We start from the raw sequence: 229543 nt of genomic DNA on the forward strand, positions 1-229543 counted from the left end.
CGGCGACATCCTCGGCGATTTCCCGCATCAGTTCGACCGAAGGGTAGAAGGTGCGGTACTCGAACCCGCCCTCATAAGGCTCACCGTCATGCACTTCGTCCGGGCAGACGATGGCGATGGAGCCCGCGCCGGCATAATGCTGCTCGCCCCGGTGAAAGAACGTCTCGCATCCCTCGAGGATGGCCGCAATCGCATAGGTCTCGTGAGTATGACGTGCATAAGCGTGACGACGGAAAGTCGCTCGCAGGCAATCGAAGCCGTGGTGACGCGGCACCCGCCAGAAATGCGTGACATCGCCCGCCGAAACCAGTTCGGCATCCAGCGAGATCTGAGGCGTCATCATCGTCATACGATAATTATGGCATGGTTCTCATGCACTGTCTTGGACGCAAGGACCCATGCGGGTTTCGCCACGCAAGGAGACTACTTGCGCCCGACGAGGGCGAACCAGCCATCTTCGTCCATGACCTGAACGCCGAATTCCCGCGCCTTGTCGAGCTTGGAACCCGCCCCCGGCCCCGCGACGACGATATCGGTTTTCTTCGACACGGAACCGGCAACCTTCGCCCCGAGACGCTCGGCCATCGCCTTGGCTTCCTCGCGGGTCATCTGTTCGAGCGAGCCAGTAAAGACGACCGTCTTGCCCGCGACGGGCGTATCCGTCAGCGCCACCTCGATGGGCGTTGGCTTCACTTGGGCGAGAAGCGCATCGAGCATGGTTTCGTTATGCGCTTCCTTAAAGAACTCGACGATGGCATCCGCGACGACTTCGCCAATGCCGCCGATGGAGGTGAGATCGTCATAAGTCTCGCCCTCATGATCGACCGCCGCCTTGGCAGCCTCTCGCAAAGCCTCGAAGCTTCCGAAATGACGCGCCAGCAACTTTGCCGTCGTCTCGCCGATATGCGGAATGCCGAGTGCGAAAATAAAGCGGTTGAGATCGATGGAGCGGCGCGCTTCGATGGCGTTGAAGAGATTTTTGACGCTCGTTCCACCCCATCCCTCGCGGTTCTCCAACCGCTGCAAGCCGCGTGCGTTGCGCTCGGCCAGAGTGAAAATATCCTGCGGCTGAAGGATCAGCTTTTCGTCATACAGCTCCTCGATGCGCTGGCCGCCGAGACCTTCGATATCGAAGGCATTGCGTGAGACGAAATGCTTCAGACGCTCGCGCGCCTGTGCGGAACAGATCAGGCCGCCGGTGCAGCGGCGCACGGAATCCTCACGGCCCGTTCGCGGATTGACCTCGCGCACCGCGTGGCTGTCGCAGACCGGGCAGCGCGTGGGGAAAACATAGGGCTTTGAATCCGCAGGCCGCTTGTCGAGCACGACATCGAGCACTTTCGGAATCACGTCACCCGCGCGAAGAACGACAACCGTGTCGCCGATGCGAATATCGACACCGTTGCGGATCGGCTGCCCGTCGCCGCCGATGCCACGGATATAATCCTCGTTGTGCAGCGTCGCGTTCGACACGACGACACCGCCGACCGTCACCGGCTTCAGCTTGGCGACCGGGTTAAGTGACCCCGTGCGCCCGACGAAGATCTCGATATCCTCCAGAACCGTCACCGCCTTTTGTGCCGGAAACTTGTGCGCAAGCGCCCAGCGCGGCGAGCGCGACACGAAGCCGAGACGCTCTTGCAAGGAAAGATCGTCCACCTTGTAGACGACGCCGTCGATATCGTAGCCGAGATTGGCGCGGTCTTCCTCGATGGCGTGATAATGCGCGAGCATTTCCTCGACGCTCGAACAAAGCTTCGTCCACGGATTGGTCTTCAGGCCGAACGAATTGAAAGCCGCGATCATGCCATGCTGCGTCGTTGACGGCATTGCGCTCATCTCGCCCCAGGCATAGGCGAAGAATTTCAGCGGGCGCGATGCAGTGATCGCGGAATCCAACTGACGCAGGCTTCCCGCCGCCGCATTGCGCGGATTGGCGAAGGGCGGCTTTCCGGCGGCCTCCTGACGCTCGTTGATCGCAGCGAAGTCGGCGTGAGAGAGATAGACCTCTCCACGCACTTCGCAGATCTCCGGCACATCGTGCCCTTTGAGAACGTGCGGAATGTCATGCACCGTACGTGCATTGGCGGTGACGTCCTCGCCTTCCGCGCCATCGCCGCGCGTCGCCGCGCTGACGAGGCGGCCGTGTTCGTAGCGAAGGCTGAGAGAAAGCCCGTCGATCTTCGGCTCCGCCGTGAACACGAGCGGCGCACCGTCCTTGATCTGCAGGAACCGGCGAATGCGCTCGACGAATTCCTGAACATCCTCGTCAGTGAAGCCGTTGGCGAGCGAGAGCATCGGCACGCGATGCCTGATCTTCTTGAACTTCTCGGAAACCTTCGCGCCGACCTTCTGGGTCAGGCTCTCCTCGCTCCGCAATTCCGGGAACCGATCCTCCAGCGCCTCATAACGCTGACGCAACGCGTCGTAGTCCGCATCCGAGACCGTGGGCGCATCCTCCTGATAGTAGCGCTGGTCGTGCTCGGCGATGTCCCGCGCCAAGGCCCGGTGCTCGTCGCGGGCCTCCTGCGGCGTCAGACGGTCGACGGATTTGGGATCGGAGAGTTTATCTGCGGACATGAGCGACTCGGAAACGGCATTCGATGCACCATAGCGCTCAATTCACGTCCCGCCAGACCTTGACGTCTCTAGAGTCTGATAGTGTCTCCTTGAAACACGATCAGACTCTCGATTCTTTCTTGTCGCATGATCCGTGCGAACAACCGGTGTCCACTTGTTCTGATCATGCTCTAACGCGCAGCCTCGAGCAGACGCGAAGCGGCGGCGCGGGCTTCCTCGGTGATCGTCGCGCCGGCGAGCATGCGGGCGATTTCCTCGCGGCGCGGGTCGTCCTTAAGCGGCACCACGCGTGTCGCCACGCGCTCGGAACCGGAGACGCCTTCCTTGGCGATGAGGAAGTGGTTGAAGGCCTGCGCGGCCACCTGCGGCGCGTGGGTGACGGCCATGACCTGCACACCCTGCGCCAGACGGGCAAGGCGCTGGCCGATGGCATCCGCCACCGCGCCGCCGACGCCGGTGTCGATTTCATCGAAGACGAGGGTCGGCGCGGAGCCCCGATCCGCGAGAACGACCTTGAGCGCCAGCATGAAGCGGGACAACTCGCCTCCCGAGGCCACCTTCATCAGCGGCCCGGGGCGTGTGCCGGGGTTGGTCTGCGCCCAGAACTCGACCCGGTCGAACCCACCCGGATCGCGGCTCGTTTCGTCGGTCTGGATATCTGTGATAAAGCGCGCGCGCTCCAGCTTCAGGGGCGGCAACTCGGCGAGAACCGCCCTGTCCAGCGCTTCCGCCGCCTTGCGCCGCCCTTTCGAGAGGGTGGAAGCCGCCTTCACATAGGCCTGCTCGGCTGCAGCCAGTGCCTTTTCGAGACCGGCCAGCTGCTCCTCGCCGGCGTCGATGGCCGCCACGTCCTCGGCAAAGCGCTTGCGCAGTGCGGCCAGCTCGTCCGCCGGGCTATCGAACTTGCGGGCGGCAGCGCGCAGCGAAAACAGTCGCTCCTCCGCCTGCTCCAGTTCGCGCGGATCGAACTCCGTGGCGCGGATCGCCTCTTCCAAGGCGGCTCTGGCCTCGTCGATGGCCAGAAGCGCGGCGTCGAGGGCCTTCACGCTGGGCTCCACCAGTTGCGGCGCCTGAGCGCTGCGGCGCTCCAGCTTGCGCACGGCGGCGGAAAGCACGGGGACGGGCGACGTCGCGCCGGCGACCGCATCGAACGCGTCGTTCAGCTCCTGCGCCACCTTTTCGGACTGCATCATCGCTGCCCGCCGCTCGGCAAGGGCTGCCTCTTCGCCGGGCTTGGGGTTGAGCTGCGCTAGCTCCTCCACCGCATGACGAAGGAAATCCGCCTCTCGGCGCGCCTTCTCGACCCGCTCGCGGTGCTCCTGCAAATGTGTCCGTGCCTCGCGCACCTGCCGTGCGGCGTCCGCAACCGCCCGCACCTCCGCGCCGAGATTGCCGAAAGCGTCGAGAATGGTCCGGTGCGTCACGGGATCGACCAGCGCCCGGTCGTCATGCTGCCCGTGGATTTCCACAAGGGTCGCGCCGATGGCCTTCAGCACCTGCACGCTGACCGGCTGATCGTTGACGAAGGCGCGGGTGCGCCCATCCGCCACCTGTACGCGGCGCAGGATCAGATCCCCATCGGTATCGATATCGGCTTCCGCGGCGATCCGGCGGGCCGGATGGTCTGGCGGGCAATCGAACACCGCCGTGACCTGGCCTTGCGCCTCTCCGTGCCGGACGAGGCTGCCGTCGCCACGGCCTCCCAGGGCCAGGGCGAAGGCATCGAGCAGAATGGATTTGCCGGCTCCGGTTTCACCCGTGAGGACGCTCAGGCCCTCATGAAAGTGAAGCTCGAGCTTGTCGATCAGGACAATGTCGCGAATCGCCAGCTGGATGAGCATGGAGGCTTAAGGCCTAGCCTGCCCTCTGGCCGACCTGCGGCACGCCACGGAAGGCCTTCGAAATCCAGGATTCCGAATCCTCACGCGGTTCGACACCGCCCTTGGCGAGCAGGCTATAAGCGTCCTTGTACCACTGGCTGTCCGGGAAGTTGTGGCCGAGAACCGCGGCGGCGGTCTGCGCCTCGCCGACGATGCCCATGGACATGTAGGCTTCCGCAAGACGCTCCAGCGCCTCTTCCACATGGCGGGTGGTCTGATAGCGGGAAACCACGACGCGGAAGCGGTTGATCGCGCCGGGGTAATTGCGCTTCTGCAGGTAGAAGCGGCCAATCTCGACCTCTTTGCCCGCCAACTGGTCGCGGGCGACCTGGATCTTCTCCTTGGCGTCCTTGGCATATTCGGAGGTCGGATAGCGCTCCACGAGGTCCTGCAGCGTCCCGAGGGCGCGCTCGGAGGTCTCCTGATCGCGGGTGATGTCCGGGATCTGGTTATAGTAGGACATCGCCAGGATGTACTGGGCGTAAGCCGCGTCCGAGGTCGCCGGATACTGCGTCAGGTACCGCTTGGCGGCAACGGCAGCATCGTCATAGAGCCCGCCTTCATAATTGGCGTAGGCCGTCATGATGAGCGCCTTGCGCGACCATTCCGATTGCGGGTGCTGCTTCTCGAGGTCGCCGAACTTCTTGGCGGCGCGCTCGTAATCCTTGTTCTGGATGCGGGCGAGACCGTCATTATAAAGCTGCTCGCCGGGAACGTCCGCCACAATCTCCGGCTTGTACGTCTCGCTCCGATCGAACGGATTGATCGAGGAGAGAGTGTCGCAGCCCGCGAGCGTGATACCGCATGCGCCGATGAGCACCGCGCGGAACACGGCACTTTTCACGTCAAAATAAGCTTTCGCGAAAGACATGCTTCGCGGTCCTCCGAAAAACCTGAGCCAATCGTTTCATGGCGCACTTACGGCTCTTTAACCCATGCCAGGCCAAAGCGCCAACCCTTCATGAGCGATTGTCTCAGCCAGCTGGTGACAACCCTCACGCGCCGCCGCCCCGTTAGGCGGCAAACATGGCAAAATAACAGTATTGAGGTGTATGCCGCTCAGTGGATTTCCTGAGCGAAGGCAGGAACCGCGATGTTGCTCGCGATCTCGGCATAGCCGGTCTCGCGGCGCGGGGCGCCATCGACGATGGCGTAGTTCGCCCGGTTCGAGAACAGGGCTTCGAGCATCATGAAGTTGAGGCGGTGACCGCCGCAATAGGACTTGTAAGTGCCGAGAAGCGGCAGGCCGCTGAGCGAAAGGTCGCCCACGGCGTCCAGGGTCTTGTGGCGCACGAACTCGTCCGCGTAGCGCAGGCCCTCGGGATTGATGACGCCGTCTTCACCAAGAGCGACGGTGTTCTCAAGGGATGCACCGAGGGCGAACCCGGCGCTCCAGAGCTTTTCGACATCGCTCATGAAACCGAAGGTGCGGGCACGGGAAATCTCGCGGCGGAACACGCTCGGCGAAAGCTCGATCATCTTGCGTTGGCGGCCGATGATCGGGGTCGGGAAGTCGATTTCCACATCGAGCTTGAAGCTGCGATCATTCGGGTGGAGCTCCGCGAAGCCCTTGCCCATCGTCACGCGGACGGACTTGAGAACCTTGATGTAGCGGCGGGCCGCGTTCTGCGTCACGAGGCCGACCTGATCGATGGCGTCGACGAACGGGGCGGAGCTGCCGTCGAGAATCGGAACCTCGGGGCCGTCGATCTCGACGAGGACGTTGTCTACACCCAGGCCAGAGAGAGCCGCCATGAGATGTTCGATGGTCGCCACCGCGCCGCTCTCGCGATCGCCGATGACGGTGCAGAGTTCGGTGGCCGTAACGGCCAGATGCTTGGCATCGATAACCCGGTCCAACCCGCCGGGAAGGCCGGTGCGAAGAAAAGCAATACCATGATTCACTTCCGCCGGATGCAGGGCGATCTTGACCTCACCCCCGGAATGAACGCCCACGCCGGAGAGTGTCACGGCCGCCCGAAGCGTGGTTTGCTGGCTTTGCTTCATCTTCTTTTTGACCTTGTCCCGCCTCACGCTGCCAAAGGCTGCAGGAGGATCAGGTTTCTTGGATCGGGAATCGCGACAACCGCGCTGCCCTCTCCTTAACTGGCGGCACATTAGTCCCGCGCCAGTATCAGGCCAAATCACGCTTTCTTACGATCTGTAACAAAATGAAATATTCGTAAACAATTGATATATCTATGCTTCTCAAACGCAAAATCCCCGGCTCTCGCGAGCCGGGGATTTTTGGTTCAGAGAATCAGCAGCCTTAGTTCGCCTGGCGGCGGAGGAAGGCCGGAATCTCGAGTTGGTCGTCCTCGCTGGCCCGGGGAGCCATGCGGGGCTGGGCATCGAGATTGCCCTGCGCCGAGCGATACCCTTGCGGAACCGGACGCTTGGCATATTCCGCATGAACCGGCGAGGGAGCACGGGGCGCCTCGGGTTGACGCGGCATGGTCGGTTCGACCTGCGCGTGGTGCGCTTCTTCCTTGCGGCCGAAACCAGCCGTCGCGAGGCGCTGCAGGAGCGACGGGCGGCGGGTGTCGTGAGCGGGTTCCTCGCCGCGGCTGGCGCGGAGCTGGTTCTGCGCCGGCATCGGGAGTTCATCGATCCGCGGCATGCGGGTCGGGCGCAGGGCGCGCTCGGGCTGCGGCGGAATGAACGAGTCCTGAACCAGATCTTCTTCGAAGACCGGCTCCTGCATGACGGGGGCCTCGTAGGCCACCGCCTGCTTCGGCTGAGCCGGGGTCAGTACGATATCGTCACGAACGACCGGCTGCGGCGCGAATTCCATGCGGGGCATTTCGAACTGCGGAGCAGGCGCGGGCTGAGCGGGAACCCCCATTTGAACCGGCGCCGGTTCGACAACCGGAGCGGGCTGAGGCGCGGCGGCCTTCACTGGTTCGATGGGGGCGGCGCGAAAGGTGGGGACGGCTTGCGTGTGCACAGCGCGGGCGCGAGCCTCGGCGCGCAGGCGCTCGGCGACTTCCGCGATGCGCTGCTCGGTGGAGGACAGATCGGGGCTTTGGCTGATCATCGCCTGATCGATACCGGTCGCCACCACCGACACGCGGATGATACCTTCCAGGCTCTCGTCGAAGGTCGCGCCGAGTATAATGTTGGCGTCCTGGTCCACTTCCTCGCGGATGCGGGTCGCGGCTTCGTCGAGTTCGTAGAGGGTGAGGTCGTTGCCGCCGGTGATCGAGATCAGGAGGCCGCGTGCGCCCTTCATCGACACGTCGTCGAGGAGCGGGTTCGCGATAGCGGCTTCCGCCGCGCGGATCGCACGGCTCTCGCCGGAAGCCTCGCCCGTGCCCATCATCGCCTTGCCCATGCCGCGCATGACGGAGCGCACATCGGCGAAGTCGAGGTTGATGAGGCCTTCCTTGACCATCAGGTCTGTGATGCAGGCGACGCCCGAATAGAGCACCTGGTCCGCCATCGCGAAGGCGTCGGCGAAGGTCGTCTTTTCCGTGGCGACGCGGAAGAGGTTCTGGTTCGGGATGACGATGAGCGTATCGACCGACTGCTGAAGCTCGGTGATGCCAGCCTCGGCCAGACGCATGCGGCGCACGCCTTCGAACTGGAAGGGCTTCGTGACGACGCCGACGGTCAGGATACCGAGTTCGCGGGCGGCGCGGGCCACCACGGGAGCAGCGCCGGTGCCGGTGCCGCCGCCCATGCCGGCGGTGATGAACACCATGTGCGAACCGGAGAGCTGATCGCGAATCTCGTCGATCACTTCTTCAGCGGCGGCGCGGCCGACTTCCGGCTGCGAACCGGCGCCAAGACCTTCAGTGACCTGAAGGCCCATCTGAATGACGCGCTGGGCCTTGGAGGAGGCCAGAGCCTGCGCATCGGTATTCGACACGACGAACTCGACACCTTCCAGACCGGATTCGATCATGTTGTTCACGGCATTTCCGCCGGCGCCGCCGACGCCGAAAACCGTGATGTGCGGCTTGAGTTCCCGGATATCCGGAGCTTGCAGATTGATTGCCATGACCTGTTGCCTCTTTTGGCCTTTGTACCGAAAGCGTTTGGCCGACGCCTACAATGGTTGACTTGAACTCATGACGACAGCCGCCGCGCTGCCGTTTTACTCATTTAAAAACTGTCGCGAATCCAACGGCCTACGCGAGACATATAGCCGTCGGTTCCCGTACCTTGGAAGAAGCCGCTGGATTGCGGCTCGAAATATTCGATATGCGCCACCTGCGGATAGACAAGAAGGCCGACCACGGCCGAGAAGGCGGGACCCTTCGCGGCTTCGGGCAGCCCCTTGATGCCGAGCGGACGCCCGACACGAACCTGACCTTGCAGAATGCGCCGTGCCGTCTCCGGCAGACCGACAAGCTGGCTTGCGCCGCCTGTCAGCACCACGCGCCTTCCGGCTTGCGCCGCAAAGCCTGCATTCTTCAACCTGTCGCGAGCTAATTCGAGGATTTCCTCGACGCGCGGCTTGATGATCCGCACGAGATGCGACTTCGGCATATGGTTGGGAACATCGCGCTCATCTTCGTCAACCTGCGGAACCGCGATCATGTCGCGATCGTCCGCGCTCGAGGAGATGGCCGACCCGTAAAGCGTCTTGAGTCGCTCAGCCGCGGAAACGCGCGTAGTGAGCCCGCGCGCGATATCCATCGTGACATGATGGCCGCCGACGGCGATGGCATCGGAATGAACGAGATGGCCGTTGGCGAAAACGCCGACGCTGGTCGTGCCGCCACCCATATCGATGACGGCGCAGCCCATCTCTGCCTCGTCATCGACAAGAACCGAAAGGCCTGAAGCGTAAGGCGTGGCAATCACGGCCTCGACGCCCAGATGACAACGCTCGACGGCGAGCATCAGGTTGCGGGCTGCCGCCGCCTCGGACGTAAGAACGTGGAGATCGACGCCAAGCTTTTCGCCGATCATCCCGGCGGGATCGACGATGTGGTGCTGCCTGTCGAGGGAGAAGCCCGTCGGCAAAGCGTGCAGAACCGCCCTGCCCCGGCGCATGTCGTGGCTCGATGCAGCATCGAGCACACGGTGAACGTCGTTCGTGCTCACGGCGCCGCGCACAGGCACATGCGCCTCGAAATGTTCGGAGCCGAGACGTCCGCCGGTGAGGTTGACGATGACCGACTGAATTTCGACTTTCGCCATCCGCTCGGCGGCGTGGACAGCTTGACGGATCGCGCCTTCAGCCGCTTCGAGATCGACGACGACACCGCCCTTCAGACCGGCGGAGCGTTGATGGCCGATGCCGAGGATGCGGGCGACATGGGTGCGGCCGCGCATTGCCTCCGCCTCGTGAGCGGGCAGCAATTCCGCGACGATGCAGACGACCTTGCTCGTGCCGATATCGAGCACGGACATGATCGCGCTCTTGCGCGCGGCGAGCGGCTTCATGCGCGGGGTCAGACCATGATTCGAGCGATTCATGTATCGACTCCCTTCCCGCGCATCAGTTTTTTCTTCATGGATTCGGCCCGGGCTGAAGCGGCCTCTTCCGTCAGACGCACAACCACCCGGTCGGGCATCCGCAGATCGATGGCCAACACGTCCTTTTCGAGAATTTTCTGTTCGCGATCGAGCTTCACAAGCCGCGCGACGGCTTCCATCGCGCCCGTCTCGGGCAGGCGCACATCGAGGCCGTTATCCATCTTGAGGGTCCAGCGGCGGCCGGAAACCAGCGTGCCCGCGCGGATGCGCCCCCTGATAGGCCCGGCAGCCTCCAGAATCGCGAGATATTCCTTCGTGCGCGTATTCGCCATCTCGCCGACGACGAGGGGCAGATTGGCGAAGCGTGCGTCCTGCATCAGGTCGATCACCGTTCCGTCGGTAGAGGTGATGAACAATTCGCCGTTGAGCTGCCAGATCGCGAAAGGCTCGCGCTCGGTGAGCGTGATCGCCAGTTCGTTCGGATAAAGCTTGCGGACGGAAGCCGACTTGATGAGCGGCACATGTTCGAGACGCTCGCGCACGTCGTTCACGTTGAGAAAGGCGAGCGACTTTTTGCCGTTGAGCCCAGCCGCCGCCAGAACCTCGTTTTCGCGGATCTGCGAAATGCCGGAGATCGTCACCGTCTCGAGGTCGAGGCCGACCATGCGACCGATGGCGTGGTGAGGTTCGCCATATTTGGCGATGAAATCGTCCATATGGCCGCCCTGCCAAAGCCCGACGAAGGCGACGGCGGCGAAGAAGCCGAGCGTCAGGCTTGTGCCGAGGAAGCGGGGCAGTTTTTTCGCGAGCGGCGTAGAGACCGAGGAGCGCCGCCCGCCGCGCGAGGGGCGGGAGGGACCGGAACGGTCGAACCGCGAGGGGTGATTCGGATAGTCATCGAAGGACGATACGCGCGCAACAGCGACCCCGGCCGAGTAGGCCGTCATCGGTTGCAGGTAGCGTCCTCCACCATCCATTTTACAAGCTCACCAAACGTATAGCCCGCATGGGCTGCCAATTCCGGCACCAAGCTCGTCTCGGTCATTCCGGGCTGGGTGTTAACCTCCAGAACGACCAAGTCTCCCGTACCGCCGGGCGTATCGTCATACCGAAGATCGGCACGACTGATTCCCCGACAGCCGAGCGCTTGATGCGCTGTTAACGCCAACTCTTGGACCTTTTGGTAAATATTCGGTTTAATTTCTGCCGGGAGGACGTGAATGGAGCCGCCCTTCACATACTTTGCGTCGTAATCGTAGAACACGCCCGTCGCAGGGCGGATGTCGATGACCCCGAGGGCCTTGTCGCCCATCACGGCGCAGGTCAGTTCTCGACCAGAAACATATGATTCTACAATAACTTGCTCACCAAACGTCCAATCCTCGCGCGTCAATTCCTGAGGCGGATGGCTGCGATCCTCCCGCACAATGATGACGCCGTAGGACGAGCCTTCATTCACAGGTTTGATGACGTAAGGCGCGGGCAGCACATGCTGCTTCGCCGCCTCGAGGCGATTAATGACCACCCCGCGCGGAACCGGCACACCCGCCGCCTGCATGACGATTTTCGCCTTGTCCTTCTGCATGGCGAGGGCCGAGGCGAGGACGCCGGAATGTGTGTAGGGAATGCGCAGGAGTTCGAGGAGGCCCTGAATCGTGCCATCCTCCCCCACCCGCCCGTGCAGGGCGTTGAAAACCACATCCGGCGCGACGGCGTTGAGAACGACGGAAATGTCGGGCTGCACATCGATGGGGGTGACGCGATAGCCCTGCTCTTCCAGGGCCTTGGCGCAGGCAGCGCCCGAAGCAAGGCTGACGTTCCGCTCCGCAGACCAACCGCCCATCAGGACAGCGACGTGTTTCGTCATGATCGACTCCTACCGTTCGAGGCGGCGCACCTGACTGTCGCATGATCCGGGCGAACAACCGGTGCCCGCTTGTTCTGATCATGCTCTCGCGCATCAGCCTTGCCGCCGATCATAGGCGCGAGCGCCTTAAGCCATTCCTACGCGCTTGATTTCCCATTGCAGCTCGACGCCGGAATTTTCCCGCACGCGGCGGCGGACTTCCTCGCCGAGCTGTTCGATCTCGCTTGCGGTGGCCGAACCGTGGTTGATGAGAAAGTTGCAGTGCAATTCGGAAACCTGTGCATCGCCGATCCGCAGGCCGCGACAACCGGCGGCGTCGATCAGTTCCCAGGCTTTCTTGCCGGGAGGATTCTTGAACGTTGAGCCGCCTGTGCGGGTGTTCACCGGCTGCGTTGATGCGCGTGCATCGGTGATCGCATTCATCTCGGCGAGAATTTCAGCCGGATCGCCGGGGCGGCCCTCGAACAGGGCTTCTGTGAAGATCACGTCGTCAGGAACGCCGCAATGGCGGTAGGTGAATCCCATTTCGGCATTGGTGTAGGTCACGCGCTCGCCGGAACGGGTGACGCCTCGGGCCGCCACCAGCACGTCCTTGGTTTCCCCGCCATAGGCTCCGCCATTCATGCGCAAAGCGCCGCCGATGGCGCCGGGGATTCCGCGCAGAAACGAAAGACCGGCAATGCCCGCTTCCGCGGCCGCGCGCGCCACCTTCACATCGGGAGCCCCCGCCCCTGCGCGCGCGCGCAAGGAAGGCTCCACATTCACTTCGGCAAAGCGCTTGCCGAGGCGGATCAGAACGCCTGGCCATCCGCCATCGCGAATGAGCAGGTTCGAGCCGAGCCCAACCACGAGAACGGGAACCGCCACATCGAGGCGCGAGAGAAAATAGGCGAGATCATCCTCGTCCGCCGGCGTGAAAAGAACCTTTGCAGGGCCGCCGGTGCGAAACCAGGAGAGCGGCACGCTCGAAACATTGGCTTCCAATGTGCCGCGCAAGTCCGGCATGCGCTCTTTCAGCTCGGGGACGATGTCAGGAAACATCAAGCCGCTTTCTCACCGAGCGCCTCGAGTTCACCCGGCAGCGCATAAGCCCATTGCGTGATGTTGCCCGCGCCGAGGCAGACGACATAATCGCCGGGCTTCGCGAGGCCCTTGACCATTCCGGCCAGATCTTCCGGCTTTTCGAGCGGCATGGCGTTGCGGTGCCCGCGCGCCTTCAGGCCGGAGACGAGGCCATCACGATCCGCACCGGGGATCGGCTGCTCGCCCGCTGCATAGACAGGCGCGACGATGACCGAATCCGCATCGTTGAAACAGGTGCAGAATTGATCGAACAGGGACGAGAGGCGCGTGTAGCGGTGCGGCTGCACCACAGCGATCACCTGCCCGTCGGTAGACGCGCGCGCGGCCTTCAGGACTGCGCTGATCTCGACCGGGTGGTGGCCGTAATCGTCGAAGACGGTGATGCCGTTCCACGCGCCCGTGCGGGTGAAGCGGCGCTTCACGCCACCGAAACCGGCGAGCGCCTTGCGGATCGCATCCGGCGTGACGCCGAGTTCGTGCGCCACCGCGATGGCGGCGGTCGCGTTCAATGCGTTATGCGCACCCGGCATCGGCAGAACGAGATCTTCCAGCTCCAGGCGGAACCCGGGACGGCGATCGCGGATCATCACGCGAAACTTGGTCTGCCCGCCGCGCGGGTCGATATCCATGATGCGCACATCGGCCTGCGGATTTTCGCCGTAGGTGATGATGCGCCGATCCTCGATGCGGCCCACGAGGTCCTGCACCGCCGGATGATCGATGCACATCACCGCGAAGCCATAGAACGGAATCGAGTCGATGAAGGAGCGGAAGGCGTCCTTGATCGCATCGTAGGAATGGAAATGATCGAGATGCTCGGCGTCGATGTTGGTGACGATGGCGACATCCGCCGGGAGCTTGAGGAACGTGCCGTCGGACTCGTCCGCCTCCACCACCATCCACTGCCCATCGCCCATGCGGGCATTGGTGCCGTAGGCGTTGATGATGCCGCCGTTGATGACCGTCGGGTCGAGCCCGCCCGCATCGAGCAGGGTCGCGACGAGGGATGTCGTCGTGGTCTTGCCATGCGTTCCGGCCACTGCCACGCAGGATTTGAAGCGCATCAGCTCGGCCAGCATCTCCGCGCGGCGCACGACCGGCAGGCGCTTTTCGCGCGCGGCCATGAGTTCCGGATTGTCGCGCTTGATTGCGGTGGAGACCACCACGATCTCAGCGTGTTCCACGTTCTCGGCCTTGTGGCCGATGAAGGTCTTGATGCCCTTCTCGGCGAGGCGCTTGACGTTGTAGTTGTCGGAGGCGTCCGACCCCTGCACCGTGTAGCCGAGATTGTGCATCACCTCGGCGATGCCGGACATGCCGATGCCGCCAATTCCGATGAAGTGGATGGGTCCGAGTTTCGGCGGCAGTTTCATGACTTTATTCCGTTCTGCGTCGTGGATGCGAGTTTGAGAACCGCCTCGGCGAGACGTTCCGCGGCGTCGGAGATACCGGCGCTCTTGGCCGAGGCCGCAGCGCGGGTCAAGCGTTCCGGCTCGGCCAAAAGAGACTGGATCTCCGTGGCGAGGCGCTCGGGCGTAAACTCGACTTGTGGAAGGACGATGGCAGCGCCGATATCGGCAAGGCTTTTGGCATTCGCCGCCTGGTCCTGATCGAGCGATCCCGGCAGCGGCACGAGAATGGAGGGGCGACCGATCACCGACAGTTCCGCGACGGTGGAGGCCCCAGAGCGCGAGATGATCAGATGCGCCTCGGCGATGCGGCGCGGCAGATCCTTGAAGAAAGGCTCGACCTCGCAGGCAACATTCAGCCGCCGGTAGGTTTCACGAACGCGCTGACAATCTTCCTCGCGAGCCTGCTGACAGATGGAAAGCCGCGCGCGCAATTCTGCCGGAAGCTTCTCGATGGCGAGCGGCACGATATCGCTCATCACCCGCGCGCCCTGGCTGCCGCCGAAAACGAGCAGCTGAACACGGCTCTCTTTCGACAAGGCGGGATACGCGATCTTCGCCGCTTCCAGCACCGCCGGGCGAACGGGATTGCCGGTGTGGACGCGTTGCCCCGCGTCTCCGGCGGGCACGCCCTTCGTGGCCTCGAAGCCCGTCGCGATGAGCGACGCGCGGCGCGACAGAAGACGATTGGCGCGCCCCAGCACGCCATTCGCCTCATGGATCGCCACAGGAACGCCGACGAAAGACGCGGCAAGGAGCGGCGGAACGGTCGGATACCCACCGAAGCCGACGGCGACGGCGGGCTTCAACCGGCGAATGACGGGAATGGCTTTCAGAATACTCTTGCCCAGCAGCAAAGCCGCCTTCGCCATCTGCGGCAGCGAGCGGCCGGAGGGCGTGGCGGACGGAATCTCGATGATCTCTTCAGCCGGGAACGCCCCCGCATAGGCATTGGCGCGCTTGTCGGTGACGAGAACGACGCGGATGCCGGAAGCCTTCAAGGCATTGGCGAGCGATTCCGCCGGGAAGAGATGCCCGCCTGTGCCGCCGGCCGAGAGAAGAACGAGAGGAGCTGTCACGATATGAGACTCAATCGAAGCGTTCCATCATCTCCGCGCGCGGCCGCCGGCGCGTCAGGGCGATGAGGAAGCCCATGCCGAGCGCGAGCGAAAGCAGCGAGGAGCCGCCATAAGAAATGAAAGGAAGCGTCATGCCCTTCGCGGGCATGAGGTGAACGTTCACCATCATGTTGATGCAGGCCTGAAGCCCGAACATCAGCACGAGGCCGGTCGTCGCCAGCTTGCAGAACGTATCCTCGTTGCGGCGAGCAAGCATGAGACCGCGCAGGACGATAAAGGCGAAAAGCAGCAACACGAGCAGGCACACGACGACGCCGAATTCCTCCGCCGTGACGGCGAAGATGAAGTCGGTATGCGCATCGGGAAGAATGCGCTTCACCGTGCCCTCGCCCGGGCCGCGCCCGAGCCACCCGCCGCGTGCAAAAGATTCCAGCGCCGTATCGACCTGGAACGTGTCGCCGGAAGATTTATCCATGAAGCGCTCGATACGTGCGCGAACGTGCGGCAGGAACTCATAGGCCGCCGCGATTCCGACAAGGCCCGCGCCGCCAAGTCCCATCACCCAGAACCAATGCAGGCCCGCGACGAAGAAGAGGCCGCACCACACGATGGTAATCAGCATGGTCTGGCCGAAATCCGGCTGCAGCACGAGCGGAATGATGGTGGCGGGCAGAATGAGAAGCGCGAGCAGCGCGCCCGGCATATCCTTGCGCCGCGCCCCTTCCGAGAAGGCCCATGCAGCGATGACAACGAAGGCCGGCTTCACGAATTCGGACGGCTGAATGCCGATGCCCCCAATCATGATCCAGCGATGCGCACCCTTGATCTCCGGGCCGAACTGGAACGTCGCCAGAACCAGCAGCATGCTGATCGTATAAACGAGAAGCGCGAGACGGCGCACATGCCGGAGCGACAGGAACGACACGAACACAAGGATCGCCGCCGTCGGCAGAAGGAACATTGCCTGACGATAAAGGAAATGGAAGGTCGAAAGGCCAAGCCTTTCCGCCACCGGCGGGCCACCCGCCATGAGGAAGACGAGACCCGAGATCATGATCGCCGCCAGCCCTGCGAGCAGCGCGCGATCCACCGTCCACCACCAATCGCCAAGCGGCGTGCGTTCCGCGCGTGACACCATGTTCAGGCCCCCATCGTCGGATTGATGCCGGGCAAAGCCCGGACGAGATCGCGGAAACGGTCTCCGCGCACTTCGTAATTCGGAAACTGGTCGTAAGACGCACAGGCCGGCGAGAGCAGAACCACTGCATCGGTGCCCATCGCAGCCGCATCGTGCGCCGCCTGATCCATCGCCTTTTCGAGCGTACCGCTCATCACATGCGGCACCGAAGGCCCAAGCGTCGCCGCGAACTCGTCCGCCGCAGCACCGATGAGATAGGCCTTCTTGATCTTCGGGAAGTACGGCTTCAACGTCGTGATGCCACCTTCCTTCGGCTTACCGCCAAGAATCCAGAGAATGTTGTCGAACGACTTCAACGCCTTCTCGGTGGAGTCGGCGTTGGTCGCTTTGGAATCGTTGATGAAGAGCGTGCGGCCGAGCCGGTCAACCTCTTCCATGCGGTGAGGAAGGCCGGGGAAGCTGCGGATCGCCGTTTGAATGACATTCTCATCCACGCCGCTCAGCAACGTGACCGCGACGGCGGCAGCCGCATTCTGCGCGTTGTGATCGCCGCGCAGGGAGCCGACACCTTCGAGTGCTGCGACGAGCCGAGGTGAGCCGGTGAAATTCGCGAAGATCTCAACCCCGACCGCGTAGACGCTGCCTGCCTCGCGATCATCCAGACCCACCCGCACGACGGGCTTGTTCACATGACCCATGTCGGCGATGATCGCGCGGCTCATCTCATCATCCGCGCCGATAACCGCCCGGTCTGCCCTTGCGACCAGCCGTTCCTTGATCGCCGCATAGTTCTCCATCGTCCCATGCCGGTCGAGATGATCCGGCGAGATGTTGAGGAGAACGCCGATGCTCGGCGCGAGCGAGGGCGCGAGGTCGATCTGGAAGGACGAGCATTCGATGACGTGGATGCGTTTATCCGACGGCGGCTCAAGCGAAAGGATAGCGGTGCCGATATTGCCGCCCATCTGCACGTCGTGACCCGCTTCACGCAGGATATGCGCGATGAGCGCCGTCGTCGTGGACTTGCCGTTCGTACCGGTGATGGCGATGAAGGGTGCTGCCGGCGCAAGCTTCGCGCGCTCGCGGCAGAAGAGTTCGATATCGCCGATGATCTCGATGCCCGCCGCCTTCGCGAGCTTTGCGGACCAGTGCGGCTCCGGATGTGTCAGCGGAACGCCCGGCGAGAGAATGAGCGCGGAAAAGCGCGCCCAATCGGCCTGACGCAGGTCGCCCGTCTCGATGCCCTTCGCCGCCGCTTCCGCCATTTTTGCCGGATTGTCGTCACACGCCACCACATGCGCTCCACCTGCTTTCAGGGCGAGCGCCGTCACGAGCCCGGAACCGCCGAGGCCGAAGAGGGCGACCGTCTTGTTGGCGAAAGTGGTGACGGGCGTCATGATGTCACCGCAGCTTCAGCGTGGCGAGGCCGACAAGAGCCAGCACGACGGAAATGATCCAGAAGCGGATCACCACCTGCGGTTCCTTCCAGCCCAGCTGCTCGAAATGGTGATGGATCGGCGCCATCTTGAAGACGCGCTTGCCGGTGAGCTTGAACGACGTCACCTGAATGATGACGGAGACGATCTCGAGCACGAAGAGGCCGCCGACGATGGCGAGCACGATCTCGTGCTTCGTTGCGACGGCGACGGTGCCGAGAAGACCGCCGAGCGCCAGCGAACCGGTATCGCCCATGAAGATCTGCGCAGGCGGCGCGTTGAACCACAAAAAGCCGAGGCCAGCGCCGATGAGCGCGCCGCAGACGACGGCAAGCTCACCCGTGCCGGGAACGAAATGGATCTGCAGATAATTGGCGAAAACCGCGTTACCGGCGAGATAGGCGATGAAGCCGAAGGTGCCTGCCGCAATCATCACCGGCACGATGGCAAGCCCGTCGAGGCCATCAGTGATGTTCACCGCATTGCCCGCGCCAACGATGACGAAGCCAGCGAAAGCGATGAAGAACCAGCCGAGGTTGAACAGCAATTCCTTGGAGAACGGCAGGGCGAGCTTGTTCGCAAGGCCCGGCGTCGAGATATACGCAATCGCGATGCAGGCGGCGGCTGCGATCAGCGCCTCGATGGCAAGGCGCGACTTGCCGGAAAAGCCCTTGTGCGATTGCTTCGTCACCTTGAGATAATCGTCGTAGAAGCCAATGGCACCGAAGCCGACGGTGACGAAGAGAACAACCCACACATAAGCGTTCGTCAGGTTGGCCCAGAGTAGAGTGCTGACAAGCACGCCAGCGAGGATCATGAGACCGCCCATCGTCGGCGTGCCGCGCTTGGTCAGAAGGTGCGATTGCGGACCGTCCTCGCGGATCGGCTGCCCCTTCCCTTGCTTCAGGCGCAGCATCGAGATCATCGCGGGGCCGAAGAGAAAGACGAAAAGCAACGCCGTCGCCGTCGCGCCGCCGGTGCGGAACGTGATGTAGCGGAAAATATTGAGCGGGCTGAAATAGGGGCTGAGTTCAGCCAGGAAGGGCAACATCGACAACTATCCTTTGTGCGCCTGCGCGGTTTCGCGCGGGCCAAAACGTTCCTTGAGCGCCTTGACGACCAAGGCCATCTGCATGCTGAGCGAACCCTTGACCGTCACCGCATCGCCCGGGCGAATGGCGGCGCAGACGGCATCGACCAGTTCCGAAGACTTTTCGACTTGCGCCGCGATCAGCGCCTTCGGCAAGGCATCCGTGAGATTTTTCATCAGCGGCCCGGCCGCGAAGACGAGATCGACGCGATTCGCGTCCACCGCTTCGACAAGCCCCTTGTGCAGATCGGGACCGCTGACGCCAAGTTCTTTCATGTCGCCGAGAACGGCGATGCGCCGCCCGCCCTTACCCATCTCGACCGTGCCGAGATTAGAAAGCGCCGCACGCATGGAGGCCGGGTTGGCGTTGTAGCTCTCATCGATCAGAAGCACCTCGCCCCCTGCAACATTGAGGAGCGTGCGCTCACCGCGTCCGACGGGGGGCTTGAGGTCCGCAAAGGCCTGCGCCGCGAGCGTAACGTCCACTCCAAGCGCGTGGCAGGCCGCGAGCACGCTCAACGAGTTGAGAGCAATGTGCCGCCCCGCCGTGCCGACGCGGTAGGTCATGGGACGCCCGAAAATTTTCACATCGACGATGGAGCCGTCGGGCTTCGCTATGATGCGCTCGGCGCGGATATCCGCCGCCTCATGCTCGCCGAACGACACGACGCGTCCGGCAGCCGAAGCCAGCGCATGTGCGCGCAGGCGCTCGAAATACGGCGTATCGCGATTGATGACCGCCGTGCCGCCTGATTCCAGGCCGGAGAAGATTTCGCCCTTCGCATCGGCGATGCCCCAGAGCGAGGGAAAGAATTCGATGTGAACCGGCTCAATGGTGGTGACCACCGCCACATGCGGGCGCACCATCGCAGTGAGCGGCAGGATCTCGCCCGTATGATTCATGCCGATTTCGAACACGCCGTAAGCGACATCGCGCGGCATGCGCGCCAAGGTGAGCGGCACGCCCCAATGGTTGTTATAGGAAGCGACGGAGGCATGCGTCTCACCCTGACGCGAAAGCGCAAGGCGCATCGCCTCCTTCGTCCCGGTCTTGCCGACGGAGCCCGTGATGGCGACGATCTTCGCATGGCTGCGAAAGCGTGCCGCGCGCCCTAGCTGGCGCATGGCCTCCAAAACGTAGGGAACGACAATGAGCCGGTCCTGCGCCTTGAACTCCGCCGCGCGGTCAGCCGCGACTACAGCCGCCGCCGCGCCCTTTTCGATGGCGGCGTCCACGAAGCTGTGCCCGTCATGAACGTCGCCCTTGATGGCGAAGTAGATGTCGCCGGAATTAAGCGTGCGTGTGTCGATGGATGCGCCAGTCGCCAGCGTAAAGCCCGCGCCAATGCGCGCACCCGTCGCTGCCTGCACCTCGTCCGCTGTCCAAAGGGGCGCGCTCATCCCTGCCTCTCCACAATCGCCGCGCGAACCTCATCCTGGTCCGAGAACGGCAGGGTCTGGTTACCGATGATCTGGCCCGTTTCATGGCCTTTTCCGGCAACGACGAGAACATCGCCCTTTTTCAACCCCCTCACCGCCTCGCGAATGGCCGACGCGCGGTCGCCGATCTCACGGGCACCTTGAGCAGCTTGCATGATTTCAGCGCGGATCGCGGCGGGATCCTCCGAGCGAGGATTATCGTCCGTGACGATCACGACATCCGCCTTCTCGACGGCGATGCGCCCCATGACCGGACGCTTGCCGCGATCGCGATCACCACCACAGCCGAAGACACAGACGAGACGGCCCGTCGCGAAAGGCCGCAGCGCATCGAGCACATGCGCCAGTGCATCCGGCTTGTGGGCGTAATCGACGACGCAAAGCGCGCCATCGACTTCCCCGACCCGTTCGAGACGCCCGGGAACGCCTTTCAGGGAGGGCAGGCCTTCAAGAATAGCGCGAACCGGAACATCGCCCTCGACCGCATGGACAAGCCCTGCCGCGAGAAGCGCGTTTTCGATCTGGAATTCTCCTGCGAGCGGGAAATCGATCTCGCTGATTTTTCCCGCAACGCTGATGAACAGCTCTTGCGAGAAGCCCTGTGCTCGCGCTTCGGCAAGGCGGATCGTGGATCCCCTGCGCCCGGTCGTGAGTGTCTTCAACCCTCTGCGACGAATGCCTTCGAGGAACACATCCGCATAGGGCCCGTCCGCATTGACGACCGCTGGTGCGTCGGCAGGCAGAAGCGTGTCGAACAGGCGCAACTTCGCAGCGGCATAGGCCTCCGTCGTGGCGTGATAATCGAGGTGATCGCGTCCCAGATTGGTGAAGCCGCCCGCAGAAAGACGAACGCCGTCGAGGCGCTTCTGGTCGATGCCGTGCGAGGACGCCTCCATCGCCAGATGCGTAATACCCTCGCCCGCGAGACGGTCGAGCGTCTCATGCAAGGTGATGGGATCCGGCGTCGTGAGAGATCCGTAGGCCGCTCCATCCGAGGTGATGACGCCAAGCGTTCCGAGGCTCGCCGACTTGTGCCCGAGATGCGCGAAGAGCTGGCGCGCGAAATCCGCGACGGAGCTTTTTCCGCTCGTGCCGGTGACAGCGACGATCTTTTCCGGCTGGCGCGGATAGAAACGCGCAGCGGTGAGCGCGAGCGCACGATGCACGTCGGCGACTTGCACATAGGCGACATGGTTCGGCAGATCGGCGGGGCGCGCGGCCTCGCCCATGATGGCGACAGCGCCAGCGGCGACGGCCTGTGGCACGAAGCTCATGCCATCGACCTTCGTGCCGGGCACCGCAACGAACAACGTGCCGGGCTTAACTTTACGGCTGTCCGCAACAAGGGTTGTGATTGGGGTATCCGCCCCTTGCGTGCCGCATGCTTCGGGAACCAGATCGCCTAATGTCCTTGGTGCAACCATCAGCGAATTCCCCAGGCATTCAGCCGCGACATCAATGGGAACGGCTGTTGCGGCGGCTCGAAGCGCGGCACCACGCCGAGAAGCGGCGCCAAGCGCTCGATGACATTGCCCGTGACAGGACCCGCGTTCCAGCCGGCCGTCGAGAATCCATAGGTTCCTTCAACGGCTCTTGGCTCGTCCATGATCGTCAGGAAAATGTATTTCGGCTTGTCTGCGGGGAGAACGGCCGTGAACGTCGTCAGGTTCTTGTCCTTGGAATAGCGCCCGCGCACGACCTTCTCGGCAGTGCCCGTCTTGCCGCCGACAAAATAACCCGCCACCGCGATGCTCGAGGCAGAACCTGCGGGGTTGGTGGCGTTGAGACGCATGACATAACGCATCGCCTCGCTCGTCTCAGGCTTGATGACCTGCACGGCGTCCTGATGCGCCGCCGCCTCGTCGCGCTTGAGGAAGGTTGGCGTAATCAGCGCGCCGCCATTCACCAGCGCGCCGACGGCCATCGCAGCCTGCAAAGGCGCGACGGCCATGCCGTGTCCGTAGGCGATGGTCACCGTGTTCAACTCGCCCCAACGGGACGGCACGAGAGGCTCGGCGCTCTCCGGCAACTCGGTCCTCAGGCGGGTCAATTGGCCCATCTTGCGCAGGAAGGCCTTATGGCCTTCCACGCCGATGCCAAGCGCCATGCGCGCCGTGCCGATGTTGGAGGAGTGAATGAAGACTTCCGGAACCGTCAAAACCCGATGCGTTGCGTGATAGTCGCCAATGGTGAACTTGCCGTAGCGCAGCCCCGAACGCGCATCGAGCGACGAATTGATGGTGAACTTGCCGGAGTCGAGCGCCATCGCGGTCGTGAGAGCCTTGAAGGTCGAACCCATCTCGAACACGCCGACATTCATGCGGTTGATGCGGTCCTTCTCCAGCGCGTCGACCGGATTGTTCGGATCGAAATCGGGAAGCGAAACAAGGGCGATGATCTCGCCGGTGTTCACGTCCAGGATCGCGCCGGCAACGGCCTTCGCCTTGAACTTCGCCATTCCCTTTTCAAGCTCGTCGCGCAGCGCGTGCTGCGCGCGCAGGTCGAGGGAAAGCTGAACGGGCTTGAGGTCCGTCGAAGCGATGTTGAAGCCCGCGCCATTGAGATCCTGCAGGCCCTGGCTGTCGATGTACTTTTCCATGCCGGCGATGCCGACATTGTCGATATTCGCAAAGCCGAGAACATGCGCGGCGGCATTGCCGTTCGGATAAACGCGCTTGTTCTCCGGCAGGAAGCCGACGCCTGGAATGCCAAGGCGATGCACTTCCGCCTGCTGCTTGGGCGTGATTTCGCGCTTGATCCAGACGAAGCCCTTCTTCGTGCCGAGCTTGTCGCGCAATTCGCGCGCATTGAGATCCGGTAGAACGGCGGTGAGAAGTTCAACCGCCTCATCCTTGTCGATGATGTTGCGCGGCTCGGCGAAGACCGACATGGTCTTCACGTCCGTCGCCAGCACTTCACCATTGCGGTCGACGATGTCGGGCCGCGCGGCGGAGATTTCCGAGGCGGCGGAAAAACGCACGCTGTTCGTGGGCTCGCTTGTCATCGCCAGATAGACGAGCCGTCCTCCGATGGTCCCGAAAAGGCAGGTAAAGCAGAAAGCCACGAGCCCGACGCGCGCGGTGCTCTTGTCGACGCGCAGGCGGAACAGCTCGCGGACGTGAGACAACAATCCGCCCTTCGGGGCTTTTTTGTTCGCGGGCGTGATGTCTGACTCTGGAAGCACGGGCATCACCGTTTCGGGGTTTGCGTCGTCGGCGTCCGCGCCTCGGCGGACTTGTCTTTGGGCGTCGAGGTCGGCTCAAGAATGCCGAGGGCTTCGAGCTTGCGCCCGATCTCATCATCCCGCACCTGGCGGTTGGGAAGATCGGACAGGCGAGCCAGTTGTTGAATGGCCATCGGCTGAAGGTCGAGGTGACGGTCCGCCGCAGCCTGAAGCCGGTCCGGCTTGTTGAGCAGCTGCCACTCGGCCTTGAGAACCGCAATCGCGTCCCGCTCGCGCTGTGACTGCGCTTTCAGCTTGGCCACCTGCTCGGTGTAGTAGAGCGTTTCGTACTTGATCGAATAGGCATAGACCGCCGAGGCAATCAGCGCCGTGATCGCAACCATGTGCAGAAAACGGATCATCGACGCCCTCCCCGCTTGTCGGCGGTGCGCGGCAGCTCGGACAGCATCGTGAGCGCGCTCAACGGTTCCTGAGCCGGCTCCCCGGTGCGGATGCCGGCGCGCAGTTTCGCCGAACGTGCACGCGGGTTGCGCGCCGTTTCAGCCTCCGTCGGCATCACCGCGCCTCGTGTCGCCGCCTCGAAAGTCGGGCGGGCCTGCTGCGTCATAGGCAGATGGCGCGAGCCGGTGCTGAGACGGCCCGTCCGCGCTGCGAAGAATTGCTTCACGATGCGGTCTTCAAGCGAGTGGAATGTCACGACGACAAGTCGCCCGCCCGGCTTGAGAATGCGTTCCGCCGCATGAAGGGCGCGCACGAGCTCGCCCAGTTCGTCGTTCACGGCAATGCGCAGCGCCTGGAAGACCCGCGTCGCGGGATGAGCGCCGCCGGGTTCCTGCCAGATCAGCGTCGCCACGAGGTCGGCAAGCTGCTTCGTGGTTTCGAACGGGGCCTTGCGGCGCGCTTCGATGATGGCGCGCGCCACCGCGCGAGCACGGCGTTCTTCGCCGTAGTGATAGAAAATATCCGCCAGCTCCGCCTCAGGCGCTTCGTTGACGAGATCGGCGGCGCTTTGACCAGCACGCTCCATGCGCATGTCGAGCGGGCCTTCGTTGCGGAACGAGAAGCCGCGGTCGGCCTCATCGAGCTGCATCGAGGAAACGCCGATATCGAGAACGACGCCGTCAACATCGGAAAGCCCCTGCGCCTTCACGATGTCATCGAGATCACCGAAGCGGCCATGCACGAGATCGATCCGCCGCTTCATCTTCTCGACGAGCGTTTGGCCCGCAGTAATGGCGTTGGGATCGCGGTCGATGGCGATGACACGGTTGTGGGGATTGGCGTCGAGAATGGCGCGCGTGTAGCCGCCTGCACCAAAGGTGCCATCGACAAAAGTGCCGCCGCTCTTGGCTTCAAGAGCTGCGCAGACTTCCCCCAGGAGCACGGGAACGTGACGGGATGGTCCGCCAGCGGCTCCGGCCGGGCCGTCGCCGCGTTCCGTCATTGCCCCCGCCCTCCTGGTGGGATGTCCTGCATCATACGAGGCTCCAACATTCGAGTTCCCAAGACCTTCTTCAGATCCCGCACCTTCGCGCGCGCCTCCTCCAAGTGCGCACGAAAACGCTCCGGCTCCCAAATCTGGAACTTGTGTCCGAGACCGACAAACACAACCGTATCGGCAATCCCGGCATGAACTTTTACTGACTCGGTGAGGATGACGCGCCCCTCCGGATCGACCTTCAGGATCTCGCTCGTGCCGAACAACGCCGTCGAGAGCTGATCCCGCTCGTCCGAATAAGGCGACAGAGTCGACAAGAACGCATCGATCTCGTTCAGAAGCACGTTGCCCCCTGCGTCCAGCGCCGTCGCGTCCAGCGACGGGTGCACGTAGAGCCCCTCGAACCCGTCCCGCGCCAGAACCGCGCGAAACGTCGACGGGATCGAGACCCGCCCCTTCGAGTCCAAGCGATTGGTGAAGTTGGACACGAAGCGGTTCATGGGCCGCCCGATTGCTCCTGAATGTCAGCCCTCCGACGGATTCCTCAAATCCGCCGCATCCCCTCGCCGGTCCTTGCGCCTCCTGATGAGCCGACAATCCAAGGCCTTGGCCTCCGATCGCCGCCTCGCGAAGCACCATCGACGGGATGATTTGGGATAACATGGGATAATATGGGCGTCAACGGAAATGGACTGTTTTGACGGACCTTCGCCCGCCTCCGCCATGAAAAGCGGTTACGGTTAATGAATCGTAAGCGCAGCAAAGATTTAACCATGCCGAGGGCGCGGTTTCGGTGGATTGTGCATGAAGAAAAAAGTGTCAGCCGGCCTATAAGCCGGGTTCTGTATGGCCCAGGGCCTTACCCCTGAACGTGGCGGCCATTCTTCTGGGACGGCCGTTGCCGACCGCCTCTAGCAACCAACCCGGACGACCGGCCTGGAAATAGGCCTGGCTGACGCCTGTCGTCCCTATTCGGTTTTGCTCCTGGTGGGGTTTGCCGTGCCGTTCGCATTACTGCGCCCGCGGTGCGCTCTTACCGCACCCTTTCACCCTTACCCCACAACCCGAAAGCCGTGGGGCGGTCTGCTCTCTGTGGCACTTTCCCTAGGGTCGCCCCCGCCGGACGTTATCCGGCACCGTATTTCCATGGAGCCCGGACTTTCCTCCCCGAGCGAACTCGGAGCGGCCGCCCAGCCGGCTGACACGCTCGATGTGGTGCAGGAGAGGGTCCGGCGTCAAGGCCGCTTGGAGGCTGATCGTGACTCTTTGAAGCAAAATCAGCCTCCAAATTCCTTTATTGCCGCATGATCCCGGCGAACAACCGGGTTGTTCTGATCATGCGCTAGCGGGAAGCGGCGAGAATGGCCTTCACCTTGGTGCAGTATTTCTGCGATGCGCCGGTCATGGTTTCGGCCCGGTGACCGAACTGGTAGCGCAGGATCGTGCCGCAAGTGTCGCCATTGGCGAGGCGATAGGCCATCGCGAGATATTTCAACCCATAGCGAAGGTTGGTCTCGGCGTCGTGCAAGCCGGAGGCCGGCCCGTCATAGCCCAGAGACCGCGCCGTCAGGGCATTGATCTGAGTGAGCCCGATATTGCCACCGTTGCGCGCGGCGGGATTGTAACGGCTTTCCAGCCGCACGACGGCATCCGCCAGGGCGAAGGGAAGCTTGTGCTCGGAGGCATAGCGCTGGATCAGCGGCCGCACGGCATTGGCCCTTTGCGCATCGAGCACGGCGCCCTTCGGCAGCTTCGCCGCCTCGGTTCCATCGGCCTCGGCGGCAATCTTGTGCGCCGTGTTGGTGTTGGAGGTCTGCTCCACGTCCTTGTAGGCGGGCTTTGCACCTTTCGCGGTCTTCTCGGAGGAAGCCTGCGGCTCCTTCGCGGCGGCGCTGTCCTGCTCTTCGTCCGTCTCCTCACCAGCCTTCTTGGCCTTGGTCGTGGCCACTTGTTTGGTGGGTTTTGCGGGCGTGGCAGGCTTCTCTTCCGCAACCTCTTCGGCGACGGGAGCCTGATTCGCCTCCTGAAATTCCGACGGGGAGACGAGGCTCGATCCATCGCCCCCTTCAGCCCTTGCCTGCGTTGCCAGGATAACGGCAATCGCGCCAAGGCAAGCGACCACCGCCGCTCTTAGTAGATGCTGCAAAGTCAAACGAAATCCTTAAGATCGAAGATCACCGAAACGTGTTCGGTGATCGGACATTGAGGCGAAGATGTGGCATGCATAGCCACGATGTTGTTCGGATCAGCCGAACCGCCCCTTCTGCGAAAAAGCCAAAGTAAAGCCTGGCTGGGGGCTTCTTTCACATTTGCGGGACATTTTTCAAGAGTTTTCTACCTCTGAATGCCCAAGGTGGAACTGTTGCACGCTTCCAAGAGTTGGCGTGAGCGTAAGGTCAAGCTATGGAGAGCGAGGCGCTTTGCCGCTCACCGAACACAGGGACGCTTCCATGAAAAAGATCATCACGATTTTCGCTGCCGGCATGCTCACGCTCTCCGTGACCGCCTGCAACACCCCCACCGACCGGGCCCTCGGCGGAGCGGCGATCGGCGGCCTCGCGGGCGCGGCAATCGGCGGTGCGGCAACCGGACGCGGCAGCGGCGCTCTGGCCGGCGCGGCCATCGGTGCTGCGGGCGGCGCCATCGTCGGCGCGGCAACCGCACCGCAGAACCGCTGCCCCTATGGCACTTATCAGGACGTCTACGGCAACCTGTACTGCCGTTGATCGCACCTCAATCATGGAATTTCAGGGCCGGGAGCAATCTCGGCCCTTTTCTTTGCCCCCCGGTTGCGCTTACCACTGAAGCACGATGATGAATTCGATTTGGGGGAAGCTCGGAGGCGCGGGCATCGGCCTGGCGCTTGGTGGGCCTATCGGAGCCTTGCTGGGCGGTGTCGCCGGGCATGTGCTCATCGACCGTGAAGGCGCGCTTTTCGGTCCGCCGCCGCGCGACCTGATTTTCACGACCGGGCTTGTCGCGCTTGCCGCCAAGATGGCAAAGTCGGACGGCATCGTGGTGGACCGTGAGGTGCAGGCGTTCGAGCAAGTCATCGACGTGCCCCAAGCCGAGCGGGAACGGGTGAGACGCCTATTCAATCTCGCCAAGACGACTACTGACGGCTTTGAAGCCTATGCCCGCCAGATCGCCGACGCCTTCAAGGATGAGCCACATCTGCTGGAGGACGTTCTCGACGGCCTCTTTCACATCGCCAAGGCCGATGGCGCGGTGCATGAAGCGGAATATGCCTACGTCAGGGACGTGGCCACGATCTTCGGCTTCAGCGACATTGCGTTCGACCGCATCACCGCGCGCCATGTGCGCCGCGCCGATGATCCTTACCTTATTCTCAAAGCCGACCGGGACATGACGGACGAGGCGCTCAAGCGCCACTACCGCAAGCTCGTCGTCGAGAACCACCCGGACCGGGAAATCGCGCGCGGCTTGCCGCCGGAAGCGGTGAAGATCGCCACCGAGCGCCTCGCCACGATCAACGCCGCGTGGGAACGCATCGCGACGGAACGAAACATCAGGTGATTTGAATGCACGGCCCCCTTACTCCCGAAAGTCCGATTGCCGCGAAGGTTTTTCCTTCGCCCAATCACGGAGAGAGAAAGGATGGCCGCCGCCCGGACATGGTGATCCTGCACTACACGGGAATGCCGAGCGAAACGGAAGCCTTGCAGTGGCTGTGCAACCCCGTCTCGCAGGTTTCCGCGCATTACTTCGTGTTCGAGGATGGGCGCGTGCTGCAGCTGGTGCCGGAATCCCGACGCGCGTGGCACGCAGGACTCTCCTCCTGGAATGGCGAGAGCGACATCAACTCGTCCTCCATCGGCATCGAGATCGCCAATGCCGGCCACCCCGGCGGCTCGCCACCGTTTCCCGATGCGCAGATCGACAGCGTGATCACGCTCATCAAGGACATCACAAACCGCTGGCGCATTCCCGCAGATCGCGTGCTCGCCCACTCCGATGTCGCGCCGGGGCGCAAGGTCGATCCGGGCGAGGTGTTTCCGTGGGAAAAACTGCACGAGGCCGGTGTCGGCCATTGGGTAAAGCCCGCACCAATTCAGGACGGACGCTTCTTCTCGCGAGGCGACGGCGGAATGCCGGTCGAGGCCTTGCAGGCGATGCTCGCCATGTATGGCTACGGCATCAAGATCACCGGCACCTTCGACGAGGAGACGGAGAAGGTCGTCGCCGCGTTCCAGCGCCATTTCCGGCCGGAGCGCGTCGATGGTGTCGCCGATGCCTCGACGATCACCACCTTGCGTGACCTCATCGCCAAGCGGCCCACCCCGAAGAGCGCTTGAGCCGCCCTACTCCGCCGCGATCATCGCATAGGATGCCGGATCGTAGTTGAGGATCGGCGAGAGCCAGCGCTCCACCTCAGCAACGCTCATGTTCTTGCGCCGCGCGTAATCCTCAACCTGGTCGCGCTCGACCTTCGCGACGCCGAAGTAGTAGGAATCCGGATGAGCGATGTAGAGACCTGACACGGACGAACCCGGCCACATGGCGTAGGACTCGGTGAGCGTCACATCGATCTTCTTCTGCGCATCGAGCAGACGGAAGAGCGTTCCCTTTTCCGTGTGATCAGGCTGCGCCGGATAGCCGGGCGCGGGGCGGATGCCGGGATATTCTTCCTTGATGAGCTGCTCGTTGGTGAGAGCCTCATCGGGTGCATAGCCCCAGAATTCCTTGCGCACGCGCTCGTGCATCCGTTCCGCGAAAGCTTCCGCGATACGGTCGGCGAGCGCCTTCACGAGGATCGAGCGGTAATCGTCGTTGGCACGCTCGAACCTCTCCGCGATGCGCACCTCCTCGATGCCCGCGGTGACGACGAAACCGCCGACATAATCCGCGATGCCGCTATCAAGCGGCGCGACGAAATCCGACAGGCACATGTTGGGCCGCCCGTCGCGCTTTGAGAGCTGCTGACGCAGACCGTAGAACGTCGCAAGTTCCTCGGCCCGGCTCTCGCCCGTGAAGAGGCGGATATCGTCGCCGACGGCGTTGGCGGGCCAGAAGCCGATGACGGCCTTCGGATTAAACCAGCGCTCGTCCACGAGGCGCTTGAGCATCTCCTGCGCATCCTCATAAAGCTGGCGCGCGGCCTCGCCCTGCTTCTCGTCCTCGAGGATGTTCGGGAAGCGTCCCTTCAATTCCCATGTCTGGAAGAACGGCGTCCAGTCGATATAGGGGATCAACTCGCCCACATCGTAGCTACGGAACACCCGCGCGCCGGTGAAGCTCGGCTTCGCTGAGCGATAGGACGGCCAGTCAACCTTCATGGCGTTGGCGCGCGCCTTTTCCAGCGGCAGACGCTGCTTGTCGGCCTCCGAACGCGCATGCGCCTCCGCGACCTTGCCGTATTCAGCGCGCAGCGTCTCCACATAGCCGGCCTTCGCTTCCGGTGAGAGAAGCGAGGACACGACGCCGACTGCGCGGCTTGCATCCGTCACATAGACCGACTGGCCCTTGTTGTAGTTCGGGTGAATTTTCACCGCCGTGTGAACGCGGCTCGTGGTCGCGCCGCCGATCAGGAGCGGGATGTCGAAACCCTCGCGCTCCATCTCGCTCGCCACATGCACCATCTCATCGAGCGAGGGCGTAATGAGGCCGGAGAGGCCGATGATATCCACCTTCTCCTTGCGCGCCGTCTCCAGAATCTTCTGGGCAGACACCATCACGCCGAGGTCGATGACCTCGTAATTGTTGCACGCGAGAACGACGCCGACGATGTTCTTGCCGATGTCGTGCACATCGCCCTTGACGGTCGCCATCAGCACCTTGCCCGCGGCAGAGCGCGCGGATTCGCCGGAGGCTTCCTTCTCCTCTTCCATGAACGGCATGAGGTAGGCCACGGCCTGCTTCATCACGCGGGCGGATTTCACCACCTGCGGCAGGAACATCTTGCCCGCGCCAAACAGATCGCCGACGACATTCATGCCCGCCATCAGCGGGCCCTCGATCACATGCAGCGGACGCTCGGCGGCAAGGCGCGCCTCTTCCGTGTCCGGATCGATGAATTCGGTTATACCGTTGACGAGCGCATGTTCGAGGCGCTTCGCGACAGGCCAGGAGCGCCATTCGAGATCGACGACCTTCACCGCGCCAGAACCATCCCCCTTGAAACGCGGCGCAGCTTCCAGAAGCCGCTCGGTCGCATCGTCGCGCCGGTTGAGAACAACGTCCTCGCAGAGCTCGCGCAGCTCCGGATCGATCTGCTCATAGACCGCGAGCTGACCCGCGTTCACGATGCCCATGTCCATGCCGACCTTGATGGCATGATACAGGAACACGGAGTGCATGGCCTCGCGCACGGGCTCGTTGCCGCGGAAGGAGAACGAAAGGTTCGACACGCCGCCCGAAATATGCGCGTGCGGCAGCGTCTCGCGGATGATGCGGGTCGCCTCGATGAAGGCGACGCCGTAGCCATTGTGTTCCTCGATGCCGGTGGCAACGGCGAACACGTTCGGATCGAAGATGATGTCTTCCGGCGGGAAGCCCATTTCTTCCGTCAGGATCTTGTAAGCGCGGGTACAGATTTCGACCTTGCGCTCCAGCGTGTCGGCCTGCCCCTTTTCATCGAACGCCATGACGACGACCGCCGCACCGTAGGAGCGGCAGATCTTCGCGTGTTCGATGAAGGATTCGATACCTTCCTTCATCGAGATCGAGTTTACGATGGCCTTGCCCTGAATGCACTTCAGGCCAGCCTCGATGACGTGGAACTTGGAGGAATCCACCATCACCGGCACGCGCGCGATATCCGGCTCGGCAGCGACGAGATTGAGGAATTCCACCATTGCCTTCTCGGAATCGAGAAGGCCCTCGTCCATGTTCACGTCGATGACCTGCGCCCCGGCGGCCACCTGCTCGCGCGCGACATCGAGCGCCGCCGCATAATCGCCGTTGGTGATGAGCTTGCGGAACTTCGCTGAGCCCGTGACGTTCGTGCGCTCGCCCACGTTCACGAAGGGAATTTCGGAGGTCAGAACGAAGGGCTCGAGGCCCGACAGGCGCATGAGCGGCTTGAGGGTCGGCAGCGTACGCGGCGTCTTGCCCGCGACAGCCTGCGCAATGGCGCGGATGTGATCAGGCGTCGTTCCGCAACAGCCGCCGACGACATTGACGAGACCGGAATCCGCAAATTCCGCGATCATCTTCGCGGTGGCTTCCGGGCTCTCGTCATAAAGGCCGAACTCGTTGGGCAGGCCCGCATTCGGATAGGCGCAGACGAAGGTCTCGGCGACTTTTCCGATCTCCTGGATGTGCGCGCGCATCTCGCGCGCACCGAGCGCGCAGTTGAGGCCGATGGAGAACGGCTCCGCATGGCGCACCGAATGCCAGAAGGCCGTCGGTGTCTGGCCGGAGAGCGTGCGGCCGGAGAGATCCGTGATCGTTCCCGAGATCATGATCGGGAGCTTCACGCCCTTCTCTTCAAACACCAGCTGCGTCGCGACGATGGCGGCCTTGGCGTTGAGCGTGTCGAAAATCGTTTCGATGAGGATGATGTCCGCGCCGCCATCGACGAGGCCCCTCACCTGCTCGGCATAAGCATCGCGAACCTGATCGAAGGTCACGGCGCGGTAGCCCGGATTGTTCACATCCGGCGAAATCGAGAGCGTGCGGTTCGTCGGGCCGACGGCGCCCGCCACAAAACGGCGGCGCCCGTCTTCCTTCTCGGCGATCACCGCCGCTTCGCGGGCGATACGCGAGCCTTCGAAATTCAGTTCGTAGACGATCTCCTCCATGCCGTAATCGGCTTGCGCAATGGAGGTGCCGGAGAAAGTGTTCGTCTCCACGATGTCCGCGCCCGCGCGGAAGTAGTCGAGATGCACGTTGCGCACGGCATCGGGCTGGGTGAGGATCAACAGGTCGTTGTTGCCCTTGACGTCCTGTCCCCAGTCCTTGAAACGCTCGCCACGAAAGTCGGCTTCCGAAAAGCGCGAGCGCTGCAACTCCGTTCCCATCGCGCCGTCGAGCACGAGGATGCGCTTGGACGCGGCTTCGCGAAGCGCCTTCAGGACTTCGGCGCCATCGGCGGGACGGGGTGTGAGATCAGCCATCGTTTTTTCTTTCGGCGCGTTTGTGTGCAGTCTCAGGCCGCCACCTTGTCGCCCTGCTCGCGCAGGCCGAGAAGATGGCAGATCGCATAAACCAGGTCGGCCCGGTTCATGGTGTAGAAGTGAAATTCGTTGACGCCGCGATCCACGAGATCGAGTACCTGCTCGGCGGCAACGGCAGCCGCGACGAGCTTTCGCGTCTCGACATCGTTGTCGAGCCCCTCGAAGCGAGCGGCGAGCCATGCGGGAACGCTCGCGCCCGTCTTCGCGGCGAAATTCGCGGTCTGCTTGAAGTTCTGAACGGGAACGATGCCGGGAATGATCGGAATGTTGATCCCGCGCGCGCGGACACGGTCGAGATAACGGAAGTAGAGATCGTTATCGAAAAAGAACTGGGTGATGGCACGGTCGGCGCCCGCATCCACCTTCATCTTCAACGCGTCGATATCGGCATCGAGAGAAGCGGCCTCAGGATGCTTCTCCGGATAGGCGGAAACGGACACCTCGAAATCGCCAATGGCCTTGATGCCGGCAACGAGATCGCTCGTCTGCTCGTAACCGCCCGGATGCGGAGAATAAGCCGTGCCGATGCCGCCGACGGGATCGCCGCGCAAAGCCACGATGTGGCGAACACCCGCGTCCCAATAGGAGCGCACGACACCATTCACCTCATCGCGCGTTGCCGCGACACAGGTGAGATGCGCGGCGGGCTTCAACTGCGTCTCCTTCACGATGCGCGAGACGGTCGCGTGCGTGCGCTCGCGGGTCGAGCCGCCGGCACCGTAGGTGACGGAAACGAAATGAGGGCTGAGCGGAGCGAGCCGCTCCACCGAAGCCCAGAGAGTCGTTTCCATTTCCGGCGTCTTCGGCGGGAAGAACTCGAAGGAAACCTTGATCGGAGTGCCTTGACGGCTGGCGCGAAGGTTCAAGGGCGACATCAGGCAACCTCTTTGTTGGTTTCGGCCAGGGGCCAATCGGAAACGATACGTCTGTCCTGCCCAATCCAAAGAGAGACAGTGAGTTGATCTTCGCCCTTCTTCGGCGGGGCGATGTTCTTGGTCAGAGCACAATCGAGGCCGGCTTCTTCCAGCCAGGCGGTCATCTGCTCCGGCGCGAAGCCGAGACGGCGATGGGCCTGCGCCTCACGCAGAAACTCGAGGTTATGCGGTGCGAAATCGACGATGAGGATGCGCCCGCCGGGAGCGAGCAGGCGCGCCGCCTCGCGAAGGGCGCGCGCGGGATCGTCGAGATAGTGCAGAACCTGATGAACGACGACGAGGTCGAACGTGTCGCGCGGGAAAGGCGGCGCATAGATATCGCCCTGCCGCAATTCGATACGCGTGAGCCCCGCCTTCTCCAGATTGGCGCGAGCGACGGAGAGCATCGCATGGCTGGCATCCAGCCCGACGACACGCGAGGCGCGCGGCGCGAGGAGCTGCAACATGCGCCCCGTGCCCGTGCCGAGATCGAGCAGGTTGCGGACCGGCTTTTGCCCCAACGCGTCCACCACGGCAGCTTCCACCACGGCTTCTGGCGCATGAAGGGTACGCAGGCGGTCCCATTCCGGCGCGAGGCGGGAGAAGAAGGCGAGAGCCGCCTGGGCCCGCTGGCCGCGAACGGCGGCAAGACGAGTCTGGTCGTCGAGCAGTTGCGGGTCAGAGCGATCCAGCCCCTCCAGCATCGGCCGCAGGATCCGCATCGCCGCGCTGCGGTCAGTCAGGCGGAAGAAGGCCCACGCTCCCTCGCGATGTCGCTCCACGAGGCCCGCCTCGACCAAAAGCTTGAGATGCCGGGAAATGCGCGGCTGGGATTGCCCTAAAATGTCCGTGAGATCGGAGACCGACAGCTCCCCCTCGATGAGCAGGGCAAGGATGCGCAGACGCGTTTCCTCAGCGGCAGCCCGCAGGATGCTCAGGGTCAAGTCAAGGGATGGGGCAGCTTTCTCGGCCATCGCAAAGCATGATCTCACATATAAAGATATATTTATATCTATTTTGACGTGAGGGCAAGCGCGGCCGCTCGGGTAATTTCCAGGGAACTCTTGCGCGGCGGACAGGATCCCCAAGCCGAGCCTTGTCGTCAGGCTGAGAAATACTCGTCCCACATGAGATTTCGGAACAGCAGCCCGGGATCGTAGTGGCGTTTCCGGTCGATGAATTGGCCCTGACGGGGATAGGCTGCCTCTACTTGATCGCGCCGGGCATGCAGCCGGTAGGGAAGATAAAAACTTCCACCAAGTCCGATCGCGAGGTCGATCAAGGCCTCGGTCATATGCATCATGTCCGCTTCCGCTTCGGGAAATATTTCCTGAGAAAAGGACATGACGGCGGCAATGCGTGCCGCCGGAGCGAAGGCCAGCGTGCTGGTTTCATCCTTTCCGACATAACGGAGGGTTACGTTCATGAACTCCTGTCGCGAGCGCAGAATGATGCCCCGGCAGCCCTCCACGAACGCAGCAAAGGCGTGAGGAGGCACGAAGTACTCGTGAAGAATGTCAGTGCGTCGAGAATCTGAACTCCTCAAGTTGGAAACAGGTTCGTTCATCAGGGAGTTTCGTGTCACCGAACCTGAGGAGATCGTCGGTCCCACGACGGTTTCGGCGAACCACCGGAATTTCTTGAACCGTTCGCTCCCCGTCTGCGCGCGGTAGATATCGCGCGATATAGCGGACATGGTACCGCCCGATTGCGCAGGTGGTAGGCTGCCGTCGGGTTGCTGCGGGCGATAAGTCACGAGAAGCGCCTGCTGTAGAAACTCTTCTTTCGCAACGGACAATCGGCCATAGGCCATCGACACTTCACCGCTCTGTGCGGCCTCAATGAAGTGCTGCGCGAAATCCGCAATCGACAGTTCTTTGAAAGTCGGCTTGAGAAGCCGATTGGCGACCATCTCGACATCAAGATCCAGGATGACGCCAAACAGGCCGTAACCGCCCATGACGAGACCGAAAAGATCGCTGTTTTCGCTGCGGGAACAGGTCAGGATGGTTCCGCCGGAAAGCATTATGCGAAAAGAGCGTACGGTGGAGCCGAACGGGCCGTAAGGCACCGGCCAACCGTGCGCGTTGACCGAGAACGTGCTCGCCACGCCAAAATCGTTGTTGGACTGCATAACCGCGGGAGAGAACCCGAGCGGATCGAGAGCGGCGATCACATCCTTCCAGCGCGCACCCGCGTGAACCCGATAAATACCCTCGGCAGGCTCGGGCCGGCAGACAGGCGTAGCAAGCGTGACCGCCGTCCCGTTGCGGGGGATGCTTTGTCCTCCCATAGAGTGCCGTTCGCCTGCAACGCAGAAAGGCCGCTTGGCGGCAGCGGCCTCCTTCAACTCTCGGCGCAAGCGAGAAATGAAATCTGCTTGCGTATCCTCGGTAACGGTCCAATGCCGGAATACCGGTGTGGGATTCAGGCGGCTGGCGTCGTTCAGGATCTGGCGAGGCTGCGCGCGAGCCGCATTTGGAAGCGCCAGCGCAACCGCCGTGGCGGCTGCGCCTTTGAGACAGGTCCGGCGAGAAGTGCTTGGCATGGCTTAGGCTCGTCGTCGGAATGGCACGGCCTACCGGAACGGCGGCTCGTCGAAGCTTCGCAGCTTGCGCGAATGGAGGGACGAGCGTTGATCGCGCATGATGTCGATGGCGCCGATGCCGATCATCAGGTGCTCGCTCACCGCGCGCTCGTAGAAGGCATTGGCGGCTCCGGGCAGCTTGATCTCACCATGTAGCGGCTTGTCGGACACGCAGAGCAGTGTGCCGTAAGGAACGCGCAGGCGATAGCCCTGGGCGGCGATGGTACCGCTTTCCATATCCACCGCGATGGCGCGCGACAGGTTGATCTGACGCCGCTCCTGGCTCCAGCGCAGTTCCCAATTCCGGTCGTCGTAAGTCACCACCGTGCCGGTGCGCAGGCGGCGCTTCAGCGCCTCGCCCCGCTCGCCCGTGACCTGGGCAGCCGCTTCCTGCATCGCCACCTGTACTTCGGCGAGGGCCGGGATCGGAATTTCCGGCGGCACCATGTCGTCGAGAATACGGTCGCGGCGCAGATAGCCGTGGGCGAGCACGTAATCGCCGATGGTCTGCGACTGACGCAAGCCCCCGCAATGGCCGACCATGAGCCAGCAATGCGGCCGCGTGACCGCCAGATGGTCCGTGATGTTCTTCGCGTTCGAAGGCCCGACGCCGATATTGACCAGCGTCACCCCCTGCCCATCCTTCCGGACGAGATGGTAGGCCGGCATCTGGAACCGGTGCCAGGGCGAAGAGCCGATCAACTCGGCCACGGCCGCCTCATCGAGCCCGCGCTCGATGGCGATGCCGCCGGGAAGCACGAGCCTCTGAAAGGGGCTGTCATCCTTGCCCAGAACGCCGACCGCCCAGCGGATGAATTGGTCCACGTAGCGGTGATAGTTGGTGAGCAGGATCCACGGCTGGATCGAGCGCCAGTCGGTGCCGGTGTAATGCACGAGGCGTCGCAGCGAGTAATCGACCCGCGCCGCGTCGAACAGCGACAGGGGGCGTGGCTCCCCGTCCCGGAAGATCCAGGTACCGTCGGCTATCTCGTCCCCGACCTTCGCCAGAAGCGGCGTCGGGAAATGCTGGGCAAGCTCGGCAGCGGAATGCGCGCCGCGCCCCAGCTCGTCCCCGCGCTCGAAAACATAAGGATAGGGAATTTCCTGATCGCTGACGCCAACCTCCAAGGCCGCGTCATAATCACGGGTCAGGTAGTTGAGCTGCTCCAGCAGGTAGCCCTTGAAGAAAGCGGGCTGGGTGACCGTCGTCGCATAGACGCCGGGGCCCTGGAACTTGGCGAAGGCGCGTTGCTTGACCGGCGGCACCGCCGTGGAGCGATGAAGGACTCTCAACTCCGGATAGCGGAACCGGGCGCGTTCGGAAGGGGTGGGGGCGACGCCTGTGGCGAAAAAGGTCTCTAGGGAATGGCGCTGCGCTTCGATGGCAGCGTCGTAGAGAGCAATGAGCCGTTCAACGGCTTCTTCAGGGGTCGATACGGTCTGGAAGTTCGAAATTCTGTCAGCGGACACGTTCATCTCTTGGCACTTGTTCAGTGCCTCAAGGGTCATACACGTTTTGTTGCAACAATCCAACTCCCCGATCACGGCCACGATCCCGCCCGCGCTTTCCTGAACGGAAATATCCGCGCCTACCCCTCCCATATCCGTACGCACCCAGCCGGGATGCATGACGGTGACGGGGATGCCCTCCCCTTCGAGATCGGTTGCCAGCCCCTGCATGACCTTGTTCACAGCCGCCTTCGAAGCGCGGTAAGCGATGCGGTCGGATTTGGCGTAAGCGAGCGAGCCCATGCGACTGGAGATCGTGACGATCTTCGCGTCCTTCGAGCGCCTCAAGAGCGGCAGGAAGGCTTGCGCGACCCGCAAGGGTGCAAGCGTGTTGACTTGAAGTGTCTCGAGAAAACCCTCGAAGTCCATGTCGAGGGTCGATTGGCGGTCCGGCCCGATGACGCCTGCATTGTTGATGAGAACGTCGATGGGTTCGTCCACCGATGCGGCCGCCGCCGCGACGGATGCCCCGTCGCGAACATCCACGGTCAAAACCCGGAAGCGGCCTGCCTTCTCGGCATTCTCGAACTCCGCTGGCAGGCTTCTGCGATCTCGCACGGTGCCGATCACCTTGTCACCACGGGCAAGCAGGACGCGGGCCAGTTCCAGACCGATGCCGCGTCCGATACCCGTGATGAGAAAGGTGTTCATGCCAGCCTCTAGATGAATTGCCGCATGACCCGGCGAATAACCGGTGAGATCATGCTCTAGCGCGAGAACTTCTTGTACTTGATGCGGTGCGGAATGGTGGAATCCACGCCGAGGCGACGCTTCTTGTCCTCCTCGTAGTCCGCGAAGTTGCCCTCGAACCACTCCACATGGCTGTCACCCTCGAAGGCAAGGATGTGCGTGGCGATGCGGTCGAGGAACCAGCGGTCGTGGCTGATGATGACCGCGCAGCCCGCGTAATCCTCCAACGCCTCTTCGAGAGCGCGCAGGGTATCAACGTCGAGATCGTTGGTCGGTTCGTCAAGGAGAAGGACGTTTGAACCCGACTTCAAGATCTTGGCGAGGTGCACGCGGTTACGCTCACCACCCGAGAGCACGCCGACCTTCTTCTGCTGGTCCGCACCCTTGAAGTTGAACGCGCCGCAATAGGCGCGGGCGTTGATCTCGCGCTTGCCGAGATAAAGCACCTCGTTGCCGCCGGAGATTTCCTCGTACAGCGTCTTGCTGTCATCCAGCGTGTCGCGGCTCTGGTCAACATAGCCGAGCTTGACGCTCTCACCGATGGAGATCGTGCCCTCGTCCGGCTTGTCCTGACCGGTAATCATGCGGAACAACGTCGTCTTACCGGCACCGTTCGGGCCGATGATGCCGACGATGCCGCCCGGCGGCAGCTTGAACGACAACCCATCGATGAGGAGCTTGTCTCCGAAGGCCTTCTTCAGACCGTCGAACTCGATGACGTTGTTGCCGAGACGTTCGGCGATCGGAATGACGATCTGCGCGGTGGTGGGAGCCTTCTCGCTCGCCTTGGCAACAAGTTCCTCATAGCGCTGGATACGCGCCTTGGACTTCGCCTGACGGGCCTTCGGCGAGGCGGACACCCATTCGCGCTCGCGCTCGATGGTGCGTTTATGCGCCTCATCCTCGCGGCCTTCCTGCTCCAGACGCTTCTGCTTCTGCTCCAGCCACGAGGAATAGTTGCCCTCGTAAGGGATGCCGCGGCCACGGTCGAGTTCGAGAATCCAGCCCGTCACGTTGTCGAGGAAGTAGCGGTCGTGGGTCACGATCAGGATCGCGCCCGGATAGGTGCGCAGATGGCCTTCGAGCCAGGCGGTCGTCTCGGCGTCGAGGTGGTTGGTCGGTTCGTCGAGGAGGAGCAGTTCGGGCTGTTCCAAAAGCAGCTTGCAGAGCGCCACGCGACGGCGCTCACCACCCGAAAGCTTCTCCACGCCCCAATCGTCCGGCGGGCAGCGCAGGGCATCCATCGCCTGATCGACCTTGGAATCGAGATCCCACAGGCCCTTCGCCTCGATCTCGTCCTGAAGGCGGGTCATCTCCTCCGCCGTCTCGTCCGAGTAGTTCATGGCGAGTTCGTTGTAGCGGTCGAGGATCGCCCGCTGCGGCGCGACGCCTTCCAGCACGTTCTCGCGCACGGTCTTCGACGGATCGAGCTGCGGCTCCTGCGGCAGGTAGCCGACGCGCGCGCCCTCCGCGACCCAGCCCTCGCCCGCCCAATCGGTGTCGATGCCGGCCATGATGCGCAGGAGGGTCGACTTACCGGCGCCGTTGACGCCGAGAACGCCGATCTTCGCATCCGGATAGAAGGACAGGTGAATATTGTCCAAAACCTTCTTCCCGCTGGAATAGGTCTTGGTGAGGCCACGCATGTGGTAGATGAACTGACGGGACACGGGCAAAGTCCTGCTAAATGGCGAAAGAAGTTGCGCGTCAGTTAGCAGGGGCGGCCCGGACCGGCAAGGCGGTCAGGCAAAAGGTCTGGGGCTGTAGGCCTGTCATTCCGGGGCGAACCCGGAATCCAGAGCTGCCGCGCGGCCCTGGAATGACATAGGGCGGCCTCAGGCCCCGGCTCCCACAATCTCCGGAAATGCTTCCTCGGCGGCGAGGACCGTCGTCATCTGCACCTCATGCCCGAACTGGAACGGCTTGCCGTAGATCGTCTCGTCCGGGAATTCGGTGATGAGCGTCAGAGGCGTCAGATGCCTATCCGCCGGCGAGATGAGGCACGGGATGTGATTGATGATTTCATAGGGCGTACCGCCGGAATGGATCGAGCAGATCTCGATCTGGCGACGGTTGAACTCCGGCAGACCGGGAATGGCCGAGAGCCGTTGCGTTACACGCTCCACCAGCGCGCGCGCCTTTTCAGCCCATTCCGGATGATGGCGCACGATGATGAAGAAGCCTTTCGGGATTGTCCATAATTCGAACCCGCGCGGCAGATAGCCGGTCAGTGGGCGCGTCCACTCGTGAGCCGGGTAACCGTGGAGATTGACGTGAAGCTTCGCGCCGGACATTTCCAACGCCTGCATCCGCGCGCCCTTTTCATAGAACGGCGTGCCATGGTCATATTCCACATCGCTGCCGAGTGAGGTGTAGCGCGCAGCGTGGTGCATGTGGCGGGGATTGGCTTCGCACAGGCGGCCGTGAAGGGCGTATCCGTCCGGGTTCTCGACCGGAATGTAGGCGATGTTCGTCGCAGGATCGGCCAGGAGCCTGCGAACAGCGCGCAACGCGCCGACGACGCCCGTTGTCTCGTTGGGATGCTGCCCGCCGCTCACCAGAACGGCGGGGCGCGAACCTGCGCGATAGATGCCGCGAACGGGACGTCCCTCGCGCGACTGTCCTTCGAAAGTCCTGCCCGGAAGCGCAGCCAGTTCACGATGCATCTGCGCGAGACCAGGCGCGCGGTCGGCAACTTCGATTTCGACCTCAGTGCGGAAAGGATCCTGCGGCAGCACGGCGAAGGGGCGCAGCGAAAGGCGAACCAGCGCATCGCCCTCGCCTGCACGGATATCGGGTACGATCTGCCCGGGCTGTACGCCACGATCCTCGGGAGGCCGCCTGCTGAGACGCTTGAAGAACTCGATGAGCGAGAAATAGAAATCCTCGTGCAGCGCCTCGCGCGTGCTCATGACCTCATCGCCATAAGGAAGCTCCCGCTCGATGCCGGGGATCACGACATCGATGGCGATGGTTTCGGCGAAGGGCTCCTTGTCGGGCCAGCGATGCGCGGCGATGGCGCTCATGACCCTATCGAAGACCGTCTCGAATTCGGTGACAAGCGTTTCGTCCCGCCCTTCCCCCGAAACCTTGATCCAGCCCGTCGGCGTCAGATCGGTTTCGCCAATGTGATTTTCGCGCAGGCGGTTCGGCGCGAAGACGGAATGCTCCGCAACCCGTCCGTCACTATAGTCGACGCGAACGCGATAGGTCAGGTCCGCCTCGCCCCCCTCGAAGTGGGTTTCTAGCCCATCGAGCAACGCCGCGAGTGGATACGCCTCGGAGAGAAAGCGCAGCGGCAAGGCTTCCGGATGAACCGGATAGCGCACATGCACCCGCACAGCGCCGGCCAGGTCGATCTCTTCCAGAAAGGCATGAAGCAACGGCTTGTAGGCGCTGCGCAGCGTAGCGGTGACGCCCGCCGCCGCGAGCGCGACTTCCGCCTCGCGGCGCGCCTTCTCATCCTCGAACAGCCAAGCCTCGATGCGCGCTCCGCGATGCGTTCCATCGCCCCATTCACGCAAGAGAACGTCAAGCGTCCTGGGAACGCGCGCATCGAGCAAAACGGTCATCGCGAGGTTTGTCCTGTCGGGTCGAGATAATCGCGCAGCCAATCTCCGAGGAGATTGAGGCCGAGCACGGTGAACATGATGGCGAGCCCTGGAAACACACTGACCCACCACGCCGTCTGCAGATAAGTCCGCCCATCCGCCAGCATGCCGCCCCAGCTCGGAATCAGCGGATCAACGCCGAGCCCGATGAAGGTCAGGCTGCTTTCAAGGAGGATGTTCGTGCCGACGTTCAACGTCATGAGGATGACGATGGGGCCGAGCACATTCGGGAGAATATGCGTGAGGATAATACGGCCATTGCCGACACCGATGGCCCGCGCGGATTGCACGAACTCCCGCTCGCGCAGCGCCAGCACGGAGCCACGCACGACGCGGGCATATTGCACCCATTGCGCGATGATCATGAAGAAGATCACCTTGTCGACACCGGTGCCGAGGACCGCGATGAACATGATCGCGACGAGGATGAACGGAAGCGCGAGCTGGATATCGGCAAAGCGCATCAGCAGAATCTCGGCGATGCCGCGATAGTACCCCGCGATCAGACCGATGAACGTGCCGAGGGTGACCGCGCCAAGAACCGACAAAACACCGACCATCAGCGAAATCTTGCCGCCGACGACGACACGCGCGAGAACGTCGCGGCCCAACGGGTCCGTGCCGAGAAGATGCGCCGGGCTCTGAAGCGGCGGGAGAAGGCGCGCCATGAGGTCCATGCTCTCGCCACCATCCGGGAACAGGAACCCAGAGAACAGGACAGGCAGGACCATGATGCCGGTCAGGAAAAGACCAAGCGTCAGTTCAAGGGAGCGGAAGTGCCGCAACCGCGAGGGCGCGGCGGGAGCCATCGCCATGAGCGTCACTCCGTCCGGATGCGCGGATCGATCAGCCCATAGGCGATATCGACCACGAGGTTGATGAGAACGATGAAGAGCGCGAGCACCGTAATGGAGCCTTGCAGCACGGGATAATCGCGCGCCGAAATCGCATCGAAGGCGAGCGTGCCCATGCCGGGCCAGTTGAAAACGCGCTCAACGATGACGATGCTGCCGATGAGATTGCCGAACTGCACGCCGACATAAGTCACGAGCGGAATGGCGGAATTGCGCAGCGCGTGCTTGTAGAGCACGACCCAATCCTTGAGCCCCTTCGAGCGGGCCACCATGATATATTGCTGCGACAGGGTCTCCAGCATTGATGTGCGCACAAGCCGCACATTCGTGGCCGTGAGGATGATCGCCATCGTAAGGGCCGGCATGATGAAGCTCTTCGGCCCCTCCATGCCGCTCGGGGGAAGCCAGCCGAGCGTGATGGAGAAGAAAAGCACCATCATGATCGCGAGCCAGAAATTCGGAAACGAAAGGCCGACGAGCGACAGGATGCGGATCAGCTGATCGGGAGCCCCACCCCGCTTGACGGCGGCATAGACGCCGAGCGGAATGGAGACCGCAATGGAGGTGAGAAGCGACGCAAAGGCCAGAAGCAGCGTTGCGGGAAGCGCCTGCCCGATAAGCTTCGAGACAGACGTTCCGCCCATGAAGCTACGCCCGAAATCGCCGACGACGATACCTTGCAGGAAACTGAGATACTGCACGATGAACGGGCGCTCGAGGCCGAGCGCCTGTCGAATGTTTTTCAGGTCCTGCTCCGTCACGCTGCCGGCACCCGTCAGCATGATGGCAGGATCGCCCGACAATCTGACCGCGAACGAGACGATCAGCGTGACGGCGAGGACCACAAAGACAGCTTGCAGCAGCCGCTTGAGGATGAAGCCAGCCATTATTCGTGGTCCTGCCTTTTCACTTGACCGGGATCAGTCCACCGACACGTCGGTGAAGCGGAAGCGGCGATCAGCCGGCGGCACGAGGTTCTTCACGCGCTTATTCACGCCCATGACGGTGTTCTCGTTATAGAGCGGAATCTCAAGAGCCTGTTCGGCAACATAAGCCGCAACTTCCCGCAGGATCTTCTCGCGCTCCTTCACGTCGTAGATGCTGCGCTGCTTTTCGAGCAGGGCGTTGAGCTTCGCATCATTGTCGTAAGGGTTCCACTTCTCGCCCGAGTGATACATCAGGTAGGCGGTGTTGTCGTAATCGAACGTCCAGCCGCCCCAGGCATTCTGCCACGCTTCACCCGTCTTGCCGTTCGGAATGATGTCGTTGAGCAAAACCGGCGTCTCGTAGGGCTGCAGCGAGACCTTGAGGCCGAGGGCCTGAAGGAAGCCGGCAGACGCCTGCGCCACTTCGCGGAAGGTCGCATCGGGACCACGGAAGTCGATCTTGACCGTCGAACCAGCCGGAACGCCGGCCTGCTGCAGCAACTGCTTCGCCTTCGCGAGATCGAACGGCAGCGGCTTCAGCGCCGGATCGTAACCGAACGAAAGATCGGACTGGAAGCTTGCAATCGGCTTCGCATGGCCGAGCAGAACCGCCTTGATGATGGCATCGCGATCGATGGCCATGATGAGCGCCTTGCGGACGTTCACATCCTTCGTGATGCCGTTCTTGGTGTTGAGGCGCAGCGAAACCACCGTCGGGCCGGTGATGCTGACGAGCTTCAGATCGGGGCTCTTCTCGATGGTCGGCGCGAGGCCGAACGGAACGAGGTTTGCGATATCGACGCGGCCTGCCTGCAGCTCCGCAACCTGCGTGTTCGCTTCGGCGATGATGCGGTAAACCACCTTGTCGAGCTTCGGCGCGCCGCCCCAGTGCTCAGGGAACGCTTCGAGGGTGAGGCTCACCTTCGGCGTGTATTCCACGAACTTGAACGGGCCCGTGCCGACCGGATGGGTGTTGAAATATTCGTCGCCCTTTTCCTGAATGTACTTGGGCGGAACGATCATGCCGCCGTAGCCGGCGAGCTTGGTGAGAAGCACGGGATCGGGCTGCTTCATCACGAAATCGACCGTGTAGTCGTCGACGATCTCGACATGGTCGATGGAGTTATAGTTCGACTGCTGCGGCCCCTTCTTGCCTTCATCGCCGAGAAGACGATCGAAGGTGAACTTCACCGCTCCCGCATTGAAGGGCTCGCCGTTGTGGAACTTGACGTTCTGGCGGAGCTTGAAGCGAATGCGGTTGTTGTTGTCGAGCAGTTCCCAGCTCGTGGCGAGGCCGGGCTGCAGCTTCATGTCCGGACCGCGCGAGGTCAGACCGTCATAGATGTTGCTGCCGACCGAGCCCCACGGCACGACGAAGGTGTCGATGGGGTCCCAGCTGCCGGGATCGATGGAGATGGCGACCGTCAGGATGCCGGCAGCCTGCGCGCTTTGCGTGGCGAGCGGCATCGCCACCGCGGCGGCAAGACCCGCCGCCATCAGGAATTTTGAGAATTTCATTGTCCGTCTTCCCCTCTGTGGAGTTTTTTACGCCGCACCGCGAATGGCGTCGGCTTCGAGCGCGACCCAATGTCCGGGCTCGATTTCTTGCATGCGATGAATCGCGGGCTCCTGCCCCACCGGACGAACCGGGCTCGGGATCTCGCCTTCAATGCGCATTTTCGCCCGCTCGCGTTGCGGATCGGCGATGGGAACCGCCGAAAGCAGCTTGCGGGTGTAGGAATGCTGCGGATTCTCGAACACCGCCTGGCGCGTACCGATCTCGACGATCTGGCCGAGATACATGACCGCGACGCGATGGCTGATCTTTTCCACCACCGCCATGTCGTGCGTGATGAAAAGATACGAGAGGCCGCGCTTCTCCTGCAATTCCATCAACAGATTGACGATCTGCGCCTGGATCGAAACGTCGAGGGCCGAAACGGATTCGTCCGCGATGATGAGCTTCGGATCGCTCGCCAAAGCACGCGCGATGCACACGCGCTGGCGCTGGCCGCCGGAAAACTCGTGCGGATAGCGCTTCGCGTGCTCGGGCCGCAGGCCGACCTGCTCCAGAAGCTCCTGCACGCGCCGGTCGATGGCCTTGCGGTCCTTGATGAGACCATGAACGACGATGGGCTCGGCGATGCTGTAGCCGACGGTGTGGCGCGGATCGAGCGAAGCGAACGGATCCTGAAAGATATACTGGATCTGCTGCCGTAGGCGGCGCCGCTCGCCGTGGCTCATGGCGTTCATGTCGCGCCCTTCGAAGCGCACCATGCCGCTCGTCGGCTCGATAAGCTGTTGCAGTGTGCGGCCGATGGTCGATTTACCGGAGCCGGATTCACCGACGAGTGCCAGCGTCTCGCCCGGATAAATCTGGAAGCTCACCTCTTCCACCGCATGGACGCGATGCGTCACGCGGCCAAGGAACGTCTTGCCCACGTCGAAACGCGTGGTGAGCTTTTCGACTTCTAGGATGGGCTTGGCGTAATTCGCCGTATCCTGCACGCGCGTCTCGCCGACCAGCTTCGGCTCGCCGCCATCCATGACGGTGACGGGGGTGCGTTTCGGCAGGGGCTCGCCCTTCAGGCTGCCAAGGCGCGGCACGGCGGAAAGGAGCGCGCGGGTGTAAGGGTGCTTCGGCGCGGCAAAGATTTCCCGCACGGGCGCTTCCTCGACCTTGTTGCCCTTCCACATGACGACCACGTCGTCCGCCATCTCGGCAACGACGCCCATGTCGTGCGTGATGAAGATGACGGCGGTGCCCATCTCCTGCTGCAGATCGCGGATGATGTTGAGGATCTGCGCCTGGATCGTCACGTCGAGCGCCGTCGTCGGCTCGTCGGCGATCAGCAGCTTCGGCCGGCAGGCGAGCGCCATCGCGATCATCACGCGCTGGCGCATGCCGCCCGATAACTGGTGCGGATAGCGGTCGAGAAGGCGGTCGGCGTCGGGCAGGCGCACCTTCTGCAGCAGTTCCTTGGCGCGCAGGCGCGCATCCCGCGAGCTCAGGCCCTCATGAAGGATCAATGTCTCGGCGATCTGGTTTCCGATGGTGAAAACCGGATTGAGCGAGGTCATCGGCTCCTGGAAGATCATCGCGATCTCGTTGCCGCGAATCTGCCGCAACCGGTCGTCGGAGGCCTTCACGAGATCGAGGGGCTCACCGCTGGAGGGGCGAAACAAAATTTCACCGCCGGCAATGCGCCCGCCTGTGTAATCGGTCAAACGCATGATCGCGAGGGAGGTCACCGACTTGCCGGAGCCGGATTCGCCAACGATGGCGAGCGTCTTGCCCGGCTGGACGTCGAAGCTCACCTCGTTAACGGCGCGGAAGCTCCCGAATTCCACCGAAAGGGAACGAACGGACAGAAGGGAACCTGCCGCTTCGGAACCGGCAGGCTTCGCGATAGGCGCACTATTCATGAACGGTCATTCCCGTGGCGGGCGGCATTGAAAGTACCTGTTTAAGACCTCTATCAAGAACCCTGCCTGCGTCCGGTCGTCAAGTGCGGTTTGCACAAAGAGAAGGCTGGCGATCCGCGACAAACGGCCCAAAAATCCGCCTCAGTAAGGGTTACAGCCTTACGAGGAAACCCACTCGCCCTTGCGCATGAGGGGCCCGGCGCGGCCCTCGGCGGTGATGCCGTCGACATCCACCTCACCGGAGCCGATCATCCAGTCAATGTGGATAAGGCTCTTGTTCGCGCCGCGCGCGGCAAGCTCCCCCTCGCTCATTACGCCGCCGCCGGCGATGTACTTGTGGCCCCGGCCTTGTAGGCATGCTCCTTTAAGTCTCAAACTTTCCGCGACATCTCAGGCGGCATGGTTCCGAGCATTCCGGCATCGAAGGCAACGCTCTTGATGATGGCGTAGAGCGATTGCCCGGGCGACACGTTCAACCGCTCGATGGATTTCCGCGTCACGCGGGCGACAAGAATGTCGCCGCCGCAGTTCAGAGAGACATCGACGGAAGATCCTTGCGTCACTCCCACAGAGAAAACCGTTGCGGGCAGAACGTTGAGCGCACTCAGGCCCTCGGGCTCGTTCAAGGACAACATGACGTCACGGGCCCTCAGCCGCACGCGCAGCGGCGTGCCTACGTTGAGGTTGAGACGCGGCACGCTCAGCGTTCCGGCCTTTATGCGCAACGTCGTCAGGCCATAGGCATCATCGTGCCCGAGCACCTGCGCCTCGACCAGAGTGCCCGCTTCCGCAGCATCGAACGGGGGGAGAAGATTAGTGCGCTGAAGAATGTCGGCGGGCTTTCCCGTCGCAATGACACGCCCTTCAGACAGGACGACGACTGAGGTCGACAGCCGTGCAATTTCCGCCACCGAATGGCTGACGAGAACGATGGGAATGTTCCCCTCATCCCGCAGACGCTCGATGTAAGGAAAAATCTCGGCCTTGCGCGCCTCATCGAGGGAAGCAAGCGGCTCGTCCATCAGAAGAAGCGCCGGATCGGCCAGCAGCGCCCGCCCGATGGCGACGCGCTGCTTCTCGCCGCCCGAGAGCGTGGTGGGGCGGCGCTCCAACAGATGCGCGATACCGAGAAGATCGACGACAGCGTCAAAATCGCTCACGCGCCTCCCCTTCGGGGTGAACCAACGCCCGAAGAGAAGGTTGTTGCGCACATTTAGATGCGGGAACAGGCGTGCTTCCTGAAACACGTAGCCGATGTGCCTCTTGTGCTTGGGCACGAAGACGTTGAGCTGCGTATCCACCAGCGTTCGCCCGTTGACGACGATGCGCCCATAATCCGGGCGCAGCAATCCGCCGATGGCGTTGACGAGGGTCGTCTTGCCGGAGCCCGATGGCCCGAACAGCGCCGTCAGCCGCCCCGACGAGTGGAACTGCGCCTGAAGGCTGAAAGCTCCCTGTTCATGCCGGATATCAACGTCGAGCGTCATGCGGCCTGAACCTTGCGCCGCACATGCCGCGCCATCCATTCCGAAATCACGAGTGCGACAACGGAGATCGCGATGGAAACGAAGGTCAGTCGCATCGCCCCGCCCTCCCCGCCGGGCACTTGCGTGAACGTGTAGATGGCTGTGGGAAGCGTCTGCGTTTCGCCGGGAATGTTGGAGACGAATGTGATCGTCGCGCCGAATTCGCCCATCGCTTTCGCAAAGCACAGAACCATTCCTGCAATGATGCCGGGCAGGATCAGCGGCAACGTCACGAACAGGAACACCCAGAGCGGACGCGCGCCGAGCGTCCCGGCGGCATCCTCGAGCTTGCGGTCCACCGCTTCGATAGAGAGGCGAATGGCGCGCACGAGTAAGGGAAAAGCCATGATGGAACAGGCGAGCGCCGCGCCCGTCCAGCGGAAGGCGAAGACGATGTTGAATTTCTCCGCGAGAAAAGCACCAATGGGGCCGCGTTTGCCGAACCACAACAACAAAAGATAGCCCGTCACCACCGGCGGCATCACAAGCGGCAGATGCACCAGAACATCAAGCGCCTGCCGCCCCCAGAAGCGCCCGCGCGCCAGAGCCATCGCGACGAGAATTCCAGGGACGAGGCTCGCCGCCATCGCGACAACAGACACTTTGAGGCTGAGAACGACCGCAGTCCACTCCGCCGGAGAAAGCCAGGCTGTCACGAATTAGACGCCGGCTTATCCAGAAAGGTGAAACCCTGCTTTTCGAAAAGGGGCCTCGCCTTGCCGGAGCGCAGGAATGACAGGAAGGAGGCCGCGTCCGCGTTCTTCGAGGTCTTCGTCACAGCCACGGGATAGATGATCGGCGGGTGGCTATCCTCAGGAAAGGCAGCGACGACCTTCACGTTGGGATCGGCGGCAGCATCCGTCTGATAGACGATGCCGAATGGCGCTTCGCCACGCGAGACGAGCAGCAGCGCGGCCCGCACGCTCTCGGCCTGCGCCACCTTGTCCTTCACGCCGTCCCACGCGCCGAGCTTTTCGAGCGCGGCCTTGCCGTATTTGCCCGCAGGCACGGCATCGACATTGCCCATCGCGAGCCTGCCATCCCCAAGGGCCTTGGCGAGATCGACGCCCTGCTGCAGAGACAGTTCGGCTTTCGAATCCTTCGGCGCGATGAGAACGATGCGGTTACCGAGAAGGTTCGAGCGCGTCTTCATGTCGATCAGGTCCTTCTTGGCGAGATAGTCCATCCAGTCGAGATCGGCGGAGAAGAAGATATCCGCCGGCGCGCCGGCTTCGATCTGCTTGGCGAGGGTGTTACTGGCGGCATAGGAAATGGAAGCCTTCTTGCCGGTCTCCCGCTCCCATGCGGCACTGATGTCATCGAGCGCGTTCTTCAGGCTGGCGGCGGCGAAGACGACAACGTCCTGCCCCTGTTGCGCACCGGCTTGCTGCGGATTGAGGAAGCTCACCAACGCCAGCCCGACCGCGCCAAGCCATGAGCAAAATCCCGTTTTCATGTCCGCCTCCTGAAATTTTGGAAGCTTATCCTAGAACACCCCCCTGACAAGGGAAACCCGGCAGGCAGGGGTTCGGGCCCATCAAGCAGCCTGCCGTTTAGGCACAGCCCTTCTGTTGAGCGCACGAGCCAGCCGGTAACCAAGAAGAACGGCCACGATTGCGGCGTAGACGATGGGTTCCATTGGCCAGGACTTGACCACCAGAAGAAAGTGAAGCGCCGCGCCAATGGCCGCCACATAGACAAGCTTGTGCAAACGTGCCCAGGCCTGCCCGCCGAGCCTGCGGATGGAAGCGTTGTTCGATGTCACGGCCAGCGGAATAAGGATGACGAAGGTCGCCATGCCGATGGTGATGTAAGGCCGCTTGACGATATCGCCCCCGATCGCCGCCCAATCGAGCCCCTGGTCGAGCACGAGATAGGTCGTCAGGTGCAGCACTGCGTAATAGAACGTGAGAAGGCCGAGCGCGCGGCGATAGCGCAGCAGATTGACATTGAAGAGCTGCCGCAACGGCGTGACCATCAGCGTGGCGATGAGAAAGCGCAGCGCCCAGAGGCCGAGCGCCTGTTCCAGATAGCGCATGGGGTCCGCGCCCAGCCGGTCGTTGACCCCCTGATAGAAAAGCCAGACCGCAGGAATGAAGCCGATCACGTAAAGCGCGATCTTCGGCACCTGGAACGGCTTTGCGATTGGGGCGGCTTTGTTCGCCATCAATAGAACTTCCGCAGATCCATGCCGGAGTAGAGGCTCGCGACCTGATCGGCATAGCCGTTGAAAAGCAGAGTGGGCCGCCGCTTTGCGAAAAGGCCGCCCTCCCCGATGCGCCGTTCCGTCGCCTGGCTCCAGCGTGGATGGTCCACGGCCGGGTTCACATTGGCATAGAAGCCGTATTCGTTGGATGCCTGCCGGTTCCAGGAGGTCGGGGGCTCCTTCTCCACAAAGCTGAGGCGCGTGATCGACTTGATGCCCTTGAAGCCATATTTCCACGGCACCACGAGGCGTATCGGCGCACCGTTCTGGTTTTCGAGCGTCTCGCCATAGAGCCCGACGGCGAGGAGCGCCAGCGGATGCGTCGCCTCGTCCATCCGCAGGCCCTCCACATAGGGCCAATCGAGAACCGGCAGAATGCCGCGCTGCCCCACCATCTCAGCCGGGCGATAAACGGTTTCGAAGGCCACATATTTGGCGCCGCTCTTCGGCTCGACGCGCTTGATAAGGTCCGCCAGCGGGAAGCCGACCCACGGGATCACCATCGACCAACCCTCGACGCAGCGCATGCGGTAGATCCGCTCCTCCAGCGTCGCGGGCTTTATGAGATCTTCCAGTGCGTAGTCAGCGGGCTTATCCACCAGGCCGTCGATCTTCACCGTCCAGGGCTTGGTTTTCAGCGTGTGGGCGTTCGCGGCGGGAGCGCTCTTGTCGACGCCGAACTCGTAGTAATTGTTGTAGTGGGTCACGTCCTCCCTGCTCGTCGGCTTCTCATCCGTCGAGAAGGGGCTTTTCACGGTCGACAGGGGCGCGGCGTCGGCGCTGCCCGCAAGGCCAGCGAAGGCGAGCCCAGCCGCCCCCGTCATCCATTGACGCCGGTTGAGATAGATGTCGCGGGACGTGATCTCGGAAGGAAGGATATCGGACGGACGACGGATCAGCACGGTGCAACCTCGCTCTAAACCCATGATGAATGGGTACACCAGAATGAGCGAGGATCAATCTCACGTTTATGTCAGAGCCACCCTCTCTCAAAAGGAGAAAACGGCTCCCGCGTCTGTCCGGTTCAATTAAACCGAAGCGACACGCGCGCCCGCCTCGTCGAAGAGGTGCGCCTGATGGGCCACCGGCTTGAGTGCAACGGCCTGCCCGGGCTGGAGATCGACACGCTCGCGCAAGACCACCGTGAGGCTGCCGCCCTCCGCCTTGACGATCAGCGTCGTGTCCGAGCCCGTCGGTTCGATGACAGAAACCGTGGCCGGAATGGCCCCCGGGGTTCCGGCTGGGACAACCTGCAAATGCTCCGGACGGATGCCGTAGGCAATCCTGGTGCCGTTCGCCAAAGGCGCACGCGTATCGAGTGGCAGAACGGTGCCGCTGGCGAACGTCACGCCGCCATCGCCAAGCACGCCGTCGATGAAGTTCATGGCGGGCGAGCCGATGAAGCCTGCGACGAAACGGTTGGCCGGACGGTCGTACAGCTCGAGCGGAGCACCCATTTGCTCGACGATGCCGTCATGCATCACCACGATCTTGTCGGCCATCGTCATGGCTTCGATCTGATCGTGCGTCACGTAGATCGTCGTGGTCTTCAGGCGCTGATGCAGCTCCTTGATCTCGGCGCGCATGGCGACGCGCAGCTTGGCGTCAAGGTTCGACAGAGGCTCGTCGAACAGGAACACCTGCGGATTGCGCACGATGGCGCGGCCCATCGCGACGCGTTGGCGCTGGCCTCCAGAGAGCTGACGCGGATAGCGGTCGAGCAGCGGCGTAAGGCCGAGCGAGGCCGCCGCTTCTTCCACGCGCTTCTTCTGCTCAGCCTGTGACGTGCCCTTGAGCTTGAGCGAGAAAGCCATGTTCTCCGCAACCGTCATATGCGGATAGAGCGCATAGCTCTGAAACACCATGGCAATGTCGCGATCCTTCGGCGCGACGTCGTTCACGACGCGCGGGCCGATGCTGATCGTACCGTCGGTGATGTCCTCAAGACCCGCGATCATGCGCAACAAGGTCGACTTTCCGCAGCCCGAGGGGCCGACGAGAATGACGAACTCGCCATCCTGAATATCGACGCTGACGCCCTTGATGATCGAAACGGTACCGAACGACTTTTTGACGTCGCGGATCGATACATTCGCCATGACTTTCTCCGGCCCTTGCTTTCAAGCCGTCCGCTGCGGGGTCGCGCGAACGAATTTCTTGGTAATTTCCCGTGGATTGGTGATCATCGTTCCGACGACGACCGCATGCGCGCCACGCCGGAACGCCTCCGCGACGAGGTCCGGCGTATCGAACCGCCCTTCCGCGATGACGGGTGCGGAGACGGCGGCGACGAGCGCGGAGAGAAGATCGAGATCCGGCCCCTCCCCTTTCGAGGCTGCCGTCTCTTCCGTGTATCCCGCAAGCGTCGTCGCGATATAGGTCGCGCCGAAGGAATGCGCGGCGATCCCTTCCTCGAGCGTTGAGATGTCGGCAAACACTTCGCGCTTCAGTTCGTCGCGAATGCGCGCGATCAGTCGCCCGATAGGTTCACCGTTCCGCGCGCGGGGCGTCGCATCGAGCGCGACGATATCCGCGCCGGCATGGGAGATCCGCGCGGCGCTTTCGAAATCAGGAGTGATGTAGACAGGAAAACGATCGTCCCACTCTTTCGAGATTCCGATGATCGGCAGCGTCGACACGGCGCGGATGGCCGCGACATCCTCCACGCCGTTGGCGCGAAAGCCGCTCGCCCCCCCGGCGGCGGCGGCGCGGGCCATCGCCGACATGAAGATGGGGCCGTGCAGCGGATTGTCGGCGCGTGCCTGGCAGGAAACGACGAGCGTGCCTTTGGGGATCAGCATCGCATTCTCCTCACTTCACCGCGCCGGCTGTCATGCCCTGGATGAACTGGCGCGACAGTGCGATATAGAGAAGCGTGATGGGCGCGGCGGCGATGGTAAGGCCCGCGAACAGCATGCCCCAATCCGTCGTGTATTCGCCCATGAAGGCCGTGAGGCCCTGCGGCAGGGTCTTAGCGGAATCGGTCTGGATGAAGACGAGCGGGAAGAAGAAGTCGTTCCAGATCGGCACCGCGTTCTGGATCGCCGCAATCGCCATTGGCGGACGCGCGAGAGGCAGCATGACCGACCACATGATGCGCGGCTCGGAAGCGCCATCGATGCGCGCGGCATCCTCGAGCTCGGACGGCAGCGAGCGCAGGAAGCCTGCCATGATGAACACGGCGGAAGGCAGACCGATAGCCGTATAGGTGACGATCAGGCTCCAGCGGCTGTCGAGAAGGTTCAGATCGCGCAGCAGGATGAAGAGCGGGATAACCGCGAGCTTGAGCGGCAGCATCAACCCCGCGAGGAAGAACAAAAGGACGAAGGTGTTGGTGCGCGACTCGTAGCGAGCAACGGCATAACCCGCCATCGTTCCGAGAACGAGGATCAACAGGATCGAGACGCCCGTGACGATGACCGAATTGACAAAGTAAGTCGGCATCGACGTTTCGCCGAGCACGCGGGCGAAGTTCTGGATTTGCGTGAAATCAGGCAGCGCAAACGGATGCTCGAAAATCTCACCTGTCGTCTTGAAGGCCGAGAGAACCATCACCACGACGGGATAGAGCATGATGAACGAGTTCAGGATCAGGATGATCTGAGCCAGGAACGCGAAGGAGATGGCCCGCGACGGCGCGGAGGAATGCGTGATCGAGGCGCTCAAAACTGAATCTCCCGACGGCGCAGCCACAGGGTAAGCATCGACGCGAACACGACGATGAACAGGAACAGAAGCGTCGCGAGCGCGGAGCCCTGCCCGAAATTCTGGATGCTGGCGCTCTGGTTGCCGAAGGCCGTGCGATAGAAAACGAGGCCGAGAACGTCGGTCGAGCCATAAGGCGATCCGTCAAGGCCCACCATCACGTACGGAATTTCGAACCAGTTGAACGCACCGATGAAGAGAAGCGTGAAGAGAATGGTCGTGCTCGGCGCAACGAGCGGCCACACGACATTCTTGAGCAGTTGCCATTCGCTCGTTCCATCAAGCCGCGCGGCTTCGATGATCTCGGAGGGGATGCGCTGCATGCCGGCGAGATAGACGAGCGTCGGAAAGCCGACGAAGTGCCAGGCATTGGCGAGGATGAGCGCGCCAAGCGCGGTCGAGGCATCGCCGAGCCAGGGCTTCGCAAGCGCGTCGAGACCGACCGTATAAAGCGCCTGGTTCACGAGCCCGAAATTCGGATTGAGAAACAGCTTCCACAGGAAGCCGACGATGATCGTCGAGAGCACCACGGGAACGAAAACGGCCACGCGGTGGAAGCGGAAGCCAAAGGGCTCCCTGTAGAGCAGCCACGCGAGGAAGAACCCGCCGCCGTTCTGGATGATCATCAGCGCGATGAGCGCATAGACGTTGTGAAGAAAGGCGTTCCACACCACCGGGCCCATGGTGGGGCCGAACAGAACGTCCTTGAAATTGGCCAGTCCCACGAAATCGCCCCGCGCCAGACCGCGCCATTCATAGAAGGCGTAGGCGAAGGCGGAGAGGATCGGATAGACCACGAACAGTGACATGAAGGCGATGGGCGGAACGACGAGAAACGCCACCCAGCTTCGATGCTTCAGCGTGCGGGCCTGTTTGGGCGAGACGGGCATGGGTTGAACCCTCAAAAAATGGCGGCGGGCACGAGAGCCCGCCGCCACTTATCCAAAGTGTTACTTCTGGAACGGCTTGTAGTAGGTCGCGATGCCCTTGTTGATCTCGGCAGCGGCCTGCTCCGGGGTCTGCTGACCGGCGAGCATCTTCTGAATGTTCGACTGCAGAAGAACCGAGCCGCTCGGCTCCTGATAACGGAAGCGGACCAGCATCAGGTAGGACATCGAGTTCTCGGCAAGCTTCGCCACGTCCTGGGTGATCGCGTCCTCGATCTTGATGCCCTTGATCGGCGACAGGTTCTTCAGCGTGTTGGTGAAGGCCGTGCCGTATTCGGGCGTCGCGAGGAAGCGCACGAACTTCAGGGCCGCGTCCTTCTTCTCGGACTTGGCGTTCACCGCATAGCCGCCGTCATAGTAGGTGGCGATGATAGCCTGGTCGCCTGCCTTCAGGACGGGAGCCGGGAACACGCCGAGATCGAGCATCGGGTTCTGGTTCTTGAAATTCGCAACCTCATACGAACCGCCCGCGAACATGGCGGCGCGGCCAGCAACGAAGAGCTGCTGCGACGAGGGATAATCCACGCCGGTGAAGTTCGGCGAGAAGTACTGGCTGATGTCCTTCAGCTTGGCCAGCGCGTTGACGAAACGCGGATCGGTGAAGTTCGCCTTGCCGGTGACGATGTCTTCCTCGAACTGCTTGCCGAGCATGGACGAAAGCAGGCCGCCGACGATGGTCTCGTTCTGCCAGGCCGTCGCCGTGCCGTTGCCGAAGGGGCTGATGTTCTTGGCCTTCAGCGCCTGCGCAACAGCGAGAAGCTCATCCCAGGTCTTCGGCGGGTTCAGGCCGGCATCCTTGAAGATCTTCTTGTTGTAGACCACGAGCTGCGCCTGCATGGCGAAGGGAACCGCGTAGACCTTGCCATCCGCGCGCAGCGTCTCGGCGGCGAGCGCCGGTGCGGGGAAGTTCGCCAGTTCCGGCGCGTTCTGCTGGTCGAGCGCGAGCAGGTAGCCGGGGGTCGCGATGGTCTCGAGATTGCCGTAGGCGCGAACCTGGATCACATCCGGCCCACGACCGGCGGCGAGCGCGGTGGAGAGGATCGTCTGGTAGTTCTCAGGCGCATAGGTCTCGAACTTCACCGAGATCTCGGGCTCCTTGGCCTCGAACTTCTTGATGATGTCCTGATAGAAAGCCTTGTCTTCCTGGCGCCAGCTCCAGAAGGTCAGCTCGGTCTTCGCCCAGGCGGATCCCGCCGTCAGAGCAACATAGCCGCCCATCGCGGCGCTCATCAGAATTCGTCTCGTCAGCTTCATTTTCGTCCCTCAACTTGTTGACGTCTTCTCTCACCGAAAAGGCTCAGTACTCCGGGCCTTTTCGTGATTCCTTGCAATTCTCGTGCAGCGCGACCACGAGAACGGTCGCATCGTCGTGCACCTTCACCCGTGGAAAGGCTGTCGTCGCATCGTCCCGCTGCTCCAGTTCGCGCAGTTCCTGCATCAGGCCAAGGGCCTGCCCCGCGCCAAGAGCAGCATAAAGCGTCTCGTCCGTATAGACGTCGAACACGTCCACGAGCCGCATGAAACCATCGGTTGCCAGCACGATCGGCTGCCCCGGCGCGACACGCGCCTCGAACCGCAGCTCCCTCCCCGCCCAGGGGCGAAGCGGATGCACGACCCAATACCCATCGGGCTGGTTGAGCCTGGTCCGGTTTTCCAAAATCTGCAGGCGTGTTTCTTCCGGCATGACGCCGGTTTCCCGGTCGGAGCGCCCGAGCGTCGCAAGAGTGCGCCGCTCAAAGGGCTTCGCCCGCTCGTCAGTCCAGCGCACCAGCCCCTCCGGGGTCGGCACGAGGGCGACCACATCACCGAGAAAAGCGCCCTCGATAACCAGCGCCCCACCCTCCGCAGCATCCCGGCAATGGATGACGCCGAGGCAGGCCGAAGGGGCGGCCTGCACTTCTCCGGCGGGCACTCCGGGCGCAACCGCAGAGAAAGCCGCGCCGATCTGGGCTTCCAGGGAAGAAAACAGCGTCTCGGCGCTCTCATTGGCGCAAGCCTGCAGCACGTCGCCAAGGCACGCGGCGAGCCAGGCGGCATCGCTTCGGCCCGGGGTCAGATGCGCTCCGGCGACACCAGTCGCCCCGTCGATGATCCAGGCATGACGGGCGCGCGCGCCCAACCCATCCTCATTGGTCTGGGCTCCAGGCACGGACAATTGCTGCAATGTCCGGAAACAGGGGATGAAACCAGGGTCGCTCACCCCCTACTGGTCTCATATTGGTCGCCTTCTGTCCATAGTGGTCTTAACCCTGCCGGGAAAGTTATCGGCAACCATTTTGCGGGACGGATCGGCCTTGCCCGCCGCCCGACAAAATTCCGCTACAGTTCGGTTCTTCTAGAAACGTCACGATGAAGACGAGCCTTCTCTCGAATAGCCGTGGCGCAATGGTCAGCAAGCCGCTAGAGCATGATCAGAACAAGTGGGAACCGGGTGTTCGCCCGGATCATGCGACAAATAAAAGGAGTCTCGAGCCTGATCGTGTTTCAAAGAGACACGATCAGGCTCGAGCTGGACGAACGATTTTTGCGTCCTTTCAGACCTTTCGGAATGAGAGCGCCCCCATGAACCAGCAGATTCGATTCTGGGTTTTTGCGATGCTCATCGGCGCGCTGGCCGGGTCGTTCTATGCCTTCATCTTTCACAACGGAAAGCCCCTGATCGGCTCGGCCTACGGGATCGTGACCGCGCTTTTCCTGTTAAGTTTCGAGCGTGGGCATCTTTTTGCGAGGCTGCAGAAGCGCCTGAAGCGGCTTTCAGCCCCGCTCTATGCCCTGAGCTCAATCTCGATCTATGTGACCCTGATCGTCTTGAGCAACGTCATTGCAGGCAGCGCTCTCCTGGCGCTGGGCGTTCTTGACGATCCGTTCTGGGAGACGGTGCTGCCGACCCCGCGCATCCTCGTCTACTCCCTCATTGTCTCCGCCTTCGTCGCCTTCATCCTGCGGATGCGGGATCTCGTGGGTAGCGAGGTGTTCTTCAACCTCCTGATCGGGCGTTACTACCGGCCGGTGGAGGAAGACCGCGTGTTCCTCTTCATCGATCTCGTCGGCTCGACCTCGATGGCCGAGAAGATGGGACCGATGCGCTATCAGGAGTTTCTCGGCGCCTTCTTCGCAACCCTCGCGGACCCCGTGCGCCGCGCGCATGGTTCGCTCGACGACTACATCGGCGACATGGCGATGATTACCTGGCCTCTCAAGCGCGGCGTGCAGGACGCCCGCTGCCTGCGCTGCGTGCGCGCCGCCCAAAGGCAGATTGAGCGGGACGCCGGGGAATGGCGAGCCCGCTTCGGGGTCGTTCCAAGGTTCCGCGCGGCGCTCCATTGCGGGCCCGTCGTCACGGCGGAAATCGGGGTCGAGAAGCACAAGATCGCCTATGTCGGCGACACGGTGAACGCCACCGCACGCCTGGAGACCCTCGGCAAGGCCTTCAATGAGGCGTTCCTGGTGTCGAGCGATCTCCTGAGCAAGATCAAGCTGCCCCCGGGCTTCACCGTCCGCGATCTCGGCCCCCATGCCGTGCGGGGCCGGGACCAGCATCTCACCGTCATGGCCGTGGACAGCTGAGCCCGGTCACATGAGCGAAGGAGCCACCCTTCGCCTTCGCCTTGAAACGGGGGCATCCAATCGGATATGACCTTCCGCATCGGAAGGCGCAATTTCTCACCCCAGCCCCTCCGTTCCTGAGCGCCCGCCGCCTCGGTGGGCTGGAGTGTGTCGCCGCGATGGCCAATGTCCAATTCCATGCGAGCATGTCGGGCTATCGCGTCCGCGACCTGTTCTCCCCGGCCACCAGCGCAATCGTCTTCGACGGAACCAGCGCCGCCACCCTGACGACGCTGGTCGACAGGATCAGCGTCACAGCCGTCTATTTCGGTACCGGACTGACTCCCGCCAGCGGCGGCGCTGTCTCCGGCCTCACCTTCTCCGCAGGCGCAAGCCCCTGGCTGTCCTACGGCAACGCACTCGATGGCGTTACGCGGTTCTCATACGGCGGCAGCCTTTCAGTGTTCCAGCAGGCAGGCGCGGACGCTGCCGCCGTCGCGATGGCCGGAGACGATGCGCTCACCGGCTCGTCCAAAGGCGACTATCTCGACGCCTATGCCGGAAACGACACCCTCGACGGCGGCCAGGGCGAGGACACGATGGCCGGAGGCACGGGGGACGATCTCTACTTTGTCGACGATACCAACGACCGCGTGGTCGAGGCCGCAGGTGCGGGCCGCGACATCGTGATCGCCAGCGTCAGCTTCGCGCTCGCGAAAGGCTCGGAGGTGGAACGGCTGGAGGCAGCGGCAGGCCGCAAGGCCCTTGCCCTCACGGGCAACGAATTCGCCAACGAGATCCTCGGCAACGACGGCAACAACATCCTCGACGGCGGTCGCGGAGCCGACACGCTGACGGGCGGGCTCGGCAACGACGCCTACATCATCGACAACGCCCTGGACGTCATCGTCGAAACGCCCGGCCAGGGCTTTGACACCGCGCTTTCGAGCGTGAGCTACGTGCTCAGCGACGCCAGCCATGTGGAAGCCATCGCAGCGCGCGGAACGGCATCGATTGCGCTCACCGGCAATAGTCTCTCGAACAAGATCACCGGCAACACCGGCCACAATGTGCTGAAGGGCCTTGCGGGCAACGACACCATCTATGGCGATGGCGGCAACGACAGACTTTATGGCGGCATCGGCAGCGACAAGCTCTATGGCGGCATGGGCAGCGACAAGCTTTATGGAGAGGACGGCAACGACGCGCTTTACGGCGATGTCGGGAACGACTTCCTCTCCGGGGGCGCGGGCAAGGACAGGCTCTTCGGCGGAACGGGCGATGACCGCCTTTACGGCGGCGACGGCAACGACGTTCTCTACGGCGATATCGGGGACGACCGCCTCTATGGCGGCGCTGGAAACGACCTTCTCTACGGCGGCCCCGGCAACAACACCCTCTCTGGAGGCGATGGGCGCGATACGATTTACGGCAGCTACAACGAAGACCTGATTTCGGGCGGAAGCGGCAACGACAGGCTCTTCGGCGACAGCGGAAACGACACGATTTCCGGCGGCCTCGGCAACGATTTGCTCTCAGGTGGAGAAGGCTACGACACCTTCATCTTCGACACGAGGCCCGACTCCCGGACGAACGTCGACCGGATTTCCGACTTCAACCCGTGGACGGATCGCATCAGCCTCAAGGCGAAGGTCTTCGCCAATATCGGCTACGGCGCCCTGAGCAGCGATGCCTTCTGGATCGGCGCCAAGGCTCACGACGCCTCGGACCGGATCATCTACGACAAGCCGAGCGGCATCCTCTATTACGATCCCGATGGAACGGGAGCGAAGGCACAGGTCAAGTTCGCTATCGTCGAGCCTGGGACGGACCTCACCGACGCGGCGTTCTGGCTTTTCTGACGCTGGGACGAATCCCCCTTCGCCGCCGAACGTGCTAACAGAGCCTCGAAGGCGGAGGACGAGGCAAGCGCATGAAGGTCGATCTCAATTCGGATCTGGGCGAGGGATTCGGGCCGTGGCGAATGGGCGATGACAATGCCATGCTCGATATCGTCACCACCGCGAATGTCGCCTGCGGCTTTCACGCGGGCGACCCGGTCATCATGCACGCCACGGCAGCGCAGGCCAAAGCCCGGAATGTCGCCATCGGCGCGCATCCAGGCTTCAACGATCTCTGGGGTTTCGGAAGGCGGGCGATCAAGGGCGACAGCGCCGCCGACATCGAGAAGATGGTCGCCTATCAGATCGGCGCTTTTCAGGCGATGGCGACGCTCGCGGGCCATAAGGTCACCCACGTCAAGAGCCACGGCGCATTGGCCAACATGGCGGCGGAGGACGATGATCTCGCGCTCGCCATCGGTCGCGCCATCAAGGCCATCGACAAAGACCTGATCTATCTCGTCATGCCCGGCATGGCGACGGAGCGCGCCGCGCGCAAGCTCGGCCTGCCCTTCGCGCTCGAGGTCTATGCCGACCGCACCTATGATGACACATTCAATCTCACCAGCCGCAGCGTTCCGGGTTCCGTCATTCACGATCCGGAAGAAGCCGCGGCCCATGTGCTGCGCATGATCGAGGATCGCGCGATCCGCTCGGTGAAAGGCAAGCGTCTCGATTGCACCGTTGAATCGATCTGCGTTCACGGCGACACGCCGAGCGCGGTCGCGATGGCGAAAGTCATTCGCGAGAGGCTGGAGGCGGCGGGCGTCACCATCGCGGCTTTTGCCAACAAGTGAGCTTTAGAGCGTCGGCTTTTCCGGCGTGGCGCTGACGACCCCGCCGATCAGGTTTGTGGAAAGAAGATGCTCAGTCGTCAGCGAAAAACGGACTGGCACGAGACGCGCGGCCAATGTCTCAATCCAGTCATGCACGGCCTTGGCGGCGGCTATCGCCTCCTCCCGCTCGACCGGCGTGAAGCGCACCTTCGTTCCCGGACGCATCTGCGCGAAGCGGTTGAGATCGGCGCTGATGACGGTGGCGATTTTTGGATAGCCGCCGGCCGTCTGCCGGTCCCGCATCAGCACGATCGGCAAGCCGCTGCCGGGAACCTGGATGTGCCCTGCGACAATGCCGTCGGAGACGATGTTGAATCCCCGCGCATGCTCGATCTGAGGCCCCGATAATTGAAGGCCCATGCGGTCGGCTTGCGGGCTGATGGTGTATTCCTCTTCCAGGAACGTCCGCAAACCCGTATCCGAAAAGTAGTCGTCCTGCGGACCCAGCATCACGCGGATCGGGCCCTCGACCTCGGAGAGCGGTTGAGGATCGTGAAAGAGGTCGGCGCTGTTGTCGGGCGCGCAGGCTAGCCTGTCACCCGCCTTCAACGGCTCACCGTTCAACCCGCCGAGCCGCGAGCGCAGATGCAGCGACAGGCTCCCCAGTTGAGGCGCAACCGCAAAGCCGCCGCCGACGGCAAGGTAGGTGAAGGTGCCCGTGCGCGTCGGGCTGACCTGCGCCGTTTCACCCTCCCGCAAAAGAGCCGCCGTCTGCGGGGCAACGGTGTGTCCCTCGATACTCAGCGTCGCTCCGGCCCCGGCGACGGCAAGGCGCAGATCCCCACCCTCGCAGGTGAATGCGCCGCCGAGATTCATGAATTCGATGGCCGCCATGTCCGTCGCGTTGCCGACCAGCGCATTGGCGAGCGCCAATGCGCGCATGTCCATCGCGCCCGAAGGCGACACGCCGAAGCGTTGATAGCCGAAGCGCCCGCGATCCTGCAGCGTCGTCATCGGCCCACATGATTTCACGATGAGATCGGTCATGGCGTCACGATCTCCGCCACCGGCTCGCCCGCGCTGGCAGCGCGTTCCAGCGCATCCCACCGCGACGGGTCGATAGGTTCGAAAACGATCTCGTCTCCCGCCTCGAGAAGGAAAACGGGATCGCGCTTCGGATCGTAACTGCGCACCGGCGTCCGCCCGAGAAGATGCCAGCCGCTCGGTCCTTCGACGGAACCGATGGCGGCTTGCGCGCCGCCGATAGCGATGGAGCCGCTTGGAATCCTCGGGCGCGGCTGCGTGCGCCGTGGCGTCGCCAGCGCCGGATCGAGCCCGCCGAGATAGGCGAAGCCCGGCAGAAAGCCGATCATGTAGATGCGATAGACGGCACCGGCATGCCGTTCGATAACCTGGGCCGGCGACAATCCGTGACGCTCCGCGAACTCTTCCAGATCCACTCCGAATTCGCCGCCGTAAACGACCGGCACCTTCCAGCGCCGACCAGCCGTGGTGGACGGCGTCAAAGCCAGCGCCTTCTCCGTCAAAAGCCGCGTGAGCGCGCCATAATCGGTGACGACCGGATCGAAATGCACCATCAGCGAGCGATAGGTCGGCACCGTCTCGACAACGCCGATGGGGGGATGCTCGCGCAAAGCCTCATCGAGGGCGAGCACCCGCGCGTTGAGAGCGGGATCGATGACATCCCCGAACTCGACGGACACGGCGCTGTCGCCACAGGTCAGGATCCTCGGTAGCTGCAAAGGACGCTCGCGGTTGTTCTTCAAGGCGGCTCGGTTTGGCCGTGATGGAGAGCGCTTCTTAAGGCTCTCCTTCGCCAGATCCAAGACCGGAACACGAAAAGATGCACCGCATGGCGCCTCATGCAAGCTTCGCACCGGTTCCAGCGCCTATGCGTGTGGCGCAAGGATCCGAAAGTCATGTTCTCGCGTTACCTGATGAGAGCGCTCGCTCTCGCCGTTGGGCTTTACTGCATCGCCCTGATCTTCCAGAGCGCCCTTGTTCTGCATTTCGATACCAGTCCGAACCTTGGCTCCCATATCGAGCAGTTGGGGCTAGGCCTTCTGGCCGGTGCGATCTTCGCGGTTTCTTGCCCGTGGCTCACCGCGCGCAGGCCGGCTTTGACGACGCTCATCGCCGCCAGTGTCTTTGCCGGCCTTCAGGCTCTGCTCCTTCAGGATGACGCCAGCTTGTCTAAACTGGCCGAGGGCTGGCTCGGCTTCCTTGCTGGCCTCAGGATGATCTCCGCCGTTCTCAAAAGCTGGTCGGCTCTGTATGAAAGGCATCTGGAAAGTTATGGTGGCGAGGCGCACGGCGTCCGTCACCGGAGCGACAGGAGGCCAAATATGCGGGACTGGAACGCGGGCCAATACCTGAAGTTCGAAGACGAGCGGACGCGCCCTGCGATCGATCTTCTGGCGCGGGTGCCGCTCACCGATCCGAAGCGTTGCATCGATCTCGGCTGCGGGCCCGGCAACAGCACGGAGCTTCTGGCGCGGCGCTATCCGAACGCTGAAATCATCGGCCTCGATTCCTCCGATGCCATGCTGGAGAAGGCCCGCCAACGCCTTCCTCATCTCGCTTTCGAAAAAGGCGACATCTCGGCCTGGGCGCCATCCGCCCCATTCGACCTGATCTTCGCCAACGCCGCCCTGCAATGGGTTCCCGAACACGCCGCGCTGCTGCCGCGCCTGGTGGCGGCCCTCAATCCCGGCGGGTGTCTCGCTGTTCAGGTGCCCGATAACTTCAATGAACCCTCTCATGTCCTGATGCGGGACGTGGCTGCGCGGGGGCCCTGGGCGCAGCGCCTCGGCGGTGCGGTGACAGCGCGCGAGAAGATCGGATCGTTCGGCGATTATTATGCGCGCCTCAAGGGCGCGGGCTGTTCGGTGGGCCTGTGGCGAACGACCTATGTCCATTGTCTCGACGATGCGGACGCCATTGTCGAATGGGTCAAGGGCACCGGCCTACGCCCCTTTCTCGACCCGCTCGACGAGGCGGAACAGGCCACTTTTCTCGCACTCTATCGCTCGGAGATCGCGCACGCCTATCCGACGCAATTCGATGGAAAAGTGCTCCTGCCGTTTCCTCGGCTGTTTCTGGTTGCGCGCCGGAGCTGATAGGTATCCCTCTCGATAACAGGAGAGGGGGTTTCCCGTGACGTCACCCGACACAACTTTCTGGTCCGCCGCGCAAATAGTCGCGGCGATCAGGCAACACGAAGTCTCTCCTGTCGAGGTCGTGCGGGAGGCCCTTCAGCGGGCCGAGGCCATCAACCCTCGCCTGAACGCCTTCAGCGATATCTACGGCGATGAGGCGCTTGCGGCGGCAAGGAATGCGGAAGCGAGCCTTGCCTCGGGCAGCACGGTCGGACCACTCCACGGTGTGCCTGTCGCCATCAAGGACATGACGCCCGTCGCCGGCAAACGCACCACCTATGGCTCCCGCATCTACGAGGATCATGTGACGCCGCATGATGCGCCCATCGTCGCGAGATTGCGAAAGGCGGGAGCCATTGTCATCGGTAAGACCACGACTCCCGAATTCGCGAATTCCGGCTACACGCGCAGCCCGCTTTTTGGCCACACGCGCAATCCGTGGGACGATGCGCGCACCTCCGGCGGCAGCTCCGGCGGTTCGGCCGTGGCGGTCGCGACCGGCTGCGTCGCGCTTGCCGAGGGCACGGACATGGGCGGCTCGGTGCGCATCCCCGCTTCCCATTGCGGCATCGTCGGCCTCAAGCCCAGCCTCGGGCGCATTCCGTTCACGTTGCTTCCGAGCCAGTTCGAGAACATCGCGCATTTTGGAACGCTGGCGCGCTCCTGCGCGGATGCCGCCCTGTTCCTGTCCTGCGTGCAGGGTCCGGACGATGCGGACATCTCATCCCTGCCTGGCCTCGCACCGGCGCTGGACCGTCTCGACATCGATCCCCGTTCGCTGCGCCTCGCGCTCTCGCCCGACCTCGGCCATTACGCGCTTCACCCCGACGTGGCGCGAAACCTCTACGACATGGCCGACAGGCTTCGCGCCAGCGGTGCGATTGTCGAAGAGGTCGATCTTCCCTGGACGAAAGCCATCGGCGATGCGTGGGACGATTACTGGGCCGTCTACATGGCGACCTTTTACGGCGAGCATCTCGATGCCCATCGCGACATCATGGACCCGGCGGTCGTCGCCTATATCGAGCAGGGCTTCGCGATCAGCGCCGTGCAATACAAAAGCATCGAAATCGTCAGGACTGAGGCCTGGAACGCCCTGAGTTCCATCCTGTCGAAATATGATGCGCTCCTCTGCCCGACGATGTCGGGCCCCGCACCGGATCTTGAATCGAGCGGAGCCGATTTCGCTTTCGAGGATTCGGAGGGGCGCTATCACGGCCTGAGCATGACCTGCCCCTTCAACTTCGTTGGCCAATGCCCTGCCCTTTCGGTGCCGAGCGGCTTCACGCAGGAGGGCTTGCCGACCGGCCTCCAGATCATCGGGCGCCGTTATGACGACGCGGGCGTTCTCAAGATCGGCCATCTCATCGAAACCCTGCGCGGGGCCTTTCCGCATCCGGCCACCTGAATTCATTCTCAAATCTGCTTGAACGGGCGGAAAGATATCTATCTACTGTTCAAGGACCCATGCGGAGAATGGCGATGGTTGGCGGGAGCGTCATGAGCAGTGCGGGCAGGAGTGCGCGTTTCTGGCTTCTTGGAGCTGGGCTTCTCGCCATCCTCCTCGGAGGCATCGGCCTTTACATGACCCTCGGCATCACCATCGCGAGCGTCATGTGGTACGGCGCGCTGATGCTCGCCGCGGGGCTCGTCCAGATCGTCGAACCGCTGATGCATGAGGTCGAGACGAAGCGCTCTCGCTGGGCGGCCATCCTGATCGGGCTGGTCTATACCATCGGCGGCCTGTGGGCGCTCTTCAACCCGCTCAGCGCGTCCCTCGTTCTCACGCTGATACTTGGCATCGCCCTTGTCGCTTCAGGCATTCTGAAGGCGATCTGGGCCTTCGTGGATCAATCCCGCCAGTCGAACGCGGCGCTCGTTCTCGCGGCGGTTCTCTCCCTGATCCTCGGCGGCCTGCTCATCGCGCAATGGCCTTTCTCTGGCCTGTGGGCTATCGGCCTTCTGATCTCCTGCGATCTCGTCGCGCACGGCCTTGCCCTCACCTGGAAGGCCCTGACGATCCGTTGAGCGAAGAGCTACTCGATTGGCAAGGTCGCATTGATATGCGTGCCGCTCTCCCCTGACCCAATCTCAAATACGCCGCCGGCGTGACGCACGCGCTCCTGCATGCCGGGAATGCCAACCCCGAGCGCTATCTTGCCTGTGTCATCTTTCGCAAGGCCTCGTCCATTATCGGAGATGTGAAGATGCACGGCATGCTCCCGTACGGCCAGGGACAGAGAGACAGCGGTCGCATGCGCATGACGATAAACGTTCATGAAGGCCTCTTGAACGATCCGGAATATGGCGATCCGAAGCTCACCGGGCACACGGTCGAAATCGCCCTTGAAATCGAGAGAGACTGTAATGTCCGTCCGCCTCTTGAAGCCGTTGGTGAAGTCGCGGATGGCGCCGTCAAGATCGAGCCGTTCGATATGCGGTGGATGAAGCAGATAACTGAAAGCGCGGATCTCTCGCGCCGCGGCATCAATCGAGTGGGAAACCTCAGTCAGAAGATGGTTCAGGTCCGGCGTCACATCGATCAAGGATCGCAGTTGCGCGAAACTGAGGCTGACGGAGGCAAGATGCTGCAACGTCGAGTCATGAAGCTCAAGGGATATGCGGCGCCGCTCCTCGCTGACAGCATCCATGACACACCTGCGAATGGCGTTCTCGGCATGCCCCGGAGCGGGAGGAGAAACAGTCCTGGCGGGAACAAATTCGGAAGGCGCAAGGATCGCTTCGGCGTTCAAGACGGTCTTGAGACGGCGAGCTCTTTCCTGCGGAATGGCGGCTTCAGTCATAGCGCACGCCCTCGCTATTGCTTTAGCCCCACAAAAGATATTTTTGTTTTTGGCTTCGACAGCGCGCTGCCACGAAACAGACAGCCGCTCAAAGCATCGGATCGCCCAATGAGCGCGAACACGGTGTCATGACGTCACGCTGAGATCAAGTGGCTTCGGACGGCGTAGCGTACGAGTTCCGCCGTGGAGGATATACCGAGTTTCCGCATGGCCGCAGCCCGATGGCTTTCGATCGTCTTGACGCTGACATCGAGATGCAGCGCCGCCCTCTTGTTGCTCAGCCCATCCGCGATCAGGGTCACCACCTCCCGCTCCCGTGCGGTCAACAGGCCTTCGATATGCGGTGCGGACGGGAGATCCTTCAAGGAATCGAGCAAGGCTTCCGAGGCGCGCCACGTCAGATAAGGCCGATGATGCGAGAGAGCGTTGAGGGCGGCCAAGAGGTGCAGGTCCGCATCGGTCTTGAGAATGTAGCCCTTCGCGCCGGCCCGCAGCAGATCTCGAATGATCTGCTCGCTCTCATGCATCGTGAAGATGAGAACCTCGGTCCTGAGCGACTGGCGAATTCGCCGCGTGGCTTGCAGGCCATCGAGATCGGGAAGGGAGAAATCAAGAATGGCGATGTCGGGCCTGACCCGCAGCGCCTCCTCGACAGCTTCTTCGCCTGTCGCCGCCTCGGCAACGATCTCCCATCCCGGCTGCGACTCCAGAATGGCGCGCAAGCCGCGACGGACGACGAGATGGTCGTCGGCAATCAGAACGCGTTGCATGGCAACGGACCCCCGCCTCAATCAAGGATTGGCATCGCATCAACTCTAGCGGGTCCCTTCCTCTGCGACATTCGGGGAAACCCTGAGATCCGATATGGGGCAACTATCTAGGAAGGCAATCCGCCTCTCACTTGCCGCCTTCTCATTTGCGCTTGGAGAGCATGATGCTCGTCTCGGTGGAGGAAATTCCGGGGACCTCGCGCATGCGCCGGAGCACCTGATCGAACTCCTCCAGCGTCGCCACCTCGATCTCGGCCACGATGTCCCAGCGCCCGTTCGTCGTGTTGATGCGCGACACTTCCGGAAAGCCTTGCAGGCGCTTGATGACTTTGTCCGCCCCCTGCCCTTCGACCTCGATCATGGTGACGGCGCGGATGGCGTTGGGCTGCGCTTCCGAACCCAACGTGACCGTGAAACCCTGAATGATGCCGCTACGAACCATCCGCTCGATCCGGGCGCGCACGGTCGCCCGCGAGACCCTCAGCAGGTCGGCGAGGGTTGAAACGGGTTGCCGGGCATCCGCCCTCAAAAGGGCCAGCAGCTTTTGATCGAGCTCGTCCATCATTGTGTCCATTATGGCAATACCACCTTACCAAAATGACAAATGAAGTAACCATATTTGTCGCTTATCCGGCTTCAACCCGCCACTTGTGACAGTGGATAATGGTCGGCGACGAAGGAAACGCCACCGATGCCTGACGCCCACGCCCCTCGCCCCAAGCTCGCGAAGCCGCGCTTTGCCGTTCTCGGAGCGCCCGTTCAGGTGGGCGCGAGCCAACTCGGAACCGTCATGGGCCCCGCCGCCCTGCGGACGGCAGGGTTGATCTCGAACCTGCAAGAGCTTGGCCACCACATCGAGGATCGCGGCGATCTTTCGGTTTCCGATTTTCCGCGCGACAACGGCAAAGGCCGCAACGCGCGTTTCTTCGATGAGATTTCCGCGTGGTCGCGCAGCCTGAGCGACCATTCCTATCGCCTCCTGCAGGATGGGTACCTGCCGATCTTCCTCGGCGGGGATCACAGCCTGTCGATGGGGTCCGTTCACGGCGTCCTGCGGCACTGCGCGAAGGCCAAGCGCGACCTCTTCGTACTGTGGCTCGATGCGCATGCCGATTTCAACACGCCGGAGACATCGCCCTCCGGCAACATGCACGGCATGTCGACTGCGTTTCTCTGTGGCGAGAAAGGTTTTAATGGCTTTTTCGAAAGTCCGTTCAGCCCCTTGCCGCCGCAGAACCTCTATATCTTCGGCCTGCGCTCGGTGGACCGCGACGAGCGGGCCCTGTTGCGAGAGCGTGGTGTCCATGTCTGCGACATGCGCCAGGTGGACGAGTTTGGCGTGTCTGTTCTTATGCGGCAGATCATCGATCATGTCGCGGCGCGGGACGGGCATCTCCATGTCAGTCTCGACGTCGATTTTCTCGACCCCTCCATCGCGCCCGGAGCCGGAACCCCCGTCCCCGGCGGGGCAACCTATCGCGAAGCGCATCTCATCATGGAGATGCTGCACGATTCCGGCCTCGTCGGATCGCTCGACATCGTCGAACTCAACCCATTCCTCGATGAGCGCGGCAAGAGCGCCCATCTTCTCGTCGATCTGGTCGGAAGCCTCTTCGGGCGCCAGATCGTTCATCGTCTTTGAAAAAGAGAGCTCCCCATGAGCAGCGCGACACATGCCCTCATCGAAACCGAAAACCGGCTCGGCGCGTATAACTACAAGCCGCTCGATGTCGTCCTCTCACGCGGCGAAGGCGTCTGGCTGTGGGATGTCGACGGCAACCGCTATCTCGATTGCCTCTCCGCTTATTCCGCCGTCAACCAGGGCCATTGCCACCCGAAAATTCTCGCAGCGATGATGGAGCAGGCGAAGAAACTCACACTCACCTCGCGCGCATTCCGCAACGATCAACTCGCTCCGTTCTACGAAGAGATCGCGGCGCTCACCGGATCGCACAAGGTGCTACCCATGAACAGCGGCGCGGAGGCGGTGGAATCCGCCATCAAGGCCGTTCGCAAATGGGGATACGAGGTCAAGGGCGTTCCCGAGAACAAGGCCGAGATCATCGTCTGCAGCGAGAACTTCCACGGCCGCACCCTCGGCATCATCAGCTTCAGCACGGATGAAACAGCGCGCGGGAATTTCGGCCCCTTCACGCCCGGGTTCAAGATTATCCCCTTCGGCGATGCCGCCGCATTGGAAGCCGCCATCACGCCGAACACGGTCGCCTTTCTCGTCGAGCCGATCCAGGGCGAGGCCGGCGTCATCATTCCGCCGAAGGGCTATTTCCCGAAGGTGCGTGAGATCTGCACGCGCCACGGCGTCACGCTCATTCTGGACGAGATCCAGACCGGCCTGGGGCGCACCGGTAAGCTTCTCGCGGAAGAGCACGAGAGCATCGAGGCGGATGTGACGCTGATCGGTAAGGCGCTCTCCGGCGGGTTCTATCCCGTCTCAGCCGTTCTCTCGAATTCCGAAGTGCTCGGCGTGTTGCAGCCCGGACAGCATGGCAGCACCTTCGGCGGCAACCCGCTCGCCTGCGCCATCGCGCGCACGGCGCTCAAGGTGCTCGTCGAAGAAGGGATGATCGAGAATTCCGCGAAGCAAGGCGCCTATTTCAAGTCGCAGATCGAGGCCATCCGCAGCAACGCTGTCCGCGAAGTGCGCGGGCGCGGCCTCATGCTGGCTGTCGAACTTCACCCGGAAGCCGGCGGCGCGCGGCGCTATTGCGAGGCCCTGCGCCAGCGCGGCATTCTGGTGAAGGATACGCATGTGAACACGATCCGCATCGCCCCGCCGCTGGTGGTGACGAAGGATCAGGTCGATTGGGCGAGCGGGCAGATCGAAGCGGTGTTGACCTCTCTCGCGTAGGTCTCAGCCCCTCGCCCGGCGGCTGAGCGCCTCAAAGAGATCGGCGGAGAATGAAACCATCGTCCCGAATTGTTCGGGAATGATGTTTTCATTTGGCGAGTGAAGCATGGCGCCGTGGTAGGTCAAGCCGATGCCGACGATCTCCGCGCCCAATTGCTCCACGAAAGGATGCGCCGTACCGGAGGCAGGCGAACTCGGCTGAACGATCGCCGTCTTGCCGAAATGCGCCTCAAGCAAGGGCTTTGCCTCCTGCACGAACCAGTGATCCGGCGAAGAGCGGACCGGCTTCACGATGTCGTCGTAAACGACGATTTCGATATCGGCAAAGCCTTGCGCGTCGAGATGCGCGCGCACGAGCTTCGTCACTTCCCTCGGGTTCTGATCCGGCACGAGGCGAAAATCGAGCTTCACGAACCCGTCCGCCGGAAGAACGGTTTTCGCGCCCTCGCCGCCATATCCGCCGCCAAAGCCGTTCACGTTCAGGCACGGCTCAAAATTCAGTGCGCGGAAAAAGGTTTCCTCGTCGATCCCCTCCAACGCGCGCTGCGCGCCGGTGGCGGCGGTGAGGCTCTCGAAGCTGAAGGGCGGCTTTTGCACAATCGCCTCTTCCTCGGGTGTCGGCGCGCGCACGGCATCGTAGAAGCCCGGGATCAGAATGCGGCCCCGGCTGTCGCGCATGGACGCCACCGCACTCGCCAATCGCCAGAGCGGATTGTCGAAGACCGCGCCAAGGCTAGAATGAAGATCGGCGCGCGCGGTTCGGCACCGCAACTCGATTCCGAGAACGCCTTTGAAACCGCAGAGAATGATGGGGCGGCCATCGGAATCGATCTCGCCATATTCCCACCAGCAGGCATCGACCCGCTCACCCGCGAAGCGTTTTTTGAGAAACGCCTCAAGCGAGGGGCTGCCGATTTCCTCCTCGCCATCCACCAGCCAGATCAGCTTGAATGGCAGGGCGCCCGGATTACGCTCACGGAACAAGCGCCAGCCTGCGAGACGGCTCGCAAACTCGCCCTTGTCATCCGCGACGCCGCGTCCAAACCACTTCCCGTCACGTTCGCTGAGTTCGAACGGCGCGCTGTGCCAAAGCGGAACCGGGTCTTCGGGCTGAACATCATAGTGATTGTAGACCATGATCGTGAGGGGACCGTTGCCGATCTCCCCCACGACGAAGGGGCCGATCTCACCGGGGTGAATCTCGGTCGCAAAGCCTGCCTCTGTGAGAAGATCGCGAACGGTGTTCGCACATTCCTCGAGCCTCTCGCCTCTCGCACTCACCGAGGGAATGGCGACAAGCCGCCTGAGATCCTCCTTGCCGCGCGCGATCTGATCATTGAGAGACATGACGTTCTCTTAAATCAGGCCGCGCCGCGCGACAAAACGCTCAAGCCGCGCCAGGCCTTCGATCAGGTGTTCCTTCTCCACGCCGATGCCGACGCGGATGTGGTTTTCGATCCCGAACCAGCTTCCAGCGACGACGAACACGCTCTCCTCCTTTCGGAGCTCTTCTGAAAGCGTCTCGGAGGGCATGTCGAAATCGTAGCGCAGGAACGCCATGCCGCCCGCGGCGGGGCGTTGCCATGACCAGCGGTTCTGTTTCTCCACCCAGCGCGCGACGATATCCGCGTTCTCGCGCAAGACGGCGCGTCCACGCGCCAGAATGCGCTCGCGCGTTTTCGGAGCCATCACCGCTGCCGCCAGAAGCTGACTCAGAATGCCGCTGCCGATGGTCGTGTAATCCTGTCGCTTGGCTGTTTCCGCGATCACGCCCTCCGGCGCGACGACCCAGCCGAGACGAAGGCCAGGACACGCAAAGGACTTCGACAGGCTGCTCGTGATGATGGTGCGCGGGTAGGAACCGAAGAAGCTCTCCGTCTCCACACCGTCGATCTCGCCTCCGCGATAGATCTCATCGACCAGGAGCCATGCGCCGCTTTCCTGCGCGGCGGCGATCAGCGCCTCACGGCTCTTGCGCGAGAGCACCGCCCCGGTCGGGTTGCCGGGATTGGTGACTGCGATCATCTTCACGCCGCCGGCCACTTCCCGACGCAGAGCTTCCACATCCACCTGCCAACCCTGATCGGCGAGAAGCGGCAGACGGCGAACATTCATGCCGAGCGCGCGCCCCAGGCCATCGACCTGCATGAAGTTGGGAACGAGAAACAGAACCTTGTCCCCCGGATTGATGAGCGCCATCAGCGCGATCATCGTCGCTTCCGAGGAGCCGTTGGTGACGAGCACATTGGCCGGTGTCGCGCCGTCATACCAGCTCGCGATGGCTTGCCGGAGATCGGGCCGCCCGTCCGTCCATCCATAGCCGAGCGGCAGCTTCAACAATGCCTGCGCTTCGCTCGCGGGAAGAATGTCCTCAATCGTGCAAGGATGAACGCCGCTTTCCGTGAGATTGATCTCGACGTCGTTTTCGAAAAGCGTCTGGTTCCGCTCCATGAGGAAGGTATCGAATTCCACCGCAATGCTCCAAAGGCCCGGGCGAACGCGCCGCCCGCAACCATACCATGATCGAACGGGCATCAGCATGGCAGGAGCAAATACACAGTCAAGTCCAATTTAGACTTTTCTGTCCATATCAACGATGATAGGGATGTCCGTCGGCTAAAGATGAGCGCGAGGCATCATGAAGATCGAGGAATTCACGCTGGAGCGCATCCAGTCGCTTTACGAGAACACCGTTGAATACAACCTCTCCGACAGCGGCGTTCATCCCTACTCGCTGAGGGAACTTTTAACTCCTAGCGAGCAGCGGGCCCTGCTCGATGTGGAACTCGGCTACGGCTGGACGAACGGCAAGGTTTCCTTGCGCGAGGCCATCGCCCGCCTTTATCCAGGCCGCGATGCGGACAACGTGATCGTCACGAACGGCTCGGCGGAAGCGAATTTCCTGCTCGTGATGTCGCTTCTGGAACCGGGCGATGAACTCGTCGTGTTCGTTCCGAACTATCTCCAGATCCTGGGCTGGGCGCGCGCCATTGGCGTGAACGTGAAGCAAGTCTTGCTGCGCGAAGAGCTCGGTTGGACGCCGGATCTCGACGACGTCCGCAAGGTCGTCTCGACTAAGACGAAGATGATGACAATCTGTCATCCCAACAATCCGACCGGCAGCCTCCTCTCGCGAGAAACAATGGACGGCCTCGTCGCCATCGCGCGCGAAAACGATGTCTACCTGCACGCGGATGAGGTCTACAAAGGTGCGGAGCTGGAGAGCCAGGAACCTCCGAGCTTCGCCGATCTCTACGAAAAGGCCATCGTCACGAGCGGCTTGTCGAAAGCCCTCGCCTTGCCGGGTTTGCGCATCGGTTGGCTTGTCGGCCCCGCCGCCGAGATCTACGCCTCCTGGCAGAGCAAGGATTACACCTCCATCACCACGAGCGCAGTGAGCGAATTCGTGGCGGAGATCGTGGTGCAGCCTGCAAAGCGGCAAGAGATCCTGGCCCGCAGCAAGCGCATCTTGAGAGAGAACCTCGCCGTTCTCAGCGCCTGGGTCGAGAAGAACAGCGATCTCTTCTCCTTCGTCCCCCCGAAGGCCGGAGGCATGGCCTTCCTCCGCTACAGCATGGATATCAATTCCACGACGCTCATTCACCGGCTGCGCGAGGAGCGCAGCATCATGCTCCTGCCCGGAGACGTCTACGGCCTCGACAAATACATCCGCATCGGCATCGGCGCTCCTGCGGAGCACCTGCAAGCCGGTCTCGAACGTCTCGCCGGATTCGTCCGAAGTGAACTACGATGAAAAAGCCGTTCTCGTTGAAAAAGGCCTCAAAGCCTTCGCAGCTTTTCTCTTTCACGCATGTCTGCGATGCCATCGCCTTGCTTCTGCAACCTTACGCGGAAGTGGTTCTGCACGATCTCGCCACGGAGCGCGTTGTCTATATCGCGAACAACTTTTCCAAGCGCGAGCTGGGCGAACCATCACTCCTGAACGAGATCGACTTCAAGCCCTCGGATCTCATCATCGGCCCTTATGAAAAAGTGAACTGGGATGGCCGCCGCATCAAATCCGTGAGCGCCGTCCTGCGCTCAGGCAGCCGCCCTATCGGCATCATGTGCATCAACATGGATGTTTCTCACTTCAGCGCGGCTATGCAGACCTTGAGCGCCTTCATTTCGGTGCCGCAGCAAGTGGAAAAGCCAGCGTCCCTCTTCAAGGAGGATTGGCACGAGCGCATCAACGAATATGTTCAGGCCTGGACGAAAGAGCGCGGCCTTGTCGTCGCCGATATGACACGGGCGCAAAAACAACAATTGGTGATGGATCTTGCAGGAGACGGTGCGTTCGGCGGGCGGCATTCCGCCGCCTACATCTCGCGTATCCTCGGCCTCGGTCGCGCCACCGTCTACAACTATCTTCGCAAGAAAAGCGAGGCTTGATGCTGATCCTGCGGCGCGAGAACATTCAGAAACAGGTCGATTGGAATCGCGCAATCGAGGCCCTGAAGGAAGGCTTCAAGGCCGCATCCGCCGGAAAGGTCGCGATGCCGCCCGTCGGCTATCTCGGTTTCCCGAAGGTCGGCGGCGACTGCCATATCAAGTATGGGCATGTCGACGGTGACGCTATCTTCGTCATCAAGGTTTCGACAGGCTTCTACCACAACGTAGATAACGGCCTGCCAAGCAGCAACGGGCTCTCGCTGGTGCTCTCCGCCGAGACCGGCCAGCCCATCGCCCTGTTGCAAGACGAAGGCTGGTTAACCGATTTAAGAACGGGACTGGCCGGAGGCATCGCCACGCAGGTCATGTGCCGGAGCGATGCGACACGCGTCGGTATCGTCGGCACAGGCACGCAGGCGCGCCTCCAGATTCGCGCCGTGCACCACCTTCTGAACGACCGCGCTCTGACGTTTCAGGTTTGGGGACGTGATTCAGAGAAAGTCTCGACCTATCGGGACGACATGGCAGCATTCGGCATCGCCGTTAAGAAGGCGTCTTCCCTCGAGGGTCTCTGCCGCAACTCCGACATCATCATTACGACAACGCCTGCTACGGAGCCGCTCATTCAATCCGCGTGGATTGGCCCCGGCACGCATATCACCGCCATCGGCGCCGACGCACCCGGAAAGCGGGAGCTTGACGTTGAACTCGTCAGCCGTGCGGATGCCATCCTGGTGGATTCGCGCGTGCAATGTGCCGATCATGGCGAGATCGCGACGGCGGCTGCAATGGGACTTGTCAGCACTGACCGTTGCATCGAGATCGGCGAGGTTCTCGGCGGCAGTGTTTCGCTCACGCGCCGCTCTGAGGACATTTCGATTGCGGATCTGACGGGCCTTGCCGTCCAGGATATCGCCATCGCCAAGGTTACCCTCAGTGCCGGTGCCCCGGACTAACTACATCTCGCGGAATGCTCTCGACATGCTGTCCTTGATCGGTTGCAACAGATATTCGATGAACGTCCGCTCGGTGGTCTTGATATAAACCTCCGCCGGCATACCCGGGGTTGGCATGAAGCCGGGAATTCTTGCAACCTCTCCCGCATCGGGCGTCACCCGCGCGACATAGACATCGCTGCGGGAGAATTGACTGCTTTTTTCATCCGGCAACGCATCGGCGGAAACATAAATCACCTCGCCCGCGACCATCGGCGTGGTGCGCTGCTTGAAGGCTGTGAGACGGATGACGGCCTTCTGACCGGTCCTGACATTCTCGATGTCCTGGGGTCTGATCTTCACCTCGATCAAGAGGTTCTCTTCAAGCGGAACGATCTCCATGACCGTTTTGCCCGCCTCCACAACGCCGCCGGGGGTGTGATAGCGCAGCTTCACGACTACGCCCCTCACCGGGGATGCGATTTTCACCCGCTCAAGCACGCGGGTCGAGGCTAGAATCCGCTCCCGCACATCGGCCAGCTCGCCAAGCGTTTCATGCAGTTGCTCAACGGCGCTCTTGATCGCCGTATTGCGCACACCGACAATCTGCTCTTCCGAACGGGCGATGCGCTCTCTCGAATCGCCAATGACGCCGGTGATACGCCCCGCTTCGCCTTGCAGATTGGCGCGTGCTCTTTGCAAAGCCAGAACTTCCGATTTGCGGATGAGCCCGCCCTTCAGAAGCTGTTCCTTGGCCTCCAGTTCCTCCTCGAAAAAGGAAATCTGCTGCTGCACCGAGGCGAGTTGCGTGCTGCTTCCCTTGATCTGCTCGTTGAGCGCGTCGATGCCGGTTTCGATTGACAGGATTTCGCTCTGCTGGCTTTTGCGATGAGCATCGAGCGTCGCGCGCTGCGCCTTGATGATCGTCATGATCTCCGAGTCGACGCTTTGCTTCGCCGTCAACTCCGCTGGCATCGCGATTTCGGTTTCCTCGGAAATTTCTGCCCGAAGCCGCGCTTCGATGGCAAGAAGGCGCGCCTCTCTTAAGGCAAGACGCCGCAGTTCCGCACGCGGCGTCGTCTCATCGAGCATCATCAAGACCTCACCCGGGTCGACGATATCGCCCTCGCGCACGAGGATCTCACGAATGACCCCTCCCTCAAGATGCTGTACGATCTTGTTCTGCCCCGTCGCCACAAACGCGCCCGATGTCACGACTGCGCCCGCGATGGGGGCAACGCCTCCCCAATAGCCGAACCCGATGACAGCAAGAACGAGGATGCCGATGCCCATCAGAGTGGGGATTCGCGTTCTGCGTGGTACGTCGTCGTACCATTCAGGTCGCTTTTGCACGATGGGAGCAGGTTGCGGAGACATGGTCGCCTTCCTCTGCTTCAACTATCCGCGATGGGAGAGCCGCCCTCTCCTCGGCCTCTGCCCATGAGCGGGATGATCTCATCGCGTTTTCCAAAAGCCTGAACGGAGCCCTCTTTCAGAATCATGATCTTGTCGACGCTCTTCAACAAAGCGGGGCGCTGTGTAATGGCGATGATGGTGATGCCCCGCTCCTTGGCGCGTGCGAGCGCCCGCGCCAGAGCCTGCTCGCCGGGAAAGTCGAGATTCGAATTCGGCTCGTCGAGCACGACGAGGCGCGGATTGCCGAAGAAGGCGCGGGCAAGGCCGATGCGCTGCTTCTGGCCGCCGGAAAGCGGACTGCCATCCATCCCGACGATTGTTTCATAGCCTTGAGCGAACTGGGAAATCATTTCGTGCACGTCAGCGAGATCCGCCGCATCGAAGATCTCGTCATCCGCCACATCCTCGCGCATGCGCGCGATGTTCGCCTTGATCGATGCCGGAAAGAGCTGAACATCCTGCGGCAGATAGCCGACATTCTCGCCGAACTGACGCGGGTCCCAGTTCCGCAGATCCATCATGTCGAGCCGAACGCTTCCCGCCGTCGGCACAATCGAGCCGACGAGCATGCGCCCGAGGGTCGACTTTCCTGTTCCCGAGGCACCGACGACGGCAAGGGACTCGCCAGGCTCGAGCTGAAAGGTGATGCCGTTGAGGATCACCCGCTTGTTCGGCGGAGGAACATAAAGAACGCGCTCCACGCTCAAGTACCCGCGCGGCGCCGGAAGGCGAAGCCGCTCGAGATTGAGGGGAGAGTTTTGCAGCAGGGACTTGATGCGCCCATAGGCCGAGCGCGCCTGAACGAAGTTCCTCCATCCCTCGATAGTGCCTTCGACCGGCGCCAGGGCGCGGCTTGCGACGATGGAAGCCGCGATGACCATACCGCCCGTCAACTCGCCTCCCATCGACAGCCACGCCCCCCAACCGAGAATGCCGACCTGCGTCGAAAGGCGGATGAACTTGGAAAGGCCGGTCATCATGATGTTCCGGTCCTGGGCGATCACCTGCGCTTTGAGGGACTCGCCCGTCTCCTTTCCCCACATGAGCACGCCTTCCGGAATCATGCCCATCGCGTTGATGACCTGCGCATTACGCGCCATTGCATCGGCCTGAAGATTGGCACGCCCCGCAAAGGAATTGGCACGCGCGAACGGGACAGCCGTCAGCTTCTGGTTGATCGCGGCGACAGTGAGCAATGCGATGCCGGTGATGGTGACGATGTACCCGAGCTGCGGATGGATAAGGAAAACCGCGAAAAGATAAACCGGTGCGACAGGTGCATCCAGCATCATCAAGAGCACCGGCCCCGTCAGAAAGCCACGAATGTGCTGAAGATCGGACAGAGTTTGGAACTCCTTGCTCGATCCGTTCTGCGAGGCCTTCGCCGCGGCGCTCAGGACAGGCGCGCCAAGCTTGCTCTCCGCCTCGACAGCGACACGCATCAGGATGAAGCGCCGCATCATGTCCATCAAAACATGCGCAAGCACGGCACCGACCACGACGAGCGACAGCATGGCCAGCGTATCCGTGCTTCGACTTGTCAGCACGCGGTCCGAGATGTTGAAGAGATAGATCGGTATCGCCAGCACAAGCATGTTGACGAAGAACGAGAAGATCGCGACCGTGATGAGGTTTCTTCGGCAAGCGGCGAGGCCCTTGCTGAGCACTTCGCGAAAGTCTCGATCGCCTGAACGTTGCTGCAGTGGCGGCGAGCCGCGTCTTCCGCCGCCAGAGTCGCTGCCCCCTTTCCGGCGTGTCGATGGATCGTCCGGCGTTCTCTCTTCCGGCTGCCGCCCCTCCCCCGGAATCGCAGGGCGCAGACTGGGCGACGGCATGGCCGGCGCCTCCGACTTTCCTTTGAGCGGGATGACCTCGGCGGTGGAGGTTGCCGAGGGTTTTGCATCATCTTTCTTTGCGCGCGCCGGCGCAGGATCCGGCCTCGCGATATCAACGTTCGCGGCAACCGGCGCGACTGAAGGGCGCGCGGTGTGTTCTGCCGCGATATAGCGCTCCCCCGCGCGCTGTCGATAATTGTCCTCCAGGGTACGGAGCAATGATGACAAGGACAGCTCGCCGAGCCTGTGTCCTGCTTTTTGTGTCGGAAGTTCCCCGTCGAGCGAGGCTCTCAAGTCTCCCTTCTGAAACATACTCTCTCCCACTCTCGCAGCCACCGTTCGCGCGAACTCAAGTCAGGACATGTCCGAATGTGTCCTGATTGGTGAAAAAGTCCTTGGTCCAGGTCACCTCATCGCTCGTGGGATTTTCCGGTTGATCCACAAACGCGACCAACTCGGAAACGAGAGCCGTCGGGTCGGTCGTGACGGTCTCCGTTCCTTCCGAAATCAGGTTGGCTTGAACGAGAACGGAATCCGCGTAAAAATCGCCGCCGAGATATTGCGCATAAACGCCGCCGGCATTGACGATTTCGGCGTGATTGGCCGCGAGATTGCCGCCTGTCGAAAGCCATTGAAAGCCTGTCTCCTGATCCGTCAGGCCCATCTGCACGGCAAGGTCGGCATCGGCGATGACATTCACTTGCGAGATGATGTTGAGGTCGTAGTAGTCGCCAGTCACGAAAAGGACGTTCAAGGTCCCGGTGGCGGCCCCATGAATGCCAGACCATGCCTCCCGGCTGAGATCGCCTTTCTGGCCGAGTGCATCGATGATCCCGGACAAGCCTCCGGTGATGCCGGCGAATGTCGTCGCGCCGTACTTCGTGATCGTCGCATCGTTCGCGAGGGAATTTTGCCCTGAATAGACGGAGGCAACGTCACTCGATGCCGATCCAGCGCCGGAGCCGACACCAATGACATCGTTGTCGTAGACGATGTTTGTTTGCGAAATAATATTGGCGGAGTGGTAGTCACCAAGCACAACAATGAGGTCGTAGTGTTTTCCCCAGTCAGCGAATTTGGCGACATTGGATTGCTCGCCTTCGCCGGAATGAACTTCGGCATAGGCGCTGAATTTTGTTTGAATCGATATGTCGCCATCCTGCAGAAGATTGCGCTGTGTGAGCGCTTTGACATCGACCAGATCGCCATCCACAAAGTCGACATTGACTTTGAGGCTCCCGACCTGGCCGCTGGGTAGAATGCCTTGGGTCACCAATTGCTTCTCGACAAGTGTCGCCACATTGTCGACGGTGTTTCCTCCGCTCTCGACAGGTGCTTTCGTTGCTCCCGCATCGACGATCTTGTCGTTGTTCTGCAAAACATTGGCCTGATAAATGGCGTTCGTTTCGAAGTAATTTCCGACGACGACAAGCGTTGACGGCGCCTCGTCGAGATCCGCAATCAAAGCCCAATTCTGCACTTCGTTCGCCCCAAGTTGGGCGACTTGAGCCGGGTCGGCATCCCCGTCCACACGCTCTGGCGGGGCCGGTGGCGTAAATTCAGGGCGCGGCTCGTTGGAGATTTCCGCGTGGAACTCGCCGTTCTCATACTGGCCTTGCGCGAGCTGACTGGTAGTCCCTTCACCGGATTTGAGTGCCTCATCGTGATCGATGATGGTCTGCATCCAGGTTTCGGATGCCGTGCCGGGTTGAGTGTCGAGATCCGGGATGAATTCCTTTGCCGCCGCGATCATGTCCGGCACGGCTTGCGCGTCCGCGAGAGGATGCAGCGCGTCATATTCAGGCGGCCCATCGGAAAACTTGTCCCGGTCCTCAGCAACATTGATCTGGTTCAGATCCGCAATCTTGTCGTCGCCGGCCGGAGTATAGACGATCTTGTAAGCCGGTTCCTGCGGCTCCCCCAGCGGTGGCAATTGTGGAACGTGAGGAAGGGTGCGCACATGAAGAATGCGATGAATGATAGTGAGCCCTGAAATATCACCACCATCAATATCCACCGGGCTCAATGAATGCGTCGGCAGCCAAGGTGAACTAGATGTCGACGGGGCAGAAACGTCGTTTGTTCCCTCTTGTCCGAGATACTTGATCGGCGCATCGCCGTCACTATGCGGACTGATCGGTTTGTACGACGCGCGAACCGCCACCAAGTTGATATCCGGCAACTGATAAGGTGAGGATGCCAGTTCGACATCTGGAGATCGGAAATCCTCGGTTCGATCCTGATGATCGATCTCGTCATACTTGATCCGAGGCGCGACATAATCCTGCGAGATGTGGAGATACCCGGCGAAGTGCCAGATGAGCTCGGTCAGGCTTCCCGGGACCATATCTCACTCCTGTCGGCGCGATCCGTAGCGCGAGGGGTGAGCCCATGCGGCGCACCGCACGGGCTCTCTCTTTAAGCAGGAGGCTCAGGCGTCGCCGGAGCTATCGCCGCCAACAACGCTCAGATCGATCGAGTGATACTGAATGTTGGCGCCGAGAGAGATATTCTGGTTGAAGGCTTCGAGATGGGAGGACCCGGCTGCATTGGCGGTCGAGGTGGCCGAATTGTGATCGCCACTGTTCGAGCCGACGTCTCCGCCTTGCGCCGAACCGCCTGTCGGGTCGGAGGTTTGGCTCCACTCGGCACTGCTCGTCAGTGACGGCGACGTGACGTAGTCGTTGTCCGTCAATTCACTGATCTGATTGATGCTGAAGGCATTGTCGTTGCCTTCTCCATTCAAGGCATTCTCGAGGATCGTCATCGCATCAAAGGTAACACCATCGAGGTCGAGCCAATCGGTGTCGCTGGTGTTGTATGAGTCGTTGATGCTGTTGTCGCTGTGATCGCTACTGTCATTGTAGCTGTCGTTGATGCTCTTGTCGTTGAAGGCATCCGTCAAGGCAACATCGACCGTCGTGTTGATGCTATTGTCGCTGTTGTCACTGTTATCGTTGTAGCTGTCGCTGACGCTCTTGTCATTGAAGGCGTCCGTCAGGGCGACATCGACCGTCGTGCTGGTGCTGTTGTCGCTATTATCGTTGTAACTGTCATTGACGCTGTTGTCGTTGTTGCTGTCATTGACACTCTTGTCATTCAGCACGTCGTTCAGGGCGACATCGACCGTCGTATCAACGCTGTTATCGCTGTGATCGCTGTTATCACTGTTGTCGCTATTATCGCTGTTGTCGCTGTTATCGCTATTGTCGTTGTAGCTGTCGTTGACGCTGTTGTCGCTATTATCACTGTTGTCGCTGTTGTCGCTATTATCGCTATTGTCACTGTTGTCGCTGTTATCATTGAAGCTGTCAGCGACGCTCACATCTGTCGTGGTGCTGTTATCGTTGTTGCTGTCGTTGGTGCTTTCGTCATTGCTGCTATCAACCAGTGCGAAGCCTGCGATGGCGGCGGCGATATTACCGGTGTTTTCGTTAGCCATGATCGTATTCCTTAGCTTTCAACATCAAGCATCGACCACACCGGAAGCCGCTCATCATCTGCGTGTGCGACGACAGGCCTTCACGATGCCCGACCTGGTTTGAGGAATGCCCGGATAAGACCGATGTAATCGAGTCGTTATCGACCGAAAGCCGGACTGTTTCGAATTTTCACGCAGCTCTTTCTGGCGGCACCTCCTTTGCTTTTATGTCCCGATATCGGGAGTGCCCGAACCGGGATCCGCTTCAGAGTCAAACATTCACCCGTCATCGAAATCGCATTCGACTGCCAAAAAAACGCAAAACCCAAAGCGTATGCCCGGGACCCCGCAAGAATTGTTTGTTGTTTTCCTATTTGTTTGGGAAACTTGCCGCCCTTCGACAGGCGGTACAGATGCTGCTTCCCATCAAGCACACCGGGATCGGATAGGCGGTGTTACGCTATCGTGACGCCTGCTTCAGGCACTCTCTCAATCGCATGAAACAATGCGGATCAGATGAGAGAGCGAGGAGTACATACCAAGGCATCCGATCAGTCCAGCCGCACAAAGGGAGTAACCCACCAGGCTTAAGCTGTTTTCCGGCGAGCGGGTTCGATACGGGTGGCAAGCGCGCCTCGAATGTTTGCCGCCACAGGTGCGGAGTCTCGGCATCCTCTCACCATCGTCTGCGACAGGAGCTGAACTATATCTGCGTCAAGGCCCGGACACGGCGAGGGCTGCTGCTTGAGGAACGATAAGCTATGCCGGCGCGCCTGCCTCCCAAACCCGATTTCGAGGCGCTTGAGTTAGCCGCCATCGACACGGCAGACCGACGCACGATGATCCTCGCCCTGATCGGCAACCTCGTCTTCAGTTGGTCGAACAATGAGAGCATGTTCATCTATGTTCTTATGGTGCTTCTGGAGACTGACGAGGTCTCGGCCGCCATTGTGTTCGCGACCCTCAATACGACGCGAGCGCGGCTCGACCTGGTGCAGCGCCTGGCAAAAGCCAAAATCAGGGACAAGGAGATCGCCAAAACTCTGGAGCGCCTCATCGCACGCTTCAACGAGTGCACGCGCATCCGCAATGAATTCAATCATTGCATGTATGAGGTCAGCCCGCGTGGGGATATCACCCATACCCATGCCATGAAGATCAAGGAAAGCGCTCGCGGCCTGAGTCTCGGCGAAAGCCGGCCAATAGACGAGGCACGGATTGAGGAACTAAGCAGAACAATCTCTGCTTTAAAAATCTTGAATCGCGAATTGTGGGATTTTCTCGCCCCCTTGAGAGATTGTATATCGAATAACAAATCGTAATAAACTGCTATATGTAAATTAATACATTAATTATATATATTTTTAGCTTGAATTTTGATTCACCGGCTTAATATTCGAATTATAATTCTTATATATACACAATATAAACTCAACGCATATGTGCCGCGACGCCCTCGCACCAAAAGATACAATATCCACTATCTAGCCGGAGAGCAGACAACCCACCCGGGATCAGTCAAGTTCATCCTAGTTACGCAAACAGGATACCACCATGAGCCTGGATCTCGATCTCGATGCGGTTGGCGCTCTCACCAACTTCTCCGTCGGCACCCTCGATGGCCGCGACGCCATGATGGTGATCGAGCTGGCCGCGACACCTGATGACTATAGGCAGGGGATCCGCCATCAGATGCCGGTTGCCATGACCCCGGAACACGCACGCGAACTCGGCGAGGCGCTCCTCATGGTCGCAAAAGCTGCCCGCATGGGTGCGACGCCTTCCGAAGCGATGAACTGATAACAGGCCGTCACTCCGAATAGGCGCGTCGCACTTTGCGACGCGCCCAATCAGGAATAGAGCGGAGCATCCGGCAGCGGCGCGTCCACCGTGCAGACGACGCCTGTCGGAGCGAAATCGATAGTCACCTGCCCCTGAAGGTCGTGCGCGAGGCTTCGTTCAATCAAGCGCGTGCCAAAGCCACGCCGTTGCGGCGGAGAAACCGGCGGTCCATCGCTTTCCTCCCACCGCAGACGGAGGCGCTGCTCTCCGTCCAACATGTCGAGCGACCAACGAATATCGACAATACCCTCATGATTTGAGAGCGCGCCGTACTTCACGGCATTCGTCGCAAGCTCCTGCAAGGCCATCGAGAGAGCAAGGGCGACGCGGGGAACGACACGGACATCCGGCCCCTCACTTCGCAGACGACTCTCGCCCGCAGCCCTGAAAGGCTCCGCCGCCTTTGAAATGATTTCACCGAGGGAAGCCCCTTCCCACTTCTGCTGGGTCAGAACGTCATGGGCCCGCGAGAGTGCGAACAGCCGCGCCTCCAGAGATTGTCTTGCCTCTCCGGTGATGTCGGCATTGCGCAACGTTTGGGATGAGATGGACTGCACGGTCGCAAGCGTGTTTTTCACGCGGTGGTTCAGCTCGTTGAGCAGAAGCTCCCGATGCTCCTCCGCGAGCTTTCGCTCCGTGATGTCGCGGAAATAGACCGACAAACCTCCATCTGCCGTCGGATAGATGCTGATGTCGAGCCACTTCCGGACAAGCTCGGAATAGGTCTCGCAGCGGATGGGCCTCCGCTCCTGCATCGCCGTCATATGTGCTTCGTGTGAATCGCCGCCGATGGCGTCGGGGAACTCGTCCCAGAACACCTTGCTCATCAGCTCATTGCGATTGCGGTTCCAAAGCTCTTCGCTCTTGCGATTCACATAAGTGAAGTGCCAGCCCTGATCGACGGCGTAGAATGCGTCGTTGATGCTCTCCAGAATATCACGCGCGCGCATCTCGCTCTGCCGCAGGGCGACTTCGGCGCGTGCACGCTCAACGGCGTCCCACGTCCGCTCCGCAACCTGACGTGTCAGCACCTCCTCGTCCTCGCGCCAGTGTCGCGGTTCAATCTGGTGCACAAGCAGGGCGGCGGCAATGCCGCCGGCCTTAATCAAAGGAACTGTAATCCCTGAGCGCGCACCGATGGCGACATAGGTGGCGGCAATCCCCTCGCCTGTCGTCAATTCATCATTAAAAGCGTCGTACAGGCAGACCGCTCGCCCGGCTTTCAACTCGCGAATGAGCGGTTCCCCGAAACTGTCGACGCGATAACGACCGACGAGACTCGGAGCAGTGCCGTCTGTCCAGTCGCGGTCCACGAAGAAAATCTCACCTTCCGACGTGTGTTCAACATAACCGTAATTCGCGCGCGAAGCATGAAGGTGGCGTCCCAGCATTTCCGCTGCGACGGCCATAACCTCTTGCGGGTCGACAAGAGAGCGGAGACGCTCGTCGAGCGCGAGGCGAAAATTGAGATGGCGCTCCGCAAGCAACTGCTCCGGGTTTTTGGTGCAAGTGCAAAAGAGCCCGGCCACGTCTCCACGCTCATTCGAGACAGGTGTGCAAGAGAAGACGAACTGGCCGGCTTCCATATACTCATCACACCGGATCACAAATGAGATACCGCCGGCATGTTCCTTTGCCCCACCATGGGAGCCTATCTCCTGTGCGAGATCCTCCCACACCTCTCTGAACGGACGCCCAAGGGCATGCGGATGCCGTTCTCCGAGAATGGGGATGCAGCTGTCGTTGTAGAGTATCAGGCGCTCCGGCCCCCAGACGATGAAGATCGGCTGGCGCGAGCCGAGCATGACGCCGACCAGCGTCTGCAGCGATTGCGGCCAGCCCGCCGGGTCGCCAAGGAGTGTGTTCTTCCAGTCGTGGGCACGCATGAGCGCGGCCATTTCACCGCTCAAGGGAAAGAGCCCCTGCCCGAATGCGAGAAAATTCGTATCGGCGTTCATGACCGCTGCCTGGTCGAAAGGCTTCGCAAAAATATGAGGTTGACGGCGGAAGAACTCAATCCGCGATTAGCCATCGAACCCCCAATTTCCCTTCGCTCAACCCTGCGCATACCAATCTCGTTTTAAACAATCGTCCTGTCGAGTTGGCCTGCCACACCATCTCCATTTCATTATTTTATAACGAAACGGATCGACTTTGAAAGTCGAACTTTCGCAACGGAAGCTCAGCAAGAATGTATTCCGCGCAAGAGGGCAGCGGCTGTTGCACAAGCATAGCAGCAAGCCTTGCGTAGCCCACATTTCTGCGCAATGGCGACAGGTTCAATGAACCTTCAAGCAGTCCGCACTTTTCGCAAAAAGTGGCTTAAAATATGGTGGGCCCGGCAGGACTCGAACCTGCAACCAGACCGTTATGAGCGGCCGGCTCTAACCATTGAGCTACAGGCCCTTTTATCAAGGGTTGAGGCTTTTAGCGGGAAAAGCCGAGGCTCCGCAAGCGGGGATCAATAACCATCTTGTTTCAATGCGTTAATGGCACGCTAGGAATCAAGGCTTGAAGACTTCAAGTGTTTCTTCAAAGCCCTCGACCTCAAAGGTGCCGACGCGGTGAGGGTTGCCCCAGAGGTGGTCGGCGAAGGCCTTCGACATCAACAGCGGCTCGTCCAGCGCCTTGTTGAGCTTGGCGATGCGGTTCGCGAGGTTCACGTCCCGGCCGATCACGGTGAAATCGAGACGCTGTCCCGAGCCGACATTGCCGTAGGCCGCCTCGCCATGATGGAGGGCAACCCCTACGCCGAGCGGCTCCGGGAAGCGCCCTTCGCTGTTGGCTGTCTGGACGCGCCGCAGCGCGTTCGTCGCGGCGGCGAGGGCCGATTGCGCGGCCCCGCCCGTGTCGTCTCCCTTGTCGCGGAAAATCGCGAGGAGCCCATCGCCGAGATATTTCAGAACCTCGCCGCCCTCCTCCTCGATGGGCGGCACGAGACAATCGAAGTAGTTGTTCAAAAGCTCGACGGCGGCTTCCGGCGTCAGCGTAGAGGAAAGCCGCGTATAGCCGCGCATGTCAGCGAAGAGGATCGCCGAGCGGATCCGCGTCACCTGCCCACGCAGGATCGCGCCGGAAAGGATCTCGCGGTGAGGCTCGTCGCCGACATAGATTCGCAGCACATCATCGAGCCGGCTGGCGGTCGCCCGCAATTCGGTGACAAGGCTGAAAGTGGGAACCAGAAGACGCAAGGCCTTCAATGCCTGCTCGCTGAAGCCATCCTCCGCCCGCGTTGCGAACGAGATCGCGTTATGCGTGCCGTTGATGAACTTGAACGGGATCGTCAGGTAATGGCGATACCCGTCCGCCTTCAATTCCGGAATGATCGGGAAACGATCGTCGGGGGTCTCCTGAAGGTCGAGCAGCAACCACTCTCCTGTCCGATTCACGTAGGCGAAGGGGCTGGCCTCGTAGACCGCGTCGCGACGGTCGCTGTGGGGAAGATAGCGAACGACGGCCCCCTCCTCCTTCGTCCAGAAGCGGCCGACGCCGGCATATTCCGAGTGCAGGGTTTCGATTGCCGATGCCGCGCGGTCGACCGGCAAGCCCATCTCGATCACCCGCTCGATGAATCCGACGAGGATCGCGTTCTGATCCTCCATGCGCGCCGCCTCCTTCACCAGCCAATCCCGGATTGCGAGAACGCGGGACAAGGTTTCCGGATCGAGCTTGCGCGCAATCGAGAGAACCTCATCGGGATAGGAGAGCTTCGGCACGGAGGCGGTAATGGTCATGTGGCCTAGTTGGGCTCATCTGGCCGCCACGACAAGCGGCAGAGGCGAGAAAGATGCAATGTTGTGATCCTTTTCAGGCATGAAACAGCCCCGTTCACAAGCCTGACCCGGAACGACTTACCCCTTCTCCCGTTGAGTCGCCGCAGCTTTCGGCTTTGCTGGAAGGGGAGTTTTTCTCATGGCGCCGCGCGCGAACTGGAAGGGCTATCTGAAACTGTCTCTCGTCTCCTGCGCGGTCGCCCTGGCGCCCGCCTCCACGAGCAAGGACAAGATCTCGTTCAACCTCCTCAACCGCAAGACCGGGAACCGGCTACGCCGTCAGATGGTGGACGAGGAAACGGGCGAGACGGTCGACGGACACGACCAGGTGCGCGGATATGAGATCGCGAAGCGCGAATATGTCACGCTCGAAGACAGCGAAATCGAAAAGGTCGCCCTCGAGAGCACGCACACCATCGATATCGAAAGCTTCGTCCCACGCGCACAGATTGACGAGATGTATCTCGATACGCCCTACTACCTGATGCCCGATGGAAAAGTGGCGGAGGAAGCCTTCGCCGTGATCCGCGACGCCATGTCGAGGAAGAAGGTCGTCGGGCTTGGCCGTGTCGTTCTCTCGCGCCGCGAGCGCATCATCATGCTGGAGCCGCGGGACAAGGGCCTTGCAGGTCACACCCTTCACTACGCCTACGAAGTGCGGGACTCGAAGGAGTATTTCGACGAAATCAGCGATGTGAAAGTCTCCGGGGAGATGCTGGACCTCGCCGAACACATCATCGAGAAGAAGATCACGACATTCGACCCCACCCGCTTCGAGGATCGCTATCAGGATGCGCTGATCGCGCTCATCAAGGCCAAGGCCGGCCACAAGCCAGCTCCAAAGCTCGAGGCGGCGAAGCCGACGAACGTCATCAACCTGATGGACGCCCTGCGGCGCAGCATCGCGAGCGACACCAAGCCGAAGGGGGCCGAGCGCCCTGCCCGCGCCGCCGCGAAATCCGCCGGGCGCTCCCCAAGCAAGACAGCGCGAACAACCCCGCCCAAGCCCCCATCCGGAGCCAAGGGCGGCAAGCGGCTGAAACGCACGGGCTGATGAAAATTTTGACAGGGCGGCCCCGCCGGCGCTAGAGCACGATCAGAACAAGTGGAACCGGTTGTTCGCCCGGATCGTGCGGTCTCAAGAAAGAATGAGACTTTGATCGGTTCAATGTGAAACGATCAAAGTCTCTAGAGCCTGCGCATGTCCAGCATCGATACTCTCTTCGCCACCAAGATCTACCGCGCCGAAACCGAGGGCGCGAAGGCCGAGCGCCTCACCCAGGATCTCGAAGCCGCCTGCCTGTCCATCGCCGAGGATGACGAGGCGGGCCAGCGCTGGTGCGAGAAGAACGGCTATCCGGGCTACACGTCCTACGCCTCCCTCAACGACCTGCCCTGGCGCGTCGGCACCTTCGGTGAGCTTCAGAAGCTCGTCGACAAGCATGTCGCCGCCTTCGTGAAGGAGCTGGAGTTCGACCTGAAGGGCCGCGCCCTCGAGATGGACAGCCTGTGGATCAACATCCTGCCGCCGGGTGGCATCCACACGTCGCACATTCACCCGCACTCGGTGATCAGCGGCACGTATTATGTGACCATTCCGGAGGGCGCGAGCGCGCTCAAGATCGAAGATCCCCGCCTCGGCTTCATGATGGCGGCCCCGCCCCGCAAAGCGAAGGCGAAACCTGAGAACCGGCAATTCGCCTATCTGAAGCCGAAGCCCGGAACCATCCTGCTCTGGGAAAGCTGGCTCCGCCATGAGGTGCCGCTCAACGAGGCCGAGAGCGAGCGCATCAGCGTCAGCTTCAACTACGCCTGGCGCTGAAGCGCCCTTCACGGATAAGGCGTGACAGCCACGACACGCCCGGCGTAGGATTGTTTGCAAAGACAGCCCCCGCATCCGCAAGGTTTTCAGCATGGCCGGGACAAAGCACGACGAACTCGACGCCCTGCGGGCCGACCTCCGCAAGGCCAGGGAGCCGAAGCGCCGACGTGCGCCGGCCCCGCAGGCAAAAGAGCCCGATCCTGTCGCGACTGACACCAGCGCCACGGCGGAGCTCCAGAAGCAGTTGAAGGATCTGGAAGAGGTTCTGTCCGAATACGCGGAAAGCGCGGAGGACATCATCGCAAAACATCCGCTGGTGGCGGTCGGCGCGGCATTCGTGCTCGGCATAGCCATCGGGCGTCTGTTCGGGAGAGACTAGACCATGTTGGACAACCTCGTCCGCAACCTTCGCGTTCTCTGGCGCGCCGAGTCGATCATCGCCGACATTCGCTTCCGGCATGTGATGACGCGCTCGACCTTGAGGGTGATCGCCGCTCTTCTTGCCGTTTTCGCCTACCTGATGGGCAATCTCGCGGTGTTCTTCGCCCTGCAGCCGATCTGGGGACCGGTCTGGGCTGCAGCCGCCGTCGGGGCCGGCAACCTGCTTCTGGCCATCATTCTGCTCGTCGTCGCGGAGCGCGTGAAGCCGGGACGTGAAATGGACCTCGCTCTCGAAGTCCGCAACATGGCACTCGATGCGCTGGAAGCCGACGCGCAGGAGATTCAGGATGAGCTGAGCGAACTGCGCGACGAGATCCGCGGCGTCAAGGACGCTGTCGTCGGCTTCGTGCGTCACCCCATCGACACGGCCTTACCGGCGTTGCTGGTTCCTCTCGCGGGCGCCGTCATCAAGGGCCTGAAGAAATCCGGCAACGACAACAAGAAGGCCTGAAGGCACGCCTTCAGGCCAATTGCTCGCCGCCTCAAGCCGCCCGCGCCATCGGGCGCTCGTTCGGCAGAAAGTAAGTGAGCAGGCCAATCGCCGGCAGGAACGCGCAGATGCGATAGACCGTCTCGATGCTGGTCATGTCCGCGACCTGACCCAGCACCGCCGCGCCAAGGCCGCCCATGCCGAACGAGAGGCCGAAGAACAGACCCGCGATCATGCCGACGCGCCCCGGCACCAACTCCATCGCGAACACGAGGATCGCGGAAAAGGCCGAGGCGAGCACGAGGCCGATGATGACGCTGAGCATCCCTGTCCAGAACAGGTTCGCGAAAGGCAGCGCCAGCGTGAACGGCAAAACGCCGAGGATTGAAATCCAGATCACATACTTGCGCCCGATGCGGTCGCCGATGGGGCCGCCGAGGATCGTGCCCGCCGCCACCGCTGCGAGGAAGACGAAGAGGTGGAGCTGCGCGTCCTGCACCGAGATCTGGAACTTCGAGATGAGATAGAAGGTGAAATAGCTGCTGATGCTCGCAAGGTAGAAGTTCTTGGAGAAGACCAGCAGCATGAGGATGGTGATCGACACGCCGATCGTCACGCGCGAATGCTTCGAGGACACGGCGGCCCCGCGCGGCTTGGCCTTGGCGGCGATGACCTTGCCGCGATACCAGCGCCCCACGTTGAACAGCACGAACATGGCGAGCAACGCGACAGCGGAGAACCACGCGATGCTCGACTGGCCGTTCGGCACAACGATGAACGCAGCAAGCAAAGGCCCGAGCGCCGAACCCGTATTGCCGCCGACCTGAAACACCGATTGCGCAAGTCCATGCCGCCCGCCCGAGGCCATGCGGGCGACGCGCGAGGATTCCGGATGGAAGATCGATGAGCCCATGCCGACCAGAGCAGCGGCGAGAAGCAGAACCGGATACGACCCCGCCCGCGAGAGCGTGAGCAGACCGATGAGCGTAAACCCCATGCCGATGATGAGAGAGAACGGCTTCGGCTTCAGATCCGTGTAATAGCCGACAAGCGGTTGAAGCAGCGAAGCTGTCAGCTGGAAGGTGAGCGTGATGAGGCCGATTTGGCCGAAATCGAGATGAAACGCATCCTTCAGAACCGGGTAGATGGCCGGGATCAGCGACTGGATGAGATCGTTGAGGAGATGCGAGAAGCTGATCGCGACAAGGATCGGAACAGCCACCCCGTCAGCCGTGGAGCGCACGGGGGCAGCCGGAAGAACGGTCGATTTCGTGTCCATTGGTCTTCTTTTCGTGAGGCTTGGCGTCAGCCTGCGGCATTGATCGAGCGAGCGTCATATAACGCCAATTCTCAGCCGGTGTCTTGGACTGCCCTTGCAAATCAGGGTTGCTCGGAAGGCAGCACACGCCGCTCGTGGCGCTTAGAGCCTGTTTGGAAACGCAGACCTCATCCTGAGGAGCAGGCTTCAGCCTGCGTCTCGAAGGAGTGTCCAGCGCTCACTGGAGACGCCTCGCCCTTCGAGACGGGCCTCCTCGGCCCTCCTCAGGGTGAGACTTCGTGAGACTTCTCATGGACGACGCAATTTCGAAACTGACCCTTAACCGACGTCTTCCCGGAAGATGATCTTGACCACGGGCATCACGCTCTTGTCCCCCTGCTGCTTCTGCTCGAAGCGCAGCACATCGAAATAGGCGCAGCGCGAGCGCGCGGGATAGGTGCGGCAGACGCCGGGGCGTCCATGATAGATGGTGCAGCCGCGCGTTTTCTGATCGAGGAACATGCAGGTCTCCTCGAAGATCGTGTCCTTGACGCGGCGCAGAATGCGCTCGTCTTCCCATTGCTTGGTGTATTTCTCGCGGGCCTCTTCGACCGGGACCCCGAAGTGCTTCGCCAACCGCTTGATATCCGCCGGCGTGACCGTGACGCGCTCGTAGATGGAGCAACAGAAGGCCGGGCACTGCGTGCAATCGTAATGAACACGCGGCTTGGTGCTCGTCGTTTCCCGCTGGGCCATGCGCGCTCCCTCGAATGCTTCCCGCTATGATGGACGAAGAGGCATCTATTTCAAGGGCGCGATCTTGTCCCGCGCATTCTGCAGCGCAGCTTTCGGCGATCACAGGAAAGATGGAGCGGGGCAAGATTGTCCGGACCCATTGCCGAAAAGGGCGCAGAGCACGAAATTCCTATGATGATGCCCACGAAAGGCGTCATAATCGTCGCGACAAGGAGTGCGTCATGCCGAAATCCGACGAGACGTTGGGGCGATGGCATTCGGAAAAGACGGCGGCCTATCTTTCCGCTGCAGTTGCCGAAGCCGAGCCCGACCCGCAGAAGGCGGTTCTTTTCCGGCAGATGGCCGACGCCGCCGACAGACAGGCCGCCCTGCTTGCCTCCGATCTCGGGCGGACGCCCGTGTTTCATCCGGCACTGCGCGCCCGCATCGTCGCACGCCTCACCAAAGCTCTTGGCCCCAAAGCCATCCGACCGATCCTTTCGGCCTCGAAGGTTCGCGGCATCTCCGTTTATTCCGGGCGCGTGCATCAACCGGTTCATGCCATGCCGACCCGTGTCGAGGACGTGGGGCGCAGCCATCGCTCGATGGGCGGCGGCACATTGCGCGCCGCCGTGTTCGGCGTGAATGACGGCGTGATCTCGAACACCTGTCTCGTGATGGGCGTGTCCGGCGCGGCGGCGGAAGCCAATGTGATTCTTATTTCCGGCGTCGCTGGTCTTCTCGCCGGCGCGTTCTCGATGGCGGCAGGCGAGTACATCTCCATGCTCTCGCAACGCGAAATGCTCGAGTCCCAGATCGGGCAAGAGCGGTCGGAGCTTGAGCGTTATCCGGCGGAAGAGGCGGAAGAGCTTGCGCTGATTTACGCGGCGCGCGGCATCCCGCTAGAGGAAGCGCGCACGATGACGAGACGGCTCGTCAAGAACCCGGAGCAGGCGCTCAACACGCTGGCGCGTGAGGAGCTTGGCCTCAACCCGGAAGATCTCGGATCACCGATTGGCGCGGCTGTCTGGTCGTTTCTCGCCTTTTCGGTCGGGGCGATCCTGCCGCTCCTGCCTTTCCTGCTCGGCTTCGGCGCGCATGGCGTGCGCATTGCGGCAGTTCTTGCCGGGCTTGCGCTGTTCATCGTCGGTGCGGCTCTCAGCCTGTTCTCGGGCCAGAGCGCGCTCAAGGGCGGATTGCGCATGCTCTTGATCGGGGCGATCGCAGCGGCGGCGACCTATTTCATTGGCGCACTGTTCAACGTATCCACGGCATGACCTTCATCCGGCGCGAGGAAGTACCATGATTGACGATCCCCTCCTGCAAAGACTCGCTATCGCGCTGGCCATCGGCCTGCTCGTGGGCCTTGAACGCGGCTGGCAGCAGCGCGAGGAAGCGGAAGGAGAGCGCACGGCGGGGCTTCGCACCTATGGCCTGTCGTCCCTGCTTGGTGCGATCTCGGCCGTGCTCGCTCAGCATACGCACACCACTTTTCTGGGCTTTGCCTTCATCGCCTTCGCCGCCGGCTTCAGCGCCTTCGCGTGGCTCGAAGCGAAAGAGGAGCGCAACTTCAGCGTCACGGGTGTCGTCGCCGCGCTTTTGACCTTCGCGCTCGGTGCCTACACGGTTCTCGGTAATGTCCAGATCGCGATTTCCGCCGCTGTCGCAGTCACGCTGATCCTTGCCCTCAAGCGCCCCCTGCACACCTGGCTCAAGACGTTGACCTGGCTCGAAATCCGCGCCGCCCTCATTCTGCTCGCGATGTCGTTCCTGCTTCTGCCGCTCTTGCCGAACAAGCCTGTCGATCCGCTCGGCTCCATCAACCCGGCCCGCATCTGGCTTTTCGCCATCATCATCGCGGGCATCTCCTTCGTCGGCTATATCGCCATCCGCATCATGGGCAGCCAGGCGGGCGTCGCGATGGCCGCGATGGCGGGCGGGCTCACATCCTCGACCGCGACGACGCTCACCCTCGCCAAGCTCGCGAAGGACAACCCGCCCGCCAGCACTCTTCTTGCGAGCGGCATTCTTTTGTCGGGCGCTGTCATGGTCGCGCGTGTCGTCGTCATTGCGAGCGCTATCAATCCCGCTCTCATCATCCCCCTTATCTGGCCGATGGGCGTGGCCTGCGCCGTGCTTCTCATCGCAGGCGGCGCCATTCTCTACCTGCAACGCGGGCGGCCCTCGGAGCATCCCGACCTCGACCTGAAAAGTCCCTTCGATCTCGGCACGGCGTTGAAGCTCGCGGCGCTGATCGCGCTCATCAGCTTTCTCGCGAAGCTCGTCACGACCTATGCGGGCGAGACCGGGCTCAACCTTCTCGCCGCGTTGTCGGGCATCGCGGATGTCGATGCGATCACGCTCTCGCTCTCGCGCATGTCCGGCGACCAGACCATCGCCATCGCTTCGGCGGTGAGCGGCATCGGCATCGCCTGCGGCGTCAACACCATCGTCAAGGCGGGCATGACTTACACGGTCGGCACGCGACAGGCGGGGCGGATCGTCGGTCTCGCGAGCTTTGCCGCTATCGTCGCGGGCGCTCTCGCCTACTTCGTTTTCGTGCGGCCATGAAAAAAGGCGGGCCGCACGACCCGCCTTCTTCCCTGATCTTCTGAAGCTTGCCTCAGTTGTCGAGGAAGCTGCGCAGCTTGCGCGAGCGCGAGGGGTGCTTGAGCTTGCGCAGCGCCTTAGCCTCGATCTGACGGATACGCTCGCGCGTCACCGAGAACTGCTGGCCGACTTCTTCCAGCGTGTGATCGGTGTTCATGCCGATGCCGAAGCGCATGCGCAGCACGCGCTCCTCGCGCGGCGTGAGCGAGGCGAGAACGCGCGTCGTCGTCTCGCGCAGGTTCGACTGGATCGCCGCGTCGATGGGCAGGATCGCGTTCTTGTCCTCGATGAAATCGCCGAGGTGCGAATCTTCCTCGTCGCCGATGGGCGTTTCGAGCGAGATCGGCTCCTTCGCGATCTTGAGAACCTTGCGCACCTTTTCCAGCGGCATGGCGAGCTTCTCAGCAAGCTCCTCCGGCGTCGGCTCGCGGCCGATCTCGTGGAGCATCTGGCGCGAGGTGCGAACGATCTTGTTGATCGTCTCGATCATGTGCACCGGGATACGGATCGTGCGGGCCTGATCCGCGATAGAGCGCGTGATCGCCTGACGAATCCACCAGGTGGCGTAGGTCGAGAACTTGTAGCCGCGACGGTACTCGAACTTATCGACCGCCTTCATGAGGCCGATGTTGCCTTCCTGGATGAGATCCAGGAACTGCAGGCCGCGGTTGGTGTACTTCTTGGCAATCGAGATCACGAGGCGCAGGTTCGCCTCGATCATTTCCTTCTTCGCCTGCCTGGCCTCGCGCTCGCCCTTCTGCACCATCAGGACGATGCGGCGGAATTCCTGGATCTCCAGGCCCGTCTCGCTCGCCAGATTGTGGATCTGCTCGCGCAGTTCGTGAATCTGGTCCTTGCCCTTGGCGACGAAGTCCTTCCAGCCCTTGCCGCCGAGCTTGGAGACGCGCAGCACCCACTTCGGGTCGAGTTCCCAGCCCTGGTAGTGCTTGAGGAATTCCTCGCGCGCGACGCCGTGGCTCTCGGCAAAGCGCATCAGGCGACCCTCATGGGAGATCAGCCGCTTGTTGATGTCGTAGAGCTGCTCGACCAGCGCCTCGATGCGGTTGTTGTTGAGCGAAAGCGACTTCACGCTCGCGACGATGTCGCTCTTGAGCGTCTTGTACTTGCGCTCCTGCGCCGGGGTCAGCTGCTTGTTCTGCAGACGCTGCTCCACATGCTCCACCTGGAGGCGGCGCAGCTTCTTGTAGTTGTCGGCAATGCTATCGAAGGTTTCGAGAACGCGCGGCTTCAGCTCGGCTTCCATCGCCGAGAGCGACACGTTGTTCTCGAGATCGTCGTCGTCCATCTCGCCTTCCGGCGGATTGGCGCCCTCGCCTTCCTCGCCGGCGGCGGCTTCCTCCTCGCCCTCACCTTCGCCCATGCCCTCGACCTTGGGCGCGCCCTTGCCGTCCGGGCCGGCATAGGTGGCCTCGAGGTCGATGATGTCGCGCAGGAGCACGCGGCCTTCGACGAGCTCGTCGCGCCAGATGATGATGGCCTGGAAGGTCAGCGGGCTCTCGCAGAGGCCCGCGATCATGGCTTCGCGACCGGCCTCGATACGCTTGGCGATGGCGATTTCGCCCTCGCGGGAGAGAAGCTCCACCGAGCCCATCTCGCGCAGGTACATACGCACCGGATCGTCGGTGCGGTCGGTGGGCTCCTTGGCCGTGGTCTCGCGAACGGCGACGGCGCGCGTCTGGGTGGTCTCGACAAGGTCGCCGCCTTCGGCCTCCTCGTCATCGCCGCCCTCGGCCGCCTGTCCCTCTTCCGTTTCCTCGGACTCGACGACGTTGATGCCCATCTCGGACAGCTGGCCGAGCACGTCCTCGATCTGCTCGGAGGAAAATTCCTCGGACGGCAGAACCTCGTTCAACTCGTCATAGGTCACATAGCCGCGCTTTTTCGCGAGCTTGACCATCCGCTTAACGGCGGCATCGCTGAGATCGAGAAGAGGTCCGTCGCTCTGCTGCTCCGGAGCTGCTGTCTCGCCTTCGTCCCGTTCGGTTGCCTTCGTCGCCATACTTCGCTCTGCTCCAGCGCATCCCCGGGCCACGACCCCGGCAATACGCGAATGGGCGGAGAAGCGGAGCCGCTTCACCACCCGAATAGAAACCCGTTCATAAACGGCCCATCGCTGATGAACCGTTAACCTGACTCCAACGAGCCATTGGAGATGCTCGCCGCCCTGAGCCTCGCGTCCGAGGCATCACGGGTCGCGGTGAACAACCCCATTATCCAGATCGGCCTCAGCCCCCTCAACCGAAGACAATTGGTTTTGGACCTCTCGCAGCCAGGCGAGATTGGCCTCGTTGTCTTCTTCGGCGAGCGCGCGTTCGGCAGCCCGAAGCTCGCTATGTAACGTGCGTGCGCGGCGATGCAAGGTGATTGCTTGCCTTAATGCGTCCTCAAGCCGCAATGAATCGGCATGCTGATCGAGGACCCAGCGGTCGCCGGGGCGGATCAACGCCATCAGGCGCTCGACCGGCTCGGCGAGGTTTTCCCGTTCGAGCCGGGCCTGCATCACCGCATCGTCGGCACTTGCCCCACCGGCGGCCGCATCGAGCAGCACGCGACGGATGAGATGGGAGTTATGCCCCTCAAGGTCAAGCTCCGCAAGGGTTTCAACATGGTCATGCAGCAGGTCCGGATGCCGCAGGAAGGCGCAGAGGATCATCGCCTCCCGCGCCGATCCGGAGGTCGCGCCGGTAAAGAGCGCGCTGCGGGCAAGGAGCGGGCTGACGCTCAACCGGCCGTTCGGCGTCGTCCGGGCCTGCCCCCAACGCTCCTGCCTTCCCCCCTTTTCGCGACGCCCGAACCGCCGCGCGCCGGTATCGGGCGAGAGGACGGAAAGGCGGGTTTCAACCTCTTCCCGGTAGTACCGTTTCAGAGTCTCGTCGCGAATCAGTGCAAGTGATTCGCGCAGGCGCCGCTCGAGGGCCGCCCGCCGCTCCGGCGTATCGAGGGGCCCCGCCTCGATCTCCCGCGCCCAGAGAATGTCGACCAAAGGCCGCGCGCCCGACAGAACCCGCTCCACGGCAGCCGCCCCACCGGACCGCGCCAGGTCGTCCGGGTCCTGGCCCTCGGGAAGAAGGGCGAAACGCAAGGATTTGCCGGGGCTCAGGTTGGGCAGGGCAATGTCGAGCGCCCGGTAAGCCGCCCGCCGCCCGGCCTTGTCGCCGTCGAAACACAGGGTCGGCTCGTCCGACATGCGCCAGAGCAGCGCGAGCTGATCCTCCGTCAACGCCGTACCAAGGGGCGCGACCGCGTTGGCGACGCCCACCGCATTCAGGGAAATCACGTCCACATAGCCCTCGACCGCGATGACCGTGCCCCGGTCATGGGCGGGCGCGCGGGCGAGGTGGTAATTGTAGAGAAGCCGTCCCTTGTTGAAGAGCGGGGTATCCGGCGAGTTCAGGTATTTTGCGGGAACGTCCGCGCTGAGCGCGCGCCCGCCGAACGCCACGACCCGCCCGCGCACATCGCAGATCGGAAACATGACCCGGTCGCGGAAGCGGTCATACGGAACCTTGACCTCCTCGCCGGTGACGAGAAGCCCCGCCTCCTCCATCATCTCGCTGGGGACCCCCTTTTCCGCGAGGTGATCGCGCAGGGAAAACCGGTCCGCCGGGGCATAGCCGATGCGAAACCGCGCCTGGATCTCTGGCGAGAGCGAGCGCCCCGCCAGATAATCCCGCGCCTTGAGGCCAAAACGCCCCTGAAGCGAGGCCTCGAAGAACTGCGTGGCCAGCTCCATGACGTCATGCAGGTTCTTGCGCTTGACCTCCGCGACCTGATCCTCGCGGGTGGCCTTCGGTAGCGCCACCCCCGCCTCGGCGGCAAGACGCTCCACAGCCTCGGGAAAGGAGAGCCCCTCCGTCTCCATGACGAAGGTGAAGATGTCCCCGTGCTTGCCGGAGGAGAAGCAGTGATAGAACTGCTTCTGGTCGTTTACATAGAAAGACGGCGTCTTCTCCGCATTGAACGGCGAGAGCCCCTTCCATTCCCGCCCCGCCTTTTTGAGACGCACGCGCTTCCCCACGACCACCGAGGCCGGCAACCGGGCGCGGATCTCATCGAGAATGTTGGGCGGGTAGCGCAAGAAGCGGGATCTCCAAACCTGCTGCATAACCTAGGCAGCGAAGGAGGGGACAGAAAGAGAGACGACTGGCCGCGCCTGTGCCCGCAATCCACAGCGTCCGGACCCTATGAAGGTGCCCGCATGCCCGGCCCGGCTCCTCCACGAGAGGGAGTCGCTTATGGCCCGCGCCGCATTTCAAGTGCTCGCCAGCAGGTGTTGACTCAAGTCCCGAACGAACGTTGCATCGTCGCGTTCTCGATTGCGGACGATCATGCACCTTATTCCAATACTCGGCATTGCAGCTCTCACGTTCCTTGCTTCAAGCAGTCTGTCATTCGCTCAAACCGCCAATACGGCCTGCGCCTGGAGCCTTCTGAAGCTGGTGCAAACGTTCGAGGATCTGTGCCATCCTGCTGACGGGAGCGAATACCGGAAAACCTTGGACGAGGCTGTCGTCGCCCTTGAAAGCAGAACGAGGGAATTGGCAACAGTCCCCGATTTCGACAAGGCTCTCGTCTCTATGAAGAGCGTGAGAGAGAGCATCAGGAGCGACCCGGCCCAGTGCCGGCAAGGCCCTCTCCATGACATGGCACGAAGATCGAAAGCGAGAGGTGTCGCCCTCCTGCACAAGGAGGTCGCCGAGATCCTGGCCGTCCCGCGCGAAAGGCAGGTCAACGATTGCCTTTGAGAGAGCCGGCGCTCAGGCAACGCCTCAGAACGTTCCGCCCCTCGCCCCTGCCGATGCCAGCACGACATGGGTGGTCGCCGTCGCGACGCCTTTCGTGGAGGCAACGGCGTTCCTGACACGGTCGAGTGCGGCGTTCGACTCGCAGGCGACGGACAGAAGAAGATCGATGGAGCCGGTCAGGGAATGGGAGGCGACGATCTCCGGTAGGCCTGAAAAGCTCGGCAGAACATGCCTGCACTGGAAGCCCGGCGCGAAAGCGACGGCGATCATGGCGCGCACGGCGGGTTCGTGCTCGCCGGAGAGTTCGACCGTATAGCCTCTGATGACGCCCTCGCGCTCCAGCCGGCGCATCCGCTCCTGAGTCGCGGAACGGGACAGGCCGACGACGCGCGCGAGGCCCACAAGGCTTTCCCGCGCGTTCCTGCGCAGGGCAGCGATGAGGAGTTTGTCTTTCTCGTCCAGCATGGCGCGGCAATCCTCCCGCGACCGTCATTTCGACGGCGCGGACGCCACAATGTCTAGTGAAACCGGCATCCGGTTGCGAGAGATATTCACGGGACACGAAGGAGTTTCCCATGGCGTTCACCCGGTCCGTTCTTCTGCCCGTCGACATGCAGGTCGCTTTCGACGATCCGAAATGGCCTCGCCGCTGGAACGATGCCGTCGACAGCAACGGCCTTGCCCTCCTCGACGCCTGGCGGCGGCACAGCCTTCCCGTCATTCATGTCCGGCACGACTCGGTGACGCCGGGCTCCACGCTCGCTCCGGGGCGTCCCGGAAACGCCTTCCGTCCCGGCTTCGGCCCGGTCGGGAATGAGGCGCTCGTGTCGAAGAGCGTCAATTCGGCCTTCATCGGCACTGACCTCGACCTGCGCCTCAAGCGTCTCGATATCCGCCGGGTCGTGGTTTTCGGCATCACGACCGACATGTGCGTATCGACAACGGTCAGGACCGGAGCCAATCTCGGCTACGAGATGATTCTGGTCGAGGACGCCTGCGACTGCTTCGACCTGCCGGACGGCCGGGGCGGAACCATCCCCGCCAGCACCAGCCACCAGGTGCATGTGGCGACCCTCGGCTTCGAGTTCGCCCGCGTGGTCACAACGCAAGGACTGATCGGGGAATTGACGGCTGAGGCTGCCTAGGGGCCCTAGGCAGCCCGCCAATCTCAACCCCGGCAGGGCGTCACATCACCCCTTCGGCAGCAGATCCTTCACCAATCCGCTCGCCTTGGCGAAGTCCATGCGGCCTGCGTACTTTCCGCGCAGGATGCCGACGACCTTGCCCATGTCCTTCATGGAGGCGGCGCCCGTCTCGGCGATGGCGGCTTCGATGGCGGCCTTCACTTCCGCGTCGTCCATCTGCTTCGGCAGAAAGGTGGCGATGACGTCGGCCTCTTCCTTTTCCTGCTGCGCGAGCTCCGGGCGGCCGCCCTGCTCGTACATGGTGATCGACTCCTGGCGCTGCTTGATCATCTTCTGCAGGAGCGCGAGGATTTCGTCCTCGGTCGCCTGGCCCTTGCCCGCGCCGCGGGCTTCGATGTCCTTGTCCTTGAGAGCGGCCTGAATCAGACGGACGGTCCCGAGCTTGCGCTTGTCGCCGGCCTTCATGGCCTCCTTCATTTCGCTCGTGAAGCGTTCGCGCATGGCGCATCTCCTTATATGATAGGCGCTTGAGCGTTGACGTGGCGCGAGCGGCCCCTTAAGTCACCTTCAATACGGTTTCGAGGCTGCGCTGCGGCCCGCTCAAGCGCGGCCCGTTGGGCTTTCGACTTAAAGAGATCATGACGATGCTGCAAGACAAACACGCCGAGGTCCCCACCTCCGGCGGCTGGACAGAGCCGCGCGCCACAGCCGTTCTCGTGCTTCAGGACGGCACGGTGCTCGAAGGTTTCGGCATAGGTGCGGTGGGCGAGGCGACCGGCGAGGTCTGCTTCAACACGGCCATGACGGGCTACCAGGAAATTCTGACCGACCCTTCCTACGCCGGGCAGATCATCACCTTCACCTTCCCGCATATCGGCAACGTGGGCACGAACGAGGAAGACATCGAGAGCGTCAACGCCGCCTCGTCCTCCGGCGTGCGCGGCGCGATCCTCGGTGCGGGCGTCACCGACCCGTCGAACTGGCGCGCCTCGCGCCACCTTGACGGCTGGCTCAAGGCCCGCGGCATCGTCGGCCTCACCGGCATCGATACCCGCGCGCTGACGGCGCTGATCCGCGAGAAGGGCATGCCCAACGCGGTGATAGCGCACGATCCCAAGGGCCTGTTCGATCTTGCCGCCCTCAAGGCGAAGGCTGCCGCCCTGCCCTCGATGGACGGGCTCGACCTCGTCCCCCTCGTCACGAGCGCCCAGCGCTTCGACTGGGATGAGACCACCTGGAAGCTCGGTGAAGGCTATGGCCATCAGGGCGCGGCAAAGCACCATGTGGTCGCCATCGATTATGGTGTGAAGCGCAACATTCTGCGCCTGCTCGCCCGCGCGGGCTGCAAGGTCACGGTCGTTCCGGCGACCGCCACGGCGGATGAGATTCTCGCGCTCAAGCCCGATGGCGTGTTTCTCTCCAACGGCCCCGGCGACCCGGCGGCGACCGGCGAATATGCCGTGCCCACCATCAAGACCCTGCTCGACAAGAAGATCCCGACCTTCGGCATCTGCCTTGGCCACCAGATGCTCGGTCTCGCCGTCGGCGGGCGCACCAAGAAGATGCACCAAGGCCATCATGGCGCGAACCATCCGGTGAAGGACAAGACCACCGGCAAGGTCGAGATCACCTCGATGAACCACGGCTTCGCGGTGGATCCGGAGAGCCTGCCGAAGACCGCCGTCGAGACGCATGTCTCCCTCTTCGACGGCTCCAATTGCGGCATGGCACTCACCGACCGTCCGGCCTTCTCGGTGCAGTACCACCCCGAGGCCTCGCCCGGCCCGCAGGACAGCCACTACCTCTTCGACCGCTTCGTGAAGATGATCGAAGAGAACAAGGCGCACGGCCAAGCTTAAAACTCTTTCCGGCGAAGGTTTGCCTTTGCCGGAACCGCGCCCTCTATGACTTTGGTCGCAAAGATCTTCGCGATCCCAAGGCGACAGCCTGACCGCGACAATGCGGGACATTGCGCTGTCCCCCCAATTCAAGCTAACCGATCGTCAATCACAAAAAACTCAACGATAGTCGCTTGAATCTGGGGGTTTTCTCCAATGTACAGCAAAGTCGAAGCGGACCAGTTTTCCCGCCTGCATAACCTTTTCACGTTTCATCTCGGCGTTGCGAACGTGCTTGCCTGGCTCGTCTCCATCTACGCAGCCTTTTACGCGCCGTGGGTCCGCAACATCCGCCCTCTGATCGATCCGTCCTATGCCGGGCAGGTCGAAAGCACCTGGTCCTTCCTGTTCGTGTTTCCGACGGTGTTGACCGTCTCGTGGCTCATGGCGCTCTCCGGCCGCGAGATCTTCCGACACCTGCGCATGGTCAAGAACGAGAAGATCGAGTTCGGCATCGCCGCCGCCCTCGCCTTCGCCGTGTTCTACCTGGCCATCGACCGGGCCGTGACGGCGCTGTTTCTGGCAGCCTGAGGCTCGCTGAAAATCCGCAACTCCTTATGGCTGGGCTCGCCCCGGCCATATTCGTTGGATGCCGTCGTCAGACGACTGGAGGCTTTCGCTATACCGCGCTATGAGAGCGAAGGTGACGACGAAGGCCAACGCATGAACTGGCGCGATTACTGGAACCAGGACACCCCGATCTACGTGAACGAGCGGCACAAGCTCCTTCACTACCGGCAGGTCGCCAACGACATTGCGGACCTCATCATCTCGCCACGCTCGAACGTGCTCGATTACGGCTGCGGCGAGGCTCTGTTCGCGGACCGGGTGGCGACGCACACGGCGCGGCTTTATCTTTGCGACGGCGCGCCACTCGTGCGCGAGCGGCTGAGCGAGCGCTTCAACGGCGAGAGCCGGATACAGGTTCTTTCGCCGGAAGACATGAATGCGCTTCCCGACAATTCGCTCGACCTGATCGTTGTGAACTCGCTGTTGCAATATCTCCCGCTGGAGGATCTGCGGCGGCTCTTGAAGACGTGGCATGCCAAGCTGAAAAGCGACGGACGTCTCGTTCTCGCCGACGTGATCCCGCCTGGGTTAAGCCCCCTCACCGACGCGAAGGCCCTGCTCATTTTTGCCGGGCAGGGCGGCTTTCTCGCGGCCGCCCTCACCGGCCTCGTGCGCACGGCATTTTCCGATTATCGCAAGATCCGCGAGGAGATCGGCCTTTCGACCTACAGTGAGGCTGAGATCGCCGACCTGTTGCGCGATGCCGGTTTCAACACCGAGCGCCAGCCGCGCAATCTCGGGCACAACCAGGCCCGCATGACCTTCGTGGGACGACCGCGCTGAGGCCTCAAGTCGGGCAGTTCTCCGGCGCGCCGCACGCGAGCGCTCTCTTCTCGCTCCACAGCGACAAGCCGAAGATCACAAGCCCACCAAGCGCCAGAAGCGCGCCGACCCATCCCGTCGAGGCGTAACCGTAGCCAGCCGCAATTGCGAGCCCGCCAAGCCACGCGCCGAGGGCGTTCGCGACGTTGAAGGCGGAGTGATGGAGTGCTGCGGCAAGCGTCTGCGCATCCGCGGCCACATCCATCAGTCGCGTTTGCAGAACGGGTCCGAGCGCCACGCTGCACCCGGCGAGGAAAGCCGAGATCGACAGCATGTAGGGATTGCTCGCGGTGAGCCAGAAGAGCGTCATCACCGCCGCGCCGCCGACCAGCGTTCCAGCAATCGTGGCCTTGAGGTTCTTGTCGCCGAACCACGCGCCGACGAGATTGCCGGTAATCATGCCTGAGCCGAAAATGGCCATCATGACAGGCACCATCGTCTCCGGCATGTCGGCAACCTTGGTCGTCGTCGAAGCGATGTAGGAGAACACGGAGAACAGGCCGCCGAAGCCGATGGCGCCAATGCCCAGCGTGTACCAGACCTGCTTGCGCCTGAAGGCCCCAAGCTCCCGAAGCGGGCTCGCCCCCTCGGCGACACGATCTCTGGGCAGGAAAATCCAGATCAGCAGAACCGTCAGAACACCGAGAAAGCCGACGGCGCCGAAGGCGAGTCGCCACGTCATCGCCTGACCGAAGAAGGTCGCAATCGGCGTACCGAGCAGCGTCGCCACGGTGAGACCCGTCATCACGCGGGCCACCGCCTGGGTCCGCTTGGTGAAATCGACCTGCGAGGCTGCAACCAGGGCCGCCACGCCGAAATAAGCCCCGTGCGGAAGCCCCGTCAAAAAGCGCAAAAGCACGAAGGACGAGAATGTCGGAGCCAGAGCGCTAACCACATTGCCGACGGCGAAAATCGCCATGAGCAGAAGAAGCAAGGTGCGCCGGGGAAGCCTTGCAGCCAGCACGGCGATGATCGGAGCACCGACGACGACACCGCAAGCATACGCGCTGATGGCATAGCCGGCCTGCGGCGTGGTGACGGCAAACTCATCAGCCACGTTGGGCAGAAGCCCCATGATGGAGAATTCGCCGGTCCCGATTCCGAAGCTGCCGACAGCCAGGGCGAGTTCAACGAGCGCCACCCTCACCCCGTTGGGCCTGAGAGCGGACTTGCGGCCTTCGATTGTGTTTTCTGTCAGCAACGAATCGGACATGGAGCCCTCTGGATCCCGAACGGCTTGGCGTTTTGATGAAACCTGCCAAAGGCCGCGTCCTGTTGCGGATCGTTCAGAGCCCTGACTTGCAGCCGATATACGCATAGAGAACAAGTGTCGGGGAGATGCCCGGGCGCAAAGCTGCCTTGCGTCTTCCGGCAAGACCTTATGCGCAAGACCTTATGCGAAGGTCCACATCCTGTGGGCCAGAAAGCTCCAGAGCATCACGATTCCGGTCGTTACGATCTGCGCGGGCAAGTACGGCGCGGCGAGGACCACGGTGAACAGGTGCATGAAGCCCCAGGTCAGGAGAAAGCCGACAAAGGCGACGAGAGCAAAGCGCCACGTTGCCTCGCGGTGCGGCCGGTCGCTGGCGTAGGTATGGCGGCGATTGAGGACGTAGGACAGGATGCCGCCTGCGACATAACCTGCGAGCGTCGCCGGCACAGGAGCCAGCCCTCCACCCTCAACGAGCCCGACGAGAAGCCCGTAGTGGACCACGGCAGCCGCGATGCCCACGCCGAAAAAGGCGAGGAACTGGCGTGCAAGGGCGATGAGGGAGGTCGAGCGGGTCACGCCCTTTCGTTAGCGGCTCCGAGGGTTAAGGTCACTCCCCTTCCTCAGAAAGCTGAGCGGATTCCCCTTCCCTCTCAGGGCCTGCCCGTGTAAGAGCCTCTCTCAACCTTTCAATCAGTTCCCTAGCCGGCTGCGCTTGAAGCGCCGCGTTATGCGGCCGTGCGGCTGGCTACGCCTAGGTGGGCCTATGCCGAAACGGACAGACATCTCCTCCATCCTCATCATCGGCGCCGGGCCGATCGTCATCGGGCAGGCGTGCGAATTCGACTATTCGGGCACCCAGGCCTGCAAGGCGCTGAAGGAAGAAGGGTACCGCATCGTCCTGGTGAACTCGAACCCGGCGACGATCATGACCGACCCGGATCTCGCCGACGCCACCTATATCGAGCCGATCACCCCGGAAGTCGTCGCCAAGATCATCGAGAAGGAGCGCCCGGACGCGCTCCTGCCGACGATGGGCGGTCAGACGGCGCTGAACTGCGCCCTGTCGCTCAAGAAGATGGGCGTGCTCGAGAAATACAATGTGGAGATGATCGGCGCGACGGCAGAAGCCATCGACAAGGCCGAAGACCGCCAGCTTTTCCGCGAGGCCATGACCAAGATCGGCCTCGACACGCCTAAGTCTCGCCTCGCCAACGCTTCGGCGCTGAAGAAGGCTGACCGCGACGCCTATCTCGCCGAACTCGCGCGCCTTGAGGCGCTCGACATTCACCCCGGCGACAAGAAGCGCATGATCGCCGCCTACAAGCTCAAGTGGGACGGTGCGGAGAACGAGCGCCGCAAGCGCTATCAGGAACACGCGATGGGCGAGGCCCTGCTGGCGCTCGCCGAGGTTGGGCTGCCGGCGATTCTCCGCCCCTCGTTCACGATGGGCGGCACGGGCGGCGGCATTGCCTATAACCGCGAGGAATTCCTCGACATCGTGGAGCGCGGCCTCGACGCCTCGCCGACGAACGAAGTCCTGATCGAAGAGAGCGTACTCGGCTGGAAGGAGTACGAGATGGAGGTCGTCCGCGACAAGGCGGACAACTGCATCATCGTCTGCTCCATCGAGAACATCGACCCGATGGGCGTGCACACCGGCGATTCGATCACCGTCGCTCCGGCGCTGACGCTCACCGACAAGGAATACCAGATCATGCGCGACGCCAGCTTGGCGGTCCTGCGCGAGATCGGCGTCGAAACCGGCGGCTCGAACGTGCAGTTCGCGGTCAACCCGAAGAACGGGCGCATGATCGTGATCGAGATGAATCCGCGCGTGTCGCGTTCATCCGCGCTCGCCTCCAAGGCCACGGGCTTTCCCATCGCCAAGGTCGCGGCGAAGCTTGCCGTCGGCTACACGATGGACGAGATCGCCAACGACATCACCGGCGGCGCGACACCGGCCTCCTTCGAGCCGACCATCGATTACGTGGTGACCAAGATCCCGCGGTTCGCGTTCGAAAAGTTCCCCGGCGCGGAGCCGACGCTGACCACCGCCATGAAGTCGGTGGGCGAGGCGATGGCCATCGGCCGCACTTTGCCGGAATCGCTCCAGAAGGCCCTGCGCTCGCTGGAAACGGGTCTCACCGGCCTCGACGAGATCGAGATCGAGGGTCTCGGCAAGGGCGACGACATGAACGCCATCAAGGCGGCGCTCGGCACCCCCACCCCGGACCGGCTCCTGAAGGTCGCGCAGGCCCTGCGCCTCGGCCTCAGCCACGATGACGTCTACGACAGCTGCAAGATCGACCGCTGGTTCCTGGAGCAATTGCAGGCCATCGTCGATCTTGAAGCCAAGGTGAAGGCTCACGGCCTGCCCACCACGCCCGGCGCGTTCCGCCAGCTCAAGAGCATGGGCTTTTCGGATGCCCGCCTCGCGGTTCTCGCGGGCAAGACCGAAGCCGAAGTGCGGACGCTTCGCCGCTCGCTTTCCGTGCGTCCGGTCTTCAAGCGCATCGACACCTGCGCGGCGGAATTCGCTTCGCCCACGGCCTACATGTATTCGACCTACGCCGCCCCCTTCGCCGGAAAGCCGGCGGATGAGGCGTATCCCTCGAATGCCAAGAAGGTCATCATCCTCGGCGGCGGGCCGAACCGCATCGGCCAGGGCATCGAGTTCGACTATTGCTGCTGCCATGCCTGCTTCGCGCTCAAGGATGCGGGCTATGAGACCATCATGGTCAATTGCAATCCGGAGACGGTTTCGACCGACTACGACACCTCCGACCGCCTCTATTTCGAGCCGCTGACCCAGGAAGACGTGCTTGAAATCATCGAGACGGAGCGCCAGAACGGCACCCTGCACGGCGTCATCGTGCAGTTCGGCGGCCAGACACCGCTCAAGCTCGCCAATGCGCTCGAGGAAGCAGGCGTGCCGATCCTCGGTACCTCGCCGGACGCCATCGACCTTGCGGAAGACCGCGACCGCTTCAAGCGCCTCCTCGACAAGCTGCACCTGAAGCAGCCGAAGAACGGCATCGCCTATTCGGTGGAGCAGAGCCGCCTGATCGCCGCCGATCTCGGCCTGCCCTTCGTGGTGCGCCCGTCCTATGTGCTGGGTGGCCGGGCCATGGCGATCATCCGCGACGAGGCGCAGTTCGAGGACTATCTCCTCGGCACGCTTCCGAGCCTGATCCCCTCCGACGTGAAGGCGCGTTATCCCAACGACAAGACCGGCCAGATCAACACGGTCCTCGGCAAGAACCCGCTTCTCTTCGACCGTTATCTCTCGGACGCCATCGAGGTGGACGTGGACTGCCTTTGCGACGGCAAGGACGTCTTCATCGCCGGCATCATGGAGCATATCGAGGAAGCGGGCATCCACTCGGGCGACTCGGCCTGCTCCCTGCCGCCCCGCTCGCTCTCTCCCGAGATCATCGCGGAACTGGAACGTCAGACCAAGGACCTGGCCCTGGCGCTCAACGTCGGCGGTCTGATGAACGTGCAATATGCCATCAAGGACGGCGAGATCTACGTGCTCGAAGTGAACCCCCGCGCCTCACGCACGGTGCCCTTCGTGGCGAAGGTCATCGGCGATCCGGTGGCGAAGATCGCGGCACGGATCATGGCGGGCGAGGCGTTGAACCAGTTCGGATTGAAGCCGAAGAGCCTCAAGCATATCGGTGTGAAGGAAGCTGTCTTCCCCTTCGCGCGCTTCCCCGGCGTCGACGTTCTGCTCGGGCCGGAAATGCGCTCCACCGGTGAGGTCATGGGCCTCGACCGGGGCTTCGGGGTCGCTTTCGCCAAGAGCCAGCTCGGTGCGGGCAACGCCGTGCCGAAGATCGGAACCGTCTTCGTCTCGGTACGCGATAAGGACAAGATCCGGATTCTGCCGACCATGCAGATGCTGGAAGAATTGAATTTCCGGATCGTCGCGACCACCGGCACGCAGAAGTTTCTTGAGGAAAACGGGGTCAAGGCGAGCCGCATCAACAAGGTGCTCGAAGGCCGCCCCCATGTGGTCGACGCCATCAAGAACGGCGACATTCAGCTGGTGTTCAATACAACCGAAGGGGCCGGCGCCCTCTCGGATTCCCGCAGTCTTAGACAAGCTGCCCTCTTGCATAAGGTGCCCTACTACACCACTCTTGCAGGTGCGATCGCGGCCGCTGAAGGCATTAAGTCCTATCTCGACGGCGATCTTGAGGTCCGCGCGCTTCAGGAATATTTCGCCTGAGGCTTCGGCCAAAAATTTAAACTGCGAAGCTTTCTGAGGAAGTTTTCGTTGATCAGCGAGGGCGTCGGCAACGGCGGCCTCGTCTCTCTTTTTGTGAATGAGACGAACGATGGACAAGGTCCCTCTGACGATCAAGGGTTACGCGGCGCTCGAGGAAGAGCTCAAGCAGCGCCAACAGATCGAGCGCCCCCGGATCATCCAGGCGATCTCTGAGGCCCGCGCACTTGGAGATCTTTCGGAAAACGCCGAATACCATGCCGCCAAAGAGGCTCAATCCCTCAACGAAGGCCGTATTCTCGAGCTGGAGAGCCTCATCTCCCGTGCGGAAGTGATCGACATCACGAAGCTCTCGGGCGACCGCATCAAGTTCGGCGCGACGGTGAAGCTCGTCGACGAGGACACGGAAGAAGAGAAGACCTACCAGATCGTCGGCGAGCCCGAGGCGGATGTGCGCTCGGGCCTGGTGTCCGTCTCCTCCCCCATCGCCCGCGCCCTGATGGGCAAGACCATCGGCGATACGGTCGAGGTTTCGACCCCCGGCGGCGGGAAGTCCTACGAGGTCGTGGGCGTCCAATTCCGCTGAAGCGCCCTAATTGGAAGAGAGGACCCTTTCGATGGAAGACAACGCTATGAAGTCCTCTCTTTCGCGCCGCTTCGTTCTCTCCGGTCTTGCCGCGACGAGCCTAGCTGGCGCGGGCTGCACCACCATCGGTTCCGACGCGCAAAACTTCCCGCAGGCCTTTTCGTCCTTTGCGGTCGATGTAGGCCCCTTGAAGGAAAAGGGGCTCGGCTCCTTTGCCGATCTGGTGGGAGACGCCACCCTCTATGAGCTCAAGCGCATTTTCGCGGATCGGGTCGACCCGCGCGGGCCGCGCCTCGTCGTGCGTCTGACGAGCCTTTACATGACCGCCTTCCCCGGCGGCGGGAACGGCGATTCGTGGCGCTGGAGCAGCGGCGGCGGAGGCGGGTCGGATTCGCTCGAGGGCGACGCCCTCGCCATCGACCGCAAGGGCACGGTTATCGCCCAATATCACCTGCTGGCGAGCCGCGGAGCCGATCGCGGCATGGTGGACCCGGACGAGCCGGGCCGCGCGGTGGCTCTCGGCCAGACCTATGCGCAGTGGCTGCGCCGCCAGCTCATTCGCTGACGGGAGCAATATCCTCCAAAGGCACCAGCGGCTCGTCCTTGATGAGATCGAGGGTCAGGGCCGTGCGGACGTTGCGCACATTGGACAGCGACGTCAGATCCGAGACGAAATTCTGGAAGGCGGTGAGATTCGGCGCGACACACTTGAGGATGAAGTCGATGTCCCCGGACAGGGTCCAGCACTCGCGGACCATCGACCAGTCCCGGATGCGCTGCTCGAACTCGTTGAGTTCCTTCTTGCCCTGAACGTCGAGCTGTACCATCGCGAAGCAGAGGATCTCAAAGCCGAGGGCCTTGGGATCGAGCATGGCGCGATAGGCCTTGATGATGCCGGCCTTCTCCAGCGCGCGCACGCGGCGCAGGCAGGGGGGTGCAGACAAGCCGACCCTGCGCGCCAGCTCCACGTTCGTGATGCTGCCGTCGGCCTGGAGCTCTTTGAGAATGGCCCAATCTATGGAATCGAGGCGTCCGCGCAATCTTAACTCCGGGGAAAGGCTCGTCTCGGCTGAGTAGACCGTGTAGAGGGTCTGCACAAGAAGGACGCGCGCTCAAGTCGCAACGTTCTTGATGAACTCCACAGGCACATTGATCAAATGTTGCGCAATACGACCGGCCTGACCTCCTGGGTACTGACCGACGGCAAGGCCGGCGACGAACAGCAGGCGCTCGGCGTGGCCGAGGCCTTGGGGCTGGACCTAGAGATTCGCAGAGTAAGGCCGCGTGCGCCCTTCACATGGCTGATGCCGTGGGGACCGGTCGATCCGCGCGAAAGGCCAGGCGCGCATAACAGCCCCATCGCGCCGCCGTTCCCGGATCTCGTCATCGCGTCGGGCCGCCGGGCCGTCTCCTATCTGCGCTTCGTCAAACAGGCCTCGGGCGGGCGGACATACACGGTCTTCCTCAAGGATCCCCGCACCGGTTCGAAGACCGCCGATTTCATCTGGGTGCCGGAGCACGACCCCTTGCGAGGCCCCAACGTGCTCGCGACGCTGACCCCGCCTCACCGCATCTCCGCAGAGCTCCTGAAAGCGGCCCGCGCCCATCCCGACCCGCGCCTGTCGGACCTGCCCTCCCCCCGGGTCGCCGTTCTCGCCGGCGGGGACAGCCGCCATCATCGTTTCACGGACCAGGACATCGCCCGGTTCCTGCGCGACCTGACCGCCATCGCGGAGACCGGGGCGAGCCTGATGGTGACGGCTTCGCGCCGAACACCACCAAGCCTGAAGAAAGCCCTCGCCCGACTGACGGCCAAGCATGGCGGATTTTTCTGGGACGGCTCCGGCGACAATCCCTACATCCCCCTGCTGGCCCTTGCCGATTTCATCGTCGCCACGGCGGATTCCTTCAACATGATCGGCGAGGCCGCCGTGAGTGGGGCGCCGATCCTGGTCTTCGAGCCGAGCGGCGGACATTCCAAGCTCACGGCCTTTCTGGACGGCCTGAAAGCGGAGGGAGTTGTGCATCCCCTCGCTGGCCGTCTTGAAGGCAGACCCTATGAACCCTTAAATTCAACACCTCATATTGCGGAAGCCATCGCCCAAGGGCTGGCCCGCCACCGTCGCGCTCTCGGTCTGCCCGAAGCGGACCTTCAACCGGAGACGCTTTGACATGGCCCACACTCACGCCAAGCTGATGATTATCGGGTCGGGACCGGCGGGCTACACGGCGGCGATCTACGCCGCACGCGCCTTGCTCGAGCCCGTGCTGATCTCCGGCTTCCAGCCCGGCGGCCAGCTGATGATTACGACGGACGTGGAGAACTATCCGGGCTTCGCGGATGTGATCCAGGGACCCTGGCTGATGGAGCAGATGCGCCTGCAGGCCGAGCATGTGGGCACCCACATGATCTCCGACCATGTGGTGAAGGTGGACTTGAGCCAGCGCCCGTTCCGTCTGGAGGGCGATTCCGGCCATACCTATAGCTGCGATGCGCTGATCATTTCCACCGGCGCTCAGGCGAAGTGGCTGGGCCTGCCATCCGAGGGCCAGTTCCAGGGCTTCGGCGTCTCGGCGTGCGCCACCTGCGACGGCTTCTTCTTCCGTGGCAAGGAAGTGGTGGTGGTCGGCGGCGGCAACACCGCGGTCGAGGAAGCACTCTACCTTGCCAATCTCGCCTCGAAGGTCACCGTCGTTCATCGCCGCGACAGCTTCCGTGCGGAGCGCATCCTGCAGGATCGCCTGTTCAAGCTTCCGAACGTGGAGGTGATCTGGAACGCCGCCGTCGAGGAAATCTGCGGCAGCGAGAACCCCTCCTCTGTCACGCATGTCCGCCTCAAGAACGTTGTTTCCGGCCAGGTTTCCGAGGTCAAGACGGACGGTGTGTTCATCGCTATCGGCCACAAGCCGTCCACGGAACTGTTCGCCGGCCAGCTCGACATGAAGCACGGCGGCTATCTGCAGACCAAGCCCGGCTCGACCACCACCAACGTCCCCGGCGTATTCGCGGCGGGCGACGTGACGGACGATGTCTATCGGCAGGCGGTAACGGCGGCAGGCATGGGCTGCATGGCGGCCCTTGAGGCTGAGCGTTACCTTGCAGCCGCCGAGGAGACCCGCGAAGCCGCGGAATAACGCACGGGGACAACATATGGCCTTGGCAGAATTCCTATGGCCTGCGCCCGGCGGATGATAAATGATAAAGTCGATCCCGCCCCTTGAAGGCGGGTGATCGGGGGAATTGCCGTGGATTGGGACAAGATCCGGATTTTCTACACCGTCGCCGAGGCCGGGAGCTTCACCCGCGCCGGGGACGATCTCGGATTGAGCCAATCGGCGGTCAGCCGCCAGATCAGCGCCCTCGAGCGGGAGTTGAAAGCCCCGCTCTTCCACCGCCACGCCCGCGGCCTGATCCTGACCGAGCAAGGCGACCTGCTGTTCCGTGCCGCGCGGGACATGCGCATGCGGCTGGAAACCACGAAGGCGCGCCTCATCGATACGAGCGAGCGCCCCTCCGGCGAGTTGAAGGTGACGACGACCGTCGGCCTCGGCTCGATCTGGCTCGCGCAACGCATCGGCGAATTTCTCGATCTCTACCCTGATGTGCGGATCGAGCTGATCCTGAGCAACGAGGAACTCGATCTCGCCATGCGCGAGGCCGATGTTGCCATTCGCCTGCGCCGCCCGGCCCAGCCGGACCTGATCCAGCGCCGCCTGTTCACGGTGCATTTCCACGTCTATGCGTCGAACGACTACATCAAGCGTTTCGGCGAGCCCAAGACGCTGGAAGACCTCGACGAGCATCGCATCATTTCGTTCGGCGGCGACCAGCCGTCCTATCTCCTGGCGGTTCACTGGCTTTCCACCGCCGGGCGCGAGGGCCGCGAGCCGCGCCAGTATCACTATGTCGTGAACAACATCACGGCCCTGAAGATCGCCGTCGAAACGGGGGCAGGCATCGCCGTGTTGCCGGATTACGCCGTGGTCGGCAATCCGAACCTCACGCAGGTCCTGCGCGATATCGAGATGCCCTCCCTCGACAGTTACCTCGTCTATGCGGAGGAAATGCGCTCCGTGGCGCGCGTTCAGGCTTTCCGCGACTTTCTCATCAACAAGGCACAACGCTGGACTTTCTAGCCTTTCGGCAAAGAAAAAAGTCCGTTTTCGGCGGCCAAGCTCGATGGGCTTGGCCAAAATACGCAATTTTATGACAAAGCCATGCACTCAGCGCAGCCCTTTCATGAGGCATGCTGCATTGCAAAACGGCACGATGCAGTCGATATGAGCATTGGCTGATTTCAGACGGCACCGCTAACTTCCTCCCAGCGTTTGCCGTTTCGGCCGTTCCCTCTGGAAGGTTCTTGACGTTTTGTCGGAACTTTAACTTAGCCGGGCCTTGAGCCCGGCTTTTTTCTTTTCAGGCAGGAAGCTGGCTTCCCGGCACGTCTCCGGGCTCACAGACCTTTGGCCACCTCTTCCTTCAAGGCACGCCTCAGGACTTTACCAACGTTGGTCTTCGGCAGGGTTTCCCGGAACTCGATGTGGCGCGGCACTTTGTAGGCTGTGAGATTTTCACGGCAGTACCGCCGCAATTCCTCCTCGGTGAGCGCCTCATCCTTGCGCACCACATAGGCCGCAACGCTCTCGCCCGAGTGCTCATCCTTCAGGCCGATCACGGCCGCCTCCAGCACGCCGGGGTGCTGGACAAGCACGTCCTCCACCTCGTTCGGATACACGTTGAAGCCAGAGACGAGGATCATGTCCTTCATCCGGTCGACGATCTTCACCTGACCGTCGGGCAACATGATGCCGACATCGCCGGAGCGGAAATAGCCGTCCGAGGTCATGACCTTCGCCGTCTCGTCCGGCCGCTTCCAATAGCCGGCCATGACCTGCGGCCCCTTGATGCAAACCTCGCCACGCTCGCCCTCGGGCACGGGAGCGCCATCCGTGCGAATGGAAATATTGGTCGAAGGCAGAGGATAGCCGATGCTGCCCGTGAACTCCTCGATGTCGAGGCGATTGACGCACACCACCGGTGAGGTCTCGGAAAGGCCATACCCTTCGACGATCGGCTTGCCGGTGATCTTTTTCCACTCGGCCGCGACCGCTGCCTGAGTCGCCATGCCACCCGCAATGGACGTGACGAGGTTCGAGAAATCCACATCGCGAATGCCGGGCGCGTGGGCAAGTGCGTTATAGAGCGTGTTCAACCCGGACATGAACGTGAAGCGCGATTTCTGCAGCGTTTTCACGAAGCCTGGAATATCGCGCGGATTGGCGATTAGAAGCTGGCACCCGCCGATCTTTACCATCAGAAGCGCGCAAGCGGTCAGCGCGAAGATATGGTAGAGCGGCAATGCGGTGACCATCACATGATCCGCCCGCACGCCAAAGAACGGCAGCATCCACGCCTCGCATTGCAGGACATTGGCGGCGACGTTGCTGTGAAGGAGAACGGCCCCCTTCGCGACCCCCGTCGTGCCGCCCGTGTATTGCAGGAACGCGATGTCGTCGGGCCCCACAACGACAGCCTTCGGCTGGGCCTTGGCCCCTTCGGCAAGAACGCGCTTGAAAGGAACCGCTTGCGGCAGGGAGAACGGTTTGACCGCCTTCTTCACGTAGCGCGAGACGAAGTTGACGATGGCGCCCTTGAGGCCGAGCAGATCGCCGGGCGTGACGGTCACCACCTTGTCGACCTTCACCTGCGGCAGCACCTCCTCGACGGTGCTGGCGAAGTTCTCCAGAACGAAGACGATCCGCGCCCCCGAGTCCTTGAGCTGATGTTCAAGTTCGCGAGGCGTATAGAGCGGATTGACGTTCACCACCACGTAACCGGCATTGAGAATGCCGAAGAGAATGGCCGGATAAGCCATGACATTCGGCAGCATGATGGCGATCCGATCGCCCTTCTCGAGCCCCTGCCCCTGCAGCCAGGTGGAAACCGCCGCCGCTTGCCGCCCCAGTTCGGCGTAGGACATGCGCACACCGAAACTCTCCACGGCGGGCCGATCGGCATAAGTCGCCACGGCGGTCCGGAAGATGTCGGCAAGGGAGCCGATCTTGCTTTCGTCGATGGTCGGAGGGACGCCCGGAGGGTAGGACTTGAGCCAAGGCTTCTTCGAATCCTCGCCCGAGCCCTCGTAGGCGTGGGCTGTTGATGCAGCGTTCATAGTTCCTCCCTCCGCGTGGCGCGAAGTTATCGTTTGGAGATTATGCTTCTCCATAAGTTGTAATTTGGCGCGTCCCATACGGTTTGTCGATGCCCGCACGCCGCTCCGCCCGCTCGACATTTCGTCGGGCGGGCGGATGGGTGGCATCCGGCTATTGAGTGTGCATCCGCACGGCGGCTTCGGCGGGGCGGCCGCTCAATTCGGCCATGTGGTCGAAACGAGTCCGGAAGGTGCCGACGCCGGACGTCGCAGAGCGCAGTTCGACGATGAGATCGCCGATTTCAGCTTCCGGAATGGTTGCCGTCAGCATGTCCCAACCGCTCCAGCCCGGGCGTGAATCATAACCGAGGATCTGCCCCCGCCGACCTGTGACAAGGCTCGTCGCCTTGGAGAGCGCCTCCGACGGCACGGCGATTTCCACGGACAGGATAGGCTCCAGCAGCACAGGCTTGGCCTTAGGAAGGGCTTCCGCCAGGGCGAGCCTGGCGGCGGCCTGGAAGGCGGCGTCAGAGGAATCCACGCTATGATAGGAACCGTCCGTCAGCGATACGCCGAGATCGACAACGGGAAAACCGAGCGGCCCGCTCCGGATGGCGTCCCGCACGCCCGTCTCGACGGACGGGATATACTGGCGCGGCACCACGCCACCGGTAATCGCATCCTTGAACGCGAAGCCCTCACCGCGCGGGAGAGGGTGCACTTCGAGCAGCACATCACCGAATTGCCCGTGCCCGCCGGTTTGCTTCTTGTGGCGTCCCCGTGCGGAGGCGGAAGCACGGATCGTCTCGCTATAGGCCGTTTGGGGCCTGCGCGTTTCCACCTCCACCTGATAGCGGGAAGAAAGCCGTTCCACGGCGACACGTAAATGCATCTCGCCCTGCCCGTGCAACCGCATCTCGTTCATGTCGGGGCGGTTCTCGACAACGAGGGCAGGATTTTCCTCCACGATCTTCGCCAGCGCACCTGTGAGGCGCACATCGTCCTTGCGGTCTTTCAGGTGGAGCGCAAGCGTGTAGACCGGCTCGGGCGGAGCGACGGATAACGTGGAATCCGGCCTCCCCTTCCCGGCAGCGAAGCTGTCGCCAGTGCCGATATTCTCCAGTCGCCCGAAGCCGACGGTCTGCCCTACGCTGGCCTCGTTGAGACGCAGCATCCCCGTCCCCATGAGCGCCACGAGACTTGCAACCCGTGTTTCCGCGCCCCGCGAGCTGATGACGCTGTCTCCTTCGTGAAACGCGCCGCGCAGGATGCGCGACACGGTCATCTTGCCGCCCTGTCCCGCGTGTTGCGTCTTCATGGCCTGCGCCAAAGGTGGCCCTTCCAGCGAGACGCCAAGACGCGAGAGGGTATCGTTCAACACCGGCGCATCGTGACGCAGCGCCTTCAAAAGACGCGTGACGCCATAGCCGCGCTCCGCCGAGCCGATGAGAGCGGGCACCACATGCCGCTCCTTCAGCTCGCGGGAAAGATCGTCGAATACGCGGTCGCGTGGCGGCTCGATCTCCGCGATCAGATCCTCCATCAGCGTGTCGTCGTAGTCGGCGAGGCGTTCCAGCATGGAGAAGCGCGCCTCGCGCTCGCGAAGGATTTCGCCCTCAGGCAGATCGACAACCTCGCTCGCCGCGTGCTCGCGATAGATGAAGGCACGCTCAAGAGCGAGATCGATGAAGCCGACGGCGATGCCATCCTTCCAGATCGGGATCTGGCGCAACAGCAGCGGCGTGCGTGACGCGCGCTGCAGCAGCGCGAGCGTCTCGCGCAACCGGCGCGTGGCGGTATCGATCTTGTTCACGAAGAGGATGCGCGGAATGTCGGCCTCTTCCAACTCACGCATCACGATTTCAAGCGCCGGAATCTTGCGCTCATCCGCCTCGCATACGACGATGGCAGCATCGCAGACCGGCGTCACGTTGCGCATGTCGTACAGAAATTCCACGGAGCCGGGGCAATCGACGAACGTCATCTGCTCGCCCAGGAACTCTACTGTCGCGACGTTGGGTTCGACGCTCATGGCGTGGGCGCGGGCTTCCACGCTCGCATCACCGACCGCATCGCCTTTGGCGACGCTGCCGGCACGCTTGATCGCTCCCGTTCGCTCCAGGATGGCCTCGAGAAGCGAGGTCTTGCCGCTCTGGAATGGGCCGACGATGGCGATGCATCGCGGGCCCGCTGCTGGTCTGCCGTTGGGTGCCATGAAAGTCTCCTTCCCTGCCCCCGTCAGCGCGCTCTTAGCCGTCGCGTCAGGCTTGATGCTGTGCCTGTGCAGGAACATTGGCAAGTGGATTCGTTGGCAGGCGGGGGCGCACGCGCAACGGCACAGCTTCAAAAGAGAACGGCCGGGCATTTCCCGGCCGTTTTGAAGACGCTGAAAGCGGGATTTATCTCCCCGCGCGCAATTCCAGATCGCCGATGCCCACGGCAAGGTTGAGGCCCGTCTGACCACTGACAGAGACAGGCTGGAGTGCGATGGACCGGTTGAAGCCACCGACCAGCACGTTCGCGCCGAGGCCAGCGCCGACCGTCGCTTCGGCAGTGGCACCGACATATTGGCCGGCCAACGCACCACGTCCAACCCGACCTGTCGAGAACACGGCCCACACGATGGTTCCCTGTTTCGTCGCGCCGATATCGAGGCCGAACTTGCGGATCACGCCCGTGTAATGCTCCGCCGCCGCGCGTCGCGGCTTGAAGGTGCAGGAAGTCGCTTTTTGCGAACCGAGAATAAGGCCGATACCGCCAGCGACGCTGCAGGTGAGAACACCCACCTGACTTCTCTGCTGGGCCTGCGCCTGAGACGCCCCGAGGAAAGCGGTCCCTGCAAGGGCGACAATGGCGACAGTACGAAACATAGCGATCTCCTGAGCTCGAGCTTGGTCAGGCGATCAACGGAAAAGTTGGGAAGAAGGTTCCGCATGCAGGAGAAGAGTCCTGCATCGCATGAATGTGCGCGCGGCCTTGAGGAGAATGCGCGCCCGCATGGATCACGACTGCGTGGAGACAATCGTCACAGGCGAAGGCTTGGCCTCGGGATCAGGAGTGAGCCCGAGGCCAATAGCCAATCTTTTACCGCAGCGAGCCACAGAAACGCTGGATGCGGTGGCAGGCCTCTTCCAGCAGGGCGTTCGACGTCGCGTAGGAGATGCGGAAGTTCGGGCCGAGGCCGAAGGAGGAGCCGTGCACGGCGGCAACGCCTTCCGCTTCCAGAAGCTCGGACACGAAGTCCTCGTCCGTCTTGAGAACCTTGCCCGAAGGCGTGGTCTTGCCGATGGCTTCCGCACAGGACGGATAGACGTAGAACGCGCCTTCCGGGGTCGGGCACTTCAGGTACTTCGTCTGGTTCAGCATGGAGACCACGAGATCGCGACGCTCCTCGAAGGCCTTCTTGAACACCTTGAGGTGATCCTGCGGGCCGTTGAGGGCCTCCACCGCCGCCCATTGCGCGATCGAGCAGGCACCGGAGGTCTGCTGACCCTGCACGAAGTCCATCGCCTTGATGAGATGCTCGGGACCTGCCGCATAGCCGATACGCCAGCCGGTCATGGCGTAGGACTTCGAAACGCCGTTCATGGTGAGCGTGCGGTCGTAGAGGCCGGGCTCGATCTGCGCAGGCGTCACGAATTCGAAGTCGCCATAGGTGAGGTGCTCATACATGTCGTCGGTGAGCACCCACACATGCGGATGGCGCATGAGAACGTCGGTGATTGCCTTCATCTCCGCGCGGGAATAGGCCGCGCCGGTAGGGTTCGAGGGCGAGTTGAGAATGACCCACTTGGTCTTCGGCGTGATAGCGCGCTCGAGATCCTGGGCCTGGAGCTTGAAGTTGTGCTCCATCGTGCAATCGACGATCACGGCCTTGCCGCCGCACAGGCCTACCATTTCCGGATAGGACACCCAATAGGGTGCGGGCACGATCACCTCGTCTCCCGGATTGATGGTAGCGAGAAGCGCGTTGTAGATGACCTGCTTGCCGCCGGTGCAGACGATAGTCTGCGACGGCTTGTAGTCCAGGCCGTTCTCGCGCTTGAACTTCGCGGCGATGGCCTCGCGCAGGGGAACGATTCCAGCGACCGGCGTGTACTTTGTTTCGCCGCGGCGGATGGCCGCCATGGCCGCTTCCTTCACGTTGTCCGGCGTGTCAAAATCGGGCTCGCCCACGGAAAGGCTGATGACGTCCCGCCCCTGGGCTTTCAGATCCCGCGCTTTCTGCGTGATCACGATGGTCGCAGACGGCTTGATGCGCGAAAGGGCGTCAGACAAAAAGCCCATGTGAATTCTCCAATCGGGGCGTTACAAAAGGCCGGTCAACGGCGGCCCGGACCCTAGTCCGCAAGCGCCGCTCAAGCAAGCAACAACCCGCAAAAATGCGGATTTTCAGGAGACGCCCCTTGCCGACGACAGCTTCCGTCACCCGCCGCCTGGCCCTTGGCCTCTTCGCCGCAGCGGCGACCTTCGCCACCGGCGCGAGCGCCCAGACCTTCCCGAGCCGTGTCATCAAGCTCGTGGTGCCCTATCCGGCCGGCGGCCCGACGGACGTGATCGCCCGTATCGTTGCCGAGGAAATGGGCAAGGATCTCGGCCAGAACGTCATCGTCGAGAACCTGGCCGGGGCCTCGGGCGCGGTCGGCACCCGCAGCGTCGCCAAGGCCGATCCTGATGGCTACACCATCATCTTCGGCAACAACCAGACTCACGGGAACAACATGTTCCTTTTGAAAGAGCCCGGCTATGACGCGATCAAGGATTTCGCGCCCCTCGCGGGAGCTGGCGCTTTCGAGCACGTTTTCGTGGTGTCGAATTCCCTGCCCGTGAAGTCGATTCCGGAGCTGATCGCCCTCGCCAAGAAGGACCCGGACAAACTCAATTACGGCTCGACCGGCATCGGCTCGGGCTCGCATCTGGCGACCGAGCTTTTCATGACGCGTACGGGCATCAAGATGACCCATGTGCCCTTCCGCGGCGCGGCCCCTCTGGTGACGGAGCTGATGGCGGGACGGATCGACGTTTCGAATTCCACGCTGCCAAGCGTGCTGAGCCAGGCCCAGGCAGGCGAGATGCGCGCCATCGGCATCGCGAGCCCGCAGCGTAACCCGCAGCTTCCCGACGTGCCGACCTTGCGCGAGCAGGGCATCACCAACGCGGACGCGGAATCCTGGGCTGCGTTCTTTGCCCCCGTGAACACCCCGAAGCCCATCCTCGACAAGCTCTCGGCCACCATCGTCGGCGTTCTCAACAAACCGGCCACGAAGGAGCGCATCGTCAAGCTCGGATTCACCCTCAACGTGCGCGAACCGGAGGCCTTCAAGCCTTATCTGGAGCAGGAGATCAAAACCTGGGCCGAGATCATCAAGGCCGCGAACATCAAGGCTGAGTAAAGTCTTTTCAACCGTTTATCTCAGGCGGCTGTCGGCATTCCCGATGGCCGCCTTTTTCATGCCACAGGCATGACGACCGTCTCACGACGAATTGCACTTGATGCACAGGGATCGTCATCTAACTCTTCGTCGTAACGAAGATCGAAAGGTATCCTGATGTGGTTTCGCGTTCCGGCAATATTGGTTTTCGTCATCGCTTCCCTGACACATGCGGCGGCACAGGACACGCAACGCCTGCGCACAGACAAGGTGGAAGTGGTTGTCGAAACGGTTGCGCATGGCCTGCAAAACCCGTGGAGCCTCGCCTTCCTGCCTGACGGGCGCATGCTCGTGACCGAACGCCCAGGACGGCTGCGGATCATCTCCGCCGAGGGAGCATTGTCGGAGCCCATCAAAGGCGTTCCGACTGTCGTTGCACGTGGGCAAGGCGGCCTTCTCGATGTGACTCTCGATCCGGGTTTCGCACAGAACCGACTGATCTATCTGAGCTATGCGGAAGATCGCGGCGGAGGGCTTTCCGGCACGAGCGTCATGCGCGCGCATTTGAATGCTGACGGCTCGGCGCTCGACAATCAGCAGGTCATCTTCAGGCAGGAGCCGGCTTACAGCGGCACGAACCATTTCGGCTCGCGCCTTGTTTTCGACCGCAACGGCGATCTTTTCGTGACTCTCGGCGAACGTTTCGATCTGCGCGATCAGGCGCAAAATCTCGCGAACCATCTTGGCAAGATCGTGCACATCAAGCCAGAGGGCGGCGCGACATCCGACAATCCCTTCCTCAACCGCAGCGATGCGCAACCTGAAATCTGGTCCTATGGCCATCGCAATATTCAAGGCGCGGCCATCAATCCCGCGACAGGCGAATTATGGACCGCCGAGCACGGCGCGCGGGGCGGCGATGAGATCAATATTCCCCGCAAGGGCAAGAACTACGGATGGCCCGTCATCTCCTATGGCGTCGATTATTCCGGCGCGAAGATCGGTGTCGGCACCTCGAAGCCCGGCATGGAGCAGCCGCTCTACTATTGGGATCCATCCATCGCACCCTCAGGCATGGCGTTCTACACCGGCGACAAGTTCCCCGCCTGGCGAAACAGCATCCTCATCGGCGCATTAGCGGGAAAGCTCGTCTCGCGGATCGAGATCGACGGCGACAAGGTGACTGGCGAAGAGCGCATGCTGCAGGGCCTCGGCGAGCGCATCCGCGACGTGCGCCAAGGGCCGGACGATTTCATCTATCTGCTGACAGACTCGTCAAAAGGACGGGTGCTGCGCATTCGCCCGGCAAGCTGACAGGAAGCCCTCCTGCGCTTCTTTCTCAAATCGAGTGGTGCGTTGAAACGCGCGATGCAAGCGCCCTCTCTCGAAACACGCACCGCCTGGTTGTCTGGTGACCATGTCCCACAGCATTCTTCAAATCCCGTGCCACTCTTCCCGCTTTGTTGATGGGGCTCATCGGCGTTCTTCTGGTGCTTTACGCGTGGCAATTGCCGCCGTTCCGTTCCACGGTTGAGCGGACCGACAATGCCTATGTGAAAGGCGCCGTCACCACCAGCATCAACCCTAAACTCGATGGGTATGTCGCGGAAGTTGCCGTGCAGGATTTTATGCCAGTGAAAGCGGGGCAGGTTCTCGTGAAACTCGACGACCGCGTCCTCCGTGGTCGTTAGCGTCGACACGAAGGTTGCGTCGCCGCAGGTCACCGAGAAACGGCAGCGGGTGTCTAGCGAAACGCCTTCGGGCTAACGGGAACGAGCGCCCATCCTAGCCGCGAAAGATGAAGGCCGCGCCGCCCGCGATCATGGCAAAGCCGATCAAGTGGTTCCAGCCCAGCGGCTCCTTGAGATAGAAGACCGAAAACACCGCGAACACCGCCAGCGTGATGACCTCCTGCATGGTCTTCAATTCAGCGGCTGAGTAGACCTGCGAGCCGATGCGGTTTGCCGGCACCGCAAAGCAGTATTCGACGAAAGCGATGCCCCAACTGACGAAAACGGCGATCCAGAGCGGAGTCGTCTTGAATTTGAGATGGCCATACCACGCGAATGTCATGAAGACGTTCGAGGCAATCAGCATGGCGACTGGAGCAACGGAAGGATTCATGGTGTCCGTATCGAGTAGGAAAGAGGTCTAGCCCCTTGGGCGAGAAGTATGGCGACAGAATGGCCCACGCGTTTTAGCGCGCAGCAAGACGCGCCAGAACGGCGGCGCCGCCCGCGATCTGCGGATTGGACGGCTCGAAACCTTCCCTGTTCTCGCGAAGCGTCACGAGTTTTTTCGCTGTCTCGAAAGCCGTGTCAAGGCGGGGCTCCTCGCGCAGCGCCTTGTTGAAGAAGGCGTCTCCGAAATAAGTCCATTTCGCACCGTCCCGGCAGCCGAAAGACGGCCTGTCCGCTGAGGCGGCCGTCATGACGAGCGTTCTGTCGTCGGCCAGCGCGTTCGCGAAGGTGCCCGAATAGCATGCGGAAACGATCAGGATGCGATAGCGCGCTCCGGTCGCATCGAGCAGTTCACCGACGACCTTCGGCGGCATGATTCCGGCAGTCCGCCCGGCGATGAGACCGATGCCTTCCGGCGCGCCGTGCGATGTCAGAACCAGAACCGCGATGTCCTCATCGGGGTCGAGCACGCCCGCCACGCTTTCCGCCGCATGGAACAGCCTCTCCGGCGTCGCATCGGATCGCCGCTTGGTATTGGAGCGGACGATGGAACGGCCCTTGGCGTCGAGTTGCGCCTCAAGGACCTGCGCCGCTCCCTTCGCCTCGCTCTCGAACACGCTCTGCGGCCCCCACAGGCCAAAGGAAAGAACGTAGACATCCGTCTCGCCGGGGCGGTGCGGCAGCAGCTTATAGGTCGCGGCGGCGCGGGAAGGTTTTGCAGCAACGTCTCCGGGCGCGGCGAAGCCTAGCGTGAGCCCGATCAATCCGAAAACGAAAAGCCGCCGCATCATCGAAAACCGCCTCCTGCCTATCCGTACCGGAGCTTCATCACTACGATGAGCGACACAAGCACGAATGTGACCGAATTGGCAAAGATGATCGGCGCGTCCCCGATCAGAAGGCCATAGATCAGCCAGAGACCGACGCCGAACGCGAAGGCGCTCTGCGTCACCAGTGAGAGCGATTTGGTGTCCTTCGTCCGAATGGTCTTGAGCGCCTGGGGCAGCCAGCAGAACGTCGTGACGATGGCGGCGGCAAAGCCAAGGATTTCAAGGCTGGACATAGATATGCTTCGAATCGAGGGAGGAGGGGAAAATACCACGGCGCTCCTCCCCGGTCATGCAATTGTGTGACACGGGAACGCCTTCTCCCAAGCTGAACCGAAAACGGCTTCAGGGGTTTTCTTCTGTGCAAGGCAAGAAGGGTTTCCCAAGAAGGGTTTTTCCATGGACATCGCGCTCGACAAGATCTGCGACTTCATCGCCAGAGTGAAGGAAATCGATGCGAAGGAAGAGATGACCGATCCGGATTCGGGTTCGAACCCGACCGACGACGGCAACCGGGACGTGCTGACGATGGCCCCGGACGATCCGACCGATGAGGAGCTCCATGAGTTCATCGGTGGCCTGAATGATGACGAACGGGCCGACATCATCGCCCTCGTCTATATCGGCCGCGGCGACATGGAGGTGGAGGAATGGAGCGACGCGGTGCGCCTCGCCCGCGAGAGAAGCGCCGGAAGCCGGGTCTCGACAGCGGACTACCTTCTCGGCATCCCAAACCTCGCCGACCTCCTCGAAGAGGGCCTTGCGGCCTTCGGGAAGAGTTGCGGATAAACGTCTTCCCTTTAGCTTACTCTTCGGTGGAAGCGGGGTACTCCGTCCTTGTCCTCCGAGCGCCGTTCAATAGCATCCGCCTTCGCGGGATCCGCCGGGATGCCGAGCCCTTCGCGATAGATGCGCGCAAGAAAGCGAAGAGAAGCGCTGTCACCCTTGTCGGCGGCTTTTTTGAACCATTCTCGCGCCTGAATATAATCCACCGGGCCGCCCTGCCCCGTCAGTAGAAGGCGGCCGAGACTCTGCATTGCCGGGATATGGCCACGCTTGGCAGCAATGAGATACCAACGCCGCGCTTCGCCCGGGGCCCCCTCCCCAGAGGAAAAGGCATCCTCCGCAAGCCTCACCGCGGAATCATTGTGCCCCGCATCAGCCGCCTTCATGCGGTACTCGCGGGCTCGTGCCGCATCCGGCTGCACACCCCAGCCCTCTTCGTAAAGGCGCGCGAGATCGGCCATGGAAGGAGCATGTCCCTTCGCGGCGGCCTTCTCCCACCATTGCCGCGCGGCCACGTTGTCCCTTTCGCCGTCAAGGCCGCTTCTCTCCAGCCAGCCGAGGCCGTGCATTGCCGCGACATGGCCCCGTTCGATAGCGAGGCCGTAGTAGTGTCGCGCCTGCGCGAAGTTGCGAGGAATCCCGTATCCGTTCGCATAAGCATAAGCGAGATTGCCCGTGGCCGTGGCAAGCCCGCGATCCGCGGCGCGGCGGTACCAGCGTGCGCCGGTTTCTTCATCCCGGAAGCCGCCGATACCTTCCGTGTTGAAGAAGCCGAAGGCGTTCATCGCGAAGAGATCGCCCGCTTCCGCCGCTTTTTGGTACCACTCACGCGCAGCCTTGAAGTCTTCGGGCATGCCAACGCCGCGCTCATTCATGTAAGCGAGCTCGCGCATGGCGGAAGCGTCGTCTTGCTGAGCCGCTTTCTCAATCCATTTGCGCGCATCGACAAGATCGATCGCGCCGCCCTCCCCCACGCGCAACATGTAACCGAGGGAATACATACCGGATCGATCGCCGGCTTCCGCCGCCTGTAAATACGCCTTTCGCGCGAGAGCTAAATTGCGATCCTTGCCTTCGCCACTGTAATAGGTGTTGCCGAGATGGACGAAACCTTCAGCAAGACCGGCAGCGGCAGCGCGCCTGTAGAAGGAGCGCGCGTCCTCTACCCGGCGAGGATTGCTCTCGTCATTCAAGGTCAGGTCGCCGAGCGCGATCAAAGCGCTCTTCATACCCTTCGATTCCGCGACCTCGAAATGTCGACGCGCCTGATCTTCATTCCTCGCGACACCTTTGCCGGCTTTGTACAGAAAGCCTATGCGCAGATGAGCGGTGGCGTGATCCAGCTTGATCGCACGTTCATAAGCCTCGAAGGCCTCCGCATAATCAGGCGGATCGCTGTCAATGCCGCGCTCATAGAGAAATCCAATTTCGAATTCGTTTTTGCCGCCCGGCTCATCGGCTATCCGCTTGTACCATTCGACGGCGGCGCGCTCGTTGCGGGCCACGCCGTCTCCATGAGCCAGCTTGAAAGCGAGCAACGTCATGGCGGTCCGGTTTTCGAGGCGTGCGGCTTTCTCGATGAAAGGGATAGCCTTGACGCGATCAAGCTTTGTTCCTGTCCCTTTCGTCAGCAGGAGAGCATGATTGAGAAGGCTCAGGACATCCGACCCCTCCGCCGCTTCCGCGAAAAGGCGCGCCGCACGCTCTTCGTCTTTCTTGCCTCCGGCGCCCTTGCGCAGCATCTGGCCAAGAAGCCCCATAGCCTCGGCATGCTTTGCCTCTGCCGCGCGCTCCAGCAAATTTCGCCCTTTGGACAGATTAGCGGCAACGCCTCTTCCATTGAGATAGGCACCGGCCAGATTGAATATTCCATTCATCGATCCGGCATCGGCGGATTTCTTGAACCAGCGTGTCGCTTCGACATCATCCTTCGCGACACCGGCGCCGCTCGCGAGCAAGATGCCGATTTCGCTCATGGCATCGGCGTTGCCCAATGCGGCGCTTTCCTTGAAGAGAGCAAGCGCCTTTCCAGGGTCGCGCGGCATGCCTTCGCCCTTGGCGTGGAGACTGCCGAGTTCGAGAAGAGCGTCTGGGTTCTTACGCGCAGCCGCAAGCTCGATCCAGACACGGGACAACCAACCGTCCTGACTGGGCGAGCGTGGTTTCAAATTGCGGGCCAGCATAACCATCGCCTTCGTCGATCCTTGCGATGCTGCTGTGATCAGAAGCTTCTCGTTGGAGAACGACATCTTCGCAAGTGCGTCGAGTATATCTCCGTTGTCGGACGGCGCTGCCGGCGCATCGCGTTGATCGAGATAGGCGAGTACAACTCTCGCGCGGGCCGAGCCTGAGGCATCCGTCTGAACGAGCAAACGGCGCGCCGTCGCAAGATCGTCGGCATCCTTTGAAAACTCGAGGAGGAATTCGGCAAGGGCTACCTTACCCATATTAGAATTACGGCTGGACGCCGTGGTCAGATGCCGCCTTGCACCGCTCAAATCTTGCGGCCCGCCGATACCGCGCTTTTGCAGAAGTGCGAGGGGGATATAAGCCTCGCTTTCGTTCCACCCCGCTGCCAGTTCGAGATAAGTCCTCGCGGCAAGCAGATCGGCAGGCCCTCCGCGCCCATCGAGCAAGAGCATCCCGAGTTCGAGCATAGCTCGGCTGCTACTGCGAGTATTGCGTTCGGCAGCCTTCAGCAACCATCCGCGTGCCGCATATTCATCGACGGGGCCAGCCTTTGGATTCATCAGGCTGAGCGCAAAATTCGTCATGGTGACGGAGCTGCGATCGGCGACAGCGCGTCGGTAAAGAGACCGGGCACGGACCCGATCCGCCGGGCCACCCAGACCAGCGCTCAGCAGAACAGCGAGATTGTTCGAAGCTGCTGAGCTGCCCAGCACAAGAGCATCCTCGTAATAACGTCGCGCGAGGACATGGTCCGCCCACTGCTCCGCGATTAGCCCGAGTCCGTTGACGCCCTCCGCGGAACCCATTTGAGCGGCCCGCTCGTACCACAGGTGCGCCTCATGCACGTTGTGGCGGCGACCGTTCGGGCGAAAGATGGCTCCAAGTTCGACCATAGCGGGAACACTGCCCTTGCTGGCGGCGTCGCGCAGGATCTCAAGCCCTTTCTGTTCGTCGCGCGGCACGCCGTTTCCACGGTCGTACATCAATCCGATCTGAAAGAGCGCGTATCTGTCGAAGAGAGAAGAGGCCTTTTGGAAGTGACGCAAAGCCTCGTCGTAACGACGTGTCCCATTCGCTCCCTCCAGAGCCATGATTCCGAGTCCCGTCATGCCAGGCGGATAACCGAGGTCGGCGGCCTGTTCGAAGTAACTCTGCGCCTTGGGGGCATCCTTGGGAACGCCGCGACCGCGCAAATAGAAATAGCCAAGACGAACCAGGGCATCCGCATCTCCGGCCCGCGCTGCGTCTTCGTAGAATTCCCTTGCGCGCGCTTCATCTTTATCGACGCCCCAACCGTCCGCATATTGGCCTCCGAGCGCCGTCAGCGCGTCCGGTTGCCCACGTTGCGCAGCCTTGATGAAAAGCCGCCGCGCGGCTTCGTAGTCGCGAGGCAGCACATCGCCGGCACTGTAGGCGTAACCCAGATTGACCATGCCCTCCGTATCGCCCAACTCGGCGGCGCGCCTGTAATGGTCGATGGCGGCCTCGCGATTGCGCGCAATTCCAACGGCGAGCGAATAGCGCCAGCCCATTTCCGAAATACTAAAGGCGTGTCCGCCATCGGCGGCACGGTTGAATTCCTGCGTCGCACGCTCGAAATCGCCCATATGGAGATAAGCGCGCCCGAGATGATGATGCAGCCGCGCAATGCCGGGATATTCTTTGATAGCCACCTCGCAGATGATCTGCGTAATCGTGGGATCAAAGCGTCCGCTATAAACGGGCTTGATGGACCGCGGGATTGAAAGATCGCCAGGTGCGGCCCCAAGCCTGTCGCAAGCGACCACGATTGCGGCTTTTTCCTCTTGCCCAACGGCCGGTAACGTAAAAAGAGCCGGGAGAACCGCAAGCCACCTTGAGAAACGCATGATTCACTCTCCAATGGGCAGAGCGTATCAGGAATTTATGGCTGCAAAAGATACCTTGTATCTACATTTACGGTTGTGATCAGAAGCTGAGAAGCGTCTTCCCTCCCACACAGTTTTGTACCATATTCGTTCTATGGCCAAGACACCCAAGAAGCCCCAAAAGCCCAAGCTTTCCACCGGCAAGGCGACGAAGCCCGAATTGAAACCGCTGGATACCTATCTGGCCGACCTGTTGAACCCCGCCGTCAATCGCGAGCGGGAGGAGGCGAAGGGGTTCGCCGAGCGGGCACAGGAAAGCTTCGCCTATGGCGATGTGAGCGACGTGGACCCGGCGCTTGCCGAAAAGCTCGGCCTTGCCGAACCCGACATCGGGCCGAGCGAGCCGGACAGCGTCGTCAACGATCTGCCGAACGGCGTCTCCGCAACCGTTCACGCGTTGACGCAGCTTCTCACCGAGGGTGACCCGCGTTTCAAGAATGGCAAGTTGTGGGTGCCGCACCGCCCCGTGCGGCCGGAAAAGTCGGAAGGTGGCATTCCGTTCAATATCGTTTCGGACTTCAAGCCCGCCGGTGATCAGCCCACCGCCATCACGGAGTTGGTGGACAGCGTGCGGCGGCAGGAGCGCGATCAGGTGTTGCTCGGCGTCACCGGCTCGGGCAAGACCTTCACGATGGCGCAGGTGATCGAGGAAACGCAGCGCCCTGCCCTGATCCTCGCGCCCAACAAGACCCTTGCCGCGCAGCTCTACGGCGAGTTCAAGTCGTTCTTCCCCAACAACGCGGTGGAATATTTCGTCTCATATTACGACTACTACCAGCCGGAAGCCTATGTGCCGCGCTCGGATACGTATATCGAGAAGGAATCCTCCATCAACGAGCAGATCGACCGCATGCGCCACGCGGCGACGCGCTCACTGCTGGAACGCGACGACGTCATCATCGTCGCCTCCGTGTCGTGCATTTACGGTATCGGCTCGGTGGAGACCTATACCGCCATGACCTTCTCCGTGAAGGTCGGCGAGCGCATCGAACAGCGCCAGCTCATCGCGGATCTGGTGGCATTGCAATACAAGCGCATTCAAAGCGATTTCGCGCGCGGCACCTTCCGCGTACGAGGCGACGTGATCGAACTCTTCCCCGCCCACCTTGAAGATCGCGCCTGGCGCATCGGCCTTTTCGGTGACGAGATTGAATCCATCGTGGAGTTCGATCCGCTCACCGGCAAGAAGACGAACGATCTCTCCTTCGTCAAGGTCTACGCCAATTCGCACTATGTGACGCCGCGCCCCACTCTGCAGCAGGCGGTGAAGGGCATTCAGGACGAGTTGCAGCACCGCCTGAAGGAACTCGCCCGCATGGGCCGCCTGCTGGAAGCGCAGCGGCTCGAGCAGCGCACACAGTTCGATCTCGAGATGATCGAGGCGACGGGCGCGTGCAACGGCATCGAGAACTATTCGCGCTACCTCACCGGCCGCAAGCCCGGCGAGCCGCCGCCGACATTGTTCGAGTACCTGCCCGACAACGCCATTGTCTTCACGGATGAGAGCCACGTCACCGTACCGCAGATCGGCGCCATGTATCGCGGCGACTTCCGACGCAAAGCGACGCTCGCCGAATACGGCTTCCGCCTTCCCTCCTGCATGGACAACCGCCCGCTTCGTTTCGAGGAGTGGGACGCCATGCGGCCGCAATCGATCCATGTCTCCGCAACGCCCGGAAAATGGGAGATGGAACAGACCGGCGGCGTGTTCGTGGAGCAGGTCATTCGCCCCACCGGCCTCGTGGACCCCGTGGTGGACATTCGCCCCGCGCGCAGTCAGGTGGACGATCTTCTGGGCGAGGTGAAGGAAGTTGCGGCGAAAGGCTATCGCACGCTCGTCACCACGCTCACCAAGCGCATGGCGGAAGACCTCACGGAATATCTGCACGAGAACGGCGTGCGCGTGCGCTACATGCACTCGGATATCGACACGCTGGAGCGCATCGAGATCATCCGCGACCTGCGCCTCGGCGCGTTCGATGTCCTGATCGGCATCAACCTTCTGCGCGAAGGCCTCGACATTCCCGAATGCGCGCTCGTCGCGATTCTCGATGCGGACAAGGAAGGCTTCCTGCGCTCAGAAACATCACTGGTGCAGACCATCGGCCGCGCGGCACGCAACGCGGATGGTCGCGTCATTCTCTACGCGGACCAGATGACCGGCTCGATGGATCGCGCGATTGCGGAAACCAACCGCCGCCGCGACAAGCAGCTCGCCTACAACGCCGAACACGGCATCACGCCGCAGAGCGTGAAGAAGAATATCGCGGACATTCTGGAGAGTGTTTACGAGCGCGACCATGTCTCCGTGGATACCGGCCTTGCGAAAGTCGGCCAGACTGTCGGACACAATCTCAAGGCCGTCATGGCCGATCTCGAAAAGCGCATGCGCGAAGCGGCTGGCAATCTCGAGTTCGAGGAAGCCGCGCGCCTGCGCGACGAGCTCAAGCGCCTGCAAGCGACCGAACTCGCCATCGGCGACGATCCCCTCGCGCGCCAGGCGGAAGTGGAACGCGAAGCCGGCGCCTACAAGGGCAGCCGCAAATACGGCAAGAGCGCCAACCTCCCGCCGCAGGGTCTCCCCTCTTCTCCGGAAGGCACAAGCGGCGGCGATGAAGACGCCGACGCCTATGGCCCCACAGGCAAGGGCCGCTCGGACGAAGGCACGCGCATCCGCAAGCCCACCCTCGACGAGATGGGCCCGGGAACGGACCGCGAAGTGCCGCTGAATTTCAAGGAGCGCCCCCTGCCACGCTCGACGCAAGGGCACGGCGGCCAGAAGCCGAAATACAAGGGAAGAAAGGGGCGTTAGCTTGCGTTCCCGCATGCCTTGAACACAAGCTAATCGCCACGGTGAAACGACCACAGGCCGATCACAGCGGCATGGTCATGATGCAGTGCAGGCCTTGCGGCAGGAAGCGCATCGCCACCGTGCCTTTGAGCTCGTGCTTGATGTTGCGTTCGATCAACCTTGAACCGAAGCCCTGGCGGATGACTTCGCGCACGATGGGGCCGCCTCTCTCCACCCATTCGACGGAGAAGATGGACTTGCCATCAGCATCTATACTCTTGCGCCAGGTGATCTCGACGTGACCATCGGGGACCGAGAGCGCGCCGTACTTGGCGGCATTGGTGGCCAGTTCGTGGAACGCCATGCCGAAGCAGACGGACTGCCTCGGCGTAAGTCGCGTGGGTTCACCAGAAACGCGCACGCGCCCCATGTCGAGGCCGCCATAAGGCGCAAGCTCGGCGGAGAGAATTTCCGCGATCGACGCACCGTCCCACAATTCCTGCATCAGGATGTTGTGCGTCGCGGATAATGCAAAGAGGCGCGCCTCGAAGGTCTCCCTGAAGGCCGCGAGGCTCTTGCTGCCGTTCAAGGTGAGCATGGCGAGCGATTGAACCACCGACAGGGTGTTCTTGACCCGGTGGTTCAGCTCGTGGACAAGCAGCTTTCGCCGCTCTTCCGCCTCCTTGCCTTCGGTCACGTCGAGGCACGCGCCGACCATATGAGGGGCGGGTTGCCCATTCGTATCGCGCACGAGCCTGACACGGGAATACATCCACCGCACCGCGCCGTCGGCCCTGATCGCCCTGAATTCATAATCGGCCCCGCCGCTCGTGCGCGCGGTGTGAACCGTTTGAGTGATCATCTCGTGGTCGTCGGGGTGGACAAAGTGGAGAAAGTCACGGCCCGCGCGCGGCGATTGGCTGGGCAGGACGCCGAACAGGCGGCAGAGCGCCGCATCCCACTCCACCTGATCCTCGCGCATGTTCCAGCGCCAGGTTCCCGTACCGGAGGCGTCCAGCACCGTCACCAACCGCCCCTGCGCCACCTCGAGCCGCTCCACAGCGGCCCGCAACGAAGCGGCCACGATGACCGACAGGCCCGCGCCGAAGAGATAAAGGCCCGACTCGGCAAACTGCTCCGCGGAGGACATATCCCCGCCCCGCGGGAAAACGAAAAGAGCCACCAGCACGCTCACCAGCACAGCGAAGGCTCCAGCCCCCGCCCCACCCAGAACGGCGGCCATGAGCACTACCGGATAAAGCGTGATGTCGAGAATATTGCCGCCGAGGATTGGAGTAAGCGCGAAACGCCCGAGAATAGCCGCAGACATCATCCCGGCTGTCACGAGATAAGAGACGGGCGAATTCGCCGGAACAACCTTCGTGTAACGGGTGAGCAAGGGAAAGACCCTCAGCGTGCCTTCACAGAATAACATTCCGTTGCAAAAGGTCTAGTATATAACATTCCGCTGCAAAATATTTCAGTAATTCGAACCCGCTAATCGACCGCCCGAGCGACTTACGCGGCACAAGACTCTCCGCACCGCTCCCCTTTTTCTATCGAACAACAAACGTCATCGCCCCTGGATCGTTCCTCGGCAAAGCCGTTCGCCGGCGACTGGCGCGGGCCTTGTCGAGGAAGTTATCCCCAACCTACTGCGCCCGTCTCAGGAACGATGCCTTGGCTAAGGCGTTGTTTCCTCAGCGACAGGGTTTGCCTTTGCGTGCGGCCCGGATGAGGGGAGGTTGCATAACCAATGCGGCAGAACGATCCCAGTAAGCTGAAGTCTCCCGCTTACGGACGCGGCGCGGAAGACTTGGCGATAGGCTTGAAACGAGAAAAGCGGCCAGCCTTGAGCCGCTCTGTCCAGCACCAGATCGGGCGGCGTCTCCAAAGTTTCTATGACAGCCTGGCGCTCGATGAGCCGGTGCCACCGCGATTCATGGAAATCATCGACCAGCTCGAGCAGTTCGAGTGCGGCCAGGACGACGCGGGGCGCAACCGGAGGAAGCAGCATTCATGAGCATCGACAATACCCTGCGCGACGCCATGCTGAAGGCAACCCCGAACCTCCGTGCCTTCGCCATCTCGCTCACGAACAACGTCGACAGAGCCGACGATCTCGTTCAGGAAACGTTGATGCGCGCCATCGCGAATATCAGTCGCTTTCACCCTGGCACGAACATGCAGGCGTGGCTCTTTACGATCTTGCGCAACCTGTTCCACTCGGAATACCGCAAGCGGCGGCGGGAGGTTGAGGATGCGGACGGGAAATATGCCGCGACCCTCGCGGTTCAGCCGGCACAAGGCGCGCACCTAGACTTCGAGGACCTGCAAAGAGCCCTCGCCCAACTCCCCCCCGATCAGCGGGAGGCGCTTCTCCTGGTGGGCGCGTCGGGCTTTTCGTACGAGCAGGCTGCGGAGATCTGCGATTGCGCCGTCGGCACGATCAAGAGCCGCGTCAACCGCGCCCGCAACCGGCTGGCCGAACTGATGCACTTGACCGACATGGATGAGGATCTCGGCCCGGACCAGATCACCCGCTCGGTCATGCAGGCGGTCGCATAAGGGCGACCGGCCCGTATTGTTCGGCCATTAGCGGCGGCGGAATTGCGGGTTGCCGCGCTGTGGCGGACGCGGGCCCGAGGACGCGCCGGAATCCTTGTGGCGGAAAATCAGCCGCCCCTTCTCGAGGTCGTAAGGGGACATCTCGACGGTCACGCGGTCGCCCGCCAGCGTCTTGATGCGGTTCTTCTTCATCTTACCTGCGGTGTAGGCAATCACCTCATGCCCGTTGTCCAGCTGCACCCGATAGCGGGCGTCCGGCAGAATTTCGGTCACGAGACCCTCGAAGGTGATGAGTTCTTCCTTTGCCATTAAAGCCTTCCGTTAAACAACAAAAAGGCCGCCCCGAACCGGAACGGCCATCTGCAGGAGGACGCGACTGGTCCCGCCCTCCGGCAAAAAATGACTTACGCGTTCTGCAGGTTCACAGCAGACGTCTTGCCCGTGCGCTGGTCCGTCTGAAGCTCGTAAGAGATCTTCTGACCCTCGCGGAGGCCACGCAGGCCGGCACGCTCAAGAGCGGTAGCATGGACGAAAACGTCCTTGCCGCCATTGTCCGGCTGAATGAAGCCATAGCCCTTGGTCCCGTTGTACCACTTCACCGTTCCGGTTTCCATCTGGAACACCCTTCACTATCGTTTGCACGTGGACGGAGCGCCGATTGCCGATCCGTCAATGGTCGAGTTTGGTAGAGAGGAGACGTGCGCCCGGCAGTGCCAGAGGCGAAGCAGCCCATTCGTCCGGCCAAATGTCGATGGGAATTTAACTAAGAGATACCCCCAAAAAAGGCAAGGTCTACCCTTGGCTAAGATGCCATAAGCGGTCACGAAGCCTGGCAATAGTCCATTTCATCTTGTCAGGCGGATGGGTATCGGGACGGGTTCAGAGCCCCTCTCCCTTAGTGAAGATGCCTTCCCTCACGCGGGATAATACCCATATATCGCGGAAAAGGAATTGAACGCATGGCCGGAATTTCCGTCACGCTTGAGGGCGACAACATCCAGCTCGCCTTCAAGAAAGGCGAACAGTCGACCGCAGTGGTGATGGACCCGCAAGCCGCCCGCTCCCTGGTGAAGGCGGTCAGCCAGCTTCTTTTCGTGATCGGCGAAAGCGACGAGGACGACATCGGGGCTGAGGAAGATCTCGTGGATGTCACGTCGCAGACCATCGACATCGGCATGGACGAGAACGGGCAGGCGGTGATCGCGATGCAGGCGGGCCAAATGCCGCCCTTCATGCTGCGCCTCAAGGACGATGAGGCGCGCCATATAGCCCAAAGCCTCATCGAGATCCTGAACAGCCCGCGCGATGTCCGGATCTCCTTCGGCGACCATTAAGCCGATCTCGCATCTCTTTGAAACACGATCAGCTTCTCCGCTCCTCTGATCCGGGCGAACAACCGACTCTCCTGTTCTGACCGCGCTCTAAGGGAGCAACAAACGCCTACCCTCCATATCGGCTGGCTGCGGGAACGCCATCATTTGCGGCGCGTGGACGCATGATCGCAATTGGACGCCACGTGAGCGGATCGCTATGATCGATTGATATAACGTTTAACACTTATTTCGAGGGCAAAGATGGCGGCGAACTGGGCGGAAGGGTATGTCGTGGACATTGGCTATACTCATGGGTTTTACCGGGAGTTGAGCCCCAGTTTTCTGAGTTTTGCCGCCGCGGCCCAAGGAATTCAGGTTCCCGGGCGCGCCATCGAACCACTGACTTATTGCGAACTGGGGTGCGGCCAGGGATTTTCGACCAATCTCCTGGCGGCCGCGCATCCGCACATCCAGTTTCATGCGACCGACTTCAATCCTGCACACATCGCCGGTGCCTGGGAACTGGCGAAGGAGGCGCAACTCAAAAACATCGCCTTCTACGACGACAGCTTCGAGGAGTTCCTGAAGCGCGACGACCTTCCGGATTTTGACTTCATCACGCTTCACGGCATCTACAGCTGGATCTCGCCGGAAAACCGCAAGACGATCGTGCGCTTCATCCGCGACAAGCTCAAGCCGGGCGGCCTCGTCTACATCTCCTACAACGCCATGCCGGGATGGAGCGCGACCATGCCGTTGCGACGTTTGCTGGTGGAACACGCGGAGACGGTCGGGTCGGGATCCCGCTCGGCCCGCATCAAGGCCTCGCTCGAATTCGCTTCCCGCCTTCAGGCCCTGAATGCGCAATACTTCGAAAAAAATCCCCAGGTCTCCAAGACGCTAGAGAAGATCAAGACGCACGACCCCAACTACGTTGCCCATGAATACTTCAATCGGGACCTGCATCCGTTCTACTTCTGCGATGTGGCGGAAGAGCTTGCAGAGGCAAAACTCCAATGGGTGGGCTTCGCCGGCCTCACGGAAGCGATCGAGGAATTGCACCTGTCACAAGAGCAGTTGCAGTTGCTGTCGGAAATTGACGATGTCGCACTCCGGCAGACGATCCGGGATCATATCATCAACCAGCAATTCCGCCGCGACATCTTCGTCAAAGGCCCGATCAAGCTCGCCCCGACCGCAGTCCGGGCCATGTGGCTCGACACGCGTTTTGCCCTCTCCGTCACCGTTTCGGACCTGCCCAAGAAGGTCGCCGGCGTTCGCAGCGCCCTCGCCATGCGCGAGGACGTTCTCGAAGCCATCGGCTCGGCTCTTGCGAACGGTCCGCGCACGTTGAGGGAAATGCTGGAGGAGCCGACGCTGGCAAAGGCAAATTTTACCAGCCTGATCCGCACGTTGACCGCTCTGATCGGACAAGGTTCATGCGTTCCTTGTCTGCCCCCGCAGGATCTTGCGGAGCGGCAGGCCCAGACGGACCGCCTGAACATGGCCATCGCCAGACATGCGCGCCATGAGAAAAAGCTGAGATATTTCGCATCGGGCGAGACTGGATCGGCCTTTGGGATCGACCGTCTTCAGCAACTCTTCTGGCTTGGTCTTCGCACGGGCGAAAAGGACGTCCCGCTTTTCGTGGCGGAGATCCTTCGTCAGGCGGGCCAGCGTCTCTTGCAAGAGGGCAAGCCCGTCGAAAATGACGAGGAAAATCTGGCCCTGGCCCGGACCCGTTTCGAAACGGTCAAATCCCTGAACCTGCAAACCTGGAAGAACCTGGGTATCGCCGTCGAAGAGCCGACCACCTCGAAAGCCCAGAAAGCAAAGCGATAAGGCTGCAGATGCGTAACGGGTGGCTGGGAGAGATCCCAGCCACCCTATCACTCAGTTCAGTTGCTGAATGGCGGACAATTTCCACGGCCCGCCCTGGTCGCGTCGGAACGTCCAGATTTCCGTCGCCTCGGTCGGAACGGCCGGATCACCTTCGACGACGCGCCCACTCGCCTTTTCCCGCGTCACATCGACAAGGGAATAGCGCATGGCGACGGTCGCATATTCGGCGCTTCCCTCACGCCATGCCTCGGCGAGGTCGCCCTGCAGAAGGCGGACGTCCGAGACGGAATTGACGAGCCCGCGCGAGGCGTAATCGTTCAACTCCTCCTGGATGTAGCCCGCCATTTCCGGCGTTGCCGATTGCCAGATCGTGGCGACATCGCCCCGCGAATAGGCACCCTGGATATCGGTGAGCGCCTTCTCGAAAGCGGCATAGTCTTGCTCTCCGACGCGGACTTCATCGCGGGTCGCGCCCGGGCCTGAAGCCTGCGCACGCTGGGAGCCCAGTCCGCCCAACGCGGAGCCATAGCTACTGCCGGCCGGGCGCGGGGAAGGACCCGGCGACGGGCTCGCATAGGCATGGCCGGCAAAGGCCGGCTGCTGGCGGCGGCGGAACCACTTCATGGCAAAGGATACCAGCAAGGCGATCAGGCCGATCTGCAAGACGAGCCCGAGGATCGAGCCGAGGCCGCTGAGACCGCCGAAGAAACCGTTGCCCATCAGCATACCGAAAAGACCCGCGCCGAGAAGTCCGGCGGCGAGACCCGTTCCAAAACCGAAGCGGCGCGGTTGCGCGGCCGTTCCGACCGGCGGAACCGTTCTTTGGTCCATCGGGCCGAGATTGGGGGTTTGCGAGCGCTGGATTGGCGCAGCCGTGTTCGGCGCGGTGCTCGTTGCCGGAGGGGCGCTCCAGGTGCGCGCGCCGCGCGAGCCGAAGCTGCTGCGTCCGCCGCCCATCCGCGCCTCGGCAACGCCTGCGGCCAGGGTCAACACGACGGCCAGCATGGCAACGGCGCTCTTTCGATGAAAATACGAAGTCTTCGTCACAGAAACATTCCTCCCCGCCCCATGTAAGCATGGCTTCGCGCCGTCAAAAGGGGAGCGGCGATCTTTTTGAAGAGGGCAAGAGTGTCAGGACGAGGCGAGGAGACGGCGCACCCGGCGCCGGGCCGCGGCGAAACGGCCCCGTCCGTTCGCGGCACGCCATCGCGCGAAGGATGCTTTCGCCGCGGCAAGGTTGTGGCGGATGCGGGCGACGATCATCCTCGCCTGCCGCCAGAATTTCGTCCGCATAAGCCGCTCATGAACGAAATCGCGAATGGCCAGGGATTTGGCGAAGCACCAGGCGAACCAGCGGATGCTCAGAAGCTTGCCCCGCCCGATGGCGAAAAGACGCTCGGCCAGCCCGACGCCGATAACCTTCGCGAGCGCGAAGACGAAAAGCCCCGCACCGACATGCCCGAGCCCCATCAGGTAGAGCCCGTAGATCTTGAAGGGCTCGATGATCGCCAGCGGGACGAGAAAGAGCGTGAGGATCCCGTACGGTGGCAGCCGTGCGATCAGCGCCTCGAGCCGCCGCATGACGTCGATCCGGGCCAGCCGCCGGACCGCCGGAACGACGACTGCCCGAAACGCGTCGTCGACGATCACCACCACAATCGCCAGGGCCAGAAGCGGCCCTTTCAGGATGCGCTTCAATGTGAGGTGGGGTTGACGGCGATGGTCCATTCTCAACTCGTGAATCTCGTCGGCGGGATGACGCTCTGAAATTGTGGGCGATCTAAGGCTGAATTGAACGGCAACGCTTGACGTAACGTCCGCAAGCTTACGCTTAAGATAATGCGCTCGGCGGCCACGCTCCCAAGGCCTTAAAGAAAGTTAACAAAACGTAAAACGCATCAGTGTTCCATTTTTGTTCGAAACCTCTGAACGCATTCCTGTACAATGGATGCCGAGCCGGAGGCCATCACTTCTTCCCCGTTATTCACAGGGTCTGGTCTTGATGGAGGCATCGGGGTATGTTCTTTTTTTGTTCTCGACATCATGGAAAGACATGAGCGCGCTGTGGCCCTCGGGCCTTGAACGGTTGTACATCGATTTCGATTCCTTCTTCGCCAGCGCGGAGCAGCATCTCGATCCGCGCCTGTGCGGGCGGCCCGTGGGCGTCATTCCCGTCGCGTCCGATCACACGGGGCTCATCGCCGTCAGCCGGGAAGCGAAGGCCCTCGGCCTCAAGCGCGGCATGGTCGTGCGCGAGGCGCGGCAGCAATGCCCCTCCATCGTTCTGGTGGAGGCGAGGCATGAAACCTATGTCGCCCTGCACAAGGCAATCCTTGAAACCGTGGAGAGTGTCGTTCCCGTGAAGGGCGTCCGCTCCATCGACGAGATGGTCTGCGCCCTGCTTCCCTCGGAGCAGAGACAGGCTGAGGCTATCGCGCTGCGCATCAAGGACAAGCTCGCGGAAACGTTCAGCCCCGCCCTCACCTGCTCCATCGGCCTTGGGCCCAACGATCTTCTCGCCAAGATCGCGGCGGAGATGAACAAGCCGGACGGGCTGGTGATCTTTCATCCCGACGACCTGCCAGGACCGCTCCTGACCCTGCCTTTGACGGAGGTGCCCGGCATTGCCAAGGGCAACGCCGCGCGGCTCGCACGGGCCGGCGTCACCGACATGGCGGGTTTCCTGAGGCTTCAACCGAAGGAAGCGCGCCGCATCTGGGGCAGCGTCGAGGGTGAGCGCCTGTGGATGGGCTTGCATGGCTATGCGGTGGAGCGCCCGGAGACGGAGCGGCGGATGTTCGGGCACGGCAGGATTCTGCCGGCGGAATGGCGGCACCTGGGCGGAGCTTATGCCTGCGCCCGGGTTCTGCTCGCCAAGGCTGCAAGCCGAATGCGGCGGGAAGGCTTCGCGGCCCGCTCCCTCGGGCTTTGGCTCAACGACCGCCAGGGGGCCGAGTGGCATGGGGAGAAGCGCTTTCCGGCAGCCTGGGACGATCCCGCGTTCCTGACCGCGCTCGCGGAACTTTTTCGCCGCGCGAAGCGCGAATACACCTCCCGCCGCGCCCACAGCCTGCACATCGTCCTGCACGACTTGCAGCCCATGACGGAGGCCGGGAGAGATCTCTTCTCGGATACGCCGGACGCGCAACTGCGCCGGCGCATGGAAAGCCTGTCGCTCGTCGCGGACAGGCTCAACGCCCAGTACAAGAGCCGGATGCTCCATTTCGGCCCCTGGGCCGCGATCCCGGGCGGCTATGCGGGTGCGAAAATCGCCTTCAACCGCATTCCCGACGCGGAGGATTTCGACAATCCCCGCGCCGGGTGATGAGAAAGCTGAGACCCGCCTGCTTCGGTGGTGGGCCTCGCCGATCAGGCCGCCCTGGCCTTCGGCAGAACCTCGGACGAGTAATCGTCCATGAGGATCTTGGTCATGTTGCCCGGCTGGAACTTGTAGGGCCCGATTTCGGAAACCGGCGTCACCTCGGCCGCCGTGCCGGTGATGAAGCACTCGGTGAAGGAGGAGAGCTCCTCCGGCATGATGCGCCGCTCGGCCACGGCAAAGCCGCGCCGCTTGGCGAGTTCGATCACCGTCTGACGGGTGATGCCGTCAAGGAAGCAATCGGCGATCGGGGTATGCACCGCACCGTCCTTGATGAAGAACACGTTGGCGCCCGTGCATTCCGCCACGCGCCCCTGCCAGTCGAACATGAGCGCGTCGGCATAGCCCTTACGCTCCGCGCGATGCTTGGAGATGGTGCAGATCATGTAGAGGCCGGAAGCCTTGGCCGCGGAGGGCGCGGTCGCCGGATCGGGGCGGCGGTAATCCGCGATGTCGATGCGGATGCCCTTCATCTTCTGGGCCGGGTCGAAATAGCTCGGCCATTCCCAGCTCGCGATGGCGAGGTGGATCTTGTTCTGCTGGGCCGCAACTCCCATCATCTCGGAGCCGCGCCAGGCGACGGGGCGCAGATAGGCATCCCGCTGCCCGTTCTTTTCCAGAACAAGGCGCTTGGCCGCATCGATCTCAGCCACGGTGAAGGGAATCTCGAAATCGAGGATCTGGGCCGATTTCTTCAGGCGCTCGGAGTGCTGGGTCGACTTGAAGACCTCGCCGCCATAAGCACGCTCGCCCTCGAACACGCCCGACCCATAATGGAGACCGTGCGTTAGAACGTGCACTTTGGCGTCTTTCCACGGTACGATCTGTCCGTCATACCAGATCCATCCATCACGTTGATCGAAGGGGGTAGCGGACATGTGTCGTCTCCTTGGGACTGTAGGTCGCTTGGCGTAAAACACCGGTTTTGAAATTTCCGATGCTCTTCCGTGGCGTTTAAGGTTCATTCGTTTCACGGGAGCGGCTTGACGAGTAACAATCGGCCTGAGATATGTCAATAAGGCTGACTTAAAAATGGATTGAGGATAGTGCCAGACACAGTCCAGGCTCTGAAAATGCAAAGGCCCGACGCGGACCCCGCCGCCGGGACACCGGCCTATGACCTGATCGAGCTTTTCTTCTTCGCCTACCGCGACTTCGTGAGCGATCCCGACCGGATTCTCGCCGAGTACGGCTTTGGCCGTGCCCATCACCGGGTGCTGCACTTCGTGGACCGGCAACCGGGGCTGACCATTGCGGAACTCCTCGACATCCTGCGGATTACGAAGCAGAGCCTCAACCGGGTCCTCAAGGAACTCATCGAAAAGGGCTTCATCACGAGCAGCACGGGCACGGCGGACCGCCGCCAGAGGCACCTGCAGACGACGGCGGCCGGGCACGATCTCGCCTTGAGTTTCTCTCAGCTCCAAACCCAGCGTATCATGCGCGCCATGGGCGATCTCGACCCCGGCGCGAAGCGCCTCATCAGCGGCTATCTCTTGCGTATGATCGATGCCGACGATCGCGCGCATGTGGAGCGGCTCGTTTTCGGCGGCAAGAACTGACATTAAGAACCGACATGGAAGCACCTCGCGTCGACATCCCCGATCACGCCCCCCACATTCTCGTCGTGGATGACGACCGTCGTCTGCGCGATCTTCTCGCGCGTTTTCTCGGCGAGAACGGGTACCGGGTGACGGCGGCGGCGAATGCCGCGGAGGCGCGGGCGAAGGCGGAAAACTTCGTGTTCGACGCGCTCGTTCTCGACGTGATGATGCCGGGAGAGTCCGGCTTCGATTATGCGCGCTCGCTGCGCAGCCAATCGCCGATCCCGATCCTGATGCTCACCGCCCGCGCGGACACGGACGATCGCGTCAAGGGACTCGAAATCGGCGTCGACGATTATCTTCCGAAACCCTTCGAGCCGCGTGAACTCCTTTTGCGACTCGGCAACATTCTCAAGCGTGCGGTGCCGGTGGCAGTGGCGGCCGAGAGCGAGACGCCCGATCAGATCCGCTTCGGCCCCTTCACCTATCGCTTCGACCGCGGCGAGTTGCGGCGCGATGATGAGCTCGTGCGGATCACCGAACGCGAGCGCGAAATTCTCAACATCCTCGGCGAGCGCGCCGGCGGCAATGTCGCGCGCGAGGAGCTGGCGGGCAACGGCCTCGGCGCGAACGAGCGCACCGTCGACGTGCAGATCAACCGCCTGCGCCGCAAGATCGAGGAAGACCCCGCCAACCCGATCTTTCTGCAAACAGTGCGCGGGATCGGCTACCGTCTCGTTCTCGACCGATGAAAGTCAGCCGTTTCTTCAAGTACCCGTTCATCGACCGCGTCATGCGCGGGTTCGGCAACTTGTTGCCGAAGGGCCTTTACGCGCGCTCGCTCATCATCATCATTGCGCCGGTCGTTCTGCTGCAGTCGGTCATCGCCTATGTCTTCATGGAGCGGCATTGGCAGCTCGTGACGCGCCGCCTCTCTGCCGCCGTCACGGCCGACGTGGCGGCTTTGGTCGATATCTATCAAAGCTATCCGCAGGATCGCGATGCGGAGACGCTGTCGCGCATCGCGTCCGACAGGCTCCAGCTCGATGTCGACATCCTGCACGACACCGATCTGCCTCCACCGGGTCCGAAGCCCTTCTTTTCCATTCTCGATGAAACGCTCTCCGACGAGTTGCGTCGGCAGATCGACCGCCCCTATTGGATGGATACGGTCGGGCGCTCGAACTACATCGAGATCCGCGTCAAGCTGGACAATCGCGACGTGATGCGCGTTCTCGCGCGGCGCAGCCAGGCCTATGCGTCGAACTCGCATATCTTCCTGGTGTGGATGGGAGCATCCTCCCTCGTCCTGCTCGGCATCGCCATTCTCTTCCTGCGCAACCAGATCCGCCCGATCCTGAAACTTGCGGAAGCGGCGGAGGCTCTCGGTAAAGGGCGTGAGATCGAATTCCGCCCGCGCGGGGCGCGCGAGGTGCGTCAGGCCGGTCATGCGTTCATCGAGATGAAGCGCCGCATCGAGCGCAGCATCGAACAGCGTACGACGATGCTGAACGGTGTCAGCCACGACCTGCGCACAATTCTCACGCGCTTCAAGCTGTCCCTCGCCTTGATGAAGCAGACGCCGGAAATCGAGGACCTGAAGCGCGACGTGGACGAGATGAGCCGCATGCTCGAAGGCTATCTCTCCTTCGCGCGCGGCGACACCGGCGAGCAGGCAGTGACCACGGATCTGCGCGAGCTGCTTGGCGAAGTGCAATCAGACGCGGAGCGCCAGGGACACATGACAACGCTGGACGTCGTCGGCGATCCGAATATCACGGTCCGTATCGATGCCTTCCGCAGGCTTCTCTTCAACCTCGTCGCCAACGCGGCGCGGCACGGCGACACCATCGAGATTTCCGCCAACCACGAGACGCGCTGGCTCGTGCTTCATGTTGACGACGACGGCCCCGGCATTTCGCCCGAAATGCGCGACGAAGTGTTCAAGCCGTTCTTCCGGCTCGATGAGGCGCGCAATCAGGATGAGGGCGGCTCAGGCCTTGGCCTTGCCATCGCGCGCGACATCGCGCGAGCGCATGGCGGCGACATCATTCTCGGCGACAGTCCCTTGGGGGGCTTGCGCGCAACGGTTCGCCTGCCGGCCTGATGAACCTCAGTAAAGCCTGCCGCCGACAGGCACGCCACGGTCGGGGCGGATCAGCATCACGTCGCCATTTGCATCGGGCACGCCGAGCGTCAAAACCTGCGATATGAACGGGCCGATCTGTCGGGGCGGAAAATTCACGACCGCGAGAACCTGTTGGCCGACGAGGCCTTCGAGAGTGTGGTTCACCGTAATCTGCGCCGACGACCGCTTGATGCCGATCTCAGGCCCGAAATCGATGGTCAGCTTGAACGCTGGCTTGCGCGCTTCTGGAAACGGCTCTGCCGCAACGATCTGCCCGACGCGGATATCGACCTTGAGAAAATCGTCGAACGTAATTGTCGGCGCGGCCGCCGTCTCATGATCCATCTCGCCCCCGCAGAATTTTTTTAGATCGCCGACGCCGGATTGCTCGCTTCGCCATCCTTCCCGCGACCCCGGGTTTCATCATGCCGGTATCCCGGTCTGAAGCAAGCGCGGCCCAGTGCGCGGAAAGGCGCTGTCAACCGGCAGAAATCGTCAGCCCCTTGAAGAAAGCGCTCCCCTCGCCTCAATTCCCGATCGAGCCGCGCCATGGTGCGCGCAAGAGCGGGATCATCGTCACGAAGCCAGGTCCGCATCGTCTTCGCGAAGACGATGGCCGCGCCTTGAAGTTTCAAGCCGCCGAGCGCCCCTTCCGTTGGAACGGCCGCAGCAGCAAGCATGAATCGCTGTGAGTTGACGGCTGAACGGTTGAGGGCCGCGAGCGCGAAAGGATCGAGATCGAAACCGTGCGCGATGCGCTTCAGTGCACGCTTATAGGGCGTGAGCGCATCAAGCCGGCGCATCATCACATCGAAAATCCGTTCGCGCGCGGGCTCTGCCGCAAGTTCGGAGGTCGTCGCATCGAGAACCTGCCGGTCGATCATGCGCGAAAAGGCTTCGAGAACGGCGCCCTTTGAGGGAAAGAGATCACGGAACTCCGCAAGGCTCACATTGGCGGCGCGCGCGATATGGGTGATCTCGATCTCACTCCAGGTGCGTTCGGCGGCAAGCCGCATGAGAGCGTGAACGATGGCCTCTTTCTTCGATCCAGCGGAAGGTGTCGGAACTTCTGTCGTCATGGCGTCCTCCAGAAGAGCTTTGCTTCTCATCTAGGATCGTGCCGGGCGTTTGCCATCGCGCGTCAGCCCGCAAGCTCCTCAGCGCGACGCTTTGCAGCGGCGACGGCCTCACGCATGAGAGCTTTTAATCCGCCAGGATCGGCCATCAGAACTTCGAGCGCCGCCGCCGTCGTTCCGCCGGGTGACGTGACGTTCTGACGAAGCGTCGCGGGTGAAAGATCACTCTGCAGGAGAAGCTCTCCCGCGCCTGTCACCGTGGCCCGTGCGAGACGTGCCGCAAGGTCCGCCGGAAGACCGGCTGCCGCACCGGCCTCGGCAAGGCATTCGACGAGATGGAACACATAAGCGGGGCCGGAACCGGAAACCGCCGTCACGGCGTCGATGAGATCTTCCGAAGGGAGCCATTCGACAATGCCGACCGCGCGTAAAAGCGCATCGGCTGTCGCTTTCTGCGCCGTGCTGACGTGGCCGTTGGCGGCAGCCCCCGTCGCGCCGCGCCCGATGCTCGCTGGAAGGTTCGGCATTGCGCGGACCACCGCCCTGGCGTTCGGCAGCTTGTCGAGAAGGTTGCCGATGGTCTTGCCTGCGAGGACCGAGACGATGAGCGTCTCGGGAGAAAGCCATGCGTTGATCGCGGGCGCAGCGTCATCGAGCATCTGCGGCTTGATCGCGAAAACCAGAACCGCAGGCGGCTTCACCGTCGTGGGGTTGAGTGCGATGCCACGCGCCGCGCAAAGATGCGCCATCTCGTCGGAAGGGCGCGGATCGACGACCGTAAGGGCAGAGCCCGGCATGCCGACAGCAAGCCATCCTTCCAGCATCGCGCCGCCCATTTTTCCAGCGCCGACGAGAACGAGCGATGAGGGAAGAGCGGAGGCTTGAGCGGACATGGCAACCTATCGGGTAAGGTGAGGAGGCGTATCTATTCCACCTCCGTCACGCCCTGTCGAGATTGCCCTGAACGACGGTCTCTTCGGCGAACCGGTGCCCACTTCGCCGGATCGTGCTTTGTCAGGCCTCGCCTTCCGTTTCGAACAGAACGCAGTCCAGCGCTTCCTGCGCAGACTTGCCGCCCCACATCACGAACTGGAACGCCTGATAGTAGCGCTCGCACGCCTCGACCGCGACCTTGAGCATGGTCTCGCACTGGCGCTGCGTCGGCTCCGCGCCGCCGGCGAGCAGGAGCCCGTGGCGGAACATCACCACGTTGCCCGTCGACCAAAGGTCGAAATGGCCAATCCACAATTGTTCGTTGATCCGCGCGATGAGATCGAGAACCTCCCGGCGACGGCGCGTGGAGACCTTCAGGTCGAAGGCGCAGGCCACATGAAGCGCCTCGACGTCTTCGAGCCAGGTGAAGGCGACATTGAACTCGCACCATGTGCCGTCGATGGTGATCGACATCTCATCGTCGTCGGCCCGGTCGAAGATCCAATCGCGCAGGGAAGCCAGCCTCTCAACGATGTCGAGAGGGTGCTCGGCGCGGTCAATTTCGAGAGGTAGCAAGGACATGTCGACCCAGATTGTCTCAAGCAAGCACAAGGCCGAAAAGGCCCCTTGCAACAGAATTGCCTTTTCGCGACCTTTCTGAAGCGTATTTCCCTGTCAAACCTTGAACTTTTGGCAGATGAATCACGCTCCGAACACGAATCGGCTCACAACTCGACAGTCCAGGATTTTAGCCGGCCTCACAATGCGCTTGCTTCACCTGTCCACAACGGCCCGCCACATGGCAGGTCTACGTTGGATACATATAGACTTTCGACAGGGGCCGGCTTGCCATTACTGGCCGAGTCGATCCTCGAGCGCCTTCAGGCGGGCGCTCAGCCGCTCGTTTTCTTCGCGCGCGGCCAGCACCATCTCGCGCAGGACCTCGACCTCCTCGCGGCTTGCCACGTCCATGTCCTTGATGAGGCGCTCGATCTGGGCCTTCGCGACGGTCTCGACCTCGCGCTTGACGCCCTGGGCAGCGCCGGCGGCATCGGTCGCCAGGCGGGCGATTTCATCGAAAATCCTGCTGGAGGTCTGGGACATCGGTCAATCCATCGAAAAAAGCGGCGAAAAACACGTTCCGGCGCGGAAAAAGTCTCCATCATCATGTGGTCGCTTTCCCGCGAAACTGCAACAGGGTTGACGGTTTCTTCCCACTCGGTCCAATGGCAGCGCGCTTACGAACAGGTTGATATGCCCCTTTTCGCGATTCCCTTCCCCGCCATCGATCCCGTGGTCATTTCCATCGGGCCGCTCGCGATCCGCTGGTACGCGCTGGCCTACATCGTCGGGCTCCTCGGCGGCTGGTTCTATGCCAAGCGGCTCGCGGCCAAGGCAGCCCTGTGGACGCCCCTGCCCCAGCCGAAGCCCATCGACATCGACGATCTCATCGTCTGGGCGGCGCTGGGCGTCGTCCTCGGCGGGCGCACCGGCTACGTGCTGTTTTACAATCTCAGTGCCTATCTGGCCGAGCCTCTGGAGATCTTCGCCATCTGGCATGGCGGCATGTCGTTCCACGGCGGCCTGATCGGCGCGACGCTGGCGATCATCCTTTTCGCCCGCAGACGCGGGCTGAACGCCCTGTCGGTCCTCGACCTCGCCTCGGTCGTGGCCCCCATCGGCCTCTTTTTCGGGCGCATCGCAAACTTCATCAATGGCGAGCTTTGGGGCCGCCCCGCGCCGGATTTTCCTTATGCCGTCATCTTCCCCCATGCCGGCCCCCTGCCCCGCCACCCGAGCCAGCTTTATGAGGCGTTTGGCGAAGGCCTGATCCTGTTCGTCATCATGGCCGTTGCGGTGAACCGCTTCGGCTTCCGCCGCCCCGGCCTTCTCAGCGGTTTGTTCGTCGTGGGCTATGCGCTTGCGCGCATCGTCTGCGAGTTCTTCCGCGAGCCCGATGCGCAACTGGGCTTCCTGTTCGGCTCTGCGTTCCAGTTCCTTGGCGGGGGCATCACGATGGGCATGGTGCTCTCGCTCCCGCTCGCCCTCCTCGGCCTCGGCCTGATGTGGGCTGCCGCGCGCGGCAAGACCAAGGCATCGGCGTGAGCGGGATCGAGGCTCACTTGCGCGAGTTGATCGCCCTCGAAGGACCGGTCACCATCGAGCGCTACATGAGCCTCTGCCTTCAGCACTATTACGCCACCCGCGATCCGCTCGGCGCGCGCGGCGATTTCACGACCGCGCCGGAGATCAGCCAGATTTTCGGCGAGCTCCTGGGCCTCTGGGCCGCCGAGGTCTGGATGGCGATGGGTAGTCCTTCGCAGTGCCGCCTGATCGAACTCGGCCCCGGCCGCGGGACGCTCATGGCCGACGCGTTGCGCGCCGCGAAAGTGCTGCCCGCCTTCAAAGCCGCGCTGAGCGTCCATTTCATCGAGACGAGCCCTACTTTACGTGAACGCCAGCGCGCGGCGCTCGCGCCCTCCGGCGTTGCAGTGTTCTGGCACGACCGCGTCGAGGATGCTCCGGCAGGCCCCGCGATCATTTTCGCCAATGAGTTTTTCGACGCCCTCCCCGTGCGGCAATACATTGCGACCGAGCGCGGCTGGTGCGAGCGCCTCGTCGGCCTCAGCGATGCAGGCCTGACCTTCGGCCTGAGCGCCGAGCCGGAAAGAACATTGACGCAAGCGCCGCATCGGCTCGGCGATGTGCTCGAGATTCCAACCGCCTCCATCGGCATCGCCGGCACACTCGCGCGGCGGCTTTCAAGCGATGGCGGTGCAGCTCTCTTCATCGATTACGGCTATTGGGGGCCTGCCTTCGGCGACACGCTGCAGGCGCTGCACCGGCACGCTTATGTCGATCCGCTGCATGAGCCCGGCGAGGCCGACCTGACGACCCACGTGGATTTTCACTGGCTGGCCAAAGCTGGCATCGACGGCGGAGCAAGTTTCCACGGACCGGTGACGCAGGCTGCATTCCTGACGGCTTTAGGGATCGAAACGCGGGCGCGTTCGTTGAAGCAGCGCGCCACCGAGCAACAGGCGGCCGATATCGACAGCGCCGTCCGGCGTCTGACGGAGCCGGGCGAAAAGGGCATGGGTGAGCTTTTTAAGGTTTTGGCCCTAAGCCATCCCGATCTTGAAGCCGTGCCCGGATTGCCGAAGGGGCGTTTTTCAAAGGCGGAATCTTAAGAGCCATGTTCATCGAAGCGCCAGAACTCGCCTCCTACCCGAACATCAAGCACGCTTTCTTCACGCGGCAGGGCGGCGTCTCACAGGGCATCTACGCTTCCCTGAACGGCGGTCTCGGTTCCTCGGACGATCCGGCCAATATCGCGGAAAACCGCCGCCGCATGGCCGCCGATCTCGATGTGGGAAGCGCCCTGTTGAGCCTCTATCAGGTTCATTCCGCCGATGTCGTCACGGTCGAAGGCCCGTGGACGGGAGAGCGCCCGAAGGCCGACGCTATGGTGACGAATGTTCCAGGCCTTGCCCTCGGCATCTCGACGGCCGATTGCGGCCCGGTACTGTTCTGCGATCCGGAAACCGGTGTCATCGGCGCGGCGCATGCGGGCTGGAAGGGCGCGCTGACCGGCGTTCTCGAAGCGACGATCGGCGCGATGGAAAATCTCGGCGCGGATCGCGAAAGCATCGTCGCGGTCCTGGGCCCGACCATCAGCCAGGCGGCTTATGAAGTGGGTGCCGATTTCGTCGAGCGTTTTGCCGAGCACGATGCTGACAACCGGCGCTTCTTCGTGCCTAGCATTCGCGAGGGCCATGCGCAGTTCGACCTGCCCGCCTATATCGGCGCACGCCTAGAGGCCGCCGGCATCGGCGAATTCGCGGATCTTGGCCTGTGCACCTATTCCGACGAGGGGCGCTTTTACAGCTACCGGCGCACCACTCACCGCAAGGAGCCGGATTACGGCCGTCTGATTTCGGCGATCACGCTTCTACCGAGTCCGCTCATTCTTTGATGCCAACGACGTCCGGCGTCTCCCAGGCGAGATGCTGGCCACCATCCACCGCGATCATCTGGCCGGTGACGCTGCGCGCCCGCGCGAGATAAAGAACCGCCTCGGCGATCTCCGCCGGCGTCCCGCCATGGCCGAGCAGCACGCTGGCGCTCTGGCGGGCGAAATCCTCCTCGCTCTGGCGCTCCCCCGTCAGCGTCGGACCGGGGCCGACCGCGTTGACGCGGATGCGCGGCGCGAGAGCCTGCGCCATCGTTTGCGTCGCGGAAAAGAGGGCCGCCTTCGTGAGCCCATACGAGAAGAAATGTGGCGTCGGCTTCCACACTCGCTGGTCGATGATGTTGACGATGGAACCCTCGCGATCCTGAGGCAGCTGACGCGCGAAATCCCGCGCCAGAAAAACCGGAGCACGCAGGTTCGCAGCGAAATGGCGATCCCAACTTTCATCCTCGAGAGTGAGCAGCTCATCAGGCTCGAACAGCGAGGCATTGTTGACGAGAAGGGTGAGCGGACCGAGCGCCCGAACGGCCTCAGGAACGATTCTGGCCACTTCGCGCGGCTCCCGGAGATTCGCGCGAACCACGGTCGCCCTGCCACCGGACCCAGCGATGCGGGTGGCGAGTTCCTCCGCCTCGGTGAGTGAATTGTGGCAATGGATGGCGACAGAATACCCTTCCGCAGCCAGTTTTAGGACAATGCTCCTGCCGATCCGGCGGGCTCCGCCCGTCACCAAGGCGATCTTGTCCACCCCTTGCTCCTCACTGTTGCCTTTATACCGCATAGGTTTTCAACTTACGGCAGAAGCCGACTTTTTGCATCCTGAGATCGAACCACTCGCGAAGCTCAGCGTTGAACCCTAGCGATGCCACAAGGGGAAGGCACACACATTGCTGCCATAAAGCCGCCATGGTGCCCTCAAGCGCTGTGATAGGCGGGCAACAGCTCTCGTGCGGCAATCGCTTTATAAGGTGCTTGTAAGTCTTCCGGGGCTCCCATGCTCCGGATCAGACAACGATAGGAATGGAGACCATGAAGAAGATTCTTCTCGCCGGCGTTGCGCTCGTCGGTCTTGTCGGAGCTGCCGCTGCTGCGGACCTCCCCGCTCGCAAAGTAGCACCGGCCCCCATTGTTCCGGTCGTCCCGGCCTTCACCTGGACCGGCTTCTACGTCGGCGTGAACGCCGGTTACGGCTGGAACACGAACAACGATAACGTGTTCGTTCCGGGCATCGGCTTCGTCAGCTCGAACAACGACGGTGGCTTCGTCGGCGGCGGTCAGATCGGATACAACTATCAGATCGGCCAGTTCGTCATCGGTGCTGAAACCGATATCCAGTACGCCGACATCGGCGGCAACAACAACAATGCTGTGTTTGTTGGGAACGGGGCTGTTCTCGGCTTCAACAACAACAGCAGCGACAACTACTTCGGCACCGTGCGCGTGCGCGCCGGTTATGCGTTCGACCGCGCTCTCATCTACGCCACCGGCGGTTTCGCTTACGGCGATGTGGCTGGCAACAGCTTCAGCAGCAGCTCGAACGGCGGCTGGACGGTCGGCGGCGGTGTCGAGTACGCCTTCACCAACAACCTGACTGCGAAGCTCGAAGGCCTCTACGTCAATCTCGACCGCGGCAACGACAACCTCCTGCTGAACAACGTCGCGTTCGGCAACAACGGCAACACCGAGTTCGGCGTTGTGCGCGCTGGCCTGAACTACAAGTTCAACAGCTACTAAAATCCATCGCTATCGCGAAGGAAAAAGGCCCGGTGGAAACACCGGGCCTTTTGTTTGATCAGGACTTCAGTTTCGTATGCTCGAAGGCGGGCACGCGCGCCTCGAAATCGACGAGCCACGCCACGAGCTTTGGATGTGTCTTGCGCCATTCGCCGCCCATGCGCAGATCGAGGTAGCCGAGCGCACAGGCGAGCGTGATGTGACCGATATGAAGCTGCGGTGCGGGCGCGGAGAGCGTCTTTTCCGCATAGGCAAGACCGCGCTCGACCTTCGCAGCCTGATGCTCCACCCATTTCGGCTCGTGCTTCTCGGGTGCACGAAAGCGCCCCTCGTAAACCTGCAGCAAAGCCGCATCCATGATGCCGTCGGCCAGCGCCTGCTCGCGCAGCGCCTTGAAGCGATCGAGGCCAGCCGGGATGATCTTGCCGCCACCGGCCACGAAATCGAGATACTCGACGATCACGCGCGAGTCATAGAGCGCCTCGCCGTTCTCCAAAACCAGCGCCGGGATTTTGCCCAAAGGGTTCTGTTCGCGCAGGCTGTCGGCGGGATCATTGGTATCTGCGGGGACGATTTCGATCCGGTCGAGAAGGCCGAGAAGTTCGGCGGCGATCTTGACCTTGCGGCCGAAGGGCGAAGTGGGCGACGAGCGAAGAACCAGCATGGAGCACCTCAAGGGAACGGGTGCCTTGTCATGAACAATGTGAAGGCCCGCCGCAAGGCCGGATATGGTCGCCCCCCTGAGGTTATCCGGGTAAGCATCCACTCTAGAGGCTGATCGTGTCTCTTGAAACACGATCAGCCTCTCGTTTCCTTTATTGCCGCATGATCTAAGGCGAACAACCGGTTCCCACTTGTTCTGATCATGCTCTAGGCGGGCGGACCGAACGCCTCGCAACGGTATGCGCCATACCCCTGGCGTGAGAGCCGCTCCGCCAATGCGGGCAAGAGAATCTCGGCCTCCTCCCGCAAGGTCCAATAAGGATTGACGATGAGAAGGCCGCTCCCGTTGAGCCGCGTCGGATCGCGCGGATCGTCCACCATGAGCTCGAGTCGCAGGCCCGGACGCGGACACTCCGCCTGCAGTCGCTCGAACAGCGCATCGACCGGCGCGGCGTCCTTGATGGGATACCATCCGGCATAAACGCCCGTCGGCCATTTGCGCAAAGCGGCAAGGATCTCAGTTCCAAGGCGCTCCAACTCATTCGGCTTTTCAAAAGGCGGATCGATCAGAACGAGGCCGCGCTTCTCCTTCGGCGGGATCAGCGCGTGAAGCGCGGTCCATCCATCGAGATGAAGAACCTTCAGATTGGCGACTTCGTTGAAGCGCGCAGAGAGAACCGCATTGTCGGCGGGGTGCAGCTCGACGAAAACGCCCTTGTCCTGCCGCCGCAGCAACTCGCGAATGATGGCGGGCGAACCGGGATAGGTGTTCTGCCCGTGCCGCGCCCGCACGTCGCTGACGACGCGCCGATAGGGCGCGAGAAGCTCTTCGACGTTTTGCGCGAAGGGCTCGTCGAGCCTGCCGATCCCGTCGATCCACTCGCCCGTGCGCCCAGCCTCGTCGCCTGTGAGATCGTAAAGGCCGATGCCTGCATGCGTGTCGATGACGCGCAGCGGCGTTTCCTTGCGCTGCAGGTAGCACAGGATGCGCACCAGCAGCGCATGCTTCATGACATCGGCGAAGTTGCCGGCGTGAAAGGCGTGCCTGTAATTCATGGCCCTATCGCAAAGCCGGGATGACGACATCCCCGTATCGGCACCCGGCGCGATCGACGCCCGGGCATTGGCGAAACTGCCGCAAATCCCGGTCGAGGCAAATGCGGACTTCCTCGAGCACGCGCCGCTTGCAGGAAACCGCCATCATATCCTGACGAAGTCCGGGATTGGCCTCCATGAAGACGCGCTCGATTTCCATCGGCATCGTTTTCACATCGGACGTGACCTTCGTGAAGCTCTCCGGGATGCGAACCCGATCACGCGCCTGCCGGACGAGGCGGAAATATTCGGACGGGCTGACACCGGAACAGGTGCCGTGCTTGCGCCATTCGTAACGCGCGAGCCCCTCCTCCGGAAAAACGCCCTGCGCTTCCTCAAGCGCCATGCGGGGAACAAAGCGTCCGCTGGGCTCGCAAAAAACCGGATAGTCCTGCTCGTTCTGCGGCCAGAGGCCGTGCACGACAAAACTCAGCCCGCGACCGGAGTTGCATTGATCGCGCTTTTTGGCACCCCCCGACAATTCGCAAAAGCCGGGCGACCAGGAAAGCGCGAGTACATAGAAGTCAAACTGCCCCGCAGGCGCGCCGCGCTGCTCAAGATCCTGAGCGAAGGCGGGAGACGCTAAAGCCAGGAGCGCGCCGAAGAGGGCTCGGCGCGCTCTATCGATCAAGGCTGGGCCTGCTTGCATTGAGGGGCGTACGCATAATTGCGATCAAACCCTTCGACGCACGCCTCGGTTCCCCAGGAGACCCCGATGAAGTCGAGGTCCTTACGGATCGAGAAGTCGATCCGGTGCCGGCTGCCATCCGAGATGAGAACCGTGCCGGTGCAGAAGCGGCGGGGGATATAGTCCAGGCCCCACGGACGCCAGGCTTCCTGCCGAACGCCCTCGAACTGCACGATCTCGAGGGGCGAATTCCAGAAGCGGGCCTCCTTCCGGGAGAACCTGTTGGCCACGCTGTAGAGAACCAGAGGGTCCTCGCAGGCCGGCAGGCTCGCGGTGTAGGAACTATCGCGCTCTTCCGCGGGCGTAATCTCGCGGGCAAGCACCGGGGTGCTCAGCATTGCGCAAGACATCAGAGCCGCCAGCCATTTCATTTTACTGCTCCGTGCAGATTCTCAAATCTTTTGAGGACCATGTGAGTAGTCGCGCCGAAGGTCAAGGCTCGAAGCGACCAAACCTCTAGTAGATCCCCTGCTCAGTCGACAGGTGCGATTGCGCCGCCGCCGGAGGCCTGAGCGGCAACGGCGCGGCATAAGTCTGGTTGGGCCGCGGCGCGGGAAATGGCGCAGGGGCAGGTGCAGGAACCGGCGCAGGCCGCGCATAGGCGCCCCCGGGCGGCGGCAAATCGGCGGGAAAGCCCTCATTCGCCACCGGACGGGAGCCGATGGCAAGTTGAGGCTGCGGCGCGGGGGCCGAAGAGCGCGGCGGCATCGGCGCGCCTTCCACCGGCAGATCCTCTTCCACATCGGTGGCGGGCAAGTCGGCTCCGGCGCTGGCGCTCATCAGGATCTTCTTGGCATTCTCCGGATCGATGCGCGGCATGAACTTGATGATGGGCTTGCAGATGGAGCGGTCCCCACGCGGGTTATGGCGCGCGAGGTCAAGGTGCAGATGGTCGTAATGGAACGGATCCGCGCCCGGCCCGAGGACGGTGGTGAAATGGCGGCAGGCCCCGACGAAAACCTCGCGCAGGAACTCCTGCTCGGAGGCGTCGCCCTTCCATCCCTTGGCGACGGTGACCTCGCGGCCATCCGCGAGGGCGAAGGCCATCACGTCCATTGCGTTGCCGAAGGCATGCTCGGAGGTCTTCGCGCCGTATTGGTTGTTGCGCGGGCGGCAGGAGTAGCTGCCCGCCTTCAGATCGGCGAGCGGCACGCCGAAATACATAACGGCGGCGGGCTTCACGACTTCTTCGAGCCAGGTATCGATTTGCGGGATGATCGGGCAGGCCAGCGTGACCTTGGACTTCAACCCGACCGACCCCTCCGAGAAGGCCGCGACCTTGAACGGATAGTCCATGCCGCAGGCGCCGGGGCCGTTGATCTTCGAGCTGAGAGACATGTAGGCAGTCTGGGTGACCATTTGCTGCGACAGGCAAGCCTCTTCAGCTTGCGTGCGCCAGGGTTCGCGCTGTTCGAAACGAAACAGCCCGCAACCGGTGATGCCCAATCCCACTAACGTGAGGGCAAAAAACGCAACTAACCCACGACGCATGGGCGGGACCATGAACCCTATTGCGTAAACAACCCGTCAACGCGGTCTCTTTCACGCAGATTCAGCGGGCCGCGGAATTTTCCAATGGGGGACGTCCACTAGCGCCAGCGCGCGGCGGCGGCATCGTCGGTGTCCTTCGCCTCCACCCATGAGCCCGCCGCGCCGTCCCTCAGGTGCTCCCGCTTCCAGAACGGGGCCTGCGTCTTGAGATAGTCCATCAGGAACTCGGCAGCCTCGAAAGCAGCCTGACGATGGACCGAGGTCGTGACAACGAGAACGATGGACTCGCCCGGCGTGATGCGGCCGAACCGGTGAATGATGGTCTGGCCGAGAATGGGCCACCGGCGCTCGGCTTCGGCGGCGACGCGGGCGATCTCCGCCTCGGCCATGCCGGGGTAATGTTCCAGTTCCAGAGCTGCGAGACGCCCGCCCTCGTCACGGCAAAGACCCGTGAAGGTGACGACGGCGCCGACATCCGTCCGGCCCGCCGTCAATGCCGTGGCTTCGGCGGCGGCGTCGAAAGGTTCGGACTGGATGCGGATGGTGGTTGTCATGGCTTCCTCAGCCCTACCCCCCGGTCATCGGCGGAAAGAACGCGACCTCGCGGGCACCGGCAAGCCTGGCCTCTGGCCTGACGTGAACATGATCGACGGCAACGCGGATCACGCCCTCCTTTTCGAAGGCGTATTCGTATTCCTCGCCCCGCGTCTTCAGCCAGCCGATTAATTGGGCAACGGTTTCAATCGTCTCGGGCAAGGCCACCTCCTCGTCCGTCTTGCCGACCCGCTCGCGCACACAGGCAAAATAGACGAGTTTCACGACCCTAATCCTGAATGACGTGGCGGATGCCGGTCTTGAAATAGTCCCAGCCCGTATAGATCGTCAGAATCGCGGAGACCCACAGGAGCACCGTACCGATCAGGATCGTGCCGGGCAGAACGGTTTCGCCCGCAGGACCCGCGATCAGGAAGCCGAGGGACAGAAGCTGCAGGGTCGTCTTCCACTTCGCAACCCGGCTGACGGGAACGCTGACCCGCAGTTCGGCCAGAAACTCCCGCAGGCCCGACACCAGAATTTCACGGCAGAGAATCACGATGGCCGCCCAAAGGGCCCAGCCGTGAATGGTCTTGTCCGCCACCAGCATGAGAAGCGAGGCCGCGACGAGAAGCTTGTCCGCGATGGGATCGAGCATGCGGCCCAACGCCGATTGCTGGGCGTAGGCCCGCGCGAAATATCCATCGAAGTAATCAGTGATGGCGGCCAGCGCGAAGATCCCCAGCGCAGCCCAGCGGGACCAGTGATCCTCCGGCCAGAACATGAGCGCGACCACAAGAGGCACGGCGACGAGCCGGCCGTAGGTCAGCATGTTCGGGAGGTTGAAGGCTTTGGACCGTTGCATGGGAGAAGCGGAGTTCATGATCTGGAGGAAGCACGCTTGGGTTTGGCGCGTCAACCCGAATGAGCCGACGAATATCAGGGTAATGCCCTGCGCTGAGTCTGCAAGGCGGGGGCGGTAACTTTATTGCGACGTAACCTCCTCACCCACGCTCGTGAAAGAAGTCATAGACCGCGCGGGCCGTCGCCGCATTGACGCCCGGCGCCTTGACGAGATCCTCCAGCGCGGCGCGCTGGATCGCCTTCACGGTTCCGAAATGATGCAGGAGGGCGCGCTTGCGCGTGGGGCCGATTCCGGCAATCTCGTCGAGCGGGTTCTTGGTCATCTCGCGCTTGCGCTTGGCGCGGTGGGAGCCGATGGCGAACCGGTGCGCTTCGTCCCGCAGGCGCTGCACGAAATAGAGCGCCGGATCGCGCGGCGGCAGCTTGAAGGGCGGCTGGCCGATCTTGAAAAAAGTCTCCCGGCCCGCATCGCGGTCCCGTCCCTTGGCGATGCCGATGAGCGCGACATCGCTTTCGCCGACACCGACCTCCGCGAGCGCCACGCGCGCGGCCTCGAGTTGCCCCTTGCCGCCGTCGATGAGAACGAGATCGGGCCAAACGGGGAAAGAATCGTCCGTCGCATCGGCGTCTTCGGGAGGAGGCTGCGAACCGTCCTTCGGATTCTCCTTCACCAGCCGCGCGAAACGGCGCTGCAGCATCTCGCGCATCATGCCGTAATCGTCGCCGGGTTTGAGATCTTCCGACTTCATGTTGAAGGTGCGGTAGTGCTGCTTCATGAATCCGTTCGCGCCGGCGACGACCATCGCGCCAACGGCGTTCGTGCCCATGATGTGCGAATTGTCGTAGACCTCCACGCGCTTCGGCGCCTTTTCAAGACCGAATGCCTGTCCGAGCGAGATGAGCAGCTTCTGCTGCGAGGCCGTGTCGGCAAGCCTTCGCCCGAGCGCTTCCTTCGCGTTGCGCAAAACGTAATCGATGAGCTGCCGCCGCTCACCGCGCTTCGGCGCATGGATCTCCACCTTCGATTCCGCGCGCGTGGAAAGTGCGGCGGCCATCAATTCGGAATCCTCGATCTCGTGCGAGAGCAGGATGAGACGCGGCGCGGGCTTGTCATCGTAGAACTGCGCGAGGAAGGAGGTGAGCACTTCCTGCCGCGATATGGACTTGTCGGCCTTCGGAAAATAGGCGCGATTGCCCCAGTTCTGCCAATTGCGGAAGAAGAACACTTCCACACAAAACTGCCCGGCCTGCTCATCGAGCGCGAACACGTCCGCCTCTTCGATGGATTGCGTGTTGATGCCCTGAACGCCCTGAATCGCGGAGAGCGCGGCGAGACGATCGCGGCAACGCGCGGCACGCTCGAACTCCAGATCGTCGGAAGCCTGCTGCATCTCGGCGGTGATGCGCGCCTTCACGGCATTCGATTTGCCCGACAGGAACGCGCGCGCCTCATCGACAAGCTCCGCGTAGTCCTGCTCGGGAATCTCCTTCGTGCACGGGCCGGAGCATCGTTTGATTTGAAACAGAAGGCAGGGCCGCGTGCGGTTTTCGAAATAGCTGTCGTTGCACGAGCGCAGGAGGAACGCGCGCTGCAGCGCGTTGATGGTGCGGTTGACCGCCCAGACGCTGGCGAAGGGGCCATAGTAATCTCCCTTGCGCTTGCGCGCACCGCGATGTTTCACGAGTTGAGGCGCTTCGTGATCCCCCGTCAGGAGAATGTAGGGAAGCGACTTGTCATCCCGCAAAAGCACATTGTAGCGCGGGCGCAGTTGCTTGATGAGGTTCGCCTCTAGCAGAAGCGCCTCGGTCTCCGTCGCTGTGGTGACGAATTCCATCGACGCCGTCTCGGCGATCATGCGGGCGATGCGGTTCGAATGCGCCTGGCCCCGCGCATAAGAGCCGACGCGATTCTTGAGGCTGTTCGCCTTGCCGACGTAAAGCACCTCGTGCCGGGCATCGAGCATGCGATAGACACCCGGCGCATTGGGCAGCGTCGTCCAGAAACGCCGGATCACCTCCGTTCCGCGCTTGACGGAGCCCGGATTGGCTTCGAGGTCGAACTCCACGTCCGATCCCGACTCCAGAACGGGGGCAACATCCTCCTCGTCCTCATTGTCGAGGATATCTGGCGGGACATCGTTGGTGGGGTTGCGGCTCATGGAAGGTGATTTAAGGGTTTCGATTTCCAGTGGAAAGAGCACGCCTCCACTATTCCGCAACAGGGGGCTGAGGAGGTTTAAATGCCTCAACCCGCATCCTGAGTGGAGCGCCCCATGCGCCTGTCGATCATTGTCTCCGCCGTTGTGGCGGCCCTCGTGGGCTTCGGCAGCACGATTGCCCTGATCATTGCGGCGACCCAGGCCGTCGGAGCCGATGCGGCCCAGACCACGTCATGGGTCGCGGCGCTCTGCCTCAGCATGGCCGTCACCAGCGGCTTTCTGAGCGTCCGCTTCAAAATCCCCGTGGTGACCGCCTGGTCCACTCCCGGCGCGGCGTTGATTGCCGCTTCGAGCGGCATCTCGCTTTCAGCGGCGGTCGGCGCATTCCTGCTTGCAGGGTCCCTCATCGTTCTTGCCGCCGCCGTCAAACCCTTCGGTCGTCTCATCGAGCGCATTCCGACCTCGATTGCCGCCGCCATGCTGGCGGGCATTCTGATTCGGTTCGTGATGTCGGTCTTCGAAAGCGCGCAAGCGACCCCCGCCCTCGTGCTGCCGCTGATCGGCATCTTTCTCCTCGTGCGGCTTTTCAATCCGGCGATGGCGGTCCTGGCCGTGCTCGTCGCCGGCTTCGGCATCGCCTTCGGCGGCGGATTCGCGAAGGCCCTGCCCTCCGACCTCACGATTTCCTCGCTCACCTTCATTCATCCAGCCTTCGAGCCCACGGCCCTCATCGGCCTCGGCGTGCCGCTGTTTCTCGTCACGATGGCCTCGCAAAACCTGCCGGGCTTTGCCGTGCTGCGCGCCTCCGGCTATTCGCCGCCCTCACGCCCTATCCTCGCGACGACGGGCTTTGTGTCGGTGGTCAGCGCCTTTTTCGGCGCGCATACGAGCAACCTCGCTGCCATCTCCGCCGCCATCTGCACCGGGCCGGATACGCATCCCGATCCCGCCAAACGCTGGATGGTCGGGCCGTTCTACGCCCTTTGCTACCTGATCTTCGCGGCCTTCAGCGCACCGCTCATCGCCCTCATCGGCGCCCTGCCCCCGGAACTCATCAAGACCGTCGCGGGGCTGGCGCTCGCGGCCTCCTTCGCCGGGGCGCTTGGGTCCGCGCTCGCCGACGACGCGAAGCGCTTTCCGGCGGCCCTCACGCTGGCGGTCACCGCTTCGGGCGTCTCAATGTTCGGAATCGGCTCGGCTTTCTGGGGTTTGGCAACCGGTTTGCTGGTGCTAGGCCTTGATGTTGTAAACAGCCGGATCCGCCTCCCAAGGGCCTGAACTGGACCTCGCCCCCGCTTAAAGTTAAGATTTTGTTACCACCGGGACTTGGAACGGGCGGGAGGCAGTATGATTGAAACGAAGCATTTGTGGCGGCTTGCCGCCATGACGGCGATGATCGGACTGGGTGCATGCCAGAGTAACGGCGCTTCCCTGACCGGCTCGCCGGAAGGCGTTCCAATCGTACTGGAGAGCATCGAAGGCGCGCCCGCGCCTGTTCAGACAGCCTTCGTCGGAGAGTTGAACTCCGCCGCCTCGGACCGGAAGGTCGAGTTCGTGGGAACGAGCACGCAGGCTCGCTACCGGGTGCGCGGCTATCTCTCCACCGAAACCCATGACGGCCAGACGAGCGTCGCTTATGTCTGGGACGTGTTCGATGCCGAGAAGCGCCGCGCCAAGCGACTGACCGGATCAAGCCCCCTCAAGTCAGCAACCGGCAATCCCTGGACGGCGCTCGACAAAGCCACTCTGGCGAAACTCGCCAATGCAAGCATGGACGAGATTGCTGAATTTTTGAGCGCTGCGAAGGCTGAGGCCCCGTTCCAGACGGCGGAAGCCGCTCTATCCGAGCCGATTGTTGCTGCTCAGTAACGGTTCTCGCGCAAGACGAGAATGCGGCACTGTTGCGGCATTCTCGGTATTGTGACGACTTTTGAACACTGCTAAGACCCCCTCGTCTTGCCGCTTTGAGCAGCCTGGTCGTGCGGCGGTCTCCACAGGTCACATGCAGCAAAAGATGCTTTCATGAAGCTCGTCGCGGGAAATTCCAATCGTCCGCTGGCGGAGGCTATCTCCGCCTACCTCAATGTGCCGCTCGCCAAATGTCAGGTGAAGCGCTTCGCGGACATGGAAGTGTTCGTGGAAATTCAGGAAAATGTGCGCGGCGAGGATGTGTTCGTCGTCCAGTCGACGTCCTTTCCGGCCAACGACCATCTGATGGAGCTTCTCATCATCATCGACGCGCTGCGCCGTTCCTCGGCGCGCCGCATCACGGCGGTGATTCCCTATTTCGGCTACGCCCGGCAGGATCGTAAGCCCGGCCCGCGCACGCCGATCTCGGCCAAGCTCGTCGCCAACCTCATCACCAATGCCGGCGCCGACCGCGTTCTGACCCTCGATCTGCATGCGGGCCAGATCCAGGGCTTCTTCGACATTCCGACCGACAACCTGTTCGGCGCGCCGGTCATGGTGCGCGACATCAAGGAGCGGATGGACAACTCCAACCGCATGGTCGTCTCCCCCGACGTGGGGGGCGTGGTGCGCGCCCGCGCGCTTGCCAAGCGCATCGATGCGCCGCTCGCCATCGTCGACAAGCGCCGTGAGCGCCCCGGCGAATCGGAAGTGATGAACATCATCGGCGACGTTTCCGGCCGTTCCTGCATTCTTCTCGACGACATCGTGGATTCCGGCGGCACCCTCGTGAACGCGGCGGACGCCCTCCTCGCCAACGGCGCGAAAGAGGTCTACGCCTACATCACCCACGGCGTTCTCTCCGGCGGCGCGGTTTCGCGCATCGCCAATTCCAAGCTGAAGGAACTGGTGATCACGGACTCGATCATGCCGACCGAGGCCGTGAAGGTGGCGCACAACATCCGCGTTATCCCCATCGCCCCCCTGATCGGTGAAGCCATTGGCCGGACGGCGACCGAAAGCTCCGTTTCGAGCCTGTTCGACTAGGCGTTATTTCCGCCGCATGATGAGCCAGGGGGTGGGGATCGCTCTCCACTCCCAAACGGCCAGCAGTTGGTCGAGATGGCCAAGACCGTTGAGCCAATCGGGAAGCTCGGGCACCACGGTCTGCGCCTGTTTTTCCTCGATCTCGTGCGTCGCCCGGAAGCGTTCGATGAGATCCGCCGCGCTGCGCCCGGGCCCGGGATGGACCTCGACGACGATGTCCAGCCAGCCGAAATCGGCCACATTGGAATCGAGCAGAGCGAACTCCGCGCCCTCGCAATCCATGATCAAAAGGCCGCTCGGGCGCCGCCCGAGCGAGGCGGAAAGCTCCGACGCAACCTCGTCCACGGCTTCGGCTTTGAATTCCTCGCGAAGGCTGATCCGAGCCTCGACATCATTCAACAACGCCAGTTCCGCGCAGAGTTTGCGTGCCCTCGGATCGATATCCCAGGCCAGAACTTGCGCCTGAGGCAGAAGACGGGCGCTGCCGACGGCATAAAACCCTTCGGCGCAGCCGACATTGAGAACGGTGTCGTAATTCTGAGCCGGGGCTTCGGCGAAGAAAGGTTGCAGGGCCGCTTCATAGACCCCGAGCAGCTTTGGCGCGAGGCCACCCTCCGAGGCTCCCGGCAGGTACTTCAGGCCCGCAAAAGGGCCACCCCTGACCGTGGTCCCATCCTTGGCAACCAGGGTATGGCCAATCAGTTGCGCCCGCCATTTGGCGACCGCACGCAGCAATTGCTCAAGCTTCTGCCGCTCATTCAACTGCGACGAGAAAATTTGTTCCGCCACGCTTAGCACGGCACGATCCAGGCTCATTAGGCATTCCAGACGGATATTAAAGTATCGCTCGCGTGCTTATAGGCTTTGCAAGGCAGGTGTAAAAGCAATTGTCAGCAGCCGGTTTTTGGCGCTATAAGCCGCTCGCGCTCCTCCGACACCCTTGGAGGCAGGGGGCGCGAACCTTGGCCGCCTTGAGGCGGCCTTTGGTTTTGAAAACACCATTTTGAAGGACCACGACCATGAGCGCTGTTAAGCAAATCAAGGCCGTGGCGCGCGACCGGGCCGGCAAGGGGGCCGCCCGGGCCGTTCGTCGCCAAGGCCAAGTTCCCGCCGTCATCTATGGAGCCGGTCAGCCGGCCGTGGCGATTGCTCTCGACTTCAACCAGACGAAGCAGCTGATTTTCGCCGGCCACTTCCTCACCACGATCTTCGAGATCGACGTGGACGGAAAGAAGGTCCAGGCGATTCCGCGCGACTACCAGCTCGACCCGGTGAAGGACTTCCCGGTCCATGTCGACTTCCTGCGTCTCGCCAAGGGCCAGGCGATCAAGGTCGTCGTGCCGGTTCACATCGTCGGCCAGGACAAGTGCGCGGGCGTCAAGCGCGGCGGCACCCTGCAGGTTGTCGAGCACTCGGTGGAACTCCTCGTTCCTTCCGATGCGATCCCGGACTTCATCGAGGCTTCGGTCGCCGACCTCGACATCGGTTCGTCGATCCATCTCTCGGACGTCAAGCTGCCCAAGGGCGCCAAGGCGACGACCCACGAGAACCTGACCCTCGTGACGGTGGTTGCTCCCTCCGGCATGAAGGAAGAGGCTCCGGCTCCCGCCGAGGCTGCTGCGGCTCCCGCTGCGAAGGCCTGATCATTTCCGATCGGGTTTTCCCTTTTCGACTGTTTCGACGCTCCGACCGCAAGGCCGGAGCGTTTCCTTATGAATGACGGCAAGCGATGCGTCTCTTCGTCGGCCTCGGTAATCCAGGATCGCGCTACGCGAGGAACCGCCACAATATCGGGTTCATGGCGGCGGACGCGGTCGCGCGCGCTCATGCGGCTTCCCCGTGGCGGCGGCGTTTCCAGGGCGAGACGGCGGAGGCCCTCATCGGCGGCGAGAAGGTTCTCATCCTGAAGCCGGAAACGTACATGAACGAATCCGGACGGGCGGTCGCCGAAGCGATGCGCTTCTTCAAGATCCCCCTATCGGACGTCACCGTCTTCTACGACGAACTCGATCTGCCGCCCGCCAAACTCAGGGTGAAGATCGGCGGCGGCAATGCGGGCCATAACGGCCTGCGCTCAATCACCGCCCATTGCGGCAACGAATATCGCCGCGTGCGCCTCGGCATCGGCCATCCCGGCGTGAAGGAACTCGTGCACTCCTACGTGCTCGGCGATTTCGCGAAGGCGGAAGAGCCCTGGGTCGAGGATCTGTGCCGGGCCATCGCAGACAACGCCGCGCTCGTCGCCAAGGGCGATGACGCGAGCTTTCAGAACAAGGTCCACCTCGCCATGGAAGGGCGTGGCTGGGCGGACGTGAAACGGCCTGGAGAACAGGCCAAGAAGGACAAGGAGTGAGGCATGGGCTTCAAGATGGGCATCGTCGGTCTGCCGAATGTCGGAAAATCGACGCTCTTCAACGCGCTCACCCAGACGGCCGCGGCGCAGGCCGCGAACTATCCGTTCTGCACCATCGAGCCCAACGTGGGCGATGTCGCCGTGCCGGATGAGCGGTTGGAACAGCTCGCGGCCATCGCCGGCTCGCAGCAGATCATCCCGACCCGCCTCACCTTCGTCGATATCGCGGGCCTCGTACGCGGCGCTTCGCAGGGCGAAGGCCTCGGCAATCAGTTCCTCGCCAATATCCGCGAGGTGGACGCCATTGCCCATGTGGTGCGCTCGTTCGAGGATTCGGACATCACCCACGTCGAAGGCAAGATCGATCCTACCGCCGATATCGAGACCATCGAGACCGAGCTGATGCTCGCCGATCTCGACAGCCTCGAGAAGCGCGTCAATGCGCTGGAAAAGAAGGCCAAGGGCAACGACAAGGAAGCCAAGGAAACCCTCGACCTCGTAACGCGCTCCCTCGTCCTTTTGCGCGAGGGCAAGCCCGCGCGCTTCGTCGAGCGCAAGCCCGAGGAAGAGCGCCTGTTCCAGATGCTCGGCCTTCTGACCTCGAAGCCTGTTCTCTACGTGTGCAACGTCGAGGAATCCTCCGCCGACCAGGGCAATGCCTTCTCCGCGAAGGTCATGGAGCGCGCTAAGGCGGAAGGCGCGAAAGCGGTTGTCGTCTCCGCCAAGATCGAGAGCGAGATCGCCGTTCTGCCCCCTGACGAGCAGAAGGATTATCTCGACGCCATCGGCCTTGCCGAGCCCGGCCTCAACCGCGTGATCCGCGCGGGCTACGATCTTCTCGGCCTCATCACCTATTTCACGGTCGGCCCGAAGGAAGCCCGCGCCTGGACGATCACCAAGGGCACCAAGGCCCCGCAGGCCGCAGGCGTCATCCACACGGATTTCGAAAAGGGCTTCATCCGCTCGGAGACCATCGCCTATTCCGACTACGTCTCGCTCAAGGGCGAGGCCGGGGCGCGGGATGCCGGAAAGCTGCGGCTCGAAGGCAAGGAATACGTGGTGCAGGACGGTGATGTGCTGCACTTCCGCTTCGCGAACTAAGACCCGGCGCAAAACGCCGCTCAGAGCGGTTCTGACAGAAACGTGAACGGCCTCGTTGTCGCCTGTTCAGGTGTTTTGCGCATTATTCCCGCATGGTGGTTTTCGTGGAGGATTTCGCCATGCCGGATTCAATCGAAGATGTTGCCTTCTCCGTCGGCGGTGCGATCATTTCGCCGAGCCTCGGCTCGGGGGAGCTCATTTTGGGGCTTCTTGTCGCCTGCGGCTTCGCATTCAGCGCGCTCCATGCCATCTTTCACAGGTATGGCGACCAGTCCCATTCGCGCCGCCGCAACCATTTTTGAGGCCCGGCGCGCGGTCGGCATGATCGCTCACGCCGGCCGCTCTCTCCTATGCATCTCACCCACCGCCATTCATGGAACCTGACGCCGCAGGAAGCGATTTCCCTCCAGAAACAGCTTAAGGGCGAGGTGATCTCGAACCGGCCCATCGACCTCGATGGGGTAAAGCTCGTCGCGGGGGTCGATGTGAGCGTCAAGGACGGGCAATCGCAGGCCGCCGTCGTCGTGACGACCTATCCGGATTTTACCCCAGTCGAAACGGTTCTCGCCAAGCACCCGACGCCCTTTCCCTATATTCCCGGCCTCCTGAGCTTTCGCGAAGGTCCCGTGCTGGAAGAGGCGTTCGAGAAGCTTCAAAGCCGCCCCGATGTCTTCTTGTTCGACGGCATGGGCATCGCCCATCCCCGCCGCATCGGCATTGCCAGCCACATGGGCCTGTGGCTCCAGCGCCCGACCATCGGCTGCGGCAAGACGCTTTTGTGCGGGCATTATGCTAATCTCGGCGAGGAGAAAGGATCTTTCGCGTCCCTGATCGATAAAGGCGAAACCATCGGCGTCGCGCTGCGCACCCGCACGGGGAAAAACCCGATGTTCATCTCCCCCGGACACATGGCCGATATTCCGACAGCGGCGGAGCTGGTCTTGCGGTGTTCGCCTAAATTCCGACTACCAGAGCCCATTCGCCTCGCCCATAACGCCGCGGGACGCTTCGCGGCCTGAGGTTTGGAAGCACGCTCGCCCAGGCGCCAGAAGGGGATAACGATGCCTCGTTTGCATTTCGAAGATTTCGTGCCCGGGACGACACAAATCCTCGGCCCTGTTCCCATCTCCAAGGACGAGATCATCGCCTTCGCCAGCGAATACGATCCCCAGCCCTTCCATGTGGACGAGATCGCCGCGAAGGACAGTTTCATCGGAACGCTGATCGCCTCCGGCTGGCACACCAGCGCCATCAACATGCGGCTCATCGCCGACAATGTTCTCAACATCTCGACATCGATGGGCTCGCCCGGCGTCGAGGAGCAGAAATGGCTGAAGCCAGTTCGTCCTGGCGATACCTTGCGCTCACGCATGAGCGTTCTGGAAAGCCGCGCCTCCCAAAGCCGCCCGGATCTCGGCCTTGTCCGCTTCCAGTTCGAGGTCCTGAACCAGAATGACGAGGTTGTGCTGAAGCAGACCGTCTGGGTGATGTTCGGGCGGCGAGAGCCTGGCCCCGCAGCCGCCAAGAATGAAAAGGCGAAGCCCGCTCCTTCCGTTGCAGAGGCCCCGCCCCAGTCTCCCCTGACCCGGGTGAGCGACAATCCTTATCTCGATGATCTCGTCGCGGGCGAAACGCGGGGGCTCGGTTCTTATACATTCACGGACGAGGAGATCGTCCGCTTCGCCACGCATTACGACCCGCAGCCGTTCCACACCGATGCCGAGGCCGCGAAGAGCAGCCTGTTCGGTGGGCTCTGCGCCTCGGGCTGGCACACGGCGAGCGTCTGGATGAAGCTGATGGCCGCCGAGCGGGAGAGGGTTCGGGCGGAAGCGTTGAAACGAGGCGAGCGGCCGGCGCGGCTCGGCCCCTCTCCCGGTTTCTCAAATCTGAAATGGCTCAAGCCCGTGTTCGCGGGAGACACGATTACCTACACCACCACGCTGACCGGCAAGCGCGCATCTGCCTCCCGCGCGGGCTGGGGCCTCGCGTTCCACCACAACAGCGGCGTCAATCAGAAGGGCGAAGAGGTGTTCGCCTTCGACGGAACGGTGTTCTGGGAGAAGCGACCCACCTGATTGGCCGCCGCTCTTCCTCAGTGTCCCTCGAAGCTCATGAGGCTGCGGACCTCGACGCCGAGGTCGCGCAGCTTTTTCGCGCCGCCGAGATCGGGCAGATCGATCACGAAGCAGGCGGCGACGATTTCCGCGCCGATCTGGCGCAGCAGCTGGGTCGCGGCGACAGCCGTGCCGCCGGTGGCGATGAGGTCGTCGATGAGAATGACGCGCTGGCCCTGGCCGATGGCGTCGGTGTGGATCTCCATCTCGTCCACGCCGTATTCCAGCGAATAGGCGATCCGCACCGTCTCATGCGGGAGCTTGCCCTTCTTGCGGATCGGCACAAAGCCGGCGGAGAGCTGATGGGCGACGGCCCCGCCGAGGATGAAGCCGCGCGCCTCGATTCCGGCGACCTTGTCGACGCCCCCGCCCGCGAAGGGCTGAACGAGCTCATCCACCGCGCGGCGGAACGCACGCGCATCGCCGAGAAGAGTCGTGATGTCGCGAAAGATGATGCCGGGCTTCGGATAATCCGGGATCGAACGGATCGCGGCTTTCAGGTCGGTGAGGCGGCGCTGGTCCATGACATGATCTGCCATAATTGAAAGAGAGGTCCTATCGTCCAAGGAGCAAGGCTGTGGCGGAACCGTCCTCTCGAACTGTCCTCACCGATATCGATATACCCTTTGGAAGCCTAGTTCTGTTTTTCGTCAAGGCATCGCTGGCGGCCATTCCAGCCGCCTTCATCGTCGCCCTCATCCTCGGCCTCATCGGCTGGCTGTTCAGGCTCGTGTTCGGGTTCGGCCATATGAGCGGAATGATGACCTGGTAGGGTTATCGCGCGCCCTTGAGCACCCTTCCCGCCACCGCATCGAGCCTTGCCAGAACCTCCGGCTCGAACGCGGATGGTGCGGTCATGATCGCGCCGTCGAGAGCACGGTCAGACCTCACGGGGCAAGGCTCGTGCTCTGCGGGGAAATCGCGCGCGAGGCGGGCGAGAAGTTTTGCCACCGTCGTCGCGTTCTTCCGAGCGACGGCGACGACCGACGCCACGTCCACGTCGTCGTGCTCGGGATGCCAGCAATCGAAATCCGTCACCATCGCGATGAGCGCGTAAGTAATCTCGGCCTCGCGGGCGAGCTTTGCCTCCGGCATCGCCGTCATGCCGATGACGTCGTAACCGAGGCCCTTGTAGGTGAGCGATTCCGCGTAAGTGGAGAACTGCGGGCCCTCGATGGTGACGTGGGTGCCGCCCATCGTGAAGGCGAGCCCTTCCGCCGTCGCCGCATCCGCGATGCGCTGGCGCAGCAGCGGCCCGACCGGATGGGCCATCGGCACATGCGCGACGCAGCCCTTGCCGAAGAAGGACGATTCCCGCCGGTACGTACGATCGACGAACTGATCGACGAGCACGAAGTGGCCCGGATAAAGCTCCGATTTGAACGAACCACAGGCCGAGACCGAGATGAGGTCCGTCACGCCGAGCCGCTTCATGGCGTCGATATTGGCGCGGTAGTTGATGTCGGAGGGCGAATAACGATGGCCGCGCCCATGCCGCGCCAGAAAGACGACGGTGGTCGAACCGATCCGGCCGACGCGCAAGGCATCCGACGGCTCTCCGAACGGAGACGTCACGCGCTCCTCGCGCACGTCCTGCAGCCCCGGCAGATCATAGACCCCCGATCCGCCGATGATGCCGAGCACCGCTTTCGTCATCGATTCTGCTCCCCTGTTGCGTACTTTCTTCCCACGGGCAGCCTTGAAACGAAAGGAGCCCCGGCGACCGCGCGCTTTTCCGATGAGGAAAAGAAAAAGGCCCCGGTCTCTCGGGGCCTTTCGTTATTCTCGAGTAAGTGCGAGAGCCTTAAGCGCTCGCCTCGTCGGCCTTGGCCCACACCTTCTTTTTGGTGAAGTAGAGAAGGCCGGAGAGGACGATGAGGAACAGCATGGCCTGGAAGCCGAGGCGCTTGCGAGCCTCGAGGTGCGGCTCCGCCGTCCACATGAGGAACGCCGTCACGTCGCGGGAATACTGGTCGACGGTCTCGGGCGCCTGCGGCTTGCCGCTCTCGTCCTTCGGATACTCCACCTGTCCGTCGCTCAAGGGCTTCGGCATGGCGATGATGTTGCCGGGGAAGTAGGCGTTGTAGTGGCCGCCGGTGGGAACCTGGAAGCCTGCGGGCGCCTCATGATAGCCGGTGAGAACCGCATGGAGATAATCCGGGCCGTTTTCCGCGTACTGACGGAACACGTCGAGGATGAACCAGGGGAAGCCGCGCTCGTAGGTGCGGGCCTTGGCCATCAGGGACAGATCCGGCGGAGCCTTGCCGCCGTTGGCGGCAGCGGCGGCGTTCTCGTTCGGGAACGGTGCCGGGAAATGGTCGGCCGGGCGGCCGGGACGCTCGAACATGTCGCCGGCGTCGTTCGGGCCGTCCTGGATCTTGTATTCCGCCGCCAGAGCCTTGACCTGAGCCTCGGAGAACTCCGGGCCGCCGGGCTGGGCAAGATTGCGGAACGCGATGTAGTTCAAGGAGTGGCAGGAGGAGCAAACCTCCCGGTAGACCTTGAATCCGCGCTGGATCTGCGCCCGGTCAAAGGTGCCGAACGGGCCGGAGAAGCTCCACTTGAGCATCGGCGGCGCTTCGGATCCCGCCGCGAAGGCCGGAGCCGCGAGGCCGATCATGGCGGCGGCGATGAGGAGAGTGCGTTTCATCATTGTCTTGATCCTCGACGCTCGCATCAGCCCTTGGAGTTCGGCTCGGCATTGGCTCCCGCCGGAATGCCGGAACCGCCCTTCTTGGAAGCGGTCACCGCTTCCAGGATCGAGTTCGGCAGCGGCAGCGGGCGTTCGATGAAGCCCAGAACCGGCAGAATGATCAGGAAGTGGATGAAGTAATAGGCCGTCGCGATCTGCGAGACGATGACGTACCAGCCCTCCGGCGGCTTGGCGCCGAGCCAGCCGAGCAGCAGCGTGTCGGCGGCCAGGATCCAGAAGAACTGCTTGTAGAGCGGGCGGTAGCTGGTCGAGCGAACCTTCGACGTGTCGAGCCACGGCAGGAAGGCCAGGACCGCAATCGACGCGAACATCGCGATGACGCCGCCGAGCTTGTCGGGAATGGCGCGCAGGATCGCGTAGAACGGCAGGAAGTACCATTCCGGAACGATGTGCGCGGGCGTCACGGCGGGGTTGGCCGGGACGTAGTTGTCCGCGTGGCCGAGATAGTTCGGGAGGTAGAAAACCCACCAGGCGAAGAAGATCAGGAACACCGCCGTGGCGAAGATGTCCTTGATGGTCGCGTAAGGCGTGAACGGCAACGCGTCCTTGCTCGACTTGATCGGAACGCCGGTCGGGTTGTTCTGGCCCGGAACGTGCAGCGCCCAGACGTGGAGAATAACCACGCCGACGATCATGAACGGCAGGAGATAGTGGATCGAGAAGAAGCGGTTCAGGGTGGGGTTGCCGACCGAGTAGCCGCCCCAGAGCAGGCTCTGGATGGTGTCGCCCACGACCGGGATGGCCGCCAGGATGTTGGTGATGACGGTCGCGCCCCAGAAGCTCATCTGGCCCCACGGCAGCACGTAACCCATGAAGGCGGTGGCCATCATCAGGCCGTAGATGATGACGCCGAGAATCCAGAGGATCTCGCGCGGGGCCTTGTACGATCCGTAGTAGAGACCGCGGAAGATGTGGATGTAGACGGCGACGAAGAACATCGACGCGCCGTTGGCGTGCAGGTAGCGGATGAGCCAGCCGAAGTTCACGTCGCGCATGATGTGCTCGACGGACTGGAACGCCAGCGAGGCATGCGGCGTGTAGTACATCGCCAGGAACACGCCCGTCAGGATCTGCGACACGAGCATGAAGGAGAGGATCGCGCCGAAGGTCCAGAAATAATTGATATTCCGGGGCACGGGATAGGCGATGAAGGAGGAGTGCACGAGGCTCGCGATCGGCAAGCGGCTCTCGAACCACTTGGCGAAGGCGCTCTTCGGAACGTAGGTGCTAGAATGCTGGCTCATGGATGTCGCCTGAACGATCTGTCGTCGCTGAATTGATTAAGCCGAAGCTTCTTGGCCGATGGTGATCTTGGTGTCGGACGCGAAGGAGTAAGGCGGGATCGGCAGATTGATCGGAGCGGGACCGCCGCGCACACGGCCGGACGTATCGAAGACCGATCCGTGGCAGGGGCAGAACCAACCATGGTATTCACCCTGATTGCCGAGCGGCACGCAGCCCAGGTGGGTGCAGTTGCCGTAAACGATCAGCCATTGGGCATGGCCCGGCTTGACGCGAGAAGCGTCGGTCTGCGGATCGCGCAGGGTGGCGACGTTCACGTCCTCGGCGGCCTTGATCTCTTCCGGCGTACGATGACGGACGAAGATCAGCTTTCCACGCCAGAAAACCTTGACGATCTGCCCTGCCGCGATCGGGGACAGATCCACCTCAACCGGGGCGCCGGCGGCAACGGTTGCCGCGTCAGGCGTCATCGACTGAATAAAGGGCCATACCAGGGCGGCTCCGCCGACAGCAGCGGCAGCGCCCGTGGCGATGAAAAGAAAATCGCGCCGTGTCGGCTCAGCGACGGCAGTGGTGGTCTCGGCCACTTGGCTCTCCAGCATACGTCAACAAACGAGAACCGCGCGTCCTTAAAAACCCGGAAAATCCGAGCTTCCGGCACGCTGCTCAGTTTCTTGCGAACAAGCATACGCGCCAACGCGCGCGCAATGCGACTGGGAGTCGCCGCGCAGGGGCTCTTTGGCACGGTCAAGCCCGCCTGTCCATAGGTGGTTTGGAGATGTTCCAGCCTGAAAATGTCTAATCGAAGGTCTTAAAGATATAGGCGGACGGCATGCCGCAGGGGTGGGCATCTCTCCCCGAACGGCATTTTCCTTGAGTGCTGCCCCTTGACGGCGCCGGCTCATCCGCCGAAGACGCCCCCATGCCTCGCCTTGCCCTTTTCCAGCCGGACATTCCGCAGAACACCGGCACCATGCTGCGCCTCGCGGCCTGCCTCGGCGTTCCGGTCGAGATCATCGAGCCGGCGGGCTTCGACGTGTCCGACCGGCATTTGCGCCGCTCCGGCCTCGATTATCTCGACAAGGTCGCGATTACCCGCCACATCTCCTGGACGGCCTTCGAGGCCTGGCGACAGAACGACGGCGGGCGGCTCGTGCTGGCAACCACCAAGGCGGCGGTCCCCTACACCAGCTTCGCTTTTGCGCCTAAGGACATCATCCTCCTTGGCCGTGAATCCGCCGGGGTTCCGGACGAGGTTCATGAGGCCGCCGATGCGAGGGTGATCGTTCCCATGCAGGCGGGCCTGCGCTCGCTCAACGTCGCCGTGACGGCGGCCATGCTCTTGGGCGAGAGCCTGCGCCAGACCGGCACCTTCCCTGAAATTTCCAACGACTGAACAGAGACCTTCATGACCAACGACGCTGCCGTCTCGCGCCTTCAAGCCGAAGCCCCCATCTGGTTTGCCTCGCTCCGCGACCGGATCTGCGCGGCGTTCGAGGCCATCGAGGACGAGACGACCTCCCCTCTCCCGGTGGAGGCCTCCACAGCGGGCCGGTTCGAGCGCAAGCCCTGGGAGCGCAAGGACCATAGTGGCCAACCGGGCGGCGGGGGCGTCATGTCCATGATGCGCGGGCGGGTCTTCGAGAAGGTCGGCGTCCATGTCTCGACGGTGCACGGCGAGTTCGCGCCCGAGTTTCGCGGGCAGATCCCCGGCTCGGAGACGGATCCCCGCTTCTGGGCCTCAGGCATCTCGCTCATCGCCCACCCGTGGAACCCGAACGTGCCGACCGTCCACATGAACACCCGTTTCGTCGTGACGACGAAACCGTGGTTCGGCGGCGGGGCGGATCTGACCCCCGTGCTCGACCGGCGCAGGACGCAGGACGATCCGGACAGCATCGCCTTCCACGCGGCGATGCAGGAGACCTGCGAGCGCCACGCGGCGACGGCTCCTTACGACAAATACAAGCAATGGTGCGACGAGTACTTCTTCCTCAAGCACCGCAAGGAGCCGCGCGGCATCGGCGGCATTTTCTACGATTATCACTGGTCGGGCGATCCGGATGAGGACCTGGCCTTCACCCGCGACGTCGGCGAGGCCTTTCTCAAGATCTACCCCGAGATCGTGCGCCGCAACGTGACGAAGAGCTGGACCGAGGCCGACCGGATCGAGCAGCAGGTGCGGCGCGGCCGCTACGTGGAATTCAACCTGCTCTACGACCGGGGCACCATTTTCGGCCTGAAGACCGGCGGCAACATCGATTCGATCCTCTCCTCGATGCCGCCGACAGTACGCTGGCCGTAAAAGCCCTCAAGTCGCTTCGAGGGCGAGCTGCAGCAGGGCCCGGGCCGAGGCCTCGTCCTGAGGGCAGCCCCGCTCGAGCCAGGCCTGCCGGGCGAGGCCGAGAAGCTCGCCGAGCTTGGGCCCCGGCGGGATCTTGTGCGCGATGAGATCAGCTCCGCGCAGCGGAAAGACCGGCAACGTCTCCTCCCCGCGCGCATAGCGCCCGAGTAGCGCCCTCGCCTCGTCCTGGACCAGAGGGCTCGGTTCGCCCGCAGTCGCCGTGAAGACGAGACTCAGGATCGCGACGGGGTGATCGGCGGCCAGGCGGCGCATGGCCAGAGCATCGATGGGATCCGGCATCGTTTTGAGGCGGGCCAGAAGTCGGCCGTAAGTCGCGAGACTCGCCTGCTCCTCATTGGAGAGCCGCAGCCGCTCCCGCAGGCGCTCGGCATCGTCCTCCGTCATGACGGTGAGGGCCGCAAGCCGCCCGGCAGCCGGATCGGCAAGCCCGGATTCGGCGACCCGCGCGAAGCGTCCAAGCTCAGCCACGCCCCCGAGAAGCAGGGGCAGAAAGCCGTATTCCGAAAAAACCGCCAACGTCTCAAGCGCCCGGCGCGCCTTCAGAAGTTTGAGGATCTCATTGCGCACACGCTCCCGCGACAGGCGCTCCAGCCCCGCCCGCTCGGTGCTGGCGGCGAGAAGCCCTTCCCGATCCGGCTCACCCTTCGCGTATTCGGCGTGGAAGCGGAAAAACCTCAAGATGCGTAGGAAATCCTCGCGGATGCGGGCATGGGCATCGCCAATGAACCGCACCCGGCCCGCCGCGAGATCAGCCTCGCCGTCCGTGTAATCGTAAAGCGCGCCGTCGATTCCGATCGACAGGGCGTTGATGGTGAAGTCGCGCCGGAAGGCATCGGCCTTGAAATCATTGCCGAAGCAGACGATGGCGTAGCGGCCATCCGTCTCCACATCCTCGCGCAGGGTCGTGACCTCGAAGGGCTCGCCATCCACGATGATGGTGACCGTGCCATGCTCGATACCTGTCGGCACCGCCTTGAAGCCGGCCTGCTCGGTCCGCCGGGTCGTTACATCGGGGGCCGCTGTGCTTGCCAGATCGACCTCCGTCACCTCTCGCCCAAGCAGCGCATTGCGCACCGCGCCGCCGACGATGCGGGTCTCTTCCCCGTCCGCGTTCAGAACCTCGAGAAGACGGCGCAGACGCGGGCGCGTCAGGAGTTCGGCGAGCGCCTTGTGATCGAGCGCGGAATTCACTTGAACCGCCCCGGCACGACACGCCCATTCTCCACATGGGTGGGCTGAAAAGCGCCCTGCTCCCGGTCGGTGGTGAGTCCGGTCCAGATGAGCGCGAGGATGACGCAGATAAGCCCCGCCGCCGCCAGCCAGACGGCCTGCGCACTCCAGTGCTCCCAGAACAGGGGATTGCGCCGCAAGATGACGAGATAAACGGCAAAGACGGCGAACGGCAGGAGGAAGAACAGGAATTCCCCGAAGATCGCCCGCGTCATGACGTGTAAAGCCTCTCGTACAGATTGCGGATGATGCCCGCGGTAACGCCCCAGATGTAGCGCCCCTCGTAGGGCATTGCATAGTAGCGGCGCAGCCGGCCCTTCCACTCCCGCGCGTGCAGCTCGTGCTTGTGCGGGTCCATCAGCACCTGCAGGGGCACCTCGAAGGTATCGGCCACCTCGTGCGGATTGAGCGCGAGGGTGTAGCCCGGCGACACCTGCCCCACCACCGGCATGACGAGATAATTCGTGGTGGAGAGATAGGCATCGAGATAGCCAAGCGGGCTGATGAAGGCCTGATTGAGCCCGATCTCTTCCTCCGCCTCGCGATAGGCGGCCTCCAGAATGGACGAATCCGTGTCGTCGACCCGCCCGCCGGGAAATGCGATCTGCCCCGAATGCTCCCGCAGATGCGCCGCGCGCTCAGTGAAAAGCAGGGTCGGCTCATCGCGCATGACCACGGGAACCAGCACGGCCGCGATCTTCGGCTGGAGGGGACCGACAAGCGGCACGTTGTCGATGGAATGATCGCCGCGCGGGTTCGACAAAGCCTCCCCGATCTCGGGCGGGCGAGACCTCAGCCTCGCGGCGGCAAGGGCGAGAAAATGCTCGGCATCGAGAAAAGAGGCCATCAGGCGACGCCACCGAACGAAGAGACTGGCGCGACGGGAAAGAAGCTCCCGCCGGCGGCAACGCCAAAGACGGCCTCGCCATTCATGTCACGCTCCTCGCCCAGGGCGATCAGGTCCAGAGCAAGGCTGCGCGTCAGGCGGGCCCAGAGATCGCCGCGCACCTTCACATAAGGCCGCACGCCGTCCGCCTCGCCCTGCTCGAACCGCAGCGGGTTTTGCGGGCTGACGGAAACGAGATCGTCGACATTGGTGCGGAACGCGATCTGGCGCCCCGCGCCCTCCCCGTCCACTGCCATCTCCACGGCGAGAAAGGGAACGTCCTCCACCGCGATGCCGACACGCTCGACGGGCGTGACCAGAACGTAGCGCTCAGGGTCCTTGCGCAGCACCGTCGAGAAAAGGCGCACGAGGGCCGGGCGGGAAATCGGCGTGCCCATGTAATGCCACGACCCGTCGGCGGCGATCCGCATGTCGATTTCACCGCAATAGGCCGGGTTCCAGCGCTCAACCGGCGGCGGCCCTTTTCGCCCCGCGTCAGGCCCCAGCGCCTCGACAAGGCGCGCCAGGGCATTGCTTCCGGAAGTTGCTGCTTGACCGCTCATGACGAGGACGTGAACAGGAATATCGTTTCCAAGGATCGACGGGTGTGAAATCTTTGCTACTTGCTAGAGCAAGATCGGGCCAAAGGAAATTCGGTTTCCCGGCACGGTTTGAAGCATAGAAGCAAAAGACGCGCGGTCCAGTTCTCATTGCCAGTTCTCCTTGCCCTTTCTGCGGCGCAACGACCCGCTTGCATCCGATGCGCAAGGGAAGGCACACTGGGAACGGGGCGACGGTGATGAGGAGATCCCGATGACGGCCAGCACAGCGCAAGCGCCCACGACTCTCGACGACGCCATCGTTCAGAACGCCGAGGCCGCGCTTGAAACCGTCGGGCGGGCGCGTGAGGCGATTCACACCGTCATCTTCGGCCAGGAAGACGTGGTTGACCTGAGCCTCATCACCCTGCTCGCAGGCGGCCACGGCCTTCTCGTCGGCGTGCCGGGTCTTGCCAAGACCAAGCTCGTGGAGACGCTGGGCACGGTGCTCGGCCTCGATGCGCGGCGTGTCCAGTTCACGCCGGACCTGATGCCCTCCGACATCATCGGTTCTGAGATTCTTGATGAAGGGGCCGACCGGCGCCGCTCGTTCCGGTTCGTGAAAGGCCCAGTTTTCGCGCAGCTTCTGATGGCGGACGAAATCAACCGCGCGAGTCCGCGCACGCAATCGGCCCTACTGCAGGCGATGCAGGAGCATCACGTTTCCGTCGGCGGCGAGCGGCACGATCTTCCGCAGCCCTTCCACGTTCTGGCGACGCAAAACCCCATCGAGCAGGAAGGCACCTATCCCCTGCCGGAAGCGCAGCTCGACCGTTTCCTGCTGCAGATCGATGTGAGCTATCCGGACCGCGAAGCGGAGCGGCGCATTCTCATTGAAACCACGGGCGTCGACGACCGCAAGCCTTCGACCGTGATGAGCGCCGACGGCCTGATGAACGCGCAGCGCCTCGTGCGCCGTCTCCCCGTGGGCGAGAGCGTCGTCGAAGCCATTCTCGACCTCGTCCGCGCAGCGCGTCCGGAAGGGGAATCCATCGCGGGCGTTTCCGACAAGCTTCTCTGGGGTCCGGGACCGCGCGCCAGTCAGGCGCTGATGCTCGCCGTGCGAGCACGCGCGTTGATCGAGGGACGCGTCGCACCCTCCATCGCGGATGTGGTGGCGCTGGCCGAGCCCGTGCTCAAGCACCGCATGGCGCTCACCTTCGCCGCGCGGGCGGATGGAGAAACGATCCCCGCCATCATCGCTCGCCTGACGGCGCGGCTCGGCGCTTGAGGGAAGGCGTCATGGCCCGCGTCAGGGTCCTTCCCGAGGAAAGCCGTTCCCCCACCGCGCGTGAAACACGCGAGGCTCTTTCGCTCGCAAGCCGTATGCCGCGCGTTCTGCTCGAAGCGCGGCGCGTCGCGGCCACGCTCGCGCACGGCATTCACGGACGCCGGCGCGCCGGCATGGGCGAAACGTTCTGGCAGTTCCGTCCATTCGTCACGGGCGAAGCGGCGCAGCGGATCGACTGGCGCCGCTCGGGCCGCGACGACCGGCTTTATGTCCGCGAACGGGAATGGGAGACGGCGCAGACCATCTGGTTCTGGATCGACCGTTCCGCCTCGATGGGCTTCGCATCGGATCTCGCACAGACATCGAAGATCGAACGCGCGCTCGTGCTCGGCCTTGCGCTTGCGGACACCTTCGTGGATGGCGGCGAGCGTGTCGGCCTTCTCGGCCTCATGCCACCACGCGCCACGCGCCACATTGCGGAAACGATGGCCGAGGCCATCGTGACGGATCGCGCCTCGCTTGAGGACGATCTACCGCCGCAGATCCCAGTAGCGACGCAGGACGAGGCCATTCTCATCGGCGACTTTCTCTCACCGCTGGGCGACATCGCCGCGAAGATCGAAGCCATTTCGAGCCGCGGCGCGCGCGGACATCTCGTGATGATCGTCGATCCGGTGGAGGAGAGCTTTCCGTTCCACGGGCAGGCGGAGCTGCGCGATCTCGAAGCCGGCATTTCCTTACGCGTGGGCGATGCCGCCGAATGGGGGCGCTCGTATCGCGAACGGATCACGACGCATCGCGAAGCGGTGGAGGATCTAGCGCGGCGGCGCGGTTGGTCCTTGACGATCCACCGCACGGACCGCCCCGCGAGCGAAGCCGCGCTTCGCCTCATCACCCTCGTTACGGCGTCCCGTGGCGTCGGTTTGAAGGGGCGCTAGATCATGTTCGGCCTTCCGCTCACCTTCGCTGTTCCTCTCGTCCTCACTGCCTTGATCGCGCTTCCGGCCATCTGGCTTCTCTTGCGCGTGACGCCGCCGCAACCAAAGCGCATCGATTTTCCGCCGCTGAAAATTCTTTCTGATCTTCTGCCGCGGCGCGAGACGCCCGCGCGCACGCCCTGGTGGTTGTTGCTTCTGCGTCTTACGCTCGCAGCATTGTTGATTTTCGCCGCCGCCGGGCCGGTCTGGAATCCGCTGCCGGTGAGCGAAGGGCGCGGCCCCGTTCTGCTTATCGTCGATAACGGCTTCACCGCCGCGCACGATTGGGTGGAGCGGATCGATCTTGCTACGGCTCGGATCGAGGCCGCAGGCAGGGAAGGCCGCGCTGTCGCCGTTGCGAGCACCGCCGCGCGCGCGCCCAACATTGAATTGGCGGACCCCGCTTCCGCGCTCGAGCGTCTTCGCAGTTTCAAGCCGCAGCCCTATCTCGCCGACCGAAGAAACCTGATCGAGCCGATCAGGCAATTCCTGACGGCAACGCCCGATGCCGAAATCGTGTGGATCAGCGACGGCGTGCGCGGCCTCGACGCACAGGCTTTCATCGACGACCTTGCCCCTCTCGTCACAAACCATCTGGTCACCGTTCTCAAGGCTGACCGCACGCCCGTGCTGGCGCTCACCGGGGTTGCGAATGAAGCGGATGAATTGAAGGTCCGCGTTATCCGCGCCGAAGCAAACGGGCGCGACGGCGGCATCATCCGAGCGCTCGATCAGAAAGGCTTGCCGCTCGCCGATACAAACTTCCGCTTCGCATCGAGCGCCGTTGAGAGCGAAGCATCGTTCAAGGTTCCGCTCGAAGTGCGCAACGCCATCTCGCGCATCGAAATCCTGGGAGAGAGGTCTGCCGGGGCAGTGACGCTCGTCGATGAAAGCGGCAAGCGAAAACGTGTCGGCATCGTGTTCGGTGGAACCGTCGATCAGTCACAGCCGCTCCTTGCGCCGACCTATTACATCTCTAGGGCGCTTAGCCCTTATGCGGAGGTTCGCGAGGGACGCGGCGCGGTGGCGGAGGCCGTCAGTCAGCTCATCGACGAACAGGCTTCAGTGCTCGTTCTTGCCGATGTCGGCGGGTTCGATCCCGACACGCTCGCGAAGGTGAAGGACTATGTCGAGCGCGGCGGGCTTCTCCTGCGCTTTGCCGGGTCGCGCCTTGTTGCCAACAGCGACGAGCTCGTGCCGGTGCGCCTGCGGCGCGGTGGCCGCAATCTCGGCGGCGCGCTCTCGTGGGATACGCCGCGCACGCTGGCCCCATTCATGCGCGAGAGCCCTTTCTTCGGCCTCACGGTTCCCTCCGAAATCGGCGTGCGCCGCCAGATTCTCGCGGAGCCTGAAGGCGATCTTGCCGCCAAAACCTGGGCCGCGCTGGAGGATGGCACGCCCATCGTCACCGCCGACAGGCGAGGCAACGGTTTGATCGTTCTCTTTCACGTCACCGCTAACACCAACTGGTCCAACCTGCCGCTGTCCGGCCTGTTCGTCGACATGCTGCGCCGGATCACGGCTCTCGCGCCGACATCGGTTGAGTTAGGCGCGGAAGCGGGGAAACCCGACAAGGAGCTCCTCGCGCCGCGCGTGACGCTCGACGGATTTGGCGTCCTGATGACGCCGCCGATTCAAGCGCGCGCCGTTCCGCGCGATTATGTGCAACGCGCGACCGAAGAGCACCCCGCTGGGTTCTACGGCCCTGCCGATGCAAGCCTTGCGGTGAATGCGCTCGTTCGCAATGACCATTTGGCACCTCTCGACTACGGTCGCCTGAACGCAAAAGTCTCGGCGTTGGTCGGGGAAAAGACCATCGATCTTCGTCCGCCTCTCCTGATGCTCGCGCTGATCCTTTTCCTCATCGACACCCTCGCCTCGCTCTGGCTCGGCGGACAACTGGCGGCCCTGCCCGCGCGTCTTCGCCGCTCCGGTGCAAGCGCGGCCCTCTTTGTCGCGATGTCGCTCATCGCCTTTCCCGCCCATGATGCGCGCGCGCAGGAAAGCCTGCCACCCATCGACCGCAACACCATCTCGCCCGCGCTCGTGACACGGCTTGCCTATGTGATTACGGGCGATGCGAAGGTGGATGCGATCAGTCAGGCGGGACTGAAGGGCCTCACGCAGGTGATCGGCCTGCGCACATCGCTGCAACCGGGTGATCCTATCGGCGTCGATCCCGCGCGGGATGAACTTGCCTTCTATCCCCTTCTCTATTGGCCCATCGTCGCCGACAGACCGATCCTGTCCGAGGAGGCCATTCGCAAGCTCGACGCCTTTATGAAGAACGGCGGCACGGTGATTTTCGACACCCGCGACGCCTTTGGCCTTGGACGAAGCGGAGGTTCGACGCCGGAAGCGCAATCTCTGCGCCGCATGCTCGCAACGCTCGACATTCCCGAACTCGAGCCCGTGCCGCGCGACCACGTCCTGACGAAGACGTTCTATCTTCTCGATGCCTTCCCCGGCCGTTACGCCACGGGCCAAACCTGGATCGAGGCGCTTGCGCCTCCCGCGGAGGGGGAGACGACGGGCCCGGCACGCTCCGGCGATGGCGTGTCGCCGATCATCATCACCTCGAACGATCTCGCCAGCGCCTGGGCCGTCGGCCCGCGTGGCGAGGCGCTTTATCCTGTGGTCGGCGGCGATATCCGCCAACGTGAGATGGCCTTTCGCGGTGGCATCAACATCGTCATGTACACGCTGACCGGCAACTACAAGGCCGATCAGGTGCATGTGCCTGATCTCCTCCAACGGCTTGGGCAGTAGGGAGAGCGCGCGGCATGATCTCCTTGAGCTTCTCCCCTCTCGTTCCGGAATACGCGCTTTGGGCGCTCGGTATTGTTGCAGCGCTGCTGGCGCTTGTCGCGTTCGTCTCGCGCGGTGCGCTTGCCGGGATCCGCGCGCTTGCTCTCGCCATCCTTCTTCTCGCGCTCGCCAATCCGTCGTTCGTTCAGGAGGAGCGCGAGAAGGTCAAGGATATCGTCGCCGTCGTCGTCGACCGCTCCACATCACAGACTCTCGGCGACAGGCGCGCAATGACGGACCGCGTGCGGGACGAGTTGCAGCGCCGTTTCGGTTCTCTCACCGATGTCGAGCCGCGCTTCATCGATGTTCCCGACAGTCCCGGCGATGACGGTACACGCCTTTTCAGCGCGCTCTCGAACAGCCTCGTCGATGTGCCACCCGACAGGCTCGCCGGCATCGTGATGGTGACGGACGGCGTCGTTCACGACATTCCACCCTCTCTCGAAAGCCTAGGCTTCAAGGCCCCTCTTCACGCGCTCATCACCGGCCATCCTGACGAGCGGGACCGGCAGATCAAGCTGATCGAAGCGCCGCGCTTCGGCATCGTCGGCAAAGAGCAGACCATCCGCGCCGAAGTGCAGGAGCGCGGCGGCACGGGCTCGGCCATCCTGACCGTGCGCCGCGACGGACAGCTGTTCGCGCAACAGCGCATCCGCACCGATGCGCCTTTCTCCTTCCCCGTGAAGATCGAGCACGGTGGGCCGAACGTCATCGAGCTTGAAGTGGAGAGCCTTCCCAACGAACTCACGCAGGCCAACAACCGCGCGGTCATCACCATCGAGGGCATCCGCGAAAAACTTCGCGTACTGCTCGTCTCCGGCGAACCGCACGCCGGCGAGCGGACATGGCGCAACCTTCTGAAGTCGGATGCGAATGTCGATCTCGTTCACTTCACCATTCTACGCCCGCCGGAAAAGCAGGACGGCACGCCGATCAACGAGTTGTCGCTGATCGCATTTCCCTCGCGCGAGTTGTTCCAGAACAAGATCAAGGAATTCGACCTCATCATCTTCGACCGCTACGCGAATCAGAGCGCGGTTCTGCCGCCGGTCTATTTCGAAAACATCGCGCGCTATGTGGCGGAAGGCGGCGCGGTTCTCATCGCCGCCGGTCCCGAGTTCACGGGCTATGGCAGCCTCGCGCAAACACGCCTTGCCTCGATCATTCCCGGACGCCCGGATGGGCGCATCCTCGAAGAGCCTTACAAGGCGCGCCTGACGAACACCGGAACACGCCATCCCGTCACGCGAGACCTGCCGGGGTCGGAATTCAATCCACCCGCCTGGGGCGAGTGGTTGCGGATCATCGGCGCGCAGGTTCAAACAGGTTCGACACTCATGTCCGGTGCGGGCGATCTGCCGTTGCTGGTGCTGCGGCGCGAGGAGAAAGGGCGCGTCGCGCTTCTCCTTTCCGACCATGCCTGGCTCTGGGCGCGCGGCTACCGCGAGGGCGGTCCACATCTCGACCTGCTGCGCCGGCTGGCGCATTGGCTGATGAAGGAGCCCGCACTTGAGGAGGAGGCCCTGCGCGCCTCTGCACGCGGGCAGACGATCAGGATTGAACGGCAGACGATGCAGGATCTCCCCGATCCCGTGACCCTGACCGCACCGAGTGGAACGGAACGGACGATCCTTCTCAACGAAGAGCGTCCGGGGCTCTTCAGCGCCAGTTTCGAGAGCCCGGAACTCGGCCTGCACACTCTGCGCTCGGGCAAGTTGATCGCTTTCGTGAGCCTTGGACCGGCGAACCCGCGCGAGCTTGCCGACGTGTTCAGCAATACTGAGGCACTGCTCCCGGTCGTCGCCGCCACCGGCGGCTCCGTGCGCCGTCTTGCGGAGGGAACGGACGTGATTGTGCCACGCCTGACGAGCGTGCGTTCAGGCTCCCGCTTTACGGGCAGCGACTGGATCGGCTTCAGGCCCAGCAACAGCGCCGTGGTACACGGGGTTTCCGTGTTCCCCGTGGCCCTCGGGTTCCTGGGACTGGTGCTTCTTCTGGGTTCGACCCTTGCCGCCTGGGTTCTCGAAGGGCGGCGCAGTTCCTGATTATTCCGGACGCGGCGTCACGGGTCCGCGCGCCTCCGCCAACGCGCCCTCGACGAGTTCGAGCGCGAGGAACCTGTCGAGATTGACCGGGCCAGGCAGCGTCAGCTGATGGTATGGAATCCGCTTGAAGCCGAAGCGCTTGTAATAGGGCTCGTCGCCCACAAGCAGGATCAGGGAATGCCCCTTCTCCCGTGCGGCGTCGATGGAACGGCGCATGAGCGCGCCGCCGATGCCGCGATTCTCGAAAGCCGGCTCCACCGTCAGCGGGCCGAGCATGAAGGCCGGTTTCGTGCCCGCCGTGATCGGCGTTAGACGGATCGAGCCGACGAGCAGGGTGCCGACCAGCGCGGTGAAGGACAGCGTCATGTCATGAGACGCGCCTTCCCGCAGACGCGAGGCTGTGCGGGCGAAACGGCCGGGGCCGAACGTGCGCTCGTGCAGACGCTCGATAGCGTCGGAATCGACAGGGAGTTCGGGACGGATGATCAACGACAGCTCGGTCACGGGCAGACTCGCAAAGACATGGCAATGGGAACGGCGGAAAACGTCAGCCGTTTCGTCGTCGCAATGTCCGCTCTGCCTTCATGAAGCCGGGTCGTTTCCTGTTGTGTGTCCGATGCGGGTCTTCTTGACGCCGCACCGCTTGGGCGCATTGCTCTAGCAGCGTTCACGGGCGGGCGCAAACATTCTCACCAGGTGAGGATGCGCGGCTGCCCCGCGAATATCTCGGCGAGCCTCCGGCGGGTGGCAGCGCTCGTCCCTTCCGGCAGCGCATCGGGGGCGAAAAAGCCCATTTCCGCGATTTCCTTGTCCGGCTTCTTCTCGCCGGGCGATGTGAAGTGCCGAACCACATAGACAAGCACATGGTCGCGCCGGGAAACCCGCTCGTTATAAAAGATGCCGTGGAGCTCGAAATCGCCCGTCGCGACGATGCCGGCTTCCTCGCGCAACTCGCGCTCCAGCGCCGCGATGACCGTTTCCCCGGCCTCGACCCCGCCGCCTGGAAGGTGCCAGCCAGCGATATAGGTGTGCCGGATCAGGCAGACCCTGCCCTCGGGATCGATCGCCACGGCCCGGACGCCGACGGTCAGCCCGCGAGAGAACCGCCAAAAGGTATGGAGAACCCGCCGGAGGAGCGTTTCTGGGATGAAGCGGAGCAAGCGGGAGGCAGGCATAACGGGCAGCTCAGCACGAAAAGATTACAGAATTCTGAACCAGTCATACCAAAGTTGCATATCTGCTCGGTAAATTGAGCGCGTGACCCGCAACTTACGCGGGCCTATGACAGCGCCAACTTAAAAGGCGCTTCCAATGTTTCTCTCCTTCATCCTCTCCAGCCTGAGCCGCTCGGCCCGCTTCTCGTGGTCGCCCGCGCTCGATCTCGACGACCGTACGATCTACTCGACGCTGATCCCGGGCGCGCAGTACTAAGCCAAGACCTGCGACCGCGGCTCAAAATCGCGAGATTCTGTTATTTGGCCGGGCCTGCCCGGCCATTTGCTTTTTTACGGACCAAAATCGGCGGCCTTTTCCCCGGCCGCGCTTGACGGGGCAGCAGGAAGCGGCGAACTCTCGCGCACTTTCACGACCCCGGTTGTCATGTTCCGTCTCGCCCATCTGACCGATCCCCATGTGGGGCCCCTGCCGCGCCCGCAACTGCGCCAGCTTCTGAACAAGCGCGTCACCGGCTGGTTCAACTGGCAGCGCAGCCGCCGAGACCTGCACGACATGGAGCTCCTCGCGGCGCTGGTGGCGGACATTCGGGCGCAGGCGCCCGACCACATCGCCTGCACCGGCGACACCTGCAATATCGGCCTGCCGAGCGAATGGCAGACCTCGCGGGTGTTTCTCGAAAGCCTCGGCACCCCTGACACCGTCACCTTCGTGCCCGGCAATCACGACGCCTATGTTCCCGGCGCGCTCGAAGGGTTGCTGCGGGAAGTCGCCCCCTTCACGCGCGGAGATGACGGGCGCGAGGGCGCATTCCCCTTTGTGCGCCGCTACGGCCCCATCGCGATCATCGGCCTGTCCTCCGCCGTGCCGACGCTGCCCTTCGTCGCGAGCGGGCGCCTCGGCAAAAAGCAGCTCCGCGAGACGGAAGGCATCCTCGGCGCGCTTGGCGAGGATCGCTCCTGCTTCCGCATCGTGCTGATCCATCACCCCCCTCATGTGGGAGGCACGACTCCCGGGCGGAACCTCACCGATGCACCGGCTTTCGAGGCGATGATCCGCCGCGTCGGCGCGGAGCTCGTTCTCCACGGGCACAACCATGTGGGCTCGCTCGCCTACCTGAAGGGGCCGCGCGGTCTCGTGCCAGTCGTCGGTGCGCCTTCGGCATCCGCCAGCGGTGGTACACACTCACATCGCGCGGGCTATCACCTCTTCACCATCGACCAGGACGAAACGGGCTTTCTGCTCTCAGCCGAATTGCGAGGCCTGAGACCGGATGACAGCTTCGGTGGCCTGGGTATGCTCTCCCTCGGCAAGCCAACCGGTATCGCCTGATTTTCGGGAACGTTTCATGACCGCAGCCCTTCCGCCCGCCGCCAAGCGTGTTCATGATGCGGCTCAAGCTCTGGGGCTTGCGATCACAATCCGCGAGATGCCGCAATCGACGCGCACGGCGGAGGAAGCGGCGGCGGCCTGCGATTGCAATGTGGCGCAGATCGCCAAATCCCTCGTGTTTCAGGGCAAGGACAGCGGCAAGCCCTATCTCCTGCTCGTCTCCGGTTCCAACCGCGTCGATCAGACCGGCGTCGCGAAGCTCATCGGGGAGGCGCTGACGCGCCCGGACGCCGATGCGGTTCGCGGCTGGACGGGCTTTGCCATCGGCGGCATTCCGCCGTTCGGCCATCAAACTCCGCTCGACACCTTTGTCGATCAGGATCTTCTCGACTTTGCGACAGTCTGGGCGGCGGCGGGAACGCCCAACGCGGTCTTTTCCTCAAACCCCAACGATCTCGTCCGCGCCATCGGCGCGAAGGTCATCCGTGTTGCCTGACAGGCTCGAGCCGCCGCCTCAACCAGGCGGTGACGGGGCGCTCGAACCAGAGATGGACCGCGAAGCTCGCGGCCAGCGTTCCTGACAGCACGAGCGCGAAAAATCCCCAAGGCCCGAGCACGGCGCCCCACCCGCTGCGCGCCACCGCCTCGCTGAGCGAGCGCATGACAAAGGGGTGGATGAGGTAGATGGCGTAGGACACATCCCCCACGCGAACACCAAAGCGCGTGAGCCAATTGGCTGAGGCGGGACGCTCCGGGCCGAGGGAAGCTGCGGCAACGAGCAGCGCCGCAGGCACGCCCCATGCAACGAACCGTATCGCTCCAATCTCGCTCGGCGGGCCCAAGACGTTGCCCGCGAGAAGCGCCACGCCCGCGATGGCAAGAAGCGCCCGCCAGAAAAAGGCTAGCGTCACACCCTGAACGCGCAGCCAGCCGAGGCCGATGCCGAATGCGAATTCGAGAATGATCGGGTCCGTCCAGAATGCGAAGGGTTGGGGCAGGCTCGCGACGCGCCCGATGAGCGTGAAAGAGATGAGCGCGCCTGCGAGCACAAGCAGCGCCACCCGTCCGCGCAAGACCAAGACGAACGCGAAAAGAGCGTAGAAAAACATCTCGTAGTTCAGCGTCCATCCGAGCGAGTAAATCGGCTGGATCGGCCCCGGCCTGTCGAACGGAATGAAGAGATAGGACGCAATGACAGCCCACACGCTCGGCAAGCCACCATGCACAAGCACAGGAACAACCAAAGCCGCCACGACATAAAGCGTCGTCACCATCCAGTAGAGAGGAACGATGCGCGCGATGCGCCGCGCCAGAAAGATGCCGCGCCCGCTGGGAGCAGCGAAAAGGTCCCGCGAGGTATAGACCATGATGAAGCCGGAGATGACGAAGAACACGTCAACGCCCGCCATCCAGGGAAAGTTGTCGAGGGGCGAGAAAGTGAAACCAAGGCGCGCGGCAAGGTCCGCCGCATCATGCTGTGCGTGAAGAAACGCGACGGCGAGCGCAGCAAGCGCGCGAAGCAATTGAATGTGAATGAGCTTCGACAACGGCTTTCCTCAAGCCGCCAGAAAGCGCGCCACGTCTTCACGGCGCGGCATCGGTGCAACCGCACCCTGACCGAGCGTGGAGAGCGCAGCTGCCGCATTGGCATAAGCCGCCGCCTTGAATGGATCTCCGTGGGCGAGCCAATCGGCGAGGAACGCGCCACCGAACGTATCTCCCGCTCCTGTCGCGTCGACGGCTTTCACGGGACGCGCGGGCACGACTTCGAGGTGGTCCTCCGTCTTCACCATCGTCCCCGCCTTACCCATCGTGAGTACGACGATGCTGCAGCCGAGTGCGAGATAGAAAGTGCAGATATCCTCTGGACGCTCCAGCCCTGTAAGTTGCTGTGCATCGTCAAGGCTCGGGCGCGCGATGTCGCTCAGCGCCACCGCACCGTGGATCACCGCGCGCGCGCGGTCGAGGGGCCAGAGCCGCAGGCGCAAGTTGGTGTCGTAGCTGACCGTCGTACCGTTCGCCTTCGCATGACGGATCGCCGCGAAGACCGCATCGGCGCAGGAAGTTGAAATCGCCTGACTGATGCCCGAGACATGCAGCACGCGCGATGCCGCGATCTGCGCAAGCGGTAATTCCGCTTCCGTCACGAGACTCGCAGCGGAACCGGCGCGTGCGTAGGAGAAGACATGCCCTTCCTCGCCGTAGCTGATGAAGTAGACACCGGTGCGCCCGTCTTTCCGGCGGATGACGGTTGAGCGGTCAACGCCTTCACGGCCCCACAAATTCAGAAAATCGTTACCGAAAGCATCGTCGCCAAGAGCGGTGAAGATCGCGACCTTCGCACCTTGGCGCGCCGCGGCGATGGCCGTGTTGGACACGTCGCCACCAAAGCCCGGCAGATAGAGCTTCTCATCGCCCCGCCGTGTTTCCGCGAATTCCATCAAAGGTTCGCCAAGCGCAAGAATGTCGAGTGCCTTCATGGGTGCTTCACGCCTGGAAAAGTCGCAATGTCCTGATCGCGCATCGCGATGACCTTGCCGGGGTTGAGAATGCTGTTCGGATCGAGAGCCTGCTTGATCGCGCGCATCAGGTCGAGCCCGACGGGATCTTTATAAAGCGCAAGCTCGTCGCGCTTGATGAGGCCGATCCCATGCTCTGCCGCGATGGAACCGTTCATGCCGTTCACGATGTCATGAACGATGCGATTGAAGCGGCCCCACTGTGCGAGGAAAGCTTCCTTCTCCATCGCCACGGGCTGCGAAAGGTTGAAGTGGATATTGCCGTCCCCGAAATGCCCGAACGCGCAAACGCGGATGCCGGGCATTTGCGCTTCGCACGCTTTCGTCGCGGCCTCGATGAACTCGGCGACGCGTGACACCGGCACGGCGACATCGTGCTTGATAGAGCCGCCCTCCTTGCGCTGCACTTCCGACAAGCTCTCGCGCAAGTTCCACAGCGCGCGGTTCTGCGCTTCGCTCGCCGAGACAACGGCATCGGCAACAACGCCCTCTTCAATGGCGCGCGTGAGTATGGACTCCAACGCGCCTTGCAGATCAACATTCTCCTGCGCGGACGACAATTCGATCAGCGCGTAGGACGGATAGTCCCCGGCCAGTGGGCGGACGGCTCCCGGGGCGTGCTTGAGGACGATCTCCAGCCCGAAGCGCGGAATATACTCGAAGGCGGTGAGCTGGTCGCCGACCGCATCGCGGAAGCGTTGGAAGAGAACAAGCGCCTCGCGCGGCCCGGCGCAGCCGATGAAGGCCGTGACGCGCGTTTTCGGCTTGGGGAACAGCTTCAGGACCGCAGCGGTAATGATGCCGAGCGTCCCTTCGGACCCGATGAAGATGTCCTTCAGGTCGTAGCCCGTATTGTCCTTACGCAGACCTTTCAGGCCGTTCCAGACGCGGCCATCGGCCAGCACCACTTCGAGCCCGAGTGTGAGCTCCCGCATATTGCCGTAACGCAGCACGGCGGTCCCGCCTGCATTGGTGGCGAGATTGCCGCCGATGCGGCAGGAACCTTCGGATGCGAGAGACAGCGGGAAGAGGCATCCGGCTTTGTCGGCGGCTTCCTGCACGTCCTGCAAAATGCAGCCGGCCTCGACCGTGATCGTGGCGTTGAGAGAATCGACATCGCGAATGCGATTCAGCCGTGTGAGGGAGAGAACAATGCCGCCGAAAGGAACACCGCCGCCGACGAGCCCGGTATTGCCGCCCTGCGGCACGATGGGAACACCCGCCTCGGCGCATTCCCTAACGGCATCGACAACTTGTTCGGCGTTCTTTGGTCGAACCACGGCAAGCGCCGACCCGCGATAAAGGCCTCGGGTTTCAACGAGGTATCCGGCCATGAGGTCGGGATCGGAGATCACCGCATCCGGACCCAGCTTCGCGGAGAGTTTGTCGATCAGCCCCAGGCTCATTCCCGTCGCCGTTCCCTCGTTCCTCTTGAGAGTCGTCATGGCATCCCGACGCGCCGCCCGCAACGCCGGATTTTCAGGATGCAGGCCACGCAAGAAGCCCTCTTGCTTTTTTTCCGGGATTGGAAGTTACTTTGTATCGCAAAAGGCCGGAAAGGCCGCGCACCAAATAGGCCTCGCCAACGGGGGCTCAAGGAACCACAAAGGGAACAATGATGAAGTTCGTCAAAACCGTCAGTCTGGCGATTGTCGGGTCCGCTCTCGCCATCGGCGGCGCGAGCGCCCAGACCAAGACCGTCAAGATCGCCACCGAGGGCGCTTACGCTCCCTGGAATTTCACGACACCCGCCGGCAAGCTCGACGGCTTCGAGATCGATCTCGCCAACGATCTTTGCAAGCGCATGAAGGTCAAGTGCGAGATCAAGGCCCAGGATTGGGATGGCATCATTCCTGGCCTGACCGCCAAGAAATACGACGCCATCATCGCCGGCATGAGCATCACCCCCGAGCGCCAGAAGGCCATCAGCTTCTCGCGGTCGTATGCGAACGGCCCCAACGGCTTCCTCGTCGCGAAGACCTCGCCCCTCGCCCAGATGCCCGGCACGGGTCAGACCTATAATCTCGACACGCAGAAGGCCGAAACCGAGAAGGTGCTCGAAGCGATCAAGCCTCTCCTCAAGGGCAAGGCTATCGGCGTGCAGGGTTCGACGATCCATGCCGCCTATGCCGAAAAGTACTTCAAGGGCGTGGCGGATATCCGCGAATACAAGACCACCGAGGCGCATGATCTCGATCTCGCCGCCGGCCGCATCGACGCCGTGCTCGCGGATTCCGTCGCCATCGTCGAGTCGCTCGGTAAGCCGGAATTCAAGGACTACGTGATGGTTGGTCCAGGCGCCACCGGCGGCATGCTGGGAGACGGCGTGGGCGTCGGCATCCGCAAGGAGGACGCAGCACTTCGCAAGATGTTCGACGAAGCCATCGACAGCGCCCTGAAGGACGGCACCATCAGCAAGCTTGCCGTGAAGTGGTTCAAGGTCGATATCGCGCCCAAGAGCTGAACGACAAGCTGAGCAATACGAAGCTTGATTTTTCGAGGGCGCGGCTCACCACCGCGCCCTTTTTACATGGCCGTTTTGCAGAGTTGCCAGGTGCCGCAACGGCACCTGGTAATCCTCCTTAAGGGGACTAAGCCCCCCTCTTGCCTTTTTCTCGGCTTTGGCAGTTACTGCGCAACGGCGCGGTCGATGAGGCCGCGAAAGAGAAGGTTCCGTGCGAACGGACCGGACCAAACACAAGGGAACAACGATGAAATTCATCAAGACCGTCAGCCTGGCCATTGTCGGCACCGCGCTCGCCATCGGCGGCGCAGCGGCTCAGGGCAAGACCGTGAAGATCGCGACCGAGGGCGCCTACGCCCCGTGGAACTTCACCGGCGCGGGCGGCAAGCTGGAAGGCTTCGAGATCGATCTCGCCAACGACCTGTGCGCCCGCATGAAGATCAAGTGCGAAATGGTCGCCCAGGATTGGGACGGCATCATCCCCGCCCTCAACGCCAAGAAGTACGACGCCATCATGGCGGGCATGAGCATCACCGACGAGCGCAAGAAGGTCATCGACTTCTCGGTGTCCTACGCCAACTCGCCGAACGGCTTCCTGGTCGCCAAGAGCTCGCCGCTCGCCAAGATGCCGGGCACGGGCGAGGCTTTCAGCCTCAACAGCCAGAAGGAAGCCGCCGAGAAGGCTATCGACGCCGTGAAGCCCGTGCTCAAGGGCAAGACCATCGGCGTTCAGGGTTCGACGATCCACGCCGCCTTCGCCGACAAGTACTTCAAGGGCACGGCTGACGTCCGCGAATACAAGACCACCGAGCAGCACGACCTCGATCTCGCCGCCGGCCGTATCGACGCGGTTCTCGCCGATTCGACCGCCATCATCGGCACCCTCGAGAAGCCGGAGTTCAAGGACTACGTGATGGTCGGCCCGTCGATCACCGGCGGCATGCTCGGCAACGGCGTCGGCGTCGGCGTCCGCAAGGGCGACGTCGAGCTGAAGAAGGGCTTCGACGAGGCCATCCGCGCTGCCGTTGCGGACGGCACGATCACCAAGCTCTCCAAGAAGTGGTTCAAAATCGACATCGCTCCCAGGAGCTGATGGGTACCTGGAACGAAAAAAGGCGCGGCTTCGGTCGCGCCTTTTTTTGCATGATCAGGGGCAGTTGCGACGAAAAAGCGTCAGGTACGCCCACACCTTCAACAGGATTGGGCTTGCGCTCCGCTCCGCTTTGTCTGTTAGCTGTGCCTGACGGAAGTTGCCGGTAACAGGCTCCCCATCAAAAAAAGGCGTCAACAAAGCCTGACAGAGGAACGACGATGAAAATTTTCAAGGCAATCGGCCTCGGCATCCTGGCGTCCGCCCTCGCCATCAGTGGCGCGGCGGCCCAAACCAAAACCGTGAAGATCGCAACCGAAGGCGCTTACGCCCCGTGGAACTTCACCGGCGCCGGCGGCAAGCTCGAAGGCTTCGAGATCGATCTCGCCAACGACCTGTGCGCCCGCATGAAGGTAACCTGCGAGATCGTTTCTCAGGATTGGGACGGCATCATCCCCGCCCTCAACGCCAAGAAATACGACGCTATCATGGCCGGCATGAACATCACGGATAAAAGGCTCGAAGTGATCGCCTTTTCCCGTCCCTATGCCTCCGGCCTCCACGGCTTCGCGACAATGAAGGATTCGCCGCTGGCCAAGCTCGCCGGCACGGGCGAGCGGGTCAATTTCGACAAGGACCCTGCCGCCGCCGAAAAAATCATCGGCGAGTGGAAGGCCCTCCTCAAGGGCAAGACCGTGGGAACCCAGACTGCTACGGTGAACCTCGCCTTCCTTGAAAAGTACTTCAAGGACACGGCCACGATCCGCGAATACAAGACCACCGAGCAGCATGATCTCGACATGGCCGCCGGCCGCGTGGACGCGATCTTCGCCGCCCATTCGTCCTTGAAGGCGACCATCGACCAGCCTGAGTTCAAGAACATGATGATCGCCGGCGCCGGCGTTTCGGGCGGCGTGCTCGGCCGTGGGGTCGCTGTCGGCCTGCGCAAGGATGATGCGGAGCTCAAGACCGCCTTCGACACGGCGATTCAAGCCGCCATCGCCGACGGCACGATCCAGAAGCTGACCCAGAAGTGGTTCAAGGTCGACATGTCCCCCCAGGGCTGAGACCTCACGCTCAAGTAACTTCGTCTTTCCGTACGCCCTGAAGATCGAAAGTGCGCCTTTGCGCCACCCTTCGGTTCCGGGCCATCGGGCTGACAAACTGCAGGACATCGAACGCGTGCAACAGCTGAGCTATTTCGAACTCATCGGCTTTGGACCGAACGGATGGGGCAATGCCCTTCTGATCGCCACGGGGATGACGCTGGCCGTCGCCCTTTGCGGCTTTATCGCCGGAGCCGTCATCGGCACTCTGGTCGCCTGGGCCAAGCTCTCATCGAGCATCGTCGCCCGCTCTCTCGCGGACGGCTACACGACGGTTCTTCGCGGCATTCCCGACCTTCTCGTCATCTACCTCTTCTACTTCGGCGGCAGTGCGGCGCTCGGCGCCATCGGCAGCCTTTTCGGCGCGGAAGGCTTCATCGGCATGCCCGCCTTCGTCACCGGCGCCATCGCCATCGGCATTGTCTCCGGCGCCTATCAGGCGGAAGTTTTCCGCGGGGCTTTCCAGGTGGTCAGCCGTGGCGAACTCGAGGCGGCACGCTCGGTCGGCATGCACCGCTGGCTGATGTTCCGCCGTGTCGTCGCTCCGCAGGTGCTGCGCTATGCCATTCCAGGCCTCGGCAACACCTGGCAGCTGATCCTCAAGGAATCCGCCCTCATCTCGGTGACGGGCCTCGTCGAGCTTCTGCGCCAGTCGCATATCGCGGCGGGCTCGACGCGACGCCCCTTCGATTTCTATCTCACGGCGGCGATCCTGTACCTCCTCATCACCTGGGTCTCGACGACGTTGTTCCAGCGCGCGGAAACCTACTCCATGCGCGGCATCCGGAGGGCTTCCTGATGGATTTCGAATTCATGCAGGAGACCTTCCTGCGCCTTCTGAGCGGCGTTCCGCTGACGCTGAACCTCGCTTTCACATCGGTCGCGTTCGGCGCGGTGCTTGCCATGCTGATCGCGCTCATGCGGATGTCAGGGGTGAGAGTGCTCGAAGCCTTCGCCAAGGGCTACGTGTTCGTGTTCCGCGGCTCGCCGTTGCTCGTGCAGATCTTCCTGATCTATTACGGCCTCGGCCAGTTCCGCCCCACCTTGCAGGAATGGGGGCTGTGGTCCTTCTTCCGCGAGCCCTACTGGTGCGCGATCCTCGCCCTCACCCTCAACACAGGCGCTTATGCGAGCGAGATCTTTCGCGGCGGCCTGCAGGCGGTTCCCGCACAACAGGTCGAGGCCGCCCGTGCCTGCGGCATGTCGGGCTTCCTGCTCTTCCGCCGCATCACGTTCCCCATCGCATTGCGTCAGGCACTTCCGGCCTATGGCAGCGAGCTGATCCTGATGGTGAAGGCGACATCGCTCGCCTCGATCATCACCATGATGGAAATCACCGGTATCGCCGCCAAGCTGATCTCGCAGACATTCCGCGCCGTTGAAGTCTTCATCGTCGCGGGTGCGATCTACCTCATCCTCAACTTCATCATCACGCGCCTCATCATGGCGCTGGAATGGTGGCTCTCGCCTCACCTTCGTCACCCGCCGGTTCCGAAGGCAAGCGTGGAGGCCGTGCATGTCTAATGGAGTTTCCATGTCCTCTCCCGCTCCCGCCGTCTCCGTCAGCCAGCTGCGAAAGAGCTTCGGCTCGCTCGAAGTTCTCAAGGGCGTCTCGCTGGAAGCCCGCGAAGGCGACGTGATTTCGATTCTCGGCGCCTCCGGCTCCGGCAAGTCGACCATGCTTCGCTGCATCAACATGCTGGAGGTTCCCGATTCCGGCGACATCCGCATCGGCGGCGAGCTGATCGGCCTCAAGAAGGGTCGTCGCGGCATGGAGCCAGCCGACCGTTCGCAGGTTGACCGCATCCGCTCCCGCGTCGCGATGGTGTTCCAGAGCTTCAATCTCTGGTCTCACATGACGATCCTCGAAAACATCATCGAAGCGCCCGTGCATGTGCAGAAGCGCCCGAAGGCCGAGTGCATCGAGGAAGCGGAGGCGCTGCTCGCCAAGGTCGGCATCGCCGACAAGCGCAACAGCTATCCCTCGCACCTCTCCGGCGGCCAGCAGCAGCGCGCCGCCATTGCCCGTGCGCTGGCCATGCGCCCGAAGGTGATGCTGTTCGACGAGCCGACCTCCGCTCTCGATCCTGAACTCGTCGGCGAGGTTCTGCGCGTCATGCGCTCGCTTGCGGAAGAAGGCCGCACCATGCTCGTGGTAACGCACGAAATGGGCTTTGCGCGCGACGTCTCGAACCGCGTGATGTTCCTGCACAAGGGCGTCGTGGAAGAGGAAGGCGCGCCGCAGGACGTGTTCGCCAATCCGAAATCCGAACGCTTCAAGCAGTTCATCTCGAGCCACCGTTAAGAACGGCGGCGGGAGCTCTCGCTTTTCATCAAGTAACGAAGCGCCCCGGCCACAGGACGGGGCGCTTTTCTTTTACTCCGACGCCATAGGAAAATAGCCTGCCGGCGCCCTTTCCATCTCGCTTCGGCCCTCCCTCTGCCCTAATCTCCAAAAAGACCGATGACGAGGGATGGACATGCCAGGACCAGTTGATGCCGCTACGCTTGCGGCACGGATCGCTCAAGGCGCGGGACGGGAGCAACCCGATCTCGTCATCACCAATGTCCGCCTGTTCGATCTCGTGACCGGCTCGCTCGCGACAACGGACATCGCGATCTGCGGCGATACCATCGTCGGTACTTACGGTTCCTATCACGGAAAACGCACCATCGATGGACACGGGCGTTTCGCCGTTCCGGGTTTCATCGACACGCATCTTCATGTGGAATCATCCCTCGTCACGCCTTTCGAGTTCGACCGTTGCGTCCTTCCGCATGGGGTAACCACCGCCATTTGCGATCCGCATGAAATGGCGAACGTGATCGGCACCGCAGCGTTCGATTACTTTCTCGCCTGCGCCGATCAAACCATCATGGATCTGCGCGTGAACTTGTCGAGCTGCGTTCCGGCGACGCCCTTCGAGACATCCGGCGCGCAGATCGAGGCGCAAGACCTGATGCGCTATCGCGACCATGCGAAGGTGATCGGCCTTGCGGAGTTCATGAACTTTCCAGGCGTCATCAATGGCAATCCCGGCTGTCTCACGAAACTGGAGGCCTTCTCAGGCCGCCACATCGATGGCCATGCACCACTGCTGCGCGGGCTCGGCCTTAACGCTTATATTGCGGCGGGCATTCGCACTGAGCATGAGGCAACGATGCTCGACGAGGCGCTCGAGAAAATCCGCAAGGGCATGACCATCCTGATCCGCGAAGGCTCCGTCTCGAAGGACTTACATGCACTGAGCGCGCTGCTCACGGTCCAGACCTCGCCCTTCCTCGCTCTTTGCACGGATGATCGGAACCCTCTCGACATTGCGGAGGAAGGGCATCTCGATTTCATGATCCGCACGCTCATAGCGCTCGGCTGCGAGCCTTTGGCTGTCTACCGCGCAGCATCACTCACTGCCGCGCAAGCCTTCGGCTTGAAAGATCGCGGCTTCATCGCGCCGGGAAAGCGCGCAGATATCGTGCTGCTTGACGATCTTGAGCGCTGCGAGGTTTCCGCCGTCGTCTCCGCAGGCCGCCTGGTCAACGAGGACTTGTTCGCAACACGCGGCAGCGTTGCACCGGTCGGCCTAGGCAGCGTGAAGTTTGATCCTGTCGCGGCTGCCGATTTTCGCGTCGAGACAACATTGGCATCCGTTCCCGTGATCGGCGTTGTTCCGGGAAAGATCATTACGGAGCATCTGCATGTAGCGCTGCCCCGCAACGGTAACGAGGTGCTCGTCGATCTCGATCACGACGTGATCAAGGTCGCCGTGGTGGCACGGCATGGGATCAACCGCAACATCGGTATTGGCTTCGTGAAAGGCTTCGGTCTGAAGCATGGGGCTATCGCATCGTCCGTCGGGCACGACAGCCACAATATCTGTGTCGTCGGCGCGAGTGATGACGACATGGCGGTAGCGGTCAATCGCCTGCGCGACATTCAGGGCGGCTTCGTCGTCGTCTCGGACGGCGAGGTCCGCGCCGAACTCGCATTACCGATTGCGGGGCTGATGAGCGACAAGACGTACGAACAGGTACGCGATGCACTCTATCCCTTGCGCGATGCTGCGAAGGGCCTTGGCGTCACGTTGCACGAACCGTTCCTGCAGGTGGCCTTCCTGCCGCTTCCGGTCATCCCGCATCTCAAGATCACGGATCGTGGCCTTTTCGATGTGGACCGGATGGAATTGGTTTCGCTCTGAAGCTCAGACCAGGACGGGATGCGAGTCCTGTGCGCCGACATTGAAGACGCGCCTGTAGCGCTCGATCTCCTCTTTCGGTCCCATCGCCTTCGTCGGATTGTCCGAGAGCTTCACGGCCGGGCGGCCATTGGCGGAGACGACCTTGCAAACGATGGAAATGGGATCAAGCGCGCCATCCGGCGCAAGGCCCCGGAAATCGTTGGTGAGAAGCGTGCCCCAACCATAGCCCGTGCGCATACGGCCCATGAAATGCCGATAGACGCGCTCGATCACGTCCACATCGAGACCGTCGGAGAAGATCGCAAGCTTTTCGAGCGGATTCTGTCCCCGGGCGCGCCACCAAGCGATAGCCTCCTCGCCGCCTTCGATGGGATCTTTTGAATCGATGCGGATGCCGGTCCAGTTGCACACCCAATCGGGCGCGCTCTTCAAAAAGTTCGTGGTGCCGTAGGTATCGGGCAGGATGACGAGCAGGTTGCCCTCGTAATCCTCCTGCCAGTCGGCGAGCACACGATATGGCGCTTTCAGCATCTCCTCTTCGGAATTCGCGAGCGCCGTATAGACCATAGGCAGTTCATGGGCGTTGGTGCCCACCGCCTCCACCTCGCGGCGCATGGCGATGAGGCAGTTGGAGGTGCCGAGGAAGGACGAGCCAAGCCCCTCGATCATCGCCTGCACGCACCAATCCTGCCAGAGAAAGCCGTGACGGCGGCGCGTGCCGAAATCGGTGACGGACAGGCCGGGCAGCTTTCTCAGCCGCTCGATCTTCTCCCACACGCGGGTCATGGCGCGGGCGTAGAGCACCTGCAGCTCGAATTTGCCCATGCCTTTCAGGACGCCGCGCGAACGCAGTTCATTGAGAATGGCAAGCGCCGGGATCTCCCACATGGTGGTTTCGATCCAGGGCCCGTGAAAGGTGAGCACGTATTGCCCGTTTTCTTTCTCGAGCAGGTATTCCGGGAAGCGGAAGGTCTCTAACCAGTCCATGAATTCCGGCGAGAACATCTGCCGCTTGCCGTAGAACGTGTTACCCCTGAGCCAGGTAGATTCACCCCGGGTGAGGGAAAGCGAGCGCACATGGTCAAGCTGCTCACGCAACTCGCCGATGTCGATGATCTCGGCCAGCGGAACGCGGGTGGTGCGGTTGTGGATACCGAACGTGACCTGCACATCCCGATGGCGGCGAAAGATCGTCTGCGCCATCAAGAGCTTGTAAAAGTCCGTATCGAGAATGGATCTCACGATCGGATCGATCTTCCAGGTGTGGTTGTACACCCTGGTTGCGATGTCCACCATCGCCTGCTCCCAGCCGTTTCAGGAGGCAGGACAATAGCGAAGGCTTTTAGCCGATGAAAGGGTGCCGGAGCTCAATCTCAGCCGTGAAGGCGAAAGGAATAGGCCGTACTCCGGCATTTCCCGTGTTTTCGGCCCATTTCCAAGAGAAGCGCGGGCTTCTTTCCCTCTGCTCCCCGAAATCTGGCCTTAACGAAGTGTCCTGCAGCCTATAGATGATGGAAAAGGCCGCTCAGGCGGCTCCAGGAGGCCCTATCGTGACGATCACCCGTGAAGATGTGCTGCAGGCGCTCTCGACCGTGCCGCTGGATGCGGGCGGAACGCCCCTCTCCGCCTCGGGCCGGCTGACGGATATTCTGATCGAGGACGGCGGCAGGGTCGTGTTCGCCATCGTGATCGACCCTTCGGAAGCCACGCGGATGGAACCGGTGAGACAGGCCGCCGTTGCCGCCGTGCAGCGCGTTTCCGGCGTCGGCAGCGTCTTGGCTAGCCTCACGGCGGAGCGCCCGGCCTCGGCCGGCGCGCAAACGCCCCCCTCGCCCCACCCGAAGGCGCAAAGCGCAACGCCGCCGCAGAGAACGCAGCGCATTCCCGGCGTGAACCACATCATCGCCGTTGCCTCGGGCAAAGGCGGCGTCGGCAAGTCCACCACCGCCTGCAACCTCGCGCTCGCGCTCCAATCCCTCGGGCTGCGCGTCGGGCTTCTCGATGCGGACATCTATGGCCCGTCGGTGCCGAAGCTGCTCGGCATTCACGGCAAGCCGCGCCTTCTCGAAAACCGCATTCTCGAGCCGATGGAGGCCTATGGCTTGAAGGTCATGTCCATCGGGTTCCTGGTGGATGAGGAAGCCGCCATGATCTGGCGCGGGCCGATGGTCATGTCCGCGATCACGCAGATGCTGCGCGAGGTCGCTTGGGGAGACCTCGACGTCCTCGTGGTGGACATGCCCCCCGGCACGGGCGACGCGCAGCTCACGATGGCTCAGGCGACGCCACTAGCGGGCGCCGTCATCGTCTCGACACCGCAGGACCTTGCGCTGATCGACGCAAGACGCGGCGTCTCCATGTTCAAGCGCGTCGAGATTCCGATCCTCGGCATCGTCGAGAACATGGCGACCTTTATCTGCCCGCATTGCGGAAAGACCTCGCACATTTTCGGCCACGGCGGCGCGCGCGCGGAAGCCGAGCGGCTCGGCGTGCCGTTCCTCGGTGAGATCCCGCTCAACATGACGATCCGTGAATTGTCGGATGCCGGGCGTCCGGTGGTCGCGACCGATCCGGACGGCCCGCATACCGCTCTCTACAAGGCGATGGCTAGCCAAGTCTGGGCAACGCTCTCAGGCGGCGCAACCGCCCGCCCCGCGCCACGCATCGTCATCGAATGACCCGCCGATGACGGACTTCGCCCTTCGCGAAAAAACCCTCGCCGTCATCCTTGCCGGCGGGCGCGGAACGCGTATGGGCGGAGCAGACAAGCCGTTTTTGCAGATCGACGGAACGACGCTCCTGGAACGCATCGTTGCGGTGATGCGCCCTCAATGTGTGGCACTTGTCATCAACGCGAATGGCGATCCCTCCCGCTTTTCGCAATTCGGCGCGACAGTCATTTCCGACACATTGCCCGATTACCCGGGGCCTTTGGCCGGCATTCTTGCCGCTCTCGAATGGACGTCCTCACAGCGGCCCGATCTTGAATGGGTTGCAAGCGTTCCGGGCGACACGCCCTTCCTGCCCGGCAACCTTGTCGAGCGCCTGCACGCAGTGCGCATCGAAAGCGGCGCTGACATCGCTTGCGCATTCTCGGGCGGGCAGGCGCACCCCACAATCGCCTTGTGGCCTTTGTCGTTGATCGGCGAACTTCGGCGCGCGCTTACCATCGATAGCGTGAGAGCCGTGCGCGATTTTTTTGCCCGTTACCGCGTCGCCTATGCCGACTGGCCCGCCAAGCCTTTCGATCCTTTCTTCAACATCAACACGCCGGAAGACCTCGCAGCCGCCGAAGTGTTGGCGCGGACAGCAAGTACGCACCATGATTGAACTCGACCTGACAGGGCTGAAATGCCCCCTTCCCGCCCTGAAGACGCGCAAGGCTCTCACGACGATGAAACCCGGCGACGAGATCAGAGTCACTTGCACCGATCCGCTTGCCGCCATCGACATCCCCAATCTCATCCGTGAAACCGGGGACCGGTTGGTCGAGCAGGAGACGGATGGGAGGGGCGTCACCTTCGTGATTGCGAAGGGGTAATCTCAGGCGCTGGCTTGTGCGCTTTGATATCGCCCGGCCCGACGCTCGATCAGCCGAAAAGCGTCGTGGATGAAGAAGGCGAGCATCGCCACCACGAGGCCGCCTTGCACGACGAAAGCGGTGTTGTTGGATTGAAGCCCCGCGATAATCACCTCGCCAAGTCCCTTGGCCGCGACAGTCGATCCGATAGTCGCAGTGCTGAGGTTGATGACGAGCGACAAGCGGATGCCGGCGAGAATGACGGGAAGCGCGAGCGGCAATTCAATCTCAACGAGGCGCCTGCGGGCGTTCATCCCCATGCCCCGCGCCGCATCGAGCGTCAGTGGGGAAACCTGCGTCAGTCCGGTCAGCGTGTTCTCGAAGATCGGCAGAAGACCGTAGAGAAACAGTGCGATCAGGGTCGGCGCCTCCCCGAAGCCGACAAGCGGCACCGCAATCGCAAGAACGGCGACGGGGGGAAAAGTCTGACCCACATTCACGATGGTCCGCGACAACGGCAGGAATTCAAGCCCAGATGGGCGCGTGACGAAGATCCCGAGTGACACCGCGACCACGATACTCCCTAGTGTCGCGACAAAAACCGTCCACAGATGAGACAACGTCAGCGCGACAAGACTTCCCTGATTGTAGATCGCAGGAGCACCATGCGACGTCAGCGGTTCAAAGACGGGCGCGAACACTTGCGGCGCGGCGATGAATGTCACCAGAAGCGCGAGCAATGCAATTCGCAAGAGTGCGGAGAAGACGCTCATGGCTGTTCTCGCCGGAGAGCGAGAATGCCTGCAACGCTAACCTTGCCGATGGTAGCGCCTGATATATCCGAAACCGGTAGCGCCTCTCGTCCACTCCAGACGAGTTCCGACAGGGCGTCGCGAAGGTTCGCAGATATATCAATCGGCGGCCCCGAGGCGTTTCCGGGTTCCAGTGCGCGCGACACACTTGTGAGAGATAGCAGACGAAACGGGCGTTCTGCCGTGCCGACAAGTCGCTCGACGAATTCATGAGCCGGTCGCATCAGGATCTCCGTGGGTGCCGCATATTGCAACAACCGTGCCTGATCCATGACGGCAATGCGGTCACCGAGATGGAAAGCCTCCTCCATGTCATGGGTCACGAGAAGGATCGTCGTCTTGAAGCGGCGTTGAATGGCAAGCAGATCGGCCTGTGCCTTGGTGCGGATCAGCGGATCAAGCGCGCCGAAGGGCTCGTCCATCAAAAGAAGTTTCGGCTCAGCGGCAAGAGCGCGCGCAACCCCGACGCGCTGCTGCTCCCCGCCTGAGAGCTGATGCGGATATTTTGATGCGAAAGTCGCCGGATCGAGCTGGAAAAGGTTGAGCAGATCATCGACGCGCGAGGCAATGCGCTTTTTCTCCCAGCCCAGTAGACGCGGAACCGTCGCGATGTTTTCAGCCACCGTGCGATGGGGGAAGAGGCCGTTTCCTTGGATCACGTAGCCGATGCGATGGCGAAGCTCGTCTTCCGGGATCGTCACGGTGTCCTGCCCATCGATCAGGACACGCCCGGCCGTCGGCTCGATGAGCCGGTTGACCATGCGCAGCAAGGTCGACTTACCGGCTCCCGACGTTCCGACGACAACCGCGATGGTGCCGCTCTCCACATCAAGCGAAACGTCGTCGACAACGATATCCGCGCCGTAGCGTTTCGTCAGATGCTCGATGGCGATCATGCGCGCGCGCCTTTCGCCAAATCGACAAGTGCATCGAGGATCACGGCTCCGGCGAAGGCGAGAAGAACCGTAGGGATAGCCCCGAGAAGAACGAGATCGAGCGCCGTCTGGCCCGCGCCTTGAAACACGAATGTCCCGAAGCCCCCGCCCCCGATCAGGGCCGCCACGGTCGCAAGGCCGATGTTCTGAACGAGCACTATGCGGATGCCGGTGAGGATGGTCGGAAAGGCGAGAGGAAATTCGACCTGCTGCAAGCGTTGACGGGAAGACAGCCCCATGCCGCGCGCAGCATCGATCACTTTCGGCGAAACCTGATCCAGTCCGACGACCGTATTCGCGACGACGGGAAGGAGGGAATAGAGGAAAAGCGCGACGAAGGCAGGAGCAGCGCCGATGCCGTGGATGCCGAGCGTCGCAGCCAAGGGGAACGTCGCCGCAAGATAGGCGAGCGGCGCCATCAACATGCCGAACAGGGCAATGCTTGGGATCGTCTGAATGACATTGAGAGTTTGCAGCACCGCGCTCTTGATGGCGGGAATCCGATGGCAAAGAATGCCAAGGGGAATGCCGACGAGAACGGAGGCACTCAAGGAGCCGAGCGCGAGGACGATATGCTGGCGCGCCTCTCGCCAAAAGCTGTCGGCGCGGGTCGCATATTCCTTGAGGATCGAGACGTTGTTCCATGCGCCAGACCCCAGCAGGAGTGCAAGCGTGATGGCGGCAACCGCGAGCGCCGCAAGCCTCTCCCACGGCCCGAAACGCAGCCGCGTCAGGGCATCGGCAACGAGAAGTGCGAACGCAAACGAGAGCAGCCAAAATCCCCACGCCGGAGAAACACGCGCAAAACTGTTTCCCGCAGGCGTCAGAAAATCGGCTGAACGTCCCATCGCCACGAAAACGGCAATCATGCCGAAGGCGGCAGCGGCAAGCCTGGCCGCAAGAGCGCGGACAAAAGCGGAGACCAGGGCAATCGCCATCGAGAGAACCATGAGTCCGATGGCGAAAGCCGATGGCAGCGCGAACATGATGCCCCGCGCGTCACCGGAAGCGATGCGGTTGGCGCGGTAGATCGAAAAGGGGCCGAGGATGATCGCGGCAGCAATGAGAATGGCGATCACGCCTCCAAGTCGATCCAGAGAAAGTCCCGCCCGCGACATGCGTACGCCGCCAAGGCCGTGTTGAGGCAACGCCGCCACGGTCCGCTATCGCCCTACTCGCAGGCGGTACTCGCAAGGGCAACGCATCACTTCAGGAAGCCTCTCGATTTCAGGTAATCTGCCGCGACCGCCTTCGCCGCCTCTCCGCCCACTTGCACGCGGGCATTCAGCCCCTGCAGGGTTATGAGGTCGAGAGACTCGAAGACCGGCTTGAGAATGTCCGCAATCTTCGGATTCTCCTTCAGCACGGCTTCGCGGATGATCGGCGCCGGCGCATAGACCGGCTGCACTCTCTTGTCGTCGCTCAGCACCACAAGGTCGGACACGGCTATGCCGCCATCCGTTCCATAAACCATTGCAGCATTCGCACCGTTGGTTTTCTCAGCAGCCGCCTTGATGGTCGCCGCCGTGTCGCCACCGGAAAGAACGATGAGCTGATCGGGCTTCATCGAAAAGCCGTAGGCCGCCTGAAAAGCGGGGAGCGCCGCGGCGGAATTCACGAACTCGGCGGAAGCGGCGAGCACCGCCTTGCCGCCGCCAGACACCCACTTTCCAAAATCCGACATGGTGGCGAGCTTGTTAGGCTCTGCCACATCCTTGCGCACGGCAATCGCCCATGTGTTGTTGGCGGGGGACGGCGCGAGCCAGACGATCTTGTTGGCGTCGTAATCGAGTTTCTTTGCCGCCTCGAAACCGTTGGCGGCGTCCTTCCAGAGCGGGTCGTCCGCCTTGTTGAAGAAGAAGCCCGCATTGCCCGTGTACTCGGGATAGATGTCGATCTCGCCCGCCACGAGGGCCTTGCGGACCACCGGGGTAGCGCCAAGCTGGATGCGGTCCTGCGTCTTGATGCCGTTGGATTCGAGCATCAGTAGAATGATGTTGCCGAGAACCGACCCCTCCGTGTCGATCTTGGAGGAAACGACCACATCCGCCTTCGCACCGCCGGCGAAGGTCAAACCGAGAGCGACAGCCGCCGCAAGGGATTTCATGAAGACATTCATAGGAACCTCTAGCGTTCTAATGTGACAGCATTCCGTCGAGGGCGCAAAACGCGCGGGATTTCTTGAGCTGTAAGGCGGCCTGACTGCCGGATTTCTTGGCTCCTCTTTTACCATAAGAGAGTGTTTTCCCTCGGCAAGGCCCCAGCCGGGCTCTCGTTCCGCGAATTGTGTTGCGTCCTGCCCGGGCCGGGTGTTGAACGGCGGGCGAGAGGCCCTTAAATCGAATGCTCCAGCTTCGGCCGGTTGCTTTTTCAATCGTTCGCCCCCCGCATCTCGCAGCGCAAAGACGATGACCCTGACACAAGTTTCCACAACGCCTTTTCCCGACCAGAAGCCCGGCACCTCGGGCCTGCGCAAGAAAGTTCCCGTCTTTCAGCAGCCGAACTACGTCGAAAATTTCGTGCAAGCGATCTTCGACACGGTGGAGGAGCGCGAAGGCGCGACGCTGGTCGTCGGAGGCGATGGTCGCTTCTTCAACCGGGAGGTCATCCAGACGGTTCTGAAGATGGCGGCAGCCAGTGGTTTTAGCCGCATTCTCGTGGGGCAGCGCGGGCTGCTCTCAACCCCGGCGGCCTCCTGCCTCATCCGCAAATACAAGGCCATCGGCGGCGTCGTTCTCTCCGCCAGCCATAATCCCGGCGGTCCGGATGGCGATTTCGGCATCAAGTTCAACGTCTCCCACGGCGGCCCCGCGCCCGAGACTTTCACCGACGCCGTCTTCCAGCGCACGCAGTCGATCACGCATTATCGCACCCACCGCGCATCCGACATCGACCTCGACGTGCTCGGCGAAACGCGGCTCGGGAACGCGACCATCCAGGTGATCGATTCCGTCGCCGACTACACCGAGCTGATGGAAACCCTTGTCGATTTCGACAAGATCGCGGCCCTATTCGTCTCGGGCTTCCGCATGCGTTTCGATGCCTTGAGCGCCGTGACGGGCCCTTATGCGAAAGCCATTCTCGAAGGGCGGCTCGGCGCGCCGGCGGGCACCGTAGTCAATGGCGAGCCCAAGCCTGACTTCGGCGGGCATCATCCTGACCCCAACCCCGTCCATGCCCATGACCTGATGGACCTGATGCTCGGGCCGGACGCTCCCGACTTCGGCGCAGCCTCCGATGGGGACGGCGACCGCAACATGATCGTCGCGCCGGGCCTGTTCGTGACGCCGAGCGACAGCCTCGCAATCCTCACCGCCCATGCTCATCTCGCGCCTGGATATGCGCAGGGGCTTGCGGGCGTCGCGCGCTCGATGCCAACAAGCCGCGCCGCCGACCGTGTGGCCGCCAAGCTCGGCATCCGCGCCTTCGAGACACCGACGGGCTGGAAGTTCTTCGCCAACCTGCTCGATGCAGGGCTCGTCACGCTCTGTGGCGAGGAGAGTGCAGGCACCGGCTCGAACCACATCCGCGAGAAGGACGGCCTTTGGGCGGTTCTTCTGTGGCTCAACATTCTGGCTGAACTGAAGAAGCCGGCGGACAAGATCGTCCGCGAGCACTGGGCGGCGTTCGGGCGCGATTACTACGCGCGCCATGACTATGAAGAGATAGAGACGACCCGCGCGGACGCGCTGATGGCGCATTTGCGGGAAATCCTGCCCTCGCTTCCGGGCCAAGTTTTCGGTGGTCTCACTGTCGAGGCTTGCGACGACTTCGCCTATACCGATCCCGTCGACGGGTCGGTGACCCCGCGCCAGGGCATCCGCATCCTGTTCAAGGAGGATGCCCGCGCCGTCTTCCGCCTCTCGGGCACGGGAACCGCCGGGGCGACGCTTCGCGTCTATCTGGAGCGCTTCGAGCCCGACCCGCGCCGCCACGATCTTTCGCGGCAGGATGCTCTCTCCGCCGTTGCCGAGGCCGCGAACACCCTTGCCAAGATCGGGGAATTCACGGGCCGCAGCGCGCCTTCGGTCATTACCTGATCACGACCTGCCGCTTCGGCAGGCCCCGCGTCGCGGAGCGCAAGCCGCTTGATCTCGCTATGCGCGTGTCATAGAGCGCAATGAAACGCCCGCCATCGAGCCCGCTCGGTTCAGTGACGGGCGACCTTTTTTCGTTTTCTCAGGAATGCCGACCATGAAGCCGATTTCGGAACTGCCGCTCACCAAGGCGCAAGCCGTACGGGTGGTTCTCACCGATATCGACGACACCGTCACCACAGAGGGCCTGCTCACCGCCTCGGCCTATGAGGCGCTGGAAAGCCTTCAGAAAGCGGGCTTCATCGTGATCCCGGTGACGGGGCGCCCCGCCGGATGGTGCGATCACATCGCCCGCATGTGGCCGGTGGATGCCATCGTTGGCGAGAACGGTGCGTTCTTCTTCCGCTATGACCGCAAGCTCAAGAAGATGCAGCAGCGGTTCTGGGCGAGCGAAGCTGAGTTCAAGGCGAACCGCGCGCGCCTCGACGCGATCCGCGACGAGGTTCTGGCCTCTGTCCCCGGCTCCGCGCTGGCGAGTGACCAACCTTATCGCATCGCCGATCTCGCCATCGACTTCTGCGAGGATGTACCGCCCCTGCCGGAAGCGGAGGTCGACCGCATCGTCGCGATTTTCGAGAAGGCCGGTGCGCAAGCCAAGGTCAGCTCGATCCACGTCAACGGCTGGTTCGGCGACTACAACAAGCTGAGCATGGCGAAGGTCCTCCTCGAAGAGGTCTTCGGCATCGACATTGTGCGCGATGGCGAAACGGTGATCTATGCGGGCGACTCGCCGAACGACGAGCCGATGTTCGCGGCCTTTCCGCTCAGCGTCGGCGTGGCGAATGTCCATGAGTTCGTTCATCGCCTCAAGGCGACACCGACCTACGTGACGAAGGGCCATTCGGGAGAAGGCTTCTCCGAACTTGCTTCCGTCCTGCTCAAGGCGAAAAAGGTTTAAAGCGAGCGTTTCTCGCTCAAGGCCACAGAAGAGCTGCGCCTCTTGCGCCGCTTTCCTTCGTTTCGCCGATGACGATGAGAGGCGCGGCCTCCTGCCCGAACACGTAGCGCGGCGTTGCCGCGTTCAAAGCGTCGAGCAATTCATCGATGGCGCTCAGGCCGCCGCCCAGCACAATCGCATCGGGATCGAGGGCATTCGTCAAAGCCCCGATGAGACGCGCAAGCCTGTCGACCCAGCGCTGAAAAGTTTCGCGCGCGTGCACATCGCCTGTTCTCATCACGCCGATGATTTGCGGCGCGGTCAGGTTCGCCCCTGTCCGCTCGCGATGATCGCGCGCCATGCCGGTGCCCGAGACGAAAAGTTCCGCGCAATCGAAATTGCCGCAATAGCACGGACGTGGCGTCGCACCATCGGCAAGGACGATAGGCATGTGCCCCGCCTCTCCGGCAATGGCGAGCGGGCCGCGCCTGACGCGGCCATCGATAACGAGGCCACCGCCGACACCCGTTCCAAGCGTCAGCGCATAGACGACAGCGCGACCATCGGCGGCGCCGCCAAGCGCTTCCGACAAGGCAAAGCAATTGGCGTCGTTCTCGATCCGCGTCGGATAAGGAATGGCCGCCGTGAGGTCGGACACGACATCGCGCCCATTGACGAACGTCATGTTGCAGTTGCGCCAGAGCCCCGTCTTCGGAGATTGAGAGCCCGGCATGCCGATGCCGACCCCCATGATGTTCCTGGCAGCCTGCCCGCAACGTTCGATCACAGCGGGAACCGCCGCGATGAGGCTGGAATAATCGCCCGGCGTATCGACGCGCGTGCGAGAGATCATCTCGCCATGCGCATCGAGAACGACGGCGGCGATCTTCGTGCCGCCGACATCGATGCCGATGCGAACCGCGCTCATCGAAGATCCTTCTTGCTCAGCACGCGCTCGGCTTCAACAACCGCACCGATCACATGGTAGAGCGTGCTCGCCGGAGCCGTTTCGACAATGACTTTTCCATCCGCATCGAATTGATCGATCCAGCCTGCGGTAAAAGGCTTCGCGAGATAATGATCCCAAAGGGCCGAGAGGCTTTTCACGGCCTGATCGAGCGCGCCTTCGCGTCCGATTTCGGCTTCCACCAGCCATGCCTTGGCAAGCTCCGTCTGCGGCCAGAGACGGCGCGTCCCGCGGCGGACCTTGCCGTAGCAATCGGCCTCATCGACGAGAAACCCTGTCCTGGAATCGGCGATCTTCACCGCATCGTCGAGCAGCTGGCTTGCAAGGGCGTCAGGCGCGCTTTCGGTGATGCGCTCATAGCGGCGCAGCAACCACGCCCACTCGGCCTGATGACCGGGCTCGATGCTCTCGCCCTCAGCGCCGGGACGCGGGGTCCAGTTATCGTTGAAATGTTCGCGCAGCTTTGGAGCGGGCGAGAGAAAACGCTCCTTCAGGAATCCGAGGATCTGCTCCGCGCGCTTGAGAGCCCCGGGATATTCAAGCGTTTCATGCAGTGCGAGCATCGCCTCGAAGCAGTGCATGTGTGGGTTCTGCCGGCGCGGCAGGGATGCCGGAATGCCTTCGATGAGCGTGCCGTCCTTCGCCGTCAGGCGCTCGTCGATGAAGTCCTTCACCTCATCGACAAGGCCGCGCACCTGCGCATCGCCGCTGGCCTTGGCCAGCCAGGCGAGCGACATGAGGATGAACATATGATCGTAAGTGTCGCGCAAGGGGTTCGCGACAGTGCCATTCGGATTGAGGAGATGAACGAAGCCGGGCTCGCCATCCGGCGAGCGGGCCTTCTTCAGCATCCAGTCCAGAAGCCCCAAAGCGAACTCGGTGCCGTCCGGGCACCAGCCGAGGATGGCCGCATGGCTATAGACGTAGATCTGGCGGGCCTGAACGCGAACCCGCTTGATGGCGTGAAGATCCGGCGTGGCATCGAAAAGAAAACGCTCATGAACGCCGCCAAAACGCCTGTCCCACCCTTGGGACATCCAGAACGGGAGTGACTCCTCGATGAGCCAAGGCTTCAAATCGACCATACGCGACACCTCTTAGAGCATGATCAGAACAAGTGGAAACCGGTTGTTCGCCTTAGATCATGCGGCAGCAAAGGGAACCGTGAGCCTTGAAATTAAGCCCATATCGGTCACGACATGGGCTTTTCTGTCCCAAATGGCGGTGAATCTCAACTCGCCTTCCGGATTAAGCGACGGAGCGAACAACGGAATCGCGGTTCTCAGCCATTTCCAGCGGGCGCACGGCGCCGCTGGCCGTTTCGATGGTGAGATGGCATGTCGCGGGGCCGTCGAGATAGGCCTCCATGATCCCCGCGAACAGAGCCAGTTGTCCCTGAACCCCGCCGCCGCCCCGGCGGGGCTTCAACGCGGCGATAACCTCGCGGTAAAGCGCGATCCGGTCGTGGCCGATATCGCTGAAAGCCAGATCGGATGCATGGCGCAGGCGATACCAATCGACAACCATGTCCTTAAAGGTCACATGCCTCATGGGATCGGAAGCGCCACCCTCGCCCCGTTCTGCCGCGAGGTGGGCGAGCGCGTCTTCGGCGCGCACCGGCTCGGCCATGCCGGCAAGCCGCACGAGATCGCGCACGGTCAAGCACTCGACCAGGGACCGCAATTCACGCGGCCACTCCTTCGGCAAGTAACGATGGCTGACGAGCTCCGTCATATGCGCGCGGATGAAGTCGTAATAGGTACGAGCATCGAGAAGAGGGTTGTGCCCTTCATCAAGCCTCGCAAGCTCCTGACGATAGAGGCCGAGCAGATCGTCGAAATGCGGCACATCGCGGATGATGACGGTTTCAAGCCTGACATCATCATCATCGAGAGTGACGATTTTGTAGGCGGGCGGATATCCGACGAGCGAGGGCATGGCAACGTTGACCAGCGTGCTTTGTTCACCCTCGTGAAGCCCCAAGGCGTTCACATGCAGATGTCCACTGAAATGCAAAGCAATCCCGGTTCGCGCAAAAGCCTCACTCGCAACAACTGCCGGCGAGCGGCGCACAAAACCGGTCGCTCCGAAAAGCGCCTCTTCGTCCTCGACGGTTCCCCGCAGGAAATCGACGACGGGATAGTGTGAAAAAACGAGGATCTTCTTGCCGCCCGCTTGGGCGCGCCTGCGCACGTCGGCAAGCCACTCCAGAATGAACGGCTTATGCCGCAGCATGGCATTCCAGCCAGCATCGGTGCTCTCCTCGTAACCCTTCGGATCGTCTGCGGCGAAAGCGCCGTCCTTCGGCTCATAGACATTGGCATCGATCGCAACGATCCAGACGCCTTCGAAGGGTTCGACAAGATAGGACCCATCGATCACCTTGCGTGTAACCGAGCCATCCGGCGATGTGATGTCGAACTGCCGCGCTTCGAGATCAGCCCTTGTGCCGAAGGGCGTTTCCCAATGGAGAAAATGCTCTTGCGGGAAGAACCCGGCATCCGCCATCGCAAGCATGGCATCGCGATAGCCGAGGCCGAACATCTTGTCCGTGACGACCTGCGGCCCGCTCGCCTTCATCGAGGCGGAACTCGTCACAAGCGTATGACTGCCGTCGGCGTTGAGAAACCGCTTGTCGTGGTGGTCGCCGACCGGTGTTCTGACATCGTGATTGCCGATCGTGGCATAGAACGCCATGCCGTGCTGCTGACGATACTTGTCGAGAATGACTTTCAGGCCCGCGATTGTGGAGCGCTGTCCATCGTCGGAATAGTCACCCACAAGAACGACATGCTTGATGCCGCGCGCTGCGAGATCGTCAAGAACGGCGAACAGCGCGAAGTAATTTTCGTTGAAGATGCGGGTTGAATTGACCGTATCTTTGAGCGTGCGCGCGTTGGCCCTCTTGCCGGTGCGCGGGATCACGGGGCCTTCGAAATCATAGTCGCCATAGACATCGTGAAAATGGACATCGGCGAGAATGGCAATCTGCGTCATCAATCGATCTCTGAACTCGAGAACTCACTTGGTCTTTCAGCGCACGAGAATGCAGCGAAAATCGTTCACATTGGTAAAGGTGGGGCCTGTCATCACGAGACTATCGAGCGCCTTGAACGCCGTATAAGCATCATTGTCGGCGAGAGATGCCGCGAGATCAACGCCTGTCATCGCCGCCCGCTCGTGAAGCGAATGATCGAACCACGCGCCCGCGTTGTCCTCCGAGCCGTCGATCCCGTCCGTATCGCAGGCAATGGCCGAGACCGTCGGCAAGTCCCGCGTGGCCAATGCAAGCGCCAACAGGAGTTCCGCATTGCGCCCACCCCGCCCCTTGCCGCGCAAGGTCACCGTCGTCTCGCCTCCTGAAAGCAGGACACATGGCGGCCGCACCGGCTCGCCGTGAACAACGACGGAGCGCGCGATGCCCGCCATGACCCGCGCAACCTCCCTCGCCTCACCCTCGATGGCATCGCCCAGGATCAGCGGCGTGAAGCCGAGCGCGCGGGCCTTCGTGGCGGCTGCCTGAAGCGCCATGTGAGGGGTCGCCAGCATATGGATCTCGCCGCCATTGGCGGGAGCCGCCACGGCATTGGCCCGAATGGCTGCTTCGATCCGCTCCGGCACGGTGATCGCGTATTCGCGCAACAGGGCGAGTACCTCCTGCGGCTCCGAGGGCTCAGGGATGGTGGGGCCGGAGCCGATGCTGGCGGGGCTGTCGCCCGGCACATCCGAAATGAGATAGGTCACGAGCCTCGCCCCGCCGATCCGCGCCGCAAGCCGCCCGCCCTTGATGGCAGAAAGCGATTTCCGCACCCTGTTCATCGCTCCGATGGGCATGCCCGAGGACAACAACGCCTTGTTGACCATCTGCTTGTCGGCAAGCGTCAGCCCTTCTGCGGGTAGCGCGAGCAGCGCAGAGGCTCCTCCCGAGATCAGGCAGACCACGAGATCGTCAGGCCCCGCCTGTTCCGCGAGCTTCAGAATCCTTCCGGCAGCCTTGAGCCCCGCCTCGTCTGGCACCGGATGAGCGGCCTCGACGATTTCGATGAAGCGGGTCGGCACGGCGTGGTCGTAGCGGGTGACGACAAGCCCTTCGCAGGTGCCGCCGACCTTTTCCCAGGCCGCTTCGAAGGCCGCCGCCATACGCGCCGAGGCCTTGCCTGCTCCCAGAACAATCGTCCGCCCCTTTGGCCGCTCCGGCAGAACGCCGGCGAACTTGCCATCAGGCAAGGCGGCTTCGAGAGCGGCTTGAAAAAGTGCCTTCAGGATTTCGGCATCGCTAAGCATCGCGTCAGGTCCGGCCAATCGGGAACGCAAGGTTTAAAGCATGATCCGGGCGGACGGAAAGATCGCGCGGAATCAAAAAGTTAGAGAAAACCCGCTTGAGCGGCCAGCTTCTCCTTGCCCTCTTTCGAAAGGCCCGCCCCCTGACTTTAGTGGGAGCGCTAAACGCTTGGTCGGAAAGGGCTCTCGCTCTATGTTCCCCCCGGCTCGGGGTCGCCGGGTCCGAAGAGTGCTTTCAAGGGAAGAGCGAGACGATGGAACGGGTTCAAGTCGCCGGTTTGAAGGTTGCGAAGGTTCTCTATGACTTCGTCCAGCAGAAAGCCCTGACCGGCACCGGGATTTCGAGCGAAACCTTCTGGAACGGCCTGGCCGCTCTCATCAAGGAATTCGCACCCCGCGACCGGGAGCTTCTCGCCGTCCGCGACAGGCTGCAGGCCCAGATCGACGACTACCATCGCGCTCGCAATGCCAAGCCCATCGACCAGGCCGATTATGAGCGTTTTCTGCGCGAGATCGGCTATATCCTGCCGGAGCCTGAAAAATTCTCGGTGTTGACCCGCAATGTCGATGACGAGATCGCCCGCATCGCCGGGCCGCAGCTCGTCGTTCCCACCTCCAACGCGCGTTATGCCCTGAATGCCGCCAATGCCCGCTGGGGCAGCCTCTACGATGCGCTTTACGGTACCGATGCCATTTCCGAAGACGGTGGCGCCACGCGCTCCGGGAGCTACAACAAGGTGCGCGGCGCTCTCGTGGTGGCCCGCGCCCGCGAGTTTCTCGATCAGGCCGCGCCCCTTTCCAAGGGCAGCCACAAGGATTCGACGAGCTATTCCATCGAGAACGGCGCCCTGAAAGTCCTGCTCAAGGACGGCAGCAAGGCGGATCTCGCCTCCCCCACCCAACTGGTGGGGTACCAGGGCGACGCGGCCTCCCCCTCCGCCGTGCTGCTGGGCCACAACGGCCTGCATTGCGAAATCAGGATTGACCGCACCAATCCCATCGGCGCGGAAGATCCGGCAGGCGTTGCCGATCTGGTGATGGAAGCGGCGTTGTCCACCATCATGGATCTCGAGGACAGCGTCGCGGCTGTCGATGCCGAGGACAAGGTGGTCGTCTATTCCAACTGGCTCGGCCTGATGCGCGGCGACCTTGTGGAGACGCTTGAAAAGGGCGGACGCACCATCGAGCGCCGCCTGAATCCTGACCGCATCTACAAGGAGCCTTTGGGCGGCGAAATCCGCCTCCATGGCCGCAGCCTGATGCTGGTGCGCAATGTGGGCCACCACATGTTCACCGATGCCGTGCTCGATGAAACAGGCCAGGAGATTCCTGAAACCATTCTCGACGCCGCGATCACATCGCTCATCGCGATTCACGATCTGCGTGAAACCGGCCCGCTGCGCAACAGCCGCACCGGCTCGGTCTATATCGTGAAGCCGAAGATGCACGGCCCCGACGAGGTCGCCTTCGCCAACGATCTTTTCGGCCGTGTCGAGGAGGTGCTTTCGCTCCCGCGCAACACGCTGAAGATGGGCATCATGGACGAGGAGCGGCGCACCACCGTCAACCTCGCCGCCTGCATCCGCGCAGCGGAAGAGCGGATCTTCTTCATCAACACGGGCTTCCTCGACCGCACGGGCGACGAGATCCACACCTCGATGGAAGCGGGCCCGATGGTTCGCAAGAACGACATGAAATCCACGGCCTGGATCAAGGCTTATGAGGATTCAAACGTCGATATCGGCCTTGCATGCGGCCTGCCCGGCCATGCGCAGATCGGCAAGGGCATGTGGGCGGCTCCCGACAAGATGGCCGACATGTTGGCGCAGAAAGCCGGCCATCCGCAGGCGGGCGCGAACACCGCCTGGGTTCCCTCCCCCACAGCCGCGACGCTTCACGCGCTGCATTACCATCAAGTCGACGTGCAGGCGCGTCAGGAAGAACTCCGCAAGCGCCCGCGCGCAAAGCTCTCCGACATCCTCACCATTCCGGCTTCGCAATCGAACTGGGCGCCGGATGCGGTGCAGCAGGAACTCGACAACAACTGTCAGGGCATTCTCGGCTACGTGGTGCGCTGGATCGATCAGGGCGTCGGCTGTTCGAAGGTGCCGGACATTCACGATGTCGGGCTCATGGAAGATCGTGCAACGCTGCGCATCTCGAGCCAGCACATCGCCAATTGGCTGCACCACAACATCGTCTCGGCGGACATGGTGCTCGATACGCTGAAGCGCATGGCGCAGGTCGTGGATCGCCAGAACGCGGGCGATCCGCTTTATCGCCCCATGTCTCCCGATTTCAACGGCCCGGCCTTCAAGGCAGCGTGTGATCTGATCTTCAAGGGACGCGCGCAAGCCAACGGCTACACCGAGTGGGTTCTGCACGCACGACGTCGTGAAGCGAAATCGCTTGGCGCGCCGGCTTGAACGCCGTAAAGACCCGATCCTATCGGCGTTTTGACAACGCGTAGCGCGCGCTGAATAAAGCGCGCGCTTTCATGAGGACAAGGCCATGAGCGCACGCCCGTCAGATTTCGTGATCGAGGCTCCCGCAATTCCCTCCATTCCCGTGAAAGGAACGGAGCAGCGTTTTCCCGTTCGCCGCATTTATTGCGTGGGCCGCAACTATGCGGACCACGCCATCGAAATGGGGCACGACCCGAACCGCGAGCCGCCCTTCTTCTTCCAGAAGAACCCTGACGCGCTGATCACGAGTGGAGAATTCCCCTACCCCACGAAGAGCAGCGACGTTCATCACGAGATCGAACTCGTGGTCGCGCTCGCCAAAGGCGGATCTAACATCCCAGCGGAGCGCGCGCTCGATCATGTCTACGGATATGCCGTCGGCCTCGACATGACGCGCCGCGACCTTCAAGGCGAGGCGAAGAAGATGGGCCGTCCGTGGGAAATCGGAAAGTCCTTCGAGGCTTCCGCGCCGACGAGCGCGCTCGTCCCAGCCTCCGAGATCGGTCATCCGTTGAAGGGCGCGATCTGGCTCGACGTGAACGGTGCGCGTCGTCAGAGCGGAGATCTGGCGCAGATGATCTGGAACGTTCCGGACACCATCGCCTACCTTTCGGAGTTCTTCACGCTCGCCCCCGGCGACGTCATCATGACGGGAACGCCTGCCGGCGTCGGCCCTGTGCAGCGGGGCGATGTTCTCTCCGGCGGCGTCGAGGGTATCGGTACCATCGAGGTTCGCGTCGTCTGATCTTCCTGAAGCAAAAAAGCCCGGCGTAGTGCCGGGCTTTTTGTTGACGGCCTGCGCGGATCAGATCGCCTTGCTGAAACGCTTCGGCTCTTCTTCGCGATATTGATCGAACACCGCGGCAACCAAGCGCACGAAAGGTTTTCCCTGTTCCGTCACGGTCACGCGATGATCCTGAACTGTAACGATGCCATCGACGATGAGTGGACGCAGAAACGCCAGTTCATCGGCGAACTCTTCCGGCCCATCCAGCGAGGCCAGATCGGCGCGAAAATTGCACATGAGCTGCTCGATGATTTCGCTACGGGTGCGGTCCCGGTCGGTGAACCGGCAGCCGCGCGCCGTTGGCAAGATTCCTTCCGCAACGATGCGCTGATAGGTCGAGATGTCGGGCACGTTCTGCGCGAAACCGTTCGCCAGGCGTGAAATCGCCGATGCGCCGAAGCCGATGAGGATCGGGCGGTCGTCATCGGTATAGCCCTGGAAGTTGCGATGCAGTCGCCCTTCCTTCGCCGCCAGCGCCAACGGATCGTCAGGCCGCGCGAAATGGTCGATGCCGATGCTAACATAACCATGCGCGAGAAACGTTTCGGCGACGACCCGCGATTGACGGAAACGCTCGGCGACATCCGGCAACGTCTCTTCATCGATCAGGCGCTGGTGACGCTTGCGCGAGGGCATGTGGGCATAGCCGTAGCAGGCGATCCGCTCCGGCGAGAGCGCGGCGACGGCGGCGCAGGTGCGGCGCACGGATTCTTCCGTCTGCAGCGGCAACCCGTACATCAGATCGAAGTTGATATGCTCAAGTCCCGCTGCGCGAAGCGCGTTCACCGCCGTCTCCACCACGGCCTGCGGCTGCACGCGCCCGATGGCGACCTGCACGGCGGGGTCGAGATCCTGCACGCCGAGACTGACGCGGTTGACACCAAGCGCCACGAGCTTGCGGGCAAAAGCATCATCGACATACCGAGGATCGAGTTCGACGGCGTGTTCGCAATCCGGCTCGAAGACGAAGTATCGCTTCAGCACATCGACGATGGAAGCCATGCCCTCCGCGCCGACAATGCTCGGCGTTCCGCCGCCCCAATGCAGACGCGCGAGCTTCAATTGCGACGGAAACTGCGCTCCGGCGAGCACAATCTCAGCCTCAAGACTCTCGCGATAGGAGGCGATCACATCATCCCGTCGCGCCATCTTGGTGTGGCATCCGCAATAATGGCAGAGGTCGCGGCAGAACGGCACATGGAGATAGACCGAGACGCTCTCTTTCGCGTCTATCCGACTCAGCCAGTTGCCGTAATCGGTTGGCCCCACGCTCGGCGAGAATTCCGCCGCCGTCGGGTAGGACGTATAGCGCGGCACCGGCAGGCCGCCGTAGCGGCTGACAAGATTGTTGGTCATCACTTCTTGCCCATGTCCTTGCGACGATCGTCGCGCATTTCAAACCACATGGCGTTGAGGATCGCGAAGGTGCAGGCAAGGCCGACGCCGAGGATCCAGGAAAAATACCACATCTGTCGCTTTCCTCAGTAAGCGTTGGGGTTCCGGCCAATGGTCGTGGCGGTCACCGTTCCGCGCATAACGCGGTAGACCCAGGCCGTGTAGAGAAGAATGATCGGCAGGAAGATGCAGGTGACGAGAAGCATCGTCCAGAGCGTGAGATGGCTCGATGAGGCATCCCACACGGTGAGGCTCGCATTCGGCTGCAGCGAGGACGGCAGAAGGAACGGAAACAGCGAAAGGCCTGCCGTCGAGATGATGCCGAAGATCGCCATGCTGGTTCCGAGAAGCGCGGTCTTCCAGCCCCGCACCGTCATGCCGAGCCATGCCAGCAAGCAGCCGGCAAGGCCGAGCGCCGGCGCGATCATCGTCCACGGCCGTGCGGCATAGCCCTTCACCCATGCGCCTGTGACGATCTCCACGGTCTTGCGCAACGGATTCGAAGGGCCGAGCGGATCCTGAACGCTGGTGACGACATAGCCGATGCCGAAGACGACCCAAAGCCCACCGAGTGCGAAGAGAACGGCGGCCACGAGAGCCGCGACACGACCATAGGTCCGCGCGCGCTCCGCCGTCGGGCCTTCCGTGCGAAGCCCGATGACGGCAGCGCCGTGCGCCACGATCATCGACAGGCTGACAAGGCCGCACAACAGGGCAAAGGGCGTGAGAAGGCCGAAGAAGTGCCCTTCGTAGCGGGGCCTTAAGGTATCATCCAACCCGAAAGGAATGCCGAGGAGAACATTGCCGACGGCGACGCCTGAAATCAGCGCCGGAACCGTGCCGCCGATGAACAGGGCCCAATCCCAAAGGTCGCGCCATTTCTGGTTCTCGATCTTGCCGCGGAACTTGAACGCCACCGGGCGTAGGATCAACGCCACGAGGATGAGCAGCATGGCGAGATAGAAGCCCGAGAACGACACCGCGTAGAGCGGCGGCCACGCGGCGAAGATCGCGCCACCACCGACGATCAACCACACCTGGTTGCCTTCCCACACGGGACCGACGACGTTGATGAGAATGCGCCGCTCCGCATCTGTTTTGGCGACGAAGGGAAGAAGCGCGCCGATGCCGAGATCGAAACCATCGGTGAGCGCGAACCCGATGAGAAGCACGCCAAGCAGAAGCCACCACAGGAGCCGGAGCGTTTCATAGGAAAGAGGGATAAGATCTATCATGGCGATTATCCTGAAAGACTCGCATCAGCGGTTCGCGTTGGCCGGCACTCCGACGGGCGAATAAGAGCCGCCGGGGGTGTCTTCGAGTACGGATCTGTCTGCAGGGCCTTTCCTGATCACCCGGACCATCAGGATCACTTCGATGATCGCCAGCACTGTATAGATCACGAGGAACGTGCTGAGGCTGATGGCGAGATCGACCAACGTGAGACCGGACGCGGCAAAGAATGTCGGCAGCACGCCTTCGATGACCCAGGGCTGTCGTCCGTATTCGGCCACGAGCCATCCCAGTTCGATGGCGATCCACGGCAAGGGCAGGCTGAACAGCGCGATCCACAGAAGAGCGCGGCCATCACCCAGTTTGTGCCTCGCCGAGAGCCAGAAGAACAACGCGAAGAAGGCGATGAGGTAGAAACCGATGCCGACCATGACACGGAAGCTCCAGAACAGCACCGGCACGTTCGGCACCGTGTCAAAGGCTGCCTTCTCGATCTCGGCATCGGTCGCCTTCGTCACATCGTCGCGATAGCGCTTGAGAAGAAGCGAGTAGCCGAGGTCGTGCCAATTCGCATCGAAGGTCGTGCGCGCCGCGTCGTCTTTCGGGTTCGCCCGCACAGCCTGCAAGGCCGCATAGGCTGCGATCCCGTTGCGGATACGAGTCTTGGCATGGTCTACGAGCGGGAGAATGCCGGGCACTTCTTGCGTCAGCGAGCGCGTCGCGATCAATCCGAGCGCATAAGGAATTTGTATCTGGTATTCGTTCTCGCGCGTTTGTGCATTTGGAATGGCGAAAACGGTGAAGGGCGCAGGTGCGGGCTCGGTGTGCCACATCGCCTCCATAGCGGCGAGTTTCATCTTCTGATGCTCGGTTGTGACGTATCCGCTCTCATCGCCGAGAACGACGACAGACAAGGCGGAGGCAAGACCGAAGCTTGCGGCGACAGCCATCGAACGCTTGGCGATATCGAGATGGCGTCCGCGCAGCATGTAGTAAGCGCTCACCGACATCATGAACATCGCGCCAGTGACGTAACCGGCGCTCACCGTGTGAACGAATTTCGCCTGTGCGACGGGGTTGAAGAGAACGGCCATGAAGTCGACCACTTCCATCCGCATCGTCTCGGGATTGAAGGTCGAGCCGACCGGGTTCTGCATCCAGCCATTGGCGATCAAAATCCAGAGTGCGGAGAAATTCGCGCCGATGGCGACAAGCCATGTCACCGCAAGGTGCGCGATCTTTGACAGTCTGTCCCATCCGAAGAAGAAGAGGCCGATGAAGGTTGCCTCGAGAAAAAAGGCCATCAGGCCCTCGATGGCGAGGGGCGCGCCGAACACGTCGCCGACATAGTGGCTGTAGTAGGACCAGTTGGTCCCGAACTGAAACTCCATGACGACGCCCGTCGCCACGCCCATCGCGAAATTGATGCCGAAGCAGGTACCCCAGAAGAGCGTCATGCGCCGCCAGATCTCGCGGCCCGTCATCACATAGACGCTTTCCATGATCGCCATCAGGAACGACAGGCCGAGCGTCAAAGGCACGAAGAGGAAATGATACATGGCCGTTGCCGCGAATTGCAGCCGCGACAGATCTACGATGGTGTAGTCGATCATGGGTTTGCCTCGTGCGCGAACCGGCGATAGGCCGGATCACGGCAAGCGATACGCCTGCCCTTGTCGGCGCACCTTGATTCAAATCAATGCACTTGGCCCCCGGGCGGACCTAGTTGGAGGCTCCCCGCAATAGTCGGGCGTATGGTTGAGGTTAAACGAGGCTGGCATGGAGACGGGGACGGGCAAGACCGATCGGGAGATTGCCCGAGCCCAGATGCGCTGGCTCATGGGGCTCGGCAAGACCGTTCGCCCTCTCGCGCTTCTGGCTGTCGCTGCTCCGCTTGTCTCCGGCCTTTTGCTCATCGGCCAGGCTTATCTTCTGGCGCAGGTCCTGCATGAAGCCATTATGGGCCATACGCCACGCGTAGCGCTTGTGCCGTCGCTGCTCGCCGTGGGCGGCTTAATGACCGTACGCGCCATGCTGACCTTCCTCGGCGAGAATGCCGGCGGACGGGCGGCGGAAAAGATCAAGCTTGGCCTCCGCGAGGGTCTGTTTGCGCAGATCCTGCAGAAGCCCTCTTCCTGGACCGCAGCGCGGCCCTCCGGGGCGCTCGCGGGCATGATCGTCGATCAGGCGGAGACCTTGGAGGGCTTCTTTGCCCGCTATATGCCGGCCATAATCGCCGCGGCTTTCCTGCCGCTCGCCTTCGCCGTGGCGGTTCTGCCGGTGGATGTCACCGTCGGACTTCTCTTTCTTCTCACCGCGCCGCTCATTCCTGTGTTCATGGCCCTGATCGGTTTAGGCGCGGAGGCCGCAAGCAAGCGCCATGTGCAAGCCCTCACGCGCCTCTCGGGCCTGTTCGCGGACCGCCTGCGCGGCATCGTGACCTTAAAGCTCTTTGGCCGCGCGGAAGCAGAGGCCGAGCTGATCGAGGAGGCCAGCGAGACCTTGCGCAAGCGCACGCTCCGCGTCCTGAAGATCGCGTTTCTCTCTTCCGCCGTTCTCGAATTTTTCGCCGCCCTCGGCGTTGCGGGCGTGGCGCTGTATGTGGGCCTGACTTATCTCGGCCTTCTCGATCTGCGTGCATCGCCGCTCACGCTTCAGGCCGGATTGTTCTGCCTGCTGATGGCGCCGGAGGTCTATCTGCCGCTTCGCCAACTCGCCGTGCATTATCACGACCGCGCCGCCGCCAAGGCCGCCACGGCGGAAATTGCCGCGCTGTTCGAAGGCTTGCCCGATCTGAACGTCAAACCCGTACCGGAAGCGCTGCAAAGCGTACGGCATCACCAGCCCGGCGCGATTGTCATTGCGGATGTGACGATCCGCACACCGGACCTTAGCCGCACTGTTCTTGAGAGGATCGACCTCACCGTCGCGCCCGGTGAGCGGATCGCTGTTTTGGGGGAAAGCGGCATCGGTAAATCAACGCTACTCGAAGCCATCGCACGCCTGCGGACGTTCAGCGGAGAGATTACGCTGAATGGGCAGAGCCTCGCGAGCATCACGGAGGCCGACTTGCGGAGCCGTATCGCCTTCATCGGCCAACGCCCGCGCCTGTTCCACGGCACCATTGCAGAAAACATCCGCCTCGGTCACCCGGACGCGAACGCGGAGGAAATCCGCAAGGCCGCCGTGCAAGCCTGCGTCACTGAATTTTCCGACGCACTCGCCCAAGGGCTCGATACCTTTATCGGAGAAGGCGGGCTCGGCCTCTCGGGCGGCGAGGCGCACCGCGTCGCTCTCGCGCGCCTGTTCTTGCGCGATCCCGACATCGTTCTTCTCGACGAGCCGACCGCGCATCTCGATCGCGCGACGGAAACTCGCGTCATGTCCGCCGTCAACGCCTTCTCGAAAGGGCGCACGCTCGTTCTCGCCACACATTCGATGACTGTGGCGGCGCAGATGGATCGCGTCGTCAGAATCGCCGGAGGCTCGCTCCTGCCCTCTCCGCGTCCGCGCAATAGCGCCGCGAGCCAGCACAAGGGTATCGCATGAGCGCTCTGTTGTTCCTTCGGCAATTCTTCATGCAGCGCCTCGGCGTTTTTCTGGCGGCGCTCGGCCTTTCCATCATCACTCTAGCGGCTGGCACGGCGCTCCTCGGCGTCTCCGGGTGGTTCCTGACCGGAGCCGCGCTGACGGGAGCGGGCATCGCGTTCAACCTCTTCGGGCCATCGGCTCTGGTTCGCGGCCTTTCGATGCTTCGCATCGTCTCGCGCTATTTTGAAAAGCTGATCGGGCACGATGCGACCTTGAGCCTGCTTTCTGCTTTGCGCGGCTGGCAGTTTCGCGCCCTCATCCCGCGCGTGCCTCTGTCACGCAAAGGCATTCGGCATGGCGATCTCGTCTCGCGCCTCACAGCGGATATCGATGCTCTCGACACGGTGTTCCTTACCGCCGTCGGGCCCATTCTTTCAGCCCTCGCCGTCGGCTGCGTGGTAACTGCGGTCCTTGCAACCCTCGTTCCCACAGCTGGCTTGGCGTATGCTATTGGCTTCATCGTCACCACGCTTGTTCTGCCTTCTCTTCTCGTAACGGCGGCGCGCGGCCCGGGCGATGCCTCGACAAAGGCTTCAGCCGCCCTGCGCATGCGCGTGTTCGACGGCATCGAAGGGCACAGTGATCTTCTCGCGCTTGGTGCCGTGCCTTGGGCGAAAGAGGAATTCGCGAGCGTCAATCAGGCCCTTTCGCGCGCGAAGGGAAAACGCATCCTCATCAACGCGCTCGGCAGCGCCTCGACGCAGATTTTCGCAGGCGCAACGCTGCTCGTTGTTCTCTGGTTCGGGCTCGATGCGCTTTCTGCCGGAAAGATCGAAGGGCCGCTTCTCGTTGGGCTTCTGTTTGCGGTTCTGGCAACGTTCGAAGTGGCGGGCGCGGTCGCCCGCTATGCGGGACATCTCGGCGCAGCGCAGGCCGCCGCGCGGCGGGTGCGCGAGATCTCTGCATCCGAACCCACGGTCCGCGATCCGGGCGTGCCGCGCAGCCTGCCGCGCGGCAACGACGTCTCCTTCGACAAGGTGCGCTTTAGCCACGAGCCGGGCCGCCTCGTTCTGAACGGCATCGATCTTCGGGTTGAATCGGGCGAACGCGTCGCGATCCTCGGGCCGAGCGGCAGCGGAAAATCGACGATGCTCGGCTTGCTCTTGCGGCTGATGGATGCGGATAACGGGACCATCAGCGTCGCCGGCACTCACATTCGCGAAGTGCCGCAAGCAGCGCTGCATCGCCGTGTCGCCTTACTCTCGCAGAATACGCCTGTCTTCCTCGGCACCGTTCGCGACAACCTTCTCATCGGCGATCCCGGCGCCGACGAGGCCGATTGCTGGCGCGCACTCGAAGTAGCACGGCTCGACAGCTTCGTGCGCATTCTGCCGGAAGGGCTCGATACGTGGCTCGGGGAATCGGGACGCACGCTCTCAGCCGGGCAGGCGCGACGTCTGTGTCTTGCGCGCGTTCTTCTCTCCCCCGCTGCCGTCATCGCACTGGACGAGCCGACGAGCGGGCTCGATCGTGAAACCGAACAGAGCTTTCTGACCGATCTCGCCCATGCGACGGCAGGCCGGACGGTCCTCATCGCAACCCACGCACAATTGCCGGAAGGCGCGGTCGACAGGGCTTACCAGCTCGAAGCGGGCCGCCTTGTGGCCTGTCAGTAGTTGCCGATCCCCGCCACCGCCGCCAGAAGCCGCTTGTCGACGATCTCGACGGAGTGAGGCTCGGGCAGGCGGATCAGGCCCTGCGATTTCAGCTTGGTGAAGGTGCGGCTCACGGTTTCGATGGTGAGGCCGAGATAATCGGCAATGTCCGTGCGCGTCATCGGCAGATGCAGCGGATCGTCCGCAAGGCCATGTTCCGCCGCGCGGGCCGCCATCACGAGGAGGAAGGACGCCACTTTCTCCGAAGGGGCAAGCCGCCCCAGGATCATCTGGCTTTCACGGGCCTGGCGCAGGGCCTGTCGCGTCATCTCATGAAGCCGGTCCTTGAGGTGGCCATGCCGCTCCATCAGCGCGTCCATCTCCGCAACCGAGAAGGAGCAGAGAGTCGAGGGAACGACGGCCTCAGCCGTCTGTAGATAAGTGTCGTCGTCCGCAAGACCCAGATAATCGCCGGGCATCAGGAAGCCGGTAATCTGGCGCCTTCCGTCCGGCAGCGCGAGGGACAGGCGCACCATGCCCGAGGTCAAGGTGTAGGCGCGGCGGCGCGGACTTCCTTCCTCGAACAGCACCTGATTGGCGTCGAGTCTGGTCGATCCCATGATCCGCTCGAGATCCGGCAACTCGTCGGGGCCCAGCGCCGCACAAAGAGCCATGCGGCGCGTTTCGCACCCCTGGCACGCGTTGCAGGCCTCTCTGGGAAAGGCTTTCCGGGAATAGACCAAACTCGGCATCGGCCTCACCGCCTCGCTTCGAGAGGTATATAGGCGTTTTCCGGCACAGGACAAAAGTCGGATCATGTGCAAAATGCATAAATGCCCCCTCTGCTTGGCCGTATTTGGGATGTAAGCATCGGTGCTAAGAGAGAATCGTTTCTTCTCTTTTCCAAGCTGGCCAGCGGGTTGAGGTTTCTCGCAGGGCCGGATCCGGCCCGCCCCTGCGACATTCGTTCGCGCTGCCCCTTCAGTCGACTGCTTGATGACGTTCGTCCGGTTTCTTCGCGCTGTCGGTCTGGTCGCTCTTACGGCGACGGCCTCCGCTTGCGCCCTCGATCCGGATGTGCCGAGCCTCTCGGCGCAGATCCCCGAGCGTTTCGCGAACGCGCGCGGCGCAGGCGGCTGGCCCAGCGACGGATGGTGGCGCCTTCTCGGCTCGGCGGAACTCAACCGCGCGATGGAGAGCGCGCGGAGCGGCAACCTCGATGTCAGCGCGGCGATGTCGCGGATCGAGCAGGCCAACGCCCAGATCAAGGTGGCGAGCCAAGGGCTGATCCCCAGCCTCTCGGCCTCCGCCGATGTCGCCCAATCCTTTCAGGGAAGCCGCTCCGGCACCGCCGGCCGTGGCCTGACCCATTCCGGCTCGGCGTCCCTCGGGGCGAGCTATGAACTGGACTTGTGGGGGAAGAACCTCTCCGTTCGCCGCGCCGCCGAAGCCAATGCGGCCGCCAGCGAGTTCGACCTTGCCACGATCGTCATCACCACCGATGCGAGCGTTGCCAGCACCTACTTCCAGATTCTCGCCCTCAAGAGGCGGCTCGTCATCGCCCATGAAAACATCGCCAGCGCCCGTACGATTCTCGACGCGGTGAAGGCCCGCGTGAAATTCGGCACAGCATCGAACCTCGATGTGGCGCAGCAGGAAAGCCTGCTCGACAACCTGTTGGTGAACGTGCCGGGGCTGGAACTGCAGGTGCAGCAGAGCATCTATGCCCTCGCGATCCTGCTCGGACAGACGCCGGAGAGCCTGAAGATCACAGGCAGCAACCCTGATGCCATCAGGATCCCTCCAATCCGCCCGGGCCTGCCGTCCGAGCTCATCGAGCGCAGGCCGGATGTCGCCTTTGCGGAGGCGCAACTTGCCGCCGCCCGCTTCAACATTCAGGCCGCGAAGGCCAAACTCCTGCCGTCGATCCAGCTGACCGGCGCAGGCGGCTTCCAGAGCGCCGCGTTCCGCACGCTCATCAACCCGTCGAGCCAGTTCTACCAGATGGCCGCTGGCCTCACGCAGCCGATCCTCGATGCCTATTCGCTGCAGGGCCAGGTGGAGGTCGACCAGGGACGCTTCCGGGAGCTCCTCGCGAATTACCAGAAGACTGTCCTTGTGGCCCTCCAGGAGGTCGAGAGCGCGCTCGTGGCCTATCACAAGACCGCGGAGCAGGAAGTTCTGCAACGCAAGGCTGTTGAATCGTCGCAGCGCGCGTATG

Annotated in this window: 207 protein-coding genes, 1 tRNA gene, 1 other RNA gene and 3 pseudogenes (2 of these 212 cut by a window edge); 84 read left to right on the plus strand and 128 right to left on the minus strand. The window is 62.4% G+C overall.

The annotated features are described in order from the left end of the window. From DQW91_RS05335 to DQW91_RS05445, 23 genes are all read right to left on the minus strand, one after another. Window positions 1-343, minus strand: partial view of an AraC family transcriptional regulator gene (locus DQW91_RS05335; protein ID WP_198411793.1) — the start only. It extends 518 nt beyond the left edge of the window; only the first 343 of its 861 coding nucleotides appear in the window; it begins with the start codon at window positions 341-343; the stop codon falls past the left edge of the window. A gap of 80 nt (window positions 344-423) precedes the next feature. Beyond that, window positions 424-2580, minus strand: coding sequence for an NAD-dependent DNA ligase LigA (gene ligA, locus DQW91_RS05340; RefSeq protein WP_112662572.1), 2157 nt, complete (start codon window positions 2578-2580; stop codon window positions 424-426). Between the two features lie 170 nt (window positions 2581-2750). Continuing rightward, window positions 2751-4421, minus strand: a complete 1671-nt coding sequence (gene recN / locus DQW91_RS05345) for a DNA repair protein RecN (RefSeq protein ID WP_112662573.1) — start codon at window positions 4419-4421, stop codon at window positions 2751-2753. 13 nt (window positions 4422-4434) lie between these two features. After that, window positions 4435-5331, minus strand: a complete 897-nt coding sequence (locus DQW91_RS05350; RefSeq protein ID WP_112662574.1) for an outer membrane protein assembly factor BamD — start codon at window positions 5329-5331, stop codon at window positions 4435-4437. Between the two features lie 188 nt (window positions 5332-5519). Further along, window positions 5520-6467 (minus strand): UDP-3-O-acyl-N-acetylglucosamine deacetylase, encoded by a 948-nt coding sequence (gene lpxC / locus DQW91_RS05355; RefSeq protein ID WP_112662914.1) that lies wholly within the window; start codon window positions 6465-6467, stop codon window positions 5520-5522. Window positions 6468-6729: 262 nt separating this feature from the next. After that, a complete protein-coding gene (gene ftsZ, locus DQW91_RS05360) occupies window positions 6730-8463 on the minus strand; it encodes a cell division protein FtsZ (RefSeq protein WP_112662575.1) in 1734 nt (577 codons plus the stop codon). 104 nt (window positions 8464-8567) lie between these two features. Then, on the minus strand, window positions 8568-9890 hold the full coding sequence (gene ftsA / locus DQW91_RS05365) for a cell division protein FtsA (RefSeq protein ID WP_112662576.1): 1323 nt from the start codon (window positions 9888-9890) through the stop codon (window positions 8568-8570). Beyond that, window positions 9887-10837: a cell division protein FtsQ/DivIB gene (locus tag DQW91_RS05370; protein WP_245410915.1), complete on the minus strand. Its 951-nt coding sequence runs from the start codon at window positions 10835-10837 to the stop codon at window positions 9887-9889. The genes ftsA and DQW91_RS05370 overlap by 4 nt, the downstream gene beginning before the upstream one ends. After that, the gene (locus DQW91_RS05375; protein WP_112662578.1) at window positions 10834-11757 is read right to left on the minus strand and encodes a D-alanine--D-alanine ligase; all 924 of its coding nucleotides are present in this window, start codon (window positions 11755-11757) and stop codon (window positions 10834-10836) included. Before DQW91_RS05375 ends, DQW91_RS05370 begins: the two co-directional genes overlap by 4 nt. Window positions 11758-11883: 126 nt before the next feature. Continuing rightward, window positions 11884-12801, minus strand: coding sequence for a UDP-N-acetylmuramate dehydrogenase (murB, locus tag DQW91_RS05380; RefSeq protein WP_112662579.1), 918 nt, complete (start codon window positions 12799-12801; stop codon window positions 11884-11886). Next, window positions 12798-14213, minus strand: a complete 1416-nt coding sequence (murC, locus tag DQW91_RS05385) for a UDP-N-acetylmuramate--L-alanine ligase (protein WP_112662580.1) — start codon at window positions 14211-14213, stop codon at window positions 12798-12800. The genes murB and murC overlap by 4 nt, the downstream gene beginning before the upstream one ends. After that, complete coding sequence (gene murG, locus DQW91_RS05390) at window positions 14210-15328, minus strand: undecaprenyldiphospho-muramoylpentapeptide beta-N-acetylglucosaminyltransferase (protein ID WP_112662581.1); 1119 nt, start codon at window positions 15326-15328, stop codon at window positions 14210-14212. Before murG ends, murC begins: the two co-directional genes overlap by 4 nt. Before the next feature lie 10 nt (window positions 15329-15338). Further along, the gene (locus DQW91_RS05395; RefSeq protein ID WP_112662582.1) at window positions 15339-16466 is read right to left on the minus strand and encodes an FtsW/RodA/SpoVE family cell cycle protein; all 1128 of its coding nucleotides are present in this window, start codon (window positions 16464-16466) and stop codon (window positions 15339-15341) included. Window positions 16467-16468: 2 nt separating this feature from the next. After that, window positions 16469-17863 carry a UDP-N-acetylmuramoyl-L-alanine--D-glutamate ligase gene (gene murD / locus DQW91_RS05400; RefSeq protein ID WP_112662583.1) on the minus strand — a complete coding sequence of 465 codons (1395 nt, stop codon included), beginning with the start codon at window positions 17861-17863 and terminating at the stop codon, window positions 16469-16471. Between the two features lie 4 nt (window positions 17864-17867). Further along, entirely contained in the window at window positions 17868-18953 is a 1086-nt protein-coding gene (gene mraY, locus DQW91_RS05405; protein ID WP_112662584.1) for a phospho-N-acetylmuramoyl-pentapeptide-transferase, read from the minus strand. A gap of 6 nt (window positions 18954-18959) precedes the next feature. Further along, complete coding sequence (locus DQW91_RS05410) at window positions 18960-20393, minus strand: UDP-N-acetylmuramoylalanyl-D-glutamyl-2,6-diaminopimelate--D-alanyl-D-alanine ligase (protein ID WP_112662585.1); 1434 nt, start codon at window positions 20391-20393, stop codon at window positions 18960-18962. Beyond that, window positions 20390-21856 carry a UDP-N-acetylmuramoyl-L-alanyl-D-glutamate--2,6-diaminopimelate ligase gene (locus DQW91_RS05415; RefSeq protein WP_112662586.1) on the minus strand — a complete coding sequence of 489 codons (1467 nt, stop codon included), beginning with the start codon at window positions 21854-21856 and terminating at the stop codon, window positions 20390-20392. Before DQW91_RS05415 ends, DQW91_RS05410 begins: the two co-directional genes overlap by 4 nt. Continuing rightward, window positions 21856-23622 carry a peptidoglycan D,D-transpeptidase FtsI family protein gene (locus DQW91_RS05420; protein WP_112662587.1) on the minus strand — a complete coding sequence of 589 codons (1767 nt, stop codon included), beginning with the start codon at window positions 23620-23622 and terminating at the stop codon, window positions 21856-21858. The genes DQW91_RS05415 and DQW91_RS05420 overlap by 1 nt, the downstream gene beginning before the upstream one ends. Continuing rightward, a complete protein-coding gene (gene ftsL, locus DQW91_RS05425; RefSeq protein WP_112662588.1) occupies window positions 23622-24017 on the minus strand; it encodes a cell division protein FtsL in 396 nt (131 codons plus the stop codon). Before ftsL ends, DQW91_RS05420 begins: the two co-directional genes overlap by 1 nt. Continuing rightward, a complete protein-coding gene (gene rsmH, locus DQW91_RS05430) occupies window positions 24014-25060 on the minus strand; it encodes a 16S rRNA (cytosine(1402)-N(4))-methyltransferase RsmH (protein ID WP_112662589.1) in 1047 nt (348 codons plus the stop codon). The genes ftsL and rsmH overlap by 4 nt, the downstream gene beginning before the upstream one ends. Continuing rightward, window positions 25057-25554, minus strand: coding sequence for a division/cell wall cluster transcriptional repressor MraZ (mraZ, locus tag DQW91_RS05435; RefSeq protein WP_112662590.1), 498 nt, complete (start codon window positions 25552-25554; stop codon window positions 25057-25059). The genes rsmH and mraZ overlap by 4 nt, the downstream gene beginning before the upstream one ends. A gap of 315 nt (window positions 25555-25869) precedes the next feature. Beyond that, an RNA gene (gene rnpB / locus DQW91_RS05440) (RNase P RNA component class A) lies at window positions 25870-26256 on the minus strand. Between the two features lie 140 nt (window positions 26257-26396). Continuing rightward, the gene (locus DQW91_RS05445) at window positions 26397-27206 is read right to left on the minus strand and encodes a transglycosylase SLT domain-containing protein (RefSeq protein WP_157961347.1); all 810 of its coding nucleotides are present in this window, start codon (window positions 27204-27206) and stop codon (window positions 26397-26399) included. Window positions 27207-27504: 298 nt separating this feature from the next. Here DQW91_RS05445 and DQW91_RS05450 point away from each other — a divergent pair, with 298 nt between their 5' ends. From DQW91_RS05450 to DQW91_RS05460, 3 genes are all read left to right on the plus strand, one after another. Beyond that, a complete protein-coding gene (locus DQW91_RS05450) occupies window positions 27505-27780 on the plus strand; it encodes a glycine zipper domain-containing protein (protein WP_112662592.1) in 276 nt (91 codons plus the stop codon). Window positions 27781-27865: 85 nt separating this feature from the next. After that, the gene (locus tag DQW91_RS05455; RefSeq protein WP_112662593.1) at window positions 27866-28591 is read left to right on the plus strand and encodes a TerB family tellurite resistance protein; all 726 of its coding nucleotides are present in this window, start codon (window positions 27866-27868) and stop codon (window positions 28589-28591) included. Window positions 28592-28596: 5 nt separating this feature from the next. After that, window positions 28597-29370 (plus strand): N-acetylmuramoyl-L-alanine amidase, encoded by a 774-nt coding sequence (locus tag DQW91_RS05460; RefSeq protein WP_112662594.1) that lies wholly within the window; start codon window positions 28597-28599, stop codon window positions 29368-29370. A 6-nt stretch (window positions 29371-29376) separates the two neighbouring features. Here the strand turns inward: DQW91_RS05460 and metH are convergent, their stop codons facing one another. The 24 genes and pseudogenes from metH to DQW91_RS05575 all read right to left on the minus strand — a co-directional run bounded on the left by metH (window position 29377) and on the right by DQW91_RS05575 (window position 58293). Continuing rightward, window positions 29377-33132, minus strand: a complete 3756-nt coding sequence (gene metH / locus DQW91_RS05465) for a methionine synthase (RefSeq protein WP_112662595.1) — start codon at window positions 33130-33132, stop codon at window positions 29377-29379. 32 nt (window positions 33133-33164) lie between these two features. Next, the gene (gene metF / locus DQW91_RS05470; RefSeq protein ID WP_112662596.1) at window positions 33165-34067 is read right to left on the minus strand and encodes a methylenetetrahydrofolate reductase [NAD(P)H]; all 903 of its coding nucleotides are present in this window, start codon (window positions 34065-34067) and stop codon (window positions 33165-33167) included. Next, on the minus strand, window positions 34067-35080 hold the full coding sequence (locus tag DQW91_RS05475) for an ArsR/SmtB family transcription factor (protein ID WP_112662597.1): 1014 nt from the start codon (window positions 35078-35080) through the stop codon (window positions 34067-34069). The genes metF and DQW91_RS05475 overlap by 1 nt, the downstream gene beginning before the upstream one ends. Before the next feature lie 128 nt (window positions 35081-35208). Beyond that, entirely contained in the window at window positions 35209-36456 is a 1248-nt protein-coding gene (locus tag DQW91_RS05480; RefSeq protein ID WP_342633208.1) for an FAD-binding oxidoreductase, read from the minus strand. Window positions 36457-36684: 228 nt separating this feature from the next. Next, window positions 36685-38169: an AMP nucleosidase gene (locus DQW91_RS05485; RefSeq protein ID WP_245410936.1), complete on the minus strand. Its 1485-nt coding sequence runs from the start codon at window positions 38167-38169 to the stop codon at window positions 36685-36687. 132 nt (window positions 38170-38301) lie between these two features. After that, window positions 38302-38853: pseudogene (locus tag DQW91_RS16980) on the minus strand (SDR family NAD(P)-dependent oxidoreductase); the annotation flags it as partial. 56 nt (window positions 38854-38909) lie between these two features. Continuing rightward, window positions 38910-40562, minus strand: a complete 1653-nt coding sequence (gene ettA, locus DQW91_RS05490) for an energy-dependent translational throttle protein EttA (protein ID WP_112662600.1) — start codon at window positions 40560-40562, stop codon at window positions 38910-38912. 165 nt (window positions 40563-40727) lie between these two features. Next, window positions 40728-42464 carry a M14 family zinc carboxypeptidase gene (locus DQW91_RS05495; protein ID WP_112662601.1) on the minus strand — a complete coding sequence of 579 codons (1737 nt, stop codon included), beginning with the start codon at window positions 42462-42464 and terminating at the stop codon, window positions 40728-40730. After that, on the minus strand, window positions 42461-43318 hold the full coding sequence (locus DQW91_RS05500; RefSeq protein ID WP_112662602.1) for an ABC transporter permease: 858 nt from the start codon (window positions 43316-43318) through the stop codon (window positions 42461-42463). Before DQW91_RS05500 ends, DQW91_RS05495 begins: the two co-directional genes overlap by 4 nt. A gap of 5 nt (window positions 43319-43323) precedes the next feature. Further along, complete coding sequence (locus DQW91_RS05505; RefSeq protein WP_112662603.1) at window positions 43324-44244, minus strand: ABC transporter permease; 921 nt, start codon at window positions 44242-44244, stop codon at window positions 43324-43326. A 33-nt stretch (window positions 44245-44277) separates the two neighbouring features. Then, window positions 44278-45801 carry an ABC transporter substrate-binding protein gene (locus DQW91_RS05510; RefSeq protein ID WP_112662604.1) on the minus strand — a complete coding sequence of 508 codons (1524 nt, stop codon included), beginning with the start codon at window positions 45799-45801 and terminating at the stop codon, window positions 44278-44280. Between the two features lie 27 nt (window positions 45802-45828). Beyond that, window positions 45829-47709, minus strand: a complete 1881-nt coding sequence (locus DQW91_RS05515) for an ABC transporter ATP-binding protein (RefSeq protein WP_112662605.1) — start codon at window positions 47707-47709, stop codon at window positions 45829-45831. A 159-nt stretch (window positions 47710-47868) separates the two neighbouring features. Then, window positions 47869-48033, minus strand: a pseudogene (locus DQW91_RS05520) (aminopeptidase); the annotation flags it as partial. 47 nt (window positions 48034-48080) lie between these two features. Then, on the minus strand, window positions 48081-49196 hold the full coding sequence (modC, locus tag DQW91_RS05525; protein ID WP_112662606.1) for a molybdenum ABC transporter ATP-binding protein: 1116 nt from the start codon (window positions 49194-49196) through the stop codon (window positions 48081-48083). After that, window positions 49193-49891, minus strand: a complete 699-nt coding sequence (modB, locus tag DQW91_RS05530) for a molybdate ABC transporter permease subunit (protein ID WP_112662607.1) — start codon at window positions 49889-49891, stop codon at window positions 49193-49195. The genes modC and modB overlap by 4 nt, the downstream gene beginning before the upstream one ends. Continuing rightward, window positions 49888-50691, minus strand: a complete 804-nt coding sequence (modA, locus tag DQW91_RS05535) for a molybdate ABC transporter substrate-binding protein (RefSeq protein WP_112662608.1) — start codon at window positions 50689-50691, stop codon at window positions 49888-49890. Before modA ends, modB begins: the two co-directional genes overlap by 4 nt. Before the next feature lie 81 nt (window positions 50692-50772). Continuing rightward, complete coding sequence (gene msrQ, locus DQW91_RS05540; RefSeq protein ID WP_112662609.1) at window positions 50773-51402, minus strand: protein-methionine-sulfoxide reductase heme-binding subunit MsrQ; 630 nt, start codon at window positions 51400-51402, stop codon at window positions 50773-50775. Then, a complete protein-coding gene (msrP, locus tag DQW91_RS05545; RefSeq protein ID WP_245410916.1) occupies window positions 51402-52343 on the minus strand; it encodes a protein-methionine-sulfoxide reductase catalytic subunit MsrP in 942 nt (313 codons plus the stop codon). Before msrP ends, msrQ begins: the two co-directional genes overlap by 1 nt. Window positions 52344-52469: 126 nt before the next feature. Further along, window positions 52470-53540 (minus strand): ABC transporter ATP-binding protein, encoded by a 1071-nt coding sequence (locus DQW91_RS05550; protein ID WP_112662610.1) that lies wholly within the window; start codon window positions 53538-53540, stop codon window positions 52470-52472. A 21-nt stretch (window positions 53541-53561) separates the two neighbouring features. Then, on the minus strand, window positions 53562-54242 hold the full coding sequence (locus DQW91_RS05555) for an N-acetylmannosamine-6-phosphate 2-epimerase (RefSeq protein ID WP_112662611.1): 681 nt from the start codon (window positions 54240-54242) through the stop codon (window positions 53562-53564). A 10-nt stretch (window positions 54243-54252) separates the two neighbouring features. Then, the gene (locus DQW91_RS05560) at window positions 54253-55107 is read right to left on the minus strand and encodes a carbohydrate ABC transporter permease (protein WP_112662612.1); all 855 of its coding nucleotides are present in this window, start codon (window positions 55105-55107) and stop codon (window positions 54253-54255) included. Further along, complete coding sequence (locus DQW91_RS05565; protein WP_112662613.1) at window positions 55104-56036, minus strand: carbohydrate ABC transporter permease; 933 nt, start codon at window positions 56034-56036, stop codon at window positions 55104-55106. The genes DQW91_RS05560 and DQW91_RS05565 overlap by 4 nt, the downstream gene beginning before the upstream one ends. Before the next feature lie 60 nt (window positions 56037-56096). After that, entirely contained in the window at window positions 56097-57323 is a 1227-nt protein-coding gene (locus DQW91_RS05570; RefSeq protein WP_245410917.1) for an extracellular solute-binding protein, read from the minus strand. Window positions 57324-57390: 67 nt separating this feature from the next. After that, window positions 57391-58293, minus strand: a complete 903-nt coding sequence (locus DQW91_RS05575; protein ID WP_157961348.1) for a hypothetical protein — start codon at window positions 58291-58293, stop codon at window positions 57391-57393. A gap of 362 nt (window positions 58294-58655) precedes the next feature. Here DQW91_RS05575 and DQW91_RS05580 point away from each other — a divergent pair, with 362 nt between their 5' ends. The 3 genes from DQW91_RS05580 to DQW91_RS05590 all read left to right on the plus strand — a co-directional run bounded on the left by DQW91_RS05580 (window position 58656) and on the right by DQW91_RS05590 (window position 62337). Then, entirely contained in the window at window positions 58656-59660 is a 1005-nt protein-coding gene (locus tag DQW91_RS05580; protein ID WP_157961349.1) for an adenylate/guanylate cyclase domain-containing protein, read from the plus strand. A 158-nt stretch (window positions 59661-59818) separates the two neighbouring features. Further along, a complete protein-coding gene (locus DQW91_RS05585) occupies window positions 59819-61501 on the plus strand; it encodes a calcium-binding protein (protein ID WP_112662617.1) in 1683 nt (560 codons plus the stop codon). A gap of 71 nt (window positions 61502-61572) precedes the next feature. Beyond that, the gene (locus tag DQW91_RS05590) at window positions 61573-62337 is read left to right on the plus strand and encodes a LamB/YcsF family protein (protein ID WP_112662618.1); all 765 of its coding nucleotides are present in this window, start codon (window positions 61573-61575) and stop codon (window positions 62335-62337) included. Window positions 62338-62340: 3 nt separating this feature from the next. Here the strand turns inward: DQW91_RS05590 and DQW91_RS05595 are convergent, their stop codons facing one another. Continuing rightward, window positions 62341-63363, minus strand: coding sequence for a 5-oxoprolinase subunit C family protein (locus DQW91_RS05595; RefSeq protein WP_112662619.1), 1023 nt, complete (start codon window positions 63361-63363; stop codon window positions 62341-62343). Beyond that, window positions 63360-64103: a 5-oxoprolinase subunit PxpB gene (pxpB, locus tag DQW91_RS05600; protein WP_245410918.1), complete on the minus strand. Its 744-nt coding sequence runs from the start codon at window positions 64101-64103 to the stop codon at window positions 63360-63362. Before pxpB ends, DQW91_RS05595 begins: the two co-directional genes overlap by 4 nt. 579 nt (window positions 64104-64682) lie before the next feature. Between pxpB and tam the strand changes: the two genes are divergently transcribed. The 3 genes from tam (at window position 64683) to DQW91_RS05615 (ending at window position 67523) form a co-directional block, all read left to right on the plus strand. Continuing rightward, window positions 64683-65456, plus strand: coding sequence for a trans-aconitate 2-methyltransferase (gene tam, locus DQW91_RS05605; protein WP_112662917.1), 774 nt, complete (start codon window positions 64683-64685; stop codon window positions 65454-65456). Window positions 65457-65493: 37 nt separating this feature from the next. Next, window positions 65494-66903 (plus strand): amidase, encoded by a 1410-nt coding sequence (locus DQW91_RS05610; RefSeq protein ID WP_112662620.1) that lies wholly within the window; start codon window positions 65494-65496, stop codon window positions 66901-66903. Between the two features lie 74 nt (window positions 66904-66977). After that, window positions 66978-67523 (plus strand): HdeD family acid-resistance protein, encoded by a 546-nt coding sequence (locus tag DQW91_RS05615; RefSeq protein ID WP_157961350.1) that lies wholly within the window; start codon window positions 66978-66980, stop codon window positions 67521-67523. A gap of 8 nt (window positions 67524-67531) precedes the next feature. Here DQW91_RS05615 and DQW91_RS17340 read toward each other — a convergent pair whose 3' ends face one another. The 3 genes from DQW91_RS17340 to DQW91_RS05630 form a co-directional block, all read right to left on the minus strand. Next, window positions 67532-68299: a sensor histidine kinase gene (locus tag DQW91_RS17340; protein ID WP_112662622.1), complete on the minus strand. Its 768-nt coding sequence runs from the start codon at window positions 68297-68299 to the stop codon at window positions 67532-67534. Between the two features lie 134 nt (window positions 68300-68433). Then, window positions 68434-69069 carry a response regulator transcription factor gene (locus DQW91_RS05625; RefSeq protein WP_112662623.1) on the minus strand — a complete coding sequence of 212 codons (636 nt, stop codon included), beginning with the start codon at window positions 69067-69069 and terminating at the stop codon, window positions 68434-68436. 142 nt (window positions 69070-69211) lie between these two features. Then, window positions 69212-69631 (minus strand): Lrp/AsnC family transcriptional regulator, encoded by a 420-nt coding sequence (locus DQW91_RS05630; RefSeq protein WP_198411806.1) that lies wholly within the window; start codon window positions 69629-69631, stop codon window positions 69212-69214. 129 nt (window positions 69632-69760) lie between these two features. Here DQW91_RS05630 and rocF point away from each other — a divergent pair, with 129 nt between their 5' ends. After that, window positions 69761-70711: an arginase gene (gene rocF, locus DQW91_RS05635; protein WP_112662625.1), complete on the plus strand. Its 951-nt coding sequence runs from the start codon at window positions 69761-69763 to the stop codon at window positions 70709-70711. Window positions 70712-70726: 15 nt separating this feature from the next. Continuing rightward, complete coding sequence (gene rocD, locus DQW91_RS05640) at window positions 70727-71938, plus strand: ornithine--oxo-acid transaminase (RefSeq protein ID WP_112662626.1); 1212 nt, start codon at window positions 70727-70729, stop codon at window positions 71936-71938. Window positions 71939-71941: 3 nt separating this feature from the next. Here rocD and DQW91_RS05645 read toward each other — a convergent pair whose 3' ends face one another. Continuing rightward, on the minus strand, window positions 71942-73285 hold the full coding sequence (locus DQW91_RS05645; protein WP_112662627.1) for a M20/M25/M40 family metallo-hydrolase: 1344 nt from the start codon (window positions 73283-73285) through the stop codon (window positions 71942-71944). 9 nt (window positions 73286-73294) lie between these two features. After that, a complete protein-coding gene (locus DQW91_RS05650) occupies window positions 73295-74410 on the minus strand; it encodes an aminotransferase class I/II-fold pyridoxal phosphate-dependent enzyme (protein ID WP_157961352.1) in 1116 nt (371 codons plus the stop codon). Between the two features lie 166 nt (window positions 74411-74576). Here DQW91_RS05650 and DQW91_RS05655 point away from each other — a divergent pair, with 166 nt between their 5' ends. From DQW91_RS05655 to DQW91_RS05665, 3 genes are read left to right on the plus strand one after another with little or no spacing between them, the layout of a single operon-like run. Continuing rightward, on the plus strand, window positions 74577-75692 hold the full coding sequence (locus tag DQW91_RS05655) for an aminotransferase class I/II-fold pyridoxal phosphate-dependent enzyme (RefSeq protein ID WP_112662629.1): 1116 nt from the start codon (window positions 74577-74579) through the stop codon (window positions 75690-75692). Beyond that, window positions 75689-76330 (plus strand): helix-turn-helix transcriptional regulator, encoded by a 642-nt coding sequence (locus DQW91_RS05660; RefSeq protein WP_112662630.1) that lies wholly within the window; start codon window positions 75689-75691, stop codon window positions 76328-76330. The genes DQW91_RS05655 and DQW91_RS05660 overlap by 4 nt, the downstream gene beginning before the upstream one ends. Further along, window positions 76330-77286, plus strand: coding sequence for a Rossmann-fold NAD(P)-binding domain-containing protein (locus DQW91_RS05665; RefSeq protein WP_112662631.1), 957 nt, complete (start codon window positions 76330-76332; stop codon window positions 77284-77286). Before DQW91_RS05660 ends, DQW91_RS05665 begins: the two co-directional genes overlap by 1 nt. Here the strand turns inward: DQW91_RS05665 and DQW91_RS05670 are convergent, their stop codons facing one another. From DQW91_RS05670 to DQW91_RS05685, 4 genes are all read right to left on the minus strand, one after another. Beyond that, entirely contained in the window at window positions 77287-78642 is a 1356-nt protein-coding gene (locus DQW91_RS05670) for an HlyD family type I secretion periplasmic adaptor subunit (RefSeq protein ID WP_112662632.1), read from the minus strand. It lies immediately after the preceding gene. Between the two features lie 17 nt (window positions 78643-78659). Beyond that, a complete protein-coding gene (locus DQW91_RS05675) occupies window positions 78660-80516 on the minus strand; it encodes a type I secretion system permease/ATPase (protein WP_112662918.1) in 1857 nt (618 codons plus the stop codon). A 349-nt stretch (window positions 80517-80865) separates the two neighbouring features. Next, window positions 80866-82863, minus strand: a complete 1998-nt coding sequence (locus DQW91_RS05680; protein ID WP_112662633.1) for a hypothetical protein — start codon at window positions 82861-82863, stop codon at window positions 80866-80868. A gap of 84 nt (window positions 82864-82947) precedes the next feature. Continuing rightward, window positions 82948-83958 (minus strand): hypothetical protein, encoded by a 1011-nt coding sequence (locus tag DQW91_RS05685; RefSeq protein ID WP_112662634.1) that lies wholly within the window; start codon window positions 83956-83958, stop codon window positions 82948-82950. A gap of 740 nt (window positions 83959-84698) precedes the next feature. On the opposite strand from DQW91_RS05685, the gene DQW91_RS05690 reads away from it, so the two are divergent. Further along, on the plus strand, window positions 84699-85259 hold the full coding sequence (locus DQW91_RS05690; protein WP_112662635.1) for a hypothetical protein: 561 nt from the start codon (window positions 84699-84701) through the stop codon (window positions 85257-85259). A gap of 232 nt (window positions 85260-85491) precedes the next feature. Next, entirely contained in the window at window positions 85492-85737 is a 246-nt protein-coding gene (locus DQW91_RS05695; protein ID WP_112662636.1) for a hypothetical protein, read from the plus strand. Window positions 85738-85787: 50 nt separating this feature from the next. Here the strand turns inward: DQW91_RS05695 and DQW91_RS05700 are convergent, their stop codons facing one another. From DQW91_RS05700 to DQW91_RS05710, 3 genes are all read right to left on the minus strand, one after another. Beyond that, window positions 85788-87737, minus strand: coding sequence for a sensor histidine kinase (locus DQW91_RS05700; protein WP_112662637.1), 1950 nt, complete (start codon window positions 87735-87737; stop codon window positions 85788-85790). Window positions 87738-88109: 372 nt separating this feature from the next. Further along, a tRNA-Ile gene (locus DQW91_RS05705) sits at window positions 88110-88185 on the minus strand. A 98-nt stretch (window positions 88186-88283) separates the two neighbouring features. After that, window positions 88284-89513 (minus strand): adenylate/guanylate cyclase domain-containing protein, encoded by a 1230-nt coding sequence (locus DQW91_RS05710; RefSeq protein ID WP_112662638.1) that lies wholly within the window; start codon window positions 89511-89513, stop codon window positions 88284-88286. A gap of 178 nt (window positions 89514-89691) precedes the next feature. Between DQW91_RS05710 and ku the strand changes: the two genes are divergently transcribed. The 4 genes from ku to DQW91_RS05730 all read left to right on the plus strand — a co-directional run bounded on the left by ku (window position 89692) and on the right by DQW91_RS05730 (window position 92266). Then, window positions 89692-90606, plus strand: a complete 915-nt coding sequence (gene ku / locus DQW91_RS05715; RefSeq protein ID WP_112662639.1) for a non-homologous end joining protein Ku — start codon at window positions 89692-89694, stop codon at window positions 90604-90606. 147 nt (window positions 90607-90753) lie between these two features. Further along, the gene (locus tag DQW91_RS05720; RefSeq protein WP_112662640.1) at window positions 90754-91374 is read left to right on the plus strand and encodes a TIGR02466 family protein; all 621 of its coding nucleotides are present in this window, start codon (window positions 90754-90756) and stop codon (window positions 91372-91374) included. Between the two features lie 91 nt (window positions 91375-91465). Beyond that, the gene (locus DQW91_RS05725) at window positions 91466-91753 is read left to right on the plus strand and encodes a hypothetical protein (protein WP_112662641.1); all 288 of its coding nucleotides are present in this window, start codon (window positions 91466-91468) and stop codon (window positions 91751-91753) included. 3 nt (window positions 91754-91756) lie between these two features. Then, window positions 91757-92266 carry a phage holin family protein gene (locus DQW91_RS05730; protein WP_112662642.1) on the plus strand — a complete coding sequence of 170 codons (510 nt, stop codon included), beginning with the start codon at window positions 91757-91759 and terminating at the stop codon, window positions 92264-92266. Between the two features lie 31 nt (window positions 92267-92297). Here the strand turns inward: DQW91_RS05730 and DQW91_RS05735 are convergent, their stop codons facing one another. Continuing rightward, window positions 92298-93524, minus strand: a complete 1227-nt coding sequence (locus DQW91_RS05735) for an MFS transporter (RefSeq protein WP_112662643.1) — start codon at window positions 93522-93524, stop codon at window positions 92298-92300. 318 nt (window positions 93525-93842) lie between these two features. Then, window positions 93843-94259: a YkgJ family cysteine cluster protein gene (locus DQW91_RS05740; protein WP_112662644.1), complete on the minus strand. Its 417-nt coding sequence runs from the start codon at window positions 94257-94259 to the stop codon at window positions 93843-93845. 221 nt (window positions 94260-94480) lie between these two features. Between DQW91_RS05740 and DQW91_RS05745 the strand changes: the two genes are divergently transcribed. Together DQW91_RS05745 and DQW91_RS05750 are read left to right on the plus strand one after the other, a co-directional pair. Continuing rightward, complete coding sequence (locus DQW91_RS05745; protein ID WP_112662645.1) at window positions 94481-95515, plus strand: VIT1/CCC1 transporter family protein; 1035 nt, start codon at window positions 94481-94483, stop codon at window positions 95513-95515. Between the two features lie 25 nt (window positions 95516-95540). Further along, complete coding sequence (locus DQW91_RS05750) at window positions 95541-96809, plus strand: MgtC/SapB family protein (protein ID WP_112662646.1); 1269 nt, start codon at window positions 95541-95543, stop codon at window positions 96807-96809. 52 nt (window positions 96810-96861) lie between these two features. Here the strand turns inward: DQW91_RS05750 and rpoD are convergent, their stop codons facing one another. The 3 genes from rpoD to DQW91_RS05770 form a co-directional block, all read right to left on the minus strand. Beyond that, window positions 96862-98868, minus strand: coding sequence for an RNA polymerase sigma factor RpoD (gene rpoD, locus DQW91_RS05755; protein WP_112662647.1), 2007 nt, complete (start codon window positions 98866-98868; stop codon window positions 96862-96864). A gap of 186 nt (window positions 98869-99054) precedes the next feature. Next, window positions 99055-100947, minus strand: coding sequence for a DNA primase (gene dnaG, locus DQW91_RS05760; RefSeq protein ID WP_198411795.1), 1893 nt, complete (start codon window positions 100945-100947; stop codon window positions 99055-99057). Between the two features lie 691 nt (window positions 100948-101638). Next, complete coding sequence (locus DQW91_RS05770) at window positions 101639-102079, minus strand: Lrp/AsnC family transcriptional regulator (RefSeq protein ID WP_112662650.1); 441 nt, start codon at window positions 102077-102079, stop codon at window positions 101639-101641. A 110-nt stretch (window positions 102080-102189) separates the two neighbouring features. On the opposite strand from DQW91_RS05770, the gene DQW91_RS05775 reads away from it, so the two are divergent. Beyond that, entirely contained in the window at window positions 102190-102759 is a 570-nt protein-coding gene (locus DQW91_RS05775; RefSeq protein WP_112662651.1) for a cysteine hydrolase family protein, read from the plus strand. Window positions 102760-102804: 45 nt separating this feature from the next. On the opposite strand, the gene DQW91_RS05780 is transcribed toward DQW91_RS05775, so the two are convergent. Continuing rightward, complete coding sequence (locus tag DQW91_RS05780; protein WP_112662652.1) at window positions 102805-103260, minus strand: GatB/YqeY domain-containing protein; 456 nt, start codon at window positions 103258-103260, stop codon at window positions 102805-102807. Between the two features lie 143 nt (window positions 103261-103403). Here DQW91_RS05780 and carA point away from each other — a divergent pair, with 143 nt between their 5' ends. From carA to DQW91_RS05795, 3 genes are all read left to right on the plus strand, one after another. Next, window positions 103404-104618, plus strand: coding sequence for a glutamine-hydrolyzing carbamoyl-phosphate synthase small subunit (gene carA / locus DQW91_RS05785; protein ID WP_112662919.1), 1215 nt, complete (start codon window positions 103404-103406; stop codon window positions 104616-104618). 195 nt (window positions 104619-104813) lie between these two features. Next, window positions 104814-105188, plus strand: coding sequence for a hypothetical protein (locus tag DQW91_RS05790; RefSeq protein ID WP_112662653.1), 375 nt, complete (start codon window positions 104814-104816; stop codon window positions 105186-105188). A 54-nt stretch (window positions 105189-105242) separates the two neighbouring features. After that, window positions 105243-106010 carry a class I SAM-dependent methyltransferase gene (locus DQW91_RS05795; protein WP_342633209.1) on the plus strand — a complete coding sequence of 256 codons (768 nt, stop codon included), beginning with the start codon at window positions 105243-105245 and terminating at the stop codon, window positions 106008-106010. 4 nt (window positions 106011-106014) lie between these two features. Here DQW91_RS05795 and DQW91_RS05800 read toward each other — a convergent pair whose 3' ends face one another. Both DQW91_RS05800 and DQW91_RS05805 read right to left on the minus strand, forming a co-directional pair. Then, on the minus strand, window positions 106015-107262 hold the full coding sequence (locus tag DQW91_RS05800; protein ID WP_112662655.1) for an MFS transporter: 1248 nt from the start codon (window positions 107260-107262) through the stop codon (window positions 106015-106017). 180 nt (window positions 107263-107442) lie between these two features. Next, complete coding sequence (locus DQW91_RS05805) at window positions 107443-107838, minus strand: GtrA family protein (RefSeq protein ID WP_112662656.1); 396 nt, start codon at window positions 107836-107838, stop codon at window positions 107443-107445. Between the two features lie 187 nt (window positions 107839-108025). Here DQW91_RS05805 and carB point away from each other — a divergent pair, with 187 nt between their 5' ends. From carB to DQW91_RS05820, 3 genes are all read left to right on the plus strand, one after another. Beyond that, window positions 108026-111496 carry a carbamoyl-phosphate synthase large subunit gene (gene carB / locus DQW91_RS05810; RefSeq protein ID WP_112662657.1) on the plus strand — a complete coding sequence of 1157 codons (3471 nt, stop codon included), beginning with the start codon at window positions 108026-108028 and terminating at the stop codon, window positions 111494-111496. A gap of 109 nt (window positions 111497-111605) precedes the next feature. Then, the gene (gene greA / locus DQW91_RS05815) at window positions 111606-112079 is read left to right on the plus strand and encodes a transcription elongation factor GreA (protein WP_112662658.1); all 474 of its coding nucleotides are present in this window, start codon (window positions 111606-111608) and stop codon (window positions 112077-112079) included. A gap of 31 nt (window positions 112080-112110) precedes the next feature. After that, entirely contained in the window at window positions 112111-112644 is a 534-nt protein-coding gene (locus DQW91_RS05820) for a hypothetical protein (RefSeq protein ID WP_112662659.1), read from the plus strand. Here DQW91_RS05820 and DQW91_RS05825 read toward each other — a convergent pair. Beyond that, window positions 112634-113119 (minus strand): Lrp/AsnC family transcriptional regulator, encoded by a 486-nt coding sequence (locus tag DQW91_RS05825; RefSeq protein ID WP_112662920.1) that lies wholly within the window; start codon window positions 113117-113119, stop codon window positions 112634-112636. The two genes, DQW91_RS05820 and DQW91_RS05825, sit on opposite strands and share 11 nt — an antisense overlap. A gap of 117 nt (window positions 113120-113236) precedes the next feature. On the opposite strand from DQW91_RS05825, the gene DQW91_RS05830 reads away from it, so the two are divergent. The 3 genes from DQW91_RS05830 to DQW91_RS05840 all read left to right on the plus strand — a co-directional run bounded on the left by DQW91_RS05830 (window position 113237) and on the right by DQW91_RS05840 (window position 116216). Continuing rightward, window positions 113237-114250, plus strand: a complete 1014-nt coding sequence (locus tag DQW91_RS05830) for a mitochondrial fission ELM1 family protein (protein ID WP_112662660.1) — start codon at window positions 113237-113239, stop codon at window positions 114248-114250. Window position 114251: 1 nt separating this feature from the next. Next, window positions 114252-115214, plus strand: a complete 963-nt coding sequence (gene trxB / locus DQW91_RS05835; protein WP_112662661.1) for a thioredoxin-disulfide reductase — start codon at window positions 114252-114254, stop codon at window positions 115212-115214. A 111-nt stretch (window positions 115215-115325) separates the two neighbouring features. Beyond that, the gene (locus tag DQW91_RS05840) at window positions 115326-116216 is read left to right on the plus strand and encodes a LysR family transcriptional regulator (RefSeq protein ID WP_112662921.1); all 891 of its coding nucleotides are present in this window, start codon (window positions 115326-115328) and stop codon (window positions 116214-116216) included. A 317-nt stretch (window positions 116217-116533) separates the two neighbouring features. On the opposite strand, the gene DQW91_RS05845 is transcribed toward DQW91_RS05840, so the two are convergent. The 4 genes from DQW91_RS05845 to DQW91_RS05860 form a co-directional block, all read right to left on the minus strand. After that, window positions 116534-118252 carry an AMP-binding protein gene (locus tag DQW91_RS05845; protein ID WP_112662662.1) on the minus strand — a complete coding sequence of 573 codons (1719 nt, stop codon included), beginning with the start codon at window positions 118250-118252 and terminating at the stop codon, window positions 116534-116536. Window positions 118253-118403: 151 nt separating this feature from the next. Further along, on the minus strand, window positions 118404-120446 hold the full coding sequence (locus DQW91_RS05850) for an elongation factor G (RefSeq protein ID WP_112662922.1): 2043 nt from the start codon (window positions 120444-120446) through the stop codon (window positions 118404-118406). A gap of 184 nt (window positions 120447-120630) precedes the next feature. Then, window positions 120631-121101, minus strand: a complete 471-nt coding sequence (locus DQW91_RS05855; protein ID WP_112662663.1) for a DUF992 domain-containing protein — start codon at window positions 121099-121101, stop codon at window positions 120631-120633. 214 nt (window positions 121102-121315) lie between these two features. Then, window positions 121316-122518 carry a pyridoxal phosphate-dependent aminotransferase gene (locus DQW91_RS05860; RefSeq protein WP_112662664.1) on the minus strand — a complete coding sequence of 401 codons (1203 nt, stop codon included), beginning with the start codon at window positions 122516-122518 and terminating at the stop codon, window positions 121316-121318. Window positions 122519-122637: 119 nt separating this feature from the next. On the opposite strand from DQW91_RS05860, the gene DQW91_RS05865 reads away from it, so the two are divergent. The 3 genes and pseudogenes from DQW91_RS05865 to DQW91_RS05875 all read left to right on the plus strand — a co-directional run. Beyond that, window positions 122638-123624, plus strand: coding sequence for a Bug family tripartite tricarboxylate transporter substrate binding protein (locus DQW91_RS05865; RefSeq protein ID WP_157961353.1), 987 nt, complete (start codon window positions 122638-122640; stop codon window positions 123622-123624). 156 nt (window positions 123625-123780) lie between these two features. Next, a complete protein-coding gene (locus DQW91_RS05870; protein WP_112662666.1) occupies window positions 123781-124917 on the plus strand; it encodes a PQQ-dependent sugar dehydrogenase in 1137 nt (378 codons plus the stop codon). A 152-nt stretch (window positions 124918-125069) separates the two neighbouring features. After that, window positions 125070-125279 (plus strand): annotated as a pseudogene (locus tag DQW91_RS05875) (HlyD family secretion protein); the annotation flags it as partial. Between the two features lie 109 nt (window positions 125280-125388). Here the strand turns inward: DQW91_RS05875 and DQW91_RS05880 are convergent. The 3 genes from DQW91_RS05880 to DQW91_RS05890 form a co-directional block, all read right to left on the minus strand. Beyond that, the gene (locus tag DQW91_RS05880; protein WP_112662667.1) at window positions 125389-125727 is read right to left on the minus strand and encodes a DMT family protein; all 339 of its coding nucleotides are present in this window, start codon (window positions 125725-125727) and stop codon (window positions 125389-125391) included. Between the two features lie 73 nt (window positions 125728-125800). Further along, window positions 125801-126574 (minus strand): C13 family peptidase, encoded by a 774-nt coding sequence (locus tag DQW91_RS05885; RefSeq protein WP_245410920.1) that lies wholly within the window; start codon window positions 126572-126574, stop codon window positions 125801-125803. Window positions 126575-126591: 17 nt separating this feature from the next. After that, complete coding sequence (locus tag DQW91_RS05890; protein ID WP_112662668.1) at window positions 126592-126846, minus strand: SemiSWEET transporter; 255 nt, start codon at window positions 126844-126846, stop codon at window positions 126592-126594. Window positions 126847-127009: 163 nt separating this feature from the next. Here DQW91_RS05890 and DQW91_RS05895 point away from each other — a divergent pair, with 163 nt between their 5' ends. Continuing rightward, on the plus strand, window positions 127010-127399 hold the full coding sequence (locus DQW91_RS05895) for a DUF3775 domain-containing protein (RefSeq protein ID WP_112662669.1): 390 nt from the start codon (window positions 127010-127012) through the stop codon (window positions 127397-127399). 11 nt (window positions 127400-127410) lie between these two features. On the opposite strand, the gene DQW91_RS05900 is transcribed toward DQW91_RS05895, so the two are convergent. Continuing rightward, the gene (locus tag DQW91_RS05900) at window positions 127411-131259 is read right to left on the minus strand and encodes an SEL1-like repeat protein (protein WP_198411796.1); all 3849 of its coding nucleotides are present in this window, start codon (window positions 131257-131259) and stop codon (window positions 127411-127413) included. Between the two features lie 328 nt (window positions 131260-131587). On the opposite strand from DQW91_RS05900, the gene uvrB reads away from it, so the two are divergent. Continuing rightward, window positions 131588-134305: an excinuclease ABC subunit UvrB gene (uvrB, locus tag DQW91_RS05905; RefSeq protein WP_112662925.1), complete on the plus strand. Its 2718-nt coding sequence runs from the start codon at window positions 131588-131590 to the stop codon at window positions 134303-134305. Between the two features lie 61 nt (window positions 134306-134366). Here the strand turns inward: uvrB and DQW91_RS05910 are convergent, their stop codons facing one another. Then, the gene (locus DQW91_RS05910) at window positions 134367-135683 is read right to left on the minus strand and encodes a sensor histidine kinase (protein ID WP_198411797.1); all 1317 of its coding nucleotides are present in this window, start codon (window positions 135681-135683) and stop codon (window positions 134367-134369) included. 357 nt (window positions 135684-136040) lie between these two features. Between DQW91_RS05910 and DQW91_RS05915 the strand changes: the two genes are divergently transcribed. After that, window positions 136041-136307 carry a NepR family anti-sigma factor gene (locus DQW91_RS05915; RefSeq protein ID WP_112662672.1) on the plus strand — a complete coding sequence of 89 codons (267 nt, stop codon included), beginning with the start codon at window positions 136041-136043 and terminating at the stop codon, window positions 136305-136307. Then, a complete protein-coding gene (locus tag DQW91_RS05920; RefSeq protein ID WP_198411798.1) occupies window positions 136304-136852 on the plus strand; it encodes a sigma-70 family RNA polymerase sigma factor in 549 nt (182 codons plus the stop codon). Before DQW91_RS05915 ends, DQW91_RS05920 begins: the two co-directional genes overlap by 4 nt. A 27-nt stretch (window positions 136853-136879) precedes the next feature. On the opposite strand, the gene infA is transcribed toward DQW91_RS05920, so the two are convergent. Continuing rightward, a complete protein-coding gene (gene infA / locus DQW91_RS05925) occupies window positions 136880-137161 on the minus strand; it encodes a translation initiation factor IF-1 (protein WP_027314981.1) in 282 nt (93 codons plus the stop codon). 95 nt (window positions 137162-137256) lie between these two features. Beyond that, a complete protein-coding gene (locus tag DQW91_RS05930) occupies window positions 137257-137466 on the minus strand; it encodes a cold-shock protein (RefSeq protein WP_112662673.1) in 210 nt (69 codons plus the stop codon). A 345-nt stretch (window positions 137467-137811) separates the two neighbouring features. Between DQW91_RS05930 and DQW91_RS05935 the strand changes: the two genes are divergently transcribed. Continuing rightward, window positions 137812-138186 (plus strand): hypothetical protein, encoded by a 375-nt coding sequence (locus tag DQW91_RS05935; RefSeq protein ID WP_112662674.1) that lies wholly within the window; start codon window positions 137812-137814, stop codon window positions 138184-138186. Between the two features lie 240 nt (window positions 138187-138426). Continuing rightward, a complete protein-coding gene (locus DQW91_RS05940) occupies window positions 138427-140007 on the plus strand; it encodes a class I SAM-dependent methyltransferase (RefSeq protein WP_112662675.1) in 1581 nt (526 codons plus the stop codon). A 51-nt stretch (window positions 140008-140058) separates the two neighbouring features. Here the strand turns inward: DQW91_RS05940 and DQW91_RS05945 are convergent, their stop codons facing one another. Together DQW91_RS05945 and DQW91_RS05950 are read right to left on the minus strand one after the other, a co-directional pair. Continuing rightward, complete coding sequence (locus DQW91_RS05945; RefSeq protein WP_342633210.1) at window positions 140059-141054, minus strand: Tim44 domain-containing protein; 996 nt, start codon at window positions 141052-141054, stop codon at window positions 140059-140061. Window positions 141055-141138: 84 nt separating this feature from the next. Further along, the gene (locus DQW91_RS05950) at window positions 141139-141735 is read right to left on the minus strand and encodes a GNAT family protein (RefSeq protein ID WP_157961354.1); all 597 of its coding nucleotides are present in this window, start codon (window positions 141733-141735) and stop codon (window positions 141139-141141) included. Window positions 141736-142060: 325 nt separating this feature from the next. Between DQW91_RS05950 and DQW91_RS05955 the strand changes: the two genes are divergently transcribed. Beyond that, the gene (locus DQW91_RS05955) at window positions 142061-143332 is read left to right on the plus strand and encodes a Y-family DNA polymerase (RefSeq protein WP_112662678.1); all 1272 of its coding nucleotides are present in this window, start codon (window positions 142061-142063) and stop codon (window positions 143330-143332) included. A gap of 44 nt (window positions 143333-143376) precedes the next feature. On the opposite strand, the gene DQW91_RS05960 is transcribed toward DQW91_RS05955, so the two are convergent. After that, the gene (locus DQW91_RS05960; RefSeq protein ID WP_112662679.1) at window positions 143377-144264 is read right to left on the minus strand and encodes a branched-chain amino acid aminotransferase; all 888 of its coding nucleotides are present in this window, start codon (window positions 144262-144264) and stop codon (window positions 143377-143379) included. A 195-nt stretch (window positions 144265-144459) separates the two neighbouring features. Here DQW91_RS05960 and DQW91_RS05965 point away from each other — a divergent pair, with 195 nt between their 5' ends. The 3 genes from DQW91_RS05965 to DQW91_RS05975 are packed head-to-tail and all read left to right on the plus strand — an operon-like array spanning window position 144460 to window position 147037. Beyond that, window positions 144460-144948 (plus strand): MarR family winged helix-turn-helix transcriptional regulator, encoded by a 489-nt coding sequence (locus tag DQW91_RS05965; protein WP_112662680.1) that lies wholly within the window; start codon window positions 144460-144462, stop codon window positions 144946-144948. Window positions 144949-144962: 14 nt separating this feature from the next. After that, a complete protein-coding gene (locus DQW91_RS05970) occupies window positions 144963-145682 on the plus strand; it encodes a response regulator (RefSeq protein WP_112662681.1) in 720 nt (239 codons plus the stop codon). Then, a complete protein-coding gene (locus DQW91_RS05975; RefSeq protein WP_112662682.1) occupies window positions 145679-147037 on the plus strand; it encodes an ATP-binding protein in 1359 nt (452 codons plus the stop codon). Before DQW91_RS05970 ends, DQW91_RS05975 begins: the two co-directional genes overlap by 4 nt. Window positions 147038-147043: 6 nt before the next feature. Here DQW91_RS05975 and DQW91_RS05980 read toward each other — a convergent pair whose 3' ends face one another. From DQW91_RS05980 to DQW91_RS06000, 5 genes are all read right to left on the minus strand, one after another. Further along, complete coding sequence (locus DQW91_RS05980; RefSeq protein WP_112662683.1) at window positions 147044-147403, minus strand: tRNA-binding protein; 360 nt, start codon at window positions 147401-147403, stop codon at window positions 147044-147046. A gap of 20 nt (window positions 147404-147423) precedes the next feature. After that, window positions 147424-148137 carry a TetR/AcrR family transcriptional regulator gene (locus DQW91_RS05985; protein WP_198411799.1) on the minus strand — a complete coding sequence of 238 codons (714 nt, stop codon included), beginning with the start codon at window positions 148135-148137 and terminating at the stop codon, window positions 147424-147426. Between the two features lie 62 nt (window positions 148138-148199). After that, window positions 148200-149027 carry a pyrroline-5-carboxylate reductase gene (gene proC, locus DQW91_RS05990; protein ID WP_112662684.1) on the minus strand — a complete coding sequence of 276 codons (828 nt, stop codon included), beginning with the start codon at window positions 149025-149027 and terminating at the stop codon, window positions 148200-148202. A 121-nt stretch (window positions 149028-149148) separates the two neighbouring features. Continuing rightward, a complete protein-coding gene (locus DQW91_RS05995) occupies window positions 149149-149649 on the minus strand; it encodes a type III secretion system chaperone family protein (protein WP_112662927.1) in 501 nt (166 codons plus the stop codon). Window positions 149650-149919: 270 nt separating this feature from the next. Continuing rightward, entirely contained in the window at window positions 149920-150171 is a 252-nt protein-coding gene (locus DQW91_RS06000; protein WP_112662685.1) for an accessory factor UbiK family protein, read from the minus strand. Window positions 150172-150321: 150 nt separating this feature from the next. Here DQW91_RS06000 and lgt point away from each other — a divergent pair, with 150 nt between their 5' ends. Genes lgt through pgeF form a run of 3 tightly spaced genes read left to right on the plus strand, consistent with a single transcriptional unit; the run spans window position 150322 to window position 153043 of the window. Continuing rightward, window positions 150322-151173 carry a prolipoprotein diacylglyceryl transferase gene (gene lgt / locus DQW91_RS06005; RefSeq protein ID WP_112662686.1) on the plus strand — a complete coding sequence of 284 codons (852 nt, stop codon included), beginning with the start codon at window positions 150322-150324 and terminating at the stop codon, window positions 151171-151173. Continuing rightward, on the plus strand, window positions 151170-152258 hold the full coding sequence (locus DQW91_RS06010; protein WP_112662687.1) for a class I SAM-dependent methyltransferase: 1089 nt from the start codon (window positions 151170-151172) through the stop codon (window positions 152256-152258). The genes lgt and DQW91_RS06010 overlap by 4 nt, the downstream gene beginning before the upstream one ends. Before the next feature lie 5 nt (window positions 152259-152263). Then, on the plus strand, window positions 152264-153043 hold the full coding sequence (gene pgeF / locus DQW91_RS06015) for a peptidoglycan editing factor PgeF (protein ID WP_112662688.1): 780 nt from the start codon (window positions 152264-152266) through the stop codon (window positions 153041-153043). On the opposite strand, the gene DQW91_RS06020 is transcribed toward pgeF, so the two are convergent. Beyond that, a complete protein-coding gene (locus tag DQW91_RS06020; protein WP_112662689.1) occupies window positions 153033-153821 on the minus strand; it encodes an SDR family oxidoreductase in 789 nt (262 codons plus the stop codon). The genes pgeF and DQW91_RS06020 overlap by 11 nt on opposite strands. Window positions 153822-154069: 248 nt before the next feature. On the opposite strand from DQW91_RS06020, the gene DQW91_RS06025 reads away from it, so the two are divergent. Next, window positions 154070-154774: an outer membrane protein gene (locus tag DQW91_RS06025; protein ID WP_112662928.1), complete on the plus strand. Its 705-nt coding sequence runs from the start codon at window positions 154070-154072 to the stop codon at window positions 154772-154774. A gap of 58 nt (window positions 154775-154832) precedes the next feature. Here the strand turns inward: DQW91_RS06025 and DQW91_RS06030 are convergent, their stop codons facing one another. From DQW91_RS06030 to uvrC, 9 genes are all read right to left on the minus strand, one after another. Next, on the minus strand, window positions 154833-155438 hold the full coding sequence (locus DQW91_RS06030; protein WP_112662690.1) for a glutathione S-transferase family protein: 606 nt from the start codon (window positions 155436-155438) through the stop codon (window positions 154833-154835). Window positions 155439-155644: 206 nt separating this feature from the next. Continuing rightward, window positions 155645-156493, minus strand: a complete 849-nt coding sequence (locus DQW91_RS06035) for a 23S rRNA (adenine(2030)-N(6))-methyltransferase RlmJ (RefSeq protein ID WP_112662691.1) — start codon at window positions 156491-156493, stop codon at window positions 155645-155647. 4 nt (window positions 156494-156497) lie between these two features. After that, complete coding sequence (locus tag DQW91_RS06040; RefSeq protein ID WP_245410939.1) at window positions 156498-157160, minus strand: ribonuclease T2 family protein; 663 nt, start codon at window positions 157158-157160, stop codon at window positions 156498-156500. Next, on the minus strand, window positions 157160-157591 hold the full coding sequence (locus DQW91_RS06045; protein ID WP_112662693.1) for a hypothetical protein: 432 nt from the start codon (window positions 157589-157591) through the stop codon (window positions 157160-157162). Before DQW91_RS06045 ends, DQW91_RS06040 begins: the two co-directional genes overlap by 1 nt. An 85-nt stretch (window positions 157592-157676) precedes the next feature. Further along, window positions 157677-158723: an extensin-like domain-containing protein gene (locus tag DQW91_RS06050; RefSeq protein WP_342633211.1), complete on the minus strand. Its 1047-nt coding sequence runs from the start codon at window positions 158721-158723 to the stop codon at window positions 157677-157679. A gap of 86 nt (window positions 158724-158809) precedes the next feature. Next, window positions 158810-159265, minus strand: coding sequence for a molybdenum cofactor biosynthesis protein MoaE (locus DQW91_RS06055; protein ID WP_112662694.1), 456 nt, complete (start codon window positions 159263-159265; stop codon window positions 158810-158812). Window positions 159266-159278: 13 nt separating this feature from the next. Then, entirely contained in the window at window positions 159279-159530 is a 252-nt protein-coding gene (gene moaD / locus DQW91_RS06060) for a molybdopterin converting factor subunit 1 (RefSeq protein ID WP_112662695.1), read from the minus strand. A 4-nt stretch (window positions 159531-159534) separates the two neighbouring features. After that, window positions 159535-160128, minus strand: coding sequence for a CDP-diacylglycerol--glycerol-3-phosphate 3-phosphatidyltransferase (gene pgsA, locus DQW91_RS06065; protein ID WP_112662696.1), 594 nt, complete (start codon window positions 160126-160128; stop codon window positions 159535-159537). A 121-nt stretch (window positions 160129-160249) separates the two neighbouring features. Next, complete coding sequence (gene uvrC / locus DQW91_RS06070) at window positions 160250-162268, minus strand: excinuclease ABC subunit UvrC (protein ID WP_112662697.1); 2019 nt, start codon at window positions 162266-162268, stop codon at window positions 160250-160252. 114 nt (window positions 162269-162382) lie between these two features. Between uvrC and DQW91_RS06075 the strand changes: the two genes are divergently transcribed. From DQW91_RS06075 to DQW91_RS06085, 3 genes are all read left to right on the plus strand, one after another. After that, entirely contained in the window at window positions 162383-163546 is a 1164-nt protein-coding gene (locus DQW91_RS06075; protein ID WP_112662698.1) for a benzoate/H(+) symporter BenE family transporter, read from the plus strand. Window positions 163547-163615: 69 nt separating this feature from the next. Next, window positions 163616-164137 (plus strand): hypothetical protein, encoded by a 522-nt coding sequence (locus DQW91_RS06080; RefSeq protein WP_112662699.1) that lies wholly within the window; start codon window positions 163616-163618, stop codon window positions 164135-164137. A gap of 153 nt (window positions 164138-164290) precedes the next feature. After that, window positions 164291-165223 carry a ribose-phosphate pyrophosphokinase gene (locus DQW91_RS06085; protein WP_112662700.1) on the plus strand — a complete coding sequence of 311 codons (933 nt, stop codon included), beginning with the start codon at window positions 164291-164293 and terminating at the stop codon, window positions 165221-165223. Window positions 165224-165226: 3 nt separating this feature from the next. Here the strand turns inward: DQW91_RS06085 and DQW91_RS06090 are convergent, their stop codons facing one another. Next, the gene (locus DQW91_RS06090) at window positions 165227-166039 is read right to left on the minus strand and encodes a 50S ribosomal protein L11 methyltransferase (protein WP_112662701.1); all 813 of its coding nucleotides are present in this window, start codon (window positions 166037-166039) and stop codon (window positions 165227-165229) included. Between the two features lie 203 nt (window positions 166040-166242). Here DQW91_RS06090 and DQW91_RS06095 point away from each other — a divergent pair, with 203 nt between their 5' ends. The 6 genes from DQW91_RS06095 (at window position 166243) to DQW91_RS06120 (ending at window position 170752) form a co-directional block, all read left to right on the plus strand. Then, complete coding sequence (locus tag DQW91_RS06095; RefSeq protein WP_112662702.1) at window positions 166243-166866, plus strand: 50S ribosomal protein L25/general stress protein Ctc; 624 nt, start codon at window positions 166243-166245, stop codon at window positions 166864-166866. 86 nt (window positions 166867-166952) lie between these two features. Continuing rightward, window positions 166953-167576: an aminoacyl-tRNA hydrolase gene (gene pth, locus DQW91_RS06100; protein WP_112662703.1), complete on the plus strand. Its 624-nt coding sequence runs from the start codon at window positions 166953-166955 to the stop codon at window positions 167574-167576. Window positions 167577-167579: 3 nt separating this feature from the next. After that, window positions 167580-168677, plus strand: a complete 1098-nt coding sequence (ychF, locus tag DQW91_RS06105; protein WP_112662704.1) for a redox-regulated ATPase YchF — start codon at window positions 167580-167582, stop codon at window positions 168675-168677. Between the two features lie 119 nt (window positions 168678-168796). Then, window positions 168797-168979 carry a hypothetical protein gene (locus DQW91_RS06110; protein ID WP_157961355.1) on the plus strand — a complete coding sequence of 61 codons (183 nt, stop codon included), beginning with the start codon at window positions 168797-168799 and terminating at the stop codon, window positions 168977-168979. A gap of 48 nt (window positions 168980-169027) precedes the next feature. After that, a complete protein-coding gene (gene nfi, locus DQW91_RS06115) occupies window positions 169028-169696 on the plus strand; it encodes a deoxyribonuclease V (protein WP_112662706.1) in 669 nt (222 codons plus the stop codon). A gap of 42 nt (window positions 169697-169738) precedes the next feature. Beyond that, window positions 169739-170752, plus strand: coding sequence for a MaoC family dehydratase (locus tag DQW91_RS06120; RefSeq protein WP_112662707.1), 1014 nt, complete (start codon window positions 169739-169741; stop codon window positions 170750-170752). Between the two features lie 17 nt (window positions 170753-170769). Here DQW91_RS06120 and DQW91_RS06125 read toward each other — a convergent pair whose 3' ends face one another. After that, complete coding sequence (locus DQW91_RS06125; protein ID WP_112662930.1) at window positions 170770-171315, minus strand: adenine phosphoribosyltransferase; 546 nt, start codon at window positions 171313-171315, stop codon at window positions 170770-170772. Window positions 171316-171368: 53 nt separating this feature from the next. On the opposite strand from DQW91_RS06125, the gene DQW91_RS06130 reads away from it, so the two are divergent. Next, complete coding sequence (locus tag DQW91_RS06130; RefSeq protein ID WP_112662708.1) at window positions 171369-171563, plus strand: hypothetical protein; 195 nt, start codon at window positions 171369-171371, stop codon at window positions 171561-171563. A 2-nt stretch (window positions 171564-171565) separates the two neighbouring features. On the opposite strand, the gene DQW91_RS06135 is transcribed toward DQW91_RS06130, so the two are convergent. The 4 genes from DQW91_RS06135 to petA all read right to left on the minus strand — a co-directional run bounded on the left by DQW91_RS06135 (window position 171566) and on the right by petA (window position 175333). Further along, on the minus strand, window positions 171566-172447 hold the full coding sequence (locus DQW91_RS06135) for an S-methyl-5'-thioadenosine phosphorylase (RefSeq protein ID WP_112662709.1): 882 nt from the start codon (window positions 172445-172447) through the stop codon (window positions 171566-171568). Window positions 172448-172595: 148 nt separating this feature from the next. Continuing rightward, window positions 172596-173444 carry a cytochrome c1 gene (locus tag DQW91_RS06140; RefSeq protein WP_112662710.1) on the minus strand — a complete coding sequence of 283 codons (849 nt, stop codon included), beginning with the start codon at window positions 173442-173444 and terminating at the stop codon, window positions 172596-172598. 23 nt (window positions 173445-173467) lie between these two features. Continuing rightward, a complete protein-coding gene (locus tag DQW91_RS06145; protein WP_112662711.1) occupies window positions 173468-174748 on the minus strand; it encodes a cytochrome b in 1281 nt (426 codons plus the stop codon). Between the two features lie 36 nt (window positions 174749-174784). Beyond that, window positions 174785-175333 (minus strand): ubiquinol-cytochrome c reductase iron-sulfur subunit, encoded by a 549-nt coding sequence (petA, locus tag DQW91_RS06150; protein WP_425373377.1) that lies wholly within the window; start codon window positions 175331-175333, stop codon window positions 174785-174787. Between the two features lie 335 nt (window positions 175334-175668). Here petA and DQW91_RS06155 point away from each other — a divergent pair, with 335 nt between their 5' ends. Then, complete coding sequence (locus DQW91_RS06155; protein WP_112662713.1) at window positions 175669-176142, plus strand: tRNA (cytidine(34)-2'-O)-methyltransferase; 474 nt, start codon at window positions 175669-175671, stop codon at window positions 176140-176142. A 12-nt stretch (window positions 176143-176154) separates the two neighbouring features. Next, a complete protein-coding gene (gene hemF, locus DQW91_RS06160) occupies window positions 176155-177051 on the plus strand; it encodes an oxygen-dependent coproporphyrinogen oxidase (protein WP_112662714.1) in 897 nt (298 codons plus the stop codon). A gap of 6 nt (window positions 177052-177057) precedes the next feature. Here the strand turns inward: hemF and DQW91_RS06165 are convergent, their stop codons facing one another. From DQW91_RS06165 to DQW91_RS06180, 4 genes are read right to left on the minus strand one after another with little or no spacing between them, the layout of a single operon-like run. Next, a complete protein-coding gene (locus tag DQW91_RS06165) occupies window positions 177058-178302 on the minus strand; it encodes a CCA tRNA nucleotidyltransferase (RefSeq protein WP_112662715.1) in 1245 nt (414 codons plus the stop codon). After that, window positions 178299-178556: a DUF6111 family protein gene (locus DQW91_RS06170; protein ID WP_112662716.1), complete on the minus strand. Its 258-nt coding sequence runs from the start codon at window positions 178554-178556 to the stop codon at window positions 178299-178301. Before DQW91_RS06170 ends, DQW91_RS06165 begins: the two co-directional genes overlap by 4 nt. Next, the gene (locus DQW91_RS06175; RefSeq protein ID WP_112662717.1) at window positions 178553-179188 is read right to left on the minus strand and encodes a CoA pyrophosphatase; all 636 of its coding nucleotides are present in this window, start codon (window positions 179186-179188) and stop codon (window positions 178553-178555) included. The genes DQW91_RS06170 and DQW91_RS06175 overlap by 4 nt, the downstream gene beginning before the upstream one ends. Then, entirely contained in the window at window positions 179188-179790 is a 603-nt protein-coding gene (locus tag DQW91_RS06180) for a DUF1285 domain-containing protein (RefSeq protein ID WP_112662718.1), read from the minus strand. Before DQW91_RS06180 ends, DQW91_RS06175 begins: the two co-directional genes overlap by 1 nt. Before the next feature lie 250 nt (window positions 179791-180040). Between DQW91_RS06180 and DQW91_RS06185 the strand changes: the two genes are divergently transcribed. Genes DQW91_RS06185 through DQW91_RS06200 form a run of 4 tightly spaced genes read left to right on the plus strand, consistent with a single transcriptional unit; the run spans window position 180041 to window position 186887 of the window. Next, window positions 180041-181057, plus strand: coding sequence for an AAA family ATPase (locus DQW91_RS06185; protein ID WP_112662931.1), 1017 nt, complete (start codon window positions 180041-180043; stop codon window positions 181055-181057). 11 nt (window positions 181058-181068) lie between these two features. Then, on the plus strand, window positions 181069-181995 hold the full coding sequence (locus DQW91_RS06190; RefSeq protein WP_112662719.1) for a DUF58 domain-containing protein: 927 nt from the start codon (window positions 181069-181071) through the stop codon (window positions 181993-181995). 3 nt (window positions 181996-181998) lie between these two features. Next, complete coding sequence (locus tag DQW91_RS06195) at window positions 181999-184803, plus strand: DUF4159 domain-containing protein (protein ID WP_112662720.1); 2805 nt, start codon at window positions 181999-182001, stop codon at window positions 184801-184803. Between the two features lie 14 nt (window positions 184804-184817). Beyond that, the gene (locus tag DQW91_RS06200) at window positions 184818-186887 is read left to right on the plus strand and encodes a hypothetical protein (RefSeq protein WP_112662721.1); all 2070 of its coding nucleotides are present in this window, start codon (window positions 184818-184820) and stop codon (window positions 186885-186887) included. On the opposite strand, the gene DQW91_RS06205 is transcribed toward DQW91_RS06200, so the two are convergent. Both DQW91_RS06205 and DQW91_RS06210 read right to left on the minus strand, forming a co-directional pair. Next, window positions 186888-187391 carry a GNAT family N-acetyltransferase gene (locus tag DQW91_RS06205; protein ID WP_112662722.1) on the minus strand — a complete coding sequence of 168 codons (504 nt, stop codon included), beginning with the start codon at window positions 187389-187391 and terminating at the stop codon, window positions 186888-186890. It abuts the gene before it with no gap. A gap of 185 nt (window positions 187392-187576) precedes the next feature. Further along, a complete protein-coding gene (locus DQW91_RS06210) occupies window positions 187577-188062 on the minus strand; it encodes an NUDIX domain-containing protein (RefSeq protein ID WP_112662723.1) in 486 nt (161 codons plus the stop codon). A gap of 424 nt (window positions 188063-188486) precedes the next feature. On the opposite strand from DQW91_RS06210, the gene DQW91_RS06215 reads away from it, so the two are divergent. Together DQW91_RS06215 and DQW91_RS06220 are read left to right on the plus strand one after the other, a co-directional pair. Next, window positions 188487-189392, plus strand: a complete 906-nt coding sequence (locus tag DQW91_RS06215; protein ID WP_112662932.1) for a metallophosphoesterase family protein — start codon at window positions 188487-188489, stop codon at window positions 189390-189392. Window positions 189393-189408: 16 nt separating this feature from the next. Further along, a complete protein-coding gene (locus DQW91_RS06220; RefSeq protein WP_112662724.1) occupies window positions 189409-189888 on the plus strand; it encodes a YbaK/EbsC family protein in 480 nt (159 codons plus the stop codon). Here DQW91_RS06220 and DQW91_RS06225 read toward each other — a convergent pair. The 3 genes from DQW91_RS06225 to DQW91_RS06235 are packed head-to-tail and all read right to left on the minus strand — an operon-like array spanning window position 189872 to window position 193356. Then, window positions 189872-190939 (minus strand): acyltransferase family protein, encoded by a 1068-nt coding sequence (locus DQW91_RS06225; protein ID WP_245410922.1) that lies wholly within the window; start codon window positions 190937-190939, stop codon window positions 189872-189874. The genes DQW91_RS06220 and DQW91_RS06225 overlap by 17 nt on opposite strands. 9 nt (window positions 190940-190948) lie before the next feature. Next, complete coding sequence (locus DQW91_RS06230) at window positions 190949-191872, minus strand: sugar kinase (RefSeq protein WP_112662725.1); 924 nt, start codon at window positions 191870-191872, stop codon at window positions 190949-190951. Further along, window positions 191869-193356 carry an FAD-binding oxidoreductase gene (locus DQW91_RS06235; RefSeq protein WP_425373378.1) on the minus strand — a complete coding sequence of 496 codons (1488 nt, stop codon included), beginning with the start codon at window positions 193354-193356 and terminating at the stop codon, window positions 191869-191871. The genes DQW91_RS06230 and DQW91_RS06235 overlap by 4 nt, the downstream gene beginning before the upstream one ends. A gap of 173 nt (window positions 193357-193529) precedes the next feature. Between DQW91_RS06235 and DQW91_RS06240 the strand changes: the two genes are divergently transcribed. The 7 genes from DQW91_RS06240 to ade all read left to right on the plus strand — a co-directional run bounded on the left by DQW91_RS06240 (window position 193530) and on the right by ade (window position 200767). Then, complete coding sequence (locus DQW91_RS06240; protein WP_112662935.1) at window positions 193530-194375, plus strand: lysine/arginine/ornithine ABC transporter substrate-binding protein; 846 nt, start codon at window positions 193530-193532, stop codon at window positions 194373-194375. Between the two features lie 247 nt (window positions 194376-194622). Continuing rightward, window positions 194623-195468: a transporter substrate-binding domain-containing protein gene (locus DQW91_RS06245; RefSeq protein ID WP_112662726.1), complete on the plus strand. Its 846-nt coding sequence runs from the start codon at window positions 194623-194625 to the stop codon at window positions 195466-195468. Between the two features lie 218 nt (window positions 195469-195686). After that, window positions 195687-196532, plus strand: coding sequence for a lysine/arginine/ornithine ABC transporter substrate-binding protein (locus DQW91_RS06250; RefSeq protein ID WP_112662727.1), 846 nt, complete (start codon window positions 195687-195689; stop codon window positions 196530-196532). A gap of 115 nt (window positions 196533-196647) precedes the next feature. Continuing rightward, window positions 196648-197370: an ABC transporter permease gene (locus DQW91_RS06255; protein ID WP_281024009.1), complete on the plus strand. Its 723-nt coding sequence runs from the start codon at window positions 196648-196650 to the stop codon at window positions 197368-197370. Next, window positions 197370-198095: an ABC transporter permease gene (locus DQW91_RS06260; RefSeq protein WP_112662728.1), complete on the plus strand. Its 726-nt coding sequence runs from the start codon at window positions 197370-197372 to the stop codon at window positions 198093-198095. The genes DQW91_RS06255 and DQW91_RS06260 overlap by 1 nt, the downstream gene beginning before the upstream one ends. A 10-nt stretch (window positions 198096-198105) precedes the next feature. Continuing rightward, window positions 198106-198876, plus strand: coding sequence for an ABC transporter ATP-binding protein (locus tag DQW91_RS06265; RefSeq protein WP_112662729.1), 771 nt, complete (start codon window positions 198106-198108; stop codon window positions 198874-198876). A 175-nt stretch (window positions 198877-199051) separates the two neighbouring features. Further along, window positions 199052-200767, plus strand: coding sequence for an adenine deaminase (ade, locus tag DQW91_RS06270; RefSeq protein WP_112662937.1), 1716 nt, complete (start codon window positions 199052-199054; stop codon window positions 200765-200767). 3 nt (window positions 200768-200770) lie between these two features. Here the strand turns inward: ade and pncB are convergent, their stop codons facing one another. After that, window positions 200771-202063 (minus strand): nicotinate phosphoribosyltransferase, encoded by a 1293-nt coding sequence (pncB, locus tag DQW91_RS06275; protein WP_112662730.1) that lies wholly within the window; start codon window positions 202061-202063, stop codon window positions 200771-200773. Between the two features lie 254 nt (window positions 202064-202317). Here pncB and DQW91_RS06280 point away from each other — a divergent pair, with 254 nt between their 5' ends. The 3 genes from DQW91_RS06280 to DQW91_RS06290 are packed head-to-tail and all read left to right on the plus strand — an operon-like array spanning window position 202318 to window position 204308. After that, window positions 202318-203445 carry an Mrp/NBP35 family ATP-binding protein gene (locus tag DQW91_RS06280; protein WP_112662938.1) on the plus strand — a complete coding sequence of 376 codons (1128 nt, stop codon included), beginning with the start codon at window positions 202318-202320 and terminating at the stop codon, window positions 203443-203445. A gap of 7 nt (window positions 203446-203452) precedes the next feature. Then, on the plus strand, window positions 203453-204097 hold the full coding sequence (mobA, locus tag DQW91_RS06285) for a molybdenum cofactor guanylyltransferase MobA (protein WP_112662731.1): 645 nt from the start codon (window positions 203453-203455) through the stop codon (window positions 204095-204097). Next, window positions 204090-204308: a sulfurtransferase TusA family protein gene (locus DQW91_RS06290; protein WP_112662732.1), complete on the plus strand. Its 219-nt coding sequence runs from the start codon at window positions 204090-204092 to the stop codon at window positions 204306-204308. The genes mobA and DQW91_RS06290 overlap by 8 nt, the downstream gene beginning before the upstream one ends. 2 nt (window positions 204309-204310) lie before the next feature. Here DQW91_RS06290 and DQW91_RS06295 read toward each other — a convergent pair whose 3' ends face one another. From DQW91_RS06295 to osmF, 4 genes are all read right to left on the minus strand, one after another. After that, window positions 204311-205060, minus strand: coding sequence for an ABC transporter permease (locus tag DQW91_RS06295; protein WP_112662733.1), 750 nt, complete (start codon window positions 205058-205060; stop codon window positions 204311-204313). Beyond that, entirely contained in the window at window positions 205057-205995 is a 939-nt protein-coding gene (locus DQW91_RS06300; protein ID WP_112662734.1) for an ABC transporter ATP-binding protein, read from the minus strand. Before DQW91_RS06300 ends, DQW91_RS06295 begins: the two co-directional genes overlap by 4 nt. After that, on the minus strand, window positions 205992-207152 hold the full coding sequence (locus tag DQW91_RS06305) for an ABC transporter permease (RefSeq protein ID WP_112662735.1): 1161 nt from the start codon (window positions 207150-207152) through the stop codon (window positions 205992-205994). The genes DQW91_RS06300 and DQW91_RS06305 overlap by 4 nt, the downstream gene beginning before the upstream one ends. 86 nt (window positions 207153-207238) lie before the next feature. Further along, the gene (osmF, locus tag DQW91_RS06310) at window positions 207239-208141 is read right to left on the minus strand and encodes a glycine betaine ABC transporter substrate-binding protein OsmF (RefSeq protein WP_198411808.1); all 903 of its coding nucleotides are present in this window, start codon (window positions 208139-208141) and stop codon (window positions 207239-207241) included. A gap of 301 nt (window positions 208142-208442) precedes the next feature. Between osmF and DQW91_RS06315 the strand changes: the two genes are divergently transcribed. Continuing rightward, entirely contained in the window at window positions 208443-210074 is a 1632-nt protein-coding gene (locus tag DQW91_RS06315) for an alpha-D-glucose phosphate-specific phosphoglucomutase (protein ID WP_112662737.1), read from the plus strand. 154 nt (window positions 210075-210228) lie between these two features. Beyond that, window positions 210229-211029 (plus strand): HAD family hydrolase, encoded by an 801-nt coding sequence (locus tag DQW91_RS06320; protein WP_112662738.1) that lies wholly within the window; start codon window positions 210229-210231, stop codon window positions 211027-211029. 16 nt (window positions 211030-211045) lie between these two features. On the opposite strand, the gene DQW91_RS06325 is transcribed toward DQW91_RS06320, so the two are convergent. From DQW91_RS06325 to DQW91_RS06340, 4 genes are all read right to left on the minus strand, one after another. After that, window positions 211046-211936, minus strand: coding sequence for an ROK family protein (locus tag DQW91_RS06325; RefSeq protein ID WP_112662739.1), 891 nt, complete (start codon window positions 211934-211936; stop codon window positions 211046-211048). After that, the gene (locus tag DQW91_RS06330; RefSeq protein WP_112662740.1) at window positions 211933-213060 is read right to left on the minus strand and encodes an AGE family epimerase/isomerase; all 1128 of its coding nucleotides are present in this window, start codon (window positions 213058-213060) and stop codon (window positions 211933-211935) included. The genes DQW91_RS06325 and DQW91_RS06330 overlap by 4 nt, the downstream gene beginning before the upstream one ends. Window positions 213061-213223: 163 nt before the next feature. Further along, entirely contained in the window at window positions 213224-214972 is a 1749-nt protein-coding gene (locus tag DQW91_RS06335) for a metallophosphoesterase family protein (RefSeq protein WP_112662741.1), read from the minus strand. Window positions 214973-215008: 36 nt separating this feature from the next. Next, window positions 215009-216259: a glycerate kinase type-2 family protein gene (locus DQW91_RS06340; protein WP_112662742.1), complete on the minus strand. Its 1251-nt coding sequence runs from the start codon at window positions 216257-216259 to the stop codon at window positions 215009-215011. A gap of 251 nt (window positions 216260-216510) precedes the next feature. On the opposite strand from DQW91_RS06340, the gene DQW91_RS06345 reads away from it, so the two are divergent. Continuing rightward, window positions 216511-218682 carry a malate synthase G gene (locus DQW91_RS06345; RefSeq protein ID WP_112662743.1) on the plus strand — a complete coding sequence of 724 codons (2172 nt, stop codon included), beginning with the start codon at window positions 216511-216513 and terminating at the stop codon, window positions 218680-218682. 85 nt (window positions 218683-218767) lie between these two features. Next, entirely contained in the window at window positions 218768-219466 is a 699-nt protein-coding gene (locus DQW91_RS06350) for a fumarylacetoacetate hydrolase family protein (protein WP_112662744.1), read from the plus strand. 60 nt (window positions 219467-219526) lie between these two features. Here DQW91_RS06350 and hemN read toward each other — a convergent pair whose 3' ends face one another. From hemN to DQW91_RS06370, 4 genes are read right to left on the minus strand one after another with little or no spacing between them, the layout of a single operon-like run. After that, window positions 219527-220864 carry an oxygen-independent coproporphyrinogen III oxidase gene (gene hemN, locus DQW91_RS06355; protein WP_112662745.1) on the minus strand — a complete coding sequence of 446 codons (1338 nt, stop codon included), beginning with the start codon at window positions 220862-220864 and terminating at the stop codon, window positions 219527-219529. Continuing rightward, window positions 220864-220977, minus strand: a complete 114-nt coding sequence (cydX, locus tag DQW91_RS06360; RefSeq protein WP_112662746.1) for a cytochrome bd-I oxidase subunit CydX — start codon at window positions 220975-220977, stop codon at window positions 220864-220866. The genes hemN and cydX overlap by 1 nt, the downstream gene beginning before the upstream one ends. A 12-nt stretch (window positions 220978-220989) precedes the next feature. After that, the gene (cydB, locus tag DQW91_RS06365; RefSeq protein ID WP_198411801.1) at window positions 220990-222138 is read right to left on the minus strand and encodes a cytochrome d ubiquinol oxidase subunit II; all 1149 of its coding nucleotides are present in this window, start codon (window positions 222136-222138) and stop codon (window positions 220990-220992) included. Window positions 222139-222162: 24 nt separating this feature from the next. Then, window positions 222163-223749 (minus strand): cytochrome ubiquinol oxidase subunit I, encoded by a 1587-nt coding sequence (locus DQW91_RS06370; protein ID WP_112662747.1) that lies wholly within the window; start codon window positions 223747-223749, stop codon window positions 222163-222165. A 166-nt stretch (window positions 223750-223915) separates the two neighbouring features. On the opposite strand from DQW91_RS06370, the gene cydD reads away from it, so the two are divergent. Both cydD and cydC read left to right on the plus strand, forming a co-directional pair. Next, on the plus strand, window positions 223916-225685 hold the full coding sequence (cydD, locus tag DQW91_RS06375; protein WP_198411802.1) for a thiol reductant ABC exporter subunit CydD: 1770 nt from the start codon (window positions 223916-223918) through the stop codon (window positions 225683-225685). Further along, window positions 225682-227343: a thiol reductant ABC exporter subunit CydC gene (gene cydC, locus DQW91_RS06380; RefSeq protein WP_112662748.1), complete on the plus strand. Its 1662-nt coding sequence runs from the start codon at window positions 225682-225684 to the stop codon at window positions 227341-227343. The genes cydD and cydC overlap by 4 nt, the downstream gene beginning before the upstream one ends. On the opposite strand, the gene DQW91_RS06385 is transcribed toward cydC, so the two are convergent. Further along, window positions 227337-228074, minus strand: coding sequence for a Crp/Fnr family transcriptional regulator (locus DQW91_RS06385; protein WP_112662749.1), 738 nt, complete (start codon window positions 228072-228074; stop codon window positions 227337-227339). The two genes, cydC and DQW91_RS06385, sit on opposite strands and share 7 nt — an antisense overlap. A gap of 244 nt (window positions 228075-228318) precedes the next feature. On the opposite strand from DQW91_RS06385, the gene DQW91_RS06390 reads away from it, so the two are divergent. After that, window positions 228319-229543, plus strand: the 5' portion of a protein-coding gene (locus DQW91_RS06390) for an efflux transporter outer membrane subunit (RefSeq protein WP_112662750.1). Its footprint extends 197 nt past the window's final position; the window shows 1225 of its 1422 coding nt (coding positions 1-1225); it begins with the start codon at window positions 228319-228321; its stop codon lies off the right edge, out of view.

Origin of the sequence: Microvirga flavescens, from assembly GCF_003290125.1 — a bacterium.
GTDB classification, from domain to species: domain Bacteria; phylum Pseudomonadota; class Alphaproteobacteria; order Rhizobiales; family Beijerinckiaceae; genus Microvirga; species Microvirga flavescens.

Coding starts and splice junctions, on each gene's coding strand:
- DQW91_RS06180 (WP_112662718.1), bottom strand. CDS start 179,790: ATGAGCGGTCAAGCAGCAACTTCCGGAAGCAATGCCCTGGCGCGCCTT.
- DQW91_RS06045 (WP_112662693.1), bottom strand. CDS start 157,591: ATGAAATGGCTGGCGGCTCTGATGTCTTGCGCAATGCTGAGCACCCCG.
- DQW91_RS06220 (WP_112662724.1), top strand. CDS start 189,409: ATGACCGCAGCCCTTCCGCCCGCCGCCAAGCGTGTTCATGATGCGGCT.
- DQW91_RS05770 (WP_112662650.1), bottom strand. CDS start 102,079: ATGCTGGACGAGAAAGACAAACTCCTCATCGCTGCCCTGCGCAGGAAC.
- DQW91_RS05845 (WP_112662662.1), bottom strand. CDS start 118,252: ATGAACGCTGCATCAACAGCCCACGCCTACGAGGGCTCGGGCGAGGAT.
- DQW91_RS05500 (WP_112662602.1), bottom strand. CDS start 43,318: ATGGCGATGGCTCCCGCCGCGCCCTCGCGGTTGCGGCACTTCCGCTCC.
- hemF (WP_112662714.1), top strand. CDS start 176,155: ATGACCAACGACGCTGCCGTCTCGCGCCTTCAAGCCGAAGCCCCCATC.
- DQW91_RS06145 (WP_112662711.1), bottom strand. CDS start 174,748: ATGAGCCAGCATTCTAGCACCTACGTTCCGAAGAGCGCCTTCGCCAAG.
- DQW91_RS05730 (WP_112662642.1), top strand. CDS start 91,757: ATGTTGGACAACCTCGTCCGCAACCTTCGCGTTCTCTGGCGCGCCGAG.
- DQW91_RS06245 (WP_112662726.1), top strand. CDS start 194,623: ATGAAATTCATCAAGACCGTCAGCCTGGCCATTGTCGGCACCGCGCTC.
- DQW91_RS06370 (WP_112662747.1), bottom strand. CDS start 223,749: ATGATCGACTACACCATCGTAGATCTGTCGCGGCTGCAATTCGCGGCA.
- rpoD (WP_112662647.1), bottom strand. CDS start 98,868: ATGGCGACGAAGGCAACCGAACGGGACGAAGGCGAGACAGCAGCTCCG.
- DQW91_RS05590 (WP_112662618.1), top strand. CDS start 61,573: ATGAAGGTCGATCTCAATTCGGATCTGGGCGAGGGATTCGGGCCGTGG.
- DQW91_RS05700 (WP_112662637.1), bottom strand. CDS start 87,737: ATGAACGCCGATACGAATTTTCTCGCATTCGGGCAGGGGCTCTTTCCC.
- infA (WP_027314981.1), bottom strand. CDS start 137,161: ATGGCAAAGGAAGAACTCATCACCTTCGAGGGTCTCGTGACCGAAATT.
- DQW91_RS05720 (WP_112662640.1), top strand. CDS start 90,754: ATGTCCAGCATCGATACTCTCTTCGCCACCAAGATCTACCGCGCCGAA.
- DQW91_RS05350 (WP_112662574.1), bottom strand. CDS start 5,331: ATGTCTTTCGCGAAAGCTTATTTTGACGTGAAAAGTGCCGTGTTCCGC.
- pgsA (WP_112662696.1), bottom strand. CDS start 160,128: ATGAACTCCGCTTCTCCCATGCAACGGTCCAAAGCCTTCAACCTCCCG.
- carB (WP_112662657.1), top strand. CDS start 108,026: ATGCCGAAACGGACAGACATCTCCTCCATCCTCATCATCGGCGCCGGG.
- DQW91_RS05685 (WP_112662634.1), bottom strand. CDS start 83,958: ATGGCTAACGAAAACACCGGTAATATCGCCGCCGCCATCGCAGGCTTC.
- greA (WP_112662658.1), top strand. CDS start 111,606: ATGGACAAGGTCCCTCTGACGATCAAGGGTTACGCGGCGCTCGAGGAA.
- DQW91_RS05855 (WP_112662663.1), bottom strand. CDS start 121,101: ATGTTTCGTACTGTCGCCATTGTCGCCCTTGCAGGGACCGCTTTCCTC.
- DQW91_RS05550 (WP_112662610.1), bottom strand. CDS start 53,540: ATGGCGAATGTATCGATCCGCGACGTCAAAAAGTCGTTCGGTACCGTT.
- DQW91_RS06035 (WP_112662691.1), bottom strand. CDS start 156,493: ATGAATTACAGGCACGCCTTTCACGCCGGCAACTTCGCCGATGTCATG.
- DQW91_RS05455 (WP_112662593.1), top strand. CDS start 27,866: ATGATGAATTCGATTTGGGGGAAGCTCGGAGGCGCGGGCATCGGCCTG.
- DQW91_RS06345 (WP_112662743.1), top strand. CDS start 216,511: ATGGAACGGGTTCAAGTCGCCGGTTTGAAGGTTGCGAAGGTTCTCTAT.
- DQW91_RS06350 (WP_112662744.1), top strand. CDS start 218,768: ATGAGCGCACGCCCGTCAGATTTCGTGATCGAGGCTCCCGCAATTCCC.
- DQW91_RS06195 (WP_112662720.1), top strand. CDS start 181,999: ATGTTCGGCCTTCCGCTCACCTTCGCTGTTCCTCTCGTCCTCACTGCC.
- DQW91_RS06335 (WP_112662741.1), bottom strand. CDS start 214,972: ATGACGCAGATTGCCATTCTCGCCGATGTCCATTTTCACGATGTCTAT.
- ftsZ (WP_112662575.1), bottom strand. CDS start 8,463: ATGGCAATCAATCTGCAAGCTCCGGATATCCGGGAACTCAAGCCGCAC.
- modA (WP_112662608.1), bottom strand. CDS start 50,691: ATGAAAACGGGATTTTGCTCATGGCTTGGCGCGGTCGGGCTGGCGTTG.
- DQW91_RS05935 (WP_112662674.1), top strand. CDS start 137,812: ATGGCCGGAATTTCCGTCACGCTTGAGGGCGACAACATCCAGCTCGCC.
- DQW91_RS06235 (WP_425373378.1), bottom strand. CDS start 193,356: ATGACGACTCTCAAGAGGAACGAGGGAACGGCGACGGGAATGAGCCTG.
- DQW91_RS05630 (WP_198411806.1), bottom strand. CDS start 69,631: ATGGACGAGCTCGATCAAAAGCTGCTGGCCCTTTTGAGGGCGGATGCC.
- mraY (WP_112662584.1), bottom strand. CDS start 18,953: ATGTTGCCCTTCCTGGCTGAACTCAGCCCCTATTTCAGCCCGCTCAAT.
- DQW91_RS05570 (WP_245410917.1), bottom strand. CDS start 57,323: ATGAGCGCCGCGATGGGCGGCTATGTTGCTCTGACGGCGGGATCCGCC.
- DQW91_RS05735 (WP_112662643.1), bottom strand. CDS start 93,524: ATGGACACGAAATCGACCGTTCTTCCGGCTGCCCCCGTGCGCTCCACG.
- mraZ (WP_112662590.1), bottom strand. CDS start 25,554: ATGAACCGCTTCGTGTCCAACTTCACCAATCGCTTGGACTCGAAGGGG.
- DQW91_RS05955 (WP_112662678.1), top strand. CDS start 142,061: ATGAGCGCGCTGTGGCCCTCGGGCCTTGAACGGTTGTACATCGATTTC.
- DQW91_RS06120 (WP_112662707.1), top strand. CDS start 169,739: ATGCCTCGTTTGCATTTCGAAGATTTCGTGCCCGGGACGACACAAATC.
- DQW91_RS06155 (WP_112662713.1), top strand. CDS start 175,669: ATGCCTCGCCTTGCCCTTTTCCAGCCGGACATTCCGCAGAACACCGGC.
- DQW91_RS06300 (WP_112662734.1), bottom strand. CDS start 205,995: ATGATCGCCATCGAGCATCTGACGAAACGCTACGGCGCGGATATCGTT.
- DQW91_RS05515 (WP_112662605.1), bottom strand. CDS start 47,709: ATGAATAGTGCGCCTATCGCGAAGCCTGCCGGTTCCGAAGCGGCAGGT.
- DQW91_RS06210 (WP_112662723.1), bottom strand. CDS start 188,062: ATGCCTGCCTCCCGCTTGCTCCGCTTCATCCCAGAAACGCTCCTCCGG.
- DQW91_RS05775 (WP_112662651.1), top strand. CDS start 102,190: ATGGCGTTCACCCGGTCCGTTCTTCTGCCCGTCGACATGCAGGTCGCT.
- modC (WP_112662606.1), bottom strand. CDS start 49,196: ATGACGCTCGACGTTGATATCCGGCATGAACAGGGAGCTTTCAGCCTT.
- DQW91_RS06200 (WP_112662721.1), top strand. CDS start 184,818: ATGATCTCCTTGAGCTTCTCCCCTCTCGTTCCGGAATACGCGCTTTGG.
- murC (WP_112662580.1), bottom strand. CDS start 14,213: ATGAAACTGCCGCCGAAACTCGGACCCATCCACTTCATCGGAATTGGC.
- ftsL (WP_112662588.1), bottom strand. CDS start 24,017: ATGATCCGTTTTCTGCACATGGTTGCGATCACGGCGCTGATTGCCTCG.
- cydC (WP_112662748.1), top strand. CDS start 225,682: ATGAGCGCTCTGTTGTTCCTTCGGCAATTCTTCATGCAGCGCCTCGGC.
- DQW91_RS05415 (WP_112662586.1), bottom strand. CDS start 21,856: ATGGTTGCACCAAGGACATTAGGCGATCTGGTTCCCGAAGCATGCGGC.
- DQW91_RS06075 (WP_112662698.1), top strand. CDS start 162,383: ATGCGCCTGTCGATCATTGTCTCCGCCGTTGTGGCGGCCCTCGTGGGC.
- DQW91_RS05485 (WP_245410936.1), bottom strand. CDS start 38,169: ATGAACGTGTCCGCTGACAGAATTTCGAACTTCCAGACCGTATCGACC.
- DQW91_RS05660 (WP_112662630.1), top strand. CDS start 75,689: ATGAAAAAGCCGTTCTCGTTGAAAAAGGCCTCAAAGCCTTCGCAGCTT.
- DQW91_RS05475 (WP_112662597.1), bottom strand. CDS start 35,080: ATGGCCGAGAAAGCTGCCCCATCCCTTGACTTGACCCTGAGCATCCTG.
- DQW91_RS05885 (WP_245410920.1), bottom strand. CDS start 126,574: ATGATGCGGCGGCTTTTCGTTTTCGGATTGATCGGGCTCACGCTAGGC.
- DQW91_RS06315 (WP_112662737.1), top strand. CDS start 208,443: ATGACCCTGACACAAGTTTCCACAACGCCTTTTCCCGACCAGAAGCCC.
- rocF (WP_112662625.1), top strand. CDS start 69,761: ATGCCTGACGCCCACGCCCCTCGCCCCAAGCTCGCGAAGCCGCGCTTT.
- DQW91_RS06325 (WP_112662739.1), bottom strand. CDS start 211,936: ATGAGCGCGGTTCGCATCGGCATCGATGTCGGCGGCACGAAGATCGCC.
- DQW91_RS05985 (WP_198411799.1), bottom strand. CDS start 148,137: ATGACGACAGAAGTTCCGACACCTTCCGCTGGATCGAAGAAAGAGGCC.
- DQW91_RS05420 (WP_112662587.1), bottom strand. CDS start 23,622: ATGCCCGTGCTTCCAGAGTCAGACATCACGCCCGCGAACAAAAAAGCC.
- DQW91_RS06000 (WP_112662685.1), bottom strand. CDS start 150,171: ATGTCCCAGACCTCCAGCAGGATTTTCGATGAAATCGCCCGCCTGGCG.
- ku (WP_112662639.1), top strand. CDS start 89,692: ATGGCGCCGCGCGCGAACTGGAAGGGCTATCTGAAACTGTCTCTCGTC.
- metH (WP_112662595.1), bottom strand. CDS start 33,132: ATGGCTGATCTCACACCCCGTCCCGCCGATGGCGCCGAAGTCCTGAAG.
- DQW91_RS06305 (WP_112662735.1), bottom strand. CDS start 207,152: ATGTCGCGGGCGGGACTTTCTCTGGATCGACTTGGAGGCGTGATCGCC.
- DQW91_RS05615 (WP_157961350.1), top strand. CDS start 66,978: ATGGTTGGCGGGAGCGTCATGAGCAGTGCGGGCAGGAGTGCGCGTTTC.
- osmF (WP_198411808.1), bottom strand. CDS start 208,141: ATGAAATCCCTTGCGGCGGCTGTCGCTCTCGGTTTGACCTTCGCCGGC.
- DQW91_RS05495 (WP_112662601.1), bottom strand. CDS start 42,464: ATGACCGTTTTGCTCGATGCGCGCGTTCCCAGGACGCTTGACGTTCTC.
- DQW91_RS06080 (WP_112662699.1), top strand. CDS start 163,616: ATGATTGAAACGAAGCATTTGTGGCGGCTTGCCGCCATGACGGCGATG.
- DQW91_RS06135 (WP_112662709.1), bottom strand. CDS start 172,447: ATGACGAAAGCGGTGCTCGGCATCATCGGCGGATCGGGGGTCTATGAT.
- DQW91_RS06385 (WP_112662749.1), bottom strand. CDS start 228,074: ATGCCGAGTTTGGTCTATTCCCGGAAAGCCTTTCCCAGAGAGGCCTGC.
- DQW91_RS05750 (WP_112662646.1), top strand. CDS start 95,541: ATGATTGACGATCCCCTCCTGCAAAGACTCGCTATCGCGCTGGCCATC.
- cydB (WP_198411801.1), bottom strand. CDS start 222,138: ATGATAGATCTTATCCCTCTTTCCTATGAAACGCTCCGGCTCCTGTGG.
- ftsA (WP_112662576.1), bottom strand. CDS start 9,890: ATGAATCGCTCGAATCATGGTCTGACCCCGCGCATGAAGCCGCTCGCC.
- DQW91_RS05370 (WP_245410915.1), bottom strand. CDS start 10,837: ATGACGGCCTACTCGGCCGGGGTCGCTGTTGCGCGCGTATCGTCCTTC.
- DQW91_RS05410 (WP_112662585.1), bottom strand. CDS start 20,393: ATGAGCGCGCCCCTTTGGACAGCGGACGAGGTGCAGGCAGCGACGGGT.
- DQW91_RS05665 (WP_112662631.1), top strand. CDS start 76,330: ATGCTGATCCTGCGGCGCGAGAACATTCAGAAACAGGTCGATTGGAAT.
- DQW91_RS06230 (WP_112662725.1), bottom strand. CDS start 191,872: ATGAAGGCACTCGACATTCTTGCGCTTGGCGAACCTTTGATGGAATTC.
- cydX (WP_112662746.1), bottom strand. CDS start 220,977: ATGTGGTATTTTTCCTGGATCCTCGGCGTCGGCCTTGCCTGCACCTTC.
- DQW91_RS06240 (WP_112662935.1), top strand. CDS start 193,530: ATGAAGTTCGTCAAAACCGTCAGTCTGGCGATTGTCGGGTCCGCTCTC.
- DQW91_RS05460 (WP_112662594.1), top strand. CDS start 28,597: ATGCACGGCCCCCTTACTCCCGAAAGTCCGATTGCCGCGAAGGTTTTT.
- DQW91_RS06330 (WP_112662740.1), bottom strand. CDS start 213,060: ATGGTCGATTTGAAGCCTTGGCTCATCGAGGAGTCACTCCCGTTCTGG.
- DQW91_RS06050 (WP_342633211.1), bottom strand. CDS start 158,723: ATGGTCCCGCCCATGCGTCGTGGGTTAGTTGCGTTTTTTGCCCTCACG.
- DQW91_RS05850 (WP_112662922.1), bottom strand. CDS start 120,446: ATGGCACCCAACGGCAGACCAGCAGCGGGCCCGCGATGCATCGCCATC.
- DQW91_RS05940 (WP_112662675.1), top strand. CDS start 138,427: ATGGCGGCGAACTGGGCGGAAGGGTATGTCGTGGACATTGGCTATACT.
- DQW91_RS05645 (WP_112662627.1), bottom strand. CDS start 73,285: ATGTCTCTCAATGATCAGATCGCGCGCGGCAAGGAGGATCTCAGGCGG.
- DQW91_RS06020 (WP_112662689.1), bottom strand. CDS start 153,821: ATGCGGTATAAAGGCAACAGTGAGGAGCAAGGGGTGGACAAGATCGCC.
- nfi (WP_112662706.1), top strand. CDS start 169,028: ATGCATCTCACCCACCGCCATTCATGGAACCTGACGCCGCAGGAAGCG.
- DQW91_RS06190 (WP_112662719.1), top strand. CDS start 181,069: ATGGCCCGCGTCAGGGTCCTTCCCGAGGAAAGCCGTTCCCCCACCGCG.
- trxB (WP_112662661.1), top strand. CDS start 114,252: ATGGCCCACACTCACGCCAAGCTGATGATTATCGGGTCGGGACCGGCG.
- DQW91_RS06295 (WP_112662733.1), bottom strand. CDS start 205,060: ATGAGCGTCTTCTCCGCACTCTTGCGAATTGCATTGCTCGCGCTTCTG.
- DQW91_RS05820 (WP_112662659.1), top strand. CDS start 112,111: ATGGAAGACAACGCTATGAAGTCCTCTCTTTCGCGCCGCTTCGTTCTC.
- DQW91_RS05625 (WP_112662623.1), bottom strand. CDS start 69,069: ATGCAACGCGTTCTGATTGCCGACGACCATCTCGTCGTCCGTCGCGGC.
- ychF (WP_112662704.1), top strand. CDS start 167,580: ATGGGCTTCAAGATGGGCATCGTCGGTCTGCCGAATGTCGGAAAATCG.
- DQW91_RS05690 (WP_112662635.1), top strand. CDS start 84,699: ATGCCGGCGCGCCTGCCTCCCAAACCCGATTTCGAGGCGCTTGAGTTA.
- DQW91_RS06320 (WP_112662738.1), top strand. CDS start 210,229: ATGAAGCCGATTTCGGAACTGCCGCTCACCAAGGCGCAAGCCGTACGG.
- DQW91_RS06030 (WP_112662690.1), bottom strand. CDS start 155,438: ATGCTGGTTCTTCGCTCGTCGCCCACTTCGCCCTTCGGCCGCAAGGTC.
- rsmH (WP_112662589.1), bottom strand. CDS start 25,060: ATGACGGAACGCGGCGACGGCCCGGCCGGAGCCGCTGGCGGACCATCC.
- tam (WP_112662917.1), top strand. CDS start 64,683: ATGCGGGACTGGAACGCGGGCCAATACCTGAAGTTCGAAGACGAGCGG.
- DQW91_RS05450 (WP_112662592.1), top strand. CDS start 27,505: ATGAAAAAGATCATCACGATTTTCGCTGCCGGCATGCTCACGCTCTCC.
- rocD (WP_112662626.1), top strand. CDS start 70,727: ATGAGCAGCGCGACACATGCCCTCATCGAAACCGAAAACCGGCTCGGC.
- DQW91_RS05980 (WP_112662683.1), bottom strand. CDS start 147,403: ATGGATCATGAGACGGCGGCCGCGCCGACAATTACGTTCGACGATTTT.
- DQW91_RS05790 (WP_112662653.1), top strand. CDS start 104,814: ATGTACAGCAAAGTCGAAGCGGACCAGTTTTCCCGCCTGCATAACCTT.
- DQW91_RS06215 (WP_112662932.1), top strand. CDS start 188,487: ATGTTCCGTCTCGCCCATCTGACCGATCCCCATGTGGGGCCCCTGCCG.
- DQW91_RS05780 (WP_112662652.1), bottom strand. CDS start 103,260: ATGCGCGAACGCTTCACGAGCGAAATGAAGGAGGCCATGAAGGCCGGC.
- DQW91_RS06095 (WP_112662702.1), top strand. CDS start 166,243: ATGAGCGCTGTTAAGCAAATCAAGGCCGTGGCGCGCGACCGGGCCGGC.
- DQW91_RS17340 (WP_112662622.1), bottom strand. CDS start 68,299: ATGACTGAAGCCGCCATTCCGCAGGAAAGAGCTCGCCGTCTCAAGACC.
- DQW91_RS06290 (WP_112662732.1), top strand. CDS start 204,090: ATGATTGAACTCGACCTGACAGGGCTGAAATGCCCCCTTCCCGCCCTG.
- DQW91_RS05670 (WP_112662632.1), bottom strand. CDS start 78,642: ATGTCTCCGCAACCTGCTCCCATCGTGCAAAAGCGACCTGAATGGTAC.
- DQW91_RS05970 (WP_112662681.1), top strand. CDS start 144,963: ATGGAAGCACCTCGCGTCGACATCCCCGATCACGCCCCCCACATTCTC.
- DQW91_RS05960 (WP_112662679.1), bottom strand. CDS start 144,264: ATGTCCGCTACCCCCTTCGATCAACGTGATGGATGGATCTGGTATGAC.
- DQW91_RS06250 (WP_112662727.1), top strand. CDS start 195,687: ATGAAAATTTTCAAGGCAATCGGCCTCGGCATCCTGGCGTCCGCCCTC.
- cydD (WP_198411802.1), top strand. CDS start 223,916: ATGGAGACGGGGACGGGCAAGACCGATCGGGAGATTGCCCGAGCCCAG.
- DQW91_RS06265 (WP_112662729.1), top strand. CDS start 198,106: ATGTCCTCTCCCGCTCCCGCCGTCTCCGTCAGCCAGCTGCGAAAGAGC.
- DQW91_RS06025 (WP_112662928.1), top strand. CDS start 154,070: ATGAAGAAGATTCTTCTCGCCGGCGTTGCGCTCGTCGGTCTTGTCGGA.
- DQW91_RS06260 (WP_112662728.1), top strand. CDS start 197,370: ATGGATTTCGAATTCATGCAGGAGACCTTCCTGCGCCTTCTGAGCGGC.
- DQW91_RS06140 (WP_112662710.1), bottom strand. CDS start 173,444: ATGATGAAACGCACTCTCCTCATCGCCGCCGCCATGATCGGCCTCGCG.
- DQW91_RS06170 (WP_112662716.1), bottom strand. CDS start 178,556: ATGACGCGGGCGATCTTCGGGGAATTCCTGTTCTTCCTCCTGCCGTTC.
- DQW91_RS05710 (WP_112662638.1), bottom strand. CDS start 89,513: ATGACCATTACCGCCTCCGTGCCGAAGCTCTCCTATCCCGATGAGGTT.
- DQW91_RS05860 (WP_112662664.1), bottom strand. CDS start 122,518: ATGGGCTTTTTGTCTGACGCCCTTTCGCGCATCAAGCCGTCTGCGACC.
- DQW91_RS06125 (WP_112662930.1), bottom strand. CDS start 171,315: ATGGACCAGCGCCGCCTCACCGACCTGAAAGCCGCGATCCGTTCGATC.
- DQW91_RS05950 (WP_157961354.1), bottom strand. CDS start 141,735: ATGGACCATCGCCGTCAACCCCACCTCACATTGAAGCGCATCCTGAAA.
- DQW91_RS05725 (WP_112662641.1), top strand. CDS start 91,466: ATGGCCGGGACAAAGCACGACGAACTCGACGCCCTGCGGGCCGACCTC.
- DQW91_RS05930 (WP_112662673.1), bottom strand. CDS start 137,466: ATGGAAACCGGAACGGTGAAGTGGTACAACGGGACCAAGGGCTATGGC.
- hemN (WP_112662745.1), bottom strand. CDS start 220,864: ATGACCAACAATCTTGTCAGCCGCTACGGCGGCCTGCCGGTGCCGCGC.
- msrQ (WP_112662609.1), bottom strand. CDS start 51,402: ATGGCGAACAAAGCCGCCCCAATCGCAAAGCCGTTCCAGGTGCCGAAG.
- DQW91_RS05655 (WP_112662629.1), top strand. CDS start 74,577: ATGAAGATCGAGGAATTCACGCTGGAGCGCATCCAGTCGCTTTACGAG.
- DQW91_RS05565 (WP_112662613.1), bottom strand. CDS start 56,036: ATGCCCGTCTCGCCCAAACAGGCCCGCACGCTGAAGCATCGAAGCTGG.
- uvrB (WP_112662925.1), top strand. CDS start 131,588: ATGGCCAAGACACCCAAGAAGCCCCAAAAGCCCAAGCTTTCCACCGGC.
- DQW91_RS05890 (WP_112662668.1), bottom strand. CDS start 126,846: ATGTCCAGCCTTGAAATCCTTGGCTTTGCCGCCGCCATCGTCACGACG.
- DQW91_RS05870 (WP_112662666.1), top strand. CDS start 123,781: ATGTGGTTTCGCGTTCCGGCAATATTGGTTTTCGTCATCGCTTCCCTG.
- DQW91_RS06055 (WP_112662694.1), bottom strand. CDS start 159,265: ATGACAACCACCATCCGCATCCAGTCCGAACCTTTCGACGCCGCCGCC.
- DQW91_RS05585 (WP_112662617.1), top strand. CDS start 59,819: ATGGCCAATGTCCAATTCCATGCGAGCATGTCGGGCTATCGCGTCCGC.
- ligA (WP_112662572.1), bottom strand. CDS start 2,580: ATGTCCGCAGATAAACTCTCCGATCCCAAATCCGTCGACCGTCTGACG.
- DQW91_RS05505 (WP_112662603.1), bottom strand. CDS start 44,244: ATGGCTGGCTTCATCCTCAAGCGGCTGCTGCAAGCTGTCTTTGTGGTC.
- DQW91_RS05830 (WP_112662660.1), top strand. CDS start 113,237: ATGTTGCGCAATACGACCGGCCTGACCTCCTGGGTACTGACCGACGGC.
- DQW91_RS05555 (WP_112662611.1), bottom strand. CDS start 54,242: ATGCTGATCCCCAAAGGCACGCTCGTCGTTTCCTGCCAGGCACGCGCC.
- DQW91_RS06110 (WP_157961355.1), top strand. CDS start 168,797: ATGCCGGATTCAATCGAAGATGTTGCCTTCTCCGTCGGCGGTGCGATC.
- DQW91_RS05965 (WP_112662680.1), top strand. CDS start 144,460: ATGCAAAGGCCCGACGCGGACCCCGCCGCCGGGACACCGGCCTATGAC.
- metF (WP_112662596.1), bottom strand. CDS start 34,067: ATGTCGCCCTTGAACCTTCGCGCCAGCCGTCAAGGCACTCCGATCAAG.
- pncB (WP_112662730.1), bottom strand. CDS start 202,063: ATGGTGGACATCGCAACCAGGGTGTACAACCACACCTGGAAGATCGAT.
- DQW91_RS05895 (WP_112662669.1), top strand. CDS start 127,010: ATGGACATCGCGCTCGACAAGATCTGCGACTTCATCGCCAGAGTGAAG.
- DQW91_RS05580 (WP_157961349.1), top strand. CDS start 58,656: ATGAACCAGCAGATTCGATTCTGGGTTTTTGCGATGCTCATCGGCGCG.
- DQW91_RS05740 (WP_112662644.1), bottom strand. CDS start 94,259: ATGGCCCAGCGGGAAACGACGAGCACCAAGCCGCGTGTTCATTACGAT.
- DQW91_RS05880 (WP_112662667.1), bottom strand. CDS start 125,727: ATGAATCCTTCCGTTGCTCCAGTCGCCATGCTGATTGCCTCGAACGTC.
- DQW91_RS06340 (WP_112662742.1), bottom strand. CDS start 216,259: ATGCTTAGCGATGCCGAAATCCTGAAGGCACTTTTTCAAGCCGCTCTC.
- proC (WP_112662684.1), bottom strand. CDS start 149,027: ATGTCCGCTCAAGCCTCCGCTCTTCCCTCATCGCTCGTTCTCGTCGGC.
- DQW91_RS06185 (WP_112662931.1), top strand. CDS start 180,041: ATGACGGCCAGCACAGCGCAAGCGCCCACGACTCTCGACGACGCCATC.
- DQW91_RS05915 (WP_112662672.1), top strand. CDS start 136,041: ATGCGGCAGAACGATCCCAGTAAGCTGAAGTCTCCCGCTTACGGACGC.
- ade (WP_112662937.1), top strand. CDS start 199,052: ATGCCAGGACCAGTTGATGCCGCTACGCTTGCGGCACGGATCGCTCAA.
- DQW91_RS05680 (WP_112662633.1), bottom strand. CDS start 82,863: ATGGTCCCGGGAAGCCTGACCGAGCTCATCTGGCACTTCGCCGGGTAT.
- DQW91_RS05510 (WP_112662604.1), bottom strand. CDS start 45,801: ATGAAATTCTCAAAATTCCTGATGGCGGCGGGTCTTGCCGCCGCGGTG.
- uvrC (WP_112662697.1), bottom strand. CDS start 162,268: ATGAGCCGCAACCCCACCAACGATGTCCCGCCAGATATCCTCGACAAT.
- DQW91_RS06175 (WP_112662717.1), bottom strand. CDS start 179,188: ATGGCCTCTTTTCTCGATGCCGAGCATTTTCTCGCCCTTGCCGCCGCG.
- pth (WP_112662703.1), top strand. CDS start 166,953: ATGCGTCTCTTCGTCGGCCTCGGTAATCCAGGATCGCGCTACGCGAGG.
- DQW91_RS05395 (WP_112662582.1), bottom strand. CDS start 16,466: ATGGTGTCACGCGCGGAACGCACGCCGCTTGGCGATTGGTGGTGGACG.
- recN (WP_112662573.1), bottom strand. CDS start 4,421: ATGCTCATCCAGCTGGCGATTCGCGACATTGTCCTGATCGACAAGCTC.
- DQW91_RS05595 (WP_112662619.1), bottom strand. CDS start 63,363: ATGACCGATCTCATCGTGAAATCATGTGGGCCGATGACGACGCTGCAG.
- DQW91_RS05975 (WP_112662682.1), top strand. CDS start 145,679: ATGAAAGTCAGCCGTTTCTTCAAGTACCCGTTCATCGACCGCGTCATG.
- lpxC (WP_112662914.1), bottom strand. CDS start 6,467: ATGAAGCAAAGCCAGCAAACCACGCTTCGGGCGGCCGTGACACTCTCC.
- DQW91_RS05375 (WP_112662578.1), bottom strand. CDS start 11,757: ATGACGAAACACGTCGCTGTCCTGATGGGCGGTTGGTCTGCGGAGCGG.
- murD (WP_112662583.1), bottom strand. CDS start 17,863: ATGACGCCCGTCACCACTTTCGCCAACAAGACGGTCGCCCTCTTCGGC.
- mobA (WP_112662731.1), top strand. CDS start 203,453: ATGACGGACTTCGCCCTTCGCGAAAAAACCCTCGCCGTCATCCTTGCC.
- DQW91_RS05995 (WP_112662927.1), bottom strand. CDS start 149,649: ATGTCCTTGCTACCTCTCGAAATTGACCGCGCCGAGCACCCTCTCGAC.
- DQW91_RS06085 (WP_112662700.1), top strand. CDS start 164,291: ATGAAGCTCGTCGCGGGAAATTCCAATCGTCCGCTGGCGGAGGCTATC.
- lgt (WP_112662686.1), top strand. CDS start 150,322: ATGCCCCTTTTCGCGATTCCCTTCCCCGCCATCGATCCCGTGGTCATT.
- pgeF (WP_112662688.1), top strand. CDS start 152,264: ATGTTCATCGAAGCGCCAGAACTCGCCTCCTACCCGAACATCAAGCAC.
- carA (WP_112662919.1), top strand. CDS start 103,404: ATGCTGCAAGACAAACACGCCGAGGTCCCCACCTCCGGCGGCTGGACA.
- DQW91_RS05920 (WP_198411798.1), top strand. CDS start 136,304: ATGAGCATCGACAATACCCTGCGCGACGCCATGCTGAAGGCAACCCCG.
- DQW91_RS06090 (WP_112662701.1), bottom strand. CDS start 166,039: ATGAGCCTGGATCGTGCCGTGCTAAGCGTGGCGGAACAAATTTTCTCG.
- DQW91_RS05745 (WP_112662645.1), top strand. CDS start 94,481: ATGCCGAAATCCGACGAGACGTTGGGGCGATGGCATTCGGAAAAGACG.
- DQW91_RS05695 (WP_112662636.1), top strand. CDS start 85,492: ATGAGCCTGGATCTCGATCTCGATGCGGTTGGCGCTCTCACCAACTTC.
- DQW91_RS05675 (WP_112662918.1), bottom strand. CDS start 80,516: ATGCCGTCGCCCAGTCTGCGCCCTGCGATTCCGGGGGAGGGGCGGCAG.
- DQW91_RS05800 (WP_112662655.1), bottom strand. CDS start 107,262: ATGTCCGATTCGTTGCTGACAGAAAACACAATCGAAGGCCGCAAGTCC.